The organism is Streptomyces sp. NRRL F-5135, assembly GCF_000719775.1.
GTDB lineage: Bacteria > Actinomycetota > Actinomycetes > Streptomycetales > Streptomycetaceae > Streptomyces > Streptomyces hebeiensis.
On the sequence record NZ_JOHR01000017.1, the window covers coordinates 1 to 185781 of the forward strand.

At 72.2% G+C, this 185781-nt stretch carries 164 protein-coding genes, 5 tRNA genes, 6 pseudogenes and 1 riboswitch; of the genes and pseudogenes, 113 read left to right on the forward strand and 62 right to left on the reverse strand.

Annotated elements, in window-relative coordinates; all coding sequences use genetic code 11:
- The 4 genes and pseudogenes from IG02_RS41000 to IG02_RS0126965 form a co-directional block, all read right to left on the reverse strand.
- A pseudogene (locus IG02_RS41000) lies at nt 1–71 on the reverse strand (ATP-binding protein); the annotation flags it as partial.
- The gene (locus IG02_RS0126955) at nt 52–459 is read right to left on the reverse strand and encodes a DUF742 domain-containing protein (RefSeq protein ID WP_030753453.1); all 408 of its coding nucleotides are present in this window, start codon (nt 457–459) and stop codon (nt 52–54) included. The gene IG02_RS0126955 and the pseudogene IG02_RS41000, both read right to left, overlap by 20 nt.
- 108 nt (nt 460–567) lie before the next feature.
- Nucleotides 568–981: a roadblock/LC7 domain-containing protein gene (locus tag IG02_RS0126960; protein ID WP_030753456.1), complete on the reverse strand. Its 414-nt coding sequence runs from the start codon at nt 979–981 to the stop codon at nt 568–570.
- 9 nt (nt 982–990) lie between these two features.
- Nucleotides 991–5127 carry a nitrate- and nitrite sensing domain-containing protein gene (locus IG02_RS0126965; protein WP_030753458.1) on the reverse strand — a complete coding sequence of 1379 codons (4137 nt, stop codon included), beginning with the start codon at nt 5125–5127 and terminating at the stop codon, nt 991–993.
- Nucleotides 5128–5703: 576 nt separating this feature from the next.
- Here IG02_RS0126965 and IG02_RS42270 point away from each other — a divergent pair.
- The 8 genes from IG02_RS42270 (at nt 5704) to IG02_RS0127005 (ending at nt 9198) form a co-directional block, all read left to right on the forward strand.
- Nucleotides 5704–5880 carry a hypothetical protein gene (locus tag IG02_RS42270; RefSeq protein WP_199814094.1) on the forward strand — a complete coding sequence of 59 codons (177 nt, stop codon included), beginning with the start codon at nt 5704–5706 and terminating at the stop codon, nt 5878–5880.
- 296 nt (nt 5881–6176) lie between these two features.
- Nucleotides 6177–6962 carry a fumarylacetoacetate hydrolase family protein gene (locus tag IG02_RS0126975; protein ID WP_030753459.1) on the forward strand — a complete coding sequence of 262 codons (786 nt, stop codon included), beginning with the start codon at nt 6177–6179 and terminating at the stop codon, nt 6960–6962.
- The gene (gltX, locus tag IG02_RS0126980) at nt 6955–8427 is read left to right on the forward strand and encodes a glutamate--tRNA ligase (RefSeq protein WP_078854865.1); all 1473 of its coding nucleotides are present in this window, start codon (nt 6955–6957) and stop codon (nt 8425–8427) included. Before IG02_RS0126975 ends, gltX begins: the two co-directional genes overlap by 8 nt.
- A 293-nt stretch (nt 8428–8720) precedes the next feature.
- Nucleotides 8721–8792 (forward strand) — tRNA-Gln (locus IG02_RS0126985).
- A 19-nt stretch (nt 8793–8811) separates the two neighbouring features.
- Nucleotides 8812–8884 (forward strand) — tRNA-Glu (locus IG02_RS0126990).
- 61 nt (nt 8885–8945) lie between these two features.
- A tRNA-Glu gene (locus IG02_RS0126995) sits at nt 8946–9018 on the forward strand.
- A 16-nt stretch (nt 9019–9034) separates the two neighbouring features.
- Nucleotides 9035–9106, forward strand: a tRNA-Gln gene (locus IG02_RS0127000).
- A gap of 19 nt (nt 9107–9125) precedes the next feature.
- Nucleotides 9126–9198: transfer RNA gene (locus IG02_RS0127005), tRNA-Glu, on the forward strand.
- A 211-nt stretch (nt 9199–9409) separates the two neighbouring features.
- Here the strand turns inward: IG02_RS0127005 and ndgR are convergent.
- On the reverse strand, nt 9410–10126 hold the full coding sequence (gene ndgR, locus IG02_RS0127010) for an IclR family transcriptional regulator NdgR (protein WP_030753465.1): 717 nt from the start codon (nt 10124–10126) through the stop codon (nt 9410–9412).
- 182 nt (nt 10127–10308) lie between these two features.
- Between ndgR and leuC the strand changes: the two genes are divergently transcribed.
- The 4 genes from leuC to IG02_RS0127030 all read left to right on the forward strand — a co-directional run bounded on the left by leuC (nt 10309) and on the right by IG02_RS0127030 (nt 13475).
- Nucleotides 10309–11748 (forward strand): 3-isopropylmalate dehydratase large subunit, encoded by a 1440-nt coding sequence (gene leuC, locus IG02_RS0127015; protein WP_030753469.1) that lies wholly within the window; start codon nt 10309–10311, stop codon nt 11746–11748.
- Nucleotides 11749–11750: 2 nt separating this feature from the next.
- Nucleotides 11751–12359, forward strand: coding sequence for a 3-isopropylmalate dehydratase small subunit (leuD, locus tag IG02_RS0127020; RefSeq protein ID WP_030753474.1), 609 nt, complete (start codon nt 11751–11753; stop codon nt 12357–12359).
- Between the two features lie 104 nt (nt 12360–12463).
- On the forward strand, nt 12464–12691 hold the full coding sequence (locus IG02_RS0127025) for a hypothetical protein (RefSeq protein WP_030753477.1): 228 nt from the start codon (nt 12464–12466) through the stop codon (nt 12689–12691).
- A 142-nt stretch (nt 12692–12833) separates the two neighbouring features.
- Nucleotides 12834–13475, forward strand: coding sequence for an HU family DNA-binding protein (locus IG02_RS0127030; protein ID WP_030753481.1), 642 nt, complete (start codon nt 12834–12836; stop codon nt 13473–13475).
- Between the two features lie 231 nt (nt 13476–13706).
- On the opposite strand, the gene IG02_RS0127035 is transcribed toward IG02_RS0127030, so the two are convergent.
- Together IG02_RS0127035 and cofC are read right to left on the reverse strand one after the other, a co-directional pair.
- The gene (locus tag IG02_RS0127035) at nt 13707–13910 is read right to left on the reverse strand and encodes a hypothetical protein (protein ID WP_030753483.1); all 204 of its coding nucleotides are present in this window, start codon (nt 13908–13910) and stop codon (nt 13707–13709) included.
- Between the two features lie 184 nt (nt 13911–14094).
- Nucleotides 14095–14739 carry a 2-phospho-L-lactate guanylyltransferase gene (cofC, locus tag IG02_RS0127040; RefSeq protein WP_051765809.1) on the reverse strand — a complete coding sequence of 215 codons (645 nt, stop codon included), beginning with the start codon at nt 14737–14739 and terminating at the stop codon, nt 14095–14097.
- A 225-nt stretch (nt 14740–14964) separates the two neighbouring features.
- Here cofC and IG02_RS0127045 point away from each other — a divergent pair, with 225 nt between their 5' ends.
- The 3 genes from IG02_RS0127045 to IG02_RS0127055 all read left to right on the forward strand — a co-directional run bounded on the left by IG02_RS0127045 (nt 14965) and on the right by IG02_RS0127055 (nt 18059).
- Nucleotides 14965–15711, forward strand: a complete 747-nt coding sequence (locus tag IG02_RS0127045; RefSeq protein WP_030753487.1) for a lysophospholipid acyltransferase family protein — start codon at nt 14965–14967, stop codon at nt 15709–15711.
- Nucleotides 15708–16709 carry an NAD(P)H-dependent glycerol-3-phosphate dehydrogenase gene (locus IG02_RS0127050; protein WP_030753489.1) on the forward strand — a complete coding sequence of 334 codons (1002 nt, stop codon included), beginning with the start codon at nt 15708–15710 and terminating at the stop codon, nt 16707–16709. The genes IG02_RS0127045 and IG02_RS0127050 overlap by 4 nt, the downstream gene beginning before the upstream one ends.
- 177 nt (nt 16710–16886) lie before the next feature.
- Complete coding sequence (locus IG02_RS0127055) at nt 16887–18059, forward strand: D-alanine--D-alanine ligase family protein (RefSeq protein ID WP_030753491.1); 1173 nt, start codon at nt 16887–16889, stop codon at nt 18057–18059.
- Between the two features lie 235 nt (nt 18060–18294).
- Here the strand turns inward: IG02_RS0127055 and IG02_RS0127060 are convergent, their stop codons facing one another.
- Nucleotides 18295–18792 (reverse strand): DUF3515 domain-containing protein, encoded by a 498-nt coding sequence (locus IG02_RS0127060; RefSeq protein ID WP_030753493.1) that lies wholly within the window; start codon nt 18790–18792, stop codon nt 18295–18297.
- Between the two features lie 20 nt (nt 18793–18812).
- Nucleotides 18813–19046 carry an Lrp/AsnC ligand binding domain-containing protein gene (locus IG02_RS0127065; RefSeq protein ID WP_030753495.1) on the reverse strand — a complete coding sequence of 78 codons (234 nt, stop codon included), beginning with the start codon at nt 19044–19046 and terminating at the stop codon, nt 18813–18815.
- Nucleotides 19047–19290: 244 nt separating this feature from the next.
- Between IG02_RS0127065 and IG02_RS0127070 the strand changes: the two genes are divergently transcribed.
- The gene (locus IG02_RS0127070) at nt 19291–20271 is read left to right on the forward strand and encodes a thiamine-phosphate kinase (protein ID WP_030753497.1); all 981 of its coding nucleotides are present in this window, start codon (nt 19291–19293) and stop codon (nt 20269–20271) included.
- A 115-nt stretch (nt 20272–20386) separates the two neighbouring features.
- Nucleotides 20387–21199 (forward strand): bifunctional hydroxymethylpyrimidine kinase/phosphomethylpyrimidine kinase, encoded by an 813-nt coding sequence (thiD, locus tag IG02_RS0127075; RefSeq protein WP_030753499.1) that lies wholly within the window; start codon nt 20387–20389, stop codon nt 21197–21199.
- A 172-nt stretch (nt 21200–21371) separates the two neighbouring features.
- Here the strand turns inward: thiD and rpmB are convergent, their stop codons facing one another.
- Nucleotides 21372–21557, reverse strand: a complete 186-nt coding sequence (gene rpmB / locus IG02_RS39860; RefSeq protein ID WP_003957616.1) for a 50S ribosomal protein L28 — start codon at nt 21555–21557, stop codon at nt 21372–21374.
- A 154-nt stretch (nt 21558–21711) separates the two neighbouring features.
- Between rpmB and IG02_RS0127080 the strand changes: the two genes are divergently transcribed.
- The 11 genes from IG02_RS0127080 (at nt 21712) to mutM (ending at nt 32146) form a co-directional block, all read left to right on the forward strand.
- Nucleotides 21712–23505 (forward strand): DAK2 domain-containing protein, encoded by a 1794-nt coding sequence (locus tag IG02_RS0127080; protein ID WP_051765783.1) that lies wholly within the window; start codon nt 21712–21714, stop codon nt 23503–23505.
- Between the two features lie 88 nt (nt 23506–23593).
- Nucleotides 23594–25837, forward strand: a complete 2244-nt coding sequence (gene recG, locus IG02_RS0127085; RefSeq protein WP_030753504.1) for an ATP-dependent DNA helicase RecG — start codon at nt 23594–23596, stop codon at nt 25835–25837.
- A gap of 205 nt (nt 25838–26042) precedes the next feature.
- Nucleotides 26043–26411 carry a hypothetical protein gene (locus IG02_RS37010; RefSeq protein WP_037804375.1) on the forward strand — a complete coding sequence of 123 codons (369 nt, stop codon included), beginning with the start codon at nt 26043–26045 and terminating at the stop codon, nt 26409–26411.
- Nucleotides 26408–26650 (forward strand): hypothetical protein, encoded by a 243-nt coding sequence (locus IG02_RS0127095; RefSeq protein ID WP_030753507.1) that lies wholly within the window; start codon nt 26408–26410, stop codon nt 26648–26650. Before IG02_RS37010 ends, IG02_RS0127095 begins: the two co-directional genes overlap by 4 nt.
- A 103-nt stretch (nt 26651–26753) precedes the next feature.
- Nucleotides 26754–27272 carry an RsmD family RNA methyltransferase gene (locus IG02_RS0127100; protein ID WP_051765785.1) on the forward strand — a complete coding sequence of 173 codons (519 nt, stop codon included), beginning with the start codon at nt 26754–26756 and terminating at the stop codon, nt 27270–27272.
- Nucleotides 27273–27298: 26 nt separating this feature from the next.
- A complete protein-coding gene (gene coaD / locus IG02_RS0127105) occupies nt 27299–27778 on the forward strand; it encodes a pantetheine-phosphate adenylyltransferase (protein ID WP_037804377.1) in 480 nt (159 codons plus the stop codon).
- 111 nt (nt 27779–27889) lie between these two features.
- Complete coding sequence (locus IG02_RS0127110) at nt 27890–29086, forward strand: hypothetical protein (protein WP_030753516.1); 1197 nt, start codon at nt 27890–27892, stop codon at nt 29084–29086.
- A 185-nt stretch (nt 29087–29271) separates the two neighbouring features.
- Nucleotides 29272–29904, forward strand: coding sequence for a YceD family protein (locus IG02_RS0127115; protein WP_078854882.1), 633 nt, complete (start codon nt 29272–29274; stop codon nt 29902–29904).
- A gap of 2 nt (nt 29905–29906) precedes the next feature.
- A complete protein-coding gene (gene rpmF / locus IG02_RS0127120) occupies nt 29907–30080 on the forward strand; it encodes a 50S ribosomal protein L32 (RefSeq protein ID WP_030753522.1) in 174 nt (57 codons plus the stop codon).
- A gap of 19 nt (nt 30081–30099) precedes the next feature.
- Nucleotides 30100–31095: a ribonuclease III gene (gene rnc / locus IG02_RS0127125; RefSeq protein ID WP_234314925.1), complete on the forward strand. Its 996-nt coding sequence runs from the start codon at nt 30100–30102 to the stop codon at nt 31093–31095.
- A 94-nt stretch (nt 31096–31189) separates the two neighbouring features.
- A complete protein-coding gene (gene mutM / locus IG02_RS0127130) occupies nt 31190–32146 on the forward strand; it encodes a bifunctional DNA-formamidopyrimidine glycosylase/DNA-(apurinic or apyrimidinic site) lyase (protein ID WP_051765790.1) in 957 nt (318 codons plus the stop codon).
- Here mutM and IG02_RS0127135 read toward each other — a convergent pair.
- Both IG02_RS0127135 and IG02_RS0127140 read right to left on the reverse strand, forming a co-directional pair.
- Nucleotides 32065–32583 (reverse strand): winged helix-turn-helix transcriptional regulator, encoded by a 519-nt coding sequence (locus IG02_RS0127135; RefSeq protein WP_078854868.1) that lies wholly within the window; start codon nt 32581–32583, stop codon nt 32065–32067. The genes mutM and IG02_RS0127135 overlap by 82 nt on opposite strands.
- Nucleotides 32584–32657: 74 nt before the next feature.
- On the reverse strand, nt 32658–33596 hold the full coding sequence (locus IG02_RS0127140; protein ID WP_030753533.1) for a CAP domain-containing protein: 939 nt from the start codon (nt 33594–33596) through the stop codon (nt 32658–32660).
- A 136-nt stretch (nt 33597–33732) separates the two neighbouring features.
- Between IG02_RS0127140 and IG02_RS0127145 the strand changes: the two genes are divergently transcribed.
- From IG02_RS0127145 to IG02_RS0127160, 4 genes are all read left to right on the forward strand, one after another.
- Complete coding sequence (locus tag IG02_RS0127145; RefSeq protein WP_078854869.1) at nt 33733–34026, forward strand: acylphosphatase; 294 nt, start codon at nt 33733–33735, stop codon at nt 34024–34026.
- A gap of 383 nt (nt 34027–34409) precedes the next feature.
- Complete coding sequence (locus IG02_RS0127150; protein WP_030753539.1) at nt 34410–34628, forward strand: hypothetical protein; 219 nt, start codon at nt 34410–34412, stop codon at nt 34626–34628.
- Between the two features lie 210 nt (nt 34629–34838).
- Nucleotides 34839–38636, forward strand: a complete 3798-nt coding sequence (locus IG02_RS0127155) for an AAA family ATPase (RefSeq protein WP_030753541.1) — start codon at nt 34839–34841, stop codon at nt 38634–38636.
- Nucleotides 38637–38655: 19 nt separating this feature from the next.
- A complete protein-coding gene (locus IG02_RS0127160; protein ID WP_030753544.1) occupies nt 38656–40071 on the forward strand; it encodes a sugar porter family MFS transporter in 1416 nt (471 codons plus the stop codon).
- Here IG02_RS0127160 and IG02_RS0127165 read toward each other — a convergent pair.
- Entirely contained in the window at nt 39984–41657 is a 1674-nt protein-coding gene (locus IG02_RS0127165) for a purine-cytosine permease family protein (RefSeq protein ID WP_078854870.1), read from the reverse strand. The genes IG02_RS0127160 and IG02_RS0127165 overlap by 88 nt on opposite strands.
- A gap of 195 nt (nt 41658–41852) precedes the next feature.
- Between IG02_RS0127165 and ftsY the strand changes: the two genes are divergently transcribed.
- On the forward strand, nt 41853–43076 hold the full coding sequence (ftsY, locus tag IG02_RS0127170) for a signal recognition particle-docking protein FtsY (RefSeq protein WP_030753552.1): 1224 nt from the start codon (nt 41853–41855) through the stop codon (nt 43074–43076).
- A 219-nt stretch (nt 43077–43295) separates the two neighbouring features.
- Here the strand turns inward: ftsY and IG02_RS0127175 are convergent, their stop codons facing one another.
- The gene (locus tag IG02_RS0127175; protein ID WP_030753555.1) at nt 43296–43970 is read right to left on the reverse strand and encodes a bifunctional DNA primase/polymerase; all 675 of its coding nucleotides are present in this window, start codon (nt 43968–43970) and stop codon (nt 43296–43298) included.
- A 436-nt stretch (nt 43971–44406) separates the two neighbouring features.
- Here IG02_RS0127175 and IG02_RS0127180 point away from each other — a divergent pair, with 436 nt between their 5' ends.
- The 5 genes from IG02_RS0127180 to ffh all read left to right on the forward strand — a co-directional run bounded on the left by IG02_RS0127180 (nt 44407) and on the right by ffh (nt 52469).
- Nucleotides 44407–45870 (forward strand): negative regulator NsdA, encoded by a 1464-nt coding sequence (locus tag IG02_RS0127180; protein WP_030753558.1) that lies wholly within the window; start codon nt 44407–44409, stop codon nt 45868–45870.
- Between the two features lie 450 nt (nt 45871–46320).
- Complete coding sequence (locus tag IG02_RS0127185; protein WP_030753561.1) at nt 46321–47607, forward strand: ammonium transporter; 1287 nt, start codon at nt 46321–46323, stop codon at nt 47605–47607.
- Complete coding sequence (locus IG02_RS0127190) at nt 47604–47942, forward strand: P-II family nitrogen regulator (RefSeq protein WP_030753563.1); 339 nt, start codon at nt 47604–47606, stop codon at nt 47940–47942. Before IG02_RS0127185 ends, IG02_RS0127190 begins: the two co-directional genes overlap by 4 nt.
- 52 nt (nt 47943–47994) lie before the next feature.
- Entirely contained in the window at nt 47995–50577 is a 2583-nt protein-coding gene (locus tag IG02_RS0127195) for a [protein-PII] uridylyltransferase (protein ID WP_030753566.1), read from the forward strand.
- A 317-nt stretch (nt 50578–50894) separates the two neighbouring features.
- Entirely contained in the window at nt 50895–52469 is a 1575-nt protein-coding gene (gene ffh, locus IG02_RS0127200) for a signal recognition particle protein (RefSeq protein ID WP_030753568.1), read from the forward strand.
- A gap of 76 nt (nt 52470–52545) precedes the next feature.
- On the opposite strand, the gene IG02_RS0127205 is transcribed toward ffh, so the two are convergent.
- Complete coding sequence (locus IG02_RS0127205) at nt 52546–53442, reverse strand: methyltransferase domain-containing protein (protein WP_030753571.1); 897 nt, start codon at nt 53440–53442, stop codon at nt 52546–52548.
- A gap of 879 nt (nt 53443–54321) precedes the next feature.
- Here IG02_RS0127205 and IG02_RS0127210 point away from each other — a divergent pair.
- The 17 genes from IG02_RS0127210 to IG02_RS0127290 all read left to right on the forward strand — a co-directional run bounded on the left by IG02_RS0127210 (nt 54322) and on the right by IG02_RS0127290 (nt 67789).
- Nucleotides 54322–54915 (forward strand): hypothetical protein, encoded by a 594-nt coding sequence (locus IG02_RS0127210; protein WP_030753574.1) that lies wholly within the window; start codon nt 54322–54324, stop codon nt 54913–54915.
- Nucleotides 54916–55268: 353 nt separating this feature from the next.
- On the forward strand, nt 55269–55715 hold the full coding sequence (gene rpsP / locus IG02_RS0127215) for a 30S ribosomal protein S16 (RefSeq protein WP_030753577.1): 447 nt from the start codon (nt 55269–55271) through the stop codon (nt 55713–55715).
- Between the two features lie 2 nt (nt 55716–55717).
- Complete coding sequence (locus tag IG02_RS0127220) at nt 55718–55957, forward strand: RNA-binding protein (protein ID WP_030753580.1); 240 nt, start codon at nt 55718–55720, stop codon at nt 55955–55957.
- A 141-nt stretch (nt 55958–56098) separates the two neighbouring features.
- The gene (gene rimM, locus IG02_RS0127225; RefSeq protein ID WP_030753583.1) at nt 56099–56791 is read left to right on the forward strand and encodes a ribosome maturation factor RimM; all 693 of its coding nucleotides are present in this window, start codon (nt 56099–56101) and stop codon (nt 56789–56791) included.
- A complete protein-coding gene (trmD, locus tag IG02_RS0127230) occupies nt 56791–57612 on the forward strand; it encodes a tRNA (guanosine(37)-N1)-methyltransferase TrmD (RefSeq protein ID WP_030753586.1) in 822 nt (273 codons plus the stop codon). The genes rimM and trmD overlap by 1 nt, the downstream gene beginning before the upstream one ends.
- A 130-nt stretch (nt 57613–57742) precedes the next feature.
- The gene (gene rplS, locus IG02_RS0127235) at nt 57743–58090 is read left to right on the forward strand and encodes a 50S ribosomal protein L19 (protein WP_030753589.1); all 348 of its coding nucleotides are present in this window, start codon (nt 57743–57745) and stop codon (nt 58088–58090) included.
- A gap of 86 nt (nt 58091–58176) precedes the next feature.
- A complete protein-coding gene (gene lepB, locus IG02_RS0127240) occupies nt 58177–58950 on the forward strand; it encodes a signal peptidase I (RefSeq protein WP_030753591.1) in 774 nt (257 codons plus the stop codon).
- On the forward strand, nt 58943–59998 hold the full coding sequence (lepB, locus tag IG02_RS0127245) for a signal peptidase I (RefSeq protein WP_030753593.1): 1056 nt from the start codon (nt 58943–58945) through the stop codon (nt 59996–59998). Before lepB (IG02_RS0127240) ends, lepB (IG02_RS0127245) begins: the two co-directional genes overlap by 8 nt.
- On the forward strand, nt 59967–60953 hold the full coding sequence (gene lepB / locus IG02_RS0127250) for a signal peptidase I (RefSeq protein WP_030753594.1): 987 nt from the start codon (nt 59967–59969) through the stop codon (nt 60951–60953). The genes lepB (IG02_RS0127245) and lepB (IG02_RS0127250) overlap by 32 nt, the downstream gene beginning before the upstream one ends.
- A gap of 59 nt (nt 60954–61012) precedes the next feature.
- Entirely contained in the window at nt 61013–61792 is a 780-nt protein-coding gene (gene lepB, locus IG02_RS0127255; RefSeq protein ID WP_030753595.1) for a signal peptidase I, read from the forward strand.
- A complete protein-coding gene (locus IG02_RS0127260) occupies nt 61782–62384 on the forward strand; it encodes an NUDIX hydrolase (protein WP_078854871.1) in 603 nt (200 codons plus the stop codon). The genes lepB (IG02_RS0127255) and IG02_RS0127260 overlap by 11 nt, the downstream gene beginning before the upstream one ends.
- Nucleotides 62385–62433: 49 nt before the next feature.
- Nucleotides 62434–62742, forward strand: coding sequence for a DUF2469 domain-containing protein (locus IG02_RS0127265; RefSeq protein WP_014675276.1), 309 nt, complete (start codon nt 62434–62436; stop codon nt 62740–62742).
- A 130-nt stretch (nt 62743–62872) separates the two neighbouring features.
- Nucleotides 62873–63250, forward strand: a complete 378-nt coding sequence (locus IG02_RS0127270) for a YraN family protein (protein ID WP_030753597.1) — start codon at nt 62873–62875, stop codon at nt 63248–63250.
- Nucleotides 63251–64879 (forward strand): YifB family Mg chelatase-like AAA ATPase, encoded by a 1629-nt coding sequence (locus IG02_RS0127275; protein ID WP_030753598.1) that lies wholly within the window; start codon nt 63251–63253, stop codon nt 64877–64879.
- Nucleotides 64876–66081 carry a DNA-processing protein DprA gene (gene dprA, locus IG02_RS0127280; protein ID WP_051765791.1) on the forward strand — a complete coding sequence of 402 codons (1206 nt, stop codon included), beginning with the start codon at nt 64876–64878 and terminating at the stop codon, nt 66079–66081. The genes IG02_RS0127275 and dprA overlap by 4 nt, the downstream gene beginning before the upstream one ends.
- A gap of 252 nt (nt 66082–66333) precedes the next feature.
- The gene (whiG, locus tag IG02_RS0127285) at nt 66334–67170 is read left to right on the forward strand and encodes an RNA polymerase sigma factor WhiG (protein ID WP_030753602.1); all 837 of its coding nucleotides are present in this window, start codon (nt 66334–66336) and stop codon (nt 67168–67170) included.
- Between the two features lie 61 nt (nt 67171–67231).
- The gene (locus tag IG02_RS0127290) at nt 67232–67789 is read left to right on the forward strand and encodes a TetR/AcrR family transcriptional regulator (RefSeq protein WP_030753605.1); all 558 of its coding nucleotides are present in this window, start codon (nt 67232–67234) and stop codon (nt 67787–67789) included.
- A 326-nt stretch (nt 67790–68115) separates the two neighbouring features.
- On the opposite strand, the pseudogene IG02_RS39865 reads toward IG02_RS0127290, so the two are convergent.
- Nucleotides 68116–68679, reverse strand: a pseudogene (locus IG02_RS39865) (hypothetical protein); the annotation flags it as partial.
- Between the two features lie 277 nt (nt 68680–68956).
- Between IG02_RS39865 and rpsB the strand changes: the two are divergent.
- The 5 genes from rpsB (at nt 68957) to IG02_RS0127315 (ending at nt 73727) form a co-directional block, all read left to right on the forward strand.
- Nucleotides 68957–69862, forward strand: coding sequence for a 30S ribosomal protein S2 (rpsB, locus tag IG02_RS0127295; protein ID WP_030753608.1), 906 nt, complete (start codon nt 68957–68959; stop codon nt 69860–69862).
- Nucleotides 69863–69952: 90 nt separating this feature from the next.
- A complete protein-coding gene (gene tsf, locus IG02_RS0127300; protein WP_030753611.1) occupies nt 69953–70789 on the forward strand; it encodes a translation elongation factor Ts in 837 nt (278 codons plus the stop codon).
- 284 nt (nt 70790–71073) lie between these two features.
- Nucleotides 71074–71781 carry a UMP kinase gene (pyrH, locus tag IG02_RS0127305; RefSeq protein ID WP_234314933.1) on the forward strand — a complete coding sequence of 236 codons (708 nt, stop codon included), beginning with the start codon at nt 71074–71076 and terminating at the stop codon, nt 71779–71781.
- Between the two features lie 138 nt (nt 71782–71919).
- Nucleotides 71920–72477 carry a ribosome recycling factor gene (gene frr / locus IG02_RS0127310; RefSeq protein ID WP_030753619.1) on the forward strand — a complete coding sequence of 186 codons (558 nt, stop codon included), beginning with the start codon at nt 71920–71922 and terminating at the stop codon, nt 72475–72477.
- On the forward strand, nt 72477–73727 hold the full coding sequence (locus IG02_RS0127315; RefSeq protein ID WP_030753622.1) for a phosphatidate cytidylyltransferase: 1251 nt from the start codon (nt 72477–72479) through the stop codon (nt 73725–73727). Before frr ends, IG02_RS0127315 begins: the two co-directional genes overlap by 1 nt.
- Before the next feature lie 190 nt (nt 73728–73917).
- On the opposite strand, the gene IG02_RS0127320 is transcribed toward IG02_RS0127315, so the two are convergent.
- From IG02_RS0127320 to IG02_RS0127390, 16 genes are all read right to left on the reverse strand, one after another.
- The gene (locus IG02_RS0127320) at nt 73918–75159 is read right to left on the reverse strand and encodes a tyrosine-type recombinase/integrase (protein ID WP_030753625.1); all 1242 of its coding nucleotides are present in this window, start codon (nt 75157–75159) and stop codon (nt 73918–73920) included.
- Nucleotides 75160–75240: 81 nt separating this feature from the next.
- Nucleotides 75241–75471: a helix-turn-helix domain-containing protein gene (locus tag IG02_RS0127325; RefSeq protein ID WP_030753628.1), complete on the reverse strand. Its 231-nt coding sequence runs from the start codon at nt 75469–75471 to the stop codon at nt 75241–75243.
- A gap of 463 nt (nt 75472–75934) precedes the next feature.
- Entirely contained in the window at nt 75935–77413 is a 1479-nt protein-coding gene (locus IG02_RS0127330) for a hypothetical protein (protein WP_030753631.1), read from the reverse strand.
- A gap of 2 nt (nt 77414–77415) precedes the next feature.
- Nucleotides 77416–78291: a bifunctional DNA primase/polymerase gene (locus tag IG02_RS0127335; RefSeq protein ID WP_030753634.1), complete on the reverse strand. Its 876-nt coding sequence runs from the start codon at nt 78289–78291 to the stop codon at nt 77416–77418.
- Nucleotides 78292–78374: 83 nt separating this feature from the next.
- Nucleotides 78375–79169 carry a DUF7221 family queuine tRNA-ribosyltransferase-like protein gene (locus IG02_RS0127340; protein ID WP_030753637.1) on the reverse strand — a complete coding sequence of 265 codons (795 nt, stop codon included), beginning with the start codon at nt 79167–79169 and terminating at the stop codon, nt 78375–78377.
- 9 nt (nt 79170–79178) lie between these two features.
- Complete coding sequence (locus IG02_RS42275; protein WP_199814095.1) at nt 79179–79319, reverse strand: hypothetical protein; 141 nt, start codon at nt 79317–79319, stop codon at nt 79179–79181.
- Complete coding sequence (locus tag IG02_RS39870) at nt 79310–79573, reverse strand: hypothetical protein (protein WP_078854872.1); 264 nt, start codon at nt 79571–79573, stop codon at nt 79310–79312. Before IG02_RS39870 ends, IG02_RS42275 begins: the two co-directional genes overlap by 10 nt.
- 151 nt (nt 79574–79724) lie before the next feature.
- Nucleotides 79725–81863, reverse strand: a complete 2139-nt coding sequence (locus IG02_RS0127350; RefSeq protein ID WP_030753639.1) for a cell division protein FtsK — start codon at nt 81861–81863, stop codon at nt 79725–79727.
- Nucleotides 81864–81958: 95 nt separating this feature from the next.
- Nucleotides 81959–82150, reverse strand: coding sequence for a hypothetical protein (locus IG02_RS0127355; RefSeq protein ID WP_030753641.1), 192 nt, complete (start codon nt 82148–82150; stop codon nt 81959–81961).
- A 76-nt stretch (nt 82151–82226) separates the two neighbouring features.
- Complete coding sequence (locus tag IG02_RS0127360) at nt 82227–82418, reverse strand: hypothetical protein (RefSeq protein ID WP_030753644.1); 192 nt, start codon at nt 82416–82418, stop codon at nt 82227–82229.
- On the reverse strand, nt 82415–82780 hold the full coding sequence (locus tag IG02_RS0127365; protein WP_030753647.1) for a DUF6251 family protein: 366 nt from the start codon (nt 82778–82780) through the stop codon (nt 82415–82417). Before IG02_RS0127365 ends, IG02_RS0127360 begins: the two co-directional genes overlap by 4 nt.
- Nucleotides 82781–82874: 94 nt before the next feature.
- Nucleotides 82875–84017 (reverse strand): DNA cytosine methyltransferase, encoded by a 1143-nt coding sequence (locus IG02_RS0127370; RefSeq protein WP_030753650.1) that lies wholly within the window; start codon nt 84015–84017, stop codon nt 82875–82877.
- Entirely contained in the window at nt 84014–84877 is an 864-nt protein-coding gene (locus IG02_RS43115; RefSeq protein ID WP_234314926.1) for a DUF2637 domain-containing protein, read from the reverse strand. Before IG02_RS43115 ends, IG02_RS0127370 begins: the two co-directional genes overlap by 4 nt.
- The gene (locus IG02_RS0127380; RefSeq protein ID WP_030753657.1) at nt 84874–85056 is read right to left on the reverse strand and encodes a hypothetical protein; all 183 of its coding nucleotides are present in this window, start codon (nt 85054–85056) and stop codon (nt 84874–84876) included. The genes IG02_RS43115 and IG02_RS0127380 overlap by 4 nt, the downstream gene beginning before the upstream one ends.
- A complete protein-coding gene (locus tag IG02_RS0127385) occupies nt 85053–85514 on the reverse strand; it encodes a Pycsar system effector family protein (RefSeq protein ID WP_030753660.1) in 462 nt (153 codons plus the stop codon). The genes IG02_RS0127380 and IG02_RS0127385 overlap by 4 nt, the downstream gene beginning before the upstream one ends.
- Entirely contained in the window at nt 85511–85783 is a 273-nt protein-coding gene (locus IG02_RS0127390) for a DUF6284 family protein (RefSeq protein WP_030753662.1), read from the reverse strand. The genes IG02_RS0127385 and IG02_RS0127390 overlap by 4 nt, the downstream gene beginning before the upstream one ends.
- A gap of 608 nt (nt 85784–86391) precedes the next feature.
- On the opposite strand from IG02_RS0127390, the gene IG02_RS0127395 reads away from it, so the two are divergent.
- The 6 genes from IG02_RS0127395 to IG02_RS0127420 all read left to right on the forward strand — a co-directional run bounded on the left by IG02_RS0127395 (nt 86392) and on the right by IG02_RS0127420 (nt 93177).
- Nucleotides 86392–87150 carry a GntR family transcriptional regulator gene (locus tag IG02_RS0127395; RefSeq protein WP_030753664.1) on the forward strand — a complete coding sequence of 253 codons (759 nt, stop codon included), beginning with the start codon at nt 86392–86394 and terminating at the stop codon, nt 87148–87150.
- Nucleotides 87151–87190: 40 nt separating this feature from the next.
- Complete coding sequence (locus IG02_RS0127400; protein ID WP_234314927.1) at nt 87191–87706, forward strand: GNAT family N-acetyltransferase; 516 nt, start codon at nt 87191–87193, stop codon at nt 87704–87706.
- 125 nt (nt 87707–87831) lie between these two features.
- The gene (rlmN, locus tag IG02_RS0127405) at nt 87832–88938 is read left to right on the forward strand and encodes a 23S rRNA (adenine(2503)-C(2))-methyltransferase RlmN (protein ID WP_030753668.1); all 1107 of its coding nucleotides are present in this window, start codon (nt 87832–87834) and stop codon (nt 88936–88938) included.
- Between the two features lie 98 nt (nt 88939–89036).
- Nucleotides 89037–89162: riboswitch (TPP riboswitch) on the forward strand.
- Nucleotides 89163–89247: 85 nt separating this feature from the next.
- Nucleotides 89248–90351, forward strand: coding sequence for a thiamine ABC transporter substrate-binding protein (locus IG02_RS0127410; RefSeq protein ID WP_030753671.1), 1104 nt, complete (start codon nt 89248–89250; stop codon nt 90349–90351).
- Nucleotides 90352–90506: 155 nt separating this feature from the next.
- Nucleotides 90507–92120 carry an ABC transporter permease gene (locus IG02_RS0127415; RefSeq protein ID WP_030753674.1) on the forward strand — a complete coding sequence of 538 codons (1614 nt, stop codon included), beginning with the start codon at nt 90507–90509 and terminating at the stop codon, nt 92118–92120.
- A gap of 16 nt (nt 92121–92136) precedes the next feature.
- Nucleotides 92137–93177, forward strand: a complete 1041-nt coding sequence (locus IG02_RS0127420) for an ABC transporter ATP-binding protein (RefSeq protein ID WP_030753677.1) — start codon at nt 92137–92139, stop codon at nt 93175–93177.
- Between the two features lie 24 nt (nt 93178–93201).
- Here IG02_RS0127420 and IG02_RS0127425 read toward each other — a convergent pair whose 3' ends face one another.
- Entirely contained in the window at nt 93202–93870 is a 669-nt protein-coding gene (locus IG02_RS0127425) for a response regulator (protein ID WP_030753680.1), read from the reverse strand.
- Entirely contained in the window at nt 93864–95075 is a 1212-nt protein-coding gene (locus IG02_RS0127430) for a sensor histidine kinase (protein ID WP_030753684.1), read from the reverse strand. Before IG02_RS0127430 ends, IG02_RS0127425 begins: the two co-directional genes overlap by 7 nt.
- A gap of 615 nt (nt 95076–95690) precedes the next feature.
- On the opposite strand from IG02_RS0127430, the pseudogene IG02_RS43700 reads away from it, so the two are divergent.
- Nucleotides 95691–96329 (forward strand): annotated as a pseudogene (locus IG02_RS43700) (glycosyltransferase 87 family protein); the annotation flags it as partial.
- 132 nt (nt 96330–96461) lie between these two features.
- Here the strand turns inward: IG02_RS43700 and IG02_RS42280 are convergent.
- Nucleotides 96462–97754 carry a hypothetical protein gene (locus tag IG02_RS42280; RefSeq protein ID WP_030753689.1) on the reverse strand — a complete coding sequence of 431 codons (1293 nt, stop codon included), beginning with the start codon at nt 97752–97754 and terminating at the stop codon, nt 96462–96464.
- Nucleotides 97736–98380 (reverse strand): annotated as a pseudogene (locus IG02_RS0127445) (ABC transporter ATP-binding protein); the annotation flags it as partial. The pseudogene IG02_RS0127445 and the gene IG02_RS42280, both read right to left, overlap by 19 nt.
- Before the next feature lie 517 nt (nt 98381–98897).
- Between IG02_RS0127445 and IG02_RS0127450 the strand changes: the two are divergent.
- Nucleotides 98898–100337: a gamma-aminobutyraldehyde dehydrogenase gene (locus tag IG02_RS0127450; RefSeq protein WP_030753694.1), complete on the forward strand. Its 1440-nt coding sequence runs from the start codon at nt 98898–98900 to the stop codon at nt 100335–100337.
- Between the two features lie 383 nt (nt 100338–100720).
- Complete coding sequence (locus IG02_RS0127455) at nt 100721–101593, forward strand: MIP/aquaporin family protein (RefSeq protein ID WP_030753696.1); 873 nt, start codon at nt 100721–100723, stop codon at nt 101591–101593.
- 74 nt (nt 101594–101667) lie between these two features.
- Here the strand turns inward: IG02_RS0127455 and IG02_RS0127460 are convergent, their stop codons facing one another.
- Together IG02_RS0127460 and IG02_RS0127465 are read right to left on the reverse strand one after the other, a co-directional pair.
- Nucleotides 101668–102348, reverse strand: a complete 681-nt coding sequence (locus tag IG02_RS0127460) for a glycerophosphodiester phosphodiesterase (RefSeq protein WP_030753698.1) — start codon at nt 102346–102348, stop codon at nt 101668–101670.
- Between the two features lie 83 nt (nt 102349–102431).
- The gene (locus IG02_RS0127465) at nt 102432–103466 is read right to left on the reverse strand and encodes an adenosine deaminase (protein ID WP_030753701.1); all 1035 of its coding nucleotides are present in this window, start codon (nt 103464–103466) and stop codon (nt 102432–102434) included.
- A 236-nt stretch (nt 103467–103702) separates the two neighbouring features.
- On the opposite strand from IG02_RS0127465, the gene IG02_RS0127470 reads away from it, so the two are divergent.
- Nucleotides 103703–104458, forward strand: a complete 756-nt coding sequence (locus IG02_RS0127470; RefSeq protein ID WP_030753704.1) for a DUF4190 domain-containing protein — start codon at nt 103703–103705, stop codon at nt 104456–104458.
- A gap of 242 nt (nt 104459–104700) precedes the next feature.
- Here the strand turns inward: IG02_RS0127470 and IG02_RS0127475 are convergent, their stop codons facing one another.
- Complete coding sequence (locus tag IG02_RS0127475; RefSeq protein WP_078854875.1) at nt 104701–105309, reverse strand: NADAR family protein; 609 nt, start codon at nt 105307–105309, stop codon at nt 104701–104703.
- A 61-nt stretch (nt 105310–105370) separates the two neighbouring features.
- On the opposite strand from IG02_RS0127475, the gene IG02_RS0127480 reads away from it, so the two are divergent.
- The 5 genes from IG02_RS0127480 (at nt 105371) to IG02_RS43120 (ending at nt 110403) form a co-directional block, all read left to right on the forward strand.
- Entirely contained in the window at nt 105371–106597 is a 1227-nt protein-coding gene (locus IG02_RS0127480; protein ID WP_030753709.1) for a polyamine ABC transporter substrate-binding protein, read from the forward strand.
- Nucleotides 106598–106610: 13 nt separating this feature from the next.
- The gene (locus IG02_RS0127485; protein ID WP_030753712.1) at nt 106611–107822 is read left to right on the forward strand and encodes an ABC transporter ATP-binding protein; all 1212 of its coding nucleotides are present in this window, start codon (nt 106611–106613) and stop codon (nt 107820–107822) included.
- Nucleotides 107819–108793: an ABC transporter permease gene (locus IG02_RS0127490; protein ID WP_051765797.1), complete on the forward strand. Its 975-nt coding sequence runs from the start codon at nt 107819–107821 to the stop codon at nt 108791–108793. The genes IG02_RS0127485 and IG02_RS0127490 overlap by 4 nt, the downstream gene beginning before the upstream one ends.
- Nucleotides 108790–109749 carry an ABC transporter permease gene (locus tag IG02_RS0127495; RefSeq protein WP_078854876.1) on the forward strand — a complete coding sequence of 320 codons (960 nt, stop codon included), beginning with the start codon at nt 108790–108792 and terminating at the stop codon, nt 109747–109749. The genes IG02_RS0127490 and IG02_RS0127495 overlap by 4 nt, the downstream gene beginning before the upstream one ends.
- 78 nt (nt 109750–109827) lie before the next feature.
- Nucleotides 109828–110403, forward strand: a complete 576-nt coding sequence (locus IG02_RS43120) for a hypothetical protein (RefSeq protein ID WP_234314929.1) — start codon at nt 109828–109830, stop codon at nt 110401–110403.
- Nucleotides 110404–110458: 55 nt separating this feature from the next.
- On the opposite strand, the pseudogene IG02_RS0127505 reads toward IG02_RS43120, so the two are convergent.
- Together IG02_RS0127505 and gabT are read right to left on the reverse strand one after the other, a co-directional pair.
- A pseudogene (locus tag IG02_RS0127505) lies at nt 110459–111244 on the reverse strand (phosphatase PAP2 family protein); the annotation flags it as partial.
- A gap of 168 nt (nt 111245–111412) precedes the next feature.
- A complete protein-coding gene (gabT, locus tag IG02_RS0127510; RefSeq protein WP_030753732.1) occupies nt 111413–112747 on the reverse strand; it encodes a 4-aminobutyrate--2-oxoglutarate transaminase in 1335 nt (444 codons plus the stop codon).
- A 290-nt stretch (nt 112748–113037) separates the two neighbouring features.
- On the opposite strand from gabT, the gene IG02_RS0127515 reads away from it, so the two are divergent.
- From IG02_RS0127515 to IG02_RS0127530, 4 genes are all read left to right on the forward strand, one after another.
- Nucleotides 113038–115251 carry an ATP-binding protein gene (locus IG02_RS0127515; RefSeq protein WP_030753735.1) on the forward strand — a complete coding sequence of 738 codons (2214 nt, stop codon included), beginning with the start codon at nt 113038–113040 and terminating at the stop codon, nt 115249–115251.
- A 203-nt stretch (nt 115252–115454) separates the two neighbouring features.
- A complete protein-coding gene (locus IG02_RS0127520; protein ID WP_030753738.1) occupies nt 115455–117074 on the forward strand; it encodes a PucR family transcriptional regulator in 1620 nt (539 codons plus the stop codon).
- Nucleotides 117075–117340: 266 nt separating this feature from the next.
- The gene (locus IG02_RS0127525) at nt 117341–118786 is read left to right on the forward strand and encodes an aldehyde dehydrogenase family protein (RefSeq protein WP_030753741.1); all 1446 of its coding nucleotides are present in this window, start codon (nt 117341–117343) and stop codon (nt 118784–118786) included.
- Nucleotides 118787–118931: 145 nt separating this feature from the next.
- On the forward strand, nt 118932–120920 hold the full coding sequence (locus tag IG02_RS0127530) for an acyl-CoA dehydrogenase family protein (protein WP_030753743.1): 1989 nt from the start codon (nt 118932–118934) through the stop codon (nt 120918–120920).
- 88 nt (nt 120921–121008) lie between these two features.
- Here the strand turns inward: IG02_RS0127530 and IG02_RS0127535 are convergent, their stop codons facing one another.
- A complete protein-coding gene (locus IG02_RS0127535; protein WP_051765801.1) occupies nt 121009–122235 on the reverse strand; it encodes a glycoside hydrolase family 64 protein in 1227 nt (408 codons plus the stop codon).
- A 408-nt stretch (nt 122236–122643) separates the two neighbouring features.
- On the opposite strand from IG02_RS0127535, the gene dxr reads away from it, so the two are divergent.
- From dxr to IG02_RS0127565, 6 genes are all read left to right on the forward strand, one after another.
- The gene (gene dxr, locus IG02_RS0127540; RefSeq protein WP_030753749.1) at nt 122644–123933 is read left to right on the forward strand and encodes a 1-deoxy-D-xylulose-5-phosphate reductoisomerase; all 1290 of its coding nucleotides are present in this window, start codon (nt 122644–122646) and stop codon (nt 123931–123933) included.
- A complete protein-coding gene (locus tag IG02_RS0127545; RefSeq protein WP_030753752.1) occupies nt 123930–125231 on the forward strand; it encodes a M50 family metallopeptidase in 1302 nt (433 codons plus the stop codon). Before dxr ends, IG02_RS0127545 begins: the two co-directional genes overlap by 4 nt.
- 200 nt (nt 125232–125431) lie before the next feature.
- Nucleotides 125432–126586, forward strand: a complete 1155-nt coding sequence (gene ispG, locus IG02_RS0127550; RefSeq protein ID WP_030753756.1) for a flavodoxin-dependent (E)-4-hydroxy-3-methylbut-2-enyl-diphosphate synthase — start codon at nt 125432–125434, stop codon at nt 126584–126586.
- 171 nt (nt 126587–126757) lie between these two features.
- A complete protein-coding gene (locus tag IG02_RS0127555) occupies nt 126758–127600 on the forward strand; it encodes a GNAT family N-acetyltransferase (protein WP_030753758.1) in 843 nt (280 codons plus the stop codon).
- Between the two features lie 16 nt (nt 127601–127616).
- A complete protein-coding gene (locus IG02_RS0127560; protein ID WP_030753760.1) occupies nt 127617–128186 on the forward strand; it encodes a GNAT family N-acetyltransferase in 570 nt (189 codons plus the stop codon).
- 105 nt (nt 128187–128291) lie between these two features.
- Entirely contained in the window at nt 128292–129986 is a 1695-nt protein-coding gene (locus tag IG02_RS0127565; RefSeq protein WP_030753763.1) for a proline--tRNA ligase, read from the forward strand.
- A gap of 331 nt (nt 129987–130317) precedes the next feature.
- Here IG02_RS0127565 and IG02_RS0127570 read toward each other — a convergent pair whose 3' ends face one another.
- The 3 genes from IG02_RS0127570 to IG02_RS0127580 are packed head-to-tail and all read right to left on the reverse strand — an operon-like array spanning nt 130318 to nt 132213.
- Nucleotides 130318–131226, reverse strand: a complete 909-nt coding sequence (locus IG02_RS0127570) for an aminoglycoside phosphotransferase family protein (RefSeq protein ID WP_030753766.1) — start codon at nt 131224–131226, stop codon at nt 130318–130320.
- 49 nt (nt 131227–131275) lie between these two features.
- On the reverse strand, nt 131276–131698 hold the full coding sequence (locus tag IG02_RS0127575) for a ferritin-like domain-containing protein (protein WP_030753769.1): 423 nt from the start codon (nt 131696–131698) through the stop codon (nt 131276–131278).
- The gene (locus IG02_RS0127580) at nt 131695–132213 is read right to left on the reverse strand and encodes a hypothetical protein (RefSeq protein ID WP_037804393.1); all 519 of its coding nucleotides are present in this window, start codon (nt 132211–132213) and stop codon (nt 131695–131697) included. Before IG02_RS0127580 ends, IG02_RS0127575 begins: the two co-directional genes overlap by 4 nt.
- A gap of 150 nt (nt 132214–132363) precedes the next feature.
- Here IG02_RS0127580 and rimP point away from each other — a divergent pair, with 150 nt between their 5' ends.
- From rimP to IG02_RS0127655, 15 genes are all read left to right on the forward strand, one after another.
- Complete coding sequence (gene rimP / locus IG02_RS0127585; RefSeq protein ID WP_030753775.1) at nt 132364–132861, forward strand: ribosome maturation factor RimP; 498 nt, start codon at nt 132364–132366, stop codon at nt 132859–132861.
- Nucleotides 132862–132863: 2 nt separating this feature from the next.
- A complete protein-coding gene (nusA, locus tag IG02_RS0127590; protein WP_051765803.1) occupies nt 132864–133895 on the forward strand; it encodes a transcription termination factor NusA in 1032 nt (343 codons plus the stop codon).
- Nucleotides 133896–134011: 116 nt separating this feature from the next.
- Nucleotides 134012–134257 carry a YlxR family protein gene (locus IG02_RS0127595; RefSeq protein WP_030753780.1) on the forward strand — a complete coding sequence of 82 codons (246 nt, stop codon included), beginning with the start codon at nt 134012–134014 and terminating at the stop codon, nt 134255–134257.
- 164 nt (nt 134258–134421) lie between these two features.
- Nucleotides 134422–137511, forward strand: a complete 3090-nt coding sequence (infB, locus tag IG02_RS0127600) for a translation initiation factor IF-2 (protein ID WP_030753783.1) — start codon at nt 134422–134424, stop codon at nt 137509–137511.
- Nucleotides 137512–137702: 191 nt separating this feature from the next.
- On the forward strand, nt 137703–137996 hold the full coding sequence (locus IG02_RS0127605; RefSeq protein ID WP_030753785.1) for a DUF503 domain-containing protein: 294 nt from the start codon (nt 137703–137705) through the stop codon (nt 137994–137996).
- A 120-nt stretch (nt 137997–138116) separates the two neighbouring features.
- Complete coding sequence (gene rbfA, locus IG02_RS0127610) at nt 138117–138599, forward strand: 30S ribosome-binding factor RbfA (RefSeq protein WP_030753787.1); 483 nt, start codon at nt 138117–138119, stop codon at nt 138597–138599.
- A complete protein-coding gene (gene truB / locus IG02_RS0127615) occupies nt 138596–139495 on the forward strand; it encodes a tRNA pseudouridine(55) synthase TruB (RefSeq protein ID WP_030753789.1) in 900 nt (299 codons plus the stop codon). Before rbfA ends, truB begins: the two co-directional genes overlap by 4 nt.
- Nucleotides 139496–139640: 145 nt before the next feature.
- The gene (locus IG02_RS0127620; RefSeq protein ID WP_030753792.1) at nt 139641–140591 is read left to right on the forward strand and encodes a bifunctional riboflavin kinase/FAD synthetase; all 951 of its coding nucleotides are present in this window, start codon (nt 139641–139643) and stop codon (nt 140589–140591) included.
- A gap of 183 nt (nt 140592–140774) precedes the next feature.
- On the forward strand, nt 140775–141491 hold the full coding sequence (locus tag IG02_RS38010; RefSeq protein WP_078854878.1) for a GntR family transcriptional regulator: 717 nt from the start codon (nt 140775–140777) through the stop codon (nt 141489–141491).
- 59 nt (nt 141492–141550) lie between these two features.
- Entirely contained in the window at nt 141551–142450 is a 900-nt protein-coding gene (locus IG02_RS0127630) for a LamB/YcsF family protein (RefSeq protein ID WP_063756864.1), read from the forward strand.
- On the forward strand, nt 142447–143130 hold the full coding sequence (locus IG02_RS0127635) for a 5-oxoprolinase subunit B family protein (protein WP_051765805.1): 684 nt from the start codon (nt 142447–142449) through the stop codon (nt 143128–143130). Before IG02_RS0127630 ends, IG02_RS0127635 begins: the two co-directional genes overlap by 4 nt.
- Nucleotides 143127–144215 carry a biotin-dependent carboxyltransferase family protein gene (locus tag IG02_RS0127640; RefSeq protein ID WP_078854879.1) on the forward strand — a complete coding sequence of 363 codons (1089 nt, stop codon included), beginning with the start codon at nt 143127–143129 and terminating at the stop codon, nt 144213–144215. Before IG02_RS0127635 ends, IG02_RS0127640 begins: the two co-directional genes overlap by 4 nt.
- A gap of 67 nt (nt 144216–144282) precedes the next feature.
- Nucleotides 144283–144735: a VOC family protein gene (locus IG02_RS0127645; RefSeq protein WP_030753804.1), complete on the forward strand. Its 453-nt coding sequence runs from the start codon at nt 144283–144285 to the stop codon at nt 144733–144735.
- Between the two features lie 140 nt (nt 144736–144875).
- The gene (locus tag IG02_RS0127650; protein WP_030753806.1) at nt 144876–146201 is read left to right on the forward strand and encodes an MFS transporter; all 1326 of its coding nucleotides are present in this window, start codon (nt 144876–144878) and stop codon (nt 146199–146201) included.
- Nucleotides 146198–147076, forward strand: coding sequence for a putative hydro-lyase (locus tag IG02_RS0127655; RefSeq protein ID WP_234314930.1), 879 nt, complete (start codon nt 146198–146200; stop codon nt 147074–147076). The genes IG02_RS0127650 and IG02_RS0127655 overlap by 4 nt, the downstream gene beginning before the upstream one ends.
- 167 nt (nt 147077–147243) lie before the next feature.
- On the opposite strand, the gene IG02_RS0127660 is transcribed toward IG02_RS0127655, so the two are convergent.
- From IG02_RS0127660 to eccE, 8 genes are all read right to left on the reverse strand, one after another.
- The gene (locus tag IG02_RS0127660; protein WP_051765807.1) at nt 147244–148263 is read right to left on the reverse strand and encodes an oligopeptide/dipeptide ABC transporter ATP-binding protein; all 1020 of its coding nucleotides are present in this window, start codon (nt 148261–148263) and stop codon (nt 147244–147246) included.
- A 166-nt stretch (nt 148264–148429) separates the two neighbouring features.
- Nucleotides 148430–149422 carry an ABC transporter ATP-binding protein gene (locus IG02_RS0127665; RefSeq protein WP_037804450.1) on the reverse strand — a complete coding sequence of 331 codons (993 nt, stop codon included), beginning with the start codon at nt 149420–149422 and terminating at the stop codon, nt 148430–148432.
- A gap of 92 nt (nt 149423–149514) precedes the next feature.
- Nucleotides 149515–150456 carry an ABC transporter permease gene (locus IG02_RS0127670; RefSeq protein WP_030753816.1) on the reverse strand — a complete coding sequence of 314 codons (942 nt, stop codon included), beginning with the start codon at nt 150454–150456 and terminating at the stop codon, nt 149515–149517.
- Nucleotides 150453–151523: an ABC transporter permease gene (locus IG02_RS0127675; protein ID WP_030753819.1), complete on the reverse strand. Its 1071-nt coding sequence runs from the start codon at nt 151521–151523 to the stop codon at nt 150453–150455. Before IG02_RS0127675 ends, IG02_RS0127670 begins: the two co-directional genes overlap by 4 nt.
- 3 nt (nt 151524–151526) lie before the next feature.
- The gene (locus tag IG02_RS0127680) at nt 151527–153455 is read right to left on the reverse strand and encodes an ABC transporter substrate-binding protein (RefSeq protein WP_078854880.1); all 1929 of its coding nucleotides are present in this window, start codon (nt 153453–153455) and stop codon (nt 151527–151529) included.
- 196 nt (nt 153456–153651) lie between these two features.
- Nucleotides 153652–157206, reverse strand: coding sequence for an SCO5717 family growth-regulating ATPase (locus IG02_RS0127685; RefSeq protein ID WP_030753824.1), 3555 nt, complete (start codon nt 157204–157206; stop codon nt 153652–153654).
- A gap of 595 nt (nt 157207–157801) precedes the next feature.
- Complete coding sequence (locus tag IG02_RS0127690; RefSeq protein ID WP_234314931.1) at nt 157802–158665, reverse strand: hypothetical protein; 864 nt, start codon at nt 158663–158665, stop codon at nt 157802–157804.
- Nucleotides 158665–159960 carry a type VII secretion protein EccE gene (gene eccE, locus IG02_RS0127695; RefSeq protein WP_030753827.1) on the reverse strand — a complete coding sequence of 432 codons (1296 nt, stop codon included), beginning with the start codon at nt 159958–159960 and terminating at the stop codon, nt 158665–158667. Before eccE ends, IG02_RS0127690 begins: the two co-directional genes overlap by 1 nt.
- 235 nt (nt 159961–160195) lie before the next feature.
- On the opposite strand from eccE, the gene eccB reads away from it, so the two are divergent.
- From eccB to IG02_RS0127715, 4 genes are all read left to right on the forward strand, one after another.
- The gene (gene eccB / locus IG02_RS0127700) at nt 160196–161740 is read left to right on the forward strand and encodes a type VII secretion protein EccB (protein ID WP_030753829.1); all 1545 of its coding nucleotides are present in this window, start codon (nt 160196–160198) and stop codon (nt 161738–161740) included.
- Between the two features lie 13 nt (nt 161741–161753).
- Nucleotides 161754–163106, forward strand: a complete 1353-nt coding sequence (gene mycP / locus IG02_RS0127705; protein ID WP_420707796.1) for a type VII secretion-associated serine protease mycosin — start codon at nt 161754–161756, stop codon at nt 163104–163106.
- A 148-nt stretch (nt 163107–163254) separates the two neighbouring features.
- The gene (locus IG02_RS0127710) at nt 163255–163593 is read left to right on the forward strand and encodes a WXG100 family type VII secretion target (RefSeq protein ID WP_030753835.1); all 339 of its coding nucleotides are present in this window, start codon (nt 163255–163257) and stop codon (nt 163591–163593) included.
- Nucleotides 163594–163640: 47 nt separating this feature from the next.
- Nucleotides 163641–163937, forward strand: coding sequence for a WXG100 family type VII secretion target (locus IG02_RS0127715; RefSeq protein ID WP_030753838.1), 297 nt, complete (start codon nt 163641–163643; stop codon nt 163935–163937).
- 129 nt (nt 163938–164066) lie between these two features.
- Here IG02_RS0127715 and IG02_RS0127720 read toward each other — a convergent pair whose 3' ends face one another.
- The 7 genes from IG02_RS0127720 to IG02_RS0127750 form a co-directional block, all read right to left on the reverse strand.
- Nucleotides 164067–164312: a DUF397 domain-containing protein gene (locus IG02_RS0127720; RefSeq protein ID WP_030753841.1), complete on the reverse strand. Its 246-nt coding sequence runs from the start codon at nt 164310–164312 to the stop codon at nt 164067–164069.
- 77 nt (nt 164313–164389) lie between these two features.
- Complete coding sequence (locus IG02_RS43705) at nt 164390–165694, reverse strand: YrhB domain-containing protein (RefSeq protein ID WP_063756865.1); 1305 nt, start codon at nt 165692–165694, stop codon at nt 164390–164392.
- Between the two features lie 3 nt (nt 165695–165697).
- On the reverse strand, nt 165698–166000 hold the full coding sequence (locus tag IG02_RS0127730; RefSeq protein ID WP_030753847.1) for a YrhB domain-containing protein: 303 nt from the start codon (nt 165998–166000) through the stop codon (nt 165698–165700).
- 18 nt (nt 166001–166018) lie between these two features.
- A complete protein-coding gene (locus tag IG02_RS43530; protein ID WP_030753850.1) occupies nt 166019–167746 on the reverse strand; it encodes a putative T7SS-secreted protein in 1728 nt (575 codons plus the stop codon).
- A complete protein-coding gene (locus IG02_RS0127740; RefSeq protein WP_030753852.1) occupies nt 167746–168393 on the reverse strand; it encodes a hypothetical protein in 648 nt (215 codons plus the stop codon). Before IG02_RS0127740 ends, IG02_RS43530 begins: the two co-directional genes overlap by 1 nt.
- Nucleotides 168390–168908, reverse strand: a complete 519-nt coding sequence (locus IG02_RS37020; RefSeq protein ID WP_234314932.1) for a hypothetical protein — start codon at nt 168906–168908, stop codon at nt 168390–168392. The genes IG02_RS0127740 and IG02_RS37020 overlap by 4 nt, the downstream gene beginning before the upstream one ends.
- Before the next feature lie 70 nt (nt 168909–168978).
- Entirely contained in the window at nt 168979–172941 is a 3963-nt protein-coding gene (locus tag IG02_RS0127750) for a type VII secretion protein EccC (protein ID WP_030753857.1), read from the reverse strand.
- A 206-nt stretch (nt 172942–173147) separates the two neighbouring features.
- Here IG02_RS0127750 and eccD point away from each other — a divergent pair, with 206 nt between their 5' ends.
- The 6 genes and pseudogenes from eccD (at nt 173148) to IG02_RS0127780 (ending at nt 180486) form a co-directional block, all read left to right on the forward strand.
- Nucleotides 173148–174629: a type VII secretion integral membrane protein EccD gene (gene eccD, locus IG02_RS0127755; protein ID WP_030753860.1), complete on the forward strand. Its 1482-nt coding sequence runs from the start codon at nt 173148–173150 to the stop codon at nt 174627–174629.
- Nucleotides 174630–174847: 218 nt separating this feature from the next.
- Nucleotides 174848–175135: a 30S ribosomal protein S15 gene (rpsO, locus tag IG02_RS0127760; RefSeq protein ID WP_030753863.1), complete on the forward strand. Its 288-nt coding sequence runs from the start codon at nt 174848–174850 to the stop codon at nt 175133–175135.
- A 370-nt stretch (nt 175136–175505) separates the two neighbouring features.
- Nucleotides 175506–177734 carry a polyribonucleotide nucleotidyltransferase gene (locus IG02_RS0127765; RefSeq protein WP_030753874.1) on the forward strand — a complete coding sequence of 743 codons (2229 nt, stop codon included), beginning with the start codon at nt 175506–175508 and terminating at the stop codon, nt 177732–177734.
- Nucleotides 177731–179157: pseudogene (locus IG02_RS37025) on the forward strand (M16 family metallopeptidase). Before IG02_RS0127765 ends, IG02_RS37025 begins: the two are co-directional and overlap by 4 nt.
- A 108-nt stretch (nt 179158–179265) precedes the next feature.
- Entirely contained in the window at nt 179266–180018 is a 753-nt protein-coding gene (dapB, locus tag IG02_RS0127775; protein WP_030753877.1) for a 4-hydroxy-tetrahydrodipicolinate reductase, read from the forward strand.
- 12 nt (nt 180019–180030) lie between these two features.
- Nucleotides 180031–180486, forward strand: a complete 456-nt coding sequence (locus IG02_RS0127780) for a hypothetical protein (RefSeq protein WP_030753880.1) — start codon at nt 180031–180033, stop codon at nt 180484–180486.
- A gap of 197 nt (nt 180487–180683) precedes the next feature.
- Here IG02_RS0127780 and IG02_RS0127785 read toward each other — a convergent pair whose 3' ends face one another.
- Nucleotides 180684–181229 (reverse strand): hypothetical protein, encoded by a 546-nt coding sequence (locus IG02_RS0127785; RefSeq protein WP_030753882.1) that lies wholly within the window; start codon nt 181227–181229, stop codon nt 180684–180686.
- Nucleotides 181230–181322: 93 nt separating this feature from the next.
- Nucleotides 181323–181562, reverse strand: coding sequence for a hypothetical protein (locus tag IG02_RS0127790; protein ID WP_030753885.1), 240 nt, complete (start codon nt 181560–181562; stop codon nt 181323–181325).
- A gap of 282 nt (nt 181563–181844) precedes the next feature.
- On the opposite strand from IG02_RS0127790, the gene thyX reads away from it, so the two are divergent.
- The 3 genes from thyX to IG02_RS0127805 all read left to right on the forward strand — a co-directional run bounded on the left by thyX (nt 181845) and on the right by IG02_RS0127805 (nt 185484).
- Nucleotides 181845–182597: an FAD-dependent thymidylate synthase gene (gene thyX, locus IG02_RS0127795; protein ID WP_030753888.1), complete on the forward strand. Its 753-nt coding sequence runs from the start codon at nt 181845–181847 to the stop codon at nt 182595–182597.
- 178 nt (nt 182598–182775) lie between these two features.
- On the forward strand, nt 182776–183675 hold the full coding sequence (dapA, locus tag IG02_RS0127800) for a 4-hydroxy-tetrahydrodipicolinate synthase (RefSeq protein ID WP_030753890.1): 900 nt from the start codon (nt 182776–182778) through the stop codon (nt 183673–183675).
- A gap of 123 nt (nt 183676–183798) precedes the next feature.
- Nucleotides 183799–185484 (forward strand): ribonuclease J, encoded by a 1686-nt coding sequence (locus IG02_RS0127805; protein WP_030753892.1) that lies wholly within the window; start codon nt 183799–183801, stop codon nt 185482–185484.
- Nucleotides 185485–185781 lie beyond the last annotated feature (297 nt).

The following is a 185781-nucleotide window of genomic DNA, read 5'->3' on the forward strand; positions in this document are numbered from 1 at the left end:
CCGCCCGCCACCACGATCTTCGCGCTGGTGGTAGATCGGCCCGCACCGCCGCTAGAGCTTGCGAAGTCCACTGAGCACCCTTTCGAGCAGTGTCACATCCGGCGTACCGCCGGCGTCTCCGTTGCCTGGCTGATGAATGGCCACCATGCCCGCTTCCGCCAGGTCGGCCACGAGAATGCGCGCCACCCCGAGCGGCATCGTCAGCAGGGCCGACACCTCCGCCACGGACTTGACCTCCCGGCACAGGTGGCAGATCCGCTGGTGCTCGGGGAGCAGGGTGGCGAGATGCGCGGGGTCGGCGGTCGTGCTGACCAGCGCCTCGATGGCGAGCTGGTAGCGCGGCCGGGTCCGGCCGCCGGTCATGGCGTACGGGCGGACCAGCGGCTGGTCGCCCTCAGCTCCGTACGACGCGTCGATCGAGGCGCCGTACGGATCGTGAGGGGCGGGTGGCGGGGTCATGAATCCTCCGGGCGTGACAGCAAGATGTCTGCGTGCCGTCTGACTGGGCCGGTGGGGGGCCGGTGGGCGGCCTGACGGTTGATGAGCTGGGGTCGTTCCTTCGAGGCCTCAGTGCAGCAGACTTCCCTGGAGCTCGGCGCGCAGGTCCGGGGTGAGTACCGTACCGGCGCGGTCGACCAGGAGGGCCATTTCGTACCCCACGAGGCCGATGTCGCACTCGGGGTGTGCGAGCACGGCCAGCGACGAACCGTCGGAGACGGACATGATGAAGAGGAAGCCGCGCTCCATCTCCACCACCGTCTGGTTGACCGGGCCGCCTTCGAATATCCGGGACGCCCCCGCGGTCAGCGAGGTCAGACCGGACGCCACGGCCGCGAGCTGGTCGGCACGGTCGCGGGGGAAGCCCTCGGACATGGCCAGGAGCAGTCCGTCCGCGGAGACCACCACCGTGTGCGACACCCCGGGGGTGTTGTCCACGAAATTGGTGATCAACCAGTTCAGATTCTGCGCGGCCTGACTCATCGGACTCAACTAACGCTCCTGCTGGTGAGAGTTGCCGAGGTTGAAGCCATTGTTCGTCGGGCCGGTGTTGCCCGCCTGACGCCCCTGCTGGATACCCCGACGGAGGTTGGTCAGCCGGCCGCGTACGTCAGCGGGCGCACGCGAGACCTGCGGACCGGCCGTCTGATTGTTCTGCTCCTGGGCGGTGCCGGGTACCAGATTGGCACGCGGAACGCGGCGGGGCAGGCCGGAGGTGGTGATTCCGCCCGACTGGGGCTTCTTGGCCCGCTCGGCCTGGCGCACCAGCTCGTCGTTGGGCGACGTGCGCCAGGAGGAGTTGGCGCCGACGCCCTGGGCACCCGGGGTGCTGATGCCCGAGCCGTTGGTCCCCTGGCCGCCCGTCCCCGGCCCGTCGCCGAAGCCGTTGCGGCCCGAGCCGTTCGTACCGAAACCGCCGCGCGGCGTACCGGAGGAACCCGGCGAACCGGCGGGGCCGGTGGAGCTGATGGAACTCGCGACGCCGAAGCTGTCGGTGGAGGTGTCGCGGGAGCCGAAGCCGCCGGAGCGGTTCGTGCCGCCCGGGCCGAAGCTTCCCGTGTCACCTGTGCCGAAGCTGCCCGTGCCGTTCGTGCCGCCCGAGGCGAAGCTTCCGGTGTCACCCGAGCCGTAGCTTCCCGAGCCGTTCGCGCCACCGCCCGTGCGGTCGGTCGGGGAAGAGCCCTGGGTGCCCGACGCGCCGGGCTCGCGGCGCGGCATGGGCGGCAGGTCGGAGCCGCCGTGCCGGCCCTGATCCCGGTCCTGGCCCGTGTCCTGGCCCCGGCCCTGGTCGTACGCCGTCGTCTCCGGCGGCCGCGGGGCCTCCTCCTGCCGCGACCCGTGGAACCAGTTGGTCTCCAGCGTGTCGTACAGGGGCGTACGGCCGTCCCCCGGCCCGGCGGCCGGCGGCAGCGCCTCGGGCTGCGGCTGCGGCGGCAGGCTCGGTGGCCGGTAACCGCCCTCGGAGCCGGGCACCGGGGCGGGCGCCGGGGGCCGCGGGGCGCTGAAACCCTGCTGCCCGGCGGTCATGTCCCGGCGGGGGGCGTCGTAGTCCTGCTGGGCACGGCCGTCGGAACGGTCGCCGTATCCCTGGCGGTCGCCGTATCCCAGCCGGTTGCCCTGGTCGCCCTGGTCCGCCTGGTAGCCGCCGCCCTGATAACCGGTCGGCGCGGGGGCGTTGAAGTCGGGCCGCGGGAACTGGGCGGTGGCGGCCGGGTCCTGGTCGCCGCGGGGCTGGTCCGCGCCGGGCCGGGGCCCCTGGAAGTCGGGGCGGGGGAACTCAGCCGTGGCGCCGGGGCCCTGGCGGTCGTCCGCCTGCGGGAACCGGCCGGTGGCGTCGTGCTCCTCGTGGCCGCGCGGGGCGTCCACCGAGGGGCGCTGGAAGGGGGAGTTCCGGTCGTTGCCCCAGCCGGCGTCCTGGGCGCGTGGCTGCGGCGTGCCGCCGGGCAGTTCGGCCCGCGGTCCGCCGGGCGGCGGGAGCTGCCGGCCGCGGTCGGGCGCGTCGCCCGGCTGGAAGGCGTTCCGGTCCCCGGGGCGGCCCGCCTGGCCGGTGCCGGCGGTACGGTCGTCATGGCCCGGGCCCTGCCGGCCGGGACCGGACTGCCCCGGTCCGTGCTGGCCGCCCCAGCCGCCGCCCTGTCCCTGCGAGGAGGGACCGAAGGCGTTCTGGCTGAAGAAGTCGGAGCGACCCGAGTCCTGGCCCTGCCGCGGCCGTCCCTGGCCACCGCCCGGAGCGCCGTCGCGGGGCGGCAGCGCGACCCGCGGGCCCGCGCCGGCACCCACCTGTCCGCGCTGCGGGGCGCCGCCGAGCTGGCCGCCGGGCGCGGCGGACGGCCCGTCGGCACCGGGGCGGGGCCCCTGGGCGGCACCGGCACCGGTCCCGGCTCCCTGGCCGCCGGGACCGCCCTGGCCCCCGGGCCGGCCCAGCGGGCTCTTCTTGTTCCCGTGCGCGACATCGACCGGCAGCATGACCAGCGCGGTCGTGCCGCCGGAGTCGGAGGGGCGCAGCTGGATCCGGATGCCGTGCCGCAGGGACAGCCGGCCGACCACGAACAGACCCATGCGGCGCGAGACCGAGACGTCCACGGTCGGCGGCGAGGCGAGGCGCTCGTTGATCGCCGCGAGGTCCTCGGGCGACAGGCCGATACCGGTGTCGTGGATCTCGACGAGCACCCGTCCGTCGGGCAGGGCGTGACCGGTGACGCGGACCTTCGTCTGCGGCGACGAGAACGACGTCGCGTTCTCCAGCAGCTCGGCGAGGAGGTGCACGAGGTCGTTGACGACGCGGCCGGCGACCTCGGTGGTGGGCACGGAGGCCAGTTCGATGCGCTCGTACTGCTCCACCTCGGAGGCGGCGGCACGGAGCACGTCGACCAGCGGCACCGGACGGGTCCACCGGCGGCCGGGCTCCTCACCGGCGAGGACCAGCAGGTTCTCACCGTTACGCCGCATACGCGTGGCGAGGTGGTCCAGCTTGAACAGCGAGGAGAGCTGGTCCGGGTCGGCCTCGCGCGACTCCAGCTCGGAGATCAGCGACAGCTGACGCTGGATCAGGCCCTGGCTGCGACGCGAGAGGTTGGTGAACATCGCGTTGACGTTGCCCCGCAGCAGCGCCTGTTCGGCGGCCAGCCGGACCGCCTCGCGGTGCACGTCGTCGAAGGCCGTGGCGACCTGACCGATCTCGTCCCGGGAGTGCACACCGACCGATTCGACGGAGGTGTCGACGTCCTGCGGGTCCGCCTCGGAGAGCTGCTTGACCAGCTCGGGCAGCCGGTCCTGGGCGACCTTCGTCGCCGTGTCCTGGAGCCGGCGCAGCGAGCGGATCATGGACCGGGCCACCACGAAGGCGCCGACGAGCGAGACCCCGAGGACGACGACGATCAGCGCCGCGTTGAAGATCGCCTCTTGCTGCGACTCGGAGCGCAGCTCACGGGCCTTGCTCTCCATCTCGCCCAGCAGCGTGGCCTCGATGGTCTTCATCGCGTTGATCCGCGTGGACGCCTGGTCGGTCCAGTCCAGGTACGAGCGGTTGGGCTGGTTCGCGAGGCCGTCCTGCCGGTCGAGCACCCGGTCGGCGTACTTCTCGGACGCCTGGATCTCGGGGTTGCCCTGGCCGTTGAGCGGAGCCATCAGCTCCTCGGCGTCGCCGCCCATCGACTCGTACAGCTGGGTGAAGGAGGTGAGGGCGTTCTTCTCCTTGCTGGCCGCGGCCAGACCGTAGAGCCGGTCGTTCTCGGTGAGGTCGCCCTTCTTCGAGGGCGTGGCCGGCAGCGAGGCGGCGATGATCGCCCGCTGGATGGAGGCGTACTCCTTGGCGGAGGAGAACGCGGCCAGCGCGCGGGTCCGCTTGATCATGTCCGGGTTGCTGGTCGCCTGCGCCATGTCCTGCGAGAGGCTCAGCAGCGACTCGATCAGCTGGCTGTAGGCGTCGACCGTCAGCGAGTTCGCCTCGGCGTTGGTGTACGCGTCCCGGCGGATCTCGTTGATCTTGTTGACCTGGGTGGCGATCTGGTTGGCGTTGGCGCGGATGCTCTCCAGCGCCTGATCGTTGTCCGTGTTGCCGATCTGCCGCGTGGCGTCGAGGAACGCCAGCTTCGCCCGGTCGGTCTTCGTGCGGCGGTCGCCCACCTTGAAGTCGTCGGCGTCCGCGCCGTTGCGCAGCGGGCCGGCCGACTCGTCGCGCTCCGCCTGGAGCGCGATGGAGAGGTCGGTCGCCTCCTTGGTCAGCTTCGTCAGCAGCTGCATGTGCTCCAGCTGCTGGATGTCGTCGAGCGACTGGTTGATCCGCAGACCGCCCAGCGTGGTCGCCGCGACGACCGGCAGGGTGAGCAGCGCCACGAGGCGGGTGCTGATGCGCCAGTTGCGCAGCGCTATCCGGGAGCCGGGGTCGCCGGTCGTGATGGTCTCCGGTGCCGGCTGCGGGGCGGACTTGGGCGCCACCGAGGGCTTGCCGCCACCGGGGCCCGCGCCGGGACGCGTGCCGCGGCCGCCGCTCTCGCCCGAGGGAGCCGACGGCCCGGAGGGCGCCGTACCCGGGTTCGGGGTGTGCTGGGGCGAGGAGCCGCGATCGGACCCGCCGCGGGGCTCCTGCTCCGCCGCAGCACTGCCATCCCTCTTGAAACGTCCCTGCACTAGTGTCGCAACCTCTGGACCAGGCGCCCCTCCGCGTGGCGGAGGGGCGGTGTCGGCTTTGTGGGGCGCCGAGAAGCTCCCCATGGTGGTCGTGAGTGACCGGCGCTGCTCCCCTTCTCCACCGCCACTCGGCGCTGCGTCGCGCCCTCGCGCCGGCTGTTCAAACCCGCGGCGGTGGTGGGAATTCCAGCACAGTGGCGGATCTCCAACAAGGGCCGCAGGTGGGACTGTCACCTGAATGACAGCGTGTGAGCGCCGCGTCACGAGCCGTAGAAAGTGTTCGCGGAGGAATCGGACTTTTATTGACGAGACCCGCGGGGGTGAGGGGTGTCCCAGTCCGCATGATCGACAGCGGAATGCCTCGTTCGGTTATGCAATGTCCGTTTCCGTGATCACCCGCCCGCGTCCGCTATGGCCGAAATGCCGGACGATTGGTGAGCAAACTCACAGAGAGATCGCGGAAAGTTCCCGGCGTTCGTGGGGAATTGGATGTTTAGCCTGACGCTTTACAGGGATGGCACATCCGACAAGCAGCGCCCCGGGCGCCCTCACACGCGACAAGGTCTGACGCCACAGATGAAGACGACGATGACGTTCCGCAGCACCGCCAATCCGCGCCGCACCACGCTGGCGCACCTCAAGGACACCGAGGCCCTGCTGTCCGCGGAGCGTCCGGAGCACTCCGTCGCGCTGCCGAACCGGACCGCCAACCCTCGCCGTACGATCCTGATGGACGTCCCGGCCGACCGATAGGTTCCCGGCCGGCCGCGACCGGTCCCCCTCGAGTACGCGCGCCGGACGGCCGGCGTTCACCGCGCACGGACGCCGCGTCCGCGCGAGTGCGGCGTCCGCGCGAGCGCCGGGCGCCGGTCACGCGCCTGCCGTGCGTCCCGTGTCCCCCCGGCGCGCGCCTCCGGCCGTGTCCGTCACCCGGGGGCAAGGGGCCCCTGAGACGCCGGGCCCTGAGACGCCGGGCCGCCCCTTCACATCGCGTTAGCCTGGAGCGTCAGTCTCCAGACCAGCGAGCAAGTGAGGGGCGACAGCATCCCGTGCGCATCGCCAGATTCTCCATCGACGGCAATGTCGCCTTCGGCGCGGTCGAGGGCGAAGGCACCGGCGACCCCGCCGGCCTCGTCCTCGACATCATCAAGGGCATTCCGTACGCCGACTTCGAACTGTCGGGCACCAAGGTCCCGCTGAGCAAGGTCAGGCTCCTGCCGCCCGTGCTGCCCAACAAGGTCGTCGGCATCGGCCGCAACTACGCGGAGCACGCGGCGGAACTCGGCAACGAGGTCCCCGAGGTCCCGGTCGCCTTCCTCAAGCCGACCACCTCGGTGATCGGCTCGGGCGACGCGATCGAGTACCCCTCCTTCTCGACCGAGGTGCACTACGAGGCCGAACTGGCCGTCGTCATCGGCCGGATGTGCCGGGAGGTCCCGCGCGAGCGCGTCCGGGACGTGATCCTCGGCTACACCTGCGCCAACGACGTCACCGCCCGCGACGCGCAGCGCCGCGAGAAGCAGTGGAGCCGCGCCAAGGGCTTCGACACCTCCTGCCCGCTCGGCCCCTGGGTGGAGACCGACCTCGACCCCTCCGACCTCGCGATCCAGTGCACGGTCAACGGGGAACAGCGCCAGCTCGGCCGGACGAGCGAGATGATCCGCTCGATCGAGGACCTGGTCGTCCACATCACCGAGGCCATGACGCTGCTCCCGGGCGACGTCATCCTCACGGGCACCCCCGCGGGGGTCGGCCCGCTCACCGTCGGCGACGAGGTCGCCGTCACCATCGAAGGCATCGGCACTCTCACCAACAAGGTGATCAAGCGTGGCTAACGCACCCGTGCGTGTTCGTTTCTGTCCCTCCCCGACCGGCAACCCCCATGTGGGCCTGGTCCGCACCGCCCTGTTCAACTGGGCGTTCGCCCGCCACAGCGGCGGCACCATGGTCTTCCGCATCGAGGACACCGACGCGGCGCGCGACTCGGAGGAGTCGTACGAGCAGCTGCTCGACGCGATGCGCTGGCTCGGGCTCGACTGGGACGAGGGCCCGGAGGTGGGCGGCCCGCACGCGCCGTACCGCCAGTCCCAGCGGATGGACGTCTACCGCGACACCGCCGCCAAGCTGCTGGCGGCCGGGCACGCGTACCACTGCTACTGCTCCACCGAGGAGCTGGACGCCCGCCGCGAGGCCGCCCGCGCGGCCGGCCGGCCCTCCGGCTACGACGGCCACTGCCGGGACCTCACCGCCGAGCAGAAGGACGCGTACGAGGTCGAGGGACGGGCGTCCATCGTGCGCTTCCGGATGCCCGACGAGCCGATCACCTTCACCGACCTCGTCCGCGGCGAGCTCACGTTCGCGCCGGAGAACGTCACGGACTACGGCATCGTCCGCGCCAACGGCGCCCCTCTCTACACGCTCGTCAACCCCGTCGACGACGCCCTGATGGAGATCACCCACGTCCTGCGCGGCGAGGACCTGCTCTCCTCCACCCCGCGCCAGATCGCGCTGTACAAGGCGCTGATCGAGCTGGGCCTGGCCAAGGACGTGCCGGCCTTCGGCCACCTGCCGTACGTGATGGGCGAGGGCAACAAGAAGCTCTCCAAGCGCGACCCGCAGTCGTCCCTCAACCTCTACCGCGAGCGCGGGTTCCTGCCCGAGGGCCTGCTCAACTACCTCTCGCTGCTCGGCTGGTCGCTCGCCGCCGACCGCGACGTCTTCTCCGTACCGGAGATGGTCGCCGCCTTCGACATCGCCGACGTGAACGCGAACCCGGCGCGCTTCGACCTGAAGAAGGCCGAAGCGATCAACGCCGACCACATCCGCAGGCTGGACGTGAAGACGTTCATCGAGGCGTGCGGGCCCTGGCTGAAGGCCCCGCACGCGCCCTGGGCCCCGGAGGCCTTCGACCCGGCGGCCTTCGAGGCCCTGGCCCCGCTGGCCCAGACCCGGCTGACCGTCCTGTCGGACATCACCGCCAACGTCGACTTCCTCTTCCTCGACGAGCCGGTGGCGGACGAGGCGTCCTGGGCGAAGGCCATGAAGCCGGGCGCGGACGCCCTGCTGGCCACCGCCCGCGCGAAGCTCGCCGAGGCGGAGTGGGCGGCGGAGCCCCTCAAGAACGCGGTCCTCGCGGCCGGCGAGGAGCACGGCCTGAAGCTGGGCAAGGCCCAGGCCCCGGTCCGCGTCGCCACCACGGGCCGCACGGTCGGCCTGCCGCTCTTCGAGTCCCTGGAAGTCCTGGGCCGCGAGCGCGCACTGGCCCGGATCGACGCCGCGCTCGCGAAGCTCGCGGGCTGAGCATCGCCCGCGCGTGCCCCACTGACGTGCCCGAGGGCGGCCACCGCGACCCGGCGGCCGCCCTTCGGCGTCCCGGGGCACGTATGCGCCTACGGCGGTCCTCGGCGCCCGGCCGGGCGTACGACGGTACGGGGCCGGGGCGGCCGGCACCGGCGCGCCCTGACCACGCGGATACCCGTTTTGGAGCGGTGTCCGCGATCGGGTAATGTTCTTCCTGCGCCGCCCGAGAGGGCCGAAGGGCCCGGCGGGTAGCGCAAACCAAACAAAACCCCCCACCGGGGGTTGAGTTTTGGTGGGCTATGGTGTAATTGGCAGCACGACTGATTCTGGTTCAGTTAGTCTAGGTTCGAGTCCTGGTAGCCCAGCGCAGATTCTCTCTGCGGAGCCCCCGTTGTGTAGCGGCCTAGCACGCTGCCCTCTCACGGCAGTAGCGCCGGTTCGAATCCGGTCGGGGGTACAGATCCTTCTCTCCGATGTCTTCGGGTCGCTCCCGGATGCGTCGATGCAGGATCGCTAGGGCCCCCGTTGTGTAGCGGCCTAGCACGCCGCCCTCTCAAGGCGGTAGCGCCGGTTCGAATCCGGTCGGGGGTACTGGTCTGAACCACCATGGGCTATGGTGTAATTGGCAGCACGAGTGATTCTGGTTCATTTAGTCTAGGTTCGAGTCCTGGTAGCCCAGCGCAGATTCCCTCTGCGGAGCCCCCGTTGTGTAGCGGCCTAGCACGCCGCCCTCTCAAGGCGGTAGCGCCGGTTCGAATCCGGTCGGGGGTACATGGAGAAACGATGAGGCCCCTCCCGGTCGGGAGGGGCCTCATCGCCGTGCGCGGGACGGCGTCACGCGGCTCAGCCGCCTGATACGGCTCGTCGGCCGATCATCCGGTGTTTCTCGTACCGGCCCCGGACCTCTTCGTACCGGCCGGACCGCTGCGACGCTGGAGCGGCCTGCCGGTGGTGCCGACGGGGGAGTGGGGGAGCGGGGATCTCAGCCCGCGCGGCGCAGGGCCTCGCTGAGCCGCCCCGCCGCGTCTATCACGGCCTGCGCGTGCATCCGGCCCGGATGGCGCGTGAGCCGTTCGATCGGTCCGGATACCGAGACGGCCGCGACCACCCGGTTCGAGGGCCCGCGCACCGGCGCCGAGACCGAGGCCACTCCCGGCTCGCGCTCGCCGATCGACTGGGCCCAGCCCCTGCGCCGTACGCCCGAGAGCGCCGTCGCCGTGAAGCGCGCGCCCTGGAGGCCGCGGTGCAGCCGCTCCGGCTCCTCCCAGGCCATCAGGATCTGGGCCGAGGAGCCCGCCTTCATGGTCAGAGTGGAGCCGACCGGGACCGTGTCCCGCAGCCCGGAGAGCCGCTCCGCCGCGGCCACACATATCCGCATGTCGCCCTGGCGGCGGTAGAGCTGCGCGCTCTCGCCGGTCAGGTCCCGGAGGTGGGTGAGTACGGGTCCGGCCGTGGCCAGCAGGCGGTCCTCGCCGGCCGCGGCGGCCAGCTCGGCCAGCCGCGGACCGAGGATGAACCGGCCCTGCATGTCCCTCGCCACCATCCGGTGGTGTTCCAGTGCCACGGCCAGACGGTGGGCCGTGGGTCGTGCGAGCCCGGTCGCCGCGACCAGCCCGGCGAGGGTGGCCGGACCGGACTCCAGGGCGCTCAATACCAGAGCAGCCTTGTCGAGAACGCCGACGCCGCTAGAGTTGTCCATGAAACGATACTCGCGTCTCACTCTGTGAAACGCAAGTTCAATATCGCCGGGAACTTGCCAACCTGTAGGTACGAGCCCGCGGACCAACGGGTCTTCGGCCGGCGTCCGGCGCGGGGGATACGGACGCGGGCCCACATGTCTCTAGGAGCGCCGGCCGCACCAGGCCGGTCGGAGGGAAAGCGATGGGTAGGACACTCGCGGAGAAGGTCTGGGACGACCATGTCGTCCGGCGCGCAGAGGGCGAGCCCGACCTCCTCTTCATCGATCTGCACCTGCTGCACGAGGTGACCAGCCCCCAGGCCTTCGACGGCCTGCGCAAGAACGGGCGGCGGGTCCGGCGGACCGACCTCACCCTCGCCACCGAGGACCACAACACCCCCACCCTCGACATCGACAAGCCCATCGCGGACCCCGTCTCCCGCGTCCAGCTGGAGACGCTGCGCAAGAACTGCGCGGACTTCGGCGTCCGGCTGCACCCGCTGGGCGATGTCGAGCAGGGCGTCGTCCATGTCGTCGGCCCGCAGCTGGGCCTGACCCAGCCCGGCACGACCGTGGTCTGCGGTGACAGTCACACCTCCACCCACGGCGCGTTCGGCGCGCTGGCGTTCGGCATCGGGACCAGCCAGGTCGAGCACGTCCTGGCCACCCAGACGCTGCCGATGAGCCGCCCCAGGACCATGGCCATCACCATCGAGGGCGAGCCGGCCGACGACGTCACCGCCAAGGACCTGATCCTCGCCGTGATCGCCAAGATCGGTACCGGCGGCGGTCAGGGCTACATCCTCGAGTACCGCGGCTCCGCCATCGAGAAGCTCTCGATGGAGGCCCGGATGACCATCTGCAACATGTCCATCGAGGCCGGCGCCCGTGCGGGCATGATCGCCCCGGACGAGACCACCTTCGCCTATCTCCAGGGCCGGGACCACGCCCCCACCGGTGCGGACTGGGACGCGGCGGTCGCGTACTGGAAGACGCTGCGCACCGACGACGACGCGGTCTTCGACGCCGAGGTCTTCATCGACGCCGCCGAACTGGCCCCGTTCGTCACCTGGGGCACCAACCCCGGCCAGGGCGCGCCGCTGTCCGCGCGCGTCCCCGACCCGGCCTCGTACGAGGACGCCTCGGAGCGGTACGCCGCCGAAAAGGCCCTGGAGTACATGGGGTTGACCGCGGGGCAGGCGCTGCGCGACATCACCGTGGACACCGTCTTCGTAGGCTCGTGCACCAACGGCCGCATCGAGGACCTGCGCTCGGCCGCTGGGATCCTCGACGGCCGCAAAGTCGCCGACGGGGTACGGATGCTGGTCGTTCCCGGTTCGGTACGGGTCGCCCTCCAGGCCGTCGAGGAGGGACTGGACAAGGTGTTCACCGCCGCGGGAGCCGAGTGGCGGCACGCCGGCTGTTCGATGTGTCTGGGCATGAACCCCGACCAACTCGCGCCCGGCGAGCGCTCCGCGTCCACCTCCAACCGCAACTTCGAGGGCAGGCAGGGCAAGGGCGGCCGTACGCACCTGGTCTCCCCCCAGGTCGCCGCCGCCACCGCCGTGCTGGGCCACCTGGCCTCGCCCGCCGATCTGTCCGGTGCCGACGCCGGTGCCCGTACGCCCGCTGGAGCGCGATAACCATGGAAGCCTTCACCACCCACACCGGCCGTGCCGTCCCGCTGCGCCGCAGCAACGTCGACACGGACCAGATCATCCCGGCCCACTGGCTGAAGAAGGTCACCCGCGACGGTTTCGAGGACGGCCTCTTCGAAGCCTGGCGCAAGGACTCGTCCTTCGTCCTCAACCAGCCCGCGTACCAGGGCGCCACGGTGCTGGTGGCCGGTCCGGACTTCGGTACCGGCTCCTCCCGTGAACACGCTGTGTGGGCTTTGCAGAACTTCGGCTTCAAAGCCGTCATCTCGTCCCGGTTCGCCGATATCTTCCGGGGCAACTCCCTCAAGAACGGCCTGCTGACGGTCGTCCTGGAGCAGCCGGTCGTGGACGCTCTCTGGGAGATCGCGGAGAGCGACCCGACGGCCGAGATCACCGTGGACCTGGAGCGGCGCCAGGTACGGGCCACCACGCCCGACGGGGCCGCACTTACGGCCGATTTTGAGCTTGACGAGAACTCCCGTTGGCGTCTGCTCAACGGGCTCGACGACATCAGCCTCACCCTCCAGAACGAAGCCGACATCGCCTCGTACGAGGCCACCAGGCCGGCCTTCAAACCGCGTACGATCACTGCCTGATCTGCGTCTTTCCCCTCCTGCACCCCTCACCTTCCGGTGGGGGGTGCAGTTGTTTGTTGAGACCCCGCCGGGCGACAACTCGCCCTAGATGGCACAATCGGCGCATGGACCGCGACGACCAACTCGAGCTCTACGGGTTAGTCGCGGAACAACTCAAAGAAGCGCACGCGAGGGTGCGCGGTCTGCGCGTCACGGACGAGGCGCGGGCCGCGCTGACCCGAAAGCTGCTGGTCATCACGGCAGCGGCGAAACACGATCTGCCCGGCGCGGCAAGGCGGCTGGACCGCTTGATGAAGGACCTGGACGAGGGTCGATTTCCAGAAGGTGACTGACCCGCCGGATCTCGGCCAGGTCTACTTCGTTGCGGCACTAGGGTGATTAGCCCGTTTCGTGTTTGATTTGCGGTATATATCTGCCTAACGTGCGAAAAAGCTTGAACACTTTCGTTCCGGCAATGTCTCCGAAGGGGAAGACGTGAACAAGGCACAGCTCGTAGAAGCGATTGCCGACAAGGTCGGCGGCCGTCAGCAGGCCGCCGACGCGGTGGACGCGGTACTCGACGCGATCGTCCGAGCGGTGGTCGCGGGCGACCGGATCTCGGTCACCGGGTTCGGTTCCTTCGAGAAGGTCGACCGCCCCGCCCGGTACGCGCGCAACCCGCAGACAGGGGAGCGCGTCAGGGTCAAGAAGACCTCGGTGCCGCGCTTCCGCGCAGGCCAGGGCTTCAAGGACCTGGTCAGCGGCTCGAAGAAGCTCCCGAAGAACGACGTCGCGGTGAAGAAGGCGCCCAAGGGCAGCCTCTCGGGCGGTGCTTCCACCCGTACGACCGCCAAGGCCGCGGCGAAGAAGGCGACGGCGAAGAAGGCCACGGCGGCCAAGAAGACCACCGCCAAGAAGGCCACGGCGGCCAAGAAGACCACGGCCAAGAAGGCGGCGGGGGCCAAGAAGACCACCGCCAAGCAGGCGGCGGCCGCGAAGAAGACCACGGGCGCGGCGAAGAAGACCACCGCCAAGAAGACCGCTCCGGCGAAGAAGGCGACGGCCAAGAAGGCGCCCGCTCGAAAGGCGACCGCGCGGACGACGACCGCGAAGAAGACCACCGCAAGGAAGAAGTGAGGCAGAACGCCACACGGCCGTAACGCGCCGGGCCGGGCTCCCCTCGGGGAGCCCGGCCCGCGGCGTTGTGGGCGCCCGTCGAGACGGTCGGTCCGTCGAGACAGTCGGTCCGTGCGACGGCCCGTAACGCGGCCTGTGGGGCGTGTGGTGCGGTCTGTGGGGCGTGTGGGGCCTGCGCGTCACACGCGCCGTACGAGACCGTACGAGAGGCCGTACGCACGGCCGTACGCGTCACAGAGTCTGGAGCGTCACCAGCGTGATCCGCAGGGACGGGCCCTCGCCCTCCGTCTCGATCCGTACCCGCTGGCCCACCCGCAGCAGCCGCAGACCGCCCGCGTCGAAGGCCGCCGCGTCGAACTCCACGGGTGTGCCGTCGTCGAGCAGCACACTGCCGGTCCGGGTGGTGGCGTCGAAGGTGTACGAGGTCGCCTGCATCGTCGCAGCGTAACGCCTCCCCGCGAGCGGCCCGGAGGGGCACTGGGCACGGGCGGCGGCGCCCCACGCCCCCGGGCACGCGCCTCCCGGCCGGGACCGCCGTCGCGCCTCCGCCGCATCGACGAGGTCCCCGGACACCGGACGCGCGGCCCGGCCGAAGCGTTCCGCCGACGGCCCGGCGGGTTCAGGCGGCCCCCGGCCGAGGGGCGCCCAGGCCGTCCAGTTCCGCGTAACGCGCCGCGGTGTAGGGGCCGAGCCCCAGCTCCGCCGCCGCCAGCAGATCGTTCCCCGTATCGACGTCCCGCCGTACGGAATCCACCCCGGTCAGCGCGATTTCCACGGCGCCGGAGGACAAATGCCGGAGCCGGGAGGGGCCGCCGAAAGACGGATTCAATTCCGCGTCCGGGGCGGCGGTGAGCAATGTCGTGCCGATTTCGGCGGCGTCCGTGAGAAAAGCCCGCGGAAAGGACCGGGCGGCCCGCAGTACCCGCGCCAGCTCGTCGGGGCGGAGCGCCGGAAGATCCGCGTTGAGCGCGGCCACCGCCGCCCCCGGCCGGGCCGCCCGTACGGTCCGCGCGCCGTGCGCCAGCGCCGCGTTGAGACCGGCGCCCGGAGCGTCCGGCACGACACGCGCCCCCAGCGCGGCGAGTTCCACCGCGGCCGTCGGATCGTCCGTGACGACCACCACATCCCGTACGACGGGGCAGGCCAGGGCCGCCGCCACGGTGTCCTGCGCGAAGGCCAGGGCGAGGCGCGGACGCAGCTCGTCGCCCGCCGGCCCCGCGAGTCTGCTCTTGGCCAGCGGCAGCGGCTTGAGAGGGACGACCAGTGACCAGCGGGCCGTCGGGTCGGTGTCCGTGGCGAACTCCCCGTCTCTCGTCGTCTCTCTTGTCCGTGCGTGGCCGGCCTCCCATTGTGGCCCGGCGGGCTCCCGGCCCACAGCGGCGGCCCGGAAAGCGAGGCGTACGGTGTTCTCGACAGAGCAGGGGCCCGGGGCCAGACTTGACCCCCGGCAGCCGGGCAGTGGGCCGGGCGAGAAGAGGAAGGTGTCCGAGTGTCCCGCCGTAGGATCGGCTTCTGGTATCGCCTGGCGGCGGTCATCGCGAAACCGCCATTGCTCGTTCTGCTCAAGCGGGACTGGCAAGGGGCGGAGAACATCCCGGCCGACGGCGGATTCATCACCGCGGTGAACCACAATTCCCATCTCGACCCGTTCGCCTATGCCCACTTCCAGTACAACACCGGCCGCGTCCCGCGCTTCCTCGCCAAGCACGGCCTGTTCACCAAGGGATTCATCGGCGCCGTGATGCGCGGCACCGGTCAGATCCCCGTGTACCGCGAGACCAGCGACGCGCTGAGCGCGTTCCGCGCCGCCATCGACGCGGTGGAGCGCGGCGAGTGCGTGGCCTTCTACCCGGAGGGCACCCTCACCCGCGACCCCGGCCTGTGGCCCATGACCGCGAAGACCGGGGTCGCCCGGGTCGCCCTCCAGACCCGGTGCCCGGTGATCCCCGTCGCCCAGTGGGGCGCCAACCTCGTCCTGCCGCCGTACGCGAAGAAGCCCGATCTCTTCCCGCGCAAGACGCACCGCGTGCTCGTCGGCAAGCCCGTCGACCTCTCCCGCTTCTACGACCGGGAGATCACCCCCGAATTGCTGCGGGAGGCGACCGAGGTCATCATGGCGGCCATCACCGAACTGCTCGCCGAACTGCGCGGCGAGCCGGTGCCCACCGCCCTGTACGACCATCGCCAGGTACGGGCAGAACAGCGGCGCAAGGCCGCGGAAGAGGGGTCCAAGTGACGCGCGTCGCCGTCTTCGGAGCGGGTTCGTGGGGCACGGCGTTCGCCATGATCCTCGCCGACGCGGGGTGCGAGGTGACCGTCTGGGGCCGCCGCCAGGAGGTCGCCGACGCCATCAACACCACCCGTACCAACCCGGACTACCTGCCCGGGTTCGAACTGCCCGACGGGGTACGGGCGACGGCCGACCCGGCCGAGGCCGCCCGCGACGCCGAGTTCACCGTGCTCACGGTGCCCTCCCAGACGCTGCGGGAGAACCTCGCCGACTGGGCGCCCGTGCTGCCCTCCGACACCGTGCTCGTCTCGCTGATGAAGGGCGTCGAACTCGGCACCGCCAAGCGGATGAGCGAGGTGATCGAGGAGGTCGCCAAGGCACCCGCCGAGCGGGTCGCCGTGGTCACGGGCCCCAACCTCGCCAAGGAGATCGCCGGGCGGATGCCGGCCGCGGCCGTCGTCGCCTGCCGGGACGAGGAAGTCGCGCGACGGCTCCAGGCCGCCTGCCACACCCCGTACTACCGCCCGTACACCAACACCGACGTCATCGGCTGCGAACTCGGCGGCGCGGTCAAGAACGTGATCGGCCTCGCGGTGGGCATCGCCGACGGCATGGGTCTCGGCGACAACACCAAGGCGTCGCTGATGACCCGGGGCCTGGCCGAGACCACCCGGCTCGGCCTGGCCATGGGCGCCGACCCGCACACCTTCTCCGGGCTGGCCGGCATGGGCGACCTGATCGCCACCTGCTCCTCGCCGCTCTCCCGCAACCACACGTTCGGCACCAACCTCGGCCGGGGCATGACCCTCCAGGAGACCATCGCGGTCACCAAGCAGACCGCGGAGGGCGTCAAGTCCTGTGAGTCGGTGCTGGATCTGGCGCGGCGCCATGACGTCGACATGCCGATCACGGAGACCGTGGTGGACATCGTGCACAGCGGGAAGCCCCCGCTGGTCGCGCTGCGGGAACTGATGTCGCGCAGCGCCAAGCCCGAACGCCGCTGAAGGGGCGCCCCCTCTTTTTTAGGGCTCGGTTCGCCTCCGGGGCGCTTGCTGTACCCATCAGCGGCCTCCGGCCGCGGGCCCTGTCGACGGTCGACCGTGCTCGGTTTGCCCGCGCGGCGGTCACCCCGCGCCGTCAACGCTGACGCGGGCCCTACCAACAGGTACCCTCAACGCGATATGAGCAGCGAGAACTCCTCCCAGAGCCCTGAGCAGCCGCTCCGCAAGCCGCGCGTGGCCGTCGTCTTCGGCGGACGCAGCTCCGAGCACGCCATCTCGGTGGTCACGGCGGGTGCCGTCCTCGGCGCCATCGACCGTACGAAGTACGACGTCCTGCCGATCGGCATCACCACCGACGGCCGCTGGGCGCTCACCGCCGACGACCCCGGGCGGATGGCCATCGCGGACCGCGCTCTGCCCAGCGTCGAGCAGATCGCCGAGTCCACGGAGGGCGGGGTCCTCCTGCCCCTCGACCCCGGGAGCCGGGAGGTCGTCTACAGCGAGCCCGGCTCGGTGCCCAAGGTGCTCGGTGACGTCGATGTCGTCTTCCCCATGCTGCACGGGCCGTACGGTGAGGACGGCACCCTCCAGGGCCTGCTGGAGCTCTCCGGCATCCCCTACGTCGGCGCGGGCGTCCTCGCCTCGGCCGTCGGGCAGGACAAGGAGTACATGAAGCGGGTGTTCACCTCCTTCGGGCTGCCTGTCGGCCCGTACCTGGTGATCAGGCCGCGGGAGTGGGAGCAGGGTCCCGCGGGCGCGGAGGGAGCGGACGCCCGCAAGAAGATCGTCGACTTCGCCGCCGAGCACGGCTGGCCGCTGTTCGTGAAGCCCGCCCGCGCCGGTTCGTCCATGGGCATCAGCAAGGTCGACGGCCCCGCGGACCTGGACGAGGCGATCGCCGAGGCCCAGCGCCACGACCCCAAGATCGTGATCGAGGCGCTGCTGCGCGGCCGGGAGATCGAGTGCGGGGTGCTGGAGTTCGAGGACGGGCCGCGGGCCAGCCTCCCGGCCGAGATCCCGCCCGTCACCGCCCATGACTTCTACGACTTCGAGGCCAAGTACATCGACTCGGCGGCCGGCCTGGTGCCCGCGCCGCTCACCGAGGCGCAGACGGCCGAGGTCCAGCGGCTCGCGGTCGAGGCGTTCGACGCGGCCTCCTGCGAGGGGCTGGTCCGGGCCGACTTCTTCCTCACCGAGGAAGGCGAGTTCGTCATCAACGAGATCAACACCATGCCGGGGTTCACGCCGATCTCCATGTATCCGCGGATGTGGCAGGAGAGCGGTGTGAGCTACCCGGAGCTGGTGGACCGGCTGATCCAGGCGGCGTTGCGCCGGCCGACGGGGCTGCGCTGAGCGGTCCGGGAAGCGTGCGGGGCGGTATCGGTGCCGGGCCCGGCGGCTGTGCCGGGCCCGGCACCGGATCATCCGTACGGGCCGTCCGGCCGCGCCGCGGCTGACGGACCGGCCGTATGCCGCGGAGCCGCCGGTGGCCCGGACTCGCCCGTCCCCAGCGGCTCGTCAGGGTCGGTCCGCGCCGTTCCGTTTCCGTACGAGCATGTGTGTACGAGCGCGGCCGGGCCCGGGTTCGTCAGACGCTCGGTGGGATGGTCTCGCGGACCGGTGCCGCCAGTGCCGCGAGCGGTGTGGAGTCATGGGTGAACCGCTCGTCCATCGTCACCTCCACATACGTCTTGCGGTACGTGGAGGTGAAACGCGGCCCCGACTCCCGCTCTTCGAGCATCCAGTTGACGCCGTCGGCCTCCACCGCGTCCGCCTGCGGGTCACTCATCCTCTCGGGCCGGGGAACGCCGCACCGCAGCACGATCGCCCCGCCCCCCCATTGGGCGGTCAGATCGGACGCGGGGTCGGTGTCGCCGCGTTCCAGGCCCGCGATCTCCGCCGGCAGTTCCTCGCGCAGGGCACGGCAGAGGGCCGCCTCGCCGGCCGGCGGACCGGGAACCGTCACCGGTGCCGAGGCGTCCGTGGAGGAACAGCCCGCCACGGCCACGAACAGGACGACGGCGGGCAGGCGGCGGAGCGGACGGCCGGATAGCCTGCGCGGGGACGGGCGGCGGGAGGAAGTCACCGGCCCAGCCTAGACGGGGGCTACAGATGCACGACGGGGCAGGTCAGGGTGCGGGTGATGCCTTCCACTTGCTGGACTTTGGCGACGACCATGCGGCCCAGTCCGTCCACGGTGTCGGACTGTGCGCGCACGATCACGTCATAGGGGCCTGTGACGTCCTCGGCCTGGATCACTCCCGGGATCTTGGAGATGGTCTCGGCGACCGCCGTCGCCTTGCCCACCTCGGTCTGGATGAGGATGTACGCCTGTACCACGGAACCTCCAGGGCGGCCACGAGGATCATGTGGGAGAAGAGACGCCACGGTATCGCGTCGCCGACGGCCGAGGGGAGACCCGTACGCCCGGTGGCGTCGGCGGTGCGGCACACGGAAGACGAAGTCGGCGTCCGGTACGGACGTCGCACCCGGACGTTCCGGCAGGGACGTCCGACATGACGCTACCGACAGCAGTCAGGGCCCGCGACCGCAGGTGCGGCCCGGTGAAGAGAGGGGAGACTCGGTGAAGGGAACCGTGGGCGAGTTGGGGGAGTTCGGGCTCATCAGGGAGCTCACCTCCCGGCTCACCACCACCCCGGCGGTGCGGCTGGGGCCGGGCGACGACGCCGCGGTCGTGGCGGCACCGGACCGGCGGGTCGTGGCGAGTACGGACCTGCTGCTGGAGGGACGGCACTTCCGCCGCGACTGGTCGACGGCCTACGACGTCGGCCGCAAGGCCGCCGCGCAGAACCTGGCGGACATCGCTGCCATGGGCGCGGTGCCCACCGCGCTGCTGCTCGGGCTGGTCGTCCCGGCCGAACTCCCGGTCACCTGGCCCACCGAGCTGATGGACGGCCTCCGGGACGAGTGCCAGGTCGCGGGCGCGGCCGTGGTCGGCGGCGATGTCGTGGGCGGGGACACCATCACCATCTCCATCACGGCGCTCGGCGATCTGCGCAACCACGACCCGGTGACCCGGGCGGGCGCGCAGCCGGGCGACATCGTCGCGTACACCGGCTGGCTGGGCTGGTCGGCGGCGGGGCACGCGGTGCTCTCCCGCGGCTTCCGCTCGCCCCGTGCGTTCGTGGAGGCCCACCGCAGGCCGGAGCCGCCGTACCACGCGGGCCCGGCGGCGGCCGGGCTCGGCGCCACGGCGATGACGGACGTCAGCGACGGGCTGGTCGCAGACCTCGGGCACATCGCGGAGGCCAGCAAGGTCCGGATCGATCTGCGGTCAGGTCTGATCGACATCCCGACGCAGATGAACGACATCGGTCAGGCGGTGGGCATCGATCCGATCCAGTGGGTGCTGACCGGGGGCGAGGACCACGCGATCGTCGCCACGTTCCCGCCGGACGTGAAGCTGCCGGCCCGGTGGAAGGTGATCGGCGAGGTGCTCAACCCCTCGGCGCTGCCGCAGGTGACGGTGGACGGGGCACCGTGGACGAGGAAGGGCGGCTGGGACCACTTCGGGGACGTCGAGGACGACCTGGACGACCTGTAGGCCCGCGGGGACCGGGACGGAACAAGGGCCGCGGGTGCCGGAGCGGGCCGGTCCGCGCGATCCGGACGGTGCCGGGTGGAGCCGGACGGCGCCGAGTAGATTCGGGCCCATGCCGATATCCGCGCCCGTGCCGCCCTCCGCGCCCGTGCCGCCTCGTGTCCTCACCGTCGCCGGTTCGGACTCCGGCGGCGGCGCGGGCATCCAGGCCGACCTGAAGACGATGCTGGCGTTCGGGGTGCACGGGATGAGCGTGCTCACCGCCGTCACCGCGCAGAACTCCCAAGGGGTACAGGGCGTCTGGGAACTGCCCGTCGAGGCCGTACGGGCCCAGTACCGCAGTGTCGTCGACGACATCGGGGTCCAGGCCGTGAAGACCGGCATGCTCTCCTCCGCCGAGGTGGTCCAGACCGTCGCCGAACTGCTCGCCGGGACCGATGCCCCGGTGGTCGTCGACCCCGTCGGTGTCTCCAAGCACGGCGATCCGCTGCTGGCCGCGTCCGCCCTGGACACCGTACGGACCCGGCTGCTGCCCGCCGCGACCGTCGCCACCCCCAACCTGGACGAGGTGGCGCAGCTCACCGGCGTACGGGTGGAGGACGAGAAGGGACTGCGGCGCGCGGCCGACGCCGTGCTCGCGTTCGGGCCGCGCTGGGCGCTGATCAAGGGCGGGCACCTGCGGGGAGACGCCGTGGACCTGTTGTGCGACGGTTCGGAGGAGCACTGGCTGCGCGCTCCGCGCCTGGACAACCGGCATACGCACGGCACGGGCTGCACCTACGCGTCGGCCGTCGCCGCGGGACTCGCGAGCGGCCAGGGGGTCGTCGAGGCCGTACGGGCGGCCAAGGAATATGTGACCGGTGCCATCGCGCGGGGGTTCGCGCTGGGTGCCGGCATCGGTCCGGTGGACCACGCGTGGCGATCGCGCTGACACGGAGCGTGCGCGCCCCGGGCGCCCCGGAGGTACGGAACGAGATGCCCCGGGGCGCGCGACAGCGCACGCCAGAACACGAAAGCGTACGCCCGAGCACGGCAAAAAGCCGGCCCACCGAGGTGGACCGGCCCTTCAAGGCAACCGCAGGGGCTGCGCCACGACGCAGGCGTCAGCGCGAGACCTTGCCGGCCTTGATGCAGGAAGTGCAGACGTTGAGCCGCTTCGGCGTCCGACCGACCACGGCACGCACACGCTGGATGTTCGGGTTCCAGCGACGAGACGTACGGCGGTGCGAGTGCGAAATGTTGTTGCCGAAGCCCGGCCCCTTGCCGCATACGTCGCAGTTGGCAGCCACGGGTCACTCCAAAGACTTCAGATGCACGTACAGAGAAATCCGGCTGGCCGGAATCAGTGACTGATGTGGCGTGGCCGGGGGATTGGCCCGATTGGTGTCGGGCAACCGCAGCAGCATACAACGGCTGCCGCAGCAGGAGAAAACTATACCCTCCATGCATCAGGCATCCCGGCCGCTCAAGGAGGATCATCAGGTGCCGCAGACCCTCGACGCCGCAGCCGTACGGAACTGGTGCGCGCTGGCGCTGGAGGCCCTCGGCCGGGAACGCGAGGAGATCGACGCGATCAATGTCTATCCGGTCGCGGACGGTGACACCGGCACCAATCTCTACCTGACCGTGGAGTCGGCGGCCCAGGCGGTCGAGGCGGTGTTCGCCGCGCACGAGACCGGGGGGACGGAGCCGGCCGCCGCCGACGTCGTACGGGCCATGGCGCACGGCGCGCTGATCGGGGCCCGGGGGAATTCGGGGACGATCCTGGCGCAGCTGCTGCGCGGGATGGCGGACGGACCGGCGGAGGCGGCCGCGGGCCCGGCCGCCGAGGACGGCAGCCGGCTCGGTCCCGCGCTGCGGCGGGCGGCCGAGCTGGCCCGTGAGGCCGTCGCGCATCCGGTCGAGGGAACGATTCTGAGCGTGGCCGAGGCGGCGGCGGAGGCGGCGTGCGCCACCGCCCCGGAAACGGGCGCCGGGGGCCCGCCGGACGACGGGACCGCCGTGCGCGCGGCGTACGCGGGCGCGCGCACCGCGCTCGACGCCACCCCGGATCAGCTCGCCGTTTTGGACCGGGCGGGCGTGGTGGACGCGGGGGGACGCGGACTGCTCACGGTGTTCGGCGCCCTGGTGCGGGCGGTGACGGGCGAGGCGCCCACGCCCCCGCCGACGGCCCTCCGCCGGCGCCGGAGGGACGCTGTCGACGAGAAGGGCGACCAACCGGACGGAACCGGCGGACCCCGCGGATCCGGGGGCCATGGGCGGCACGGCACGCACGTGGGGTGCGAGGACACGGAGGGGGCCGATCCGCACGCCGCGGCGGACGGGCCGGCCTTCGAGGTGATCTATCTCCTGGAGGCGGAGGACGACGCCGTGGCCCGGCTGCGCCGGCGCCTCGACGCTCTCGGGGACTCCCTGGTCGTCGTAGGCGGCGACGGGCTGTGGAACGTCCACGTGCACGTGGACGACGCGGGGGCCGCCGTGGAGGCGGGGGTCGAGGCGGGCCGGCCGTACCGCATCCGCATCACCCACTTCGGTGCCGCCCCGGCCGGGCCGGCACCGCGCCCCCAGGAGCGGGCGCAGCGCGCCGTGGTCGCCGTGGTGCCCGGTGAAGGGCTCGCGAAGCTGTGCGCGCGGGCCGGCGCCACGACGGTGCTCGCGCGCCCCGGGGAGACGCCGGCCAGCGGGGAACTGGTCGAGGCGATCCGGCGCGCGCACGCCCACGAGGTGGTACTGCTGCCGAACGACACCGAACTGCGGCACACCGCCGCCGCGGCCGCGGAGCAGGCGCGCGCGGAAGGCGTACGGGTCGCCCTCGTGCCGAGCCGGGCCGCGGTCCAGGGCATCGCCGCGCTCGCGGTGCACCAGCCCGACCGCCGCTTCGACGAGGACGTGGTGGCGATGACCGCCGCCGCGGGTGCCACGCGGTACGCCGAACTCGCCGTCGCGGAACGGCAGTCGTGGACCTCGGCCGGGGTCTGCCAGGCGGGGGACGTGCTCGGACTGATCGACGGCGACGTGGCGGTGATCGGCGTGGACCTCGCCGCCACGTCGGAGGCGGTCCTGGGCCGGATGCTGGCCGCGGGCGGCGAGCTGGTGACGCTGGTCCTCGCCGACGGGGTGCCGCAGTCGCTGGCCGACCGCCTGGAGGCGTACGTACGGGAGCGGCACCTGGCGGTCGACACGGTCGTCTACCGCGGCGGACCGCAGTCGCCACCGCTGCTCGTCGGGGTGGAGTAGCGGGCCGGGGAGCGACCGGTGCCCGCGGCACGGCGGTGAGCTGCTGTGACGCCGGGGTGCGCGACGTTTGTCAGTGCCGTGGTGTGCAATGGATCCCGTGTCCGCGCTGGATGAACCTCTCAAGAAGACGCTCGGCCCCGCCACCGCGAAGGTGATGGCCGAGCACCTGGACCTGCACACGGTCGGCGATCTGCTGCACCACTACCCCCGGCGCTACGAGGAGCGCGGCAGGCTGACCCCGCTGTCCGACCTGCCGCTGGACGAGGACGTCACGGTGGTCGCCCAGGTCGCCGACTCCCGGATCCACACGTTCAACCAGGGCCGGGGACAGCGCCTGGAGATCACCCTGACCGACGGCAGCGGCCGGCTCCAGCTGGTCTTCTTCGGCCGGGGCCTGCACAAGCCGCACAAGGAGCTGCCGCCGGGCAGCCGGGGCATGTTCGCGGGCAAGGTGTCCGTCTTCAACCGCAAGCTCCAGCTCGCGCACCCCACGTACGTCCCGCTCGGCGGGAGCGGCGACGCGGAGGACACCGAGGAGGCCGTGGACGCGTTCGCGGGCAAGCTGATCCCGATCTACCCGGCCTGCAAGGGCATGGAGTCCTGGAAGATCACCAAGGCGGTCGACGCGGTGCTGCCGAGGGCGGGGGAGGCGGTCGATCCGCTGCCGCAGGCGCTGCGCGCGGGGCGCGGCTTCGTGCCGCTGCCGGAGGCGCTGCTCAAGGTGCACCGGCCGGAGAGCCGGGCGGACATCGAGGACGCGAGGACGCGCCTGAAGTGGGACGAGGCGTTCGTGCTCCAGGTCGCGCTGGCCCGGCGGCGGTTCGCGGACAGCCAGTTGCCGGCCGTGCCGCGCGAGCCGGTGGCGGGCGGGGTGCTGGACGCGTTCGACGCCCGGCTCCCGTTCACGCTGACGGAGGGACAGCGCAAGGTCACGGCGGAGATCTTCGCGGACCTCGCGACCGAGCACCCGATGCACCGGCTGCTCCAGGGAGAGGTCGGCTCGGGCAAGACGCTGGTCGCGCTGCGGGCGATGCTCGCGACGGTCGACGCGGGCGGTCAGGCCGCGATGCTGGCGCCCACCGAGGTCCTCGCCCAGCAGCACCACCGTTCGATCACGGAGATGATGGGGGAACTGGCGCAAGGAGGGATGCTCGGCGGGGCGGAGCAGGCCACGAAGGTGGTGCTGCTCACCGGCTCCATGGGCGCGGCGGCACGGCGGCAGGCGCTGCTGGACCTGGTCACCGGCGAGGCGGGGATCGTGATCGGCACACACGCCCTGATCGAGGACAAGGTGCGCTTCCACGACCTGGGCCTGGTGGTGGTGGACGAGCAGCACCGCTTCGGTGTGGAGCAGCGCGACGCGCTCCGTTCCAAGGGCAAGCAGCCGCCGCACCTGCTGGTCATGACCGCCACGCCCATTCCCCGCACGGTCGCGATGACCGTCTTCGGGGACCTGGAGACCTCCGTACTGGACCAGCTCCCGGCCGGCCGCTCGCCGATCGCCAGCCATGTGGTCCCGGCGCTGGACAAGCCGCACTTCCTGGCGCGGGCCTGGGAGCGGGTGCGGGAGGAGGTCGGCAAGGGGCACCAGGCGTACGTCGTCTGCCCGCGCATCGGCGACGCCGAGGACGAGAAAGCCGAGAAGGGCGGGAAGGGCGGAACGGCCGAGAAGGCGGGGAAGAAGGGCAACCAGTCGGCCGAGGACGAGGCGGAGAAGCGGCCCCCGCTCGCGGTTCTGGAGGTCGCCGGGCAACTGAGGGCGGGACCGCTGGCGGGGCTGGCGGTGGAGGTCCTGCACGGGCGGATGCAGCCCGACGACAAGGACGCGGTGATGCGCCGGTTCGCGGCGGGCGAGGTGGACGTGCTCGTGGCGACGACGGTCATCGAGGTCGGGGTGAACGTGCCCAACGCCACGGCGATGGTGATCATGGACGCGGACCGGTTCGGGGTCTCGCAGCTGCACCAGCTGCGCGGCCGGGTGGGCCGCGGCTCGGCGCCCGGACTGTGTCTGCTGGTCACGGACATGCCGGAGGCGAGCCCCGCCCGGGCCCGGCTCGGCGCGGTCGCCGCCACACTGGACGGCTTCGAGCTGTCCCGGATCGACCTCGAACAGCGCCGCGAGGGCGACGTCCTCGGTCAGGCCCAGTCCGGTGTGCGGTCCTCGCTGCGGATGCTGGCGGTGATCGACGACGAGGAGGTCATCGCGGCGGCCCGGGAGGAGGCCGTGGCGGTGGTGGCCAAGGACCCGGACCTGACGCACTCCCCGGAGCTGCGCACGGCCCTGGACGCCCTCCTGGACACGGAACGGGAGCAGTACCTTGACAAGGGGTGACAAGGGATGACAAGCGCCGACAAGGGCCCTGAAGGGCCGAGAAGGGCCGTGCCCGCGGTGTGACGCACGGGGCGACCGGGCCCTCCGCGACGGGCGGCGATGTCACGGCGCTCTCAGGTGCGCGCGAACGGCCCGCCGGCGGACGGGTCGCGGCGCGCGGGCCCGGGTAGCGTCGGCGTGCCCACGGCGAAAGGAGCGAGGGACAGTGGCCGAGTCGATTCCCGCCGATCCCGACGAGGACGACGCCGTCCGGCGCGTCCGGGAACAGAACGCGGCGTTCGCCGAACTGGACCGCGCGCCGGCGGCGCACGAGGTCCACGGGCCGGTCACCGTGACCGTGTGCGGCGAGCGCTTCGAGGTGCCCCTGACGGTCCCGGACGTGCGGGCCGCGCTGCCCGAGCGGCTGCGCGGGGAGTTCGACGCGGAGTTCGCCGCCGCGCCGCCCAACGCTCTTGGAGCGCTCGTCCGCAAGTGGGCCCTGGAGGTCATCCCCGGCGACGCGATCGACCGGGTGGACGTCCTCCTGCGCGCCGAGCAACAGGCAGCCGGCGGTTCGGGGACGGCCGCCGCGTGAAGTACCGCATCGCCTACGCCCCGGCCGCCGGGCAGGCCCTGGGAAAGCTCGCAGGACCCGACGCCTTCCGGGCCGCCGTCGCACGCACGATCGGCGCCCGACCATTCGGACACGGCTCCACGCAGGTCGACGGCGACAGGGACCGGCGGGAGGCCGTCGTCTCCGGCGCGATCATCCGCTACGTCGTCTCCGCCGGAATCCTGACCGTCACCGTGGTCCGCCTCATCCCGGCCCCCTAGGGCGTGTTTCGAAAGTCCCGCCTGGCTCGCGACGCCTGGCATGCACGCTCGCTGCGTTGTCGGAGTCGTCCAAGTACGTCCAGTACGAGGACGATCCTCCGCCTTGCGATCGCACGCACCAGACGCCGCGAGCCCCGCCCTGCGGGCGGACGCGCTCCTCGGCGGCTTCGACGGCATCCGGGTCGCCGACCTGTACGCCGGGTCCGGCGCCGTCGGCCTCGAAGCCCTCTCGCGCGGGGCCGCCCACGCGCTGCTCGTCGAGGCCGACGCGCGCGCCGCGCGCACCGTACGGGCGAACGTGGCCGCGCTCGCGCTGCCCGGCGCCGAGGTACGGGCCGGCAAGGCCGAACAGGTCGTCCAGGGCCCGCCGCCCAGCCTCCCCTACGACCTCGTCTTCCTCGATCCGCCGTACGCCGTCACCGATGACGATCTCCGGGAGATCCTGCTCACACTCCGCACCGGGGGCTGGCTCGCCGCCTCCGCCGTCGCCACCGTTGAACGCAGCACCAGGGGCGGGGAGTTCGGCTGGCCGGAGGGGTTCGCACCCGTGCGTTCGCGCCGCTACGGCGAGGGAACGCTTTGGTACGGTCGCGCCGCCTCTCGTTGTGAAGCAGCACGATGACCGGACCGGAGAGCGAGGGAATTCAGGTGCGCCGCGCCGTCTGTCCGGGGTCCTTCGACCCCATCACCAATGGCCATCTCGACATCATCGCCCGCGCCTCCAAGCTGTACGACGTCGTACACGTCGCGGTGATGATCAACAAGTCCAAGAAGGGCCTGTTCACGATCGACGAGCGGATCGCCCTGATCCGTGAGGCCACCGCCGAGTTCGGCAATGTCCAGGTCGAGTCCTTCCACGGGCTGCTCGTCGACTTCTGCAAGGAGCGCGACATCCCCGCCATCGTCAAGGGGCTGCGAGCGGTCAGCGACTTCGACTACGAACTCCAGATGGCGCAGATGAACAACGGGCTCTCGGGCGTCGAGACCCTGTTCGTCCCCACCAATCCCACCTACAGCTTCCTCTCCTCCTCCCTGGTCAAGGAGGTGGCGACCTGGGGCGGTGACGTCTCCCACCTGCTGCCTCCGGCCGTGCACAGCGCGCTGCTCGAACGCCTGCGCGCGCGGTGACGACCGGCGCGGCGGACTGACGGCCCGTCATCCGGTGTCGGAGGGGCCGCCGCTGGCCGTACAGTCGTTGCGTCCGTCTCCCAACCAGCTGTAGAGAGTGGCGAGCACACGGTGGACGTGCAGAAGAAGCTCGACGAGATCGTCGACACGGTGGGCAGTGCCCGCTCGATGCCCATGTCGGCCTCCTGCGTGGTGAACCGCGCCGAACTGCTCGCGATGCTCGAAGAGGTACGGGAGGCGCTCCCCGGCTCGCTGGCGCAGGCCCAGGAGCTGATCGGCGGCCGTGAACAGATGGCCGAGCAGGCCCGGCAGGAGGCCGGGCGGATCCTCGAGGCGGCGCGCGCCGAGCGCGCCGCGCTGCTGGCCGGGACCGCGATCGCCCGCCAGTCCCAGGACGAGGCCGACCGGATCCTCGCCGAGGCCCGCAGGGAGGCCGAGGAGATCCGGGCGGAGGCCGACGACTACGTCGACTCCAAGCTCGCCAACTTCGAGGTCGTCCTCACCAAGACCATCGGCTCGGTCGACCGGGGCCGCGAGAAGCTGCTCGGCCGTTCGCCCGGCACCGGCGGCGAGGACGACGACGCCCCCGAGTACAGCTCGGACCCGGCGACCCTGATCGGCCGTGCCGACGAGTACGTCGACGCCAAGCTCGGCGCCTTCGAGGCCGTGCTGTCCAAGACCCTGGAAGCGGTCGGCCGCGGCCGGCAGAAGCTGCACGGCCGGATCGCCAGCGACGAGCTCGGCGCGCACATGGCGGCCCAGGACGCGGCCGGCCCGCAGGGCCGCACCAGCGACGCCGACTACCTCGCGGGCCTCGCCGGGACGCCCGGGGACGCCGCGGCGGACCTCGGGGCGGCCGCCCGGACCCCGGGGGCCCCCGCGCCCGTACCGGCGCCCCCGCGGCCGTCGGCCGCCCCGGTGGTTCCCGAGGCCCCGCCCGCCGTCCCCGACCCCTACATGGACCCCGCCTACGCCCAGTCGGCCGCCGGATACCAGGACCCCGGGCAGGGCTATCCGGGCGTGGCCCAGGGCACGGGCTACCAGGACCCCGGTTACGCCGAGCCCGGCTACGCCGCGTACCAGCAGCAGGACGCCGCGTACGGCGGCTACCAGCAGCAGCCCTACGGCTACGAGCAGCAGGGCTACGGCCAGGACTACGGCTGGCAGCAGCCCGCCGGCCAGTCCCAGCAGCCCGCCCTGCCCGCCGGGACCGGCCGGCCGGAGCAGTCGGCCCTCGACGAGACCAGCTTCTTCGACACCAGCATGATCGACATGGACCAGCTGCGCCGCTACGAGCAGGGGCGCTGAGCCCACCGTCGACGGACGGCGGAACCCGGCGGGCACCGACGGTCAGGGGGGACCGGATTGGGCCTACGGCGGCCGGTCCAGTACCCTGGCTCTTCGGTCGCGTGTACACCCGCGGCCCCGGCTGCCCGCTTCGCCTCCGCGACGACGGCGGCCCCCGACCCCACGATCCGAAAGCGGGAAAAGCCCTGAACGCGCGCCTCGACCACCGCAACCCCCTCGTGTTCGACACACACGAGCTGGGGCGGCGGCCCGGTGCGCTCCAGAAGCTGAAGCGCTCGGTCCCCGCGCCCCCCGACCTCGGGATCGCCGGGGTGGTCGAGGTGGCCCGGGGCGGACCCGTGGAGCTGGACCTCCGTCTCGAGTCCGTCATGGAGGGGGTGCTCGTCACGGGCACCGCCCGCGCGACGGCCGAGGGGGAGTGCGTAAGGTGTCTGGAGCCGCTGGGCCACGAGGTGACGGCGGACTTCCAGGAGCTGTTCTCGTACCACGAAGTCGACGACCGGGGCCGCGTCCGCGCGGAGCCGGAGGACGACGAGGACGAGGACACACTGTTCGTCGAGGACGGCCTGTTCGACCTCGAACCCGTGCTGCGTGATGCGGTGGTGCTCACACTGCCGATGCAGCCGGTGTGCCGGGAGGACTGTGCCGGTCTGTGTTCCGAATGCGGGATCAGGCTGGACGAGAATCCGGGCCACCACCACGATGCCGTCGACATCCGTTGGGCGGCATTGCAAGGACTCGCCGAGACCGTCACGGACGGCGAGAAGGACGACATGGGCGGCGCCGAAGCGGGCGTCGACAAGAAGCAGGAGAAGTAGCCGTGGCTGTTCCGAAGCGGAAGATGTCGCGCAGCAACACGCGCCACCGCCGGTCGCAGTGGAAGGCTGCGGTCCCTACCCTGGTGGCGTGCGAGCGCTGCCAGGAGCCGAAGCTCCAGCACATCGCGTGCCCGAGCTGCGGCACGTACAACAAGCGCCAGGTCCTCGAGGTCTGAGCGGCTGGTGAGAGGCTCGATGTCTGAACTGTCCCCTGCCAAGAAGCAGCCAGACAACCTCAGTACGGCCTCGCCTCACACGCTTCTGGAAGGGCGGCTCGGGTATCGGCTCGACACCGCCCTTCTGGTGCGTGCGCTGACGCACCGCAGTTACGCGTACGAGAACGGCGGCCTGCCCACCAACGAGCGGCTGGAGTTCCTCGGGGACTCGGTGCTCGGCCTGGTGGTCACGGACACGCTGTACCGCACCCACCCCGACCTGCCCGAGGGCCAGCTCGCGAAGTTGCGGGCCGCGGTGGTCAACTCACGTGCGCTGGCGGGGGTGGGCCGGGGCCTGGAGCTGGGCTCCTTCATCCGGCTCGGCCGGGGCGAGGAGGGCACGGGAGGCCGGGACAAGGCGTCCATCCTCGCCGACACACTCGAAGCGGTGATTGGCGCGGTCTACATCGACCAGGGCCTCGACGCGGCGTCCGAGCTGGTGCACCGGCTCTTCGACCCGCTGATCGAGAAGTCCTCGAACCTCGGGGCCGGTCTGGACTGGAAGACCAGTCTCCAGGAGCTGACCGCGGCGGAGGGACTCGGGGTTCCCGAGTACGTCGTCACGGAGACGGGACCGGACCACGAGAAGACCTTCACTGCTGCCGCCCGCGTCGGTGGTGTCTCGTACGGCACCGGCACCGGCCGCAGCAAGAAGGAAGCGGAACAGCAGGCGGCGGAGTCCGCGTGGCGGGCCATCCGGGCCGCGGCGGACGAGCGGGAGGCGGCGAAGGCCACGGAGGGCGCCGGTGTCGACGCCGCTGCCGGGGCCGTCAGCGCACAGGCTCCCGAGGCCCCCGCGGCCACGCCGCAGCGCAGCTCCGCGGACCGGGCCGCCCCGGTCACGGCGGCGCCGGATGCGGCTGCCGCCGGCCCGGAGACCACGGAACCGGACACCATGGGCCCGGACACCACCGCTCCGGACACCACCGGTCCGGTCGCGGGGCCGGGTGCCACGGGCCGGCCGGCGCCCGCCTGACGGCTCCCGCGCAGTCCTTTGTGCGCGCCCCTCGTGTCGTGGTACGGCATGAGGGGCGGGCCGTTGCCTCCCGCCGTCCGTCAAGGAGCCCGTCGTGCCCGAGCTGCCCGAGGTCGAAGTCGTCCGGCGTGGACTCGAACGCTGGGTGGGCGGCCGTACCGTCGCCGCGGTCGAGGTGCTGCACCCCCGTGCGGTACGGCGGCACCTCGCGGGCGGCGCGGACTTCGCGGCCCGTCTGACCGGCCAGACCGTCGGCACGGCCCGTCGACGCGGCAAATACCTCTGGCTGCCGCTCGCCGACACCGGTCTCTCGGTGCTCGGCCACCTCGGGATGAGTGGTCAGCTGCTCGTACGCCCCGAGGACGCGCCCGACGAGAAGCACCTGCGGATCCGTGTCCGGTTCACCGACACCGAGACCACCGGCACGACCGAGCCCCCCGCCCTCACCGGCGCGGTCCCCACCGAGCTCCGCTTCGTCGACCAGCGCACCTTCGGCGGGCTCTCGCTCCACGACACCACCCCCGACGGACTGCCGGACGTCATCGCGCACATCGCGCGCGACCCGCTCGACCCGGCGTTCGACGACGCCGCGTTCCACACCGCGCTGCGGCTGCGCCGTACGACGGTCAAGCGCGCCCTGCTCGACCAGTCGCTGATCAGCGGCGTGGGCAACATCTACGCGGACGAGGCGCTCTGGCGTTCCCGGCTGCACTACGACCGTCCGACCGCGACCCTCACCCGGCCGCGCTCGGTGGAACTGCTCGGTCACGTACGGGACGTGATGAACGCGGCGCTGGCGGTGGGCGGCACCAGCTTCGACAGCCTGTACGTCAACGTGAACGGGGAATCCGGCTACTTCGACCGGTCGCTCGACGCGTACGGGCGCGAGGACGAGCCCTGCCGCCGGTGCGGGACGCCCATGCGGCGGCGGCCCTGGATGAACCGGTCCAGCTATTTCTGCCCGCGTTGTCAGCGCCCGCCGCGCGCCGTCGTGACCGTGCCGCCGTCCCGTTCCCGTACACCGTCGTCCCGTTCCCGCCCGGCGTCGTAACCCCGCTCCGCGGCTTCGTGACGTTCCCGCGTGGCGTCGTAGCGCTCCCGCGCCGCCAGCACCTCGGACATCCGGCCCTCCACCAGCTCGATCAGCGCGAGGAGCTGTCCGGCGACCGCGCGGCCCAGCGGGGTCAGCGCGTAGTCCACGCGCGGCGGATTGACCGGCTTCGCGTCGCGGTGCACCAGGCCGTCCCGCTCCAGCGCGTGCAGGGTCCGGGAGAGCATCTTCTCGCTCACACCGTCCACCCGCCGCCGCAGTTCGTTGAAGCGGCAGCCGCTCTCGTACAGCGCGCCGAGCGTGAGACTGCCCCAGCGGCCCGTCGCGTGCTCCAGGGTGGCGCGCGAGGGGCAGCGCCGGGAGAACACGTCGAAGACCGGGGCCTCGTCCGGGCCAGGGGCCTCGCCCGGGGCGTCCACGACGCTGGGATCGTCCATATCGTCACCTTACAACTCGAAAGCGCCACCCGATGGATGGCGCTTTCGAAAGGTGACCGGCAGGTGAGTACGGCTCAGAAGCCGAAGTCCTGCGTCCACCACGGGCCGCCCGGCCCGTAGTGCACACCCACACCGAGCCGGGTGTAGTCGCAGTTCAGTATGTTCGCGCGGTGTCCGTCGCTGTTCATCCAGGACTCCATCACCGCGTCGGCGCTCGACTGGCCACGCGCTATGTTCTCCCCGCCCAGGCCCTTGACGCCCGCCTTGTCGGCGCGGTCCCAGGGGGTCTTCCCGTCCGGGTCCGTGTGGTCGAAGAATCCGCGTGCCGCCATGTCGTCGCTGAACTTCTGCGCCAGCCTGGCCAGGCCGGAGTCCGCCCGCAGGGGCTTGCAGCCGGCCTTGGCCCGCTCGTCGTTGACCATCGCGAGCACCGCGGCCTCGTCCGGGGCGGTGGTGCCGCCGCCGGAGGAGCCGGAACCCGCGCCGGGTGCCACGGCGGAGCGGTCCTCCGTGGGCTGCTCGGACGCCGGGGCCTTGCTGTCGGAGGGCGCGGAACTCCGGGTCCGCTCGGGCTCGGAGGACGTCTCGCTCTTCTCCGGCGCCGGCCTGTCCCGTTCCGGGGCGGCGGCCGGCTTCGACTTCTGCGACGGCGTGGCGGACTGCTTCTCCGCGGCGGGCGACGAGGACTTGGCGGGGGCCTCGCCCCGCTCGGCGCTCCGGCTGGGGGAGACCGAGGCCTCGCGGGTCGGCTCGTCGGAGGAGCCGCCCTGCTGGTGGAGTTCGGGCGCGCCCTCGGTCCTGACCGGACCGCCGCCCGCGCTGCCGACGGTGTACTCGTTGCCGCCACCGGGCAGCAGCCCCGAGGCGACCGCCACGGCCCCCACGGCCATGGCCGCGGAGGCGCCGAGCAGTCCCGTACGCACGGGGGCGGCGACCCGTCTCTTCCGGCCGGCCCCGTCCGCGCGGTCATCGGGGGCGGGCGGGGCTGCGGCGGAGCGTCGGTGGCGTCCCATCTGCTGTGTGCCTTCCTCATGCTCTCGACGACAACATGGCTCACCCGTACGAGTGAGGCTCATTGCGAGGGGACTGTACGGCATGGCGTACGGGGGCGACGGGATCCACGGGCAATTGGCCGGTTAGTTTGCCTCCATGAATACCGGGACAGCGGAAGACGTACGGCTGACCGTGTGGGTACGCGGCCGAGTACAGGGAGTGGGTTTTCGATGGTTCACCAGGGCCAATGCCTTGTCGATCGGAGGCCTCACCGGATTCGCGCTCAACCTGGACGACGGAAGGGTGCAGGTGGTCGCGGAAGGCCCGGGTGAGAATTGCCACCGTCTGCTGGACTGGCTGCGCTCCGACGACACACCCGGGCGCGTCGACGGAGTCACTGAGATCTGGGACACCCCGCGTGGCGGATACGACGGCTTCGCGGTCCGCTGACCGACCGTTCGCCGCGGCGGCCCCACCGGACCCGGGGAATGCCGTTGTCACATGCGTGTATCCACGGTGACCTGGTGGTTGCCAAGAACGGTCGGCCGTGCCAAGCTGCCGAATTGACGACGATCTCCCCGCCCCCAGGGCCCTGTGGATGAGCCGGGGCCGCGCGCGACGCGGCCCCGCGCCCCCGGCCGCCCGGCGCCCCCGGCTGTGATCGTGTTGACCGTCAAACTTTTTGGTGAGACTCTGGAATCCCCGCGCACCTCAGCTGTTTGGCAGTAAAGAACCGCAGTGATGAACAACCCACTGCCAGGCACCGCGGGTGCGATTTCCCTCACGACCCACACCGCAATCGGTCGGTCACTCAGTGTGGAGGACCATCCATCATGGCAAAGGCGCTTCTCGGTTATGTCGGCGGTTCCGACCCGCGACTCCTCGCCGAGATGCGACGGCTTCAGCAGCGCGTCCAGGATCTCGAATCCGAACTCGTACGCATCCAGTCCGAGAACGACGCGCTGAACGCGGCCGCCGCACAGCACCCTGGAGAGTCGATGCTCAACCGCATCGACATTGACGTACACCAGGCGGAGCCTGCGCTCACCTGATCCCGGCCCCTGCCGGGCCATTCGTCGGTCCAGGTGAGTATCAGTCTGGCGAGATATGCAAGGGACGCTTCGGCGTCCCTTCTTTCTTTCCATCTCCCGTTGTGCCAAACACTGTTGGCGTCGTAAGCCCTTTCTCAACACCTGATGTGCCCAGCGCGTCCGGTGGTGAAACCGACGGGTGTGAAGCGGTGCCGGGTAGAGTCCGACGGCGTGCACCTCAAGGCCATGACCCTGCGCGGGTTCAAATCCTTCGCCTCCGCCACGACGCTGCGCTTCGAGCCCGGAATCACCTGCGTCGTCGGCCCGAACGGTTCGGGCAAGTCCAATGTGGTGGACGCGCTCTCCTGGGTCATGGGCGAGCAGGGGGCCAAATCGCTGCGCGGCGGCAAGATGGAAGACGTGATCTTCGCCGGGACGACCGGGCGGCCACCGCTCGGCCGGGCCGAGGTGTCGCTCACGATCGACAACTCCGACGGCGCTCTTCCCATCGACTACGCGGAAGTCACCATTACGCGGATCATGTTCCGCAACGGTGGCAGCGAATACCAGCTCAATGGCGACACCTGCCGGCTGCTCGACATTCAGGAACTGCTCTCCGACTCCGGCATCGGCCGCGAGATGCACGTGATCGTCGGCCAGGGGCAGCTCGATTCCGTACTGCACGCGGATCCGATGGGCCGCCGGGCGTTCATCGAGGAGGCCGCGGGGGTCCTCAAGCACCGCAAGCGCAAGGAGAAGGCGCTGCGGAAGCTGGACGCCATGCAGGCCAACCTCGCCCGGGTACAGGACCTCACCGACGAACTGCGCCGTCAGCTCAAGCCCCTCGGACGGCAGGCGGCCGTCGCCCGCAGAGCCGCCGTCATCCAGGCCGACCTGCGGGACGCCCGGCTGCGGCTGCTCGCGGACGATCTGGTGCGGATGCGGGAGGCACTGCGCGCGGAGATCGCCGACGAGGCCGAGCTCAAGCGGGCGAAGGAGGACGCGGAACAGCGGCTGCGGGCCGCGCAGGCGCGGGAGTCGGCGCTGGAGGAGGAGGTGCGGCGGCTGGCTCCCCGCCTGAAGCGGGCGCAGCAGACCTGGTACGAGCTGTCCCAGCTGGCCGAGCGGGTACGGGGCACGATCTCACTGGCGGACGCGCGGGTGCGCAGCGCGACCGCCGCGCCCGTGGAGGAGCGGCGCGGCCGCGACCCGGAGGACATGGAGCGCGAGGCGGCCCGGATCCGCGAGCAGGAGGCGGAGCTGGAAGCCGCGCTGGAGGCGGCCGAGCACGCGCGCGAGGACGCCGTCTCCTACCGCGCGGAGCTGGAGCGGGCGCTGGCCGTGGAGGAGCGCCGGCTCAAGGACACGGCCCGGGCCATCGCCGACCGCCGGGAGGGGCTGGCCCGGCTGCACGGCCAGGTCACGGCGGCGCGCGGCCGGGCGGCCTCGGCGCAGGCGGAGATCGGCCGGCTGGCGGCGGCCCGGGACGAGGCGGGGGAGCGGGCGGTCGCCGCGCGCGAGGAGTACGAACAGCTCGAGGCCGAGGTGGCGGAGCTGGACGCGGCGGACGAGGAACTGGCGCGGCGCCATGACGGCGCCCGGCAGGCGCTGGCCGAGGCGGAGACCGCGCTGACCCGGGCCCGCGAGGAGGCCACCGAGGCGGAACGGAGCCGCGCGGCGCTGGCGGCCCGCCACGAGACCCTGGCGCTCGGCCTGCGCCGCAAGGACGGCTCGGGCGCGCTGCTGGCCGCGCGGGACGGTCTCCCGGGCCTTCTCGGCCCGGCTGCCGAACTGCTGGACGTCACCCCCGGCTACGAGGTCCCGGTGGCGGCGGCCCTGGGCACGGCGGCCGACGCGCTCGCCGCCACGGACCCGGCCACGGCGGCGGAGGCGATCCGCCTCTTGCGCGACCAGGACGCGGGGCGGGCGGCGCTGCTGGTGGGGGAGTGGGAGGGAGCGGGCGACCGGGCCGGCGAGGAGCACCGGAACCGTGCGCCGGACCCGGGCGCGTCCGGTGGCGGAGCGGTAACCGGGTCCGGTACGGACGGCACGCTGCCCCGGCAGCCGGGGCAGCGCGCCCCGCTCCCCGCCCGGGCCGGCGGAACCGGAGCCGGACCCGGGGCCTGGCCCCGGGCGGGGGTGTCTCCGGCCGGTGAGCCCGCCGCGACCGGCCTCGGGACACCCGAGGGGCCGTACGTCGGGCAGCTCGTGCGCGGGCCGGCGGCGCTGGTGCGGGCCGTGCGGTGGCTCGTACGGGACGCCGTGGTCGTCGGAACGCTTCAGGACGCCGAGGCACTGGTCGCGGACCGGCCCGAACTCGTCGCCGTCACGGCCGACGGTGATGTGCTCGGGGCACACTTCGCGTACGGCGGGTCCGCCGGGGCACCGAGCCAGTTGGAGGTGCGCGCGGCCGTCGACGAGGCCGCCGCCGAGCTGGCGGAGCTGGCCGTGCGGTGCGAGGAGCTGGACGGGGCGCGGCGCCGGGCGGCGGCACGGCGCGAGGAGTGCGCCGCGCTCGTGGAGGAGTGGGGGGAGCGCCGCCGGGCCGCCGACCGGGAGAAGTCCGCCGTCTCCGGCCGGCTCGGCCGCCTTTCCGGCCAGGCCAGGGGCGCCGAGGGCGAGGCGGAGCGGACCACCGCGGCCGCCGCCAAGGCCGAGGAGGCCCTGGAGCGGGCCACCGCCGAGGCGGAGGAGCTCGCCGAACGGCTGCGGGTCGTCGAGGAGGCCCCGGCCGAGGAGGAGCCGGACACCTCCGTACGCGACCGGCTCGCCGCCGACGGCGCCAACGCCCGCCAGACCGAGATGGAAGCGCGGCTCCAGGTCCGTACCCACGAGGAGCGCGTGAAGGGGCTCGCGGGACGGGCCGACGCACTCGACCGGGGCGCGCGCGCCGAGCGCGAAGCGCGAGCGCGCGCCGAACAGCGGCGCGCCCGGCTGCGCCACGAGGCCGAGGTCGCCCGGGCCGTGGCGGCCGGTGCGAGGCTGCTGCTCGCCCATGTGGAGGTCTCGGTCGTACGGGCGGAGGCGGAGCGGGCCGCCGCCGAGACGGCCAGGGCCGCCCGCGAGCGCGACCTGACGGCCGAGCGTGACCAGGGCCGGGGGCTGAAGGCCGAGCTGGACAAGCTCACCGACTCCGTGCACCGCGGTGAAGTCCTCGGCGCGGAGAAGCGGCTGCGCATCGAGCAGCTGGAGACGAGGGCCCTGGAGGAGCTGGGCGTGGAGCCGGCCGGGCTGATCGCGGACTACGGCCCCGACCAGCCCGTACCGCCGTCTCCGCCCGACGCGGGCGAGCCCCCGGCCGGCGAACTCCCCGCCGGCGGGGACGGCGAGGGTACGGAGGGCGCCGACGGCGACCGGCCGGGCCCGGCGCCGAAGCCCTTCGTCCGGGCCGAACAGGAGAAGCGGCTCAGGGCCGCCGAACGGGCGTACCAGCAGCTCGGAAAGGTCAATCCGCTCGCCCTGGAGGAGTTCGCGGCGCTGGAGGAGCGGCACCAGTTCCTCTCCGAGCAGCTGGCGGACCTGAAGAAGACCCGGGCCGACCTGCTCCAGGTCGTCAAGGAGGTCGACGAGCGCGTCGAGCAGGTCTTCACCGAGGCGTACCGGGACACCGCCGAGCAGTTCGAGGGGGTCTTCTCCCGGCTCTTCCCCGGCGGCGAGGGGCGGCTGGTCCTCACCGACCCCGAGCACATGCTGACCACCGGCGTGGAGGTCGAGGCCCGGCCGCCGGGCAAGAAGGTCAAGCGGCTGTCGCTGCTCTCCGGCGGCGAGCGGTCGCTGACGGCCGTCGCGCTGCTGGTGTCGATCTTCAAGGCGAGGCCGAGCCCGTTCTACGTGATGGACGAGGTCGAGGCGGCGCTCGACGACACCAATCTGCAGCGGCTGATCCGCATCATGCAGGAGCTCCAGGAGAGCTCCCAGCTGATCGTGATCACGCACCAGAAACGCACGATGGAGGTCGCGGACGCCCTGTACGGGGTGTCCATGCAAGGGGACGGGGTATCCAAGGTCATCAGCCAAAGGCTCCGCTGACCCCCGGGAGGGAGTTCTCGTGTCCCAAGCGCAGGCACCGTCGCCCGGAGGGCGGACGGCGCATCCGGAACACATCGGTCATGTCATCTTCATCACCGCGTCCGCCGCCATGGGCGGCTTCCTCTTCGGCTACGACAGCTCGGTGATCAACGGCGCGGTGGAGGCCATCCGGGACCGGTACGACATCGGATCGGCGGCCCTCGCCCAGGTCATCGCCATCGCGCTGATCGGCTGCGCGATCGGCGCCGCCACGGCGGGCCGTATCGCCGACCGCATCGGCCGGATCCGCTGCATGCAGATCGCGGCCGTCCTGTTCACCATCAGCGCCGTCGGCTCCGCCCTGCCGTTCGACATCTACGACCTGGCGGCCTGGCGGATCGTCGGCGGCTTCGCGATCGGCATGGCCTCGGTGATCGGACCGGCCTACATCGCGGAGGTCTCCCCGGCGGCGTACCGCGGCCGGCTCGGCTCCTTCCAGCAGGCGGCCATCGTCGTCGGCATCGCGGTCTCACAGCTGGTGAACTACGGCATCCTCCAGCTCGCCGACGGCGACCAGCGCGGCAAGCTGCTGGGGCTGGAGGCGTGGCAGTGGATGCTCGGGGTGATGGTCGTCCCGGCCGTGCTGTACGGGCTGCTCTCCTTCGCCATCCCCGAGTCGCCGCGCTTCCTGATCTCCGTCGGGCGGCGGGAGCGGGCCAGGGCGGTGCTGGCGGACGTCGAGAGCAAGGACGTCGACCTCGACGCCCGGATCGCGGAGATCGAGCACGCCATGCGCCGGGAGCACAAGTCGAGCTTCAAGGACCTGCTCGGCGGGCGCTTCGCCTTCCTGCCCATCGTCTGGGTCGGCATCGGGCTCTCGGTCTTCCAGCAGCTGGTCGGCATCAACGTCGCCTTCTACTACTCGGCGACGCTCTGGCAGTCGGTCGGCATCGACCCGTCCAGCTCGTTCTTCTACTCCTTCACGACCTCGATCGTGAACATCATCGGCACCGTGATCGCGATGGTCCTGGTGGACCGGGTCGGCCGCAAGCCGCTCGCGCTCGTGGGATCCAGCGGTATGGCGATCGCGCTGGCCTTCGAGGCCTGGGCGTTCTCCGCGAAGCTCGTGGACGGCAAGCTGCCCGGCACCGAGGGCACCGTGGCGCTGATCGCCGCCCATGTCTTCGTGCTGTTCTTCGCGCTGTCCTGGGGCGTCGTCGTCTGGGTCTTCCTCGGCGAGATGTTCCCCAACCGGATCCGCGCGGCGGCGCTCGGGGTCGCGGCCTCCGCCCAGTGGATCGCCAACTGGGCGATCACGGCGAGCTTCCCGAGCCTGGCCGACTGGAACCTCTCGGGCACGTACGTGATCTACACCTTCTTCGCCCTGCTCTCCATCCCGTTCGTGGTGTTCTTCGTGCGGGAGACGAAGGGCAAGACGCTGGAGGAGATGGGCTGACGGCGGGCCCCGCCCGGCGGGCCTCCCGGCGTCGTGGGCGGGAGCGCCGGGGTTCCCGGTGCCTCCGTCGCCCTCTTCCGTGCCGCCGGTGTGTCCGGTGCTCCCGTCGCCGTCGGCGCTCCGGGCTTCGCCGTCGTCCGCTCACGCGGCAGCACGGCGTACAGCACCGCCGCGACCAGCGTGCTCGCCACCCAGCCCAGGTTGTTCCGGCCGGGCCAGGTGCCGGCGAACGGCCCCGCGAACCACTCGACGCGGGTGAAGAGCAGGCCCACCACCAGTGCCGTGGCCCAGGCGGCCAGGGCGGAGCGGGCGAACCCGCCCCGGTACCAGTACGCGCTGGCGCGGGTGGTGTCCATCAGCGCGGGCCCGTCGTAGGCGGCCCGGCGCAGCATGTCCACCCCGAACACGCCGATCCACGCCGAGAACGCCACCGCGAGCAGGGTGAGGAAGGAGATGAAGGAGCCGATGAAGCTGGTGGCCACCACCATCAGCAGGAAGCCGAGAACCAGGCTGATCACCGCGTTGACGCTGACGGCCCAGGCGCGCGGCAGCCTGACCCCCAGCGTCTGCGCGGTGAAGCCCGCGGAGTACATCGACATCGAGTTGATCAGCACCATGCCGATCAGGGCGATCAGCAGGTACGGCACCGAGAGCCAGGCGGGCAGCAGCTTTCCGATGAACGACACCGGGTCGCCCGCCCCGGCCAGGTCCGGAGTGCCGACCGCCATCACCGCGCCCATCAGCACCATCGGCAGCACCACGATGCCGGCGCCGGCCACCGTCGTGCCCGTCATCGCCCGGCCGGACGCGGAACGCGGCAGGTAGCGGGTGAAGTCGGGGGCCGAGGGGACCCAGCTGATGCCGCCCGCCGCGACGGTGCCGATCCCCGCGATCAGCATCGCCGTGGATCCGGCGGGTTCGCCGAGGACGGCCGCCCAGTCGGTCTCGGCGACCAGATACACCAGCACGAGCACACTGAACGCGCCGAACAGGTACGTCGACCAGGTGCTGCACCGGCGCAGCGCGGTGATGCCGAGACCGGACACCGCGAACGTCGCGGCCACGAAGAGCACCAGCGTCAGCACGATCAGCGGCGTGCTCCGCCGGACGCCGAAGAGCAGGTCGAGGACCGTCAGGACGGCGTACGCCCCGGTGACGGCGTTGATGGTCTCCCAGCCCCAGCGGGCCACCCAGATCAGGGTGCCGGGGAAGAGGTTCCCGCGCTGTCCGAACACCGCGCGCGACAGCGCCATGCCGGGGGAGCCGCCGCGCTTGCCGGCCACGGAGACCAGCCCCACCAGGCCGTACGAGACGACGGGCGCCGCCACAGCGACAACGAGGACCTGCCAGAAGTTCAGCCCGTTGAAGACGACCAGACCGGCGCCCATGGTGAGCAGCAGCACGCTGATGTTGGCCGCGACCCAGGTGGGGAAGAGCTGCCGGACGCGGCCGGTGCGCTCGGAGTCGGGGACGGGCTCGAGGCCGCGGGTCTCGACCGGGCCCCGCGAGGGGGCACCCGCGGGCGTCGCGCCTTCGGAAGCGGAAGCGGAAGCGGAAGCGGCGGCGCGAGCGGAGTCGTGGGGCATGGACAGGCTCCGAACAGAGGTGGGGGCTCCAGGGAGCGGCGGTGCTCCGCGACGACGGCCCGGGCGGACCCGGGCCGTCCAGCATCGTACGAACACCGCAAAAGGACCAAATCGCGGCCCGAAACCGCCCCGGGACTCTGTGCGATCCTCCAATTCCGGGTCCCGCCGGGGCCGTGGCCGATACTGGGGAGCGTTATGGAACTCGTCATCCTTGTTGTAGTCATCGCCCTGGTCGCGGTCGGCGCGATCAGCGGTCTCGTGGTCGGCAGCCGCAAGAAGAAGAAGCTGCCGCCCTCGGCGCCGTCGAGCACGCCGACCATCACAGCCCCGCCCGCCGAACCCCATGTCGGTGACGAGGCGGAGACGCCGCGCGACGAACCGCGGCGCACCATCGAAGAGGTCGGTCTGCCGGACGCCGCCGAGGCCACCGGCACACCCGTCGCGGTCGAGGATCCGGTGGTGGCCGAGCCGGCCCCGCCGGTCATCGAGATCCCCGAACCGACCGCGGGCCGGCTGGTCCGGCTGCGCGCGCGGCTGGCCCGCTCGCAGAACTCCCTCGGCAAGGGACTCCTCACCCTGCTCTCCCGGGAGCACCTGGACGAGGAGACCTGGGAGGAGATCGAGGACACGCTGCTGACCGCGGACGTCGGTGTCACGCCCACCCAGGAACTGGTCGAGCGGCTGCGCGAGCGGGTGCGCGTGCTCGGCACCCGTACCCCCGAGGAACTGCGCGCCCTGCTGCGCGAGGAACTGGTCACGCTCCTCGGCACCGACTTCGACCGTGCCGTGCGGACCGAGAGCACCACCGACACTCCGGCCGTGGTGATGGTCGTCGGGGTCAACGGCACCGGCAAGACCACCACCACCGGAAAGCTGGCCCGGGTCCTGGTGGCGGACGGCCGCTCCGTGGTACTGGGCGCGGCGGACACGTTCCGCGCGGCGGCCGCGGACCAGCTCCAGACGTGGGGCGAACGCGTGGGGGCCCGTACGGTGCGCGGTCCCGAGGGCGGCGACCCGGCGTCCATCGCCTTCGACGCGGTCAAGGAGGGCATCGCGGAGAGCGCGGACGTCGTCCTGATCGACACGGCGGGACGGCTGCACACCAAGACCGGCCTGATGGACGAGCTGGGCAAGGTCAAGCGGGTGGTGGAGAAGCACGGTCCGCTGGACGAGGTCCTGCTGGTCCTGGACGCCACCACCGGGCAGAACGGCCTGGTGCAGGCGCGGGTCTTCGCCGAGGTCGTGGACATCACGGGCATCGTCCTGACCAAGCTGGACGGTACGGCGAAGGGCGGCATCGTGGTGGCGGTGCAGCGCGAGCTGGGCGTGCCGGTGAAGCTGGTGGGCCTGGGCGAGGGCGCGGACGATCTGGCGCCGTTCGAGCCGGGTGCGTTCGTGGACGCGCTGCTGGGTGAGTAGGCCTCCGGGCCGGTCCGCGCCCGTCCGCGCCGGTTTCGTGGGGGCGCGGTCCGGCCCGGTCCGGCGGGTTCGTGTCGACCCGGGTCCGTGTGCCGCGGCGGGCCGGCGGGCGGAGACCGGTGGCCGGGGCGTCCCGGCCGCCCCGCCCGACGGGGCTTCGTACCGCCGGTTCGCCGGGCCGTCGGGGCGGCCCTCCGGGCATATCGTCGGGCAGGGTCGTCAGGGCAGCTCGCAGGCCGTCCGCGCGCCTGGCACCCGGTGACACAAATATGCCAGCGTTCCCAGCAGCAACCGCGCGGGCGGCGGATCCGCCGATTCCAGGGACGGCGGACGCAGCCAGCGCACCGGGCCCAGGCCCGCCAGGTCCGAGGGCGGGGCCGTGATGTGGGCGCCGGGCCCCAGGGCGTGGAGGTCCAGGTCGGCGTCGTCCCAGCCCATCCGGTAGAGCAGGGCCGGCATCTCGTCGGCCGCCCCCGGCGCCACGAAGAACTGCGCGCGGCCCGTCGGGGTCACCGCGACCGGTCCCAGCGGCAGGCCCATGCGCTCCAGGCGGACCAGCGCCCGGCTACCGGCCGGCTCCGCGACGTCCAGGACGTCGAAGCCCCGGCCCACCGGCAGCAGCACCGCCGCGCCCGGCATCCGCGACCACGCCGCCGTGGCGTCGTCCAGCGCCGCCCCGGCCGGTACGCGCAGGCCCGCGGCCAGCGGATGGGCACCCGGTGCCGCGCAGTCGGACGCGCCGCAGGAACACCGTCCGCCCGCGACTCGTGCGCCGGGGACGACGTCCCAGCCCCAGAGTCCCGTGTACTCGGCAACCGCGGTGCACTCAGTGGTGCGCACACGGCGGCGCGCGCCGGTCCGCAGCTCGCGCATGCCGCCGATCGTGAAGCCCATGCCCCCTCCAACGGGTCGAACTCGCCGGTGGTTACGTATCGCAGTGTCCCCGTGACCGTCCGTCGCTTCCGAGGGTGGGCTCGACGGTGTGTGGAAGCATTCGGGGTCGCGCGATTCGGCGCGTGCGCTCCGGCGCGCAACGCCCTCCCCACCTCGTGCTGTCGCGTGTCAAGTGAATCGCGCCCGGGTGCGAGGGGGTTGAGGTGGAGGGGTGGCGAATGGTGGCGATTGCGAAATCGACCTCGCTGGAGGGGTGATCGTAGGATTACTTTGAGTGCGCGAATCCCGGGGTAGGGCACACTCGCGGGTATGCCAAGGGCAACTCGGTTTCCCGTTCGAAGGAGTGGGACCCTCGACGTGGCGGGCCGGGAGGCCGGCCGGCCCGGCATCCTGATGGCGGTTCGCGACAGGGCATCGGCGAATGGGGGCGTGTGGCGTGGGTGGCAGCGACGCGGGCGGTAGGACTACCGGCAGGCGTCCGAACGGGCAACTCGGCTCGTGGTTCTTACGCAGCGGTTGGTCCAAGGGCGAGCTGGCCCGTCAGGTCAACCGCAGGGCGCGCCGGATCGGCGCGCACCACATCAGCACCGACACCTCGCGCGTGCGCCGCTGGCTCGACGGCGAGCAGCCGCGCGAACCGATTCCCCGCATCCTGTCCGAGCTGTTCTCCGAACGCTTCGGATCCGTCGTCACCGTCGAGGACCTCGGGCTGCGCGCCGCCCCGCAGGCCCCCGCCGTCTCCGGTGTCGACCTGCCCTGGGCCGGCCCCCAGACCGTCTCCCTGATCAGTGACTTCTCCCGCAGCGACCTGATGCTCGGGCGGCGTGGCTTCCTCGGTTCCTCACTGGCCCTGGCCGCCGGGCCCGCGCTGGTCGAGCCGATGCAGCGCTGGCTCGTGCCCACCCCGGCCGGCGACCGCCCCAAGGCCGCCCACGAGCCGGTCACCGGGCTGTCCGTGCCGGAGCTGGAGCTGCTGGAGTCCACCACCGCGATGTTCCGCACCTGGGACGCGCAGTGCGGCGGCGGGCTGCGCCGCAAGGCGGTCGTGGGCCAGCTCCACGAGGTCACCGACCTGCTCCAGGAGCCCCACCCCGAGGCCACCACCAGACGGCTCTTCCGGTGCGCCGCCGAGCTGGCCGAGCTGGCCGGGTGGATGAGCTACGACATCGGCCTCCAGCCGGGCGCCCAGAAGTACTTCGTGCTCGCCCTGCACGCCGCCAAGGAGGCCGGGGACCGGCCGCTCGGCTCGTACGTCCTCTCCTCCATGAGCCGCCAGATGATCCACCTGGGCCGGCCCGACGACGCGCTCGAGCTGATCCACCTCGCGCAGTACGGCAGCCGGGACTGCGCCACCCCCAGGACCCAGGCCATGCTGTATGCGATGGAGGCCCGCGCCTACGCCAACATGGGACAGCCCGGCAAGTGCAAACGGGCCGTGCGGATGGCCGAGGACACCTTCTCCGACATCGGTCTGGAGGGCGGGCCCGAACCCGACTGGATCCGCTTCTTCTCCGAGGCCGAGCTCAACGGGGAGAACGCCCACTCCTACCGGGACCTGGCCTATGTCGCGGGCCGCAGCCCCACCTACGCCTCCCTCGCCGAGCCCGCGATGCGCCGCGCCGTGGAACTGTTCGCTGAGGACGAGGAGCACCAGCGGTCGTATGCGCTCAACCTGATCGGCCTGGCCACCGTCCACCTGCTGAAGAAGGAGCCGGAGGAGGCCACGGCCCTGGCGCAGAAGGCCTTGGAAGTGGCCCAGCGGGTGCGCTCCGAGCGGGTCAACACCCGGCTCCGCAAGACCGTGGACACCGCGGCCAGGGAGTTCGCCGACGTCGGCGAGATCACCGACCTCACGGACCTGCTCACCGCCCAGCTGCCCGAGTCGGCCGAGGCCGTCTAGCGGCCGGGGAGCGGCTCCACGCGCACCCCGGGCCCGCTCCCGCCGGCCCGGGGTGCGCGGACCCGCCCCTACCGGCCCCGCGCAGCCCCCGCGGGCCCGTCGGCGTCCGTCCGCCCGGCCCCGCGGCCCCCGGAGACCCCGGCCGCGACCGCACCCCGTACAGCCCGACACGGCTCCCCCGCCGCACGGACAGCAGGGTGACGGTCGCGGCCGGTTCCGCGCCGCCGCCGTGGCCGGTTCCCGACTCCTCGCGGACGGTCTCCCGGCCCACCGTTCCGCGCCGGCGGTTCACCGGCCCGTAACACGCCGGACCTCTTCGTCACTGGGGCGAAACATCGATCTGCACTGGCCGAAACGGCGTTGCGTCAGTGTCCTGAAGCACAGTCGGCCCGCATCCCCACCGCATGAGCATCCGCACGGGCCGTTCCGACCCACGAGGAGACGCTGGCCTTGAATGGCGCAGATACCGCATTCGTATTGATCAGTGCCGCGCTCGTCATGCTGATGACGCCCGGCCTGGCATTCTTCTACGGCGGCATGGTGCGGGTGAAGAGCGCCCTCAACATGCTCATGATGTCCTTGATCTCGCTCGGCATCGTCAGCGTGCTGTGGGTGCTCTACGGGTACTCGCTGGCCTTCGGCGACGACATCGGCGGCGGTCTGCTGGGCAACTTCGACCACATCGGCTTCCAGGGCATCGGCATCGACACGCTGACCGGGGGCAAGGAAGGCATCCCGGTCTTCGCCTTCGCGCTCTTCCAGCTGATGTTCGCCGTCCTGACGCCCGCGCTGATGAGCGGCGCGCTCGCCGACCGCGTCAAGTTCAGCGCCTGGGCGCTGTTCATCACGCTCTGGGCCACCGTGGTGTACTTCCCCATCGCCCACTGGGTCTGGCAGTCCGGCGGCTGGCTCTTCAAGCTCGGTGTGATCGACTTCGCGGGCGGTACGGCGGTTCACATCAACGCCGGTGTCGGCGCCCTCGCCGCGGTCCTCGTCGTCGGCAAACGGATCGGATTCAAGAAGGACCCGATGCGCCCGCACAGCCTGCCGCTCGTCGTGCTCGGCATGGCGCTGCTGTGGTTCGGCTGGTTCGGCTTCAACGCCGGCTCCGCGCTCGCCGCCAACGGCACCGCCGCCATCATGGCCTTCAACACGCAGATCGCCACCGGTGCCGCGATGCTCGGCTGGCTCGTCTACGAGCGGATCCGGCACGGCGCGTTCACCACGCTGGGCGCCGCGTCCGGCGCCGTCGCGGGCCTGGTCGCCATCACCCCCTCCGGCGCCTCCGTCAACCCCTTCGGGGCCCTGCTCATCGGTGTCGTCGCCGGAGCCGTCTGCTCCTGGGCCGTCAGCCTCAAGTTCAAGCTGGGCTACGACGACTCCCTCGACGTGGTCGGTGTCCACCTGGTCGGCGGTGTGATCGGCACCCTGCTCGTCGGTCTGCTCGCGGTCGACGGGGTCGGCGGGCTCTCGCAGCTCGGCAAGCAGGCCATCGGCGCCTTCGCGGTGATGGCGTACTCCTTCGTCGTCTCCTGGATCCTCGCCAAGTTCGTGGACGCCACCGTCGGCTTCCGGGCCTCCGAGGACGACGAGACCAGCGGTGTCGACATGGCCTACCACGCGGAATCCGCCTACGACTACAGCGCGGTCGGCGGCTCGCCGGCGGGCCGTAGTAGCGTCTCCGCCTCGACCCAGACCGCTACCGCCGCCCCGGCGAACAAGAAGGTGGACGCATGAAGCTCATCACCGCAGTCGTGAAGCCCCACCGCCTCGACGAGATCAAGGAGGCCCTCCAGGCCTTCGGCGTCCAGGGGCTCACGGTCACGGAGGCCAGCGGATACGGCCGCCAGCGCGGCCACACCGAGGTCTACCGGGGTGCGGAGTACACCGTCGACCTCGTGCCGAAGATCCGCATCGAGGTGCTGACCGACGACGCGGACGCCGACGAGCTCATGGAAGTCGTGGTGAAGGCCGCCCGCACCGGCAAGATCGGTGACGGGAAGGTGTGGAGCGTTCCGGTCGACGCGGCCGTCCGGGTGCGGACCGGCGAGCGCGGCCCGGACGCTCTGTGAACCAAGGCGCTCCGTACCGGCGGAGCGCCCGCCGAGAGACGGGAACGAGCGGGTGACGAGCCTCGAAGAGACCACAGGACAGACGGACTCGGGACCCAGCGGCTACGCGGCGGCCCGGCTGCGCCTCCTCCAGGAGAAGGCGCGGTCCGGGCCGCCGCGCCGTTCCGCCCTCGCCTCGCTCACGGACGACTGGCTGAACGCGCTGTTCACCGCCGCCGTCCGGCAGAGCGGGGTCCGGGGCGCGGCCCTCGTCGCCGTCGGCGGCTACGGCCGGGGGGAGCTCTCCCCGCGCAGCGACCTCGACCTGCTGCTCCTGCACGACGGCAGCGCCCGCGCGGACGCGATCGCCGCCCTCGCCGACCGCCTCTGGTACCCGGTGTGGGACCTCGGGCTCGCCCTCGACCACTCCGTCCGCACCCCCGCCGAGGCCCGCAGAACCGCCGCCGAGGACCTCAAGGCGCAGCTCGGGCTGCTGGACGCCCGCCATGTCGCCGGTGACCTGGGGCTGGTCACCGCCGTACGCGCCCAGATCCTCGCCGACTGGCGCAACACCGCGGCCAAACGCCTGCCCGCCCTGCACGAGCTGTGCCGGGAGCGCGCCGAACGCCAGGGCGAGCTGCGCTTCCTGCTGGAGCCCGACCTCAAGGAGGCCAGGGGCGGCCTGCGCGACGCCACCGCCCTGCGCGCCGTGGCCGCCTCCTGGCTCGCCGACGCGCCCCGCGCCGGACTCGCCGAGGCCCGCCGCAGGCTGCTCGACGTACGGGACGCGCTGCACCTGGTCACCGGGCGCGCCACCGACCGGCTCGCCCTCCAGGAGCAGGATCCCGTCGCCGCCGAACTCGGCCTGCTGGACGCCGACGTCCTGTTGCGCGAGGTGTACGAGGCCGCGCGCACCGTCTCGTACGCCTCCGACATCACCTGGCGCGAGGTGGGCCGGGTGCTGCGCGCCCGGTCGGTACGGCCCCGGCTGCGGGCCATGCTGGGCGGCAGGGCGGCCCCGGAGCGCCGCCCGCTCGCCGAGGGCGTCGTCGAACAGGACGGCGAGGCCGTCCTCGCCCGCGCCGCGCGGCCCGAACGCGACCCCGTGCTCCCCCTGCGGGCCGCGGCCGCCGCCGCGCAGGCCGCGCTGCCGCTCTCGCCGCACGCCGTACGGCGGCTGGCCGCCGTCGCCGCGCCCCTGCCGGTGCCCTGGCCCGCCGAGGCCCGCGACGAACTGGTCACCCTGCTCGGCGCGGGCGAGTCCACCGTCGCCGTCTGGGAGGCCCTGGACGCCGAGGGGATCGTCGGCCGGCTCCTGCCGGACTGGGAGCGGGTGCGCTGCCGCCCCCAGCGCAACGCCGTGCACACCTGGACCGTCGACCGCCACCTCGTGCAGACCGCCGTCCAGGCCGCCGCGCTGACCCGCCGGGTCGGCCGCCCCGACCTGTTGCTGGTCAGCGCCCTGCTGCACGACATCGGCAAGGGCTGGCCCGGGGACCACGCCGTCGCCGGGGAGGTCATCGCGCGGGACGTGGCCGCCCGGATCGGCTTCGATCCGGAGGACGCGGCCGTCGTCGCCGCGGTCGTACGCCACCACCTGCTGCTGATCGACACCGCGACCCGGCGGGACCTGGACGACCCGGCCACCGTGGACGCCGTGGCCGCCCGGGTCGGCTCGCTCGCCACCCTGGAGTTGCTGCACGCCCTCACCGAGGCCGACGCGCTCGCGACCGGCCCGGCCGCCTGGTCGTCCTGGCGCGCCTCGCTGGTGGACGACCTCGTCGCCCGGGTCGCGGCCGTCCTCGCGGGCGAGGATCCCGCCGAGCCCGAGCCGGCCGAGACCAGCGCCGAACAGGAGCGGCTGGCCGTCGAGGCGCACCGCACCGGCGGCCCCGTCCTCGCGCTGCACGCCCAGGCCGGGACGGGACGCGAGGGCGGGAGCGTGCGTGAGGGTGCGACGGCGCGCGAGGACGGGGCCGCGGGCGGGGACGGGGCCGCGCGTGGCGCCGGCGACCCGGAGCCCGTCGGCGTCGAACTGCTCATCGCCCTGCCCGACCAGCCCGGCGTCCTGCCCGCCGCGGCCGGGGTGCTGGCCCTGCACCGGCTCACCGTACGGGCGGCCGACCTGCGTGCCGTGGAACTCCCCGCCGAGCTGCGCGCCGATCCGGGCGGCGGTGCTGCCGGAGGCGCGCGAGGAGGCGCGGGCGGAGGCGCGGGCGGTCGCACGGACGTGCTGCTGCTGAGCTGGCGCGTGGCCGCCGAGTACGGCTCGCTGCCCCAGGCCGCACGGCTGCGCGCCGACCTCGTACGTGCCCTGGACGGCTCGCTGGACATCGCCTCCCGGCTCGCCGAGCGCGAGGCGGCCTACCCGCGCCGCCGGGGCGTCGCGGCGCCCCCGCCCCGGGTGACCGCCGCGCCCGCCACCGCCTCGCGCCGAGCGACGGTGATCGAGGTCCGCGCCCAGGACGCCCCCGGGCTGCTGCACCGCATCGGGCGCGCGCTGGAGGACGCGGCGGTACGGGTGCGCAGCGCGCACGTGTCGACGCTGGGCGCGAACGCGGTGGACACGGTGTACGTCACCCGCGAGGACGGTTCCCCGTTGCCGGAGGAGGAGGCGGCGGCCCTGGCGAAGGGGCTGGAGGAGGCGCTGGCCTGACGCGGCCGGTGCGGTCGCCGCGCGGGGCGGGGTGCCGGGCGCCGCGCGGGGCCGGATTTCCGTACGGAGCAGGGACCGGGGTTCCGCCCGTGGTGCCGGGGCCGTGTGCCTCCCGTGGTCCGGGGCCGGCTTCCGCCCGTGGCCTGGGGCTCCGTCCCGACAGGCTGGGGCCGCGTGCCGGACGCCGTACAGGATCGATCGGGGAGGGCCGGGGGCAGACCGCACCGCGCGCGGCCCGATACCCTGGGGGACGGCTCTGCCGTGCACCACGCAGGACAGCCCCTCATCCGCTCCCGACCCGAGGATCCGCGACCGCCGTGTTCGACACTCTCTCCGACCGCCTCGCAGCCACGTTCAAGAGCCTCCGGGGCAAAGGGCGCCTCAGCCCGGAGGACATCGACGCCACGGCCCGCGAGATCCGGATCGCCCTGCTCGAGGCGGACGTGGCGCTGCCCGTCGTCCGCGCCTTCATCGCCAAGGTCAAGGAGCGCGCCGCCGGCGCCGAGGTCTCCAAGGCGCTGAACCCCGCCCAGCAGGTCGTCAAGATCGTCAACGAGGAGCTCATCAGCATCCTCGGTGGCGAGACCCGGGTCCTGCGCTTCGCCAAGCAGCCCCCGACCGTGATCATGCTCGCGGGTCTCCAGGGCGCCGGTAAGACCACCCTCGCCGGCAAGCTCGGGCGCTGGCTCAAGGCCCAGGGGCACACCCCCCTGCTCGTCGCCTGTGACCTCCAGCGCCCCAACGCCGTCAACCAGCTCTCCGTCGTCGCCGAGCGCGCGGGCGTCGCGGTGTTCGCGCCGGAGCCGGGCAACGGTGTCGGCGACCCGGTCGCCGTGGCCAAGGACTCGATCGACCACGCGAGGACCAAGCAGTACGACGTGGTCGTCGTGGACACGGCGGGCCGTCTCGGCATCGACCAGGAACTGATGAAGCAGGCCGCGGACATCCGCGACGCGGTCAGCCCGGACGAGATCCTGTTCGTCGTCGACGCGATGATCGGTCAGGACGCGGTCAACACCGCCGAGGCGTTCCGCGACGGCGTGGGCTTCGACGGCGTGGTGCTCTCCAAGCTGGACGGCGACGCCCGGGGCGGCGCGGCCCTGTCCGTCGCGCACGTCACCGGCAAGCAGATCATGTTCGCCTCCAACGGCGAGAAGCTGGAGGACTTCGACGCCTTTCACCCGGACCGCATGGCGTCGCGCATCCTCGACATGGGTGACCTGCTCACCCTGATCGAGCAGGCGGAGCGGACGTTCAGCCAGGCCGAGGCCGAGAAGATGGCCTCCAAGCTGGCGAGCAGCAAGGGCGGCAAGGACTTCACGCTCGACGACTTCCTGGCGCAGATGGAGCAGGTCAGGAAGATGGGCTCCATCTCCAAGCTGCTCGGCATGCTGCCCGGGATGGGGCAGATCAAGGACCAGATCAACAACATCGACGAGCGGGACGTGGACCGTACCGCCGCGATCATCAAGTCCATGACGCCGGGCGAGCGCACCGACCCGACGATCATCAACGGCTCGCGCCGGGCCCGTATCGCCCGTGGTTCGGGTGTCGAGGTGAGCGCGGTGAAGAACCTGGTGGAGCGGTTCTTCGAGGCCCGGAAGATGATGTCCAAGATGGCGCAGGGCGGCGGCATGCCGGGCATGCCGGGGGTCCCGGGCATGGGCGGCGGCCCCGGCCGGCAGAAGAAGAAGCAGAAGCAGGCCAAGGGCAAGCAGCGCTCCGGAAACCCGATGAAGCGCAAGGCGGACGAACAGGCCGCGGCGGAGCGCCGGGCAGCGGCCCAGTCGGGTCAGGACCAGCCCCAGCCGGGCGGGGCGTTCGGACTGCCCGGTGCGGGCCAGGGCAAGGACTTCGAGCTGCCGGACGAGTTCAAGAAGTTCATGGGCTGAGCCTCGCCCGGCCCAGGACGGGACCGGGCCGGATGAGCCCCGAACCTCCCGCGACCGGGCGGGGACGGGCGGCGGGTCATGGGGTGCGCGCGATCAGGTAGCGGAAGATGTTCGGCATCCAGACCGTGCCGTCGTGCCGCAGATACGGGTGCAGCGCCTCGCCGATCTCCTTCTCCACCTGCCGTCGGTCGGTCGCCCGGACCGCCCCGTCGTACACGCCGGTCGACAGCAGCCCCCGGACCGCGCTGCCCATGTCCGCGTAGCCGAAGGGGCAGGCGACCCGCCCCGAGCCGTCCGGCCGCAGTCCGGAGCGCGCGGCGATGTCCTCCAGGTCGTCGCGGTGTGCCGGGCGCCGGCCGTCCTTGCGCAGCCGGTCGGTGAGGCGGCCGGCGATCCGGAGCACGGCGTCCGTGGCACAGCGTTCCGGCGGGCCCCAGCCGGCCAGGACAACGGCGGTGCCATGCCGCGCCGTCGCTATCGCGGCGTCGAGTGCGCTGTCGAACACGGGATCCGGCGCCGAGTCGCCGCCACCGCCGGGACCGGCCGGGTGGAAAGCCGTGATCAGGTCGTACGCCGGCCGGCCGGGCCCGGCGACGGCCTCGGCCGTCCGGTCGGCGGGGAAGAGCTCCCCGGCGGGGCGGTCCCGGTGCGCGCGTCCACGGCTGTGCGGCCCCTCCCCGAACAGCCGCTCCCGGGCCAGCGCGAGCCGTCCCCGGTCGGCGTCGATGCCGGTCACCCGTGCGCCCCTGGCCGCCGCGAGCACCAGGGCGAGCCCCGAGCCGCAGCCGAGACCGAGCAGCCGGGTCCCGGCGCGGACCTCCAGGCGCTCGTACACCGCTTCGTAGAGCGGCACCAGCATCCGTTCCTGTATCTCGGCCCAGTCCCGGGCGCGGGCGCGCGGGTCGTCGGCGGAATCCGCCGGCGTCGGTGGCATCTCCGAACGGTGCTGGTGGTCGGCGAGCGTACGTGTCATGGATAGCGCCCCAATCCGCCGAGAGGTTCAGATCGTGCCCTGCGTGACAGCCAGGCCCCCCTTGTGTGCGTGTGCGCACGTGTCCCCGTATGCCAGGGAACTCCCCATCCGGGTACGCGTCCAGTGGGTGGGAGAGGCCGGTGTCCGCGCTCCGGGCGTGCGCCCCGGCGTAATTGGCCGGTTCCCTGTGCCTGCCGCGGTGCCGACGCGGTTCCCGCCACGGCCGCACCACTGGCCGCCGCGCCGACGGAGCCTCAACACCGGTGCGGTTCAGGCCATTCGGGAGAGCTCGGGAGCGCCGGAAGGCGCCTCTTGTCCCCCTTCGGGGGACGGGGCGGTACCGGAAACTGATCACGGGCCCGGTACTGTCACCCGGGTGACCCCGCCGCGGTCACCCGGGCCCCGACCGGGGCCCGACGGGCCGCCCGGCGCCCTGGCGGGGCCGCGGCCCATACCCGTGGGGCCGTCACCGCGCCACTCCGGAGGCGATACCGGACCACCGCCGGACGTGGTCGGCTGCCGCCGGTTTCGATGGCCTGTTCCCGGAGACCCGGAGACCCGGGGTCCAAGGGCACGAGGCCGAGGCCCGGACCCCCGAGACGCGAGCTCCATGGGGCCACCGTCCACAGCGCGGGCCGCGCGGTGCCGTCGGTCTCCCCGAGTCCGACGCGACCGGTCCGACCGGTCCGTACGTAGATCGTCTACGCGGTGGTGTGTACGTGCTGCTACGTACGGCATTGAGGTGAGCTGCGAGGCTCCTCCATACATCGACGCACCCGCCCTCGTCAGGACGCATCAACGGCAACTGACGGGTACGTGCAAATTATTTGTGATGCCCCGTAATGGAACCCGGGAGGCTTCCGGCTCGTTGTTCACGACGTGAGCACGACACCACCTGTCCTCGCCGCGGAGCTGGCGCAGGCGTGGGCCGACATTCAGCGGTCCCACCCCGAGCTGCCGGACCTCGCCGCGCCAGAGTCCCTGATCGGAGAGTCCTCGTCCGCCTGTGGCGCGGAGCTCTCCTTCGAACGACTGCTTCACGAAGCGGTCCATGGCATCGCCGCCGCCCGGGGTGTCCGCGACACCTCGCGCGCCGGCCGCTATCACAACCGCAGATTCCTCGCGATCGCCGAGGAGATGGGGCTGGACCACCCCGAGGAGCCGCATCCCAGCAGCGGCTTCTCGCTGGTCTCGCTCAGTCCCGAGGCGAAGCGGCGCTACCGCCCCACCATCGAACGGCTTCAGCGCGCGCTGAAGGCGCACACGGTCGCGACGGCCGCCGACACCAAGCGCAGCTTCCGCGGTCCGGCCGCCCGGCACGGCTCGTCCGGCGGCGGGGTGCGCGTCAAGGCGGTCTGCGACTGCGGGCGGAACGTGCGGGTCGTCCCCTCGGTCCTCGCCCAGGCGCCGATCGTCTGCGGTGGCTGCGGCAAGCCGTTCCGCATCCCCGACGTGGTGGCCGCCGCGAGCTGACCGCGTGCCCGACGGCGACGGGTGCGGCCGGGGCCCGTCACCGGCCGTGCCGCCGCCCCGTCGTCCCGCGCGGCCGCCCACACCGTCCACACCGCCCGAGCCGTTCTCACGACCGCCACCTCCTCGTGGCCGCCGTCACCGCCCGCCCGCGCGGCCGAGCCGTACCCCTGTGGTGCACGGAGCCCCGGGGAGGGCCGGCCGCGGGGGTGTGGCACAATGGCCAGCTGTACTCGACAGTCGCACAGGACCCCTCTCTCCTTCGGCTGACGCGTCCATCGGGCGGGTCGGGTACCGCAACCCCACGCGGCACATCGCCTCGCTCAACCACGTCAAGACCAGGAGACACCACTCCAGTGGCAGTCAAGATCAAGCTGAAGCGTCTGGGCAAGATCCGTTCGCCTCACTACCGCATCATCGTCGCCGACTCCCGTACCCGCCGTGACGGCCGGGCCATCGAGGAGATCGGCCTGTACCACCCGGTGCAGAACCCCTCGCGCATCGAGGTCGACTCGGAGCGCGCGCGTTACTGGCTGTCCGTCGGCGCCCAGCCGACCGAGCCGGTTCTCGCGATCCTCAAGCTCACCGGCGACTGGCAGGCGCACAAGGGCCTGCCGGCCCCCGAGCCGCTGCTCCAGCCGGAGCCGAAGGCCGACAAGCGCGCCCTCTTCGAGGCCGCGCTCAGCGACTCCGGTGACGAGCCCAAGGGCGAGGCCATCACGCAGAAGGCGAAGAAGTCCGACAAGAAGGCGGACGAAGCCGGGACCGAGTCCTCGGCCGCCGACGAGTCGACCGGAGCCTGAGCATGCTCGAGGAGGCTCTTGAGCACCTCGTGAAGGGCATCGTCGACAACCCTGACGATGTACGGGTCGCCTCGCGCAATCTGCGCCGTGGCCGTGTGCTGGAGGTCCGGGTGCACCCCGACGACCTCGGCAAGGTGATCGGCCGCAACGGCCGCACCGCGCGTGCGCTGCGTACGGTCGTGGGCGCCATCGGCGGCCGGGGCATCCGCGTCGACCTCGTCGACGTGGACCAGGTCCGCTGACACAGCAGAACACCGGCACGGGCCGGGGAGGGCGCCGCCTTCCCCGGCCCGTTCCGCTTGTCCGTGCGGCGGACCGTCGGCACGGACAATTCCGGAGGGACGGAGCAGGCGGAGCCCTGCGGGAGGAAGAGGTGTGCGTCAGTGCAGTTGGTGGTCGCGCGGATCGGCCGCGCCCATGGCATCAGGGGTGAGGTCACCGTGGAGGTGCGCACGGACGAACCCGAGCTTCGGCTCGGACCCGGCGCGGTCCTCGCCACGGACCCGGCCTCGGCCGGACCGCTCACGATCGAGACCGGCCGGGTGCACAGCGGACGGCTGCTGCTGCGCTTCGAGGGCGTGCGGACTCGCTCCGGCGCCGAGTCGCTGCGCAACGTCCTGCTCATCGCCGAGGTCGACCCGGAGGAACTTCCCGAGGACCCGGAGGAGTTCTACGACCACCAGCTGATGGACCTCGACGTCGTCCTGGCCGACGGCACGGAGGTCGGCCGGATCACCGAGATCTCGCACCTGCCCTCCCAGGACCTGTTCATCGTGGAACGGCCGGACGGCAGCGAGGTGATGATCCCCTTCGTGGAGGAGATCGTGACCGAGATCGACCTGGCGGAACAGCGGGCCGTGATCACCCCGCCGCCGGGCCTGATCGACGACCGGGCCGAGGTGGCGTCCGCCCGCGAGGCCGCCGCGGGCACGGATCCCGCGGCCGCCGGAGAGGCCGGGGCCGACGGCGGCCCGGACCACGCGTCTGCCGCCGACGAACCGGCCGCCGGCGAGGGCCCGGAATCAACGGACGGCGCGGCCGGTGGTGCCGACCGCGGGGACGGGGCGGCGCGCTGATGCGGCTCGACGTTGTCACGATCTTCCCCGAGTACCTGGACCCGCTGAACGTCTCGCTCGTCGGCAAGGCCCGCGCCCGCGGCCGGCTCGACGTCCACGTGCACGACCTGCGGCGGTGGACGTACGACCGGCACCACACCGTGGACGACACCCCCTACGGCGGCGGCCCCGGCATGGTCATGAAGACCGAGCCCTGGGGCGAGGCCCTGGACGAGGTACTGGCGAGCGGCTACGAGGCGGGCGCCCACGGGCCGGTCCTGGTCGTCCCCACGCCCAGCGGGCGTCCCTTCACCCAGGAACTGGCCGTCGAACTCTCCGGGCGGCCCTGGCTGGTCTTCACCCCCGCGCGGTACGAGGGCATCGACCGCCGGGTCGTGGACGAGTACGCGACCCGGATACCGGTGATCGAGGTGTCCATCGGCGACTACGTGCTCGCCGGCGGGGAGGCGGCGGTCCTGGTGATCACGGAGGCGGTGGCCCGGCTGCTGCCCGGCGTCCTCGGCAACGCCGAGTCGCACCGGGACGACTCCTTCGCGCCCGGCGCGATGGCCGATCTGCTGGAAGGGCCCGTCTACACCAAGCCCCCCGAGTGGCGCGGCCGGGGGATCCCGGATGTCCTGCTCAGCGGGCACCACGGCAGAATCGCGCGCTGGCGCAGGGACGAGGCGTTCCGCAGGACGGCCCGTAACCGGCCCGACCTGATCGAGCGCTGCGACCCCGCCGCCTTCGACAAGAAGGACCGCGAGATCCTCTCGATCCTGGGCTGGGCGCCCGAGCCGGGTGGCCGATTTTGGCGCAGGCCGGACAGCGTGGAAGAATGAGCCGCTGCCGTACGTCCGGCGGGCGCCCCTGCCACAGGGGGAAAGACGCCGCCCGATGTGAACGGCACCACCCGGAACCTCATCGACATCCGCTGATGACCTGTGGCATCAGCGAGGAAGCAGACCTCTCATGTCCAGCCTGCTCGACTCCGTCGACGCGACGTCGCTGCGCAGCGACCTCCCCGCCTTCCGCCCCGGTGACACCGTGAACGTCCACGTACGGGTCATCGAGGGCAACCGCTCCCGTATCCAGCAGTTCAAGGGCGTGGTCATCCGCCGCCAGGGCTCGGGCGTGCGCGAGACCTTCACGGTGCGCAAGGTCTCCTTCTCCGTCGGCGTCGAGCGGACCTTCCCGGTGCACAGCCCGATCTTCGAGAAGATCGAGCTGGTCAGCCGTGGCGACGTCCGCCGCGCGAAGCTGTACTACCTGCGTGAGCTGCGCGGCAAGGCCGCGAAGATCAAGGAGAAGCGCGACTAGTGGTCGCGCGGGCGGCCGTGACGCCGCCCACCGGGACCGTCCAACGGCCCCGGGTCCCCAGGAGCGCCGGATAAGCTCTGGCTCCGATGGACACCCAAGCACAGCAGACGGAGCGCGGCCGCCCGTCCGAATCCCCCGCCGGATCGGACGAGCGGCCGCGCTCCGCGCGTCTGTCCGGCCTCCTGGACACCGTCCGGCTCTCCTGGTACCGGGTGGGGCTCCTGAGCGCAGTCTGCGCGGCCTTCGTGTTGCTGGTGAGCACCTTCCTCGCACAGCCCTTCCTGATCCCCAGTGGCTCGATGGAACCCACGCTTCAGGTCGGAGACCGCGTACTGGTCAACAAGTTGGCGTACCGTTTCGGTGGCGCGCCCGAGCGCGGTGACGTGATCGTCTTCGACGGCACCGGATCCTTCGTCCAGGAGCCGCCGCGGGAGAACCCCGTCACCGGCCTGCTGTACGGGGCGGCCGCGGCCCTTGGCCTCGTCGAGCCCGCCGAGACCGACTTCGTCAAGCGCGTGGTCGGTGTGGGGGGTGATCGTGTGGTCTGTTGCGACGGAGGGGGCAGGGTCGAGGTGAACGGCCGGGCGGTGAGCGAGCCGTATCTGCATCCGGGGGACGCGCCGTCACGCGTCCCCTTCGACATCGTCGTGCCCCAGGGCACCCTGTGGGTGATGGGCGACCACCGCGCCGCCTCGCGGGACTCCCGGGACCACCTCGGTGATCCCGGCGGCGGCATGGTCCCCGTCGGCAGGGTCGTCGGACGGGTGGACTGGATCGGCTGGCCGCCGGCGCGCTGGACCACGGTGCGGCAGCCGGACGCCTTCCGGGACGTGCGGAGCCCGGGAGGCGCCCATGGGTAAGCGAGGCCGGCCGGCCGCCCACGGCGGCGACACCAGACTGCCCACCGGCACCCGGCCCACCACGGGCCGTGTCCTGCCGGGCCGGGCCGAGCGGCGCAAGCTCGCGCGCCGGGTCAAGCGGCGGCGGCGCCGCAACGCGGCGAAGGAGATCCCGCTGCTCATCACCGTGGCGGTGCTGATCGCGCTGGTCCTCAAGACCTTCCTGGTCCAGGCGTTCGTGATCCCGTCGGGTTCGATGGAGCAGACGATCCGGATCAGCGACCGGGTCCTGGTGGACAAGCTCACCCCCTGGTTCGGCTCGCAGCCGCAACGCGGTGACGTGGTGGTCTTCAAGGACCCCGGGGGCTGGCTGGCGGACGAGCGGCCCGTGCCGGACGACTCGTCGTTCATCGTCCGCCAGATCAAGACCGGACTGACGAACATCGGTCTGCTGCCGTCCGAGGACGAGCAGGACCTGATCAAGCGGGTCGTCGCCGTCGGGGGCGACACGGTCAAGTGCTGTGACGCCCAGGGCAAAGTCTCCGTCAACGGCATGCCCGTGAACGAGCCGTATCTTCACCCCGGCAACGCGCCGTCGACGATCACCTTCGAGGTCAAGGTGCCCGCCGGACGGTTGTTCGTCATGGGGGACCACCGGGAGAACTCGGCCGACTCCCGCTTCCACCTCAGGGAGGCTGACCAGGGCACGGTCTCCCAGGAAGGCGTCGTGGGCCGCGCCGTCGTGATCGCCTGGCCCTTCGACCACTGGACCACGCTGGAACAGAGGGGTGCGTACGCGTCGATCCCCGACGCGCCCGGCGTGCCCGCCGCACCGGCGACGGCGCGTGCACCGTCGCATAGTGTGTCCTCCCAGGATCAGGACTCGGTGCCCGCTCGGGACCGGGATCCGGATGGATTGATCCAGCTCCCGACCCCTGCGGAACTCCCGCTCGTTATGGGAGTGGTGGGCCTGTCCCGGCTCCGGGGCAGGCGGACACACGGAGTAATCGCACGAGTGAGGAGTGGTTGTGGGGGACGTGGCGGTCGGCGCACGATCCGGACACGATGATCCCGAGGAGGGACGCGAGCAGCTCGCCGAGTCGCCCCAGAACACGCGGGACGGTCGACGGAGCGCCGGGAACACGGGCCCCGGCGGCGGACCGGTGTCCGGGGACTCCGGCGGCGGACCGGGGCACCCCGAGGGGCCCGGACCCGGCGCGGACGGTGGATCCGACGCGGAGAAGGGGGCGAAGCCGCCGCGTTCCTTCTGGAAGGAGCTGCCGCTCCTGATCGGGATCGCGCTGGTGCTCGCCTTCCTGATCAAGGCGTTCCTCGTCCAGGCGTTCTCGATTCCCTCGGACTCCATGCAGGACACCTTGCAGCGGGGCGACCGGGTGCTGGTGGACAAGCTCACCCCCTGGTTCGGGGCCGAGCCCCAGCGCGGCGAGGTCGTGGTCTTCAGGGACCCGGGCGGCTGGCTGGAAGGCACCCCGACGCCCGAGCCGAACCTGCTCCAGACGGTCCTCAGCACCATCGGGCTGATGCCCTCGGCCGAGGACAAGGACCTGATCAAGCGGGTCATCGCGGTGGGCGGCGACACGGTGGAGTGCAAGAAGGGCGGAAAGGTCGAGGTCAACGGGCACGCGTTGAACGAGACCGACTACATCTACCCCGGGAACACCCCGTGTGACGACGAGCCCTTCGGACCGATCACCGTCCCCACGGGCAACCTCTGGGTGATGGGCGACCACCGGCAGAACTCGCTGGACTCGCGCTACCACCAGGAGCTGCCCGGCCACGGCACGTTCCCCGCGGACCAGGTGGTGGGCCGGGCGATCGTGGTGGCGTGGCCGGTCAACCGCTGGGCCACGCTCCCGGTGCCGGACACCTTCGACCAGCCGGGCCTGAACACCGCCGCCGCGGCGGCGGTGGGAGCGGCCCCGGGTGCGCTCGGACTCGCCGGTGCGGTGCCCGTCGTACTGTGGCGCAGGAAGAGGCTGACCGGCGCGCGTACCGCCCGGTAGGGTGCGGTCCCGGATCGTCGGCCTCCGACGGTCGTCTTCCGGACCGGAGGTGCGCTGGGATGAGCGGTACTGGACCTGCGAACGGCGGCCGCGGCCGCCTCGGCGATGTGGTGTCGGGGCTGGTGGTGGCCGTCGGCTGCGTCCTCTTCCTGGGCGGATTCGTCTGGGGCGCCGTGGTGTACCGGCCGTACACCGTGCCCACGAACTCGATGTCCCCGACGGTGCGGGCCGGCGACCGGGTGCTCGCCGAGCGGATATCGGCCGACGAGGTCCGGCGTGGGGACGTGGTGGTCTTCAGCGACGCCCAGTGGGCCGACATGCCGCTGCTCAAGCGGGTGGTCGGGGTGGGCGGCGACAAGGTCGCCTGCTGCGACGAGGACGGCCGGCTGACCGTGAACGGCACCGCGGTCGCCGAGCCGTACGTGGGCGGGGCGGTGGGCGGACGCGCGTCCACGGAGGACTTCGACGCGACGGTGCCCAAGGGCCAGGTGTTCCTGCTCGGTGACGAGCGCGGCGGGTCGCTGGACTCACGGGTGCACCTGGAGGACGCCGCGCAGGGGTCGGTCCCGCGCACCGCGGTGGACGCGCGCGTGGACGCCGTGGCGTGGCCGTCGGCCGCCGTGCTGGACCGCCCGGAGGGCTTCGCTGCCCTGCCCGGCGGGGTGTCCGAGCCGGGGCCCGTGCGGCTGCTGACCGGCGCCGTGGTGCTCGGGGCGCTGCTGATCCTCGGCGGCGCGGCCTACGGGCCGGTCGCGAAGCGGCTGGCAGCTTCCCGGCGGACCGGCCGGACCGGACCGACGCGGAGGACCGGCGAGGGAGCGACGACACATGCGGGATGAGGCGTGCGAGGCGGTCGCCCGGGCAGCCGGGGACGACCTGGCCGACGCGGCCGGGGCGGACGACCGGGCCGGGGCGGAGAGGGCCGGGCCGGCGGGGAGCGGTGGGGAACCGCGCAAGGTCGCCCGGGTGGTCCTGCTGGACCCCGACGACCGGATCCTGCTGATCCACGGCTTCGAACCGGCGGATCCGGACGACACCTGGTGGTTCACCCCCGGTGGTGGGCTGGAGGGCGACGAGACCCGAGAGGCCGCCGCACTGCGCGAACTGGCGGAGGAGACGGGAATCACAGAGGTCGAGCTGGGGCCCGTTCTGTGGCGGCGGATCTGCTCCTTCCCGTTCGACGGACGGCGCTGGGACCAGGACGAGTGGTACTTCCTGGCACGTACCCGCCAGACGAAGACCTCTCCCGGTGGGCTGACCGAACTGGAGCGGCGCAGCGTCGCGGGTATGCGGTGGTGGACCTCCGCCGAACTCTCCGCGGCGCGTGAGACGGTGTACCCGACCAGGCTCGCCGAGCTGCTGCGCACGTTGCTCGACGAGGGTCCCCCGGACGCCCCGGTGGTCCTCGCTCCCGAAAACGTCCAGGGGTGAGGGAGCCGGGAGCACAATGGGGGGACGTACGGCTGAAGGGGAACATGCCATGAGCGCCGAGGACCTCGAAAAGTACGAGACCGAGATGGAGCTGAAGCTCTACCGGGAGTACCGAGACGTCGTCGGGCTGTTCAAATACGTGATCGAGACCGAGCGTCGCTTCTACCTCACCAATGATTACGAGATGCAGGTGCACTCGGTGCAGGGTGAGGTCTTCTTCGAGGTCACGATGGCGGACGCATGGGTCTGGGACATGTACAGGCCGGCCAGGTTCGTCAAGCAAGTCCGGGTCCTCACGTTCAAGGACGTGAATATCGAGGAGCTGAACAAGAGCGATCTCGAACTGCCCGGCGGCTGAGGAGCGTCAGCGACGAGTCCGTGATCTCCTCCGGGAGGGTGGCCGACTTATCCACATCGCGTGAGTTGTCCACCAAGATCCACTCATGACGACCGGTCGCGTCAGAGTCGGTGCCGGAGGTGGTGCCGAAATGAACGCGACGGGGGCGCTGGGGCGGTACGGCGAGGAGCTGGCGGCCCGACGGCTGGCGGGGGCGGGAATGACCGTCCTGGCCCGCAACTGGCGGTGCGGCAGGACCGGCGAGATCGACATCGTGGCCCGGGACCGGGACGCCCGGGGCCTGGAGGTGCTGGTCGTCTGCGAGGTGAAGACCCGCAGGGCCGGTTCGTTCGAACATCCCATGGCCGCCGTGACCCGGCGGAAGGCGGACCGGCTCAGACGGCTCGCCGAGTGCTGGCTGGACCGGCGCGGCGGCCCGCCGCCCGGCGGCGTGCGCATCGATCTGGTCGGGGTCCTGCTGCCCCGGTACGGCGCGCCGGTGATCGAGCACGCGCGGGGCGTGGCCTGAATGGGATTCGCACGCGCGTGCTCCGTGGCGCTGGTGGGCGTCGAGGGGGTGGTCGTCGAGGTCCAGGCGGATCTGGAGCCGGGAGTGGCCGCGTTCACCCTGGTGGGCCTGCCGGACAAGAGTCTGGTGGAGAGCCGGGACCGGGTCAGGGCGGCGGTGGTGAACTCCGGCGCGGAATGGCCGCAGAAGAAGCTCACGGTCGGGCTGAGCCCCGCGTCCGTGCCCAAGGGCGGCAGCGGCTTCGATCTCGCCGTCGCGTGTGCCGTGCTGGGCGCCGCCGAGCGGGTCGCCCCCGAGGCGATCGCCGATCTGGTGCTGATCGGGGAACTGGGGCTGGACGGGCGGGTCCGGCCGGTGCGCGGGGTGCTGCCGGCGGTGCTCGCGGCGGCGGAGGCGGGCTACCGCCGGGTGGTGGTCCCCGAGCGGACCGCGGGGGAGGCGTCGCTGGTCCCCGGGGTGTCCGTCCTCGGGGTACGGAGCCTGCGCCAGCTCATCGCCGTCCTGACCGACGAACCGGTGCCCGAGGAGCCCCCCGACGCGGCCGCGGGACGACCGGACCCGATGCCACCGGGGCTGATGGTCGCCGGCGCCGGGGTGGGCACCGGCCCGGCGACCGGCGCCGGGGCGGGCCCGGGCCATCGCCCCGACCTGGCGGACGTGGCCGGTCAGGCGGCTGCCCGGACGGCCCTGGAGGTGGCCGCCGCGGGCGGACACCACCTCCTGCTCCACGGGCCGCCCGGCGCCGGCAAGACGATGCTGGCGGAGCGGCTGCCCGCGGTCCTGCCACCGCTGACTCGCCAGGAGTCCCTCGAGGTCACCGCCGTGCACTCGGTGGCGGGCATCCTGCCCCCGGGGCAGCCGCTCGTGGACACCGCGCCCTACTGCGCCCCGCACCACTCGGCGACCATGCAGTCCCTCGTGGGCGGCGGGAACGGGCTGCCGAGACCGGGGGCCGTCTCGCTGGCTCACCGCGGAATCCTCTTTCTGGACGAGGCGCCCGAGTTCTCCGCCCGGGCGCTGGATGCCCTGCGGCAGCCGCTGGAGTCGGGCCACGTGGTGGTGGCGCGCAGCGCCGGCGTGGTGCGGCTGCCCGCCCGCTTCCTGATGGTGCTGGCCGCCAACCCCTGTCCGTGCGGGCGGCACACGCTGCACGGGGCGGGATGCGAGTGCCCGCCCTCGGTGATCCGCCGGTATCAGGCGCGGCTGTCCGGTCCGCTGCTCGACCGGGTGGATCTCAGGGTCGACGTGCGGCCGGTCGACCGGGCGGACCTGCTGGGGCGGGGCGGGCGGGGCGAGTCCACGGAGACGGTCGCCGCACGGGTCCGCGGGGCGCGTGAACGGTCGGCGGCACGCCTGGACGGCACGCCTTGGTCCGTCAACAGCGAGGTACCCGGGCACGAGCTGCGCACGCGCTGGCCGCTGGGCCCCGGCGCGCTCGCGGCGGCCGAGCGGGACCTGGAACGCGGGCTGCTCACCGCCCGGGGGGTGGACCGGGTGCTCCGGGTGGCCTGGACGGTCGCGGATCTCGCCGGGCACGACCGGCCGACCGTCCGTGACGTGGCGCTGGCCCTGGAGCTGCGGACGGGGATCGCCCGGGGCGCGACAGCTCTGGCGGGGGAGGCGTCATGACGTCCGCAGCGGACCGGACGGAGCGGCTCGCCCGAGCCGCGCTGACCCGCGTCTTCGAGCCGGGTGACGAGCACGGCGGGCGATGGCTGCGCCGGTTCGGCGCCGTCCGGCTGCTCGCCCTGCTCACCGCGTCCGGCGAGGGCGGGGGCCGCCCGCAGGACGGCGTCGGCGACCGGCTCACCGAGGACCGGCTCACCGGAGTCGGCGAGCGGCGGCTGCTCGGCTATCGCGCCCGGGCCGCGACCGTCGCTCCGGAGCGCGACCTGGCTGCGGTGGCCGCGGTCGGCGGCCGGTTCGTGTGCCCCGGCGACCGGGAGTGGCCCAGTCAGCTCGACGACCTGGGCGAGGCCGCGCCCATCGGGCTCTGGGTGCGGGGCGGGCCGGACCTGCGGATCTGGTCCCTGCGGTCCGTCGCCGTCGTCGGGGCCCGGGCGTGTACCTCGTACGGGGCACATATGGCGGCGAGCCTCGGTACCGGGCTGGCCGAGCGGGGCTGGGTCGTCACCTCCGGCGCGGCGTTCGGTGTGGACGGCGCGGCGCACCGTGGGGCGCTGGCGGCGGGCGGTGCCACGGTGGCGGTCCTGGCCTGCGGGGTCGATGTGGTCTATCCGCGAGGTCACGCCGAGTTGATCGGACGCATCGCCGAACAGGGCCTCGTCGTCGCCGAACTGCCGCCGGGCGCCCATCCCACCCGCAGCAGGTTCGTCCTGCGCAACCGGGTGATCGCCGCCCTCACCCGGGGGACCGTCGTGGTGGAGGCGGAGTACCGCAGCGGGTCACTGGTGACGGCACGCCGCGCGCAGCGGCTGGGGCGCTTCACGATGGGCGTGCCCGGCCCGGCCACCAGTGGTCTCTCGGCCGGCGTGCACGAACTGCTGCGCGGGGAAGGAGTGCTGGTCACGGACGCCGCGGAGGTGGTCGAGCTGGTGGGTGACATCGGTGATCTCGCGCCGGTAAGGCACGGGCCCCTGCTGCCCAGGGATCTGCTCGACCCGGCCGCCGCGCGGGTGCTGGAGGCGCTGCCGGCCGGGGCCCCGGGCGGGGTGGCGGACATCGCGCGCGACGCCGGGACGACACCGGACGAGGCGCTCGCCACGTTGTACGAACTCCACTCGTTGGGGTTCGTCGAGCGGCGCGGCGAAGGGTGGCGGATCACCGCGCCGACGGCAGTGCCCGACACGGCACGGCGAGGCGGTACTTGACCTCGAGCATTCGGGTGAAAGGGTGATGCGGGTGCCCCGCGTGCCCGGGCCGGTGATCCCCGGGGGCCCGCGCGAGCGGTGCCACCCCCCGGTCACGCGGTGCGGACGGTGGTGCCGGCGCGGGCGGGCGCGGTCGGATCTCCCTCGCGTACCGCGACCGTGCAGTCACGCTACGCTCACCTGCATTCCGGCCCAGACAGACAGCTTCCCGCAGTTTCCCGCACTTCACGGCAGAACGGCTCAAGGCAACGCATGCCCCAGCACACCTCCGGGTCCGACCGCGCGGCAGTGCCCCCCGCCGCCCGGGGCACCGTGCGACCGCCCGCGCCCTCGTCGCTCGACGAGCTGTGGCGGTCCTACAAGGCAACGGGCGACGAGCGGCTGCGCGAGCAGCTGATCCTGCACTACTCACCGCTGGTGAAGTACGTCGCGGGCCGGGTGAGCGTGGGGCTGCCGTCCAATGTCGAGCAGGCGGACTTCGTCTCCTCCGGCGTCTTCGGGCTGATCGACGCGATCGAGAAGTTCGACATCGACAGATCGATCAAGTTCGAGACCTACGCGATCACCCGGATCCGGGGCGCGATGATCGACGAACTGAGGGCGCTGGACTGGATCCCCCGCTCGGTACGGCAGAAGGCGCGCGCGGTCGAGCGCGCCTACGCCACGCTGGAGGCACAGCTGCGGCGCACGCCCACCGAGGCCGAGGTCGCCGCGGAGATGGGGATCATGCTGGAGGAGCTGCACGCGGTTTTCAGCCAGCTCTCGCTGGCGAACGTGGTGGCGCTGGAGGAACTGCTGCACGTCGGCGGCGAGGGCGGCGACCGGCTCAGTCTGATGGACACCCTGGAGGACACCGCGGCCGACGACCCCGTGGAGGTCGCGGAGGACCGCGAGCTGAGACGGCTGCTGGCGGGCGCGATCAACACGCTGCCCGACCGTGAGAAGACCGTCGTCACGCTCTACTACTACGAGGGACTGACCCTCGCCGAGATCGGCCATGTCCTCGGGGTGACCGAGAGCCGGGTCAGCCAGATCCACACCAAGTCCGTGCTCCAACTCCGGGCCAAACTGGCCGACGTCGGCCACTGACGCTCTGCCACGGATCCCTCACCGTAGAGTGGAGGGCGTGCCAAGGATTCGAGCGGCCTCGGTGGCCGAGCACCGGACGATGCAGCGCGGCGCCCTGCTGGACGCCGCACGCTCCCTCCTCTCCGAAGGCGGCACGGAAGCGCTGACCTTCCCCGCGCTCGCCGAGCGCACCGGACTCGCCAGATCCTCGGTGTACGAGTACTTCCGCTCGCGCGCCGCCGTGGTCGAGGAGCTGTGTGCCGTCGACTTCCCGGTCTGGGCCGCGGAGGTCGAGGCCGCGATGGCACGCGTGGACTCCCCCGAGGCGAAGATCGAGGCGTATGTGCGCCGGCAGCTGGCGCTGGTCGGTGACCGCCGGCACCGCGCGGTCGTCGCCATCTCCGCGAGCGAGCTGGACGCCGCCGCCCGGGAGAAGATCCGGGCGGCGCACGGCGGGCTGATCGCGCTGATCGTGGAGGCACTCGGCCACCTGGGCCACGAGCAGCCCCGGCTCACGGCGATGTTGCTCCAGGGCGTGGTGGACGCCGCTGTCCGGCGCACGGAACTCGGCGTGGCGGAGACCGCCCAGGAGATCGCCGACGCGGCGGTCGCGATGGCCCTGCGGGGCGTCCGGGGCTGACCCCGCGCGGGCTGTCGCGCGTACGCGGCCGGGCCGTGCGGCACCCCCACCCCCGGTGTGCCGCCGTACGCGGCAGCCGCGTACGGCACCATTCCGTACGGCACCATTCCGTACGGTGCCGGCGCGCAAGGCGCCGCGACGTACGTCGCCCACGCGCGCGGTGTCCCGCCGAACCCCCCGGCTCCCACGGCGAGGGGCGGGCTTCCGTGCAGTGGCAGCAGCCGGGACGGGGGCCTGCGGAGCAGCCCGGGCGGGAGCAGGGACAGCGGGTTCAGGTACGTCTCGCCCCGTCGCAGGCCCCAGTGCAGACACCCCGTCGAGCAGTGGTCGCGCGGGCCCGGCGCCAGCGTGGCCACGACCTGACCCGCGCTCACCTCCTCGCCCTCCGCCACGAGCGGCTCCACCGGCTCGTACGTGATCCGCAGCGGACCGCCGCGCACGCCGGGCATGCCTCGTGAGCCCCGTGGGCCCGGCGCGGACAGGGCGATCGACAGCACCCCCCGCCCCGCGACCCGGCCCGCGTGGAACACCCGGCCCGACGCCGCGGCCCGTACCGGATCGCCCGGGGCGGCGGCCAGGTCCACACCGCGGTGGCCCGCCCCGTACGCCGACAGCGGTGGCTCCCAGCCGCGCAGCACCGTCGGCCGGGAGCCCACCGGCCATGCCCGGCCCTCGGCCGTCCCGGCCGCCGCCCCGGCCCCCGAGGCCCGCGCCCGGGCCGGTTCCGGCAGCGCCAGTACGAGGATCGGCAGGAGAACCAGCACGAGCGTCGGCGCGAGCCGGCGGACCGTGCCCGGGAACCGGCGCGGCGGGTGGAGGCGCGGCGGGTGGAGGCGCGGCGGGTGGAGGCGGCGGGCGGGGCGGGAAGCGGCGGTACGGTCGGTCGTCATGCGCTCACCGTGCCGCGTGACGCCCGGACCGCGCTGATCATGGTCCGGATCTGTGGACTACTGACGGGTTGTGGACATCGCCGTCACCCGTGGGTGCGAAGGTCCCGTACACTTCATGTGGCGATCCGGGTCACCGGGTCGACTTCGCACGCCCCGCCATCGGCCCCTTCGAGCCGATGCTCGCGCCTCTCGGTCCTCCGCGGCACGGCGCACCGGGGCGTCAGGCGCGACTGCCGTCCGGCGGACGCGACAACCGAGTACCTCAAGGAGTACGGCCATGGCCGTCGTCACGATGCGGGAGCTGCTGGAGAGCGGCGTCCACTTCGGTCACCAGACCCGTCGCTGGAACCCGAAGATGAAGCGCTTCATCTTCACCGAGCGCAACGGCATCTACATCATCGACCTGCTCCAGTCGCTGTCGTACATCGACCGCGCCTACGAGTTCGTCAAGGAGACCGTCGCCCACGGCGGCTCCATCATGTTCGTCGGCACGAAGAAGCAGGCCCAGGAGGCCATCGCCGAGCAGGCGACGCGCGTCGGCATGCCCTACGTCAACCAGCGCTGGCTGGGCGGCATGCTCACCAACTTCTCCACCGTCTACAAGCGCCTCCAGCGCCTGAAGGAACTCGAGCAGATCGACTTCGAGGACGTGGCCGCCTCCGGCCTCACCAAGAAGGAGCTCCTGGTTCTCTCCCGCGAGAAGGCCAAGCTGGAGAAGACCCTTGGTGGTATCCGCGAGATGCAGAAGGTGCCCAGCGCCGTCTGGATCGTCGACACCAAGAAGGAGCACATCGCCGTCGGTGAGGCGCGCAAGCTCCACATCCCGGTCGTCGCGATCCTCGACACCAACTGCGACCCCGACGAGGTCGACTACAAGATCCCGGGCAACGACGACGCGATCCGCTCCGTCACCCTGCTCACCCGCGTGATCGCCGACGCCGTCGCCGAGGGCCTCATCGCCCGTTCCGGCGTCGCCACCGGTGATTCGAAGCCGGGCGAGAAGGCGGCCGGCGAGCCCCTCGCCGAGTGGGAGCGCGACCTGCTCGAGGGTGAGAAGAAGGACGGCGCCGACAAGCCCGCCGAGGCCCAGGCCGACGTCCAGACCTCCGCCGAGACGGAGAAGGCCGCCGACGCCGAGCAGGCCGCCGCCCCGGCCGCCGCGGCGGACGCCGAGCAGGGCTGACCTTCCCGGATTCCGTGGTCGACGGCGGGGGCCCCGGCGGCCCCCGCCGTCCAGCCGTATCTTTCAGACTTCGAGAGAGAATTACAGATCATGGCGAACTACACCGCCGCTGACGTCAAGAAGCTCCGTGAGCTCACCGGCGCCGGCATGATGGACTGCAAGAAGGCGCTGGACGAGGCCGAGGGCAACGTCGACAAGGCCGTCGAGCTGCTGCGCGTCAAGGGCCAGAAGGGCGTCGCCAAGCGCGAGGGCCGCTCGGCCGAGAACGGCGCCGTCGTCTCCCTCATCGCCGACGACAACTCCTCCGGCGTGCTGCTGGAGCTGAAGTGCGAGACGGACTTCGTCGCCAAGGGCGAGAAGTTCCAGGCCGTGGCGAACAAGCTCGCCGCCCACGTCGCCGAGACCTCCCCGGCCGACCTCCAGACGCTGCTCGCGTCGGAGATCGAGGGCGGCAAGACCGTCCAGGCGTACGTGGACGAGGCCAACGCCAACCTGGGCGAGAAGATCGTCCTGGACCGCTTCACGCAGTTCACCGGCGGTTACGTGGCCGCCTACATGCACCGCACGATGCCCGACCTCCCGCCGCAGGTCGGCGTTCTCGTCCAGCTGGACAAGGAGAACGCCGAGGTCGCCAAGGACGTCGCGCAGCACATCGCCGCCTTCGCGCCCAAGTACCTCAGCCGCGACGAGGTCCCGGCCGAGACGGTGGAGAACGAGCGCCGGGTCGCCGAGGCGACCTCCCGCGAGGAGGGCAAGCCCGAGGCGGCCCTGCCCAAGATCGTCGAGGGTCGGGTCAACGGCTTCTTCAAGGACGTCGTCGTCACCGAGCAGCCCTTCGCCAAGGACAACAAGAAGTCCGTCCAGAAGATCCTGGACGAGGCCGGTGTCGCCCTGACCGGCTTCTCCCGGATCAAGGTCGGCGTCTGAGGCTGTACGCGATCAACCGAAGACCCCGATAGGGTCTGACGCAGCCGCCCGCGTGTGCCCGCCGGCACACCTTCGCCGACGCGGCCGGGCGGCCGCAGATCTGACGAGGAGGCCATTGCCGCGAGAGGGAACCGCAAGGACCCGGGCAATGGCCTTCTTCGTATGCGCACGAGGAGATCTCCATGGAACAGGCCGACACGAGCGGCGACGGCAACAACAGCGACCAGGGCACGCCGGGCCACGAGGACGCGGCGCGCGGCGGCCGCAAGAAGCCCCGCCGCTTCATGCTGAAGCTGTCCGGTGAGGCGTTCGCCGGCCGGGGCGCGCTCGGCGTCGACCCCGACGTCGTCCACGCCATCGCCCGCGAGATCGCCGCCGTCGTCCGGGACGGCGCACAGATCGCGGTCGTCATCGGCGGCGGCAACTTCTTCCGCGGTGCGGAACTCCAGCAGCGCGGTATGGACCGGGCCCGCTCCGACTACATGGGCATGCTCGGTACGGTCATGAACTGTCTGGCGCTCCAGGACTTCCTGGAGAAGGAGGGCGTCGACTGCCGGGTGCAGACCGCCATCACGATGGGCCAGGTCGCCGAGCCCTACATTCCGCTGCGCGCCGTGCGCCACCTGGAGAAGGGGCGCGTCGTCATTTTCGGCGCGGGCATGGGCATGCCGTACTTCTCCACCGACACCACCGCCGCCCAGCGTGCCCTGGAGATCGATGCCCAGGCCCTGCTGATGGGTAAGAACGGGGTGGACGGGGTGTACGACTCCGACCCCAAGACGAACCCGGGAGCGGTCAAGTTCGACGCCCTGGAGTACAGCGAGGTGATCGCCGGTGATCTGCGCGTCGCCGACATGACCGCGATCACCCTGTGCCAGGACAACAAACTGCCGATCCTCGTCTTCGAATTGCTGACCGAAGGCAATATCGCGCGTGCGGTCAATGGTGAGAAGATCGGCACGCTCGTGAGCGACCAGGGCACCCGGGACTGAGCCGGAGCGGCCCCGCACGGGGATGGACAAAGCCCTGCCGGTCGGACACCGTGCAGGAAAGACGCCAGGAAAGACGCGACGCAGGATCCGTCGGCCTATGAGCACGCCGGGCCCACTCAAGACACGCAGGAGCAAGTGGTGATCGAAGAGACCCTCCTCGAAGCCGAGGAGAAGATGGAGAAGGCCGTCCTGGTCGCCAAGGACGACTTCGCCGCGATCCGCACCGGGCGTGCGCACCCGGCCATGTTCAACAAGATCGTGGCGGACTACTACGGCGCCCTGACCCCGATCAACCAGCTGGCCTCGTTCTCCGTGCCGGAGGCGCGGATGGCCGTGGTCACCCCGTTCGACAAGAGCGCGCTGCGCAACATCGAGCAGGCGATCCGGGACTCCGACCTCGGGGTCAACCCGAGCAACGACGGCAACATCATCCGGGTGGTGTTCCCCGAGCTCACGCAGGACCGCCGCAAGGAGTTCATCAAGGTCGCCAAGACCAAGGCCGAGGACTCGAAGATCTCGATCCGTGCCGTCCGCCGCAAGGCCAAGGAGACCATCGACAAGCTGATCAAGGACGGCGAGGTCGGCGAGGACGAGGGCCGGCGCGCGGAGAAGGAGCTCGACGACACCACGGCGAAGTACGTCGCCCAGGTGGACGAGCTGCTGAAGCACAAGGAAGCCGAGCTGCTCGAAGTCTGATGAACGACTCTTCCCGGGGAGCCCCGCCGACAGCCGGCTATTGGGGCGCGTACGAGCAGGGGGCCGGCCCGGCGGTGGACGCCGCCCGCGAGGGGCGTCCGGCGGGCCCCGCCCACGAGGGGTATCCCGCCGCCGCGGCCCATGACGGGTACGCGGCGGGCCCGGGTCACGACGGGCGGCCGGTGGGCACCGCCTTCGACGGGTACCCGGCGGGTCCCGCCCACGACGGGCGGGACGCCCAGCAGACTCGCCCCATGCCCATCGTGCCCGACGGACCCGCAGGCGGCGGGGACCAGGACGACGACCGGGGGGCTGCCCGGCAGGACGGCCCGGCCCCCCGCGCGCGCCGTGACGACACCCCGCAGGAGCCCGTGGCCGTGCCCCCGCCCGCCCCGCCGGAAAGGCCGGAACAGCCGCGATCGGAGGAACCGCCGAAGAAGCGGGCCGGCCGTGACCTCCCGGCGGCCATAGGGGTCGGTGTCGGTCTCGGCGCGGTGGTCGCGGCATCGCTGTTCATCGTCAAGGCCGTGTTCGTCGGCGTGATAGCGGTTGCCGTGGTGATCGGGCTCTGGGAGCTGACCACCCGGCTCTCCGAGCAGAAGGGCATCAGGCCGCCCCTCGTCCCGCTGGCCGTGGGCGGCGCGGCCATGGTCGTGGCGGGGTACGCGCGCGGCCCGGAGGGCGCCTGGGTCGCCATGGCCCTCACCGCGCTCGCGGTGCTGATCTGGCGGATGACGGAGCCGCCCGAGGGCTATCTGAAGGACGTCACCGCGGGGCTCTTCGCCGCGTTCTACGTCCCCTTCCTCGCCACGTTCGTCGCGCTGATACTGACCGCCGACGACGGCCCGTGGCGCGTGCTGATGTTCCTGGTGCTCACCGTCGTCAGCGATACGGGCGCGTACGCGGTGGGCTGGCGCTTCGGCAGGCACAAGCTGGCGCCGCGCATCAGTCCCGGCAAGACGCGCGAGGGCCTGGCCGGAGCGGTCGTCTTCGCCATGGTGGCCGGCGCGCTCTGCATGCAGTTCATGATCGACAACGGGGCCTGGTGGCAGGGCCTGCTGCTCGGCCTGGCGGTCGCGGCCAGCGCCACGCTCGGTGACCTCGGCGAGTCCATGATCAAGCGGGACCTCGGCATCAAGGACATGGGCACGCTGCTGCCCGGGCACGGCGGCATCATGGACCGGCTCGACTCCCTGCTGCCCACGGCCCCCGTGATGTGGCTGCTCCTGGTGCTGTTCGTAGGCTCCTGACCAGCTCCTACGCCGCCCCGGGGCCCGCTGTCCACAGGACGGCGGGCCCTTCGTCGTACGTCTGCGACACTGGATCCACCATGCCTGTACCCGGAGAACTTGCCGACGCCTGACCGGCAAAGTGCCCTCTACCAGCGGTTTTGCCGCCGACAGAGGGCACTCATTTTGTCTCTGGGCCGTCTCTGGGCCGTCATGCGGCTTCCTGCGCGGGGCGTAGGACCTGATCCACGGCCCGGCGGGCGCGCTCCTTGCTGGTCGGCATGAGGTGCGCGTACACCCGGAGCGTCATCGCGGGGTCGGCATGGCCAAGGTACTCGCTCACGGCCTTGATACTCTCCCCAGCGTCCAGCAGTACGGACGCGTAGAAGTGCCGGAGGGCGTGCATGCCGTGTTCGCGCGCCGACTCGTGAGCCTGACCCTGATCGGCTCTGGGGATGAAGCCGGCCGCCGCGATCGCGGGCTTCCAGTCCTGAACGTTGAAGTTGCCGCGCCAGACGATTCCGCCGGCCGTGTTCGTGAACAGCAGTCGCTTGGTCACCAGCGGCCCATCCGGTTTCTTCCAGGGCAACGTGATGGCAACGGGCTTGACGGCGTCCATGTGGGCCCGGAGCGCGTCAGCCACCGCATCGGGGAGCGGCACGTCTCGTTCCTTGTTGCCCTTGGGCGGGGCGAATACGGCCTTTCCGTTGATGAGTTTCACTTGTCGCACTACGTGCAACGTGTTCCCGGTGAAATCGAGCGCGTCATCCTCAGCAAGTCCGATGATCTCCCCTTGTCGGAGCCCACAACCCGCGCCGACGTCGCTCATCGCCTGATACCTCTGGGGAAGCGCCGCACGTACGGCAAGTACCTGCTCCGGTAGCCACGGGACGACGCGCCCCGGCTCGACGGTAGGGGGACGCACGGACTTCGCGGCGCATGGATTGCGACTGAGTAGGCCGTCATCGACAGCGGCTGACAAGACGGCCCGCACGTTGGCGTAGATGATTCGGGCGTACGAACCCTCGATCGGCGAGTCTTCCAGCTCGCGAACGAGTTGCTGAATGTGCGAGGGACGGAACGAATCGAGCGGGCGGGGTCCGATCCGTGGAAAGGCGTGGAGACGTAGCCGTGTCTCCGTCGCGATCCGCGTCGTGAGATCGGTGGTCTGAGCACTCAACCAGCGCTCCGCGAACTGCCGAAACGTGGTTCGTGCCGCTTTCGGGTCGACGTACGTCCCGCTGGACATGTCGACCTCGATCCGATTCAGCCAGTCCTCGGCAAGGCGCTTTTGCTTGTCGGCGAAGCTCTTGGACTTCTCGGTGCCGTCGGGGCCGATGTAGCGGGCGCGGTAGCGCATGCCCGTGCCGTAGCGGTCGGTCCTGACGCGGATGGGCTTACCGTCAGGGCCTGTCTCGTTCTTGTACCAACGGTCTTGGATGTGGCCGGCCAAGGGTGAGTCCTTTCGAAGCACGCCACGGGGAGGGCCCGCCCGGGCCCTCCCCGTGGGTTGAGCGGTGGGTGCGGTCGCCTGTCAGGCGGCGTCCTGATCGGCGCTCTTGGCGCGGGTGACGTAGGCGTGGACGTCGGCGGGGTCGTAGCGGACGTACCTGCCGATGCGGAAGCCGGGCGGGCCTACGCGCTTCTTGCGCCACTGGTAGACGGTCTCTTTGGGGACGTCGAAGATCTCGGCGATGTCGTCGGGGGTGAGGTAGCGGTCGGGGAGGCCCGAGCGCAGAGTGTCGGTGATCGATGGGGTTGTCATGGGCGTCTCCCGAGCAGGGGGAGGGGCAATCCGGCGCTGAGGGCCGCGTATGTCCGAGGTGCGGATTTCTGCGTCACCGCGTCATCTGGGTCATTCATCCCTCTGACCAGCGGTTTTGTTGTGACGCAGGGGTTTGGGGTGCGTCAACTGGTGACGCGGGCTCTCGTCATGGGGTGACGCGGCTGACGCGGGGTGACGCAGACATGGGCTGTCTGCGTCACCGCTGTAGCGGCAGGTCACGGAGCGTTTGCCGCCCCTGAGTGACGCGGGTGACGCAGCGTCCCTTTCCTTCGGACAAGAGAGAGGGGGGTGTCTGTTGTGGTGCGGTGCGTGTTCAGGCGTGAAGAAGGAGCCGCTTCGCGGCGCGACCACCGCAGGGCGGCACGCCGCCGAACAGCAAGAGGAGCACCCCCGGGGGGTGAGGCGTGCTCCTCTTGCTGTTCACGGCGTCATGGGCCGCCGGTCAGAACGCCGGGTCCTGCTGGTGAGGGGGCAGCGGGGCCGGGGGCCGGGTCATCTCGATGTAGCGGGCCTTGCTGGTGCGGCCCCAGTCGATGAGGACGCCCCGGGCCGCGAGGGTCGGTTGAAGGCGCTTGAGACGGTCTGAGAGGACCTTGCCCGTGGTCGGCCAGCCTTTCGGCAGGGGGCGGCAGTCTTCGCCGCTGTAGAGACCCGTGAGGCAGTGCAGCCACTCAGCGGACGTCATCCGCTGCTCCGCCCCCGCGTCCAGGCTGGCTGCGTGCTTCAGCACTGTCTGTGCCAACAGGTCGCCTTCAATGACGTCATCGTTGAGGTCGTCCAGGCTGGCCCGGTAGGCGGCGAGAGCTCCCAGACCGGTGGCCGCGTCGAGTTGCGCGCACAGGTGGGCGAAGTCGGCCATGCGCAGATCGGTCGGGATATCCGCTTCCGCCGCGCGCACCTGGACCGTGAGGTCCAGCAGCGAGCCGAGGATCACGGGCAGGGCCTCTTCGAACTCCGTCCACAGTTCCGCTTCGGTGCGCCGGGTGCGGGGGCGTTCCAGACGCAGCGGCAGGAGGCGTTCGGCGAGGTCGGGGCGGATGACGCCCACGTCGATGCCGGTGAGCAGTAGCGGCCGGCGGTAGCGAGCACGCACGACGTCTCCGTCGGTGTAGAGGGCGCGTTTGATGGTTTCGGCGCCGGTGACGATGCAGCACATCAGGTCGGAGAGATCGGGGGCGAGGTGGGAGAGGTTGTCCAGGGCGGTGACCCATCCGGCGGCCACCGCCGCGATCAGGTTCTCCTCATCCTTCGGTGCCCGGCGTAGGTCGCCGGTCATGCCCTCGATGATCCGTACGAGCATCCGCCCGCCGGTGGACTTGCCCGCACCCTGGGGACCGGTGAGGAACGGGGCGGGGACGGGCACGGACGGCCCCAGGCAGCCGATGAGCCAGGCGATGGCCAGGCACTCGGTCTCGGCGTTGGCGAAGTTGCACAGCCTCAACAGCAGATCGATGCCTTTGCCGTCGGTGTCCTTGGCCGGCAGGGGAAGTTCTCCGGTGAGCTGAGTGCGCCGCCAGCACACCTCACGAGGATCGGGGGTGACGATCTCCCACCCGGTGGGGTGGATACGGACCGACTGCCCGTCATCGCGGCCCAGGTCGAGCCACGTCGCACCGTCGAACCCGGGGGCGACGCGAATGTGTACGGGCTGCACGTCCTGGTTCAGTGCCAGAGCTTCGATCAAGTCGAGTGCCTCCTTGAGGGCGGTGCCGTTGAAAACGCCGTGTCCGTCGTTGAAGAGGCCGACCATGAGTTCCTGGCGGTGGCTGCCGGTCGTCCCCTGGGAGCGGATGGGGCGGGCCACGGGGTGGCCGTTGCGCTGCGCGTACACGGTTCCGTCGGCGGTGCGGAAGTAGCGGAAGTGCGTTTGCGCGTAGTCGGTGATGATCTGGCGGGCGGGGTTCTTCTCGTCGTCGGACATGGTCACAGTCCCAACCTGGTACGGGCGTTGGTCCACGCGTCGGTGCAGTGCCGGGCCGTCTCGCCCTTGGCCTGAGCGGCGGAGAACAGTCGCGCGACGTGCGTGTCCCTGAGACAGCCGCACCGACCGTGAGTGGACAGCACGGCGAGAAAGGTGCGGTAGACCGTGGCGTGGATCGTGCTGCGGGCCTCGGTGATGCGCTGCTCCGCCATCGCGATGCCACGGTCCAGGTATGTGGGAGTGCGGTGAGGGCACTCGCCCTGTCCGCGCGTCAGGGGCACGGTGAGGGCCTGTGGCGCCGTGCGGGAGGGGGACGGTTCCTTTACTGCCAGCGCGCGCACAGCGTCCGGGAGAGCGGCCGTGGCGCCGGTGCCGGGGCCGAGCCAACGGGCGTAGGACATCGTGGACTTGATGTCGACATCCTCACGGACGCCGTTCACGGACCGCATGGTGCCCCGGTAGATCCAGTGCTCGCCCCGCGCCGTGGTCACGGTGCGGGTGGCGGGCAGGGCGGTGCGGGCCCATGCGACGGCCGCCGCGGTGTCGAGGTCCACGACGGTCAGGCCGGCGCCGCCGGGGTGGTAGGCGACGGCCCCGGCCTGCCTCCACGCACGCGCCCAGGGGTGGGAGGTGAGTACGGCCGGATCGGTGGTGGCGGCGGCCCAGGCGTGGCAGGGGGCGGGGCACTGGCAGGGGCCGGCCTCCTTCATGTTTGGCCGTCCGCCACAGGCGACGGCCGCGCATGACCGGCAGTTGCCGACGGGGAGCTTCCCGGCCCGCAGCGGCAGGACCGGCACCCCGGCGGACGCCAGCGCCAGGGCGGTGGTCAGTAAGGGGGATTCGGCGCCTACTCGTCGGATCGGGGCAGGTTGGGTCATGCTGGATGCCTCCAGTTCTGTAGGAAGTGCTTGGAGACCGGGGCGGCCGTGACTTTGGCGAGAGGCGGCCGCCCCAGCCGTGTTCAGGCGGCGAGTTCGGGTTGCTGCCACGGGGGCAGCGCGTTCAGGACGCGGGTGCGCCACTGGAGTGCGTAGGGCAGGCAGTTGGCGCAGTTCTTGTGAGTGGTGTGGCCGGGCAGGGGCGGGCGGTGCCGTGCGTGGGTGGACCAGGCGAGGGAGTCGGCGGAGGTGAGCAGGTGGCCGACCCTGGCCAAGCCCAGGGTCTTGAAGCCGAACCCATGCAGCTTGAGCCCGTGGGCGGCCATGGCGGTGACGATGGCGGCGCCCTTGGCGGTGGACTGCAGACGGCAGACCGAGCCGAGCCCCACGGTGGGCTCACGTCGAAGGTCGACCCCGGCCCGCTCGTAGAGCTCCCGGCAATGCTCGTACTCCTGGACGGTGCTGCCCTGCAGAGTGGGGATGATCCGCAGGTCCGGCGCCATGGAACGCAGTTCGAGGAAGTTCGCGACGGTCCGGCGCTGGTGTTCCACGACGCTGAGGCCGGTTCCGGCAAAGGTGTTCGGTCCGGCCTTTCCGCCATGGATGATGAGGTCTTCACACATCCAGTCCTGACCAGCAGCCCAGTCGTAGGGGCCGACGTGCTCCCAGATACGACGCAGGTCGTCCACGTACTGACGGGGTGTGCGGGTCCACCGGCCATGCTTCTGGAGCTCTGAGAATCCGCCGGAGTCGACCGCGTACCGGCCGATCGCGACCGGCAGAGTACGGGCAACGGCGAAATGCTCGGACTTCAGGAACAGCGGCACGTCCGTGAGCTTGACCCAATGCCGTTTATGGGTCGTGAGGTAGAAGCGCACGGCCGCTCCCTACAGGTTGGGGATGGCGTCGATGACGGCGGTGGAGGCGAGGAAGAACCCGAACCCGGCGGCCGTGAAGGCGGCACCGGCGCTGAGGGAGTTCGAGCGGAGCAGGAAGAACAGGACGACGAGGGAGACGGTCAGTGCCACGGCGTGCCTTTCTTCTCGGTGGTCGGGTTGGGGCGGGTGCCGGCCGCGTGGGTGCGGCGGCCGGAGTTGAGGACGCGGCGGCCGAGTCGGAGTCGGCGGCGCTGTCCGTGGCAGCGGCGACAGACCTTGGCGCGCTTGCGCAGTTCGCGAAGGCCGGTTCCGGCGCACTTGCGGCAGGGCCCGAACGGGCTGACCGCGCACAACACTGCGTAACCGGCGGCGTAGAGGAGTAGGGCGGTGCTAGCGATGAGCATCACGGGGTGACTCCCGGTTGCGGGCGGGTTTTCGGGGGTTGCGGCAGGTCAGCCGCTAGACGCTAGTTCGCTGATCAGCGGGCGGATGGGCCGCTAGCGGGGCCGCTAGACCTAGCAACGCGGCGTGCTAGGTCTAGCGGTCGTGATGGGGTCAGGCAGCGGCCCGGTCGGCGTCACGGCGCGTAATCGCGGCGGTGACGTCGGCGCGTTCGATACCGCGCCGGTTCTTGCCTTCACCGGCGTCGGTCTGGCCCCAGACCTGACCGGTCTTGATGCCCCACGGCTTGAGCGCGGCGGTGACGTTCTCGCCCTTCCACCCGGCGTAGACCTCGGGCCGCAGCTCGGTCAGCCGCGCGGCGATGCGCTCGCACCACACAGCCTTTTCGTCGGCGGCGATGACGTCGGCCACGTCAGTGAGGATGTCCGCGCCAGCTGTCTTCTCCGGGCCCTTGCCGATGGCGTGGCCGGTGACGTTGCCGTACTTCTCGCGCACCTGGCGGGCGCGGGCGGCGATGCGTTCGGCGGCGACCGCGTCCACGAACGCGGACGCGACGATGCGCGGGTCATCACCTTCACCGGCCATCCAGCAGATGCCCCGGTCGGAACGGGAGAACATCGTCGCCCGGTAGCCGGACTTGTACATGCTCGTGCCGAGCACCATGTCGTTCGCGGGCTGGCCCATCACCTTCAGGCAGAACCGCAGCACCGCGTTCGCACTGATACCGGTCGGCAGGGATTTGGCGTCGGGCCGCTGGGTGCCGAACAGAGCCACGATCCCCAGCGCCGGGCCGCGCTTGACCAGGTCGGTGCAGATCGCTTCGATCTCCTTGCCGTACTCCTCATGCTCGAACGGCACCTGGCACTCGTCGAACCCGGCCACGATCGGATGCAGCCCCAGCGCCTTGTCACTGGCCAGTTCCGGAGTCACCTTCGACTCCGGGCAGCGCGAACGCGGCAGGGACTTGATGACCTTCGCCCGGCGCCGCAGCTCCTCTTTGAGTTCCCGGAGCGCGTCGAGGACGTATTCGATGTCCTCGGTCTCTTCACCGGCCCGGTAGCGGTGGCAGACCGGTTCCAGGGCGCCGAAGTCGCCGGTGCCCTTGAAGTCGAACGCGTGGAGTTCGGCGCGGGGGTCGAGTGCGGCGATGAGCAGGAACAGCCGCATCAGGAACGTCTTGCCCATCCGCGGAATGCTGCCGACGACGACGGAGGCGAACATGAGCGTCACCGCGACGTCGCGCATGCGCTGGTCGTTGCCGAACACGACCGGCTTGAACAAGTCCACCGTGCCGGACTTCGCCAGCGGCCACGCCGGTTTGGTGGTCTCGTTCATGGGCTTGTCCCCGACCCACAGCACCAGCCGACCCTCATGCTCGGCCGGATCCGGGGCGGGCCACACACAGCCGACCTTGCGCCGCAGACCGGACGCCAGGGGTTTGCGGGACTCCATGATGTCCTCGGGGGTGACGCCGTAGGGCAAATCGAGGTCGGCGCGGTAGCCGGGCCCGTCCCGCACGATCTCCGAGACGAACCGCAGACCGTTCATGTCCCCGCCCTTCTTGATGGCGGCCGACACCTTGGCGTTGCCGATGCTGTCCAGCCCCCGCAGCACGATCGACCCGGTGAGCTTCTGCACCTCGGTCTTGAGGACGGCCGGGCCGACCACGGGGGCGTCGGGCTGCTGTCCGGCCATGCCGAGCAGCATCACCCCGCCGGCCGCGAACGCGTACAGGAAGGCGGGGGCCATGACGTAGAGCCACAGCGCGAACCCGGTCCCGAACACCGCCGCGACCAGGGTGACCATGCCGCGCAGACGCACCCGACCGGCCCGCAGACGCGACAGGCGCATGTACTCCTCCACGTCCTCGGACCGCACCGCCATCGCCCGCAGCGGCGCCGCTTCCCGGTCCCACACCCACCGGTTGGTGGAGGCCACGAACCGGCACGCTCCCCGTGGGGACATCAGCGTCAGCCGTCCGGCATACACGGGTACCCGCACCCCGTGATAGAGCGCGGAGTATCCGGCGTTCGCGACGGCGTGGCGGGCCGTGGCGGTGAAGTCCCGGCGGTTGGTCAGCCACCCGGCCAGAACCGGCTTCCGCTTCTCGCTGCGGACTCCGGGGGCGGGAAGGTGGGGGTTGTCGACCGGCACGGCCGCTGGCGCGTTTTCGGACCACCCCGACTCGGGCGCGGTCTCGGCCGGGGTCGGCGGGGCGGCGGCCGGTTCCGTCTCGGTGTCGGTGGCGGGAACCGCCCGCAGATGCGCGGGCGGCGGCGATGTATCCGTCATGCTGGGGGTCTCCTGTCTCGCCCCATGTGGGCGGTCGGGTTGGGCCCGGGGCGGCCGAACGCCCGGCCAAGGAAGCCGGCCGCCCCGGGGCGTAGTCACTTGCCGCGCTTCGCGGCCTTCTCGGCGCGCTTGGCGTCCTCGCGCTTCGCAGCCTTGTCCGCGATGCGGTCGAGCTTGCGCATCTGCTTTGTGGTCAGCTCCCCGCCCCGCAGAGCGGCGACAAGGGAGATGCCGAGCACGCGGGCGGCCTCGGTGTGGTTGATGTCGTCGTAGTCGCTGATCCGCACGGCGGCTCCGTTCCGGGCCGGACTGTCCGGCTCCCCACCGCGCCCGGCACGTAGGCCGGGCGCGTCTGGGCAGCCGTCAAGCCGGCCGGAGCTCGTGCGTGTGGCACAGGACGGGGCCGATCAGGGGACTGATGCGGTGGACGGTCCACCGGCCGGCCGTGAGCGGGCCGGGCGGCACCTCGTCCACGATCCGGCCCGTCCGTCCGACCGCGCGAGGGTCATCCGCACACGCGACGATGCGCACCTTGTCGCCGGGCTTGAACCTCATGACCGCCCCTTGCGTAGGGCCTTGGCGGCGGCCTTGCCGTCCGTGCCGCCGACCGTGCGCACGACCGTCACCACGCCCCACGCTGTGGCGACGATGACCAGGGCGACCACAGCGAGGGACGCGGCCATGGACGTGATCGCGGCGATAAGCATCGGACCGAAGTAGACGGACGCGCCGACCGCCCCGGCACCGACCCCGGCACCGAGGGCGACGCGTTGCGTGGTCCGGTCCGGCGGGGCCTGATGGATGTGCTGGTGCACGATCTGCGGTTGCTGCTGGATGGCGGGCAGGTGGGAGGGGTCGACGTAGACATGCCGCCCGTCCGGGAGCTGCACCACCGCCTGTGTCTGGGCAGGGTCCATAGTGGTCCTTCCTGGGTGGGAGGGGTGCGGGAGTGCCCCGGGCCGGATTTGATCCGGCGCCCTCACGGCGTGGATGCCGGGGCTGGTGTGCGGGTCAGGCGACGCGTGAGCGGCCGGTGTCGGCACTCGAGGTGAGTTGCAGGAGGGCTGCCGTGGCCTGTTGCGGCATGACGCCGTTGCCGAGTGCCTTGAGCTGTGCGCTGCGGGACAGTGCGGGGACGTCGGTGACGTGGCCGGCGGGCAGGCCCATGAGCCATTCGACGAAGGGCGGGTTCAGCCGTCCCAGAGCGTCAGTTGGCCGGGGAGCGGGGCGCCCGAGGACGGCTTCCCAACGCGTGACGGCCGGGCCGTACTCGCCGAAGTCGATGCCGGGGGCTGTAGCAGCATCGTCGCGTCCGTCAGGGTCCTGCCGTACCCGCCGGCGTAGGGCGTCCCGTCCGGCCGATGGTTCCGTGTTCCGTTCGAGTCGGCGACGGTCGGCGTGGGCAGCAGCTCCCCCACCTCCGCCGCCAGGCTCTTGCCGTGCCTGCCTGCTTCCTGCGACGGGGTGCGTCTGGTCTGCCGGTTCTCGTTCTCCGACGCCCGTGGGGTGGGCAGCAGAGAGACGACGTGCCGCAGATTCATCCCGCCCTGGGCGGCGTGTCCGGGCCCGGTGTTCTCCGAGGTCGACGGGGTCGGAAGCAGAGAGGTGACGGCGGTGGGAAGCTGCCCCCTCTGCCCACCGCCGCGCCAGTCCCTGGCTGCCGGTGTCGGCAGGCCACGCGAGGAAGAACAGTCGGTTGCGCTGGTGAGCGGCGCCGATGTCGGACGCGCGTACACAGCGCCATTCCGCATCGAACCCGAGCGCGGCAAGGTCACTGAGCACGGTGTCGAATCCGAGGGAAAGGTGACCTGCGACGTTCTCAAAGACCGCGAGCCGGGGTCGTAGAACCCCAAGGGCACGGGCAATGTCGGGCCAGATGTGCCGGGCATCCTTGGTTCCCTTCCGTTTGCCGGCGGAGCTGAAGGGCTGGCACGGGTAGCCGCCCGTGACGATGTCGACCGGTTCCACCGTGTGCCAGCCGACGGCCGTGAGGTCCCCGAGGTTGGGCACGCCGGGGTAGCGGTGGGCGAGGATGCGGGCGGCTCCGGGGTCGTTGTCCGCCACCCACGCGAGCGTGCCGCCGAAGACGGCCTGTACGGCCATGTCCAGACCGCCGTAACCGGTGCACACCGAACCGATCCGCAGCGCGCTCACGCGGACACCTCGGAGGGGACGAGGGAGAGCTGGCCGGGAGACGGTTGCGGGCCGCGTTCGTCCTCCAGGCGGGCGAACACCTTCTTCACGTACGAGGTGCTGCGGGTGGCCTGTCGCGCGGTCTCGGTGACCGGGGTGCCCATCACCCAGCACGCGCGGATCACGTTCGCCGCCGCTTCGGTCGGCAACCTCTCGCCGGGCTCGCCGGTCACCTCTTCGCCGGTGTCCGACGCGGGGACGGCGAGTGGCCACACCCGGCGGTCACCACAGATGACCAGCGCAGAGACATCCTCGGATGCGGACGGCCGCTCCGGGCGGGCAGGCGCGGCGGTGGACACCTCCGGCGCAGCGGTCGGGGCCCCCTCGATGGGGTGCTGCACTGGATCGGAAGCGGGCAGCGGGGTGACCACGGGCACCACTGGTTCGGTGTCCGGCCGGTGGTGGAGAACCTTCGCGACGAGGTCCGAGCCGAAGTAGATCGACCCGACCGGAAGCGAGGTGGCGAGCAGAACCAGGGCCCAGTTGGCGGGGTCCCAGTCGGCCAGTCGACCCCAGTCGACCGACCGGCCGTGCAGCGCGGGCACGAGTCCGTGGACGTAGTTCAGGATGAGCGAGGCGATCGTGTAGGTGGCGAGCACCCGCAGCGCGAACCGCCGGTCGTCCCGGTCCGTCAGAACCAGGGTGGCGATGAGGGCCAGTGCCATCAGTCCGTCGACTACGAACGGGTACAGGTTCGCGGCCGTCTCGTCCGCCCCGATCGCACGGGCCACATCCCGCAGCGCGTTCCACGACACCCGAAACGCCATGGCGACCACGCCGACCAGCGCCAGGACGAGCAGCGTCTTAGCCGTGCGGTTCATCGCTCGCCACCCTCAACCGTCACGATCAGGCTCGCGATGACGACCCCAGCACGGCCCACCAGAAAGGCCAGGTCGGCATCCGTCACGGTGGCCCAGTCGATGCCCTTCAGGTCGGAGAGCAGCCGGCGGGCACCCTCCACACAGTGCTGGTCCGTGCCGGTCAGCGGGCGGGCGCTCATACCGCACCCCCCACCGCGATCACAGCGGCCACGATCAGCAGCACACCGGCGACCCCGATCAGGTCGACCGCCCGACGGAGGTTCGAGAACTTCCGCACAGCGAGACGAGACAGGCCCGCGATGTCCTGTGCGCGGGTGTCCTCGGACAGAGCAGCAGTGATTTCCTCAACGGTGAGCGTGGCCCACCGGGGGAAGCCGAACGGCCGTTGCCGCCGGCCGCCAAGGTTGGGGCGGACCGCCCGGAGCAGGAGAGCCGCCGCAGCGAGCAACAGGGCGACGCCGAGCCCGCCGACCACGTACGCGGCGACCGGCAGACGCACGCCGGACGAGATGGACCAGATACCGGCCAGCAGAGCCCCGACGAACGCCAGCAGCAGGGCCGTCTTGTTGTCGGTCCGCGCGATCTCCGCCTTCACTTCCGCGTGCGCGGACGTGAGGTTCTTGTCGAGGGCGCTCACGCGGCACCCCCGGGCACGGTCGTCTCGGTAGCGGCGCGGTTCGAGAGCTCCCGGCGGGCGGCCAGCGCCCGGTTCCGGGCCCGGCGGATCCGCCGGATGTCCAGCTCGGTCGGCGTGCGGTCGAGGGTGACGATGTGCGCGTCCAACAGGTCGACGTCCGCCGCGATGACGGGCATCTCCACCTCGATCGCGTCCAGCTCGGCGGCCGTCGGCTCAAGCCACGGTTCGAACGCCGTAACAGCGTCCTGAACAGTAACGATGTGTTCCATTGGGTCGTGTTCCTCTCAAAGGCGGAACGGCCCGTTGCGGCTCCCGGGGTGCCACCCGGGAGCCGCGTGCCGTTGAAGTCGGTTCCGGCTCCCCTCAGCGCTGCTCGTGCGAGACGAGCAGCGGAGGCAACCGGCCGCCGCAAGAGGCGGCGAAGGTCGTAGATGCGCGGGCCTGAGCCGCGCCGGACACCTTTTGCGGGAGGTGACGGCCCGTCGTACGCGATATGGATCTGTGCCTCAGTCCCGCTCCTCCGAGGAATCGCATCTCGGTCTCTTCGCGTGGCGTGCCCGCCCTCGGGCAGATCCGTTCTTTTGAGTCGGCTCGTGTCCCTCTCGGGGAGGTGACCGACTGGTCTCCACTCGCCCCGGCCGGAGTCGTCACGGCCGTCGTACTGCGGTGGATCACGCTGTGGAGTTGTTGTGCAGCTCGAAGCAGCCCAAAGAGAGGCCCTTCAAGGCAGAGCTACGTACATGACACCCCGTATGGCTTGTCTGGAGGAGTGCCTTGGCAAGAGGATGCCCGGGGGCGGGTTGGAGAGTCAAGCCCCCTGGTCTACCTTGTCTGGAGGAGCTCACTTCAGGAGGCGGGAGGCGCCATGCGGCGCGGCATGACGAAGGCTCAGGAAATCGCGGCTGATCTGCGAGAACAGATCGAGTCGGGCGACCTTGAAGGAGGTGCGGCCCTGCCGAGTGAGGCAGAGATGATGCGCGCCTACGGGTACAGCCGAGAGACCATCCGCGCCGGCGTGCGCATGCTGGTCGATGAGGGGTTGGTTGTCACCGGCCAGGGGCAAGGCAAGTACGTCCGGCAGGACTTCGAGCGTGTCGTCTGGAACTGGACGACGCTGGAAAGTCGCAGTCGCCACGCGACCGCCGTTGAGGGCAAGACCGCCGGCGACCAGTGGGCCAGCGCGGTTTCCGGTGACGGGAAGACGCCCCGGCAGGAGATCAGCGTTTCCATCGTGGAGCCCCCGGAGCACGTGCGGGAGTCCCTTGGTCTGCCAGAGGGAGGGCTAGCGGTCAAGCGGCAGCGCGTGCGGTACGTCGACAGTCGACCGTACGCACTGGCCGACTCGTACTTTCCGCCGGACCTGGTCACCGGAACTCCTCTGATGGAGCCACGCGACGTATCCGCCCCCGGCGGGGTGCTCGCGTCGGTGGGCCTTATCCAGGTCAGGTATCGAGACGAAATCACGGTGCGCATGCCGGCGCACAAGGAAGCGGAACTTCTCGCCCTGCCCGCCGCTACCCCCGTGGCGGAGCACACCAGGACTGGCTACGACGCAGACGGAAAGGCGCTGCGTTGTATGGTCACGATCCTTCCGGGAGATAGGCACAAGATTCTTTATGAGGTCGACAGTGACTGAACGGCTACGCCCGGCGGCAGGTGCCGACATTCCCGCGTTGATGAAGCTGCGAACCGAAGCAGAAGAGTGGCTTAGGTCCAAGGGAACCGATCAGTGGAGCGATCCCGAAACCGGCGCCCGTGCCATCGGGAAGTGGCACGAAGCGATTGACGAGGGGCGCGCGTGGGTGGTCGAGGATCCTGCGAAATCGATCCTCGCGACAGTGAGCCGGGGGCCCGTCGATCGGGATTTCTGGACCGATGAGGACCGGCCCGAATCCGCGTTCTACCTGTACAAGCTCATCGTGTCGCGAGCGGCGGCGGGCCGGAAGCTTGGTGCGCGGATCGTCGACTGGACATCCCGGGTGGCGGCCGTCGAGGGGCGGACGTGGGTGCGCATCGACACGTGGCGGTCCAACACCGACCTACACGCCTACTACGAGCGCATCGGTTTCAAGCACGTACGGACCGAGAGCCCGGATCACCGGCGGTCCGGGTGGCTCGCGCAACGGCCGGTCGACGCGCTCGCGCACCCCGATTACCTGCTACGGGTCGGCTCTCCGTACGTGGAGCGGTAGTCGCCTCTGGGCCGTCTGTGGGCCGTCCGAGGGCGGCCCACAGCGGCCAATGATGACCAATGACGACCTACGCGGGCCCGATGTCAGACAGGTCACAGCGGGTCGTCTGCGACACTGGATCCACCATGCCTGTACCCGGAGAACTGACTTTCGTCGCGCCCCGCGGAGCCAAGAAGCCCCCGCGGCACCTCGCCGACCTCACCCCCGCCGAGCGCCGTGAGGCGGTCGCCGCGGTCGGCGAGAAGGCCTTCCGCGCCAAGCAGCTGTCACAGCACTACTTCGCGCGCTACGCCCATGACCCCGAGCAGTGGACGGACATCCCGGCCACCGCGCGCCGGAAGCTCGCGACGGAGCTGCTGCCCGACCTGATGTCGGTGGTACGGCACATCTCCTGCGACGACGACGCCACCCGTAAGACGCTCTGGCGGCTGCACGACGGCACGCTCGTCGAGTCCGTCCTGATGCGGTACCCGGACCGGGTCACGATGTGCGTCTCCTCGCAGGCGGGCTGCGGGATGAACTGCCCGTTCTGCGCCACCGGACAGGCGGGCCTGGACCGCAACCTCTCGACCGCCGAGATCGTGCACCAGATCGTCGAGGGCATGCGCGCCCTGCGCGACGGCGAGGTGCCCGGCGGGCCGTCCCGGCTGTCCAACATCGTCTTCATGGGCATGGGAGAGCCGCTGGCCAACTACAACCGGGTGGTCGGCGCGATCCGCCGGCTGACCGACCCGGCGCCGGACGGGCTCGGCCTCTCCCAGCGCGGGATCACCGTCTCCACGGTCGGCCTGGTGCCCGCGATGCTGCGCTTCGCCGACGAGGGGTTCAGCTGCCGGCTCGCGGTCTCGCTGCACGCGCCGGACGACGAGCTGCGCGACACCCTCGTCCCCGTCAACACGCGCTGGAAGGTGCGGGAGGTGCTGGACGCCGCCTGGGAGTACGCGGCGAAGTCCGGCCGCCGGGTCTCCATCGAGTACGCGCTGATCCGCGACATCAACGACCAGGCGTGGCGGGGCGACCGGCTGGGCCGGCTGCTCAAGGGCAAGCGGGTGCACGTCAATCTGATCCCGTTGAACCCCACCCCGGGCTCGAAGTGGACGGCGTCGCGCCCCGAGGACGAGCGGGCGTTCGTGGACGCGATCGCGGCGCACGGCGTGCCGGTGACCGTACGGGACACGCGTGGCCAGGAGATCGACGGGGCATGCGGTCAGTTGGCGGCCTCGGAACGGTAGAGCGCCGCCGGGCGCGGCGAGGCCGCCCGCGCGGGTGCGCGGCCGCCCCGGGTGTGCGGAGACCGCGCTCGGGTAATCTTGGCTCGAACCAATTGCATATTTTCCGACAGGGGAGCGCCACAGCGCTGAGAGTGCGGTACGGACGCGTCAGATCCGGTCCGGTCCGCAGACCCTCTGAACCTCGCCCAGGTCATTCTGGGTAGGGAGTTCGGACATCACTCAAGCTGTTGCGCCCTGCCCGTCGCCGGTCCCCGGCCGCGGGCGGGGCCGCGTCTTCTCCTGGCATTCCCAGGAGGAAAACCAGTGGGCATCACCAGCATCACCAGGACGGCGTGCGCCGCACTCGCCACCGCGCTCGGCGTCTCGGCGCTGGCCGCGTGCGGAGGGTCCGGCTCCGGTACCGGGGCGTCCGACGGGGCGGGCGGGTCCGGGTCGAAGACCGTGACCCTCGTCAGCCACGACTCGTTCGCCGCCTCGCCGGGTGTCCTGAAGGAGTTCACCAAGGAGACCGGCTACACGGTCAAGGTGCTCAAGAGCGGTGACGCCGGAGCAGCCCTCAACAAGGAGATCCTCACCAAGGGCTCGCCCCAGGGCGACGTCTTCTTCGGCGTCGACAACACCCTGCTCTCCCGGGCCCTCGACAACGGCCTGTTCACGCCGTACCGGGCCAAGGGGCTCGACCGGGTCGACGCCGGCACACAACTCGACAAGGACAAGAACCGAGTCACCCCGGTCGACACCGGTGACATCTGCGTCAATTACGACAAGAAATACTTCGCCGACAAGAAGCTGGCGCCCCCGTCCTCCTTCGACGACCTCCTCGAGCCCGCCTACAAGAACCTGCTCGTGACGGAGAACGCGAGCACGTCCTCGCCGGGGCTCGGGTTCCTCCTGGGCACGGTCGCCCGGTACGGCGACGACGGCTGGCAGGACTACTGGAAGAAGCTGAAGGCCAACGGCGTCCAGGTCGTCGACAGCTGGGAGCAGGCGTACAACGAGAACTTCTCCGGTTCGGCGGGCGGGAAGAAGGCCCACGGCGACCGGCCGCTCGTCGTCTCGTACGCCTCCAGCCCGCCCGTCGAGGTGCTGTACGCCGACCCGCGTCCCGGCGAGGCTCCGACCGGCGTGGCCACCGGGACCTGCTTCCGGCAGACCGAGTTCGCCGGGCTTCTCCAGGGCGCGCGGAACGAGGCCGGCGGAAAGGCCCTGCTGGACTTCCTGATCAGCGAGAGGTTCCAGGCCGACATGCCGCTGAACATGTTCGTGAACCCGGTGGTCGAGGGAGTGCGCCCGCCCGAGCTGTTCACGAAGTTCGGAGCCCGGGTCGACCGCCCCGAGACCGTGGCACCCGACCGGATCGCCGCCCACCGAGAGCAGTGGATCCAGTCGTGGTCCTCACTCGTCGTGAAGTGACCGCGAAGTCCGCGAAGTCCGCAGAGACCGCGAAGTCCGGGAAGACCGCGACGGTGGCGAAGACCGCCGAGGCCGCCGCCCTGTCGCGATACGCGGGCGCGAAAGCCGGGCGGCGCGGCGGTGCGAGGCCCGGCGGCCTGGTGCGGCTCGCCCTGATGGCCGTCCCCGTGACGTTCTTCGCGGTCTTCTTCGCCTACCCCGTGGCCTCGATCGTCGGTCGCGGCCTCGCACCGGACGGCGCCTGGCGGCCCGGCCGGATCGTGGACGTACTCGGCCGGCCCGACCTCCTCGGCGTCCTGTGGTTCACCACCTGGCAGGCGCTCGCCTCGACCGCGCTCACCCTGCTGCTCGCCCTGCCCGGCGCGTACGTCTTCGCACGCTTCGAGTTCCCCGGCAAGCGGCTGCTGCGCGCGGTCGTCACCGTGCCGTTCGTGCTGCCGACCGTCGTCGCCGGCACGGCCTTCCTGGCGCTGCTCGGGCGCGGCGGACTGCTGGAGCAGCTGTGGGGCGTCCGGCTCGACACCACCGTCTGGGCGATCCTCCTGGCTCACGTGTTCTTCAACTACGCGGTGGTCGTACGGACCGTGGGCGGCCTGTGGGCACAACTCGACCCGCGGCAGGAGGAAGCCGCCCGGATGCTGGGCGCGAGCCGCCTCGCCGTCTGGTGGCGCGTCACCCTGCCCGCCCTCGGCCCGGCCGTGGCGGCCGCGGCCCTGATGGTCTTCCTGTTCACGTTCACGTCCTTCGGCGTGGTCCAGATCCTGGGCGGCCCGTCCTTCGCCACGGTGGAGGTGGAGGTCTACCGGCAGACCGCCCAGCTCCTCGACCTGTCCACGGCGGCGGTGCTCACGCTGGTGCAGTTCGCGGCCGTGGGGACCGTCCTGGCGGTGCACGCGTGGACCGTACGGCGCCGGGAGGGCGCGCTGCGGCTGGTCGACCCGGCGCTCACCGCGCGCCGGCCGCGCGGGGCCGGACAGTGGGCGCTGCTCGGCGGGGTGCTGGGCAGTGTGGCGCTGTTGCTCCTGCTGCCGCTCGGGGTGCTGGTGGAGCGCTCACTGAACGGTCCCGCCGGTTACGGCTTCGCCTCCTACCGGGCGCTCGCGTCGGCGGAGGCGAGCGGCGGCACCTTCCTCGTACCGCCGCTGGAAGCGGTCGCCAACTCGCTGCGGTACGCCTTCGTCGCGACCCTGATCGCCCTGGTGGTGGGCGGGCTGGCGGCGGCGGCGCTGAGCCGGCGAGCCGGCCGGCTCGTCCGGGGTTTCGACGCGCTGCTGATGCTGCCGCTCGGGGTGTCGGCGGTGACCGTCGGCTTCGGCTTCCTGATCGCCCTGGACGAGCCGCCGCTGGACCTGCGGGCCTCCTGGATCCTGGTCCCGCTCGCCCAGGCGCTGGTGGGCGTGCCGTTCGTCGTACGCACCATGCTGCCCGTCCTGCGGGCGGTGGACACCCGGCTGCGGGAAGCCGCCGCGGTCCTCGGCGCGTCGCCGCTGCGTGCCTGGCGCGAGGTCGACCTCCCGCTGGTGCGGCGGGCGCTGCTGGTCGCGGCGGGGTTCGCGTTCGCCGTCTCGCTCGGTGAGTTCGGCGCGACGGTCTTCATCGCGCGCCCGGACCGGCCGACGCTGCCGGTGGCCGTGGCGCGGCTGCTGGGCCGCCCCGGCGAGCTCAACTACGGGCAGGCCATGGCCCTGTCCACCGTGCTGATGGTGGTGTGCGCGGTCGCCCTGCTCGCGCTGGAACGGATCCGTGACCAGCACTCGGGGGAGTTCTGATGGCGGAGGTGTGCTGATGGGTCTGCTGACTCTGTCGGGCGTGACCGTACGGTTCGGCTCCCGCACCGCGCTCGACGCGGTGGATCTGGAGATCGCCGAAGGGGAGATCGTCTGTCTGCTCGGACCGAGCGGCAGCGGCAAGTCGACACTGCTGCGCGTGGTCGCGGGTCTCCAGCCGCCCGACGGCGGACGGGTCGCGCTCGACGGCGCCGACCAGGCACGGGTGCCCGCGCACCGGCGAGGGGTCGGGCTGATGTTCCAGGACCACCAGCTCTTCCCGCAGCGCGACGTGGCCGGCAACGTCGCCTTCGGGCTGCGGATGCGGGGTGTGCCCCGGGCCGAACGCGCGCCGCGCGTGACGGAGTTGCTGGACCTCGTCGGGCTGCCGGGCGCGGGGAGCCGGTCCGTCGCCGCCCTCTCCGGCGGCGAGCAGCAGCGGGTCGCCCTGGCCCGGGCGCTGGCCCCGAGCCCCCGGCTGCTGATGCTGGACGAGCCGCTCGGTCAGCTGGACCGCGGCCTGCGGGAGCGGCTCGTGGTCGAACTGCGCGGCCTGTTCGGGCGGTTGGGTACGACCGTGCTCGCGGTCACCCACGACCAGGGCGAGGCGTTCGCCCTCGCCGACCGGGTCGTGGTCATGCGCGAGGGGCGGGTGGCCCAGACCGGCACGCCGCTCGCGGTGTGGCAGCGCCCGGCCTCGGCGTTCGTGGCCCGGTTCCTCGGCTTCGACAACGTCGTGCCCGGCACCGTCAGCGGATCGGCCGCCGACACGGTCTGGGGCAAGGTCCCGGTGCCGGCCGGCTCGGCGCAGGGCGAGCGTACGGTCCTGATCCGCCCCGCGGGGGTCCGCACGGCCGACCCGGCCGAGGGCCTGCGCTGCACGGTCGAGGCCCGTACGTTCCGGGGCAGCCGGGTCGCCGTCCTGCTGCGCCCCGAGAGCGGTCCGCTCCTGGAAGCCGAGTGCGGCCCGCGGGACGCGCCGCCCGAGGGCGCGACGGTGGGCGCGGTCTTCGCCGAGGAGGACGTGGTCGTGCTCCCGGACGGCCCGGGGGAGTCCTGACGCGTGTTCCCGCGGGCGACCCGATCAGGGTCCCGGCGGGCCGGGGCGCACGAGCCCCAGTTCGTACGCCAGGATCACCGCCTGCGCCCGGTCCCTGAGCGCCATCTTCGCGAACAGCCGGTTGATGTGCGTTTTGACGGTGTGGTCCGAGATGGTCAGCCGATCGGCGATCTCCGCGTTGGACAGGCCCCGCGCTATCAGGACCAGCACCTCGGCCTCCCGGGCGGTCAGCGTGTCCGGGGAGCGCGCGGGCACCGTCGCCGACCGCTGCCGCGCGAACTCGGCGATCAGCCGTTTGGTGACCTCCGGCGCGAGCAGCGCGTCGCCCCGCGCCACCACCCGTACGGCGTGCAGGAGTTCCGGGAACGTCGCGTCCTTGAGGAGGAAGCCGCCCGCTCCCGCCGCGAGAGCGTCGTACACGTACTCGTCGAGGCCGAAGGTCGTCAGCATCAGCACTTTCGTGGCCCCGCCGGACGCGGCGAGGATCTCCCGGGCCGCCTCGATGCCGTTCTTGTGCGGCATGCGGATGTCCAGCAGGGCCAGGTCGGGGCGCTGCTGGGCGGCCACCCGGACCGCCTGGACGCCGTCCGCGGCCTCGCCCACGACCGCGATGTCGTCCTGCGTGGCCAGCAGGTTGACGAAGCCGGTCCGCACGACGGCCTGGTCGTCCGCCACGATCGCCCTGATCACCACGGGAGTTCCGCCTCCACCAGAAAGCCGCCGCCGGGACCCGGACCGGCCGTGAGCCGCCCCCCGAGGAGGGCGGCGCGCTCGCGCATCCCCGCCAGACCGTGCCCGCCGGGCCGACCGGCGGCGGGACCCGGGCCGTCGTCGCCGACCCGGATCGACAGCCGGCCGGCCCCGTAGCCGATCTCCACCAGCGTACGGGCGCCCGGAGCGTGCCGGCGTACGTTGGTCAGCGCCTCCTGCACGATGCGGTACGCCGACAGCTCCCAGCCGGCCGGCAGCGCGGTCCGCTCGCCCGTGATCCGCAGCTCCGCCCGGCCCCCCACCGCGCGGTGCTGCTCCAGCAGTTCGTCCAGGGCGTCGAGCGTGGGCTGCGGGGCGAGTGCCGCCCGCTCGTCCGGCCCGGTGCGCAACACTCCGAGCAGCCGTCGCAGTTCGGCCATCGAGGAGCGGGCCGTGCCCGCGATGTCCTGGAAGGCCGTTCGGGCCTGCGGGGAGAGGCCGGGCGTGGTGTACGCGGCGCTCTCCGCCTGCACCGCGATCATCGACACCGAGTGGGAGACCACGTCGTGCAGTTCGCGGGCGATCGCCGCGCGTTCCGCCTCGGCCGCCCGCCGCCGCTCCATGGCGATCAGCCGCCCCTGGGCCACGTCCCGCTCGCGCCGGGTCTCCTCCCGCGCCCGTACGGCGTCGCCCGCGCTCACGGCGCCCAGGATGACCACCGTCAGCACGAAGGTCTCGGCGTACAGCCCGGGGGAGTACCAGTAGCCCTTCGCCTGTGAGGGGAACAGCCCTTCGGCCGCCCGCTGCCAGGTGCCCATGTGGATCAGGTTGACCGCCAGGGAGGCCAGGAAGCCGCCGCCGATGACCAGAGCCGGGTGCCGGACCCGCCGTCGGCCCAGGGTGTAACAGCCGGTCAGCCCGCTCACCGCCGCCGCGAGGTAGAGGTTCGAGCCGGGGCTGGCGGCGAAGCCGGCCAGCGCCGCGGTCACCGTCAGGATCGCCACGGCGGGCAGCGCGCCGCGCCACATCAGTGACGCCGTCGAGACGAGCACGGCCGTCGCGACGGTCGCGCTGCCCGGCCAGAACGACAGCTCCAGCACGGCGCCGCAGGTCACCAGCGCCCCTGTGATCCAGGGATAGGCGGGGGCCCCGACCGCGCGGCGCAGCCGTCCCCGCCATGCCGGACGCCCGTCCGGGATCTCACTCATGCCCTCGATTCTTCGGCACGCCGACGGCCGAACGCGTCGGAGCACGGGTTGATTCGTGGCTCCTCCTCGTGCCACGGGTCCACGCGCGGGACCGGAGCCACGGCCGACGCCCCGCGACGGCGCTCTCCCTACCGTCGTGACCAGCGGAAAGGGCCGAGCGAGGGGGGATCCGTGACCGGTTGGTGGGGGCAGGGCGCGGCGAAAAGGCGGAGGGGTGGGACACGTCCGCCGGTGGGGCCGGCGCGGACGCGTCCGCCGGTGGGGCGCGCGGTGGCACTCGGCTGGGCGGCGTGCGCGGTCTGCGCGCTCCTCCTCGGCCTCGTGTCGGATCTCGTTCCGCACCGGGTGTGGGGCCTGACCGCGGCGGCCGGTTACACGGCGGCGGCCCTCGTGGCGGCGCGGCGTCCCGGCCCCGGGCGGCGGGCGGTACGGCTGTCCACCGCGGTGGCGGTGGCCGGTGCGGTGGCGCTGCCGTTGCTGCTCCTGCTCGCCACGGGCCGGGCACAGCTGGAGGTCCAGGTCGTGGAGCGCTCGGGCACGCTGCTGGCCACGACCGGCAGTCCGTACCTGCCGGAGCCGGACCGGGTCGCCGAGCACAATCCGTACCTGCCCGGGATGGCGGTCCTCGGCCTGCTCCCGGGCGACGCCCGATGGTCGTTCGCCGCGGTGTTCCTGGCCGCGCTGGCCGCCGCCCGTCCGGCGGGGCCGGGAGCCCGTGGCGCGGGTCCGGGTGCCGGGGCCGCCGGGCCGGATGCCCGTACGCCCTGGCGGGACCGGATCGCGCTGGTCGCCGCGTGTCCGCCGGTGGCGCTGCCGCTGGCCGTCGGCGGGGTCGACCTGCCCGTCGCGGGGCTGATGTGCACGGCGGTGGCGTACGCCGCCCGGGGGCGGGCGGGAGCCGCCGGGCTGGTCCTGGGGGCGGCGGCCACACTGAAGTGGACGGCGTGGCCCGCGCTGCCGGTGGCCGTCGCGCTGCTCGCCGTGCGGTCCGGGCGGCGAGCGGCGCTGCGCTGTGCGGCGGGCGCCCTGGCGGTCGTGGCGGCGGTGGTGGCCCCGGTTGCGCTGACCGACCCGGGCGGCCTCCACCGCGACGCCGTGGCATTCCCCCTGGGGCTGACCGACGTGGCGTCGCCAGCCGCCAGCCCGTTCCCCGGCCGGCTGCTCGCCGACCACGTCCCCGGGGGTACGGTCGTCGCGGCCGCGCTGCTGGCGCTCAGTGCCCTCGCCCTGGCCGCCTCGCTGCTGATACGCCCGCCCGCCACCGGCCCGGAGGCGGCGCGGCGGCTCGCGCTCGGGCTCACCGTGGCCATCGCGCTCATGCCGGCGAGCCGCTTCGGCTATCTCGTCTGCCCCCTGGTGCTGTGGGCGTGCTTCCCCGGGGCCGGGTCACCTGGTCAGCGGGACCGCCGCGAGCGCGGCCACCGCCCAGGTCAGCGGGGCGAACAGGGCGAGCAACGCGACCGTCCGCACCACCGCCGCGGTACGCAGGACCGCGGCGGGCGCGCCCAGCCGGTACAGGGAGTCGATCAGCGCGGCCCGGGTCTGCCGGGACTCCAGCGCCGCCATCAGAGCCGTGGCCGCCGTACAGCCGACGACCAGCGTCGCGCCGAGGGCCGTGAGGGGGCCGAAGGGACGCTCGTCGCCGGGGCCGTACAGCGTCGCGGCGGCGAACACGCCCGACAGCACCGCGCACAGCACGCCCAGCGGGCGGCCGATGCGGTGGGCCTCGGCCATCAGCATGCGGCCCGCGAGCAGCCGGACGGCGCCGGGGCGCACCGTCTGGAGCAGCAGTCCGCACAGGTGGGTGAGGCCCGGGCCGGCGAGTGCCAGACCCACGGCGGTCAGTGACCAGCCCGCCAGTACTCCGGCCGGGCTGCCGTCGAACCGCCCCGGCAACGGCAGCGCCGTGCCGCCGCCCCGGCTCGCGTACGTCTCGATCGCGAAGCCCGCGGCCGTCAGCGCGATGCCCCAGGGCAGTCCGGCGGGGGCCGCCGGAGCGGCCGACGGCGGGGGAGGAGGTGCGGCCGTGCGGGGCCGTTCCGTGTCGGTCTCGTCCACGTCGGCCGATGCCGATGCCGATGTCGATGTCGATGGCGCGGTCGATGCCGCTGACGACGCCCGTCCCGGGGCCGTGCCGGAAGCGGCTGCCCGGGAACGGGCGGCGCCCGCGCCGTCCGGGCTCGCGGCCCGTACCGCGTACCACGTGGTGACGCCGGCCAGCACCGGCACCACCGCCAGCAGCATCAGCGCCGCCCCGAGCGGCAGGGGCCGGCCCGGGGCCAGCAGCTCCGCCCCCTCGCCCGTGAACGGCGGCCCGGCCAGGTCCCCGCGCAGATGCAGGAACGAGAGCAGCGCCACCGCGCTGCCCAGCGCGCAGGTCACGGCCGCCGAGGTGGCCGCCAGCATCGACAGCCGAGCGGGGCCGAGTCCCACCGCCGACAGCCCGGAGCGGGCCCGCGTGCCCGGGTCCGTACGTCCCACGGCGGCCGCGAACTGCGCCGCCGCCACCACCGGGACCAGCGACCACAGCAGTCGCACCGCGGACCCGGCGGGATGGTCCACCGCCCACCCCAGGGTGCACAACAGCAGGAAACCGACACCGGCCGAGGCCGCCGCGACCAGCAGCCGGCGTACCTGGACGAGCGCGTGGCCGCCGCGGCCTAGACGGAGAGCGAGCACGCCGCCCGGCCTTCCGCCTCGGACGGCCGCTCCGAGCCGACGCGGCGCCCGTCCACCAGCCGGACCACGCGGTCGGCGACCGTCGTCACCTCCGCGTCCAGCGTGGCCAGCACCACCGTGATCCCGTGCGAGCGCGCCGCCGTGGTCAGCGTACGCAGCACCTGGGCCCGGTCCGGGCCGTGCAGCGGCGCCGTGGGCTCGTCCGCGAAGAGCACGGCGGGCGCGGCGACCAGGGCACGTGCCACGGCGACCCGCTGGCGCTGCGCCTGGAGCAGGGCGTACGGACGTCTGGCGGCGCAACGGCCGATGTCGAGCCGCTCCAGCCACTCCAGCGCCTTCGTCCTGGCCGCCCGGTGGGACACGCCGGACATCAGCAGGGGCAGTGCCGCGTTCTCCCACGCGGTCAGCTCCGGTACGAGTTCGGGCTCGGGCCCGATCCAGCCGAAGCGGTCGCGGCGCAGCTGTTCGCGCTGGACGGCGTTCATGGTGTGCACCGGCGCGCTGTTGAACCAGACCTCGCCCCGCTGCGGCACCAACTGACCCGACAGGCAGCGCAGCAGGGTCGTCTTGCCGCTGCCGCGCGGGCCGTCGACGGCGAGGATCTCGCCGTCGCGCACGCCGAGCGAGACCTCCTCGAGGGCCGGCGAGCCGCCCAGGAAGCAGTGCAGGGAGCGCGCCCACAGCACGTCGTTGTCGGGTGGGGCCACCATGGCGTACACCTCGGTTCTGATCGACAGGTCTCGGGGCAAGGTCTCGGGGCAAGGTCTCGGGGAAACCTCGGGGTAAGACGTCGGGCACGGTGTCAAGGCACGGCCTGAGGGCACGGTAGGGACGCGGGCCGGGGAGGGCGGACAGCACACGGCCCGGTGGCCGTCCTTCTCACTCGAAAGAGGCACCGGCGCCTCCGCGTGCGTACCGCCCGCGTACCGCGGCGGTGCCGGCCGCCGCGTACGCGGGCCGGATCCGAGCGCCGCGTACGTGGCCCTCCGCCCGAGCGCCACGTACGCGTGCGGGTGCCGGTGACCGACGGTGGTCCCGTCCCCGTCCCGGAGTCATAAGGTGGGGGTTGTCTCACCCACCGGACAACGGGCCACCGCACCGCTGCCGGCAACCGAACCGCTACTTCCGACAGGAGGGGTGGCAGTGACCACCGAGCCGCGTCGTCTGCGCAACTACATCAACGGGGAGTTCCGGGATGCCGCCGAGGGCGGGACCATCGAGGTGATCAACCCGGCCACCGGCGAGGCGTACGCCACCGCCCCGCTCTCCCGGCAGGCCGATGTCGACGCCGCCATGGCGGCCGCCGAGGCCGCCTTCCCGGCGTGGCGCGACACCGTTCCGGCCGAACGCCAGAAGGTGCTGCTCAAGATCGCGGATGCCTTCGAGGAGCGCGCGGAGGAGCTGATCGCGGCCGAGTCCGAGAACACCGGCAAGCCGCTGGAGCTGACCCGCACCGAGGAGATCCCGCCGATGGTGGACCAGATCCGCTTCTTCGCGGGCGCCGCGCGGATGCTGGACGGCCGCTCGGCCGGCGAGTACATGGACGGTCTGACGTCCATGGTGCGCCGGGAGCCGATCGGCGTCTGCGCGCAGGTCACACCGTGGAACTACCCGATGATGATGGCGGTGTGGAAGTTCGCGCCCGCCCTCGCGGCGGGCAACACCGTGGTCCTCAAGCCGTCGGACACCACCCCGGCCTCGACGGTGCTGATGGCCGAGATCATCGGAGCGATCGTTCCCAAGGGCGTCTTCAACGTGATCTGCGGCGACCGGGAGACCGGCCGGGCGATGGTCGAGCACCCGACGCCCGCGATGGCCTCCATCACCGGGTCCGTACGCGCCGGCACCCAGGTCGCCGAATCGGCGGCCAAGGACCTCAAGCGGGTGCATCTGGAGCTCGGCGGCAAGGCGCCCGTCGTCGTCTTCGAGGACGTCGACATCGCCAAGGCCGTCGGCGCCATCGCCGAGGCGGGGTACTTCAACGCGGGCCAGGACTGTACGGCCGCGACCCGGGTCCTCGTCCACGAGTCCGTCCACGACGAGTTCGTGACGGCGCTCACCAAGGTCGCCGAGGGGACCAGGACGGGCACGCCCGAGGACGAGGACGTGCTCTACGGACCGCTGAACAACGCGAACCAATTGGAGCGGGTCTCCGGCTTCATCGAGCGGCTGCCCGCGCACGCCCGGGTCGAGACGGGCGGACACCGGGTCGGTGACAAGGGCTACTTCTTCGCGCCCACCGTCGTCTCCGGGCTCCGGCAGGACGACGAGATCATCCAGAACGAGGTCTTCGGGCCGGTCATCACCGTCCAGTCCTTCACGGACGAGGCGCAGGCACTCGCGTACGCGAACGGCGTGGAGTACGCCCTCGCCTCCTCGGTGTGGACCAAGGACCACGCGCGGGCCATGCGGATGTCGAAGGCGCTGGACTTCGGCTGCGTCTGGATCAACACCCACATCCCGCTGGTCGCGGAGATGCCGCACGGCGGCTTCAAGAAGTCCGGGTACGGCAAGGACCTGTCGGCGTACGGCTTCGACGACTACACGCGCATCAAGCACGTGATGACGTCGCTCGACGGCTGAACCGGCCGCCGGTCCGGGCCGGTGACGGTCCGGGCCGGTGACGGTACCGGTGGTACGAGGCGGGTGGCGGATACGGGTCCGCCGTCCGCCTGTCTCCTTCCCGCCCTCTGCTTCCCGCTCTCCGCCTTCCTCCGCCGCTCTTTTCACCCTTTCCTGTTTCGCCGCCCGGATCCATCACCCGAACGGCCCACGCCGTTTCGTGACCGCGCCTCAGTTCGGGCGTGGTTCGGGCCGTTCTCGCCGGGCGCGTTCCGGCGGGCGGTCCTACAGTCCTGTAACAGGCCCTGCCTACAGGAGGAGCGATGGCGGAAACCAGTGCAACGGGTGCGGGGGCGCACACCACTGCCAGACGCCGTGGATATCCGCACGGCCTCGGCGGTGAACTGCTGGCCGAATTCCTGGGCACATTCGTACTGATCCTGCTGGGCTGCGGATCGGTCGCGGTGGCGGTCGCCGGGCTCCCCGGGTCGGGGCGGCAGGCGGTCGCGTTCGGGCCGGCGAACTGGCTGATCATCTCGTGGGGATGGGGACTCGCCGTGGTCTTCGGGGTGTACGTCGCCGGAGGCGTCACCGGCGGCCACATCAACCCCGCCGTCACCCTCGCGTTCGCCGCGCGCCGGGGATTTCCCTGGAAGAAGGTCGTCCCGTACTGGGCCGCCCAATTCCTGGGTGCTTTCATCGGCGCCGCCGTCGTATTCTCCGCCTACAGCTGGGCCATCGACGACTTCAACAACAAGGCCGGGGTGGCGCGCGACAAATCACTCGCCACCTTTTCGATTTTCGCCACCTTCCCGGCCCAGTACTTCGGGAATTCCTGGTGGGGGCCGCTGCTCGACCAGATCATCGGCACCGCCGTACTCCTGGTGCTGGTCTGCGCGCTCATCGACAAGCGGAACACGGGCCCGGCGGCCAATCTCGCCCCCTATCTGATCGGTCTGGTCGTCGTGGCCATCGGCCTGAGCGTCGGGACGAACGCGGGCTACGCGATCAACCCCGCCCGGGACTTCGGCCCGCGGCTGTGGACGTACGCCGTCGGGTGGGGCGATATCGCGCTGCCGGGCACCTTCCAGTGGTTCAGCGACTACATGTGGATCCCCATCGTCGGCCCGTTCATCGGCGGCCTCGTCGGCGTCGTCGTCTACGACCTGTTCGTGGGGAAGGTGCTCCTGTCCCGGGGCGAGGCGATGGCCCCGGTGGAGGCGCGCAAGGGCGCCGAGCCGGGCCCGGCCGACGAGGAACCGGGCGCCGACCGATAAGGGCTTGCAGATCATCAAGACAACACCTTGATGATCTGCAAGCCCTTGGACACCGGTTGAGCCGGTCCGCCCGGTCACGCCTCTCGGCCGGAGGCCAGCAGCGCGGACAGTACGTCGATCCGGTTCGTCGTGATCGAGTCCACGCCCCGCGCGACCAGCCGTCGCATGACACGCCGGGTGTCCACGGTCCAGGCGGAGACCAGCAGCCCGGCCCGGTGATCACGCGCCACCGACTCCGCGCTGACGAGCCCGAAGCGGTAGTTGAGCCAGCGCGGGCGGACGGCCGCGAGCAGGGCCGGGCGCGGTGGCGCGAGCGTCGTCCAGGTCATGGCGATCTCGGCGGTTCCGTCGGCGGCGCGGACGGCCAGCATCGTGCCGGGGCCCGCGCAGTAGCGCACGCGCTCCGCCGCGCCGCCCTCGCGCACGACGCCGACGACCGTACGCACCGACTCCTCGGTGGCGCCCGGGAGGTCGATCATCAGCGGGTCCCCGTCGGTCGCGCGGAGCGCCTCCCGCAGCGTCGGCACACCGCCGTCGGTCAGCTCCCGTACCTGACGGACAGTCAACTCCGTGAGCCGCCGTTCATGGCCCCACAGTCGCTTCAGCGAGGAGTCGTGCAGCAGGACGGGCACACCGTCCCGGGTGGTCCGGACATCGATCTCGACCACGTCCGCGCCGTGTTCGCGCGCCGACCGGACCGACGCGATCGTGTTCTCCCGGACCCGGTAGGGGTCACCGCGGTGGCCGACGGCCACGACGGTCCGTCGGCCACCGGCCCGTTGACCGGCGGATCCTTGACCGGCTGATCCTTGGCCGTCGGGCAGGCCGCAGGCCGCCGTCACCGCGCGAGCCACTTGTCGGTGTACGCGTCGATCTCCTCGCTGATCGCCCGCTTGCCCGCCTGATCGAGGAAGGACGCCTCGACCGCGTTCTTCGCCAGGGACGCCAGCCCCCGCTCGTCCAGGTCCAGCAGCCGGGCGGCGATCCCGTACTCCTGGTTGAGGTCCGTGCCGAACATCGGCGGGTCGTCACTGTTGATCGTCACCAGTACCCCGGCCGCCACCATCGCCTTGACCGGGTGCGCGTCGAGGGCCGTGACGGCGCGGGTGGCGATGTTGGAGGTGGGGCACACCTCCAGCGGAATCCGGTGCTCCGCCAGGTGTGCCAGCAGCACCGGGTCCTGGACGGCGCTGGTGCCGTGGCCGACGCGCTCCGCGCCCAGCTCGCGCAGCGCGTCCCAGATGGTCTCCGGGCCGGTGGTCTCGCCGGCGTGGGGCACGGACCGCAGCCCCGCGGCGACGGCGCGGTCGAAGTACGGCTTGAACTGGGGCCGGGGAACGCCGATCTCCGGGCCGCCCAGACCGAACGAGACCAGTCCTTCGGGCCGCAGGTCCAGGGCGAGCCGGGTGGTCTCCTCGGCCGCCTCCAGCCCGGCCTCGCCCGGGATGTCGAAGCACCAGCGCAGGACGACCCCCAGCTCCCGCTCGGCGGACCTCCGCGCGTCCTCGATCGCCTCCATGAACCCCTGCTCGGGGATGCCCCGGCTGGTGGAGCTGAACGGGGTCACCGTCAGCTCGGCGTAGCGGATGTTCTGCCGGGCCATGTCCCGGGCGATCTCGAACGTGAGCAGCCGTATGTCCTCGGGCGTGCGGATCAGGTCGACCACGGACAGGTAGACGTCGATGAAGTGCGCGAAGTCGGTGAAGGTGAAGTACTCGGCGATGGCCTCGGGATCGGACGGCACCCGCGAGTCGGGGTGCCGGGCGGCGAGGGCGGCCACCGTACGCGGTGAGGCCGAGCCGACGTGGTGGACGTGCAGCTCTGCCTTGGGCAGCCCCGCGATGAACGCGGTGAGGGACTGCGGATCGGCCATCGGGACCTCCGGATGATGGAAGCGGACACCTAGCCGGTACGGCTCCGGCGGTGCGGGTCGTCCGAGCGGGCCGCGGTGAGCCCGCAGGGGGTGCGAGGCGGCGCGCGGGGCCCGCTACGGCGACGGAACACACCGCCGTCACCGGGCGTCCGCTCGGGCAGAGGTCATCGTAGGCCGGGCCGGATCGGTGTCGGACCGAGGCCGTAGCATGACGGGACGACGATGGGGAGGCCCACTTGCCAGACAACACAGAACAGCCGTCGGGCCGCTACGAGCCCCAGGATCCCTGGGCGCCGCCGGGGAGCGCGGCCCAGCCGGCCAAGCCGGACCCGGGGGCGGCCTCCGGACCGGGAGCGGGGTCCATACCCGGGTCGGGTTCGGGATCCGGTGCGGCCTCCGGACCGGGGTCGGTGCACGACATGCCGACCGTGGTGGAAATACCGGGCGCGGCACCGCAGTCCGGGTCCTCCGTCCCCCCGCCGCCGACCGCCCCCGGCGGACCGGCTTCGCCCGCCCCGGGCCCGTACGGCTACCCGGCCGCGCCGCCCGTGCAGTCGGCGCCCGGAGCCCAGCAGTCCGCGACCCCGTACGGCGCCGGCCCGGGCGGCCCGGCCTACGGCTACCCCGCCACCGGCTACCCCGCCTACGGCAGCCCCGGCTGGCAGGCGAACTCGGGCAACAACGGTATGGGTATCGCCGCGATGGTGCTCGGCATCATCGGCGTGGTCGGGTTCTGCATGTGGGGCCTCGGTGTCGTCCTCGGTGTCCTCGCGCTGATCTTCGGCGTCATCGGCCGCCGCCGCGCCCAGCGGGGCGAGGCGACGAACGGCGGGATGGCGCTGGCGGGCATCGTCCTGGGGTCCATCGCCACACTCATCAGTGCCGCGTTCCTCGCCTTCCTGATCTGGGCGATCGCGACGGGCGAGAGCGACTACGACACCACGGACGAAGACCCCTTCGCCACCTCGCTCGTGGTCGGTCCCGCCCGCTGAACCGGACCGGGGCGGGAGCACCGACCGATGCCCGGTCCGAGCCGGCGCGGAGCGAGGCCCCGGTGCGGGGAGTTCGTGTCGTGTGCGGGTCACTCGGCCGTGGCCCGGGGCCCGTGGTCCCGGCTCGTTCGGCTCCCTCGGCGCAGGCGGGCGGGCGCGGCCCCCGGCCGGGGGCTCCCCGGCTCCGGACCCGGATCTCGTGGGCCACCCGGCGCCGCTTCTCCACCGTCCGTGCTCAGGGCTCAGCCTTCGGAGCGGAGCCGTTCCCGCGCCTCCATCAGTGCGAAGCCCAGCAGGTTGAGGCCGCGCCAGCGCGCCGGGTCCCGCGCCCGCTCGTCGTCCGCCGCAAGGCCGATGCCCCAGACGCGGTCCGTCGGGCTGGCCTCCACGAGTGTCCGGTCGCCCGTCGCCAGCAGGAACGACCGCAGCTCCGGATGGTGGCCGAACTTGTGGACGCTGCCCGCCACGACGATCCCGTACCGCTCGCGCTCCCAGACGCTCTCGTCGAAACCGCGCACCAGCCGCCCCGCCCGCTTCGCGAGGGCGGGGTTGCCCGCCTCGATCGCGGACCGCTCGGCCTCCTCGTCCTTGAAGAGCCGGGCCTTGGCCGCCATCATCCAGTGCTCGGCGGTCGGATAGGTCACCCCGTCGACGGTGAAGGGCGAGGGCCACCACTGGCTGAGGCAGGCCGGGCCCGGCGTCCCGTCCCGGCGGGGCCTGTGGCCCCAGAAGAACAGGTACGTGATCCGCTCGCCGCGCCCGGCCGCCTCGACCAGTGCGGCGGTGGTGCGCACGGCCCCCGCCGTGCCGTCCTCCGCGTCCGGCACGGAGTCCCCCGTGATCTCACTCATGTCCCCCAGTCTGCCAACACCCACTGACACTCGCCCCGCCACCCGTCCCCGGAGCGCCCCCATGTACGACGGACCCCGTCGTGTGACCCAAACGGCCGGATCCCCCCGGACCGCCGCCGCCCTCACCCGGCGTTCGCTGCTGCGCGCCACCGGCGCCGGCGCGCTCTCCATCGGCCCCCTCGGCACGCTGGCCGGCTGCGGCATCCCGCCGGCCCGGCGCGGCGGCGACGGCCCCACCGCCCCCGACCACTCGGCCGACGAGAAGCGGGTCGTCTTCTCCAACTGGACCGAGTACATGGACGTCAGCGAGGACGGCGAACGCCACCCGACCCTCCAGGACTTCACCAGGCGCACGGGCATCAAGGTCTCCTACACCACCGACATCAACGACAACGTCGAGTTCTTCGGCAAGATCCGGCCCCAGCTCGCCGCCGGGCAGGACACCGGACGCGACCTCGTCTGTGTCACCGACTGGCTGGCCGCCCGCATGATCCGGCTCGGCTGGGCCCGGCCGCTGAACCCCGCCAACCTGCCGCACGCCTACGCGAACCTGGCCGCCCAGTTCCGCTCGCCCGACTGGGACCCGGGGCGCGCGCACAGCTACCCGTGGACCGGTACCGCGACCGTCATCGCCTACAACGCCAGGGCCACCGGCGGCCGTACGGTCGACTCCGTCTCCCAACTGCTGGACGATCCCCGGCTCGCCGGCCGGGTGGCCCTGCTCGCCGAGATGCGCGACACGGTCGGCATGACCCTGCTCGACCTCGGCAAGGACCCGGCGGTGTGCACCGACGAGGACGTCGACGCGGCGCTCGCCCGGCTGCGGGGCGCCGTCGACCGCGGTCAGATCCGCCGGTTCACCGGCAACGACTACACGGCCGACCTCGACAGCGGCGACATCGCGGCCTGCCTCGCCTGGGCGGGGGACGTCGTCCAGCTCCGCGCCGACAACCCGGACATCAAGTTCGCCATTCCCGCGAGCGGTTACCTCAGTTCCACCGACAACCTGCTCGTCCCCGCCGGCGCACGGCACCAGACGAACGCCGAGAAGCTCATCGACCACTACTACCGGCCGCCCGTCGCGGCCCGGCTCGCTGCGTACATCAACTACGTCTGCCCGGTCGACGGCGTACGCGCCGAACTCGCCCGTATCGACCCGTCGATGGCCGACGACCCCCTGATCATCCCGGACGCGGCGACGGCCGCCGCCTCGCACGCCTTCCGCTCGCTCGGCGGCGCGGAGGAGACCGCGTACGAGGAGAAGTTCGCCACGCTCATCGGCGCCTAGGAACCGTGAACCCATGACAGAGCCCATATCCCCCCAGGCCGTCCCCGTCCCCGAACCGGGAGCCGCCGGTGATCTCCGCCTCGCCGGGATCAGCAAGACGTACGGCACGGTCCGGGCCGTCCGGCCCCTCGACCTCACCGTGGAGCAAGGATCCTTCTTCGCCCTCCTCGGCGCCTCCGGCTGCGGCAAGACCACCACCCTGCGGATGATCGCCGGACTGGAGGAGCCCACCACCGGCGCGGTCCTCCTCGGCGGCCACGACGTCACGGACCTGCCCGCGCACAAGCGCCCGGTCAACACCGTCTTCCAGAGCTACGCGCTCTTCCCGCACCTCGACGTCCACGAGAACGTCGCCTTCGGCCTGCGCAGGCGCGGCATCAGGTCCGTACGCGCCAAGGTCGGCGAGATGCTCGACCTGGTCCAGCTCGGCGACCACGCCCGGCGCAGGCCGCACCAGCTCTCCGGCGGTCAGCAGCAGCGCGTCGCCCTGGCCCGAGCGCTGATCAACCGGCCGCGCGTGCTGCTGCTGGACGAGCCGCTCGCCGCCCTGGACCTCGCGCTGCGCCGCCGGATGCGACTGGAGCTCAAGCGCGTCCAGACCGAGGTCGGCATCACCTTCGTCCATGTCACGCACGACCAGGAGGAGGCCATGGCCCTGGCCGACACCGTCGCCGTGATGAACGCGGGCCGGGTCGAGCAACTGGGCCCTCCCGCCGAGCTCTACGACCGTCCCGGGACCCCCTTCGTCGCCGGCTTCCTCGGTACCTCCAACCTGGTCGAGGCCACCGTCACCACCACGGGCGGCGACGAGATCACGGTCACCGCCGGCGGGGTGGCACTCCGCGTGCCCGCCGGGCGCTGCCCACGCGACATCGCGCGGGGCGACACCCTCCTGATCGGCGTCCGCCCCGAGAAGATCTCCCTCACGCACGCCGACGACACCGGAACCGGCAGTGGCGGCGTCGGCGGAGCCGCTGACGGCGGAGGTTCGGTGGCCGACGGCCGCAATCGCCTCACCGGCCGGATCGTCGACGCCGCGTTCCTCGGTGTCTCCACGCAGTACGTGATCGACAGCCCCGTCCGGGCCGGACTGGAGGTGTACGTACAGAACGTGGACCACGGCCGAGGGCCGTGGCCCGGCGCCGAGGTGGTCCTGCACTGGGACCCCGCGCACACCTTCGGCCTGCGCGACGAGCCGGCCGCCGCGACCGGGGGAGGGATATGAGCGCGACAAAGGTCTCCGGGAGTGAGGTGAGAGCGCCGGAGATCCCCGGGGGCGACACGAACGCGCCGGAGGTCTCCGCCGACCGCGCTCGGCCGGGAGCACCCACCCGCCGCGGGGCGCTGCCTTACGTGCTGCTCCTGCCCGCCGTCCTGTGGCTGCTCGTCCTCTTCCTCGTGCCGATGGTCTACCAGGCGTCGACGTCCCTCCAGACCGGTTCCCTGGAGGAGGGCTTCGAGGTCACCTGGCACGTACGCACCTACGCGGACGCGTTCGGCGCGTACTGGCCGCAGTTCGCGCGCTCCCTGCTGTACGCGGGCTCCGCCACGCTCCTGTGCCTGGTGCTCGGATACCCGCTCGCCTACCTCATCGCCGTCAAGGCGGGCCGCTGGCGCCACACGCTGCTGGTCCTCGTCGTCGCGCCGTTCTTCACGAGCTTCCTGATCCGTACGCTCGCCTGGAAGGCGATCCTCGCGGACGGCGGTACGGTCGTCGCCCTGCTGGACCGGCTCCACGTCCTCGACGTCACCGGCGCGCTCGGCTGGACCGAGGGGAACCGGCTGCTGGCCACGCCCCTGGCGGTCGTGTGCGGGCTGACGTACAGCTTCCTGCCGTTCATGATCCTGCCGTTGTACGCGTCCCTGGACCGCGTGGACGTCCGGCTCCACGAGGCCGCGCGCGACCTCTACGCGTCCGCGCCGGCCGTCTTCCGCAGGGTCACGCTCCCGCTCTCCCTCCCCGGCATCGTCTCCGGCACCCTCCTCACCTTCATCCCGGCCAGCGGCGACTACATCAACGCCGAACTACTGGGCTCCACCGACACCAGGATGGCCGGCAACGTGATCCAGTCGCAGTTCCTGCGCGTGCTGGACTACCCGACGGCCGCCGCGCTCTCCTTCCTGCTCATGGCGGTCGTCCTGCTGCTGGTCACGGTGTACATCCGCCGGGCCGGAACGGAGGACCTCGTCCGATGAGCGGCACGCCCGCACCGACACCCGCACCCACGTCCGCACTCGCACCCGGACAAACACCAGCGCGGAGGCCCACCGCGACGCCCGCGGCGACGACCGCCCCGCGCGGGGCGCCACGCCGACGCCGCCGACGGGCGGGGCCCCCTCTCGTGACCCTCGCGGGCCTGCTGACGCTGTGCTACCTGGTCCTGCCCAACCTCGTCGTCCTCCTGTTCTCCTTCAACAAGCCGGACGGGCGCTTCAACTACACCTGGCGGCGCTTCTCCGCCGACGCCTGGACCGACCCGTGCTCGGTCGCCGGCCTGTGCGACTCCCTGGCGCTCTCGCTCCGGATCGCCGCCTGGGCGACGCTCGGCGCCACCGTCCTGGGCACCGCCGCCGCCTTCGCGCTCGCACGTCACCGTTTCAGGGGACGGCCGGGCGTCAACGCGCTGGTCTTCCTGCCGATGGCGATGCCCGAGGTCGTCATGGCGGCCTCGCTGCTCACACTCTTCCTCAACCTGGGCGTGCGCCTGGGGTTCTGGACCGTCCTCCTGGCGCACATCACCTTCTGCCTCAGCTTCGTGGTGACGGCCGTCAAGGCACGGATCCTGTCCATGGACCCGAGGCTGGAGGAAGCCGCACGCGATCTTTACGCCGGGCCGGTCCGGACGTTCCTGCGCGTCACCCTGCCGATCGCCGCACCCGGGATCGCGGCGGGCGCGCTGCTGGCCTTCGCGCTCTCCTTCGACGACTTCGTCATCACGAACTTCACCGCGGGCTCGGCCGTGACCTTCCCCATGTACGTCTGGGGCTCGGTGCAGCGCGGCACCCCGGTGCAGGTCAATGTGATCGGTTCGGCGATGTTCGCCGTGGCCGTGGCGGCGGTGGCCGCCGGGCAGTTGGTGGGCCGCCACCGCCGGGCGAGAGCGGACCGCCGCGCGGGCACGCCAAAGTCATGGCACGAAGTCGCGTCATGAGCCGCCGCCCCCGCGCTCTCCCTCGTGGACGCACATGTCAGCGACGCGGAACAGTGACACGGAAGGGAGGCCAGGCGGATGACTGGCGCGGGGGCGGGCCCGGGGACGAGGAGCGCGGTGGACTGGCTGGTGTCGGCGGCCCCGGATCCCGAGGCGTGCCGGTCGGAGTGGGAGCGCGGCCCGGCGGGGGTGACGCTCCTGCCGGCCGGACGCCGCTGGGACGTCCTGATCCTGCCGGGCGCGCTCGGCCGTCCGGCTCTGGACGTGCTCACCCGGCTCGTCGACCGGCCCGGCCCGGTGCTCGCCGGCTTCGGGGACACCCGCCTGGGATTCTTCGTACCGCCGGGAACGGTCGCGCGCTGGGTCGGTACGGGGGTACGGGGCGCGGGCCGGGGCGCCTGGATCGCCGTCCCGTACCCGGGCCGCACGAGTGGCGGGACGCGCTGGCTGATCCCGCCGGACGGCTCGGGCACGCTCACCGATCTGCCGGTCCTGGAGCGGGCGATGCATGAGGCGGCGGCCGGCCTGGTGGCTCAGGGCCCGGGCCGAGGTCCGGGCCGGGGGCCGGGTCCGGCTCCGATGCCGGGTCGGAGGCCGGGCTCGGGTTCTGGCCCCGATCCGGACCGGGGGAGCGGCGCGGGGTACGACGGCTGAGCGAGGCGCGGGGTCGGCCGGGGCGGACGTACGAGCCCGCCACGGCCGCGAGGACCAGCAGCATCCCGCACAGGGCCACGCTCGCGAGCACGTCGACCGGCCAGTGGTAGCCGCGCAGCAGCAGACCGGTGCCCGTCGCCAGCGTGAGGAGGACGGCGACGGGCACCGTCCGGCGCCACCCGGCGTACGGAGCGAGCAGCAGCGCCGCGCCGCCGTACGCGATCATCGCCGTGGCCGTGTGGCCCGAGGGGTAGTAGCCCGTCGCGTCGGTCAGCGGTCCCGGCCGGTCCGTCCAGACCTTCAGCGGGACCACGACGAGCGGCACCGCGACCGCCGCCAGCGCGACCGCCAGGGCCGGACCGCGCCGCCCCCGCCACAGCGCGTACGCCACCGCGAGGACGAGGACGGGCAGCGCGACGAGCGGGCCCCCGAGGTCGGCGCAGAACTGCGCCAGCGGCTGCGGCCCCCGGCCGGCGAGCCGGAGCTCCACCCGCTCGTCCGGGAGCAGCAGCGGACCGCGCACGGCGACCTGCCAGGTGAGCACCGCGAAGAGGACCGCGCACACCGCGAACGTACCGGACGCGCGGGCGGGACGGGTGCGGGAAGGAGAGCGGGAGAAAGAAGGCGGCCGCCCGGGAACAGGGGGGACAGTTCCGGGGCGGCCGTCAGGACCGGTGTGCCGCGCGCCCCGGGGGGTGTGGGGCGGGCGGCCATCCGATCGGTGAGGAGTTCTGGAGCCCGAAGCCCCAGTGGTGTGCGCGAAGGCACGACCGAAGCGGAGCTGGGGATGCTCCACGCCGGTGTCGCCCGCAGTCCCCTGCGAGCGGGGTGTTTCTCTCATCTGCGGAAACCGTACGCGAGGCGAGAGGGCCCCGACAGCCGCGAACGCCACCCGCCATCGCCCTCGCACACCTTCTTCACACGCCCTGACAGGTGTGGAGCGGGCGGTGTGCCACCGCAGGGCGTTGTGTCATGGCGAGGCGGTGTGGCGTGGTGAGGCGGGGACCGCTCAGAGGTCGGCCAGCGCGTTCTCCAGGATGTCCAGGCCCTCCTCCAGCAGGTCCTCACCGATCACCAGGGGCGGCAGGAAGCGCAGCACGTTGCCGTACGTGCCGCAGGTGAGCACCAGCAGGCCCGCCGCGTGGCACGCGGCGGCGAGCGCGGCCGTCGCCTCGGGCGCGGGCTCCTTGGTCCGCCGGTCCTTCACCAGTTCGATGGCGATCATGGCGCCGCGGCCACGGACGTCGCCGATGAGGTCGTACTTCTCCCGCAGCGCCGACAGCCGCCCCTTCATGACCGTCTCGATGCGCCGGGCCTTCGCGGGGAGGTCCAGTTCCTTCATCGTCTCGATGGCGCCGAGCGCGGCGGCGCAGGCCACCGGGTTGCCGCCGTAGGTGCCGCCCAGTCCGCCCGGGTGCGCCGCGTCCATGATCTCGGCGCGGCCGGTGACGGCGGCCAGCGGCAGGCCGCCCGCGATGCCCTTCGCGGTGGTGATCAGGTCGGGGACGACCCCCTCGTCCTCGCACGCGAACCACCGGCCGGTGCGGCAGAACCCGGACTGGATCTCGTCGGCCACGAAGACGATCCCGTTGTCCCTGGCGAACGCCGCGAGCGCCGGCAGGAAGCCCTTCGCGGGCTCGATGAAGCCGCCCTCGCCGAGCAGCGGCTCGATGACGATCGCGGCGACGTTCTCGGCGCCGATCTGCTTGCTGATCTGGTCGATGGCCTGGGCGGACGCCTCGGGACCACAGTTCTCGGGCCCGGTCGGCCAGCGGTAGCCGTAGGCGACCGGCACCCGGTAGATCTCCGGGGCGAACGGCCCGAAGCCGTTCTTGTACGGCATGTTCTTCGCGGTCAGCGCCATGGTGAGGTTCGTACGGCCGTGGTAGCCGTGGTCGAAGACGACGACGGCCTGGCGTCCGGTGTACGACCGGGCGATCTTCACGGCGTTCTCGACGGCCTCGGCACCGGAGTTGAACAGCGCGCTCTTCTTCGCGTGGTCGCCCGGCGTCAGCTCCGCGAGCCGCTCGCACACCTCCACGTACCCCTCGTAGGGCGTGACCATGAAACAGGTGTGGGTGAAGTCGGCGAGCTGGGCGGCCGCCCGGCGCACGACGGCCTCGGCGCTCGCGCCGACCGAGGTCACGGCGATGCCGGAGCCGAAGTCGATCAGCCGGTTGCCGTCCACGTCCTCGACGATGCCGCCGCCCGCGCGGGCGGCGAAGACGGGCATCACGGACCCCACGCCGCGGGCGACCGCGGCGGTCCTGCGCGCCTGCAACTCCTGGGACGTGGGGCCGGGGAGGGCGGTGACGACACGGCGCTCCTGCGGGACTGCGTTCATGAGGGGCTCCTGGGGTGTGTCCGGGGCGGGCCCGGGTGCGTCTTTCCTCGCAGGCTAGGGGCGGGGACGGGGTACGGGCACGCGCCGTTCAGGAGTGTTCGGGGGTGTGTCGTTGTCCGCCATGGACATGGCCCGGCGGGTAGGCGGCGGTCCTGAGACGGTCGGGCCGGGCCCCGAGCGGGCAACGTCCGTACGGGCGGGGGGCGATGACCTGCCGCCCGAGGGGTGGCCATGGTCATACATTGAACGGGTACGACAGGGCGGACCGACTGCGCAGGGGGCAGGGCTATATGGGAACCGACGGCACGCACGACGCACGGGACACTCGCGCCACTTCCCTGCCGCGTCAGGCAGGACCGCCGCAGCCACTGGCCCCGCCGCCCATGCCGTCCGTGCCGCCACCATCCGTTCCGCCTCCCGCCGTGCCGCCTTCGGCCGTACCGTCCGCGGCCGTGCCGCCTCCGGCCGCGCCATTCGGCGCCGGGGCACTGCCGCCCGAGCCGGGGCACGCCCCTGCCGCGACCGCCGGCCCCACGCTGCGCGAGTGGCTCCATGTGCCGCGGACCGCCGACGCGCCGGGCGTCTGGGCGTACGGGCACCGCGCGCGCCCCCCGGAGGAGCCGGAGCGCACGCCGACGCGGCAGCTCGTCAGCGGCGCGCTGATCTCGGCCCTCGCCGGACTGCTGCTCTGGTCGCTGCTGTGGAACAACTACCTCGGCGGCTTCTGGCTCTGGCCGCTCTACATGTTCACGCCCGACTCCTGGCGCGGGACGATGGCCTCGGTCGTCGCCGCGTACGTCTACTACGCGCTGGTCGTCGGCGGCCTGCTGGTCCTGTTCGGGCGGCTCGGCCGGTGGGCCGAGCTGGGGCGGCGCGTGCTCGGTCACCGTCCGGCCCGGGCGGCGAAGGAGGCGGCCCCGCCGCCCCTCGAGCCCGAGGACGATCCGGCCGAGTGGCCCGACCTGCGGGCCGCCGGCCAGAGCGAGACCGCGGGCCGGCTCGCCGCCGAGGTGCGCGACGGGCGCATGAACGACGTCGACTACGCCAGGATCCGGCGCGCCTGGCTCTCCGTGCGCGCCGACCCCACCCGGCTCACGGCCTTCACCGAGGCCGTGCGCGGCACGGGCGCCGCCGCCTGTGTCCACCCCTCCGGCAAGCGGGACCTGCCCGTGCGCGCGGCCCGGCACGACCTGCTCGCACGCCAGGTCAGGATCGGCACGGTCCAGGACGGGGAGCGCAATCCGTACTCCAGGCGCGGCACCGGGCTCGCGCTGGACCCGGCCGTGCTGGGCACGTCGCTGCTGGCCGTGGGGCCGCCCGGGGCCGGCAAGACCGGCTCCCTGGTCCGGCCGGTGGTGGAGTCGCTGGCGCTCCAGGCGCTCGCCGGGCAGGCCGCGGTCGTCGCCGTCTGCGCCGCCGGCACCCCGCTCGGGCCCGACGACGCCTATGACGTCGTCGTCCGGGTCGGCGACCCCGACTCGGTGCACGACCTCGACCTGTACGGCGGCACGAACGATCCGGACGAGGCCGCCGCCCTCCTCGCCGAAGGGCTCGTCGGGGATCTCGCGGACCAGGACGGCAGGCGGGCCACGACGGCACTCGCCCAGCTGCTCGGTCCGTTCGGAGTGGCGCACGGCCGGCTGCCCGGCGTACCGGAGCTGCGGGAACTGCTCGACGGCGAACCGGCCGCGCTGGCCACGCTGCGCGAGGCGCTGGACGCCGGGGGACACGGCGCGATGCGGCGGGAACTCGACGCGCGCGAGCGGCAGTCGGGCACGCCCGGCGACCCGGGCCGGGCGCTCGCGGACCGATTGGCGTTGCTGGACCGGCCCGCCTTCGCGGGGTTCTTCGACACGCGCGGGCGCACCAGGCCGTTCTCCCCGCGCGCCCTGGAACACCCGCTGCGGGTCAGGATCGACCTGCCGGAGCGCGGCCACGCCGAGGCGTCCCGGACGCTGGCGCGGCTGGTGCTGGCGCAGTTCACGGCGAACGCCGCGGCACGCGCGGACCGGTCCCTCTTCGTCTGCCTGGTCCTGGACGACGCGACCCGCACGCTCACCGCTGAGACACTGCGCGGAGTGCAGCGGCTGCGCTCGGCGAACGCGGGCGCGGTGCTGACGCTGCGTACGCTCGACGACGTACCCGAGACACTGCATACGGCGCTGCTCGGGGCCGTCGGATGCAGGATGGCGTTCTCCGGCATCACCACCTGGGACGGCAAGCGGTTCGCGGAGGCCTGGGGCACCGAATGGGTGCAGACCCGGGACGTCACCCAGCGCACGGTCTTCGCCGACCAGCCGCTGACGCGCGCCATCCACGCCTTCCGCAAACTCGTCACGGGCAAGGCCGTGACCACGGACGCGGTGACCGTACGGACCGTGGAACGGGAGCGCTGGTCCGCGTCCGACCTGGCACATTCCGTGCCGGCGGGCCACGCGGTGCTGTCGCTGCGGACGGTGCGGGGCGAGCACGCGCCGCCGCTGCTGGTGGACCTGCGGAGCTGAGCCCGGCCGGGCGAGCAGGCGTACGGGGACGTACGGGTCCGGCGCGGGGGGCCGCCATGTGCGGGTGGCATAACCGGCACCCCTACGCCTTGTCGTACAACCTGGCAGAATGAGGGGATGCCGTTCATACGGGACGGCGTACGGGGCCGTGGAGCCGCCCGCGGCCCTGCCCCTCCGCTGCCGAAGGCCCTACGGTTCCCCCCATGCCGCCCACCCTCGCCTCCCTCGTCCAGCATTCGGCGCTCCAACTCACCGTGCGCGCGGGGGAGGACGGGCTCATGGCTCCGGTGCGCTGGGTGCACGCCAGCGAGCTGGCGGACCCCGTCCCGTACATGGAGGGCGGCGAGCTGCTCCTGATCACCGCGGCGGCGCTGGACGCCGAGGACCCGGAGAAGATGGAGCGCTACGTGGGGCGGCTGGTGGACGCCGGGGTCGTGGGCCTCGGCTTCGCCGTCGGCGTGAACTACCCGGACATCCCGGACGCGCTTCTCGGGGCGGCCCGGTCGGCCGGCCTGCCGCTGCTGGGCGTACCCCGGCGCACCCCGTTCCTCGCGATCAGCAAGGCCGTGTCGGCGGAGATCGCGGCGGACCAGTACCGGGCGGTGACGGCCGGGTTCGAGGCGCAGCGGGAGCTGACCCGCGCCGCGCTCACCGACGGGCCCTCCGAACTGCTGGCCCGGCTGGCGGCGCACGTGGACGGCTGGGCGGCCCTGTACGACGCGTCCGGCGCGGTCGTCGCCGCGGCGCCCGACTGGGCGGCCCGGCGGGCGGCCCGGCTCTCGGCGGACATCGAGCGGCTGCGGGAGCGGAAGATGCCGGCGAGCACGGTGGCCGGCGAGCCCGGGGGATGCGGGGAGGAGACCGGCGAGGAGCCCGCGGGGGAGGCCGGGGGCGACCGGGTGGAGCTCCACTCCCTGGGCACCGGCCGCCGGATGCGCGGCGCCCTGGCCGTCGGCACGGCGTCGGCCCTGGGCACGGCGGAGCGCTACGCGGTGCACTCGGCGGTGGCGCTGCTCACCCTCACCACCGAGCGCTCCCGCTCCCTCCAGGCGGCGGAACAGCGCCTCGGCGCGGCGGTGCTGCGGATGCTGCTGTCCGGGCAGCCGGACCACGCGCGGGCCGTGGCGGGCGACCTGTACGGAGAACTGCTCGACGCGCCGTTCCGGCTGCTGGTCGCGGAGGTGACCGACGCCGTGCCGGACTCCGGTGACATCCACCCGCTCCATGTCCTCGCCGAGTCCTTGGAGACGGCGGCCGCGCGGGCGGGCGAGGCGACGCTGACCGTGCCGGACGGCGGGAAGCGGCTGGCGGTCCTGGCCGCGGACGGGGGAGCGGTGGTCACGGCCGCCGGCGAGTACGCCGGATGGGAGGCGGAGGACGTCGGCGTGGTCATCGGTCTCTCCGCGCCGACGGGCCCGATCGCGGCGGCGGGCGCGTACAAACAGGCCGAACAGGCGCTGTCGGTGGCCAGGCGGCGCGGTCGCGCGCTGGTCGAGCACGAGGACCTGGCGGCGGGCTCGATCCTGCCGCTCCTCGCGGACGACGCGGTACGGGCGTTCGCGGACGGCATGCTGCGCGCGCTGCGCGAACACGACGCGAAGGGCCGCGGCGACCTGGTCGCCTCCCTGCGCGCCTGGCTCTCGCGCCACGGCCAGTGGGACGCGGCGGCGGCGGACCTGGGCGTCCACCGCCACACGCTGCGCTACCGGATGCGCCGGGTGGAGGAGATCCTGGGCCGCTCGCTGGACGATCCGGACGTGCGGATGGAGCTGTGGCTGGCGCTGAAGACGACCGCGCCGGTGCGGCTGCCGCCGACGGGCTGAGAGCGGGTTCCCTCCTCGGTGGGTCCCCGGCGGCGCCCCGCCACCGCGCCGACGCGGCACTGGGGAAGAAGCAGCCGCGCGGTGCCGGACGCCCGCGCGGGCAGCGGGGCCGCAGGGCCGCCGAAGTCCCGTGCCGCTACGAAATGGCGCACGCCCCCACCTCACCGCTCCACCATGGACAAGCCGTTCCCCGCCGCTCCGCCCCTACCGTGGGAGCAGGCACCCAGCCATCACCACCCGCCTACTGGGAAGGGCCCGGACTCGCCATGACTTCCACCCACGCTTTCTGGCTCGCCGGCCGCCAGGCCACCGGTGAGGAGACGCTCGACGTGACGTCCCCCTGGGACGGCCGGGTCGTCGGTACCGTCTCCGTGCCGACCGAGCGGCAGGTCGAGGAGGCCGTCGCCGCCGCGCACTCCGTGCTCGACGAGTTCGCCGCGACCCCCGCGCACGTCCGCGCCGCCGCCCTCGACCACGTCTCGCGCCGGCTCGTCGAGCGCACCGAGGAGATCGCCCGGCTGATCTCCGCCGAGAACGGCAAGCCCCTCAAGTGGGCCCGGGGCGAGGTCGGCCGTGCCGTGTCCGTGTTCCGGTTCGCGGCCGAGGAGGCCCGCCGGTTCAACAGCGGGGACTCCCAGCGCCTCGACACCGACGCGGGCGGCACCGGCCGGCTCGCGTTCACCCGGCGCTTCCCCCGGGGCGTCGTCCTCGGGATCGCGCCGTTCAACTTCCCCCTCAACCTCTGCGCGCACAAGATCGCCCCGGCCATCGCCGTCGGCGCCCCGATCATCCTCAAGCCCGCCCCGGCCACCCCGCTCTCCGGGCTCCTCCTCGGCGAGCTGCTGGCCGAGACCGAGCTGCCCGAGGGCGCCTGGTCCGTACTGCCGGTGCCGAACGACCGGATGCCCGCCCTCGTCCAGGACGAGCGGCTGCCCGTGATCTCCTTCACCGGTTCGGACAAGGTCGGCTTCGCGATCATGGACTCGGTGCCGCGCAAGCACTGCACGCTCGAACTCGGCGGGAACGGCGCCGCCGTCGTCCTCGCCGACTACGCGAGCGAGAAGGACCTGGACTGGGCGGCGAGCCGGATCGCCACCTTCTCGAACTACCAGGGCGGCCAGTCCTGCATCTCCGTCCAGCGCGTGATCGCCGACGCCTCCCTGTACGAACGGCTCGTGCCCAAGATCGTCGCCGCCGTCGAGGCCCAGGTCACCGGGGACCCCGCCGACGACGCCACCGACGTGGGCCCGCTCGTCAGCGAGGACGCCGCCAAGCGCGTCGAGTCCTGGGTCGACGAGGCCGTACGGGAGGGCGCCCAGCTGCTCACCGGAGGGAAGCGCGACGGCGCGAGCTACGCGCCCACCGTGCTCGCCGACGTGCCCGACCACACCACGCTCGCCCGCGAGGAGGTCTTCGGGCCGGTTCTCACCCTGCGCCGGGTGGAGGGCGAGAGCGAGGCGTACCAGCGGGTCAACGACTCCAAGTACGGCCTGCAGGCCGGGGTCTTCACCCATGACCTCCAGACCGCCTTCCGGGCCCACCGAGCCCTGGAGGTCGGCGGTGTGATCGTCGGCGACGTCCCCTCGTACCGCGCCGACCAGATGCCGTACGGCGGTGCCAAGCAGTCCGGCGTCGGCCGCGAGGGCGTGCGCTTCGCGATGGACGACTACACCTACGAGCGGGTCATGGTGTTCACCGGCCTGGAGCTGTAGGACCGCCGGCGCGCGGGCGGCCCCGGCCTCCGCGCGCCCGGGTGGACGACTGGTGGGGCGCACCGGAATCGGGTAGATACGGACGAGTGGTACCAGTTGGCGCGTCCACCGTCCGGACCCCACTCCCCGGCGAGGTGAGTTCCCCATGTCCGCACCCTCCGTCCCCTCAGAAGCGTCCGTACCGCAGGAGCCGCACGGCACGCCCAAGGTCACCGAGCGGGAGGCGCGCCAGGTCGCCGAGGCCGCCCGGGAACAGGGCTGGCGCAGGCCGAGCTTCGCCAAGGAGCTGTTCCTCGGCCGGTTCCGGCTCGACCTGATCCACCCCCACCCGCTGCCCGCGCCCGACGACGTCAGGCGGGGCGAGGAGTTCCTGGCGAAGCTGCGCGCCTTCTGCGAGACGGAGATCGACGGGGCGCTGATCGAGCGCGAGGCGCGGATCCCCGACGAGGTGGTGCGCGGTCTGAAGGAGTTGGGCGCGCTCGGCATGAAGATCGACACCGGCCACGGCGGTCTCGGCCTCACCCAGGTGTACTACAACCGGGCGCTGGCCCTGGTCGGCTCCGCCAGCCCGGCGGTCGGGGCGCTGCTCTCCGCGCATCAGTCCATCGGCGTACCGCAGCCGCTCAAGCTCTTCGGCACCCGGGAGCAGAAGGACGCGTTCCTGCCGCGCCTGGCCCGTACCGACATCTCGGCGTTCCTGCTCACCGAGCCGGACGTGGGCTCCGACCCGGCCCGGCTGGCGACCACGGCCGTGCGGGACGGGGACGCGTACGTGCTCGACGGCGTGAAGCTGTGGACGACCAACGGGGTCGTCGCCGATCTGCTGGTGGTCATGGCCCGGGTGCCCGCCTACGAGGCCGACGCGCGGGGGGACGGCCGGGGCGGGATCACCGCGTTCGTCGTCGAGGCCGGCTCCCCGGGCATCACGGTCGAGAACCGCAACGCGTTCATGGGCCTGCGCGGCCTGGAGAACGGTGTGACCCGGTTCCACCGGGTCCGGGTCCCGGTGGCGAACCGCATCGGCCCGGAGGGCGCCGGCCTCAAGATCGCCCTGACCACCCTCAACACGGGCCGGCTCTCGCTGCCCGCCATGTGCGTGGGCGCGGGCAAGTGGTGCCTGAAGACCGCACGCGAGTGGTCCGCGGCCCGGGAGCAGTGGGGCAAACCGGTCGCCCGGCACGAGGCGGTCGGCGCGAAGATCTCCTTCATCGCGGCGACGACGTTCGCGCTGGAGGCGGTCGTGGAACTGTCGTCCCAGATGGCGGACGAGGATCGCACCGACATCCGGATCGAGGCGGCCCTGGCCAAGCTGTACGGCTCGGAGATGGGCTGGCTGATGGCCGACGAACTGGTCCAGATCCGGGGCGGACGCGGTTTCGAGACGGCGGATTCGCTGGCGGCCCGCGGCGAACGCGCCGTGCCGGCCGAGCAGATGCTCCGCGACATGCGCATCAACCGCATCTTCGAGGGCTCCACGGAGATCATGCACCTGCTGATCGCCCGCGAGGCCGTCGACGCCCACCTCGCCGTGGCGGGGGACATCATCGACCCGGAGGCGTCCCCGCGGGACAAGGCGAAGGCCGGCGCGCGGGCCGGCGCGTTCTACGCCCGCTGGCTGCCGAAACTGGTCGCGGGTCCGGGCCAACTGCCGGGCGCGTACGGCGCCTTCCACCACCCGGGCCACCCGGACCTGTCGGCACGGCTGCGCTACGTCGAGCGGACGTCGCGCAGGCTGGCCCGGTCCACCTTCTACGCCATGTCGCGCTGGCAGGGGCGGATGGAGACCAAACAGGGCTTCCTGGGGCGCGTGGTGGACATCGGCGCGGAGCTGTTCGCCATGAGCGCCGCCTGTGTGCGCGCCGAACTGCTGCGCTCGCGCGGGGAACACGGCCGTGAGGCGTACCAGCTGGCCGACGCCTTCTGCCGGCAGGCGCGGATCCGAGTGGAGGAGCTGTTCGGCCGGCTGTGGTCCAACACGGACGAGCTGGACCGCAGGGTCGTCGGCGGGGTCCTGGCCGGCCGGTACGCCTGGCTGGAGGAGGGCATCGCCGACCCGAGCGGCGAGGGCCCCTGGATCGCGGACGTCACCCCGGGCCCGTCGCGGCGGGAGAACGTGCACCGCCCGATCCGGTGACGACGGCGGCGTGGCGGAGCGCGGCGGGCGGTCGCCCGCCGCGCTCCGCACGGCTCAGCTGAACGGGCGGCTCAGCTGAACGGGCGGCTCAGCTGAACGGGTCGAGCGTGATGAACGCCGCCTGCGGGTTGCCGTCGGTCACCAGCGACTCGTGGTTGCCGACGTCGTCGAAGGCGAAGGCGTACGCCTTGCCGTCGGCCATCTGGGCGTGGATGGCACGCGCGTAGTGGTTGGTGACCGCGTCCTTGTAGAAGTTTGCGTTGTCGGCGTCCGGCTGGTTGGGGTTGGACAGGAGCGTGGAGCGGTTGTAGCCGGCGCACAGGGTGCGGGAGATCGGCCCGCGTACGGCGTCGTTGGGCGCGTCCAGCAGCTTGTGGCAGCCGAAGACCGAATCGGCGTCGGGCTTCTGGAACGAGGTGACGACCGCGCCCGCGCCGTTGGTGAAGTTCATGACGTTGCCGGAGACACGGCCGAAGTACTTGGTGTTCGGCTGGTCCTTGAACGGCGTCACCGTCAGCGTCGAGGACGCGTACTTGGTCCAGACCCGGTTGATGTAGTCGTTCATCACGGTCGCGGGCAGCACCCCGGTCCCCACGGCGTGACCGGGCGAGAGCGCGCGCAGGATCGTGCCGTCGGAGCGGGTCTGTATCAGGTTGGCCCAGCCGCCGGACTGCGACTTGAGCGCGTTGTAGAACGCGTTGTAGCCGCCGGGCTTGAGGTGGCCGGTGTTCTTCGTGGTGCCGTTCGCGAGCTTGACGCCGACCGCGTAGGGCGCGGAGACCATGTCCACCTGCGTGCTGTTGATCCACAGCCCGCCGTCGTTGAGCGTGTACTCGGTCCAGTTGAACAGGATGTTCCGGTTCGGGTCGCTCGGGTTCTGCACGGCGGGCTGAACCAGGCCGCCGGTGGTGAGCCGGAAGTCGAGCTTCTGCCCGTACGAGAAGTACACCCGGCCCGAGAACTTCGGCAGGCGGATGGTGAGGGACTGCCCGTTGGCGGGCCCGGCGATCGACGCGTCGGGCGCGGGCGTGGGCGGATTGCCGCCGGCGGGCCAGGGGTGGAACGTGCCGTTCGCGTCGGCCCAGCCCTGTCTTCCCGTCGCGAGATCGGTGCCGAGGTTGTAGAGGTAGACGCGATCGTTGCGGCCGGACTTGTTGGTGATCGTGATCGGGATGGTCGCGGGCACGGCGGCGGTGTTCCCGGCCTCCGGCGCGGCCTTGCCGGGGGCCGCGGTGGCGGGCCCGGCGGCCACGAGGCCGGTGGTGAGGAGCGCGGCGGCGGTCAGTGAGACCAGCGGTTTGCGTATGGGGGGCACGGCTCTGCCTCCTGAGGTGTGGGGGTTCTGAGAGCGCTCTCAGAATCAGGCCGGGAGGAGGATGTGTCAACGAACTGTGCGGTTATGCACACGCGGTGACGGTGTGTCGGGCAGGTGCTGTCGGGCACCGGACGGAGGGACGGTCCCTCGGTGCTCGACGGCCCGCCGCTGTCTCGACGGGGCGCCTCGGCCCGTGCCGCGTGACGTGCCTCGCCGTCCGGGGCGGGGCTCCACCACGTTCCGAGACGACGCGCACCGCACCACGCCGAGCACCGCCCCACACCCCACACACCGCCCCGCGCACCACATCCCGCGCACTCCGCGGCGCGCACCGCGCCCGGACACCGGCCGGGCTCTCCGCCCGGGCCGCGTGTCCGGGGCCCTCGCGGATGAGGCGAGAATGGGGGCATGAGCGACAGCCCATCCCCTCTCGCCGATCCGCACACCACCTTCGACCCGGTCGAAGGCCGCCGGGACGTCGTCGTCCTCGGCTCCACCGGCTCCATCGGCACGCAGGCCATCGACCTGGTCCTGCGCAACCCCGACCGCTTCCGCGTCACCGCGCTGTCCGCCGCCGGCGGCCGGGTCGACCTGCTCGCCGAGCAGGCCCGGCGGCTGCGGGTGCGCACCGTCGCGGTCGCGCGCGAGGACGCCGTCCCCGCGCTCCGGGAGGCGCTCGGGGAGCGGTACGGGACGGGCGAACCGCTCCCCGAGATCATCGCCGGTCCCGACGCGGCCACGGACCTCGCGGCCTCCGACTGTCACACCGTGCTCAACGGCATCACCGGTTCCATCGGCCTCGCCCCGACCCTCGCCGCGCTCACGGCCGGCCGCACGCTCGCGCTCGCCAACAAGGAGTCGCTGATCGTCGGCGGCCCGCTGGTCACGGCGGTGGCCCGGCCCGGCCAGATCATCCCCGTCGACTCCGAGCACGCCGCCCTCTTCCAGGCGCTGGCCTCCGGAACCCGGGCCGACGTCCGCAAGCTGGTGGTGACGGCCTCGGGCGGTCCCTTCCGCGGCCGTACGAGGGCCGAACTGGCGCACGTCACCCCCCAGGACGCCCTCGCCCACCCCACCTGGGCCATGGGCCCGGTGATCACGGTCAATTCCGCGACCCTGGTCAACAAGGGCCTCGAAGTGATCGAGGCACATCTTCTTTACGACATTCCCTTCGACCGGATTGAGGTGGTCGTCCACCCCCAGTCGTATGTTCACTCGATGGTGGAATTCAGCGACGGCTCGACCCTGGCCCAGGCGACCCCGCCCGACATGCGCGGGCCGATCGCCATCGGTCTGGGCTGGCCCCAGCGGGTACCCGACGCGGCTCCGGCGTTCGACTGGAGCAAGGCGTCGAGCTGGGAGTTCTTCCCGCTCGACACCGAGGCGTTCCCCTCCGTGGGTCTCGCCCGCAGGGTGGGCGAACTCGGCGGTACGGCCCCCGCGGTGTTCAACGCCGCGAACGAGGAGTGCGTCGACGCGTTCCTGGCGGGCCGGCTGCCGTTCAACGGCATCATGGATACGGTCACCGAGGTCGTGGAGGAACACGGCGGGGAGCACGGCCACCCCCGCGAAGGAACCTCGCTCACGGTGACGGACGTCCTCGAGGCAGAGTCCTGGGCCCGTGCCCGGGCCCGGGAGAAGGCGGCGACATTGGCAGCGACATCGGGCGAACAGCAGCCGGCGGAGGCTCGCGCATGACGATTCTGTTGACGGTCCTCGGCATCCTGGTGTTCATGGCCGGACTGCTCTTCTCCATCGCCCTGCACGAACTCGGCCATCTCTCCACGGCCAAGATGTTCGGTATCCGGGTGCCTCAGTACATGGTGGGCTTCGGGCCCACCGTCTTCTCCCGGCGCAAGGGGGAGACGGAGTACGGGATCAAGGCCATTCCGCTCGGCGGCTACATCCGCATGATCGGGATGTTCCCGCCGGGCCCCGACGGCCGGATCGAGGCGCGCTCCACCTCGCCGTGGCGCGGAATGATAGAGGACGCGCGCTCCGCGTCCTTCGAGGAGCTGCAACCGGGCGACGAGAACCGCCTGTTCTACACGCGCAAGCCCTGGAAGCGCTTGATCGTGATGTTCGCGGGCCCGTTCATGAACCTCGTCCTCGCCGCCGTGATCTTCATCGGCGTGGCGATGAGCTTCGGCTTCCAGACCCAGACCACCGAAGTGGCCGGTGTGCAGAAGTGCGTGATCGCGCAGAGCGAGAAGCGCGACACCTGCGCCAAGGGCGACCCGGTCTCGCCCGCCCAGGCGGCCGGGCTCAAGGAGGGCGACAAGATCGTCGCCTTCAACGGCGAGCACGTCGAGGACTGGGCCACGCTCTCCGACCTGATCCGCCGGACGATCGGCCCCGCCAGCATCACCGTCGAGCGCGGCGGTACGGAGCGGGTGCTGCACGCCACGCTCGCCACGAACATGGTGGCGAAGAAGGACTCCGACGGAGAGGTGGTCCCGGACCAGTACGTGCCGGCCGGCTACCTCGGCTTCGCAGCCTCCACGGAGATCGTCCCGCTGTCCTTCGGCCAGTCCGTCGAGCGGATGGGCACGATGATGGAGGACGGCGTCCACTCGATCATCGCCCTGCCGTCCAAGATCCCCGACCTGTGGAGCGCCGCCTTCGGGGACGGCCCGCGCAAGGACGACTCGCCGGTCGGCGTGGTCGGCGCGGCACGGATCGGCGGCGAGGTGATGACGCTGGACATCCCGGCCCAGAACCAGATCGCGATGATGCTGTTCCTGCTGGCCGGATTCAACCTCTCCCTCTTCCTCTTCAACATGCTGCCGCTGCTGCCGCTGGACGGCGGCCACATGGCGGGCGCGCTCTGGGAGTCCCTGCGGCGTTCGCTGGCACGCCTGTTCAAGCGGCCCGACCCCGGCCCGTTCGACGTCGCCAAGCTGATGCCGGTCGCCTATGTCGTGGCGGGCATCTTCATCTGCTTCACGCTGCTCGTCCTGGTCGCCGACGTCTTCAATCCCGTCAAGATCAGCTGACCGGGGAGCACGGCGCGGGCCCGGCGTCCGGGCCGGCTTCCCACCCCTCCGCGCGGCCGGACACCGAGGTGTGTCCGGCCGCGTGTTTTCGCGGTGGACCGGGGCCGGGATGTGCTCCCCGGACGGGCGGTGGCGTAATCTCGGGTGACGGAGCCCGCCGATCTCGGGACCTTGATCCACAGCTTGGGGTTGCACAGCAGATGACTGCTATTTCTCTCGGAATGCCGTCCGTTCCGACGAAGCTGGCCGACCGAAGGGTCAGCCGTCAGATCCAGGTCGGGAACGTGGCCGTCGGCGGGGACGCGCCCATCTCGGTGCAGTCGATGACGACGACCCGGACCTCCGACATCGGCGCGACGCTCCAGCAGATCGCCGAGCTGACCGCCTCCGGCTGCCAGATCGTCCGGGTGGCGTGCCCCACCCAGGACGACGCCGACGCGCTCGCGACCATCGCCCGCAAGTCGCAGATCCCCGTCATCGCGGACATCCATTTCCAGCCGAAGTACGTGTTCGCGGCGATCGACGCGGGCTGCGCGGCGGTCCGGGTCAACCCGGGGAACATCAAGCAGTTCGACGACAAGGTCAAGGAGATCGCGAAGGCGGCCGGCGAGACGCGCACCCCGATCCGTATCGGTGTGAACGCCGGCTCGCTCGACGCGCGGCTGCTGGCGAAGTACGGCAAGGCCACGCCCGAGGCGCTCGTGGAGTCGGCGCTGTGGGAGGCGTCGCTCTTCGAGGAGCACGGCTTCCGGGACATCAAGATCTCCGTGAAGCACAACGACCCGGTCGTCATGGTCAACGCCTACCGGCAGCTGGCCGCGCAGTGCGACTACCCGCTGCACCTCGGCGTCACGGAGGCCGGCCCCGCCTTCCAGGGCACGATCAAGTCCGCGGTCGCCTTCGGCGCGCTGCTCAGCGAGGGCATCGGGGACACCATCCGCGTCTCGCTGTCGGCGCCGCCCGCCGAGGAGGTCAAGGTCGGCATCCAGATCCTGGAGTCGCTGAACCTGAAGCCGCGCCGCCTGGAGATCGTCTCCTGCCCCTCGTGCGGGCGCGCCCAGGTCGACGTCTACAAGCTGGCCGACGAGGTCACGGCGGGCCTCGAGGGCATGGAGGTCCCGCTGCGCGTGGCCGTCATGGGCTGTGTCGTGAACGGGCCGGGCGAGGCCCGGGAGGCCGACCTCGGCGTCGCGTCCGGCAACGGCAAGGGGCAGATCTTCGTCAAGGGCGAAGTGATCAAGACCGTACCCGAGTCGAAGATCGTGGAGACGCTCATCGACGAGGCCATGAAGATCGCCGAGCAGATGGAGAAGGACGGCGTCGCCTCGGGCGAGCCGCAGATCTCGGTCAGCTGAACCGGACAGGACCCGGGGGCCGGCCGGACCGGCCCCCGCACCGCGGCGTCCCGCGGCCGTGAACCGGGTACACGGGTCATCGGCAGCGGGACTCCGCCGGGTGCGGCGGGGGCCCAACACGCCAGGTACAGTGCGGAGAATCAGCAGACCGTATGGTGAGGCCCCCTCGTGTTGACGCAGACCACCACTCGGGTCCTCGAACCCGGCGATCTCGGCGCCGCGCTCGCCGTACTGGAGAGCGAGCCCGTCGCCAACGCCTTCGTGACCTCCCGTGTCCAGGTCGCCGGGCTCGACCCCTGGCGCCTCGGCGGCGAGATGTGGGGCTGGTACGACGGCGGGCGGCTGCGCTCGCTGTGCTACTCCGGCGCCAACCTCGTCCCCATCTGCGCCACCCCCGACGCGGTGCGCGGCTTCGCCGAACGGGCCCGCAGGGCGGGCCGCCGCTGCTCCTCGATCGTCGGCCCGGCCGAAGCCACCGCGTATCTGTGGCGTCTGCTGGAACCGAGTTGGGGCCCCGCCCGCGAGGTCCGCGCCCATCAGCCGCTGATGGTCACCGAACAGGCCCCCGCCACCGTGCGGCCCGACCCCTACGTCCGCAGGATCCGCAAGGACGAGATGGACGTGATCATGCCCGCCTGTGTGGCCATGTTCACCGAGGAGGTCGGCGTCTCGCCGCTCGCCGGTGACGGGGGACTGCTCTACCAGGCGCGCGTCGCCGAACTCGTCGGATCCGGGCGGTCGTTCGCCCGCATCGAGAACGGCCGGGTGCTGTTCAAGGCCGAGATCGGCGCGGCCACCTCGCACGCGTGCCAGATCCAGGGCGTCTGGGTCGACCCCGAGTACCGCGGTCACGGACTGTCGGCACCGGGCATGGCGGCGGTCATACGCTACGCGCTGGCCGACGTCGCGCCCGTGGTCAGCCTGTACGTGAACGACTACAACACCCCGGCCAGGGCCGCCTACCGGCGCGTCGGCTTCCGTGAAGTGGGCGCCTTCATGAGCGTGCTGTTCTGAAAGTAGGGTTCGGCCCATGCCGATCATCCCCGGGGCCGCCCCCCGGACCCCCGACGTCCAGGTAGGGCCGGTCAATCTCGCCGCACGGGTGAACGAGGCACTCGCCGTGCAGGCCCTCGCGTTCGGGCTCGGCGAGGACGAGATCGAGGTACGGCGCCACATCGTCCTCCGGCACACCATGTACCCGGGCTGCCGCGCCCTCGCCGCGACCACCGGCACGGGGCGCCTGGTCGGATTCGTCTACGGAATGCCCAACGAACGGTCCCACTGGTGGTCCACGGTCGTCGAACCGTATCTGCGCGCCACCGGCACCGACGGCTGGCTCGACGACTCCTTCGCGATCACCGAACTGCACGTCCACCCCGAATTCCAGGCCCGGGGCATCGGCCGCGCCCTGATCACCGCCCTCACGGACGGCGCCGCACAGCCCCGGTCCATCCTGTCCGCGATCGACACGGAGAGCCCGGCCCGCCGACTGTACCGCTCGCTCGGGTACGAGGACCTCGCCCGCCAGGTCCACTTCCCGAGCGCGCCCCGGCCGTACGCGGTGATGGGTGCCCCGCTGCCGCTGCGCCGGGCCGAGTGAGACGGGGCGGGGGCGACCGGGTCCGGAGCGTTACTGATTTCCGCCTGCCGCCGTGCCCCGGCTAACCTCCAGGGCATCAGCCGCGAGAACGCAGGAGAGCACCCCATGTCCCAGGTCCAGCGCATGTCCCGTTTGATGGCCAAGACATTGCGCGACAACCCGGCGGACGCCGAGACGCTCAGCCACCAGCTGCTCGTCCGCGCCGGATACGTCCGCCGCACGTCAGCGGGCATCTGGAGCTGGCTGCCGCTGGGCAAGAAGGTGCTCGACAACATCTCGCGCGTCGTACGCGAGGAGATGGACGCGATCGGCGCGCAGGAGGTGCTGCTCCCCGCGCTGCTGCCCCGGGAGCCGTACGACGCGAGCGGGCGCTGGGACGAGTACGGCGACCTGCTGTTCCGCCTGAAGGACCGCAAGGGCGCGGACTACCTCCTGGGCCCGACCCACGAGGAGATCTTCACCCAGGTCGTCAAGGACCAGTGCACGTCCTACAAGGACCTGCCGGTCATGCTCTACCAGATCCAGACGAAGTACCGCGACGAGGCCCGGCCGCGCTCGGGCGTGCTGCGCGGGCGCGAGTTCCAGATGAAGGACTCGTACTCCTTCGACACCACGGACGAGGGCCTCGCCGAGTCGTACGCGCTGCACCGCGAGGCGTACCGCAAGATCTTCGCCCGGCTCGGCCTCGACTACCGCATCGTGTCGGCGGTGTCCGGCGCGATGGGCGGCTCGGCGTCCGAGGAGTTCCTGGCCCCCGCCGCCGCCGGCGAGGACACGTTCGTGGACTGCCCGAACTGCGACTACGCGGCCAACACCGAGGCCGTCACCTTCGCCGCGCCGGCGCCCGGGACCACCGAGCACGGACCCGTCGAGGAGCTGGACACCCCCGACACCCCGACCATCGAGACGCTCGCCGAACACCTCGGCGTGCCGGCCTCCGCGACCCTGAAGAACCTCCTCGTCAAGGTCGACGGCGAGATCGTCGCGGTCGGCGTGCCCGGCGACCGCGAGGTGGACCTGGGCAAGCTCGGCGAGCACCTGGCGCCCGCGGTGGTCGAGCTGGTCTCGGCGGAGGACTTCGAGGACCGGCCCGACCTGGTCCGCGGCTACGTCGGTCCGCAGGGCCTGAAGATCCGCTACATCGCCGACCCGCGGGTCGCGCCCGGCACCGCCTGGATCACCGGCGCGAACAAGCCCGACACCCACGCGCGCAATGTCGTGTGCGGGCGGGACTTCGAGGTGGACGACTACCTCGACGTCGTCGTGGTCGAGGAGGGCGACCCCTGCCCGGTGTGCGGTACGGGCCTCAAGCTCGACCGCGCGATCGAGATCGGCCACATCTTCCAGCTCGGCCGCAAGTACGCGGACACCTTCCAGCTGGACGTCCTCGGTCAGCAGGGCAAGCCGGTGCGGGTGACCATGGGCTCGTACGGCATCGGCGTCTCGCGCGCCGTGGCGGCGCTGGCCGAGCAGACGGCGGACGAGCAGGGCCTGTGCTGGCCCCAGGAGATCGCCCCGGCGGACGTCCACGTGGTGGCGGCGGGCAAGGCCCTCCAGACCGAGCTGGCCCTGGAGATCTCGGACCAGCTCGCCGCGGCGGGTCTGCGGGTGCTGGTGGACGAGCGGCAGGGTGTCTCGCCGGGCGTGAAGTTCACCGACGCGGAACTGATCGGTGTGCCGCACATCGTCGTGGCGGGGCGGCGCGCGGGCGAGGGCGTGGTGGAGCTGAAGGACCGGCGGACGGGGGAGCGGGAGGAACTGCCGGTGGCGGAGGTGGTGTCGCGTCTGACGACGCGGTAGCCGTTCTTGCGCGGTGCGGGTCGCCTCCGGCGGGGGGGCGGAGCCGGCCGGTGGGGGCGCCGGGGCCCGGGGCCTCCGGAGGTACATGTCCGGACGGCATGATTTACGGCGCCGTGCGGGTGTGTTGTCCGGGTGCGGCCCGGTGTGCGCCACACATCACGCTTCAGTGTCCGGACACGCACCTCCTGCGACCCCGGCCCCCTCCCGCCGGTGGTCGCCCGCGGGCCGCCGGGTGGTCCCGGTCCGGCCGGTGGGACGCGAGCCCCGGAACGGCCACCGGCGACAACCCGCACACGGTCACCGGACCCCACCGACCACGCACCCCGCAGGGTCAGAGCCAGCTCGCGAACTCCAGCAGCACCTCGCCCGCCTGCCGCCGCCCCGCCCGCAGCGCGCGCATCGCCGATTCCACCGAGCGGTACCGCGTCCAGCCCCGTACCCGCTCGGCGTCCAGGTCCAGGGAGTCCGCCAGCCTGGTGATCCGGCGGCGGGCCGAGGAGGGGCCCGAGGCGGCGGCGACCAGGTCCTCCGCGCGGTCGCGGGCCAGGCGGGCCAGGTCGTAGGCGCGTTCGCCGACCAGCGGGTCGGGGCCGACGGCCAGCCACGGGGCGCGGTCGCCCGCCAGGACCTTGCCCTGGCGGAACGCGCCGTGCAGCAGCAGCGTCTCCGTCGCGGTGGCGCACAGCTCCTCGCGCGTCTCCAGCGCCGCCGGGACCAGCTGGGCCGCCGACTCGTCCGCCGCCGCGGCGGCCCGCAACTCCGCCGCCTGCCGCGCCGTCCGGTCGGCCACCGTCTCGAAGCGGTGGCCCTCCGGCGGCTCCACCCACAGCCGCCGCGCCGTCCCCGCCGCCTCCAACAGCGCCTTCGCCTCGGGCAGGGAGCGCAGCGACAGCTCCGGGTGCAGCCGCTCCAGCAGGAGCGCGTCGTCCGCGGTGCCGGCGGGGTCGAGCAGTTCCTCCGCGCCCCAGCCCTTCCAGTGCGCCAGCGCCGCCCGCTGGAGTTCGGGCGCCGCGAACGGCGGGGCGATCTTGAGCGTCGCGGGGCTGCCGTCGGGCCTGCGGACGAGCACCATCAGACTGCTCATGCCGCCCGGCGCCACCACCCGCTCGACCTCCAGCCCGCGCCGGGCCGCCGCCTGGCCGGCCAGCGTGGGCAGCCGACCGATCCACTCGGCCACGGCGCCGTCCCCGTATCTCTCGCCGAGGGTGTGCGCCAATCGCTGGGGCGGTTCGAAACCCATACGCGCGGTGATCCCTTTCCAGATGGTTCGGCGGGCCCTCGGGGCGGGCTCACGCACGCTCGGCGAGCCCAGGAAAGGCTACGCCGGTGCCGCGCCAGCGCGCCGCGCGGACCGCCGCGTCCCGGAGCGCGCCCGCCGCCTCCCGGCGCAGCGCCCCCCGCGAGGCCCGCACGAGGTCGGCGTAGACGGCCGCGATCCGGTCCTCCAGCACGGTGGCCAGCCGCACGGCCGAGGCCGAGTCGGGCACCGCGAACGGCAGGGCGTACGCGGCCTCGGCCGCGCGCGGCTTCCCGCCGAGGTCGTGGACCGTGCGCGCCAGCGCGTCTCGGCGCGCCCGGTGCGCGTCATGGGCGGCGGCGGCCTCTGCGCGGCGCGCGGCGTCGATCCGGCCGCCGACGACCCCGTATCCGTACACCGCCGCGTGCTCCGCGGCGAGCGCGGCCGTGGCCGCCTGGAGGGCACCGGTGCTCAACGGCCGAATCCTTCCGTCAGCAGGTACGCGTGGGCGGCGCCGGCGGCCGCCACGGAGGCCAGCAGCCGGGCCAGTTCGGGCGGCGCGTCCACGAGCGCCGCCGTGTGCCGGTCCGCCGTGTCGCGCTCGGCCGCGGCCAGGGCCCGCAACGCCCGCCCCGGGTCCGCGGCGACGGCGGCGGTGCCAGCGGTCGCCGAGGGGGACGGGGCCGTCGAGCGCGGCGGCGTCAGCGCGGTCACCTGCCGGGCCACCGCCGTCCGCAGGGGCGTGAGCCGGGCGCGCTCGCCGGGGTGCCGGGCCAGCACCGCGTCGTACTGACGCAGCAGCTCCCGACTGGTGTTCGCGGAACGTCGGCGCAGTGCCTCCTCGGCCCGCGCGGCCTCGGCCGTTCCGTCCCGTCCCGATGTGTCGGCGGAGGAACAGGCGGTCAACAGGCCGGCGCCCAGGGCGATGAGCGCCCCTCGGCGGGTGGCCGCCCCGCGTGATGTCCCCCGTGCCGGCCCCGTGCGCCCCACGCGTCTCTCCTCAGGGACTAGAGATGATCATCATAGGGAGCGTACCCGCGGTCACTCGAAGGTGGACGGCAACACCCCTGGGAACCGGATACCCTTTGATCTGACACACGACGATCCCACAACAGCACACGCGGCCGAGGAGTCACCCGGATGAGCACCACCCAGAGCGAAAGGCTGCGCGGACTGCTGGAACCGCTCGTCAGCGCGAAGGACCTGGATCTGGAGGAGATCGAGGTGTCCCGGGCGGGCAGGCGACGTGTGCTGAGAGTCGTGGTCGATTCGGACGAGGGCGTGGACCTCGACGCGTGTGCCGAGCTGAGCCGCACCATCTCCGACACGCTCGACGCGTCGGACGCGATGGGCGAGGACGAGTACCAGCTCGAAGTGACCTCCCCCGGCGCCGAGCGCCCGCTGACCGAGCGCCGCCACTACCTGCGCGCCACCGGCCGGCTGGCCCGGTTCCACCTGCACGAGGGCGGCGAGCTCGTGGCGCGGATCCTGGACGTGGACGACGCGGGTCTCGATCTCGAAGTGCCGGGCGTGAAGGGCCGCAAGCCCACCGCCCGCCGGGTGGAGTTCGGGCAGATCGCCAAGGCACGGGTCGAGGTCGAGTTCAGCCGCAAGGACAAGAAGGAAGAGGAGGCGTAGCCGTGGACATCGACGTGAAGCTCCTGAAGGGGCTGGCACAAGAGAAGGAGATCCCCTTCGATCTGCTGGTCGAGGCGATCGAATCGGCCCTCCTCATCGCCTACCACCGGACCGAGGGCAGCTACCGCCGGGCCCGGGTCGTGCTCAGCCGCGACACCGGTCACGTCACGGTCTGGGCCACGGAGGACCCGGCGGACCTGGAGGAGGGCCAGGAGCCCAAGGAGTTCGACGACACGCCGTCGGACTTCGGCCGGATCGCGGCCACCACCGCGCGCCAGGTCATCCAGCAGCGGCTGCGGGACGCCGAGAACGACGTCACCTTCGGGGAGTACGCGCGCCGCGAGGGCGATGTGGTGGCCGGACTGGTGCAGCAGGGCAAGGACCCCAAGAACGTCCTGGTGAAGCTGGACGACAAGCTGGAAGCCATCCTTCCGGTGCAGGAGCAGGTGCCGGGCGAGGAGTACACGCACGGCCTGCGGCTGCGGACGTACGTGGTCCGCGTCGCCAAGGGCGTGCGGGGCCCGTCGGTGACCCTGTCCCGTACGCACCCCAACCTCGTGAAGAAGCTCTTCGCGCTGGAGGTCCCCGAGATCGCGGACGGTTCCGTCGAGATCGCGGCGATCGCCCGCGAGGCCGGCCACCGCACCAAGATCGCCGTGCGGTCCACCCGCTCCGGGCTCAACGCCAAGGGCGCCTGCATCGGCCCGATGGGCGGGCGTGTGCGCAATGTCATGGCCGAGCTGCTCGGCGAGAAGATCGACATCGTGGACTGGTCCGACGACCCGGCCGAGATGGTGGCGAACGCGCTGTCGCCGGCCCGGGTCAGCAAGGTCGAGGTGGTGGACCTCGCGGCCCGTTCCGCGCGGGTGACCGTGCCGGACTACCAGCTCTCGCTGGCCATTGGCAAGGAGGGCCAGAACGCCCGGCTCGCCGCCCGGCTCACCGGCTGGCGCATCGACATCCGCCCGGACACGGAGCGCACGGACGACGACGGCGAGCGCTCCGGAGCGCGCTCCGGCGGCGACCCGGCGTGATCTTCTGATACGGAGCGTGTTCGGCCTCTACCCCACAGGAACGGGGCCGGTGCGGGGAGGTAGACTTGACTGCGTCTGGCCGGACGAGCGACCGTGCCTGCCCTGAGCGAACCTGCGTGGGCTGCCGGAAGCGAACGGCCAAGAGCGATCTGCTGCGCATCGTGGTGATCGAAGAGCACTGTGTTCCCGATCAACGCGGTACGCTGCCCGGCCGGGGTGCTTATCTGCACCCCGCCTTGATCTGTCTCGATCTGGCGGTCCGCCGCCGGGCGTTCCCACGGGCCTTCCGGGTCCAGGGACCGCTCGACAGCGCGGAGGTACGCCGGGTCATCGAGGAGGTCTCGGAGCGGGCCGCACCGTGAGAAGCGGGCACTGCAAGAAGAAGTACGGCACGGGACCCCGTGCGGTTCAGGTACCTCGCGAGTTGGAAGTAGGTCGAGATTGCGATGAGCACTCGATGAGTACGCGATGAGTACGCCCATGAAGTAGCGACGGTCCGGCGGTAACCGGACCTCAAAGGAGCGAAGTGGCTAAGGTCCGGGTATACGAACTCGCCAAGGAGTTCGGTGTGGAGAGCAAGGTCGTCATGGCCAAGCTCCAGGAACTCGGTGAATTCGTCCGTTCGGCGTCGTCGACGATCGAGGCGCCGGTCGTACGCAAACTTACTGACGCTTTGCAGGGGCCCGGCGGCAACGCCGGCCGGCCCGCTGCCAAGCCCGGGGCGCCCCGCAAGGCCGCCCCCAAGCCCGCCGCGCCCTCCCCGGCGCAGGTGGCGCGTCCCGCAGCCCCCAAGCCCGGTGTCCCGGCACCCAAGCCGCCGGCCGCCGAGGCCCCGAAGAGCACCCCTTCCGCCGGTGCGCCCGCCCCCGGCCCGCGGCCGGGTCCGCGCCCCGGTCCGGCGGCGCCCAAGCCGGCTCCGGCCGCGCCCGCGGCCCCCGAGTTCACCGCGCCCCCGTCGGCCCCGGCCGGCCCCCGGCCCGGTGCCACCCCCGGTCCGCGCCCGTCCGCCCGTCCGGGCGACCCGCGCCAGGGCGGCGGCCAGGGCGACTCGCGTCAGGGCGGTGGTCACGGTGACCAGCGTCAGGGCGGCCGTTCCGGCGGTGCGCGTCCCGGTCAGGCCCCGCGTCCCGGTGGCCGTCCCGCGGGCCCGCGTCCGGGCAACAACCCCTTCACCTCCGGCGGTTCCACCGGCATGGCGCGCCCGCAGGCGCCCCGTCCCGGCGGTGCGCCGCGGCCGGGCGGCCCCGGTGCTCCCGGCGGGCCGCGCCCGCAGGGCTCCGGCCAGGCCGGCGGCGGCCCCCGTCCGCAGGGCGGCGCCGGTGCGCAGTCCGGCCGGCCCAGCCCCGGCAACATGCCGCGTCCGCAGGCGCCCCGCCCGGCGGGTCCCGGCGGCAACCGGCCCAACCCGGGCATGATGCCGCAGCGTCCCGCGGCGGGCCCCCGTCCCGGCGGTGGCGGTCCCGGTGGCCGTGGTCCCGGTGGCGCGGGCAGGCCCGGTGGCGGCGGCGGTCGTCCCGGTGGCGGCGGCGGTTTCGCCGGTCGTCCCGGTGGCGGTGGCGGCGGTGGCTTCGCCGGTCGTCCGGGTGGCGGCGGCGGTGCGCCGGGCCGTCCCGGCGGCGGTGGCTTCGGCGGCGGCGGTGGCCGTCCCGGCTTCGGCGGCCGTCCGGGTGGTCCCGGTGGCCGTGGTGGCACGCAGGGCGCGTTCGGCCGTCCCGGCGGGCCCGCCCGTCGTGGCCGCAAGTCGAAGCGGCAGCGCCGTCAGGAGTACGAGGCCATGCAGGCCCCGTCGGTCGGCGGTGTGATGCTGCCCCGCGGCAACGGGCAGAGCGTCCGGCTGTCGCGCGGTGCCTCGCTCACCGACTTCGCGGAGAAGATCAACGCCAACCCGGCGTCGCTCGTCGCCGTGATGATGAACCTCGGCGAGATGGTCACCGCCACGCAGTCGGTCTCGGACGAGACGCTCGAGCTGCTCGCCAACGAGATGAACTACGTGCTGGAGATCGTCAGCCCGGAGGAGGAGGACCGCGAGCTTCTCGAGTCCTTCGACATCGAGTTCGGCAACGACGAGGGCGGCGAGGAGAACCTCGTCGCGCGTCCGCCGGTCGTGACCGTCATGGGTCACGTCGACCACGGTAAGACCCGGCTGCTGGACGCGATCCGCAAGACGAACGTCATCGCGGGCGAGGCCGGCGGCATCACCCAGCACATCGGTGCCTACCAGGTCGCCACCGAGGTCAACGGCGAAGACCGCAAGATCACCTTCATCGACACCCCGGGGCACGAGGCGTTCACCGCCATGCGTGCCCGTGGTGCCAAGTCCACCGACATCGCGATCCTGGTGGTCGCGGCCAACGACGGTGTCATGCCGCAGACGGTCGAGGCGCTCAACCACGCCAAGGCCGCGGACGTGCCGATCGTGGTCGCCGTCAACAAGATCGACGTCGAGGGCGCGGACCCGACGAAGGTGCGCGGCCAGCTGACCGAGTACGGCCTGGTGGCCGAGGAGTACGGCGGCGACACGATGTTCGTCGACATCTCCGCCAAGCAGGGCCTGCACATCGACAGCCTGCTGGAGGCCGTGGTCCTCACCGCGGACGCCTCGCTCGACCTGCGGGCCAACCCGGAGCAGGACGCGCAGGGCATCGCGATCGAGGCCCACCTCGACCGCGGCCGCGGCGCCGTCGCCACCGTGCTCGTCCAGCGCGGCACGCTCCGCGTCGGTGACACGATGGTCGCCGGTGACGCGTACGGCCGGGTCCGGGCGATGCTCGACGACAACGGCAACAACGTCGAGGAAGCCTCCCCGGCGACGCCCGTCCTGGTGCTCGGCCTCACCAACGTCCCCGGTGCCGGCGACAACTTCCTGGTGGTCGACGAGGACCGGACGGCCCGGCAGATCGCCGAGAAGCGCGCCGCCCGCGAGCGGAACGCGGCGTTCGCCCGCCGGGGCCGCAGGTTCTCCCTGGAGAACCTGGACGAGGCCCTCAAGGCCGGCCTGGTGCAGGAACTCAACCTCATCATCAAGGGCGACGCGTCCGGTTCGGTCGAGGCCCTGGAGTCCTCGCTGCTCCAGCTCGACGTCGGCGAAGAGGTGGACATCCGCGTCCTGCACCGCGGTGTGGGTGCGGTCACCGAGTCGGACATCGACCTGGCCATGGGCTCCGACGCCATCGTGATCGGCTTCAACGTGCGCGCCGCCGGGCGTGCCGCGCAGATGGCCGAGCGCGAGGGCGTGGACGTCCGCTACTACTCGGTCATCTACCAGGCGATCGAGGAGATCGAGTCGGCCCTCAAGGGCATGCTCAAGCCGGAGTACGAAGAGGTCGAGCTCGGTACGGCGGAGATCCGCGAGGTCTTCCGCTCGTCCAAGCTGGGCAACATCGCGGGTGTGCTCATCCGCTCCGGCGAGGTCAGGCGGAACACGAAGGCCCGGCTCGTCCGCGACGGCAAGGTCATCGCGGAGGACCTCACGATCCAGGGTCTGCGCCGCTTCAAGGACGACGTCACCGAGATTCGCGAAGGTTTCGAGGGCGGTATCAACCTCGGCAACTACAACGACATCAAGATCGACGACGTCATCGCGACGTACGAGATGCGCGAGAAGCCGCGCGGCTGACGCGCGGCGGTCCCGCCCGGTCGGTCTCCGAGGGTCGCACCTCGGGAACCGGCCGGGCGGGCCGACGGTCCGGGGCCGGTCGACGGACGTGAATTCCGTCGATCGGCCCCGGCCGTTGCGTGTACGGTTCCCTGTGTTCCTGCCAACGCCGGCAGGTCTCGAACCCGTACCGGCGGGACATCCGGACAGTCATGTATGTGGGGACCCTGTCCTTCGATCTGCTCCTCGGCGACGTACGGTCGTTGAAGGAGAAACGCTCCGTCGTCCGGCCGATCGTCGCCGAACTCCAGCGCAAGTACGCGGTGAGCGCGGCCGAGACCGGCGATCAGGAGCTCTACCGCAGGGCCGAGATCGGCCTGGCGGTGGTCTCCGGCGACTGGGCGCATCTCCGGGACGTTCTGGACCGGTGCGAGCGCATGGTCGCCGGCCGGCCGGAGGTGGAACTGCTGTCCGTACGGCGCAGACTCCACGGCGACGACGACTGACCGTCGTGCGCGCGCGGGCGGCCGGCCGGGCCCCCGGGGCTCCGAGGACACCGTGCCGCCCCGCGCGAGAGAAGCATCCACCCACAAGACAAGAAACCCAGAAGGAAGAGTGACGGACCGGTGACCGACAACGCGCGGGCCCGCAAGCTGGCCGATCGCATCCAGGTCGTGGTCGCGGAGACCCTGGACCGGCGTATCAAGGATCCGCGACTGGGCTTCGTGACCATCACGGACGCCCGCGTCACCGGAGACCTGCGGGAGGCCACGGTCTTCTACACGGTCTACGGCGACGACGAGGAGCGCGCCGCCTCCGCGGCGGCCCTGGAGAGCGCCAAGGGTGTACTCCGCTCCGAGGTGGGCCGGCAGACCGGGGTGCGGTTCACGCCGACGCTGGCGTTCGTCCCCGACGCCCTCCCGGACAACGCCCGGACGATCGAGGACCTGCTCGACCAGGCTCGCGCCAAGGACGCGCAGGTGCGGCAGGCGTCGACCGGCAAGACGTACGCGGCCGGGGCCGACCCGTACCGCAAGGACGCCGACGACGCCTCCGACGATGAGAACCCCACCCGCCACGACGACACGGACGGCACCGCCTCGGCATGACGGATCAGCACCGGACGCCCGACGGGCTTGTCATCGTGGACAAGCCGTCGGGCTTCACTTCGCACGACGTGGTCGCCAAGATGCGCGGGATCGCACGGACCCGGCGCGTCGGCCACGCGGGCACCCTCGACCCCATGGCGACGGGCGTCCTCGTCCTGGGCGTGGAGCGCGCCACCAAGCTCCTCGGCCATCTCGCGCTGACGGAGAAGGAGTACCTCGGCACGATCAGGCTCGGACAGAACACCGTCACCGACGACGCCGAGGGGGAGATCACCTCCGCCACCGACGCCTCGGGGGCGGGTCGCGAGGCGATCGAGGCGGGAATCGCGGACCTGACCGGCGACCTCATGCAGGTGCCGTCCAAGGTCAGCGCCATCAAGATCGACGGCAAACGGTCCTACGCCCGGGTGCGCGGCGGCGAGGAGTTCGACATCCCGGCCCGGCCGGTGACCGTTTCCTCGTTCCGGCTGTACGACGTCCGGGAGGCGGTGGCCGAGGACGGTACGCCGGTGAAGGACCTGGTCGTCTCCGTCGTCTGCTCCTCCGGCACGTACATCCGCGCCCTCGCCCGCGACCTGGGCGCCGGGCTCGGGGTCGGCGGACACCTGACGGCCCTGCGCAGGACCCGGGTGGGCCCGTACGCGCTGGACGCGGCACGGACGCTCGACCAGCTCCAGCAGGAGCTGACGGTGATGCCGGTCGCCGAGGCCGCGGCGGCGGCGTTCACCCGCTGGGACGTGGACGACAGGCGCGCCCGGCTGCTGCTCAACGGCGTGCGGCTGGACATGCCGGCCCTCGGGAAGGGGCCGGTGGCCGTCTTCGGCCCGGGCGGCCGCCTTCTGGCGCTGGTCGAGGAGCAGCGCGGCAAGGCCAAGAGCCTCGCGGTCTTCGGGTAGCGCGCCCGCGCGACGGGCCCGGGCCGGTCGGCCGGCCCCGGTGGCCGATGCGGGGCGGATGCCACGGACATGGCAGTCTTAGAGCTGCGTCATCGGCGATGACGGACAGGGTTTCGGGCAGAGTTTCGGGCGAGGAGCGGTCACAGTGCAGCGCTGGCGTGGCTTGGAGGACATCCCCCAGGACTGGGGGCGCAGCGTCGTCACCATCGGCTCCTACGACGGGGTGCACCGCGGACACCAGCTGATCATCGGCCGGACCGTGGAGCGGGCGCGGGAGCTGGGCGTGCCCTCCGTCGTGGTGACGTTCGACCCGCACCCCAGCGAGGTCGTGCGCCCCGGCAGCCACCCGCCGCTGCTCGCCCCGCACCACCGGCGTGCCGAGCTGATGGGCGAGCTGGGCGTGGACGCGCTCCTGATCCTGCCGTTCACGCTCGAGTTCTCCAGGCTCTCGCCCGCGGACTTCATCGTGAAGGTCCTGGTCGACAAGTTGCACGCGCGCGCGGTGATCGAGGGACCGAACTTCCGCTTCGGCCACAAGGCCGCCGGTGATGTCACGGTCCTGGCCGACCTGGGCGTCACGTACGACTACGAGGTCGAGGTCGTGGACCTGTACGTGACCGGCGAGGCGGGCGGTGGCGCCCCCTTCTCGTCCACCCTGACCCGCCGCCTGGTCGCCGAGGGCGATGTCGCGGGCGCGGCGGAGATCCTGGGCCGGCCGCACCGCGTCGAGGGCGTGGTGGTGCGCGGCGCGCAGCGCGGGCGCGAGCTGGGCTTCCCCACGGCCAACGTGGAGACGCTGCCGCACACCGCGATCCCGGCGGACGGGGTGTACGCGGGCTGGCTCACGGCCGCGGGCGAGCGGATGCCGGCGGCGATCTCGGTCGGTACGAACCCGCAGTTCGAGGGCACGGAGCGGACCGTGGAGGCGTACGCGATCGACCGGGTGGGGCTGGACCTGTACGGCCTGCACGTGATGGTCGACTTCCTGGCGTACGTGCGCGGGCAGCGCACGTTCGAGTCCATCGAGGCGCTGCTCGAGGCGATCGGGGACGACGTGAAGCGCTCGCGGGCGCTGACCGAGGAGCACGACGCGTAGACCGCGCGCGGAGCGCCCCGGAGGGCGTGCGGACGTGTGTGACGGCCGGTGGCGGCGGGTGCGGACCCGCGGCCACCGGCCGTTTTCCGTCGGCCGGACGGGCGCGATTTCGGTCCGGTTAATTCGCGATTGCCGGCGTTCGATCTCTTGCGGCTCTCGACGTATCCACTGTATACACGGCGTATGAATCGAGTCGATCGAGGAGTCCACGGTGCGCCGGCGGCCGGCGCCAAAGGCGCGGACGCGCTCACCCGTGAGCTGCGCAGCCTCATTGTCAGCGGAGTTTATCCGCCGGGTCACCGGCTGATTCAGGATGAACTCGCCGACCGGTTCGGCGTGAGCCGCATTCCGCTCAGGGAGGCCATGCGCACGCTGAGCAGCGAGGGGTTGCTGACCACGAAGCCGGGCAGCGGTACGTTCGTGACGCTGCTGGACCTGGACGAGATCGACGAGATCTACAATCTCCGGCGGCTGATCGAGCCGAGTTTCGCCGAGCATGTCACCGAGCGGATCTCTCGCCGGGACATCGGCCGGTTCGAGGCGATGGTCGGTGAAATGGACCGGGTCGGTGAAGTCGGCGCGGATTCCTGGTCGCGGACCAATCTCGCCTTTCACCTCGACATGTACCGGCTTTCCCGGCTGCCGCTGCGCTACGAAATCATCGCGCAGATGTACCACCGGCTGGAGCCGTACTCCCGCTTCTACGTGCACGGCACGTCGGCCTATGAACGCGTCCAGCACGAACACGCCGCCATGGTGCGGGCGTTGGCCGAGGGGGACGCGGAGGAGCTGGCCCGCCAGATCGTCGCGCACATCGACGGCGGCCAGCAGGGACTGCACGGCGCGTGGGAGAAGAGCAGCGCCGCCCTGCACGCCTACTGGGCGGAGTCGGCGCGGTGACGGGCGCGGCGGGTGTGGCGGAAGCGGCGGGGACGACGAGGACGACGGGGACGGCTGATATGGCGGGCATAGCGATCAACTCGGACGTCGGCGAGGGATTCGGGGCCTGGGGCCCGGCGGACGAGGGACCGCTCCTCGACCAGGTGACGGCCGCGAACGTCGCCTGCGGCTTCCACGCCGGTGACCCCGACATCCTGCGGCGCACGTGCGCGGCGAGCGCGGCCAGGGGCGTGGCGATCGGCGCTCAGGTCTCCTACCGGGACCTCGCGGGCTTCGGCCGGCGCTTCGTCGACGTGCCCGCCCCCACCCTGGTCAACGAACTCCTCTACCAGATGGGCGCGTTGGACGTCTTCGCCCGTCTCGCGGGGAGCCGGATCAGCTATGTGAAGGCCCATGGCGCCCTCTACAACGTGGCGGCGCGCCATGGCGGGCACGCGGCCGCGATCGTCGAGGCGGTGTCCCTGTTCGACCGGCGCCTGCCCCTGCTCTGCCAGCCGCGCACGGAGGTCTGGACCCGGGCGGTCGAGGCGGGACTGCGCCCGCTGGCCGAGGGGTTCGTGGACCGCGGCTACACCGACGAGGGCCTGCTGGTGCCGAGGTCCCAGCCGGGCGCGCTGATCACCGACCCGGACGAGGCGGCCCGGCGCGCGGTGCTGATGGCACGGACGGGGACGGTGGTCTCGGTGTCCGGCCGGACGGTGGACATCGCGCCGGAGGGCGGAGCGCTGGCGGCGCTGTGCGTGCACAGCGACACCCCGGGCGCGGTCGCCATCGCCGCCGCCGTACGGGCAGGGCTGGCCGCCGCCGGGATCGAGAGCCGTACGCCCGCCGACGTGGCGTCCCCGGTCGCCGTCGCGAGCACGGTGAGTGCGACGAGTGCGGCGAGCGCGGGGAGCACGGTCGGCGCGAGTGGCGCGAGCGGTGCGGGTGCCGCGGGTGGCACGGAGACCGGGCGATGAGCGTGACGGTGAGCGAACTGGTGCTGCGCCGGGCGGGCGACCGCGGCTGGCTGATCGAGTGCGCCGGGCGGCGCCCGGCGCGGGTGGCCACCGCGATCAGGGAACGGCCCTGGGCCCGGGAGCTTCGGGAGATCGTGCCGGCGGCCGGGACCGTCCTGGTCGTGGCGGACGGCCGGGGCGGCATGGAGTCGCTGGCCACCCGGCTGCGCGCGCTGCTGGCCGAACTGGACGAACTCGACGCCGCCGGGCGTTCCGGCGCGACGGGTGCCGAGGGGGAGGGGCCGGGTGCCCCGAACCGTACGGTCGTGATCCCCGTCCGCTACGACGGGCCCGATCTGCCGGCCGTGGCCGAGCGCACCGGAGTGTCCCCGGAAGAGGTCGCCCGGCTGCACGCGAGCGGCGAACACGCGGTCGCCTTCTTCGGTTTCGCGCCCGGATTCGCCTACCTGGACGGCGTACCGGAGCCGCTGCGGCTGCCCCGTCTGCCCAGCCCCCGGGCGCGGGTGCCGGCCGGGGTGGTGGCCATCGCCGGGAACCAGACCGTCGTCTACCCCGGCGGGACCCCCGGCGGCTGGCACCAGATCGGCACCACCACGATCCGGCTGTGGGACGTGACCGCCGACCCGCCCAACCGGCTGGCGGTGGGGGACCGGGTCGTCTTCGAGGCGGTGACGCCATGACGTGCGCCGCCGGCTCCGCCGCCCGCCGGGCCACGACCGCGGGAGCCACGACGGAGGCCTCGGCTCCGGCCGTACCCGCGGTACCCGCGGCCCGTACGGACGGCGAGGCTCCGGCTCGTACGGACGGCACGGCCACCGCTCGTACGGACCGCGAGGCGCCCGCCTGTTCGGACGGTACGGCCGGAGCGGCAGCCGCCGGGACGGCCCGTACCGCGCCCCGGTCCGCCGCCGTGCTGACCGTGGTCGCACCGGGCGTCGCGACCAGCGTGCAGGACCTGGGCCGGCCGGGCCTGGCCCACCTCGGCGTGCCGGCCTCGGGCCCCACCGACCGGCGCAGCTTCACCCTCGCCAACCGGCTCGTCGGCAACCCCGAGAACACCCCCGCCCTGGAGGTGACGATCGGCGGGCTCGGCGTCACGCTGTCCGAGGACCGGTACGTATCGGTCACCGGCGCGCCCGCCCCCGTCACCGTGGACGGGGTGCCCGTCGACCGTCCGGCGCTCGTGCGGCTGCCCGCGGGGTGCCTGCTGGAGATCGGGCGGCCCTGGGCCGGCTGCCGCAGTTACCTCGCCGTGTCCGGCGGCATCGAGGTGGACCGGGTCCTCGGCTCGGCGTCCCGTGACTGGCTCACGGGCCTGGGGCCCGAGCCGGTCCGCGCCGGGACGGGCTTGCGCGTCGGCCCCGCCCGTCCGGTCCCCGCGGTGCCGCTGGAGCTGGCGTTCAGCGTCGTACCGGCCGGTGGCGCGCTGACCGCGCGGTTCCGCTGGGGGCCCCGGCACGACCTGTTCGGCGCCGCCGACCGGCGCCGTCTGACATCGACGGCCTGGCGGCTGTCCGGGCAGTGCGACCGGGTCGGCGCCCGGCTCACCGGGCCCGCGCTGGCGATCGGCTCGGTCGATCTCGCCAGTGAGGGCATGGTGCGCGGCGCCATCCAGGTGCCGCCGTCCGGCGAGCCGATCATCTTCCTGTCCGACCATCCGGTCACGGGTGGCTACCCCGTCATCGGCGTTCTCACGGACGCCGACACCGACCTCGTCGGCCAGGCCAAGCCCGGGGACGAGCTACGGCTCGCACCCACGGGATGAACGGGCCGGTCAACCCACCGGTCGAACCGCATGGAACCGGTCACAACCCCTTGAGGAGATACCCACCATGACCGCACAGCCCACCGCCCTCCCGCCCTTCCACCTGGCCATCCCGGTCGACGACATCGCCAAGGCCCGGGAGTTCTACGGCAAGGTCCTCGGCTTCTCCGAGGGACGCTCCGACACCAAGTGGATCGACTGGAACTTCGGTGGCCACCAGGTCGTCACCCACCAGGTCGGTGACGGCCCGTCGGACACGCCGCGCGACGGCATCGCCGGCACCAACCCCGTCGACGGCCACCAGGTGCCGGTGCCCCACTTCGGACTGGTCCTGCCGGTACCGGAGTTCAGGGAACTCGCCGAGCGGCTCACGGCCGTGGGCACCGAGTTCGTGATCGAGCCGTACGTCCGCTTCCAGGGGGAGCCGGGCGAGCAGTGGACGATGTTCTTCCTGGACCCGGCGGGCAACGCGCTGGAGTTCAAGGCGTTCGCCGACATCAGCAGGCTCTTCGCCGTCTGAATCCCGGCCGAACCGACAACGACGACGGTCATCCAAGGGAGGACTGGTCCCGCGGATGACCGTCGTACGGCCCCCGATGCGATACCCGCACGCGTCTGCCATCACATCCCGCCACAGGACATGCCAGACCGGAGGACTTCATGACGAGCGTACCAACGACCGTGCCGCCACCGGCGGCCACCGCGTCGGACCGGCCCACGGCCCCGCACGGCCCCCGCAGGGCGGCGCTCGCCGCGGCGGCCGGAACCGCGATCGAGTACTACGAGTTCGGCGTCTACGGCTATCTGGCCGTCGTGCTCGGACCCCACTTCTTCCCTGGCGACGACCCCACCGCCGCCCTGCTGTCCACCCTCGCCGTGTTCGGCAGCGCCTTCCTGATGCGTCCGCTCGGCGGCATCGTCCTCGGCAGGCTGGGGGACCGCGTCGGCCGCAAGCCGGTGCTGGTCCTCACGGTCGTGGGCATGGGCACGGCCACCATGACCGTCGGGCTGCTGCCCACCGCCGCCTCCGTCGGCGTCGCCGCACCACTCGCGCTGCTGCTGGTCCGGCTGGCGCAGGGGTTCTTCGCCGGCGGCGAGGTGACCGGCGCGGCCACCTATCTGGCCGAGGCCGCGCCACACGGCAGGCGCGGTTTCTTCGGCTCCTTCACCCCGGTCGGGGTGGCCATCGGCGGCGGCACCGCCGCACTGGTCGCGGGCATCGTCTCGACCGTGCTGAGCGAGGCCCAACTGGAGGCGTACGGCTGGCGGATCCCGTTCCTGCTCTCGCTGCCGCTGGTCGTCGTGGCGCTGATCGCCCGCAAACACCTGGAGGACTCCGAGGCGTTCCTGGCCACGAAGGAGAATCGCGCCACGGCCAAGGCCCCGTTGTCCGAGGTGCTGACGCGGCACCGCGCGCCGCTGATCAAGGTGACCCTGCTGGCCACGGGTTCCAACTGCGGCTACTGGGTCGGCCTGATCTTCATGAACATCTACCTGACCACCGACCTCGGCTACGCCAAGGACTCCACGTTCTGGATCATGGGCGGGATCGGGCTGTTCGTGGCCTGTCTGATGCCCGTCTTCGGCGCGCTGTCCGACCGGTGGGGGCGCAAGAAGGTCATCACCCTGGGCTTCGCCGGATACGGGGTCCTGGTCGTCCCGGCCATGCTGGTCATGGGTCTCGGCAGCTTCCCGCTCGCGGTCGTCGCGATGGTCGTGCTCGCCCTGCCGATGCCCATCGTGCAGTCGGTCACGTACCCGACGTACGCCGAACTCTTCCCGACCCGCGTGCGCTACACCGGACTGTCCTTCAGCTTCAACATCGGCACGATCCTCGGCGGCGGACTCAGCCCCTACCTGGCCACCTGGCTGATCTCCCGCACGGGCAATCTGCTCGCCCCCGGATTCCTGCTGATGGCGGCCGTGGTGATGGCCCTGCTGACGCTGCTCACCGTCAAGGAGACCGGCCGGGAGGAGCTGGCGTGACCGACACGGTACGGACGGACGAGGACATGGTACGGGCGGACGGCGGCCCAGCACGGGCCGACGGCGGCACGGTACGCACAGGGCGGGGAGAGACCGTGCCCGCCACGCCCGGAGAGCTGCGGCGCCTGGTGGCGAGCGGCGCGTGGACCGGGCCCACGGCCGGCCTCCTGGACGGCTACCAGCAGGCCAACCTGGTCGTCGTCCCGTACGACCTGGCCTTCGACTTCCTGCTCTACTGCACCCGCAACCCCGCGCCCTGCCCCGTCATCGCCGTCACCGAGCCCGGCGACCCCGTGGTGCGCCTCGGCGGGACGGAGGCCGATCTCAGGACCGCCCTGCCCCGCTACCGCGTGTGGCGCCGGGGACGGCTGGTCGAGGAGCCGCACGACATCACGGAGCACTGGCGCGACGACGCCGTCGGCTTCCTGCTGGGGTGCAGCCACACCTTCGAGGGGCCGCTGCGCCGGGCCGGGGTGCCCGTACGGTACGCGGCGGACTCGTCGGCGCCCGCCGTCTACGTCACCGATGTGGCGACCCGCCCCGCCGGGCGTCTCTCAGGACCGCTGGTGGTCAGCGGGCGGGCGATCCCCGCCGGGCTGGTCGCGCGGGCCGTCGAGGTCACCGCCCGCTACCCGACCGGGCACGGCGCCCCCGTGCACATCGGCGATCCGGCGGCGATCGGCATCGCGGACCTGGCGCGGCCGGACTTCGGGCCGCCGCCGGTGGTCGAGGAGGGGGACACCATGGTGTTCTGGGCCTGCGGAGTGACACCTCAGCTGGTGCTCCCGGCGGCGGCCGCCGACTACACGATCACCCACTACCCCGGCCACATGTTCGTGTTCGACCACACCGTGGACCTCGCCGACGCCGTCTGAGCCCGGGAGTCCGGGCCCGGGTCGCGGCACCCGCACGCGTACGGCCGTCCAGCCGTCCGTCGTCCGGCCCGTCCTCGGCCCCGTGGCCCTGTACGGTCCGTTCCCGGCCCGTACGGGCAGTACGGGCCCGGTGTTGTTCCCGGCCTGTCGTCGGAGTGGGCGGCTCGTCAGCTCTCCACGCGCGCCGCCGCCCAGTGGCAGGCCACCTGCGGGGCCGCCCCGCCCGTCAGGACCGGCGGGTCGGCCGTACGACAGCGGTGCGCCACCCCCGCCCGCTCCGCCTCGCCCGAGGCCAGCACCTGGCACCGGGCGTGGAAGCGGCAGCCGCCCGGGATCCGGGCCGGGTCCGGCGGCTCGCCCGTCAGCACCACCGGCGGCGCCCCGGACTCCGGCAGGACGGACAACAGGGCCTGGGTGTACGGGTGCCGGGGCGCGGTCAGGACCTCCTCGACCGGGCCCGTCTCCACGATCCTGCCCAGGTACATGACCGCCACCCGGTCCGCGATGTTCCAGGCCAGGCCCAGGTCGTGCGTCACCACCAGCGCGGACAGGCCCAGTTCGGCCCGCAGCGACAGCAGCAGCGCCAGGATCTCGCCGCGTACGGAGGCGTCCAGGGAGGCCACCGGCTCGTCCGCGACGATCAGTTCGGGTTCCAGGACGAGCGCCCCCGCGATCACGACGCGCTGCCGCTGGCCGCCCGAGAGTTCGTGCGGATAGCGCAGGAAGAACCGCTCGGGCGGCCGGAGCCCGGCCCGGGACAGCGCCGCGGCGACGGCCGCCCGCTCGTCGCCCGCGTACCCGTGGACGCGCAGGCCCTCCGCGACCGCGTCGTACACCGTGTGCCGCGGATTGAGTGAGCCGCTCGGGTCCTGGAGGACCAGCTGCACGCGCTTGCGGTACGCCTTCAGGGCGCGTGAGCCGTACGCCAGGGGCCGGCCGGCGAACCGCACCGCGCCGGCCGTGGGCTCCACCAGCCCGAGCAGCGCCCGGGCCAGGGTGGACTTGCCGCAGCCGGACTCGCCGACCAGGGCCACGATCTCGCCGGCACCGATGTCGAGGTCCACCCCGTCGACCGCCCGCGCGGCCGGGGCGCCGCGCCGGCCGGGGAACGTGACGCGCAGTTCGGCGGCCGAGAGCAGCGGCGCCGTCGTGGCGGGAGCGGACGGCCCGGAGGCGGTGGTGGTCATGGCTGACTCCTGAGACTGCCGGGGCTGCTGACACTGCCGGGACTGATGAAACTGCCGGGACTGCCAAGGCCGTTGTGACCGCCGAGGGGCGACCGTACGGTGGCGGCGCCGGCTTCGGTCCCGGCCCCGGTCCTGGCCCCGGCCCCGGCTCCGGTCGTGGTGGGCGTCATGACCGCGGCTCCGCCGACGGCTGCGCCGGCACGGCCGTGCCCACCCGCACACAGGCCGCCCGGTGGCCCGGCGCCGCCTCCCGCAGTTCCTGGTCCTCGTGGGCGCACCCCTCCAGCGCGACCGGGCAGCGCGGGTGGAACGTACAGCCCGACGGCAGCGCCGACGGGTCGGGCGGGTCGCCGGGCAGCCCGCGCGGGGCCCGCCGCGAGGCCGGGTCCCCGACGCGCGGGAAGGCGGCGGACAGCGCCCGGCCGTACGGATGCTCCGCCGCCCCGTACACCGCGCGCGCCGGGCCCTCCTCGACGATCCGGCCCGCGTACATCACGGCCAGCCGGTCACAGGTGTCCGCGAGCACCGCCAGGTCATGACTGATCATCAGCAGACTGATGCCCTGGTCCGCGACCAGCCGCTCGATCAGCCGCAGGATCTGCGCCTGGATCATCACGTCCAGCGCGGTCGTCGGCTCGTCCGCGACGATCAGCCGGGGATCGCACGCGAGGGCCATCGCGATCATCACGCGCTGCCGCTGGCCGCCGGAGAGTTCATGCGGATAGGCGTCCGCGCGGGCGGCCGGCAGCCCGACCTGCTCCAACAACTCGGCCACGCGCGCCCGCGCGGCGGCCGGGGTGGTGGCGCGTCGGTGCAGCAGCAGCGGTTCGGCGATCTGGTCCCCGATCCGGTGCACCGCGTTCAGCGAGTGCATCGCCCCCTGGAAGACGATCGAGGCGCCCGCCCACCGCACGGCCCGCAGCCGCCCCCACCGCATGGTCAGGACGTCCTCGCCGTCGAGCAGGATCTCGCCCGTCAGCCGCGCGGTGGCGGGCAGCAGCCGCAGCAGGGCCAGCGCCAGCGTGGACTTCCCACAGCCGGACTCCCCGGCGATGCCCAGCTTGCTGCCGGAGCCGACGGACAGGCTGACGCCCCGGACGGCGGGCACGGCGTCGGCGCCGGTCCCGTACGTCACGCGCAGGTCCCTGACCTCCAGCAGGCCGGAACCGGCCGCGCCGGCCGACGGGACACCCCCGGCCGACGGGACGGCTCCGGTGGTCGGGTCACCTCCGGTCCTCGGGCCACCTCCGGTCAACGGGACACCCCCAGCTTCGGGTTGAGCACGGTCTCGATCGCCCGGCCGCACAGGGTGAACGCGAGCGCGACGAACGCGATCGCCAGACCGGGCGGTGCCAGGTACCACCAGTGCCCGGACGACACGGCGCCCGCCTCCCGCGCGTCCTGGAGCATGCCGCCCCAGGACACGACGGTCGGGTCGCCGAGGCCGAGGAAGGCCAGCGTGGCCTCCGTCAGGATCGCGGTGGAGATGCCGAGGGTCGTCTGCGCCAGCACGAGAGGCAGCACATTGGGCAGCACATGGCGGGTCATGACATGGCCGTGCCCGCCGCCGAGCGCCCGCGCCCGCTCGATGTACGGGCGGGACTCGACGGCGATGGTCTGCGCGCGCACGAGGCGTGCGGTCGTCGGCCAGCTGGTGACGCCGATCGCCAGGATCACCGTCCACACCGACCGGGACATCACCGTGGCCAGCACGATCGCCAGGACCAGCGTCGGCATCACCAGGAACCAGTCGGTGATCCGCATGACGACCGTGGCGAACCAGCCGCCGTAGTGCCCGGCCAGGATCCCGGTCAGGGCGCCGATGGCCACCGACAGCGCCGCCGCCAGCAGCCCCACCGTCAGGGAGATCCGGGCGCCCCAGACCAGCAGGCCCAGCAACGGGCGGCCGAACTGGTCGGTGCCGAGCGGGAATTCGGCGCTGGGCGCCTGGAGCGCCGTGCCCGGGGCATCGGTCACGCTCTGTACGTCCGCTCCGACGAGCAGGGGTGCGCCGAGGGCCAGGAGCGCGACGAGCGCCAGCCCCGCCAGACCGAAGAGCCCGGCGCGCTGCTCGCGGTACCGCCGCCAGAAGCGCGCGGCGGAGGCACGCCTGCGGGCCCGGGCGAGCGACGCCGCGCTCGCACCCGCGGACCCGGGCGGCACGGGAGCCGACGGCGGCCGCGCGGAGGTCATCGGCCCACCCGGGGGTCGAGCAGCGGATAGAGCAGGTCGGCGATCAGGTTCATCACGATCATGGCTCCGGCGAAGACGAGGAACAGCCCTTGGACGAGCGGCAGATCGGGCACGCTCAGCGCCTGGTAGAACAGCCCGCCCAGGCCCGGCCAGGAGAAGACCGTCTCCACCAGGATCGAGCCGGCCGCCACGTGCCCCAGGTTGATGAAGACCATCGTGACCGTGGGCAGCAGGGCGTTGGGCACCGCGTGCCGGCGCCGTACGACCGCGTCCCGCAGCCCCTTCGCCCGCGCCGTGGTGAGGTAGTCGCCGCCCATCTCGTCCAGCAGCGAGGACCGCATGACGAGCAGGGTCTGCGCGTACCCCACCGCGACCAGGGTGAGCACGGGCAGCACCATGTGGTGCGCCACGTCGAGGACCTGGCCGGCACCCGTGGCGTCCCCGGACTGCATCCCGCCGGTGGGGAACATGCCGGGGACCGGTCCTATGCCCACCGCGAAGACGATGATCAGCAGCAGCCCCAGCCAGAAGGACGGTACGGACCACAGCGTCAGCGCCACTCCCGTGCCGATCCGGTCGCCGAGCCCGCCCCTGTGCCAGGCGGAGCGGGTGCCGAGCCAGAGGCCGAGGGCCGAGTAGATCACCACGGCGACGCCGGTCAGCAGCAGGGTCGCGGGCACCTTCTGGGCGATCAGTTCACCGACCGGCGCGTGGAACTGGTACGACGTGCCCAGGTCACCGGTCAGCGCCTTGCCGCAGTAGTCCGTGAACTGCTGCCACAGGGGCAGGTCGAGCCCGAACTGGCGGCGCATCGTGGCCAGTTGCTCGGGCGATGTCGGTCTGCCGTGCGTCATGGCCCGGACGGGGTCGCCGGGGATGATCCGGAACAGGAAGAAGCTGGTGACCAGCACGGCGAACAGCGAGATCACCGCGCCCCCCAGCTTGCCCGCCACATACGCCGCGTAGGCGGCCGCCGGGCCCGTGCGGGCGCCGCCGCCGGCCGGCCCGGTCCGCGCCGGGCCGCCGGCGGCGTCGGCCACCACTCCTGGAGTGCTCGCGGTGCTCATCGGTCATTCACGGTCTTCCGCGGTGGAACGGCGCCGCATCGCGACGAGGAGCCCCGCCGCGGCGGCGGCCACCACGACCGCCCCGATCCCGATGACCACACCGGTGGAGGAAGAGCTGTCGGAGGCGCCGTCGCCGTCGGCCGGTACCGCGGACCACCAGCTCCAGTAGCCGTCCTGGCCCCAGAGGTTGCCCGCGGCCTCCGGCATCGTCGTGATCGACTTGATCTGGTCGGTACGGTACGCCTCGACCGCGTTCGGGTACGCCATGACGTTCATGTACCCGGTGTCGTACAGCCGTGACTCCATCCGTTTGACGAGGTCCGCCCGCGCGGCCGGGTCGTACTCCGCCGCCTGCCGCGCGTAGAGCCGGTCGTACTCCTTGTCGCAGATGAAGTTGTCGGTGGCGCCGGTGTCCTTGGGCGTGGCGGGCAGTGCGTCGCACGTATGAATGGAGAGGACGAAGTCCGGATCGGGGTTGACGGACCAGCCGTCGAAGGCGAGGTCGTACTCGCCCGCGAGCCAGGGGTCCGAGACGTTGTCGAGGCACTCGACCTTCAGCCCGATGCCCAGCTCGCCCCACCACTCCTGGAGGTACTTGCCGACGGCCTTGTCGTTCGGGTCGGTGGCGTGGCACAGGATCCGCAGGGAGAGCGGTCTGCCGTTCTTGTCGAGCCGCCGGCCGCCGCCGTCCTTCCGGTAGCCGGCCCGGTCGAGCGTGCGGGCCGCGGCGGCGGGGTCGTACGCGATCCGCTGCCCGTCCGACGGCTGCCAGAAGTACGTCTCGAAGCGCGGCGGGATGTACCCCTGGCCCTCGACCGCGTGGCCCTGGAACACCTTGTCGATGATCGTCTTCCGGTCCACGGCCTGGAAGAGCGCCTTGCGGACGGCGGGGTCGCGCAGCGCCGGATGTCCGTCGCCGAATGTCCTGCCGTCCTTGGACCGGGCGCCGGGGTTGGTGGCGAGGGCGTAGAAGCGGCGGCCGGGCGCGTCGTTGACCTTGATGTCGTCGGCGTTCTTCAGCGCGGCGGCCTGGGCCGGTGTGAGGTTGGGGACGAAGGACACCTCGCCCTTCTGGAGCGCGGCCACCGCCGCGTCGCCGTCCTTGTAGTACTTGAGGACCAGCTCGTCGAACTTGGGCGCCCCGCGCCAGAAGTCCTTGTTCGGCTTCAGCTTGACGTACTGGTCGACCTTGAAGTCGGTGATGACGAACGGACCGTTGCCCACGACGGGGAACGTCTTGTCGTTGTTGAACTTCGAGAAGTCGCCGACCTTCTCCCAGATGTGCTTGGGCACGATCGGCACGTCCAGAGCGGCCATCGTGGCCTGCGGCTTCTTCAGCTCGACGACCAGCGTCCGGGGATCGGGCGCGGTGACCTTCTTGAAGTTGGCGGTGAAGTTGCCGTTGGCGGTGGCCGCGTTCTCGTCGGTCATCATCTTGTTGAAGGTCCACGCGGCGTCCTCGGCGGTCGCCTGCTTCCCGTCGGACCACTTCGAGTCGTCGCGGATCGTGAAGGTCCAGGTGAGCTTGTCCGCAGAGGGCTTCCAGGCGGTGGCGAACCCCGGAATCGCGTGCGCGTCCCCGGGGTCGTAGTTCGTCAGGTACTCGTAGGTGAGCCGGAGGAGGCTGGTGCTGACCAGCCGCTGCGCCAGGAACGGGCTGAGCGAGTCCATGCTCTGGCTGACCGCGACGGTGAGCACCTTCCCGCCGTCGTCGGCCCGGGCCGACGCGGGCGCGGGCAGCAGCGGGTCCAGCGGGAGCACACTCCCGGCGACGAGCGCGGTGGACGCGGCACCGGAGGCCAGGAGAAGCCGGAGGCGCGAACGGCGCCGTGCCGGCCGCCGTGGGGCGGGCGACGGCGAGGCGCCGTGCGGTGAGGTGTACTGCGGCGGGGCGGGCTGCTGCGGAGGGCGCGGAGAGGAGCTTTCGACCATGGACGGTGACCTCGTGTTATCACTCGCGCGGAGAAGCCGGGTTGATACTGATTCGCCATCTTGTGAAGCGAAGGTTTATCAGCGTGTGTCAGGCCGCGTCAACGGCTCCTGAAACCCCGTGTGGTCTGCGGTAATACGCCAAGGGGCCGCACCGTGAGGACGGTGCGGCCCCTTATTGGTCCAGACCTCTGATGCCCTACTGCTGAGGCGCTGGCGGCGGCCCCGGAGGCTGCTGCCGAGGCCATCCGGGCGGCGCGGCCCCGCCCTGCGCGTCGCCCTGCGTGTCGTCGTGTTCGGCGGGCTGCTGGTGCGGTGGCTGCCGGCCGTACGGACCCGGCGGGCCGGCCTGGCCCGGCTGGCCGCCGGGCTGGGACTGCGGCTGACCGGCCGGGCTCGCCGGGGACTGTGCCTGCGACGGCGACGACTGCTGCCAGCCCTGCTGTTGGGGCGGGTACGGGTACGGAGGCTGCTGGTGCTGCGGCGGATAGGGCTGGGGCGGCTGTCCCTGCTGGGGCGGTTGCGGCTGCGGGGGCTGCGGGTGTTGCGGGTGTTGCTGGGGAGCGTACGGCCGGCCCTGCGCGGGCTGCCCGTACGGCGGCTGCCCGTACGGCGGTTGTCCGTGCGGCGGCCCGCCCTGCGCCGGCCCCGGGAACGGCCCGCCCTGCTGCGGATGCTGCCCCGGACCCGGCATCGGCGGAGCCAGGTGCGGCGGCGGCTGGCCGTCGGACGTCCACAGCCCTTGCGCCTGCTGCGCCCTGGCGAAGTCCTCGGCCACCAGGGCCGAGAGGTTGAAGTACGCCTCGCGGGTCTTGGGCCGCATCATGTCGAGGTCCACCTCGGCGCCGGCCGCGAGGTGTTCGTCGAACGGGACGACGACGACCCCCCGGCAACGCGTCTCGAAGTGCTGCACGATGTCGTCCACCTTGATCATCTTTCCGGTCTCCCGGACCCCTGAGATGACCGTGAGGGACCGCTGCACCAGATCGGCGTAGCCGTGCGCGGAGAGCCAGTCCAGCGTGGTCGACGCGCTGCTCGCACCGTCCACGGACGGCGTCGAGATGATGATCAGCTGATCGGCGAGGTCCAGGACCCCGCGCATCGCGCTGTAGAGCAGGCCGGTTCCCGAGTCCGTGAGGATGATCGGGTACTGCTTGCCCAGGATGTCGATCGCACGCCGGTAGTCGTCGTCGTTGAACGTGGTCGAGACGGCCGGGTCCACGTCGTTGGCGATGATCTCCAGACCGGAGGGCGCCTGCGAGGTGAACCGCCGGATGTCCATGTAGCTGTGCAGGTACGGGATCGCCTGGACCAGGTCCCGGATGGTCGCCCCGGTCTCGCGCCGCACCCGGCGGCCGAGCGTACCGGCGTCCGGGTTGGCGTCGATCGCCAGGATCTTGTCCTGCCGCTCGGTGGCCAGGGTGGAGCCCAGCGCGGTGGTCGTCGTGGTCTTGCCGACGCCGCCCTTGAGACTGATGACCGCGATCCGGTAACAGGAGAGCACCGGCGTTCGGATCAGATCGAGCTTGCGCCGGCGCTCGGCCTCCGCCGCCTTGCCGCCGATCTTGAACCGCGAACCGGCCGGATTTCGGCTGCTCTTGGCCTTCTGCTTGTTGTTGCGCAGCAGCCGGTCGGACGACAGTTCGACGGCGGCCGTGTACCCCAGCGGCGCGCCCGGCACGGAACGCTCGCGCTGGTCGTGCGAGACGGCGGAGGGCCAGGCGGCGCCGGTACGGGGATCAACGGCCCCGCCCGGGCCGGGCTGCGGACCCTGACCGGGCGCCTGCCCCGGACCTTGGCCCTGCTGGGCGGGGGCCTGGGGCGGCAGCCCGCCGTACGGCCCGTGCTGGGGCGGGACCTGCGGCGTCCCGGGACCGGGCTGCGGCACCTGAGGGGGCAGCGGTGCGGTGCCCTGCGCGCCGGGCTGCGGGCCGTGCGGACCCTGCTGGTGGGGGAAGCCGTATCCGCCCTGCTCGGCGGGGGGCTGCGGGCCCGGCCCGCCTTGCTGGGGAAAGCCGTATGCGCCGTGCGCGGCGGGGGGCAGGCCGGGGCCACCTTGCTGGGGGAACCCGTATCCGCCGTGTGCGGCGGGCGGCTGCTGGTCGGGCCCGCTGTGCTGGGGGAAGCCGTATCCGCCCTGCGCCGCCGAGGGCTGCTGCCCCGGCTGCCCCTGCTGGTGGGGGAAGCCGTACCCGGGAGGCGGACCGGCCTGGGGGCCCGGTGCCGGGACGGCGGGGCCCGGCCGGCCGGGCCGGGACTGCTGGGGGAATCCGTAACCGGCGTGCGGCGGCTGATGGGCCGCCGCCTCCGGTGTCGGCGGTGTCTGTGGGGGCTGCGGCGTCTGTGGGCCCGACTGCTCCGGTGCCTGGGGGGTCTGTGCGTCCTGCGGGCTCGGCCGGTCCTGCGGCTGCCGCGCCGCCGGGGGCTGGGACCGGTCCTCCTGCCGCGGAGCGCCCTGTTCGGCGCCGTCGGCCTGTACGGGCCACTGCGGCGCGGGGGCCGGGGCGGCCGGCTGGTAGGCGGGCGGCAGCGGGGGCAGCCCCGGCACCGGGGCCGCGGGCGGCTGGGCGGACCAGGGCTGCGCGGGCGCGGGGGCCGGAGTGGTGTCCCGCGCGTCCGGGGGAGCGGGCGCGTCGGCGGGCCCGGCGGGCGTGGCGCCCGCCGGTGCAGCGCCCTCGGATGCCTCCGGCTCCGGGGCGGCCGGCTTCTCCTGCCGGTCCGGGACCGCGTCCGCGGGCGCGGAGAGCGGGAAGTCCGTCGGCTCGGCGGCGTCGGTGGTCTCCGTGGCGCCACCGTCCGAGGTGGGCGCGGTACCGGTGCCCTCCTTGGCCTCGACTCCTTCGGCCGCCTCGGACGCACTGGACGCCTCGGATGCGTCTGGCGCATCGGACGGCACGTCAGAAACCGGGTCCGGTGTGGCGCGTCCCGCGGGGTCCGGTGCGGAGGCCGCGGTCGTGGCCGTCTCGCCGGCCTTCGTACCGTCGGCCGCGTCCGGGGTGTCGCCGGCGGTGTCCCCGGAGGGGTTTCCGGAGGCGCTCCCGGCCTCGGGCGGCGTCGGACCGGCGGCGGCCGGGGCCGGGGGCGTGCCCTCGGCGCCGGCCGGACGGCCGGCGCCGGAAGCGCCGGGTCCGGTCACCCCGGTGGGCTCCGCCGGCCCGGTCGCCTCGGCGGCCTCGCTGCGCGCGGCCGTCTCCTGCTCCGCCCGCTGCTTCTCGGCCGCGGCGTCGCGCTCCGCGAACTCCCGCTTGAGCGCGGCGGGGGAGAAGCGCATGGTGGCCCCGCTCTCCACGTCGCCGCCGCCGAACGGCTGAGCCGCTGACGAGGAGGGGTCCGATGGATCGGCGACGGGGGCAGCCGGACCGGGCGGCACGGGGTCGGGCGCGGCCGGTCCCGGTGCGGCCGGGGGCGCCGGCGCCGCCGTCGGGGCGTCCGCCGGGGCCCGGCCCGACGGCGGTGTGTCCGCGGCCGGGGCGGGCGGCGGGGGCGCGGGAGCCCAGTTCGGTTCGAAGCCACTGCCCAAGGGAAGGCCCGGCACGGCGACAGGCGCGCCGTTCGGCGGGGGCGGGGACGGCGCGTACGCCGACGCCCCCGGCGCGCCGCCGGACGTGTCCCCCGGCGCGTTCTGCGTGTACCAGGCCGGCGGGGTGTAGTCGATCGTGAACTCACCCGTCATCTCGGGCTGCTCCGCGTCGGACTGATCCTCCGCGGGCGGCCGGTTCCAGCCGCCGCGGATCTCGTCCCGATCGCCGGTCACTTTGCCTCCTGGTGTGGTCGAGCACCCTTGTGCCGTGGTGGGTTGGAGCGACCGGATCTGTGCGTCCGGTTCGCCCGGCTCTTCCCGTTACGACGCGGTCGGCCCGCCCGAAGGTTCTGTGCTGCCGCGCCCACACACCACCCTAATCGCCAACGGCGCGGGGACGGCAGGCCGGGCGGGCCGCGAACGGGCGAGCCGTACGCCATGTCCTGGGGCCCGTGACCCCGGTGTGTGCCGGTGTGTGCAGGGCCCCGTCCGGCCGACGGGGGAGCCCACCGGCATGGACCTGCCCGAACGGCGTGTTCCCCCGCCGGTCGCGTGGCCCGGGTTCGGCACGCGGAACCGGTCCGTGTCCGCGTGCCGAACGGATCCGGCTGGCGCGCGTCCGGCTGCCGTCGCCGCGGCCGGCACCGGCCGACGGCCCGGCACCAGCGCCCGCCCGGCGAGTGGCCATCACCACCGGCAACGGCCCGTCGGCCCGTCAACCGGCCGACGCCACCGGCACGTACAGCACCGCGACCGTCCGTCGTGGCCACCGCCGCGACCGCCCGGCCCGTGCGACGCGGCCGACCGCCGATGCCGCGGCCACGGCCTCTCAGTCCATCCGGCGCGCGCTGCCCAGCAGGCCGGTCTCGGCGTCCGTCGCCTGCGTCATCACGAACTGCCGGTCGCGCGCCGTGCACCAGAGCGTCACACCGTCGGCCAGGGTGGACAGCGCCTCCGTCTCGGCCCGGGGAAGCCGCATCACCCGGCTGATCTGCGCCGCCTCGTCCGGCGACACCCGCTGGACACCGACCAGCCCCGACTTCTCCATCAGCCGCGGCGCCACCGGGGAGAGATACGGCAGCAGCGTCAGCACCGCCTGCCAGGGCGCCGACACCACACGCCCGCGCGGGGGACGCATTCCGCAGTCCCGCACCACGACCACCGGGCTGCCGGCCGAGGCGCCCTGTGGCGGCACCCGGCCCACGTCGTGCAGGGTGACACACGGCTGACCGCCGCCCGCCGCCTGCGCCAGCGCCGTCCACGCGTGCGCCCGGCCGGTCTCGACGGCGATCCGGGCCCCGGTCGCCGCGGCACGCAGCGTCAGCACCTGTGCCGTCCACAACCCGCCGATCAGCGTGATGTCGTACGCCGTGGGCCGGTTGAGGCCCAGCACAGCGGGGCGGTTGTGCGCGTCCACGCCGATCACCATGCCGTCGTCACCGACCGGCAGGGCCAGCGCCTGGAGGTCGTCCACGGACAGGGCGTGGCGTTCCCGGCGCGGCCCGAGCAGGCCGAAGCCGATCCGCGGCTTGCCGCCGCTGCCGAGCGGAACCGCGCTCCTGGACGACACCGTCGCGGGCGCCGGAGCGGACGAGGGGACGGGCCGGCCCGCGGACACCGCGGCCGACCGCGGCGCGGCGGATCCGGGCGGTACGGACGAGGCCGGTGGTACGGACGAGGCGGGCACGGACATCAGCGGGTCCCCCCGAGCGGCAGAGTGGCGAGCATCGCGGGCACCTGCTCGCGGTCCAGTCGTACGAGTCCGGTCTTCACCCCGCGGGCGGCGCGCTCCAGTTCGTGGCGGGCCGTCACCAACTCGCTGTCGCTGCGCCCCGTGATGCGTACGTGGCCGGTGACCGTGACGCCCTGCCGCTCACCGCGTCCCAGTGTCAGGCTGAAGGTCGTCGCCAGCGCCGGTATCGAGGTCAGCAGCGCGATCAGCTGCGGCATCGAGGCCCCGCCGGCGCCGAGCTGCGGCCAGCGGCCCACCCAGTAGGTCGTGTGCCTGCGGTCGTCGCAGCGCCAGGTGCGCGAGGTCTCCTTCGTGCGCCGGTGCAAGGTCTCCGCCCGGCCCGCCTGGGCTATGGCCATCGGGTTGGCGCAGGTGGAGGTCGCGATCGCCGCCGTCAGCTCCTGCTCGGTGAGCACCGTCGTACGGAACCCGGCACCGGTCAGCCGGCTTGCCAGCTGGTCCGCCGCGCGCACCAGGCACTTCTGGGCGCCCGTCAGCCCGCCGCCGCGCGCGGCGACGGCCTCCGGACAGAGCTCGGGGTCCAGCTTGAGCGCGATCCAGGTGATCCGCACGGCAGGGGAGCCGGTCTGCGCCTGGAGCGGCGCGTAGTTGCGCGCCGCCACCGACTGCTCCGGCAGGTGCGGAGCCGGCGCGGGCTGGGTGTGCTGCACGATCTGCGCCGACTCCAGCCGGATGCCGTCCACGTCGAGCGCGTCCCGGACGAGCGCCACCGGCAGCGGACGCTCGGCGCGGTCGGCCCGCAGCGCGGTGGCGTCCGCCTCGACCTGGAGCACCGCCGTCAGGAACGTACCGTCCCCGATCATCCCGACCGGGCGCCGGTCGCGGTCGCTGTACGAGTACGTGCGCAGGGCCGGATCGCATTCCACCGCGGGCGCCAGTCCCGGTTCCGTCCCGGGCGGGATCGTCAGGGAGGCGGCCCGGCGCGTGCGCGCCCGCAGGGCGGCGACGGTCGAGAGCCACTCGGGCAGCGACCGCCGGTGCCTGCGCACCAGCGCCAGCAGCACCAGCAGCACCGCGACCACCCCGGCCGGCACCAGCAGCAGCGCGTCGATCACCCACGCCGTCAGCAGCAGGGCCGCCGCGACCTCGATGAGTACGAGCTGTTGCATGCGGAACGGGCCGAAATGGCCTGGGCGCGCGCTGAGTCCGGGTGTCGCCGAGGCCGGGGAGGCGGTGGACGGCGGCGTGGCCGCCGCGGGCCGCGTCCGGCGCCGCGTCTGCGTCGCGGATGCCATGTTGGAGAACCCCCGTTTTGTCCCTGTCGCCCTGGCCGGGCAGGGCATTGGCAAAGCGGCATCACCCTACCCGCCCCACACGCGGGCGCGGTCTCCAGGCATAGTAGGGGGCCGGTCCGACAGTCAGGCAGGACCCGGGGGACACACTGACAGCGCCGCGACCGGCAAGGTTTGCCGGGAGGGGCACTGGCCTGCCCCCGGGGGAAGACCGCGCCTTTTTCACCGATGGGGACTCATGGCATCACGGCGGGACGAGCTCAACGCGTACACCTTCGCGAAGAAGCGCACGGTGGCATCCTTCCTCCAACCTTCGCCCACCGGCACGGAGGAGGGCGCGCCCAGACCTCTGCGCGCGGTCGTGCCGGGTCTGATCCTCGGCGCGGTGATCCTGGCCGGTTTCGGCGCGTGGGGCATGTTCAAGCCCACCGCGCCCAAGGACTGGGCCAGGCCCGAGACCAATGTGATCGTCGCCAAGGACTCGACGACCCGGTACGTCGTGCTCAACACGGGCACGGGCAAGGACAAGGAGACACTGCTCCACCCGGTCCTCAACCTCGCCTCGGCCAGGCTGCTGCTCAGCCCCCAGCAGGGCAAGGTCATCCAGGTCCCCGACAAGATCCTGGACGCCGGAAAGCCGGCCCGCGGCCCGATCCTCGGCATCCCGTACGCCCCCGACCGGCTGCCCGGCGACAAGGACGCCGGCAAGGCCAAGCGCTGGGCCGTGTGCGAGCAGCCCGGCGGCGGGCGCGGCGCGAGCGTGCAGAAGGCCGCCTTCGTGTTCGCCGACCGCGACTCCTCCCGGACCGAGGGCAAGAACAGGCTGACCGGCGGCCAGGTGCTCTACGTCCAGGGCCAGAAGGGCAGCACGCGCTACCTGGTCGACGCCTCCGGCACGAAGTACCAACTGCCCGGCGAGCCGGGCGACGCCCTGTCCCTCGCGGTCGTCGGCACGAAGCCCCCGCAGCAGGTCACCGACGACTGGCTGGCGACCCTGCACACGGGCAGCCCGGTCGAGTTCCCCGGGATTCCCGGTGAGGTCACCGCCGACGCGGGGGTCGGCGGTGGACTCACACCCGAACAGGACCGGGTCGGCATGGTCCTGCTGGCGCAGACCGGTTCGGGCCCGCAGCACTACGTCGTCCTGCCCGGCAGGATCGAGCCGGTGTCCGCCTTCACCGCCTGGCTGCTGATCAGTTCGCCGCAGACGGACGCCCTGAACATGGTCGGCGGCGCCTCGAACGTCGACCTCTCGTCGTTCTCGCCCTCCGCCGACGCCTTCGACGAGAAGTACGACTGGCCCGAGGAGAAGGCCGCCCAGGTCAACGCGACCGAGGGCGAGGGCGCCCGCGACACGGTGTGCAGCGTGCTGCGCAAGGTCGACGACAACGGCCGTACGACGCTGTCCACCTGGGCCGGCACGTCCTACCCCGCGGACATCACCGCCGGTGGTACCAGCACCTACGTCACCCCCGGCTCCGGACTGCTCTACACCCAGGTCCAGGGCAACCAGACCCGCCCCGACGGATCGCTCTTCCTGGTCACCGACACCGGACTGCGCTACGCGGTCCAGGCGAACGGCGACAGCGACGCGGAACGGTCCGAGATCGGCACCGGCGACCAGGAGAAGCAGCAGGACGGCCGCCCGGAGCCCAGCCAGGCGCAGATCCGGCTCGGCTACGAGAAGGTCACGCCCGTACTGGTGCCGATCGCCTGGTCGGAGTTCCTGTCCAAGGGACCGCGGCTCGACACCAACAGCGCCCGCCAGCCCCAGGGTTCTTGAGGAGGGCGGGAGCGTGAAGACGTCGATTCCCACGATCCGCGCGACCGGTACGGTCCGTACGGACTCCCGCGCGCCCCGCACGGCCCGTACGCGAGTGGCCGCGCGGCTGGCCGGCGCGACGGCCCTGGTCTGCGTCACGGTGCTGTCCCCGGCCGCATACGCCCAGGAGGGGCGCCAGGACCGGCCGGGCCCCGCCGGCCCCGCCTCCTCGGCCCTGAACGGCAGCGGCGAGTGCACCTTCCCCATGAAGAAGCAGATCGAGGGCACCCCCTGGGCCCTCCAGCGGGTGCTGCTGGACGAGCTGTGGCAGGACACCAAGGGCAAGGGGGTGCGCGTCGCCGTCATCGACACCGGTGTCGACAACGCCAACCCACAGCTCACGTCGGCCGTCGACACGTCCGCCGGGACCGAGATCCTGACCAAGAAGATGGAGAAGGGCAAGCCCGCCGACGGCACGGACGACAAGGTGGGTCACGGCACCAAGGTCGCCGGGCTGATCGCCGCCCGGCCCGTCAAGGGCACCGGTTTCGTGGGGATCGCCCCCGAGGCGACGATCATCCCGATCCGTCAGAACGACCAGAACAACAGCGGCAATGACAAGACGATGGCGCAGGGCATCGATCACGCGATAGCCAAGGACGCCGACGTCATCAACATCTCCCAGGACACCACCAAACCGCTTGACGAACAGTCGGACCTGGGCCGGGCCGTCCGGCGCGCCCTCGACAAGGAGATCGTCGTCGTCGCCTCCGCCGGCAACGACGGCATGGACGGCAAGCTGAAGAACACCTACCCGGCGGCCTTCGACGGCGTCCTCGCCGTGGCCTCCTCCGACCGCAACAACGAGCGCGCGGTCTTCTCCCAGGCGGGCAGGTTCGTCGGGGTCGCGGCCCCGGGCGTGGACATCGTCTCGACCGTGCCCGGTTTCGGCCAGTGCTCCGACAGCGGCACCAGCTTCTCCGCCCCGTACGTCGCCGGGGTCGCCGCGCTGCTGCGCGCCAAACACCCCGACTGGAAGGCGCGCAACATCGTCGCCCAGATCGAGCAGACCGCCGAGCGCAGCATCAACGGCCATGACAGCTTCGTCGGCTGGGGAGTCGTCGACCCGGTCCGCGCGCTCACCGAGGACGACACCCCGCCCGAGTCACCGCGCCCCGACCCGGGCCCGCCGAAGGCCCCCGCGCCCGAGCCCGCGCACCTGGCGATGTCCGAGACCCCCGAGGAGCGGACGGAGCGCTACGCCACCTACGCGCTGGGCATCGGCGCCGTGCTGGTCGCGGTCGTCGCGGGCACGGCCACGGTGGTCAGGGACACCCGGGCGAAAGCCGCCCGACGGGGCAGAAGCGAATCAAATATCCATGTCTGACTTTGCAGTTGGAACTGTCGTACCGACTGGTTAAAGTTACCGACGGGGCCACGGGAGTGGGCCCACACGGGGGCGGCATCCAGATGCTTCCCGTCCACTGCGCTCCTTCGAGGAGCGCGAGAGCGGCAAGACAGGAAGAAGGGGAAAGATGTCGAAAGACCTGAACGTAACCAGCGAGGAACAGATCGGCCTCGCCGGCAAGATCCAGAACTTCCATGACGAGCTGCAGTCTCGTATCACCTCCCTGAACGGGGTCGTGGACCGCATCCAGGCGGGCTGGCAGGGTGCGGCCAGCAAGGAGTACGACATCGTCCAGGACCGCCTCAACAAGCGGCTGAGGGACATGCGCGTGAAGCTGATCGAGCTCGAGGAGATCATGCGCATGAGCGCCGACGGCTTCACGCAGCAGGAGCAGGAGCGCATCCAGTCCTTCCGGCGGATGGACGACACCGCCGGTGGACAGAGCGCCATCCTCGGCATGGCCTGAGCGGCCGTCCGCCACCTCCCGCCGAACACCCTTCTGAGGAGACCGACATGACGACTGCCGTCAATTACGACACCGTGACCCAGGCGGCCAGCGACACCCGGCTGACCGCCTCCCAGCTGAGCACCGAGCTCGGCACGCTGATGGGCCAGGTCAACCGGGTCGCCGAGAACTGGGACGGTGAGGCCAAGACCGCCTACCGCGAGGCCCAGGACGTGCTCACCCGGCAGATGGAGGGCATGAACCAGGACCTCCAGCGCATCGCGCAGCTCCTGGACGAGTCCGTCATCGGCTACCAGGACACGGACAAGGGCAACGCGGCCCGGTTCCGTATGAGCATGGGCTGATCCAGGCCCCGTACGGCGCTCCTGGGGCGCCCACGCACCAAGGAAGGGGGTGTCCGCTTCGGCGGACACCCCCTTCTGCCGTCTTCCGCCTTGGCCGCCACGCGCGTCGCGCCGCGTGAACCGGCAGCCCTACTTGATGTCGAACTCGCCGTCCCGCGCGCCCAGGACGAACGCGTCCCACTCAGCCTTCGTGTACCGCAGGACCGTGTCATGGTCCAGTGACGACCGCATCGCGACGCCGCCGCCCGGCAAATAGGCGATCTCGACCCGCTCCTCGTCCGGCGTCGTGCCGGGCGCGCCCTGCCACTCCACCCCGCTGATGTCCAGCGCGTACAGCTCTTCCTTCTGCCGTTCCTTGTCGACTGCGTCGGCCATCGGTGCGTTCCCTCCCGGGCATTGCGTACGGGCTACGGTGGCCAGCCTACTGGCGCTCCCACCTGCCGGAAGGCGTGTCAGCGATAACGGATGAAGCGGAAGCCCGCCGCCCCGACGGACTGAAGATCCATGACCGGATCGGCACTGCTGTCGACCAGTCCGCTGCCCGCTTCCGACCGGAAACCTGTCAGGAGCAGTCCCACACTCTCGCGTCCCCGCGCGTCCTTCCGGCGCACCCACACCAGCGCCCGGCCACCGACGGGCAGTTCGGCCAGCTCCGCCAGCACGCCGTCCCAGTCGGCGTGCTCCGCCACCGCCACCGGCTTGCCCAGCTGCCGGAGGGTCGGCGTCAGCCAGGAGGCCGTGCCCGGACGCGGCGGGAGCGAGAGCGTGCCGTCGCCGGGCTCCGCACCGCCGTTCCACGCGTCGAGCCACGACCAGGGCGAGGAGTTGGGCAGGCAGAACGGCTCACCCCGGTCCTTGGGCACGACCACCGCCGCGTCCAGCATGGCCCGCGACCAGTCGCCGCCCCGGCGGTACTCCCCGCTCTCGCAGGCGAACAGCCAGCCCCGCGCCATCTCGTCGGACGCGTCCGGCTCCACCAGTTCCACCGGCTCGTCGTAGGTGCGCAGCAGCCACGCCTCCGCCTTCTCCACCGCCGTACGCAGATCGCCCGCCGCCTGCCGTACGGGGTCGGGGGCCGGGGCGGGAGCGCCGTCGGCCGGGCGCAGCCGTGCGAAGGCCAGGGTCCGCAGGCCCGCGACGTCCAGCCGGGCGAGCCCGCCCGTCATCCCGTCCAGGAACACGACCTGGCCGTTGTCGTTGTGCGCGTACACCAGATGGCCGCTGACCTCCTCGCCGGCCATCTCCCGCCGCACCCACACCACGCCCCCGGTGCCCGGCCCGGGCTCCCGGGCCGCGACGATCACCTCGTCCCAGCTCGCGCACGAGATCTGCTCGGCGCCGGGGAAGTACCGCTTCAGCAGCAGCTCCCACCAGCCCGGCGCCTCGTGCGCGGGGGACCAGGGCAACGGACTCGCCGGAGCGCCGCCCATGGTCGCCGACACGGTCACCACGCATCCGCGCGCGTTGAGCCGCCGCGCCTGCGCGGCGGGCTCGCGCGCCACCGGCGCCCGGGCGAACGCGTTCAGATCGCCCCAGGGGTCGTCCGCGGCCGGATGGAACGGAGGCATGCCGTTCTTGGGCACGGCCACCGACGCGGCGAGCATGGGCGTCCGGGGATAGCCGGGCTGCGGCTTCGTACGGCACGCGAAGAGCCAGGTGTGCGCGTCCTGGGCGACCGGACCGGGGGCGGCCAGCTCCACGAGGCCGTGGTAGGTGACGTCGAGCCAGTGCTGTGCCTGTTGCTGCGGGTCGTACATCGTTCACCTGTTCCGTGCGGGGGGCCACTCGCCGCGCTCGACCATGTCCAGGTACCTGTCCAGGGGCAGCGGGGAGGGCGGGTAGTGGACGTCCGAGCCGTCCTTCGGTACGACCACGACACGCGTGAGCGGCCCCTTCCACGGATCACCGCTGTCGATGCTCTCCTGCGTGTCGAAGCGGACCACCCAGCACAGACGTCGCTCGTAACTCTCCTCCGGCAGCATCACGATCGTGTACTGCTGATCGCCGAGCGATGCGGTGACGAAGGAGCGGGCCGCCACCAGGGCGTCGTTCTTGCTGATCATGACTGGGTCCTCGGAGTCCTATCCATAGGGTACGTAGCCGACATATTGGACACCCGAGGTCTCCAACGTCGCGAGCGAGCCGGTCTGACCGTCCAGGAACACCGTTCCATGCGGTGTCTGCACGGCGTTGAAGACATGTCCGGTGCCGTCGAGCCGGCGGATGGCGACGACACTCCGCGCGCCGTCCCCGCGCCCGTTCAGGTCGCGGATGATGTCGTCGTAGCTGACCCCCCGGACATGCGCCTCGGGTTTCACGCCCAGCTGCTCGTACGGCACGCCGCCGGTCTCTCCCTTGCGCGCCGCCGAGACCTCCACGCCGTCCAGCCTGCGGTCCAGAGTGACCACGTTGTTCGTGCAGTTGTGGGTGTAGCCGGGGTTCGGGTAGTTGTTCATCTCCCTGATCCACGGGTACTGGTCGTCCAGGAACTCCCGCGCCCGGTGCGAGGGCACGGAATCCGCGTGGATGGCCCTCTCCGTCACCTGTTCCGTCGGGCGCGCCAGGTCGCTCCAGTCCTTGGGCGCGTGCTTGGCCCCCTGCTCGGCCGCTTCCTCCGCGCCCTCCCGCGCCGCTTTCCTGGCCCCCTGTTCCACCGCCTCCTCCGCGCCCTCCCTGGCCGCGACCCGCACCCCTGTGCGTACGCTCCCGAGCCCCTTCGTGCCGATCAGCTCGGGCAGCAGCCGGCCGAACCCCTCGCTGGGGTCGCCCTTGAAGCTGTCGATCAGCGCGCCCGGGATGCGCTCCGGGTGCGCGGCCGTCGAGACCAGCCCGGCCAGGGTCATGTTGACGTTCTGCGCGTACTGCGCCGGGTGCGTCAGGTTGTAGACGTCCAGCGGGTTGAGGCCCCGGGCGAAGTTGAGCAGGCCGGCCGTGCCCTTGACGACACCGCCCACCACATGGGTCGTCTCCACGGCCAGCGCGCCCATGCCGTCCACGTACGCGGACGCGGCCCGGCTGAGCGGAGGCGGCTCCTTGGGCGCGTGCGCCATCGCCGCGTCTATCGCCTTCTGCGCCGTCTCCGCGGCCTCGTTGCGCTGTCTGCGGGCCTCCTTCAGGAGGGCATGTGCGTCCTCCCGGTCCTTCTTGCCGGGGTCGTGGAAGGGCTCCGGAACCGGCCCCGGGTCGCGGTCGGCCCTGATGTCCGCGTTGTAGGCGTCGACCTTCTTGTTGTAGGCCTCGACGGCTCGCTGCGACGCCTCCTTGCCCTTCTTGTAGAGGTCGATCGCGTTCTGTGCCTGCCCCTGCGCCCAGGTGACGGTGGAGGCGTAGGCCGTCAGCGCCTTGCCCGCCGCCTCGCAGGCGTCGGCCGCGCGCAGCCACTTGGCGGGGTGCATCGCGAACTCGGCGCGGAAGGCGTTCGCCGCCTCGCCCTTCCAGTGCGCGGAGTCGAGCCTCTTCATGCCCTGCCCGACGTTGTCGAGCGCGGTGAAGAAATCGTTCATGTGGCCCGCGCTCTCGCGGATCTTGTCGGGCTTGCCGTGGACGAGCTCGTCGGCCTCCTCGGTCTCGCCCAACTGCTGCTCCCCGACCGAGGCGCCGAGGCCGGAGGCCGTGTCGTCGCCCCAGTCCTCGACGGCGTCCGCCCAGTCGTCGGCACCGACGTACTCCAGCCCGTCGCCGATCCGGTCGGTCGTCCAGTCGACGCCCTCCCCGAGCGCCTTCTTTCCCGCGTCGAAGCCTTCTTCCAGCTTTCCCAGGCCCTTGTTGGCCAGGTTCTTGCCGCCGTCGATCAGGTCCCCGAGGCCCATCAGCCCTCGCCCTCCCGGCCGGCGGCCCGTTGCTGTTCCCCGGGAGGCGGCCCGAGGGTGTCGCGCATCGCGTCGTCCACGTCGTCACGCAGACCGGCCGCGTCGATGATCTGGTTCGCCGGCGAGATGGAGGACGTACTGGCGTCCCAGGCGGCGCCCTTCCACGCCTGCTTGCTGTTCTCGTACGCCTCGTCGAACGATTCCCGGCTGTAGTCGGCGTCGCGGATCTGGGTGAACTGGTTGTTCGACAGGACCTTGCCCCAGTCCTTCTTGAGGATCTCGTCCTCCGTCGCGTACGGATTGCCCATCGCCGAGTTCGTCAGGATTTTGAAGCTGCCCTGGAGGTACTGCTCCTGCTCGTGGAAGACACCCGCCGACAGGCCGACCTCCTCCGCGAACACATTGCCTTCCTGGACGAGCGAGCGCACCCCCCACTCCCAGCGCTCGCAGAAGTTCTTGAGCGTGGCCGTCAGCCCGTCGTGGCCGGTCTCCATCCCCGTCAGCGCGAGGTCGGAGAAGCCCCGGCCCATGGATGCCTCACCGACCATGCCGAGCTCCTTCAGCTCGCCCAGCGTGCCGTTGATGCCCTTCGTGATCAGGCCGAGCGCTTCGCCGGACGCCGCGAGGTCCGGATCCTGCCCCGTCATACCGCACCCCTGCCGTACGCCCCGGGCGCGCCCGTACCGCCGTGCGGCGCCGCGTCCAGCGCCGCCGAGTCCGGCACGATGCCCCGTACCGGCGGGAAGGTCGCGCCGTCCGGCCCCGCGGCGTTCAGCGCCACCCCGCAGGGGAACGCCAGCGCCGGGACGACCTCGTCGAACAGCCGGGAGCCCAGCACCGTACGGTACGGCCACTCCCGCTCCGTCTCGCCCCTGGCCTCGGCGAACCGCGCCAGCGCCGCCTCGTCGGTGAACGCGCAGATCCAGTCGAGCCCGCCCAACGGCGCCGTCCACAGCCCGCCTTCGGCGTCCAGCGGTACCAGCACCGCCGTACTGCGGAAGTCGGCCAGCCGCTCCAGCACCGCCTCGCGGGCCTCCTGGACGGCGTCCGCGTCCGGACCTGGCTCCGATGGGACGGCCTTGCCGGAACCCGGCACGTCACCCCTGGCGATCCGTTCGGTGGACTCGGCACGCTGCCGGCCCCACTCCTCGTTGAAACTCACGTACTTCCCCCGTACTCGACGAACTGCCTCCACGGCGTGCGTGCGGTCCCGGTTCCCCGGGACCGCCGCCTCACCGGTCCGGCAGCCAGCCCACCTGCACCAGCGGCGCGCCCCGCTTGCGCGAGACGAAGGTGCCACGGCCCGGAGGCATCGGGCGGGCCCGGACACCACCCAGGATGTCGCCCTCACCGGGATCTCCGGACAGGAGCACACCTTGTGCGCCGAGTTCTTTCATCCTCTGCATGAACGGTTCATACATCGCACGCGAGGCGCCCGCCGCGCTGCGCGCCACGATGAAGCGGACGCCGACGTCCCGGGCGAACGGCAGGTGCTCCACCAGCGGCGCGAGCGGATTGCCCGAGTTGGTCGCGACCAGTTCGTAGTCGTCGATGAACACGAACAGCTGCGGCCCGTTCCACCAGCTGCGGTCACGTAGCTGCTGGGGGGTGATGTCCGGCTTCGGGGCCCGCTTGGTCATCACCGTCCCGATGGCGTCCATGTGCATCCGCATGGCCGACGCCATCGGCGCGTACTCCAGCAGGTGCGAGGACGGTACGGCCTCCAGCATCGAGCGCCGGTAGTCGCCGACCACGATCCGCGCCTGGTCCGGGGTGTAGCGCTCGGAGATCTGCTTGGCGATGAGCCGCAGCAGCGCCGTCTTCCCCGACTCGCTCTCGCCGAAGACCATGAAGAACGGATCGGTCTCGAAGTCGATGAAGACCGGCTCCAGGTTGGTCTCGTCGATACCGATCGCGATGCCGTGGCGCGGGTGCTCGAAGCCCTTCGGCAACTGCTCGGCCGGCAGCTTGCGCGGCAGCAGCCGTACGGTCGGGGCAGCCGGGCCCGTCCAGCTCTCCCGCACGGCCCGGACGAACGCCGCCGTGCCCTCGGAGAGATCACCGGCCCCGCTCACCGAGTCGATCCGCGGCAGACCGGCCATGAAGTGCAGCTTCTCCGGCACCTGGCCGCGGCCCGGCACCCCGGCCGGGACGTTCGCCGCGACCTTGCGGTCGAACTCGGAGTCCATGACGTCACCGAGCCGCAGTTCGAGCCGGCTGAGCATCTGGTCCTTGAGCGCGGCGCGCACCTCCATGTACCGGGCGGCGGTGACGACGACGTGCACGCCGTAGCCGAGACCGCGCGCCGCGAGGTCGGAGATCACCGGCTCGAGCATGTCGTAGTCGTTCTTGAACTGTCCCCAGCCGTCGATGACGAGGAAGACGTCCCCCCACGCCTCGCCGGGCAGTTCACCGGCCGCGCGCTTGCGCCGGTAGGTCGCGATGGAGTCGATGCCGTTCGCGCGGAAGAACTCCTCGCGCCGGTTGAGCACCCCCAGCACCTCCGCGACCGCGCGCCGCACCCGCTCCGGGTCCAGCCGGGACGCCACCCCGCCGACATGCGGCAGGTCGGCCAGCGAGACCAGCCCGCCACCGCCGAAGTCCAGTGCGTAGAACTGCACTTCGTGCGGGGTGTGGGTGAGCGCGAAGGACGAGATCAGCGTCCGCATCAGCGTCGACTTGCCGGACTGCGGACCGCCCACCACGAGCATATGGCCGGCCGCCGCCGAGAAGTCCCGGTACAGCACCTCGCGGCGCTGCTCGAAGGGCTTGTCGATGAGACCGAGCGGCACGGTCAGACCGCCCAGGCGGCTGTAGTCGGCCGCGTGCAGGCCGCGCTCCGGAGTCGGCGCGATCCCGGGCAGCAACTGGTCCAGCGTCGGCGCCTGGTCCAGCGGCGGCAGCCACACCTGGTGCGCGGGCACGCCCTGGCCGTCGAGCCGGCGCACGATGACGTCCAGCACCGTGTCCGCCAGCGCGTCGTCCTCCGGCGCCGGCGCCGCGGCACTCGCCACCGGGTCCGGCGCCCGGTACACCACCGGCACCGGCACCGCCGTGAACAGCGCGGGCCGCCGCTCGATCGGCAGCTGCCCCACCGCCAGGTCGGGACCGCCGGTGCGGTACGCGCCCGAGACGTACGCCGCCTTGAACCGGGTCATCTCGTCCGTACCGAACTTGAGGTAGCCCGAACCCGGCACCGACGGCAGGTGGTACGCGTCCGGCACGCCCAGCGCCGTGCGCGACTCCGCCGCGGAGAAGGTCCGCAGACCGATCCGGTACGACAGGTAGGTGTCCAGGCCGCGCAGCTTGCCCTCCTCCAGGCGCTGCGAGGCGAGCAGCAGATGCACGCCCAGCGACCGGCCGATCCGGCCGATCTGGATGAACATGTCGATGAAGTCGGGCTTGGCGGTGAGCAGCTCGGAGAACTCGTCGATGACGAGGACGAGCGAGGCCAGCGGCTCCAGCGGGGCGCCCGCGGCCCGCGCCTTCTCGTAGTCGTGGATGTTGGCGTAGTTGCCCGCCGAGCGCAGCAGCTCCTGCCGCCGCTGGAGTTCACCGCGGATCGCGTCCCCCATGCGGTCGACCAGCGTCAGGTCGTCCGCCAGGTTGGTGATGACCGCCGCCACGTGCGGCATCTGGGACATCCCCGCGAACGTCGCGCCGCCCTTGAAGTCGGCGAGGACGAAGTTCAGCGTCTCCGAGGAGTGCGTGACCGCGAGCCCGAGCACCAGCGTGCGCAGCAGCTCCGACTTGCCGGAACCGGTCGCGCCGACACACAGCCCGTGCGGGCCCATGCCCTCCTGCGCGGCCTCCTTCAGGTCCAGCATCACCGGCTGGCCGTCCTCGCCGACCCCGATCGGCACCCGCAGCCGCTCGGCCGTCGACCGGGGCCGCCAGGTGCGGGCCACGTCGACCGACGCCGCGTCGCCCAGGTTCAGCAGATCCGTGAAGTCGAGGTTGGCGAGCAGCGGTTCGTCGTCGTCGCCCCCGCCCGTGCGCAGCGGGGCCAGCTGCCGCGCCAGCGCCTCGGCGGCCGGCAGCGAGATGCCGTCCGGCACGCCCTCGTACGCCAGACCGGCGCCGGACTCCAGCCACAGCCGGCCCGGCCGCACCACCACGGACAGACCGCCCCGCGGCTCGTCCAGCTCACCGCCCACGACCTCGACGATCGTGACGCCCTGAAGGCCCTCGGCCGCCGCGAACAGCGAGTCCGGCGGCACCATCCCGCCGTCCAGTACCACCACGATGTGCGGCTGGTCCAGCACCGGCTGGCTGTCCCGGCCGAACCGGGGCCGCCCGTCCAGCCTGCCGCGCAGCAACTGCTCCAGCTCCCCGAGGTCGTCCCCGAACAGCCGCTTCGTGCCGGCCCCGTCGACCTGGCCCGGCACCTGCGTGTGCGGCAGCCACTTCGTCCAGTCCCAGCGCGCCACCGCGCCCGGCGCCGCCACCACGGCGAGCATCAGGTCCTCCGGGGAGTGCAGCGTCACCAGCTGGGAGACCATCGCCCGGGCCGCGGACCGCGCCGACTCCGGCTCACCGGAGACCGTCACGTGGTAGAAGGCGCGCATCGACACGGCCATCGGCAGCCCGTCCAGCGAGCCGTGCACCGCGAGGAACCGCTGCATCGCGCCCGCGCACAGCGGTTCCAGCTCGTCCACCGGCGCGGTGTCGGGAGCGATCAGCGGGGTCGACAGCTGCTGGGCGCCGAGTCCGACCCTTACCTGCCCGAAGTCCTTGTCCCCGACGCGGCGTTCCCAGACCCGCGACCCCTCCGCGACCACCGACCACAGCTGCTCCGGCGCCGGGTGCAGGTACAACTGGGCGTCGCGCTGCGCGCGGGCCGTCCTGCGCACCGTACGCCGCGTCTGCGCCAGGTACTTGAGGTAGTCGCGGCGCACGTCCGCGATCTGTCCCTGCGTTCCGCGCCGGAACCGGACGATCTGCGCGACGACCATCGCCACCGTCGAGACGAGCATCAGCACGCCCATGATCCGCATGAACGGAGGCGCCTGCGGCGAGAAGAAGAAGACCACCGACGAGCCCATGCCGAGGACCGGCAGGATCTGCATCAGCATGCCCTCCTGCTGACCGCGCGGGAGCTCCGGAGGAGACTCCAGGGTCAGCAGGGTCAGCTCGGCACCGGGCACTTCCGGCGGAAGGGACCGTGGTGGGCGTTTGACGACGATCTGGCTCACCGGAGCATCAATCCCTCAACTCGGACGGGGAATCCGTACCGGCGCCCCCGTGGCGACGGTCTCCCTCCGCGCGACGGCGATCCTACTTGCAGCCCGCACCGGAGGGTCCCGGTAGGGTGGCGCGCGCATCGTGCGCAACCGCGAATCGACATGAGCGGCATCGGATCGAACATCGTGCGCAACCGCGAACCAGGGGGTCAACAGACGTGAGTACGACCGCAGCGACGGGCTTCTGCCGCGTCACTGTCGTGGCGCCTGACAGCAGGATCGACGTCGCTCTGCCGGAGGACATCGCGGTCGCCGACGTGCACCCGGAGATCCTCCGGCTCACCGGCCAGACCCAGGCGCCCGGCACCCCCACCGGCTACCACCTGGTCCGCCGCGACGGCACCGTCCTGGACGGCTCCCGCACCCTCGCGGCCCAGCAGGTCCTGGACGGCGAGGTGCTCAGCCTGCGCCCGTTCGCCGAGTCGCTTCCCCCCGCCGTCTTCGACGACGTCTCCGACGCCGTCGCCTCCGCCGTCAAGCGCGACCGCCACCTGTGGAACGACGAACTGCTGCGCGGCGCCGGCCTCGTCGGCGGAGTGCTGCTGCTCGTGCTGATGGGCTTCGTCCTGTGGTTCGCCGACCCGGTCCGGCACGACATGCACAGCCTGCCCGGCATCATCGCGGGCGCCGCCGGCCTGCTGCTCACGGCCTTCGCCGGGGTACGGGCCCGGGTCTACACGGACCGCGCCACCGCCGTCGCGCTCGGCCTCGGCGCGCTGCCGCTGCTGATGATCGGCGGGTCCGGGATCATCGGCCCCGACGCGGGCGACGGACCCGGCCGGCTCCAGTTCCTGCTCGGCTGCGTCACGGTCCTGGTCGCCTCCGTCGCGCTGGTCGCCCTCACCCCGAGCGGTGACGCGCCCTTCGTCGCCGCCACCTTCCTGGCCACCGTCGGCACGCTCGCCACGTTCGTGATGATCCTGACCGAGGCGTCGGCCACCTCCACCGCCGCCGTCTGCGCCCCGGTCGCCATCGGGCTCGTCGCCTTCCTGCCCGGCCTGTCCGCGCGCTTCGCGCGGCTGCCCATCGGCTACGCCTCCCCGCGATCGGCCGCCGCCGGCGAGTTCGGCGACGACACCTACACCGACCCGAACGCCGCTCCCGAGGGCGAGCCCGTCGACGCCGACCGCATCGCCGCGCAGGCCCGCCGCGGCCACGAGATGCTGCTCGGCCTGGCCGCCGGCTGCTCGGCCGTCGTGGTGGCCGCCGCCGCGGTCCTCGGTTTCTCCGACAACGTCTGGGGACAGTTCCTCGCGCTGGCCGCCGGTCTGGCCATGCTGATGCGCGCCCGCCTCTTCCGCTACACCTCGCAGGTCACCTGTGTGCTGGTGGCCGGGATCGCCGCGATCGCCCTGCTGGTCCTCGGGCTCTCCCTCAACCCGCCGGTCGACCTCGTCAAGGACCTGCTGATCTACGGCGACCGCGGCGGCCTCGACATCCGTACGATCTGGCTCGCCGCGAGCGTCGCCGCCGGCGCCGCCCTGCTCACCGCCATCGGCCTGGTCATCCCGCGCAAGGGCCTGTCCCCCTTCTGGGGCCGGCTCCTCGACATCGCCGAGGGCGCGGTACTGCTCTCGCTGGTGCCGCTCTGCCTCGCCGCGCTGGACGTCTTCAGCGCGGCCCGGGCGATGACCAGCTAATCGTCCTGCCTCGGGAGGCCGGGGACGCCGTCCGACCGCGCGGTCGGACGGCCCCGCTCGAGCTGGTAGCCTGTACGACGGCCGTTTGCGTACGTGACCGGCGGAGCCAGGTGCTCTGCGGTGCACGCTCAGCGGATCCCCGCCTCCCGAGTAACGGAAGCTCCCCAGCGAATTCGACCTGGGGCACTCGGTGGCCACGAAGACCACGAGGAGTACGCGTGTCGCTCGACGCCGCTACGAAGAAGCAGATCATGACCGAGTTCGGCACCAAGGAGGGTGACACCGGCTCCCCCGAGGTCCAGGTCGCCCTGCTGTCGCGCCGGATCTCGGACCTGACCGAGCACCTCAAGACCCACAAGCACGACCACCACTCCCGCCGGGGCCTGCTGATCCTGGTCGGCCAGCGCCGCCGCCTGCTGCAGTACCTGGCCAAGAAGGACATCCAGCGCTTCCGCGCGCTGGTCGACCGCCTGGGCATCCGCCGCGGCGCGGCCGGTGCCAAGTAAGACACCGTGAAGGGAGCGGTTCCCACCACCAGGGGGCCGCTCCTTTCGCGTACGCGGGGGCCCGCTCCCCGTACCCGCGCAGGACCGGTCCGGCGAGCGGCCCGCCCCGTACCGGTCCCGCTGAACACCCCGCCCGGGACGACCGGAATGTCATCCTGGCGCGAAGCTCAGTAACCTGGTCGCAACGAGCACAACCGAATCAGGAGGAGCGACCTCCGCCGCCGCCGGTCCTCGGTAGTGGCCCCCGGATCGGCCCGGCCCATGCCGCGTCACCGGGTGCTTCGATCGAAGACCGGCCCGCACCAAGGAGCGCTTCTCCGATACGTCCCCTGCCACCCGGGCACCGGACGAAGACGAGGAGAATTCACTAGTGGAGAACGAGACCCACTACGCCGAGGCCGTTATCGACAACGGCGCCTTCGGCACCCGCACCATCCGCTTCGAGACGGGCCGCCTGGCCCGCCAGGCCGCCGGCTCCGCCGTCGCCTACCTGGACGACGACACGATGGTGCTGTCGGCCACCACGGCCTCCAAGAAGCCCAAGGACCAGCTCGACTTCTTCCCCCTCACGGTGGACGTCGAGGAGCGGATGTACGCGGCCGGCAAGATCCCCGGCTCCTTCTTCCGCCGGGAGGGCCGCCCCTCCGAGGACGCCATCCTCACCTGCCGCCTGATCGACCGCCCGCTGCGCCCGTCCTTCCGCAAGGGCCTGCGCAACGAGATCCAGGTCGTCGAGACGATCATGGCGCTCAACCCCGACCACCTCTACGACGTGGTCGCCATCAACGCCGCCTCCTGCTCCACGCAGTTGGCCGGCCTGCCCTTCTCCGGCCCGATCGGCGGCACCCGTGTCGCCCTGATCAAGGGCCAGTGGGTCGCCTTCCCGACCCACACCGAGCTCGAGGACGCCGTCTTCGACATGGTCGTCGCCGGCCGCGTCCTGGACGACGGCGATGTCGCGATCATGATGGTCGAGGCCGAGGCCACCGAGAAGACCATCCAGCTCGTCAAGGACGGCGCCGAGGCCCCCACCGAGGAGGTCGTCGCCGCCGGTCTCGAGGCCGCGAAGCCCTTCATCAAGATCCTCTGCAAGGCCCAGTCGGACCTCGCCGCCAAGGCCGCCAAGCCGGTCGGCGAGTTCCCGATCTTCCTGGACTACGAGGACGACGTCCTCCAGGCGCTCACCGAGGCCGTCCGCTCCGAGCTGGCCCAGGCCCTCACCATCGCCGGCAAGCAGGAGCGCGAGGCCGAGCTGGACCGCGTCAAGGCGCTGGCCGGCGAGAAGCTGCTGCCGCAGTTCGAGGGGCGCGAGAAGGAGATCTCCGCCGCGTACCGCTCGCTGACCAAGACCCTGGTCCGTGAGCGCGTCATCAAGGACAAGGTCCGCATCGACGGGCGTGGCGTCACGGACATCCGTACGCTCGCCGCCGAGGTCGAGGCCATCCCGCGGGTGCACGGCTCGGCGCTGTTCGAGCGCGGCGAGACCCAGATCCTGGGCGTCACCACCCTCAACATGCTCCGCATGGAGCAGCAGCTGGACACCCTCTCCCCGGTGACCCGCAAGCGCTACATGCACAACTACAACTTCCCGCCGTACTCCACCGGCGAGACCGGCCGCGTCGGCTCCCCCAAGCGCCGCGAGATCGGCCACGGCGCCCTCGCCGAGCGCGCGCTCACGCCGGTGCTGCCGACGCGCGAGGAGTTCCCGTACGCGATCCGCCAGGTCTCCGAGGCGCTGAGCTCCAACGGCTCGACGTCCATGGGCTCGGTCTGTGCCTCCACCATGTCGCTGCTGAACGCCGGTGTGCCGCTCAAGGCCCCCGTCGCCGGTATCGCCATGGGACTGATCTCGCAGGAGATCGACGGCGAGACCCACTACGTCACCCTCACCGACATCCTCGGTGCGGAGGACGCCTTCGGTGACATGGACTTCAAGGTCGCCGGCACGAAGACCTTCGTCACCGCGCTCCAGCTCGACACCAAGCTCGACGGCATCCCCGCCTCCGTGCTGGCCGCCGCGCTGAAGCAGGCCCGCGACGCGCGCCTGCACATCCTCGACGTGATGAACGAGGCCATCGACGTCCCGGACGAGATGTCCCCGAACGCCCCGCGGATCATCACCGTCAAGATCCCCGTGGACAAGATCGGTGAGGTCATCGGCCCCAAGGGCAAGATGATCAACCAGATCCAGGAGGACACCGGCGCCGACATCACGATCGAGGACGACGGCACGATCTACATCGGTGCCGCCGACGGACCGGCCGCCGAGGCCGCCCGCGCCACGATCAACGGCATCGCCAACCCGACCATGCCGGAGGTCGGCGAGCGCTACCTGGGCACGGTCGTCAAGACGACCACCTTCGGCGCGTTCGTCTCGCTGCTCCCGGGCAAGGACGGTCTGCTGCACATCTCGCAGATCCGCAAGCTCGCCGGCGGCAAGCGCGTGGAGAACGTCGAGGACGTCCTCGGCGTCGGCCAGAAGGTCCAGGTCGAGATCGCCGAGATCGACCAGCGCGGCAAGCTCTCCCTCATCCCCGTCGTCGAGGGCGAAGAGGGCGAGGACGGCGCGGACACCAAGAAGGACGACGCTGCCTCGTGACGCGCGGCGCCAAGGCGACGGCCCGCCCCTCCTCGGAGGCGCGGGCCGTCGCCCGTACCCAAACCCTGATCGAGGGCGAGAACGGGAGCCGCGGCTCCGAGGGGGAATCATGAGCAAAGGCGGAGCCCAGCGGAACGGGACGGTCCGCCGTACGACGCTCCCCGGCGGCCTGCGCGTCGTCACCGAGACCGTGCCGTCGGTCCGCTCCGCGACCTTCGGCATCTGGGTCCAGGTGGGCTCGCGCGACGAGACGCCCGCCCTCAACGGCGCCACCCACTACCTGGAACACCTCCTGTTCAAGGGCACGCGCAAGCGCAGCGCCCTCGACATCTCCGCCGCCGTCGACGCGGTCGGCGGCGAGATGAACGCCTTCACGGCGAAGGAGTACACCTGCTACTACGCGCGGGTGCTCGACACCGACCTGCCGCTCGCCATCGACATCGTCTGCGACATGCTCACCGGGTCGCTGATCGAGGCCGCGGACGTCGACGCCGAGCGCGGAGTCATCCTCGAAGAGATCGCCATGACCGAGGACGACCCCGGCGACTGCGTGCACGACCTGTTCGCCGAGACCATGTTCGGCGACAGCCCGCTCGGCCGTCCCGTCCTCGGCACCGTCGACACGATCAACGGCCTGGACCGCGACCGGATCGTCCGCTTCTACAAGAAGCACTACGACCCCACCCACCTGATCGTGGCCGCGGCCGGCAACGTGGACCACGCCACCGTCGTACGGCAGGTCCGCCGCGCCTTCGAGAAGGCCGGGGCCCTCTCCCGTACGGACGCCACCCCGCTGCCGCCACGCGCCGGCCGGCGCGCCGTGCGCGCCGCGGGCCGGGTCGGCCTGCTGAACCGCAAGACCGAGCAGGCCCACGTCGTCCTCGGCATGCCGGGCCTCGCCCGTACCGACGAGCGCCGCTGGGCGCTCGGCGTGCTGAACACCGCGCTCGGCGGCGGTATGAGCTCGCGGCTGTTCCAGGAGGTACGGGAGAAGCGCGGCCTCGCCTACAGCGTCTACTCGTACACCTCCGGCTTCGCCGACTGCGGCCTCTTCGGCGTCTACGCGGGCTGCCGGCCCAGCCAGGTCCATGACGTCCTGAAGATCTGCCGCGACGAACTCGACCGCGCCGCGGCCGAGGGGCTCAGCGACGAGGAGATCGGTCGCGCCGTGGGACAGCTCGCCGGCTCCACCGTCCTCGGCCTGGAGGACACCGGCGCGCTGATGAACCGCATCGGCAAGAGCGAACTGTGCTGGGGCGCCCAGATGTCCGTCGACGAGATGCTGGCGCGGATATCCGCCGTCACCCCCGACGACGTGCGCGCGGTCGCCCGCGATGTCCTGGGGCAGCGTCCCTCGCTGTCGGTCATCGGGCCGCTGAAGGACAAGCAGGCGGCCCGGCTGGACGAGGCGGTCGCCCGCTGACCGGTGCGCGAGCCCGGCCCGCGTGACGATCAACGGCGCCCGGCACCAGCACTTCTGACGATGCCGACCACACCGACGTCCATCACCGACGCTGAAGGAAACAGAGCAATGAGCAAGCTGCGCGTGGCCGTCCTCGGAGCCAGGGGCCGGATCGGCTCCGAGGCCGTACGGGCCGTCGAGGCCGCCGACGACCTGGAGCTGGTCGCCGCCCTCGGCCGGGGCGACAAGCTGGAGACCCTCGTGGAGGCCGGTGCCGAGGTCGTGGTGGAGCTGACCACTCCGGCCTCGGTGATGGGCAATCTGGACTTCTGCGTCCGCCACGGCATCCACGCCGTCGTCGGCACCACCGGCTGGACCGACGAGCGGCTGGCGCAGTTGCACACCTCGCTGGCCGCCTCCCCGCGCACCGGAGTGCTGATCGCGCCCAACTTCTCCATCGGCGCGGTCCTCACCATGAAGTTCTCCGAGGCCGCCGCGCGCTGGTTCGAGTCCGTCGAGGTCATCGAGCTGCACCACCCCGGCAAGGCGGACGCCCCCTCCGGCACCGCCCACCGCACCGCCCAGCTGATCGCCGCAGCCCGGACGGCGGCCGGCAGCGGACCGCAGCCCGACGCCACGGTCACGGCGCTGGACGGCGCGCGCGGCGCGGACGTCGACGGCGTGCCCGTGCACTCCGTACGCCTCCGCGGCCTCCTCGCCCACCAGGAGGTCATCCTCGGCGCCGAGGGCGAGACCCTCACCATCCGCCACGACTCCCTGCACCACAGCAGCTTCATGCCGGGCATCCTGCTCGGCGTGCGCCGCGTGGTCTCCGCCCCCGGCCTCACCTTCGGCCTGGAACACTTCCTCGACCTGGGCTGAGCGGACCGGACGATGCGCGCGAAGATCACCTACGCTGTCACGGCGGCCGTCCTGGTCGTCTACTTCGTCCTGGTCGGCAGCCGGGGTGTCCTGCTGATCGAACAGGGCACGCTGCTGACCGTCGCCCTCGGCCTGGCCGTGCTGGTCCTGCCGCTCATCGGCATCTGGTTCCTCTGGATGAACACCCGCTTCGTCCAGCGCGCCAACCGGCTCGCGGCGGAACTGGACGCCGAGGGCGGCCTCCCCGAGGACGAACTGGTCCGTACGCCCGGCGGCCGCGTCGACCGGGACTCGGCCGACGCCGTCTTCGCCCGGCGGCGGGCCGAAACGGAGCGTTCGCCCGACGACTGGCGCTGCTGGTTCCGGCTGGCGATCGCGTACCACGACGCCCGGGACACCCCGCGCGCCAGGAAGGCGATGCAGCGGGCCATCGCGCTCCACGACGGTAAACCCGTACGGACGGCCTGAGCGCCGTCCGGCGTGCGTGGAGCCCGTCACGACGGCCGCCCCGCGCGCGGGAAGCGGCCCGGGCGGTCAGAGGGGGCCCGGACGCACGAGAGAGGCCCGGCCGTGGTGGCCGGGCCTCTCCCTCTTTGTGCTCTCTTGTGCTCTTTGAGGCGTTACCGCACGGAGCCGACGAACGAGGCCGGCCGACCGGCCGGCCGTCAGGCGCCGGAGTACTCCTCGTTCCAGACCTCGACGCTGTCCGCCGCCCGCTCGAACGCCCCGGGACGCGACAGGAAGTCCGCGTTGTGGTCGGTGAGCAGCGTCAACGGCCCACCCTGCCGTCGCTCGAGCAGGAGCGCCTGCCCCTGAACGGTGCGCGGCAGCCCGAGCCAGCGCACCGGCTGCTGGACCGTACGGACGGCGGTGACCTGCTCCCACGCGGTTGTCGTGGTCCTCAGCAGGGTCACCCGGCGGGCTCCGTGCCGGCTCACCCAGACCCCGGCGCGCAGGTTCCGCAGCGCGACCGCGATCACCACCAGGGCGATGCCCAGGCAGACCGTGGCCGCCGACAGGGCTCCCGCGAAGGCGATCACCATCGCCGAGAGCAGGATGAACGAGGCGAGCAGCAGAAGCAGCGCGGCCGCCGCGACCCGCCAGGGGCCAGGGCGGTACGGACGCCGCCAGTTGTCGTGATCGTCGAACGGCAACGCGACGTCGTCGGCCGCGTCGAAAGCCCGCTCGGCCGTCAGGAAGGGCAGGGGCACGACTGATCCTCACTCACAAGCACGCTCGATTGCTGTGCCCGGTGAGGCTACCGATCACGCCCCTGCCCCGACCACTCGAGGGGGCCGGACGGGTCAGCGGCCTTGTGACGCCTCGGACTGCTGGGTGTGCCCGGACGGCTGGCTGGTATCCAGCGCCGGCAGCCCGAAGAGCAGCGAGCCGACGAACCCGGCGGTGATGACGAGTCCGATGAGTGTGCGGCTGGCCATGTCGGACGCGCTCGCGCGCGGCCTCGGAGGGGGAGTGACATTGCTGCGGAAGCGGTCGGCCTCGGCGACGAACGCGAAGGGAACGGCCTCTCGCCGGCGGAACATGGAGGGAACTCCTTGTGATCTCGTGATGGAACGGCGAACTCGTTGTGGAACGCTGCTGATGTGTCAGCTGCTACAGAGTGAGACGTGCAACAGCGCGATTAGGTGCCCGCATTCCCGGAATTGGCCGACGAACGCACGCTCCCTGGCCCGGCCCGCCCGATGCCCGGCGGGTCCGCGGCCCGGATGCGGCCCCGCCGCCCCGCCCCCGAGCGGGATGCCGCCCTGTCGGTGCCGCGCCGTAGAGTGGGCGCCGCCCGAGCGACGCGATGGGAAGGACCCCAGGTGAGCGACACCCCCGAGACCCCGGACGCCCCCGACACCAAACCGAGCTTCCGCGGCGATGTCACCGTCGAGCTGGTGAAGCACGCGGCGGCGGACTCCGACGTCCTGTGGGCGGCGCGGGTCTCCACCGCGGGCGAGCAGTCCCTGGAAGAGCTGTCGAAGGACCCCGAGCGGTCGAAGGGCCTGATCAATTTCCTGATGCGGGACCGCCACGGCAGCCCCTTCGAGCACAATTCGATGACCTTCTTCATCAGCGCCCCGATCTTCGTCTTCCGCGAATTCATGCGGCACCGGGTGGGCTGGTCGTACAACGAGGAATCGGGCCGTTACCGCGAGTTGCAGCCCGTCTTCTACGTGCCGGGGCCCGAGCGCAAACTCGTCCAGCGGGGCCGCCCGGGGAAGTACGTTTTCGTGGAGGGGACCCCGGAGCAGCAGGAGCTGGCCGGCCGGACGATGGAGCGCTCGTACCTCCAGGCCTACGAGGCGTACCAGGACATGCTCGCGGCCGGAGTGGCCCGGGAGGTGGCCCGCTCGGTCCTCCCGGTCGGCCTGTTCTCGTCCATGTACGCCACGTGCAACGCGCGCTCGCTGATGCACTTCCTCGGCCTGCGTACCCAGCACGAGCAGGCGAAGGTGCCGTCCTTCCCGCAGCGCGAGATCGAGATGGTGGGGGAGCGGATGGAGGAGCACTGGGCCCGGCTGATGCCGCTCACCCACGCGGCCTTCAACGCCAACGGCCGGATCGCGCCCTGAGACACGGGCGGCGAGGCCGATCGAGCCGGCTGTCCGGATTGCGGCGTTTGGAGAAGTTCATCTAGGCTGATCAAACGGACCCGGCACTGCTTGAACCCCCGAGCAGGCAGTGCCGGGCTCCTTCTGTCCCGTGCCCCAAGGGGGCGCCGCGAGCTGAGCAGCGAGTAGCGTGTTACCCATGGCTCCGATCTCCACTCCGCAGACTCCCTTCGGGCGGGTCCTCACCGCCATGGTCACGCCCTTCACGGCGGACGGCGCGCTCGATCTCGACGGCGCGCAGCGGCTCGCTGTCCATCTGGTGGACGCAGGCAACGACGGCCTCGTCCTGAACGGCACCACCGGTGAGTCGCCGACCACCAGCGACGCGGAGAAAGAGCAGCTCGTCCGGGCGGTCCTGGAGGCCGTCGGGGACCGGGCCCACATCGTGACCGGCGTCGGCACGAACGACACGGAGCACAGCGTCGGACTGGCCCGCGCGGCGGAGCGCGCCGGCGCGCACGGCGTCCTCGCCGTGACGCCGTACTACAACAAGCCCCCCCAGGAGGGCCTGTTCCGGCACTTCACCGCGATCGCCGACGCGACCGGCCTCCCGGTGATGCTGTACGACATCCCCGGACGCAGCGGTGTCCCCATCGACACCGAGACCATCGTCCGGCTCGCCCAGCACCCGCGCATCGTCGCCAACAAGGACGCCAAGGGCGACCTCGGCCGCGCCAGCTGGGCCATCGCCCAGTCCGGCCTCGCCTGGTACTCGGGCGACGACATGCTCAACCTCCCGCTGCTCTCGGTGGGCGCGGTCGGCTTCGTGTCCGTCGTCGGCCACGTGGTCACCCCGGAGCTGCGCCAGCTCCTCGACGCGCACCTCACCGGCGACGTCCACAAGGCCACCGAGATCCACCAGAAGCTGCTGCCGGTCTTCACGGGCATGTTCCGCACCCAGGGCGTCATCACGTCCAAGAGCGCGCTCGCGCTCCAGAACCTGCCGGCCGGTCCGCTCCGCCTCCCGCTCGTCGAGCTCACGGAACACGAGACCGCACAGCTCAGGATCGACCTGGCGGCCGGCGGAGTGCAGCTCTGACCACAGACTTCACAACTGAATATCCGGTAACCGAATACGCCGAAGCAGACAACAGCAAGTGCACGAATGTCATGCGCGCCACGTGCCTCAGCGGTACGTGGCGCGTGTGGTGAGGAGAGTCTTTTGAGTCATCCGCATCCCGAACTCGGCGCCCCGCCGAAGCTCCCCCCGAACGGCCTGCGCGTCACCCCGCTCGGCGGCCTGGGGGAGATCGGCCGCAACATGACGGTCTTCGAGTACGGCGGTCGCCTGCTGATCGTCGACTGCGGTGTCCTCTTCCCGGAGGAGGAGCAGCCCGGCGTCGACCTGATCCTCCCGGACTTCACGATCATCCGGGACCGGCTGGACGACGTCGAGGGCATCGTGCTCACGCACGGCCACGAGGACCACATCGGCGGCGTCCCCTTCCTGCTCCGGCTGAAGCCGGACATCCCGCTGATCGGCTCCAAGCTCACCCTCGCGCTGATCGAGGCCAAGCTCCAGGAGCACCGCATCCGCCCCTACACCCTCGAGGTCAACGAGGGCCACCGGGAGCGCATCGGACCGTTCGACTGCGAGTTCGTCGCCGTCAACCACTCCATCCCGGACGCCCTCGCCGTCGCCATCCGGACCCCCGCGGGCATGGCGGTCCACACCGGCGACTTCAAGATGGACCAGCTCCCGCTGGACCGCAGGCTCACCGACCTGCCCACCTTCGCCAAGCTCGGCGAGGAGGGCATCGACCTGCTGCTCTCGGACTCGACCAACGCCGAGGTCCCGGGCTTCGTCCCGCCCGAGCGGGACATCTCGGGCGTCCTGCGCCAGGTCTTCGCGAACGCCCAGAAGCGGATCATCGTGGCCAGCTTCGCCAGCCACGTCCACCGCATCCAGCAGATCCTCGACGCCGCGCACGAGTACGGCCGCCGCGTGGCCTTCGTCGGTCGCTCCATGGTCCGCAACATGGGCATCGCCCGTGACCTCGGCTACCTCCGGGTCCCCGCCGGACTGGTCGTGGATGTCCGGACCCTCGACGACCTTCCGGACCACGAGGTGGTCCTCGTCTGTACGGGGTCCCAGGGTGAACCGATGGCCGCGCTCTCGCGCATGGCCAACCGCGACCACCAGATCAGGATCGTGCAGGGCGACACGGTGATCCTCGCGTCGTCCCTCATCCCGGGCAACGAGAACGCGGTCTACCGGGTGATCAACGGTCTGACGCGATGGGGCGCGAACGTCGTCCACAAGGGCAACGCCAAGGTCCATGTCTCGGGCCACGCCTCGGCCGGTGAGCTGCTGTACTTCTACAACATCTGCAAGCCCAAGAACCTGATGCCGGTGCACGGTGAATGGCGCCATCTGCGCGCCAACGCCGAACTCGGCGCGCTGACCGGGGTGCCCAAGGACCACATCGTCATCGCGGAGGACGGCGTGGTGGTCGACCTGGTCGACGGCAGGGCCAGGATCGTGGGCAAGGTCCAGGCCGGCTACGTCTACGTCGACGGCCTCTCGGTCGGCGACGTCACCGAGACCTCCCTCAAGGACCGCCGGATCCTCGGCGACGAGGGCTTCGTCTCGGTCTTCGTGGTGGTCGACTCCACGACGGGGAAGGTCGTCGGGGGCCCGCACTTCCAGGCCCGTGGCTCAGGCATCGAGGACGCGGCGTTCGCGGCGGTCCTGCCCAGGATCGTGGACGCCATCGCCAAATCGGCCGCGGACGGCGTCGCGGAACCGCACCAGCTCCAGCAGCTCGTGCGCCGCCAGGTGGGCAAGTGGGTCTCGGACACCTACCGCAGGCGTCCCATGATCCTCCCGGTCGTCGTCGAGGTCTGAGGACGGCAACTGCCGTACACGGACGCGCCGCTGACGGCACGTCCGGGAGCGGTGGGCTTCGATTTGCTTCGAAGCCCACCGCTCCAGTACGTTTACGGCTCCACCTCAGGGGGCACGCGAGTCGTCCAGACGGCATGCGGACCCCGAGCGAGAGTGGGGGAATCCGACTCGGACAACTCTGATAAAGTCGGAATCAGTCGAAAGGCAAAAGGCCCTTCCGAAGGCCATCGGATATCTGGAAGCGGGAGAAACACCGCCGAATGAGTCTGATAGAGTCGGAGACACGAAATACCGAAG

What these genes read in the sequence shown, in the direction of transcription:
- eccB (WP_030753829.1), top strand. Translation starts at nt 160,196, where the DNA reads ATGGCATCACGGCGGGACGAGCTCAACGCGTACACCTTCGCGAAGAAG.
- IG02_RS0127275 (WP_030753598.1), top strand. Translation starts at nt 63,251, where the DNA reads ATGGGATTCGCACGCGCGTGCTCCGTGGCGCTGGTGGGCGTCGAGGGG.
- leuC (WP_030753469.1), top strand. Translation starts at nt 10,309, where the DNA reads ATGGGTAGGACACTCGCGGAGAAGGTCTGGGACGACCATGTCGTCCGG.
- IG02_RS0127415 (WP_030753674.1), top strand. Translation starts at nt 90,507, where the DNA reads ATGGCCGTCCCCGTGACGTTCTTCGCGGTCTTCTTCGCCTACCCCGTG.
- IG02_RS0127740 (WP_030753852.1), bottom strand. Translation starts at nt 168,393, where the DNA reads ATGACGGGGCAGGATCCGGACCTCGCGGCGTCCGGCGAAGCGCTCGGC.
- IG02_RS0127570 (WP_030753766.1), bottom strand. Translation starts at nt 131,226, where the DNA reads ATGGGTTTCGAACCGCCCCAGCGATTGGCGCACACCCTCGGCGAGAGA.
- gabT (WP_030753732.1), bottom strand. Translation starts at nt 112,747, where the DNA reads ATGAACGCAGTCCCGCAGGAGCGCCGTGTCGTCACCGCCCTCCCCGGC.
- IG02_RS0127790 (WP_030753885.1), bottom strand. Translation starts at nt 181,562, where the DNA reads ATGTTCCGCCGGCGAGAGGCCGTTCCCTTCGCGTTCGTCGCCGAGGCC.
- IG02_RS0127330 (WP_030753631.1), bottom strand. Translation starts at nt 77,413, where the DNA reads ATGTCCGACGACGAGAAGAACCCCGCCCGCCAGATCATCACCGACTAC.
- IG02_RS0127360 (WP_030753644.1), bottom strand. Translation starts at nt 82,418, where the DNA reads ATGAGGTTCAAGCCCGGCGACAAGGTGCGCATCGTCGCGTGTGCGGAT.
- lepB (WP_030753591.1), top strand. Translation starts at nt 58,177, where the DNA reads ATGGACACCCAAGCACAGCAGACGGAGCGCGGCCGCCCGTCCGAATCC.
- recG (WP_030753504.1), top strand. Translation starts at nt 23,594, where the DNA reads ATGGATCCCGTGTCCGCGCTGGATGAACCTCTCAAGAAGACGCTCGGC.
- IG02_RS0127630 (WP_063756864.1), top strand. Translation starts at nt 141,551, where the DNA reads ATGGCGGGCATAGCGATCAACTCGGACGTCGGCGAGGGATTCGGGGCC.
- IG02_RS0127390 (WP_030753662.1), bottom strand. Translation starts at nt 85,783, where the DNA reads ATGGAACACATCGTTACTGTTCAGGACGCTGTTACGGCGTTCGAACCG.
- IG02_RS0127545 (WP_030753752.1), top strand. Translation starts at nt 123,930, where the DNA reads ATGACGATTCTGTTGACGGTCCTCGGCATCCTGGTGTTCATGGCCGGA.
- eccE (WP_030753827.1), bottom strand. Translation starts at nt 159,960, where the DNA reads ATGGCATCCGCGACGCAGACGCGGCGCCGGACGCGGCCCGCGGCGGCC.
- IG02_RS39870 (WP_078854872.1), bottom strand. Translation starts at nt 79,573, where the DNA reads ATGCTCATCGCTAGCACCGCCCTACTCCTCTACGCCGCCGGTTACGCA.
- tsf (WP_030753611.1), top strand. Translation starts at nt 69,953, where the DNA reads ATGGCGAACTACACCGCCGCTGACGTCAAGAAGCTCCGTGAGCTCACC.
- IG02_RS43705 (WP_063756865.1), bottom strand. Translation starts at nt 165,694, where the DNA reads ATGTACGACCCGCAGCAACAGGCACAGCACTGGCTCGACGTCACCTAC.
- IG02_RS0127035 (WP_030753483.1), bottom strand. Translation starts at nt 13,910, where the DNA reads ATGCAGGCGACCTCGTACACCTTCGACGCCACCACCCGGACCGGCAGT.
- dprA (WP_051765791.1), top strand. Translation starts at nt 64,876, where the DNA reads ATGACGTCCGCAGCGGACCGGACGGAGCGGCTCGCCCGAGCCGCGCTG.
- rnc (WP_234314925.1), top strand. Translation starts at nt 30,100, where the DNA reads ATGTCTGAACTGTCCCCTGCCAAGAAGCAGCCAGACAACCTCAGTACG.
- IG02_RS0127190 (WP_030753563.1), top strand. Translation starts at nt 47,604, where the DNA reads ATGAAGCTCATCACCGCAGTCGTGAAGCCCCACCGCCTCGACGAGATC.
- IG02_RS0127675 (WP_030753819.1), bottom strand. Translation starts at nt 151,523, where the DNA reads ATGAGCACCGCGAGCACTCCAGGAGTGGTGGCCGACGCCGCCGGCGGC.
- leuD (WP_030753474.1), top strand. Translation starts at nt 11,751, where the DNA reads ATGGAAGCCTTCACCACCCACACCGGCCGTGCCGTCCCGCTGCGCCGC.
- IG02_RS0127650 (WP_030753806.1), top strand. Translation starts at nt 144,876, where the DNA reads ATGACGAGCGTACCAACGACCGTGCCGCCACCGGCGGCCACCGCGTCG.
- IG02_RS0127710 (WP_030753835.1), top strand. Translation starts at nt 163,255, where the DNA reads ATGTCGAAAGACCTGAACGTAACCAGCGAGGAACAGATCGGCCTCGCC.
- IG02_RS0127335 (WP_030753634.1), bottom strand. Translation starts at nt 78,291, where the DNA reads ATGACCCAACCTGCCCCGATCCGACGAGTAGGCGCCGAATCCCCCTTA.
- IG02_RS0127720 (WP_030753841.1), bottom strand. Translation starts at nt 164,312, where the DNA reads ATGGCCGACGCAGTCGACAAGGAACGGCAGAAGGAAGAGCTGTACGCG.
- IG02_RS0127270 (WP_030753597.1), top strand. Translation starts at nt 62,873, where the DNA reads ATGAACGCGACGGGGGCGCTGGGGCGGTACGGCGAGGAGCTGGCGGCC.
- ndgR (WP_030753465.1), bottom strand. Translation starts at nt 10,126, where the DNA reads ATGGACAACTCTAGCGGCGTCGGCGTTCTCGACAAGGCTGCTCTGGTA.
- truB (WP_030753789.1), top strand. Translation starts at nt 138,596, where the DNA reads ATGACGGATCAGCACCGGACGCCCGACGGGCTTGTCATCGTGGACAAG.
- IG02_RS0127395 (WP_030753664.1), top strand. Translation starts at nt 86,392, where the DNA reads ATGACGAAGGCTCAGGAAATCGCGGCTGATCTGCGAGAACAGATCGAG.
- IG02_RS0127175 (WP_030753555.1), bottom strand. Translation starts at nt 43,970, where the DNA reads ATGGGCTTCACGATCGGCGGCATGCGCGAGCTGCGGACCGGCGCGCGC.
- ftsY (WP_030753552.1), top strand. Translation starts at nt 41,853, where the DNA reads ATGGAACTCGTCATCCTTGTTGTAGTCATCGCCCTGGTCGCGGTCGGC.
- IG02_RS0127475 (WP_078854875.1), bottom strand. Translation starts at nt 105,309, where the DNA reads ATGAGTGAGATCACGGGGGACTCCGTGCCGGACGCGGAGGACGGCACG.
- IG02_RS0127565 (WP_030753763.1), top strand. Translation starts at nt 128,292, where the DNA reads ATGTCCCAGGTCCAGCGCATGTCCCGTTTGATGGCCAAGACATTGCGC.
- IG02_RS0127205 (WP_030753571.1), bottom strand. Translation starts at nt 53,442, where the DNA reads ATGACACGTACGCTCGCCGACCACCAGCACCGTTCGGAGATGCCACCG.
- IG02_RS0127145 (WP_078854869.1), top strand. Translation starts at nt 33,733, where the DNA reads ATGAATACCGGGACAGCGGAAGACGTACGGCTGACCGTGTGGGTACGC.
- IG02_RS0127645 (WP_030753804.1), top strand. Translation starts at nt 144,283, where the DNA reads ATGACCGCACAGCCCACCGCCCTCCCGCCCTTCCACCTGGCCATCCCG.
- IG02_RS0127350 (WP_030753639.1), bottom strand. Translation starts at nt 81,863, where the DNA reads ATGACGGATACATCGCCGCCGCCCGCGCATCTGCGGGCGGTTCCCGCC.
- IG02_RS0127140 (WP_030753533.1), bottom strand. Translation starts at nt 33,596, where the DNA reads ATGGGACGCCACCGACGCTCCGCCGCAGCCCCGCCCGCCCCCGATGAC.
- IG02_RS0127380 (WP_030753657.1), bottom strand. Translation starts at nt 85,056, where the DNA reads ATGAGCGCCCGCCCGCTGACCGGCACGGACCAGCACTGTGTGGAGGGT.
- IG02_RS0126960 (WP_030753456.1), bottom strand. Translation starts at nt 981, where the DNA reads ATGAGTCAGGCCGCGCAGAATCTGAACTGGTTGATCACCAATTTCGTG.
- IG02_RS0127605 (WP_030753785.1), top strand. Translation starts at nt 137,703, where the DNA reads ATGTATGTGGGGACCCTGTCCTTCGATCTGCTCCTCGGCGACGTACGG.
- IG02_RS0127525 (WP_030753741.1), top strand. Translation starts at nt 117,341, where the DNA reads ATGACTTCCACCCACGCTTTCTGGCTCGCCGGCCGCCAGGCCACCGGT.
- rpsB (WP_030753608.1), top strand. Translation starts at nt 68,957, where the DNA reads ATGGCCGTCGTCACGATGCGGGAGCTGCTGGAGAGCGGCGTCCACTTC.
- IG02_RS0127325 (WP_030753628.1), bottom strand. Translation starts at nt 75,471, where the DNA reads ATGACAACCCCATCGATCACCGACACTCTGCGCTCGGGCCTCCCCGAC.
- IG02_RS0127640 (WP_078854879.1), top strand. Translation starts at nt 143,127, where the DNA reads ATGACGTGCGCCGCCGGCTCCGCCGCCCGCCGGGCCACGACCGCGGGA.
- IG02_RS0127080 (WP_051765783.1), top strand. Translation starts at nt 21,712, where the DNA reads ATGCATCAGGCATCCCGGCCGCTCAAGGAGGATCATCAGGTGCCGCAG.
- IG02_RS0127670 (WP_030753816.1), bottom strand. Translation starts at nt 150,456, where the DNA reads ATGACCTCCGCGCGGCCGCCGTCGGCTCCCGTGCCGCCCGGGTCCGCG.
- IG02_RS0127490 (WP_051765797.1), top strand. Translation starts at nt 107,819, where the DNA reads ATGAGCGCGACAAAGGTCTCCGGGAGTGAGGTGAGAGCGCCGGAGATC.
- IG02_RS0127260 (WP_078854871.1), top strand. Translation starts at nt 61,782, where the DNA reads ATGCGGGATGAGGCGTGCGAGGCGGTCGCCCGGGCAGCCGGGGACGAC.
- pyrH (WP_234314933.1), top strand. Translation starts at nt 71,074, where the DNA reads ATGCTGAAGCTGTCCGGTGAGGCGTTCGCCGGCCGGGGCGCGCTCGGC.
- rplS (WP_030753589.1), top strand. Translation starts at nt 57,743, where the DNA reads ATGTCCAGCCTGCTCGACTCCGTCGACGCGACGTCGCTGCGCAGCGAC.
- IG02_RS0127520 (WP_030753738.1), top strand. Translation starts at nt 115,455, where the DNA reads ATGCCGCCCACCCTCGCCTCCCTCGTCCAGCATTCGGCGCTCCAACTC.
- IG02_RS42270 (WP_199814094.1), top strand. Translation starts at nt 5,704, where the DNA reads ATGAAGACGACGATGACGTTCCGCAGCACCGCCAATCCGCGCCGCACC.
- IG02_RS43120 (WP_234314929.1), top strand. Translation starts at nt 109,828, where the DNA reads ATGACTGGCGCGGGGGCGGGCCCGGGGACGAGGAGCGCGGTGGACTGG.
- IG02_RS0127690 (WP_234314931.1), bottom strand. Translation starts at nt 158,665, where the DNA reads ATGTCCGTGCCCGCCTCGTCCGTACCACCGGCCTCGTCCGTACCGCCC.
- IG02_RS0127055 (WP_030753491.1), top strand. Translation starts at nt 16,887, where the DNA reads ATGAGCAGCGAGAACTCCTCCCAGAGCCCTGAGCAGCCGCTCCGCAAG.
- IG02_RS0127400 (WP_234314927.1), top strand. Translation starts at nt 87,191, where the DNA reads ATGAAGCTGCGAACCGAAGCAGAAGAGTGGCTTAGGTCCAAGGGAACC.
- IG02_RS0127560 (WP_030753760.1), top strand. Translation starts at nt 127,617, where the DNA reads ATGCCGATCATCCCCGGGGCCGCCCCCCGGACCCCCGACGTCCAGGTA.
- IG02_RS0127480 (WP_030753709.1), top strand. Translation starts at nt 105,371, where the DNA reads ATGTACGACGGACCCCGTCGTGTGACCCAAACGGCCGGATCCCCCCGG.
- IG02_RS0126955 (WP_030753453.1), bottom strand. Translation starts at nt 459, where the DNA reads ATGACCCCGCCACCCGCCCCTCACGATCCGTACGGCGCCTCGATCGAC.
- IG02_RS38010 (WP_078854878.1), top strand. Translation starts at nt 140,775, where the DNA reads ATGAATCGAGTCGATCGAGGAGTCCACGGTGCGCCGGCGGCCGGCGCC.
- IG02_RS0127220 (WP_030753580.1), top strand. Translation starts at nt 55,718, where the DNA reads ATGCTCGAGGAGGCTCTTGAGCACCTCGTGAAGGGCATCGTCGACAAC.
- IG02_RS0127495 (WP_078854876.1), top strand. Translation starts at nt 108,790, where the DNA reads ATGAGCGGCACGCCCGCACCGACACCCGCACCCACGTCCGCACTCGCA.
- ispG (WP_030753756.1), top strand. Translation starts at nt 125,432, where the DNA reads ATGACTGCTATTTCTCTCGGAATGCCGTCCGTTCCGACGAAGCTGGCC.
- IG02_RS0127165 (WP_078854870.1), bottom strand. Translation starts at nt 41,657, where the DNA reads ATGCCCCACGACTCCGCTCGCGCCGCCGCTTCCGCTTCCGCTTCCGCT.
- IG02_RS0127515 (WP_030753735.1), top strand. Translation starts at nt 113,038, where the DNA reads ATGGGAACCGACGGCACGCACGACGCACGGGACACTCGCGCCACTTCC.
- IG02_RS0127530 (WP_030753743.1), top strand. Translation starts at nt 118,932, where the DNA reads ATGTCCGCACCCTCCGTCCCCTCAGAAGCGTCCGTACCGCAGGAGCCG.
- IG02_RS0127715 (WP_030753838.1), top strand. Translation starts at nt 163,641, where the DNA reads ATGACGACTGCCGTCAATTACGACACCGTGACCCAGGCGGCCAGCGAC.
- rlmN (WP_030753668.1), top strand. Translation starts at nt 87,832, where the DNA reads ATGCCTGTACCCGGAGAACTGACTTTCGTCGCGCCCCGCGGAGCCAAG.
- IG02_RS43530 (WP_030753850.1), bottom strand. Translation starts at nt 167,746, where the DNA reads ATGGGCCTCGGGGACCTGATCGACGGCGGCAAGAACCTGGCCAACAAG.
- IG02_RS0127465 (WP_030753701.1), bottom strand. Translation starts at nt 103,466, where the DNA reads ATGGCCGATCCGCAGTCCCTCACCGCGTTCATCGCGGGGCTGCCCAAG.
- lepB (WP_030753593.1), top strand. Translation starts at nt 58,943, where the DNA reads ATGGGTAAGCGAGGCCGGCCGGCCGCCCACGGCGGCGACACCAGACTG.
- IG02_RS0127265 (WP_014675276.1), top strand. Translation starts at nt 62,434, where the DNA reads ATGAGCGCCGAGGACCTCGAAAAGTACGAGACCGAGATGGAGCTGAAG.
- IG02_RS0127635 (WP_051765805.1), top strand. Translation starts at nt 142,447, where the DNA reads ATGAGCGTGACGGTGAGCGAACTGGTGCTGCGCCGGGCGGGCGACCGC.
- IG02_RS0127680 (WP_078854880.1), bottom strand. Translation starts at nt 153,455, where the DNA reads ATGGTCGAAAGCTCCTCTCCGCGCCCTCCGCAGCAGCCCGCCCCGCCG.
- dapB (WP_030753877.1), top strand. Translation starts at nt 179,266, where the DNA reads ATGAGCAAGCTGCGCGTGGCCGTCCTCGGAGCCAGGGGCCGGATCGGC.
- IG02_RS0127135 (WP_078854868.1), bottom strand. Translation starts at nt 32,583, where the DNA reads ATGGACGATCCCAGCGTCGTGGACGCCCCGGGCGAGGCCCCTGGCCCG.
- IG02_RS0127025 (WP_030753477.1), top strand. Translation starts at nt 12,464, where the DNA reads ATGGACCGCGACGACCAACTCGAGCTCTACGGGTTAGTCGCGGAACAA.
- IG02_RS0127315 (WP_030753622.1), top strand. Translation starts at nt 72,477, where the DNA reads ATGAACGACTCTTCCCGGGGAGCCCCGCCGACAGCCGGCTATTGGGGC.
- IG02_RS0127485 (WP_030753712.1), top strand. Translation starts at nt 106,611, where the DNA reads ATGACAGAGCCCATATCCCCCCAGGCCGTCCCCGTCCCCGAACCGGGA.
- rimP (WP_030753775.1), top strand. Translation starts at nt 132,364, where the DNA reads ATGAGCACCACCCAGAGCGAAAGGCTGCGCGGACTGCTGGAACCGCTC.
- IG02_RS0127780 (WP_030753880.1), top strand. Translation starts at nt 180,031, where the DNA reads ATGCGCGCGAAGATCACCTACGCTGTCACGGCGGCCGTCCTGGTCGTC.
- trmD (WP_030753586.1), top strand. Translation starts at nt 56,791, where the DNA reads ATGCGGCTCGACGTTGTCACGATCTTCCCCGAGTACCTGGACCCGCTG.
- IG02_RS0127430 (WP_030753684.1), bottom strand. Translation starts at nt 95,075, where the DNA reads ATGAGTGAGATCCCGGACGGGCGTCCGGCATGGCGGGGACGGCTGCGC.
- lepB (WP_030753595.1), top strand. Translation starts at nt 61,013, where the DNA reads ATGAGCGGTACTGGACCTGCGAACGGCGGCCGCGGCCGCCTCGGCGAT.
- IG02_RS0127150 (WP_030753539.1), top strand. Translation starts at nt 34,410, where the DNA reads ATGGCAAAGGCGCTTCTCGGTTATGTCGGCGGTTCCGACCCGCGACTC.
- IG02_RS0127365 (WP_030753647.1), bottom strand. Translation starts at nt 82,780, where the DNA reads ATGGACCCTGCCCAGACACAGGCGGTGGTGCAGCTCCCGGACGGGCGG.
- IG02_RS0127730 (WP_030753847.1), bottom strand. Translation starts at nt 166,000, where the DNA reads ATGATCAGCAAGAACGACGCCCTGGTGGCGGCCCGCTCCTTCGTCACC.
- dxr (WP_030753749.1), top strand. Translation starts at nt 122,644, where the DNA reads ATGAGCGACAGCCCATCCCCTCTCGCCGATCCGCACACCACCTTCGAC.
- IG02_RS0127420 (WP_030753677.1), top strand. Translation starts at nt 92,137, where the DNA reads ATGGGTCTGCTGACTCTGTCGGGCGTGACCGTACGGTTCGGCTCCCGC.
- IG02_RS0127660 (WP_051765807.1), bottom strand. Translation starts at nt 148,263, where the DNA reads ATGACCACCACCGCCTCCGGGCCGTCCGCTCCCGCCACGACGGCGCCG.
- dapA (WP_030753890.1), top strand. Translation starts at nt 182,776, where the DNA reads ATGGCTCCGATCTCCACTCCGCAGACTCCCTTCGGGCGGGTCCTCACC.
- whiG (WP_030753602.1), top strand. Translation starts at nt 66,334, where the DNA reads ATGCCCCAGCACACCTCCGGGTCCGACCGCGCGGCAGTGCCCCCCGCC.
- IG02_RS43115 (WP_234314926.1), bottom strand. Translation starts at nt 84,877, where the DNA reads ATGAACCGCACGGCTAAGACGCTGCTCGTCCTGGCGCTGGTCGGCGTG.